Source organism: Microcoleus sp. MON1_C1 (assembly GCF_036701945.1).
GTDB lineage: Bacteria > Cyanobacteriota > Cyanobacteriia > Cyanobacteriales > Microcoleaceae > Microcoleus.
In genome coordinates, this window is record NZ_JAUBRO010000004.1 from 10,984 (window position 1) to 176,436 (window position 165,453).

137 protein-coding genes, 1 other RNA gene and 3 pseudogenes are annotated in these 165,453 nt (G+C 46.0%); 85 read left to right on the forward strand and 56 right to left on the reverse strand.

Annotation, left to right across the window (positions count from 1 at the left end; all coding sequences use genetic code 11):
• Nucleotides 1–1,713 (forward strand): CHAT domain-containing protein (locus QUA62_RS03215; protein ID WP_333402331.1); only part of this gene is annotated, 1,713 nt, incomplete at its 5' end.
• Nucleotides 1,714–2,207: 494 nt separating this feature from the next.
• Here the strand turns inward: QUA62_RS03215 and rph are convergent.
• A complete protein-coding gene (gene rph, locus QUA62_RS03220) occupies nucleotides 2,208–2,927 on the reverse strand; it encodes a ribonuclease PH (protein ID WP_333402332.1) in 720 nt (239 codons plus the stop codon).
• Nucleotides 2,928–3,056: 129 nt separating this feature from the next.
• The gene (locus tag QUA62_RS03225; RefSeq protein WP_333402485.1) at nucleotides 3,057–3,617 is read right to left on the reverse strand and encodes a nucleoside monophosphate kinase; all 561 of its coding nucleotides are present in this window, start codon (nucleotides 3,615–3,617) and stop codon (nucleotides 3,057–3,059) included.
• A gap of 357 nt (nucleotides 3,618–3,974) precedes the next feature.
• Between QUA62_RS03225 and QUA62_RS03230 the strand changes: the two genes are divergently transcribed.
• Nucleotides 3,975–4,502, forward strand: coding sequence for a P-loop NTPase family protein (locus QUA62_RS03230; RefSeq protein WP_333402333.1), 528 nt, complete (start codon nucleotides 3,975–3,977; stop codon nucleotides 4,500–4,502).
• A 113-nt stretch (nucleotides 4,503–4,615) separates the two neighbouring features.
• On the opposite strand, the gene QUA62_RS03235 is transcribed toward QUA62_RS03230, so the two are convergent.
• The 3 genes and pseudogenes from QUA62_RS03235 to QUA62_RS29325 all read right to left on the reverse strand — a co-directional run.
• Nucleotides 4,616–4,795, reverse strand: a complete 180-nt coding sequence (locus tag QUA62_RS03235; protein WP_333077141.1) for a hypothetical protein — start codon at nucleotides 4,793–4,795, stop codon at nucleotides 4,616–4,618.
• Nucleotides 4,796–5,095: 300 nt separating this feature from the next.
• Nucleotides 5,096–6,508, reverse strand: a complete 1,413-nt coding sequence (locus tag QUA62_RS03240) for a GUN4 domain-containing protein (protein ID WP_445301636.1) — start codon at nucleotides 6,506–6,508, stop codon at nucleotides 5,096–5,098.
• A 9-nt stretch (nucleotides 6,509–6,517) separates the two neighbouring features.
• Nucleotides 6,518–6,595: pseudogene (locus QUA62_RS29325) on the reverse strand (hypothetical protein); the annotation flags it as partial.
• A gap of 609 nt (nucleotides 6,596–7,204) precedes the next feature.
• On the opposite strand from QUA62_RS29325, the gene QUA62_RS03245 reads away from it, so the two are divergent.
• The gene (locus QUA62_RS03245) at nucleotides 7,205–8,656 is read left to right on the forward strand and encodes a hypothetical protein (protein WP_333402335.1); all 1,452 of its coding nucleotides are present in this window, start codon (nucleotides 7,205–7,207) and stop codon (nucleotides 8,654–8,656) included.
• 13 nt (nucleotides 8,657–8,669) lie between these two features.
• Here the strand turns inward: QUA62_RS03245 and QUA62_RS03250 are convergent.
• Together QUA62_RS03250 and QUA62_RS03255 are read right to left on the reverse strand one after the other, a co-directional pair.
• Nucleotides 8,670–8,811 (reverse strand): annotated as a pseudogene (locus QUA62_RS03250) (IS5/IS1182 family transposase); the annotation flags it as partial.
• 294 nt (nucleotides 8,812–9,105) lie between these two features.
• Nucleotides 9,106–9,273 carry a hypothetical protein gene (locus QUA62_RS03255; RefSeq protein ID WP_333402336.1) on the reverse strand — a complete coding sequence of 56 codons (168 nt, stop codon included), beginning with the start codon at nucleotides 9,271–9,273 and terminating at the stop codon, nucleotides 9,106–9,108.
• A gap of 410 nt (nucleotides 9,274–9,683) precedes the next feature.
• Here QUA62_RS03255 and QUA62_RS03260 point away from each other — a divergent pair, with 410 nt between their 5' ends.
• From QUA62_RS03260 to QUA62_RS03295, 8 genes are all read left to right on the forward strand, one after another.
• Complete coding sequence (locus QUA62_RS03260; protein ID WP_333402337.1) at nucleotides 9,684–12,509, forward strand: ATP-binding protein; 2,826 nt, start codon at nucleotides 9,684–9,686, stop codon at nucleotides 12,507–12,509.
• Nucleotides 12,506–13,897: a response regulator gene (locus tag QUA62_RS03265; protein WP_333402338.1), complete on the forward strand. Its 1,392-nt coding sequence runs from the start codon at nucleotides 12,506–12,508 to the stop codon at nucleotides 13,895–13,897. The genes QUA62_RS03260 and QUA62_RS03265 overlap by 4 nt, the downstream gene beginning before the upstream one ends.
• 712 nt (nucleotides 13,898–14,609) lie before the next feature.
• Nucleotides 14,610–15,077 carry a ribosome maturation factor RimP gene (gene rimP, locus QUA62_RS03270; protein WP_006633025.1) on the forward strand — a complete coding sequence of 156 codons (468 nt, stop codon included), beginning with the start codon at nucleotides 14,610–14,612 and terminating at the stop codon, nucleotides 15,075–15,077.
• 277 nt (nucleotides 15,078–15,354) lie between these two features.
• Nucleotides 15,355–16,644: a transcription termination factor NusA gene (gene nusA, locus QUA62_RS03275; RefSeq protein WP_333402339.1), complete on the forward strand. Its 1,290-nt coding sequence runs from the start codon at nucleotides 15,355–15,357 to the stop codon at nucleotides 16,642–16,644.
• 94 nt (nucleotides 16,645–16,738) lie between these two features.
• Nucleotides 16,739–17,053 (forward strand): YlxR family protein, encoded by a 315-nt coding sequence (locus tag QUA62_RS03280; RefSeq protein ID WP_190738806.1) that lies wholly within the window; start codon nucleotides 16,739–16,741, stop codon nucleotides 17,051–17,053.
• A gap of 382 nt (nucleotides 17,054–17,435) precedes the next feature.
• The gene (gene infB / locus QUA62_RS03285; protein WP_333402340.1) at nucleotides 17,436–20,627 is read left to right on the forward strand and encodes a translation initiation factor IF-2; all 3,192 of its coding nucleotides are present in this window, start codon (nucleotides 17,436–17,438) and stop codon (nucleotides 20,625–20,627) included.
• 432 nt (nucleotides 20,628–21,059) lie between these two features.
• Nucleotides 21,060–21,773: a low-complexity tail membrane protein gene (locus QUA62_RS03290; protein WP_333402341.1), complete on the forward strand. Its 714-nt coding sequence runs from the start codon at nucleotides 21,060–21,062 to the stop codon at nucleotides 21,771–21,773.
• Nucleotides 21,774–22,014: 241 nt separating this feature from the next.
• Nucleotides 22,015–22,239, forward strand: coding sequence for a hypothetical protein (locus QUA62_RS03295; protein ID WP_333402342.1), 225 nt, complete (start codon nucleotides 22,015–22,017; stop codon nucleotides 22,237–22,239).
• 416 nt (nucleotides 22,240–22,655) lie between these two features.
• Here QUA62_RS03295 and epsE read toward each other — a convergent pair whose 3' ends face one another.
• Together epsE and QUA62_RS03305 are read right to left on the reverse strand one after the other, a co-directional pair.
• A complete protein-coding gene (epsE, locus tag QUA62_RS03300) occupies nucleotides 22,656–23,924 on the reverse strand; it encodes an exopolysaccharide biosynthesis GT4 family glycosyltransferase EpsE (protein ID WP_333402343.1) in 1,269 nt (422 codons plus the stop codon).
• A 401-nt stretch (nucleotides 23,925–24,325) separates the two neighbouring features.
• Complete coding sequence (locus QUA62_RS03305) at nucleotides 24,326–24,478, reverse strand: hypothetical protein (protein ID WP_333402344.1); 153 nt, start codon at nucleotides 24,476–24,478, stop codon at nucleotides 24,326–24,328.
• Nucleotides 24,479–24,771: 293 nt separating this feature from the next.
• Between QUA62_RS03305 and QUA62_RS03310 the strand changes: the two genes are divergently transcribed.
• The 3 genes from QUA62_RS03310 (at nucleotide 24,772) to QUA62_RS03320 (ending at nucleotide 26,920) form a co-directional block, all read left to right on the forward strand.
• Nucleotides 24,772–25,962, forward strand: a complete 1,191-nt coding sequence (locus QUA62_RS03310; RefSeq protein ID WP_333402345.1) for a glycosyltransferase family 4 protein — start codon at nucleotides 24,772–24,774, stop codon at nucleotides 25,960–25,962.
• Between the two features lie 320 nt (nucleotides 25,963–26,282).
• On the forward strand, nucleotides 26,283–26,534 hold the full coding sequence (locus QUA62_RS03315; RefSeq protein WP_333402346.1) for a hypothetical protein: 252 nt from the start codon (nucleotides 26,283–26,285) through the stop codon (nucleotides 26,532–26,534).
• A 23-nt stretch (nucleotides 26,535–26,557) separates the two neighbouring features.
• Complete coding sequence (locus QUA62_RS03320; protein WP_333402486.1) at nucleotides 26,558–26,920, forward strand: transposase; 363 nt, start codon at nucleotides 26,558–26,560, stop codon at nucleotides 26,918–26,920.
• A 140-nt stretch (nucleotides 26,921–27,060) separates the two neighbouring features.
• Here the strand turns inward: QUA62_RS03320 and QUA62_RS03325 are convergent, their stop codons facing one another.
• From QUA62_RS03325 to QUA62_RS03355, 7 genes are all read right to left on the reverse strand, one after another.
• Complete coding sequence (locus QUA62_RS03325) at nucleotides 27,061–27,993, reverse strand: glycosyltransferase family 4 protein (protein ID WP_333402347.1); 933 nt, start codon at nucleotides 27,991–27,993, stop codon at nucleotides 27,061–27,063.
• A gap of 864 nt (nucleotides 27,994–28,857) precedes the next feature.
• The gene (locus QUA62_RS03330; RefSeq protein WP_333281483.1) at nucleotides 28,858–30,066 is read right to left on the reverse strand and encodes a DegT/DnrJ/EryC1/StrS family aminotransferase; all 1,209 of its coding nucleotides are present in this window, start codon (nucleotides 30,064–30,066) and stop codon (nucleotides 28,858–28,860) included.
• Between the two features lie 622 nt (nucleotides 30,067–30,688).
• Nucleotides 30,689–31,264 (reverse strand): alpha/beta hydrolase, encoded by a 576-nt coding sequence (locus QUA62_RS03335; RefSeq protein ID WP_333402348.1) that lies wholly within the window; start codon nucleotides 31,262–31,264, stop codon nucleotides 30,689–30,691.
• Nucleotides 31,265–31,862: 598 nt separating this feature from the next.
• Nucleotides 31,863–32,171: a DUF3493 domain-containing protein gene (locus QUA62_RS03340; RefSeq protein WP_333057719.1), complete on the reverse strand. Its 309-nt coding sequence runs from the start codon at nucleotides 32,169–32,171 to the stop codon at nucleotides 31,863–31,865.
• 169 nt (nucleotides 32,172–32,340) lie between these two features.
• Nucleotides 32,341–33,573 (reverse strand): DUF445 family protein, encoded by a 1,233-nt coding sequence (locus QUA62_RS03345; protein WP_190738668.1) that lies wholly within the window; start codon nucleotides 33,571–33,573, stop codon nucleotides 32,341–32,343.
• Nucleotides 33,574–33,658: 85 nt separating this feature from the next.
• The gene (gene ubiE, locus QUA62_RS03350; protein WP_333217430.1) at nucleotides 33,659–34,366 is read right to left on the reverse strand and encodes a bifunctional demethylmenaquinone methyltransferase/2-methoxy-6-polyprenyl-1,4-benzoquinol methylase UbiE; all 708 of its coding nucleotides are present in this window, start codon (nucleotides 34,364–34,366) and stop codon (nucleotides 33,659–33,661) included.
• Nucleotides 34,367–34,587: 221 nt separating this feature from the next.
• Nucleotides 34,588–35,532 (reverse strand): response regulator, encoded by a 945-nt coding sequence (locus tag QUA62_RS03355; RefSeq protein ID WP_333402349.1) that lies wholly within the window; start codon nucleotides 35,530–35,532, stop codon nucleotides 34,588–34,590.
• Nucleotides 35,533–35,688: 156 nt separating this feature from the next.
• Between QUA62_RS03355 and QUA62_RS03360 the strand changes: the two genes are divergently transcribed.
• Entirely contained in the window at nucleotides 35,689–36,783 is a 1,095-nt protein-coding gene (locus tag QUA62_RS03360; RefSeq protein WP_333281489.1) for a RuBisCO accumulation factor 1, read from the forward strand.
• Nucleotides 36,784–36,955: 172 nt separating this feature from the next.
• Here the strand turns inward: QUA62_RS03360 and QUA62_RS03365 are convergent, their stop codons facing one another.
• Complete coding sequence (locus tag QUA62_RS03365) at nucleotides 36,956–37,963, reverse strand: DUF4349 domain-containing protein (protein WP_333402350.1); 1,008 nt, start codon at nucleotides 37,961–37,963, stop codon at nucleotides 36,956–36,958.
• 456 nt (nucleotides 37,964–38,419) lie between these two features.
• Between QUA62_RS03365 and QUA62_RS03370 the strand changes: the two genes are divergently transcribed.
• Complete coding sequence (locus tag QUA62_RS03370) at nucleotides 38,420–40,882, forward strand: ATP-dependent helicase (protein WP_333402351.1); 2,463 nt, start codon at nucleotides 38,420–38,422, stop codon at nucleotides 40,880–40,882.
• Between the two features lie 468 nt (nucleotides 40,883–41,350).
• On the opposite strand, the gene QUA62_RS03375 is transcribed toward QUA62_RS03370, so the two are convergent.
• Entirely contained in the window at nucleotides 41,351–43,189 is a 1,839-nt protein-coding gene (locus QUA62_RS03375; RefSeq protein ID WP_333402352.1) for a pseudouridine synthase, read from the reverse strand.
• A 373-nt stretch (nucleotides 43,190–43,562) separates the two neighbouring features.
• On the opposite strand from QUA62_RS03375, the gene QUA62_RS03380 reads away from it, so the two are divergent.
• The gene (locus QUA62_RS03380; RefSeq protein WP_333402353.1) at nucleotides 43,563–45,245 is read left to right on the forward strand and encodes a tetratricopeptide repeat protein; all 1,683 of its coding nucleotides are present in this window, start codon (nucleotides 43,563–43,565) and stop codon (nucleotides 45,243–45,245) included.
• 288 nt (nucleotides 45,246–45,533) lie between these two features.
• Here QUA62_RS03380 and QUA62_RS29330 read toward each other — a convergent pair whose 3' ends face one another.
• The 5 genes from QUA62_RS29330 to QUA62_RS03400 form a co-directional block, all read right to left on the reverse strand.
• On the reverse strand, nucleotides 45,534–45,683 hold the full coding sequence (locus QUA62_RS29330) for a transposase (RefSeq protein WP_445301635.1): 150 nt from the start codon (nucleotides 45,681–45,683) through the stop codon (nucleotides 45,534–45,536).
• A 205-nt stretch (nucleotides 45,684–45,888) separates the two neighbouring features.
• Nucleotides 45,889–46,953, reverse strand: a complete 1,065-nt coding sequence (locus QUA62_RS03385) for an aldo/keto reductase (RefSeq protein ID WP_190660678.1) — start codon at nucleotides 46,951–46,953, stop codon at nucleotides 45,889–45,891.
• A 157-nt stretch (nucleotides 46,954–47,110) separates the two neighbouring features.
• A complete protein-coding gene (locus QUA62_RS03390) occupies nucleotides 47,111–47,947 on the reverse strand; it encodes an MBL fold metallo-hydrolase (protein WP_333281505.1) in 837 nt (278 codons plus the stop codon).
• A 219-nt stretch (nucleotides 47,948–48,166) separates the two neighbouring features.
• The gene (locus tag QUA62_RS03395; RefSeq protein WP_190738657.1) at nucleotides 48,167–48,976 is read right to left on the reverse strand and encodes an SDR family NAD(P)-dependent oxidoreductase; all 810 of its coding nucleotides are present in this window, start codon (nucleotides 48,974–48,976) and stop codon (nucleotides 48,167–48,169) included.
• 1,255 nt (nucleotides 48,977–50,231) lie between these two features.
• The gene (locus QUA62_RS03400; protein WP_190660672.1) at nucleotides 50,232–50,384 is read right to left on the reverse strand and encodes a hypothetical protein; all 153 of its coding nucleotides are present in this window, start codon (nucleotides 50,382–50,384) and stop codon (nucleotides 50,232–50,234) included.
• 109 nt (nucleotides 50,385–50,493) lie between these two features.
• On the opposite strand from QUA62_RS03400, the gene QUA62_RS03405 reads away from it, so the two are divergent.
• From QUA62_RS03405 to QUA62_RS03415, 3 genes are all read left to right on the forward strand, one after another.
• Complete coding sequence (locus QUA62_RS03405; protein ID WP_190660670.1) at nucleotides 50,494–50,805, forward strand: RNA-binding protein; 312 nt, start codon at nucleotides 50,494–50,496, stop codon at nucleotides 50,803–50,805.
• 409 nt (nucleotides 50,806–51,214) lie between these two features.
• Complete coding sequence (locus tag QUA62_RS03410) at nucleotides 51,215–51,826, forward strand: hypothetical protein (protein WP_190660668.1); 612 nt, start codon at nucleotides 51,215–51,217, stop codon at nucleotides 51,824–51,826.
• 248 nt (nucleotides 51,827–52,074) lie between these two features.
• Nucleotides 52,075–53,316, forward strand: coding sequence for an SGNH/GDSL hydrolase family protein (locus tag QUA62_RS03415; RefSeq protein WP_333402354.1), 1,242 nt, complete (start codon nucleotides 52,075–52,077; stop codon nucleotides 53,314–53,316).
• Between the two features lie 439 nt (nucleotides 53,317–53,755).
• Here the strand turns inward: QUA62_RS03415 and egtD are convergent, their stop codons facing one another.
• The 3 genes from egtD to egtC form a co-directional block, all read right to left on the reverse strand.
• Complete coding sequence (gene egtD, locus QUA62_RS03420) at nucleotides 53,756–54,802, reverse strand: L-histidine N(alpha)-methyltransferase (RefSeq protein ID WP_333402356.1); 1,047 nt, start codon at nucleotides 54,800–54,802, stop codon at nucleotides 53,756–53,758.
• Between the two features lie 380 nt (nucleotides 54,803–55,182).
• Entirely contained in the window at nucleotides 55,183–56,538 is a 1,356-nt protein-coding gene (locus tag QUA62_RS03425; RefSeq protein ID WP_333402358.1) for an ergothioneine biosynthesis protein EgtB, read from the reverse strand.
• On the reverse strand, nucleotides 56,510–57,298 hold the full coding sequence (egtC, locus tag QUA62_RS03430) for an ergothioneine biosynthesis protein EgtC (protein WP_333402360.1): 789 nt from the start codon (nucleotides 57,296–57,298) through the stop codon (nucleotides 56,510–56,512). Before egtC ends, QUA62_RS03425 begins: the two co-directional genes overlap by 29 nt.
• A 165-nt stretch (nucleotides 57,299–57,463) precedes the next feature.
• Here egtC and QUA62_RS03435 point away from each other — a divergent pair, with 165 nt between their 5' ends.
• The 4 genes from QUA62_RS03435 (at nucleotide 57,464) to QUA62_RS03450 (ending at nucleotide 61,882) form a co-directional block, all read left to right on the forward strand.
• Complete coding sequence (locus tag QUA62_RS03435) at nucleotides 57,464–57,682, forward strand: hypothetical protein (protein ID WP_006632999.1); 219 nt, start codon at nucleotides 57,464–57,466, stop codon at nucleotides 57,680–57,682.
• A gap of 1,399 nt (nucleotides 57,683–59,081) precedes the next feature.
• Entirely contained in the window at nucleotides 59,082–60,701 is a 1,620-nt protein-coding gene (locus QUA62_RS03440; RefSeq protein WP_333402362.1) for a methyl-accepting chemotaxis protein, read from the forward strand.
• A 637-nt stretch (nucleotides 60,702–61,338) separates the two neighbouring features.
• Nucleotides 61,339–61,626 (forward strand): RNA recognition motif domain-containing protein, encoded by a 288-nt coding sequence (locus QUA62_RS03445; protein WP_006632996.1) that lies wholly within the window; start codon nucleotides 61,339–61,341, stop codon nucleotides 61,624–61,626.
• Nucleotides 61,627–61,666: 40 nt separating this feature from the next.
• A complete protein-coding gene (locus tag QUA62_RS03450; RefSeq protein ID WP_333402364.1) occupies nucleotides 61,667–61,882 on the forward strand; it encodes a hypothetical protein in 216 nt (71 codons plus the stop codon).
• 12 nt (nucleotides 61,883–61,894) lie between these two features.
• Here the strand turns inward: QUA62_RS03450 and QUA62_RS03455 are convergent, their stop codons facing one another.
• Nucleotides 61,895–62,341, reverse strand: coding sequence for a hypothetical protein (locus QUA62_RS03455; protein ID WP_333402366.1), 447 nt, complete (start codon nucleotides 62,339–62,341; stop codon nucleotides 61,895–61,897).
• Nucleotides 62,342–62,397: 56 nt separating this feature from the next.
• Here QUA62_RS03455 and QUA62_RS03460 point away from each other — a divergent pair, with 56 nt between their 5' ends.
• Nucleotides 62,398–62,559, forward strand: a complete 162-nt coding sequence (locus QUA62_RS03460; RefSeq protein ID WP_333402368.1) for a hypothetical protein — start codon at nucleotides 62,398–62,400, stop codon at nucleotides 62,557–62,559.
• Between the two features lie 179 nt (nucleotides 62,560–62,738).
• Here QUA62_RS03460 and QUA62_RS03465 read toward each other — a convergent pair whose 3' ends face one another.
• On the reverse strand, nucleotides 62,739–65,225 hold the full coding sequence (locus tag QUA62_RS03465) for a putative PEP-binding protein (RefSeq protein WP_333402370.1): 2,487 nt from the start codon (nucleotides 65,223–65,225) through the stop codon (nucleotides 62,739–62,741).
• Between the two features lie 72 nt (nucleotides 65,226–65,297).
• Here QUA62_RS03465 and QUA62_RS03470 point away from each other — a divergent pair, with 72 nt between their 5' ends.
• A complete protein-coding gene (locus QUA62_RS03470) occupies nucleotides 65,298–65,984 on the forward strand; it encodes a ComF family protein (RefSeq protein WP_333281541.1) in 687 nt (228 codons plus the stop codon).
• Nucleotides 65,985–66,120: 136 nt separating this feature from the next.
• On the opposite strand, the gene QUA62_RS03475 is transcribed toward QUA62_RS03470, so the two are convergent.
• A complete protein-coding gene (locus tag QUA62_RS03475) occupies nucleotides 66,121–66,675 on the reverse strand; it encodes a 2'-5' RNA ligase family protein (protein WP_333402372.1) in 555 nt (184 codons plus the stop codon).
• 120 nt (nucleotides 66,676–66,795) lie between these two features.
• Here QUA62_RS03475 and QUA62_RS03480 point away from each other — a divergent pair, with 120 nt between their 5' ends.
• The 16 genes from QUA62_RS03480 to QUA62_RS03555 all read left to right on the forward strand — a co-directional run bounded on the left by QUA62_RS03480 (nucleotide 66,796) and on the right by QUA62_RS03555 (nucleotide 80,127).
• A complete protein-coding gene (locus tag QUA62_RS03480) occupies nucleotides 66,796–67,062 on the forward strand; it encodes a YciI family protein (RefSeq protein WP_006632991.1) in 267 nt (88 codons plus the stop codon).
• A 23-nt stretch (nucleotides 67,063–67,085) separates the two neighbouring features.
• Nucleotides 67,086–67,182: signal recognition particle sRNA small type (gene ffs, locus QUA62_RS03485), an RNA gene on the forward strand.
• Nucleotides 67,183–67,205: 23 nt separating this feature from the next.
• Entirely contained in the window at nucleotides 67,206–67,589 is a 384-nt protein-coding gene (locus tag QUA62_RS03490; RefSeq protein ID WP_333402374.1) for a phasin-related domain-containing protein, read from the forward strand.
• A 198-nt stretch (nucleotides 67,590–67,787) separates the two neighbouring features.
• A complete protein-coding gene (locus QUA62_RS03495; RefSeq protein ID WP_333163328.1) occupies nucleotides 67,788–68,231 on the forward strand; it encodes a hypothetical protein in 444 nt (147 codons plus the stop codon).
• 34 nt (nucleotides 68,232–68,265) lie between these two features.
• Nucleotides 68,266–68,841, forward strand: a complete 576-nt coding sequence (locus tag QUA62_RS03500) for a Uma2 family endonuclease (protein WP_333402376.1) — start codon at nucleotides 68,266–68,268, stop codon at nucleotides 68,839–68,841.
• Between the two features lie 90 nt (nucleotides 68,842–68,931).
• Entirely contained in the window at nucleotides 68,932–70,278 is a 1,347-nt protein-coding gene (locus tag QUA62_RS03505) for a DNA phosphorothioation system restriction enzyme (RefSeq protein ID WP_333402488.1), read from the forward strand.
• Between the two features lie 203 nt (nucleotides 70,279–70,481).
• Nucleotides 70,482–70,757, forward strand: a complete 276-nt coding sequence (locus tag QUA62_RS03510; protein ID WP_190660639.1) for a hypothetical protein — start codon at nucleotides 70,482–70,484, stop codon at nucleotides 70,755–70,757.
• Nucleotides 70,754–72,820, forward strand: coding sequence for an AAA family ATPase (locus tag QUA62_RS03515; RefSeq protein WP_333402378.1), 2,067 nt, complete (start codon nucleotides 70,754–70,756; stop codon nucleotides 72,818–72,820). Before QUA62_RS03510 ends, QUA62_RS03515 begins: the two co-directional genes overlap by 4 nt.
• Nucleotides 72,810–73,466, forward strand: coding sequence for a Uma2 family endonuclease (locus QUA62_RS03520; protein ID WP_333402380.1), 657 nt, complete (start codon nucleotides 72,810–72,812; stop codon nucleotides 73,464–73,466). Before QUA62_RS03515 ends, QUA62_RS03520 begins: the two co-directional genes overlap by 11 nt.
• A 12-nt stretch (nucleotides 73,467–73,478) precedes the next feature.
• Nucleotides 73,479–73,799, forward strand: a complete 321-nt coding sequence (locus QUA62_RS03525; RefSeq protein ID WP_333402382.1) for a nucleoside triphosphate pyrophosphohydrolase — start codon at nucleotides 73,479–73,481, stop codon at nucleotides 73,797–73,799.
• A gap of 92 nt (nucleotides 73,800–73,891) precedes the next feature.
• Nucleotides 73,892–74,362 (forward strand): DNA phosphorothioation-associated protein 4, encoded by a 471-nt coding sequence (locus QUA62_RS03530; protein ID WP_333060990.1) that lies wholly within the window; start codon nucleotides 73,892–73,894, stop codon nucleotides 74,360–74,362.
• A gap of 10 nt (nucleotides 74,363–74,372) precedes the next feature.
• Nucleotides 74,373–75,428, forward strand: coding sequence for an endonuclease/exonuclease/phosphatase family protein (locus tag QUA62_RS03535; protein ID WP_333402384.1), 1,056 nt, complete (start codon nucleotides 74,373–74,375; stop codon nucleotides 75,426–75,428).
• A gap of 50 nt (nucleotides 75,429–75,478) precedes the next feature.
• The gene (locus tag QUA62_RS03540; protein WP_333402386.1) at nucleotides 75,479–77,596 is read left to right on the forward strand and encodes a helicase-related protein; all 2,118 of its coding nucleotides are present in this window, start codon (nucleotides 75,479–75,481) and stop codon (nucleotides 77,594–77,596) included.
• Nucleotides 77,597–77,613: 17 nt separating this feature from the next.
• Nucleotides 77,614–77,805, forward strand: coding sequence for a hypothetical protein (locus QUA62_RS03545; RefSeq protein WP_333355212.1), 192 nt, complete (start codon nucleotides 77,614–77,616; stop codon nucleotides 77,803–77,805).
• The gene (locus QUA62_RS03550; protein ID WP_333402388.1) at nucleotides 77,747–79,726 is read left to right on the forward strand and encodes an AAA family ATPase; all 1,980 of its coding nucleotides are present in this window, start codon (nucleotides 77,747–77,749) and stop codon (nucleotides 79,724–79,726) included. Before QUA62_RS03545 ends, QUA62_RS03550 begins: the two co-directional genes overlap by 59 nt.
• Nucleotides 79,723–80,127: a hypothetical protein gene (locus QUA62_RS03555; RefSeq protein WP_333402390.1), complete on the forward strand. Its 405-nt coding sequence runs from the start codon at nucleotides 79,723–79,725 to the stop codon at nucleotides 80,125–80,127. Before QUA62_RS03550 ends, QUA62_RS03555 begins: the two co-directional genes overlap by 4 nt.
• A gap of 26 nt (nucleotides 80,128–80,153) precedes the next feature.
• Here QUA62_RS03555 and QUA62_RS03560 read toward each other — a convergent pair whose 3' ends face one another.
• Nucleotides 80,154–81,746, reverse strand: coding sequence for a DGQHR domain-containing protein (locus QUA62_RS03560; RefSeq protein WP_333402392.1), 1,593 nt, complete (start codon nucleotides 81,744–81,746; stop codon nucleotides 80,154–80,156).
• Nucleotides 81,747–81,982: 236 nt separating this feature from the next.
• On the opposite strand from QUA62_RS03560, the gene dndB reads away from it, so the two are divergent.
• Nucleotides 81,983–83,125 carry a DNA sulfur modification protein DndB gene (gene dndB / locus QUA62_RS03565; protein ID WP_333402394.1) on the forward strand — a complete coding sequence of 381 codons (1,143 nt, stop codon included), beginning with the start codon at nucleotides 81,983–81,985 and terminating at the stop codon, nucleotides 83,123–83,125.
• Nucleotides 83,126–83,151: 26 nt separating this feature from the next.
• Here dndB and QUA62_RS03570 read toward each other — a convergent pair whose 3' ends face one another.
• Nucleotides 83,152–84,327, reverse strand: coding sequence for a DNA sulfur modification protein DndB (locus QUA62_RS03570; RefSeq protein ID WP_333402396.1), 1,176 nt, complete (start codon nucleotides 84,325–84,327; stop codon nucleotides 83,152–83,154).
• A 174-nt stretch (nucleotides 84,328–84,501) separates the two neighbouring features.
• On the opposite strand from QUA62_RS03570, the gene dndC reads away from it, so the two are divergent.
• The 4 genes from dndC to dndE all read left to right on the forward strand — a co-directional run bounded on the left by dndC (nucleotide 84,502) and on the right by dndE (nucleotide 89,811).
• Complete coding sequence (gene dndC, locus QUA62_RS03575; protein ID WP_333402398.1) at nucleotides 84,502–86,184, forward strand: DNA phosphorothioation system sulfurtransferase DndC; 1,683 nt, start codon at nucleotides 84,502–84,504, stop codon at nucleotides 86,182–86,184.
• Nucleotides 86,185–86,314: 130 nt separating this feature from the next.
• Nucleotides 86,315–86,878, forward strand: a complete 564-nt coding sequence (locus tag QUA62_RS03580; RefSeq protein WP_333402400.1) for a GxxExxY protein — start codon at nucleotides 86,315–86,317, stop codon at nucleotides 86,876–86,878.
• 267 nt (nucleotides 86,879–87,145) lie between these two features.
• Entirely contained in the window at nucleotides 87,146–89,143 is a 1,998-nt protein-coding gene (gene dndD / locus QUA62_RS03585) for a DNA sulfur modification protein DndD (protein WP_333402490.1), read from the forward strand.
• A 266-nt stretch (nucleotides 89,144–89,409) separates the two neighbouring features.
• Nucleotides 89,410–89,811, forward strand: coding sequence for a DNA sulfur modification protein DndE (gene dndE / locus QUA62_RS03590; protein WP_172191399.1), 402 nt, complete (start codon nucleotides 89,410–89,412; stop codon nucleotides 89,809–89,811).
• A gap of 62 nt (nucleotides 89,812–89,873) precedes the next feature.
• Here the strand turns inward: dndE and thiD are convergent, their stop codons facing one another.
• Nucleotides 89,874–90,683 (reverse strand): bifunctional hydroxymethylpyrimidine kinase/phosphomethylpyrimidine kinase, encoded by an 810-nt coding sequence (gene thiD, locus QUA62_RS03595; protein ID WP_333402492.1) that lies wholly within the window; start codon nucleotides 90,681–90,683, stop codon nucleotides 89,874–89,876.
• 212 nt (nucleotides 90,684–90,895) lie between these two features.
• On the opposite strand from thiD, the gene QUA62_RS03600 reads away from it, so the two are divergent.
• On the forward strand, nucleotides 90,896–91,660 hold the full coding sequence (locus tag QUA62_RS03600) for an MBL fold metallo-hydrolase (RefSeq protein ID WP_333402402.1): 765 nt from the start codon (nucleotides 90,896–90,898) through the stop codon (nucleotides 91,658–91,660).
• Nucleotides 91,661–91,716: 56 nt separating this feature from the next.
• Here the strand turns inward: QUA62_RS03600 and ftsZ are convergent, their stop codons facing one another.
• Both ftsZ and QUA62_RS03610 read right to left on the reverse strand, forming a co-directional pair.
• Nucleotides 91,717–92,991, reverse strand: coding sequence for a cell division protein FtsZ (ftsZ, locus tag QUA62_RS03605; protein ID WP_333027130.1), 1,275 nt, complete (start codon nucleotides 92,989–92,991; stop codon nucleotides 91,717–91,719).
• A 306-nt stretch (nucleotides 92,992–93,297) separates the two neighbouring features.
• The gene (locus tag QUA62_RS03610) at nucleotides 93,298–94,200 is read right to left on the reverse strand and encodes an FtsQ-type POTRA domain-containing protein (protein WP_190660598.1); all 903 of its coding nucleotides are present in this window, start codon (nucleotides 94,198–94,200) and stop codon (nucleotides 93,298–93,300) included.
• A 336-nt stretch (nucleotides 94,201–94,536) separates the two neighbouring features.
• Between QUA62_RS03610 and QUA62_RS03615 the strand changes: the two genes are divergently transcribed.
• The 5 genes from QUA62_RS03615 (at nucleotide 94,537) to QUA62_RS03635 (ending at nucleotide 104,700) form a co-directional block, all read left to right on the forward strand.
• Nucleotides 94,537–95,868, forward strand: coding sequence for a P-loop NTPase fold protein (locus QUA62_RS03615; RefSeq protein ID WP_190660595.1), 1,332 nt, complete (start codon nucleotides 94,537–94,539; stop codon nucleotides 95,866–95,868).
• Between the two features lie 682 nt (nucleotides 95,869–96,550).
• On the forward strand, nucleotides 96,551–102,022 hold the full coding sequence (locus tag QUA62_RS03620) for a WD40 domain-containing protein (RefSeq protein WP_333402405.1): 5,472 nt from the start codon (nucleotides 96,551–96,553) through the stop codon (nucleotides 102,020–102,022).
• 291 nt (nucleotides 102,023–102,313) lie between these two features.
• Nucleotides 102,314–103,120, forward strand: coding sequence for a TPM domain-containing protein (locus QUA62_RS03625; protein ID WP_333402407.1), 807 nt, complete (start codon nucleotides 102,314–102,316; stop codon nucleotides 103,118–103,120).
• Between the two features lie 177 nt (nucleotides 103,121–103,297).
• Complete coding sequence (locus QUA62_RS03630) at nucleotides 103,298–103,921, forward strand: precorrin-8X methylmutase (RefSeq protein ID WP_190660590.1); 624 nt, start codon at nucleotides 103,298–103,300, stop codon at nucleotides 103,919–103,921.
• Between the two features lie 314 nt (nucleotides 103,922–104,235).
• The gene (locus QUA62_RS03635; protein ID WP_333402409.1) at nucleotides 104,236–104,700 is read left to right on the forward strand and encodes a GNAT family N-acetyltransferase; all 465 of its coding nucleotides are present in this window, start codon (nucleotides 104,236–104,238) and stop codon (nucleotides 104,698–104,700) included.
• 131 nt (nucleotides 104,701–104,831) lie between these two features.
• Here the strand turns inward: QUA62_RS03635 and QUA62_RS03640 are convergent, their stop codons facing one another.
• Nucleotides 104,832–105,542 carry a phosphate ABC transporter permease gene (locus QUA62_RS03640; protein WP_333281609.1) on the reverse strand — a complete coding sequence of 237 codons (711 nt, stop codon included), beginning with the start codon at nucleotides 105,540–105,542 and terminating at the stop codon, nucleotides 104,832–104,834.
• Nucleotides 105,543–105,724: 182 nt separating this feature from the next.
• Complete coding sequence (gene dapB, locus QUA62_RS03645) at nucleotides 105,725–106,552, reverse strand: 4-hydroxy-tetrahydrodipicolinate reductase (RefSeq protein WP_333281647.1); 828 nt, start codon at nucleotides 106,550–106,552, stop codon at nucleotides 105,725–105,727.
• A gap of 302 nt (nucleotides 106,553–106,854) precedes the next feature.
• On the opposite strand from dapB, the gene QUA62_RS03650 reads away from it, so the two are divergent.
• The 5 genes and pseudogenes from QUA62_RS03650 to ruvC all read left to right on the forward strand — a co-directional run bounded on the left by QUA62_RS03650 (nucleotide 106,855) and on the right by ruvC (nucleotide 112,011).
• Nucleotides 106,855–109,377, forward strand: a complete 2,523-nt coding sequence (locus QUA62_RS03650) for an EAL domain-containing protein (RefSeq protein WP_333402411.1) — start codon at nucleotides 106,855–106,857, stop codon at nucleotides 109,375–109,377.
• Nucleotides 109,378–109,499: 122 nt separating this feature from the next.
• Nucleotides 109,500–109,831 (forward strand): annotated as a pseudogene (locus QUA62_RS03655) (DUF6883 domain-containing protein).
• An 8-nt stretch (nucleotides 109,832–109,839) separates the two neighbouring features.
• A complete protein-coding gene (locus QUA62_RS03660) occupies nucleotides 109,840–110,145 on the forward strand; it encodes a DUF4926 domain-containing protein (RefSeq protein ID WP_333402413.1) in 306 nt (101 codons plus the stop codon).
• 126 nt (nucleotides 110,146–110,271) lie between these two features.
• Nucleotides 110,272–111,387 carry a magnesium chelatase ATPase subunit I gene (gene bchI, locus QUA62_RS03665; protein WP_333402415.1) on the forward strand — a complete coding sequence of 372 codons (1,116 nt, stop codon included), beginning with the start codon at nucleotides 110,272–110,274 and terminating at the stop codon, nucleotides 111,385–111,387.
• 90 nt (nucleotides 111,388–111,477) lie between these two features.
• Entirely contained in the window at nucleotides 111,478–112,011 is a 534-nt protein-coding gene (gene ruvC / locus QUA62_RS03670) for a crossover junction endodeoxyribonuclease RuvC (protein ID WP_333402417.1), read from the forward strand.
• Between the two features lie 7 nt (nucleotides 112,012–112,018).
• Here ruvC and QUA62_RS03675 read toward each other — a convergent pair whose 3' ends face one another.
• From QUA62_RS03675 to QUA62_RS03695, 5 genes are all read right to left on the reverse strand, one after another.
• Nucleotides 112,019–112,588, reverse strand: a complete 570-nt coding sequence (locus QUA62_RS03675; protein WP_333402419.1) for a Uma2 family endonuclease — start codon at nucleotides 112,586–112,588, stop codon at nucleotides 112,019–112,021.
• A 104-nt stretch (nucleotides 112,589–112,692) separates the two neighbouring features.
• Nucleotides 112,693–114,060 carry a hypothetical protein gene (locus tag QUA62_RS03680; protein ID WP_333402421.1) on the reverse strand — a complete coding sequence of 456 codons (1,368 nt, stop codon included), beginning with the start codon at nucleotides 114,058–114,060 and terminating at the stop codon, nucleotides 112,693–112,695.
• Entirely contained in the window at nucleotides 114,053–114,517 is a 465-nt protein-coding gene (locus tag QUA62_RS03685) for a hypothetical protein (RefSeq protein ID WP_333402423.1), read from the reverse strand. The genes QUA62_RS03680 and QUA62_RS03685 overlap by 8 nt, the downstream gene beginning before the upstream one ends.
• On the reverse strand, nucleotides 114,514–116,388 hold the full coding sequence (locus QUA62_RS03690; RefSeq protein ID WP_333402425.1) for a CHAT domain-containing protein: 1,875 nt from the start codon (nucleotides 116,386–116,388) through the stop codon (nucleotides 114,514–114,516). The genes QUA62_RS03685 and QUA62_RS03690 overlap by 4 nt, the downstream gene beginning before the upstream one ends.
• Nucleotides 116,389–116,442: 54 nt before the next feature.
• The gene (locus QUA62_RS03695; RefSeq protein ID WP_333402427.1) at nucleotides 116,443–117,837 is read right to left on the reverse strand and encodes a tetratricopeptide repeat protein; all 1,395 of its coding nucleotides are present in this window, start codon (nucleotides 117,835–117,837) and stop codon (nucleotides 116,443–116,445) included.
• A 565-nt stretch (nucleotides 117,838–118,402) separates the two neighbouring features.
• Here QUA62_RS03695 and QUA62_RS03700 point away from each other — a divergent pair.
• Complete coding sequence (locus QUA62_RS03700; RefSeq protein ID WP_006632950.1) at nucleotides 118,403–118,777, forward strand: hypothetical protein; 375 nt, start codon at nucleotides 118,403–118,405, stop codon at nucleotides 118,775–118,777.
• Nucleotides 118,778–118,883: 106 nt separating this feature from the next.
• On the opposite strand, the gene QUA62_RS03705 is transcribed toward QUA62_RS03700, so the two are convergent.
• Nucleotides 118,884–119,153 (reverse strand): hypothetical protein, encoded by a 270-nt coding sequence (locus tag QUA62_RS03705; protein ID WP_333402429.1) that lies wholly within the window; start codon nucleotides 119,151–119,153, stop codon nucleotides 118,884–118,886.
• Nucleotides 119,154–119,407: 254 nt separating this feature from the next.
• On the opposite strand from QUA62_RS03705, the gene QUA62_RS03710 reads away from it, so the two are divergent.
• The 3 genes from QUA62_RS03710 (at nucleotide 119,408) to QUA62_RS03720 (ending at nucleotide 121,770) form a co-directional block, all read left to right on the forward strand.
• Nucleotides 119,408–120,631, forward strand: a complete 1,224-nt coding sequence (locus QUA62_RS03710) for a hypothetical protein (RefSeq protein WP_333402431.1) — start codon at nucleotides 119,408–119,410, stop codon at nucleotides 120,629–120,631.
• A 10-nt stretch (nucleotides 120,632–120,641) separates the two neighbouring features.
• Nucleotides 120,642–120,875, forward strand: coding sequence for a hypothetical protein (locus QUA62_RS03715; RefSeq protein WP_333402433.1), 234 nt, complete (start codon nucleotides 120,642–120,644; stop codon nucleotides 120,873–120,875).
• A 256-nt stretch (nucleotides 120,876–121,131) separates the two neighbouring features.
• The gene (locus tag QUA62_RS03720) at nucleotides 121,132–121,770 is read left to right on the forward strand and encodes a restriction endonuclease subunit R (RefSeq protein ID WP_333402435.1); all 639 of its coding nucleotides are present in this window, start codon (nucleotides 121,132–121,134) and stop codon (nucleotides 121,768–121,770) included.
• An 80-nt stretch (nucleotides 121,771–121,850) separates the two neighbouring features.
• On the opposite strand, the gene QUA62_RS03725 is transcribed toward QUA62_RS03720, so the two are convergent.
• The 3 genes from QUA62_RS03725 to QUA62_RS03735 all read right to left on the reverse strand — a co-directional run bounded on the left by QUA62_RS03725 (nucleotide 121,851) and on the right by QUA62_RS03735 (nucleotide 124,210).
• Nucleotides 121,851–122,186 carry a ribulose bisphosphate carboxylase small subunit gene (locus QUA62_RS03725; RefSeq protein WP_006632945.1) on the reverse strand — a complete coding sequence of 112 codons (336 nt, stop codon included), beginning with the start codon at nucleotides 122,184–122,186 and terminating at the stop codon, nucleotides 121,851–121,853.
• Between the two features lie 45 nt (nucleotides 122,187–122,231).
• A complete protein-coding gene (rcbX, locus tag QUA62_RS03730; protein ID WP_006632944.1) occupies nucleotides 122,232–122,642 on the reverse strand; it encodes a RuBisCO chaperone RbcX in 411 nt (136 codons plus the stop codon).
• Between the two features lie 137 nt (nucleotides 122,643–122,779).
• The gene (locus QUA62_RS03735; protein ID WP_006632943.1) at nucleotides 122,780–124,210 is read right to left on the reverse strand and encodes a form I ribulose bisphosphate carboxylase large subunit; all 1,431 of its coding nucleotides are present in this window, start codon (nucleotides 124,208–124,210) and stop codon (nucleotides 122,780–122,782) included.
• A gap of 629 nt (nucleotides 124,211–124,839) precedes the next feature.
• On the opposite strand from QUA62_RS03735, the gene QUA62_RS03740 reads away from it, so the two are divergent.
• The 4 genes from QUA62_RS03740 to panB all read left to right on the forward strand — a co-directional run bounded on the left by QUA62_RS03740 (nucleotide 124,840) and on the right by panB (nucleotide 131,278).
• Nucleotides 124,840–126,597: a serine/threonine-protein kinase gene (locus tag QUA62_RS03740; protein WP_333402437.1), complete on the forward strand. Its 1,758-nt coding sequence runs from the start codon at nucleotides 124,840–124,842 to the stop codon at nucleotides 126,595–126,597.
• A gap of 230 nt (nucleotides 126,598–126,827) precedes the next feature.
• The gene (locus tag QUA62_RS03745) at nucleotides 126,828–128,120 is read left to right on the forward strand and encodes an AAA family ATPase (RefSeq protein ID WP_333402439.1); all 1,293 of its coding nucleotides are present in this window, start codon (nucleotides 126,828–126,830) and stop codon (nucleotides 128,118–128,120) included.
• Nucleotides 128,121–128,415: 295 nt separating this feature from the next.
• A complete protein-coding gene (locus QUA62_RS03750) occupies nucleotides 128,416–130,215 on the forward strand; it encodes a tetratricopeptide repeat-containing protein (protein ID WP_333402441.1) in 1,800 nt (599 codons plus the stop codon).
• Between the two features lie 286 nt (nucleotides 130,216–130,501).
• A complete protein-coding gene (gene panB, locus QUA62_RS03755; RefSeq protein ID WP_333402443.1) occupies nucleotides 130,502–131,278 on the forward strand; it encodes a 3-methyl-2-oxobutanoate hydroxymethyltransferase in 777 nt (258 codons plus the stop codon).
• Nucleotides 131,279–131,339: 61 nt separating this feature from the next.
• Here the strand turns inward: panB and tatA are convergent, their stop codons facing one another.
• Nucleotides 131,340–131,531 carry a twin-arginine translocase TatA/TatE family subunit gene (gene tatA / locus QUA62_RS03760; RefSeq protein ID WP_333402445.1) on the reverse strand — a complete coding sequence of 64 codons (192 nt, stop codon included), beginning with the start codon at nucleotides 131,529–131,531 and terminating at the stop codon, nucleotides 131,340–131,342.
• 128 nt (nucleotides 131,532–131,659) lie between these two features.
• Between tatA and QUA62_RS03765 the strand changes: the two genes are divergently transcribed.
• From QUA62_RS03765 to QUA62_RS03780, 4 genes are all read left to right on the forward strand, one after another.
• Nucleotides 131,660–132,397, forward strand: coding sequence for a phycocyanobilin:ferredoxin oxidoreductase (locus QUA62_RS03765; protein WP_333402447.1), 738 nt, complete (start codon nucleotides 131,660–131,662; stop codon nucleotides 132,395–132,397).
• A gap of 71 nt (nucleotides 132,398–132,468) precedes the next feature.
• A complete protein-coding gene (locus QUA62_RS03770) occupies nucleotides 132,469–134,115 on the forward strand; it encodes an HlyD family efflux transporter periplasmic adaptor subunit (protein WP_333402449.1) in 1,647 nt (548 codons plus the stop codon).
• 193 nt (nucleotides 134,116–134,308) lie between these two features.
• Nucleotides 134,309–135,469, forward strand: coding sequence for an ABC transporter permease DevC (gene devC / locus QUA62_RS03775; protein ID WP_333402451.1), 1,161 nt, complete (start codon nucleotides 134,309–134,311; stop codon nucleotides 135,467–135,469).
• A gap of 85 nt (nucleotides 135,470–135,554) precedes the next feature.
• Nucleotides 135,555–136,277: a DevA family ABC transporter ATP-binding protein gene (locus QUA62_RS03780; protein ID WP_333402453.1), complete on the forward strand. Its 723-nt coding sequence runs from the start codon at nucleotides 135,555–135,557 to the stop codon at nucleotides 136,275–136,277.
• A 17-nt stretch (nucleotides 136,278–136,294) separates the two neighbouring features.
• On the opposite strand, the gene QUA62_RS03785 is transcribed toward QUA62_RS03780, so the two are convergent.
• Nucleotides 136,295–137,206 (reverse strand): hypothetical protein, encoded by a 912-nt coding sequence (locus QUA62_RS03785; RefSeq protein WP_190660546.1) that lies wholly within the window; start codon nucleotides 137,204–137,206, stop codon nucleotides 136,295–136,297.
• Nucleotides 137,207–137,747: 541 nt separating this feature from the next.
• Here QUA62_RS03785 and QUA62_RS03790 point away from each other — a divergent pair.
• The gene (locus tag QUA62_RS03790; protein ID WP_333402454.1) at nucleotides 137,748–139,805 is read left to right on the forward strand and encodes a DNA polymerase III subunit gamma/tau; all 2,058 of its coding nucleotides are present in this window, start codon (nucleotides 137,748–137,750) and stop codon (nucleotides 139,803–139,805) included.
• Between the two features lie 240 nt (nucleotides 139,806–140,045).
• Here QUA62_RS03790 and clpX read toward each other — a convergent pair whose 3' ends face one another.
• From clpX to QUA62_RS03810, 4 genes are all read right to left on the reverse strand, one after another.
• A complete protein-coding gene (gene clpX, locus QUA62_RS03795; protein WP_333287130.1) occupies nucleotides 140,046–141,389 on the reverse strand; it encodes an ATP-dependent protease ATP-binding subunit ClpX in 1,344 nt (447 codons plus the stop codon).
• A 9-nt stretch (nucleotides 141,390–141,398) separates the two neighbouring features.
• Entirely contained in the window at nucleotides 141,399–142,088 is a 690-nt protein-coding gene (clpP, locus tag QUA62_RS03800; protein ID WP_015179195.1) for an ATP-dependent Clp endopeptidase proteolytic subunit ClpP, read from the reverse strand.
• Nucleotides 142,089–142,435: 347 nt separating this feature from the next.
• The gene (gene tig / locus QUA62_RS03805; protein ID WP_190734650.1) at nucleotides 142,436–143,851 is read right to left on the reverse strand and encodes a trigger factor; all 1,416 of its coding nucleotides are present in this window, start codon (nucleotides 143,849–143,851) and stop codon (nucleotides 142,436–142,438) included.
• A gap of 740 nt (nucleotides 143,852–144,591) precedes the next feature.
• A complete protein-coding gene (locus QUA62_RS03810; protein WP_333349429.1) occupies nucleotides 144,592–144,747 on the reverse strand; it encodes a hypothetical protein in 156 nt (51 codons plus the stop codon).
• A 118-nt stretch (nucleotides 144,748–144,865) separates the two neighbouring features.
• Between QUA62_RS03810 and QUA62_RS03815 the strand changes: the two genes are divergently transcribed.
• The 3 genes from QUA62_RS03815 to QUA62_RS03825 all read left to right on the forward strand — a co-directional run bounded on the left by QUA62_RS03815 (nucleotide 144,866) and on the right by QUA62_RS03825 (nucleotide 149,094).
• Nucleotides 144,866–145,909 carry an aspartate-semialdehyde dehydrogenase gene (locus QUA62_RS03815; RefSeq protein ID WP_333402455.1) on the forward strand — a complete coding sequence of 348 codons (1,044 nt, stop codon included), beginning with the start codon at nucleotides 144,866–144,868 and terminating at the stop codon, nucleotides 145,907–145,909.
• A gap of 107 nt (nucleotides 145,910–146,016) precedes the next feature.
• Complete coding sequence (dapA, locus tag QUA62_RS03820; RefSeq protein WP_333402456.1) at nucleotides 146,017–146,940, forward strand: 4-hydroxy-tetrahydrodipicolinate synthase; 924 nt, start codon at nucleotides 146,017–146,019, stop codon at nucleotides 146,938–146,940.
• A gap of 267 nt (nucleotides 146,941–147,207) precedes the next feature.
• On the forward strand, nucleotides 147,208–149,094 hold the full coding sequence (locus QUA62_RS03825; RefSeq protein WP_333216612.1) for a ribonuclease J: 1,887 nt from the start codon (nucleotides 147,208–147,210) through the stop codon (nucleotides 149,092–149,094).
• Between the two features lie 627 nt (nucleotides 149,095–149,721).
• Here the strand turns inward: QUA62_RS03825 and QUA62_RS03830 are convergent.
• The 3 genes from QUA62_RS03830 to QUA62_RS03840 form a co-directional block, all read right to left on the reverse strand.
• Nucleotides 149,722–149,997: a MoaD/ThiS family protein gene (locus QUA62_RS03830; RefSeq protein WP_006632924.1), complete on the reverse strand. Its 276-nt coding sequence runs from the start codon at nucleotides 149,995–149,997 to the stop codon at nucleotides 149,722–149,724.
• Between the two features lie 135 nt (nucleotides 149,998–150,132).
• Nucleotides 150,133–151,431, reverse strand: a complete 1,299-nt coding sequence (gene thrC, locus QUA62_RS03835; RefSeq protein ID WP_333402458.1) for a threonine synthase — start codon at nucleotides 151,429–151,431, stop codon at nucleotides 150,133–150,135.
• 501 nt (nucleotides 151,432–151,932) lie between these two features.
• Nucleotides 151,933–152,193, reverse strand: coding sequence for a MoaD/ThiS family protein (locus QUA62_RS03840; RefSeq protein WP_333402460.1), 261 nt, complete (start codon nucleotides 152,191–152,193; stop codon nucleotides 151,933–151,935).
• 494 nt (nucleotides 152,194–152,687) lie between these two features.
• Here QUA62_RS03840 and QUA62_RS03845 point away from each other — a divergent pair, with 494 nt between their 5' ends.
• Nucleotides 152,688–152,975: a hypothetical protein gene (locus tag QUA62_RS03845; protein ID WP_006632921.1), complete on the forward strand. Its 288-nt coding sequence runs from the start codon at nucleotides 152,688–152,690 to the stop codon at nucleotides 152,973–152,975.
• Nucleotides 152,976–153,515: 540 nt separating this feature from the next.
• Here the strand turns inward: QUA62_RS03845 and QUA62_RS03850 are convergent.
• Together QUA62_RS03850 and QUA62_RS03855 are read right to left on the reverse strand one after the other, a co-directional pair.
• The gene (locus tag QUA62_RS03850) at nucleotides 153,516–154,892 is read right to left on the reverse strand and encodes a cytochrome P450 (RefSeq protein ID WP_333402462.1); all 1,377 of its coding nucleotides are present in this window, start codon (nucleotides 154,890–154,892) and stop codon (nucleotides 153,516–153,518) included.
• A 138-nt stretch (nucleotides 154,893–155,030) separates the two neighbouring features.
• A complete protein-coding gene (locus QUA62_RS03855) occupies nucleotides 155,031–155,636 on the reverse strand; it encodes a hypothetical protein (RefSeq protein WP_333402464.1) in 606 nt (201 codons plus the stop codon).
• A 686-nt stretch (nucleotides 155,637–156,322) separates the two neighbouring features.
• On the opposite strand from QUA62_RS03855, the gene QUA62_RS03860 reads away from it, so the two are divergent.
• The 10 genes from QUA62_RS03860 to QUA62_RS03905 all read left to right on the forward strand — a co-directional run.
• Nucleotides 156,323–156,931: a COP23 domain-containing protein gene (locus tag QUA62_RS03860; protein WP_333402467.1), complete on the forward strand. Its 609-nt coding sequence runs from the start codon at nucleotides 156,323–156,325 to the stop codon at nucleotides 156,929–156,931.
• Between the two features lie 10 nt (nucleotides 156,932–156,941).
• On the forward strand, nucleotides 156,942–157,103 hold the full coding sequence (locus tag QUA62_RS03865; protein ID WP_333402468.1) for a hypothetical protein: 162 nt from the start codon (nucleotides 156,942–156,944) through the stop codon (nucleotides 157,101–157,103).
• Entirely contained in the window at nucleotides 157,067–157,498 is a 432-nt protein-coding gene (locus QUA62_RS03870; RefSeq protein ID WP_333402470.1) for a hypothetical protein, read from the forward strand. Before QUA62_RS03865 ends, QUA62_RS03870 begins: the two co-directional genes overlap by 37 nt.
• 43 nt (nucleotides 157,499–157,541) lie before the next feature.
• A complete protein-coding gene (locus tag QUA62_RS03875) occupies nucleotides 157,542–158,633 on the forward strand; it encodes an RNA-guided endonuclease TnpB family protein (protein WP_333402472.1) in 1,092 nt (363 codons plus the stop codon).
• A gap of 190 nt (nucleotides 158,634–158,823) precedes the next feature.
• A complete protein-coding gene (locus tag QUA62_RS03880) occupies nucleotides 158,824–160,047 on the forward strand; it encodes a COP23 domain-containing protein (RefSeq protein ID WP_333402474.1) in 1,224 nt (407 codons plus the stop codon).
• A gap of 210 nt (nucleotides 160,048–160,257) precedes the next feature.
• The gene (locus QUA62_RS03885) at nucleotides 160,258–162,498 is read left to right on the forward strand and encodes a phosphoketolase (protein ID WP_333402476.1); all 2,241 of its coding nucleotides are present in this window, start codon (nucleotides 160,258–160,260) and stop codon (nucleotides 162,496–162,498) included.
• Nucleotides 162,499–162,576: 78 nt separating this feature from the next.
• Complete coding sequence (locus QUA62_RS03890) at nucleotides 162,577–163,173, forward strand: Uma2 family endonuclease (protein WP_333402477.1); 597 nt, start codon at nucleotides 162,577–162,579, stop codon at nucleotides 163,171–163,173.
• Nucleotides 163,174–163,336: 163 nt separating this feature from the next.
• Nucleotides 163,337–164,458 (forward strand): DUF262 domain-containing protein, encoded by a 1,122-nt coding sequence (locus tag QUA62_RS03895; protein WP_333402479.1) that lies wholly within the window; start codon nucleotides 163,337–163,339, stop codon nucleotides 164,456–164,458.
• Complete coding sequence (locus QUA62_RS03900; protein WP_333402481.1) at nucleotides 164,458–165,024, forward strand: MAE_28990/MAE_18760 family HEPN-like nuclease; 567 nt, start codon at nucleotides 164,458–164,460, stop codon at nucleotides 165,022–165,024. Before QUA62_RS03895 ends, QUA62_RS03900 begins: the two co-directional genes overlap by 1 nt.
• Nucleotides 165,025–165,103: 79 nt before the next feature.
• Nucleotides 165,104–165,453 (forward strand): helix-turn-helix domain-containing protein (locus QUA62_RS03905; protein ID WP_333402483.1); only part of this gene is annotated, 350 nt, incomplete at its 3' end.

The window sequence follows — 165,453 nt, forward strand, 5'->3', positions numbered from 1 at the left end:
ACTAATCCCGACATTCCAACTAATCCCGACATTCCAACTAATCCCGACATTCCAACTAATCCCGACATTCCAACTAACCCCGACATTCCAACTAATCCCGACATTCCAACTAATCCCGACATTCCAACTAATCCCGACATTCCAACTAATCCCGACATTCCAACTAATCCCAATAGCCCTAATAATCCCAATAATCCCAATAGCCCTAATAATCCCAATAATCCCAATAACCCCAATTCGCCCCCCATATCACCAAGGGATAGATTGCCATTTGATAGAGGGCGATCGCTTTTCCCCGAACCCAACCAACCCTTTAGTCGCGAACAGCGGCAGAACCAAAACAGAATATCGCGAGATATAGGAAAACCGGGAGACAGGATGCCACCCGAAAGAATGCAATCTCCCAGAGGACTGAGAAATTTCATCAATTCAAATATCAGAGATTCAGTTATTCAGTCAGCATTTCGCGGCGATATTGGCAGGAATTTGGAAATTGGCAATATATCGGCCGCTTTGTCTCTGCTGGACAAATCTTTCAGCCAAGAATTTCGGGAATATTTCGGCATCAACATCAGCGACGAGTTGGTATCCCCAGAGGAAATCCAAAAAAAGTTAGCATCGGTGGGCGCAGAAACGGGCACGAAACCCAGCTTAATTTATCTGTTCTCGCAGCCCGAAGAATTAAATTTAATGCTAATAAATTCTTGCGGTGAAGTGGTTCACAAAAGTGTGCCGGCTGCGAACCGGGCAGAACTGCTGAAAGTTGTAACTCAGTTCAGGGATGAGATTACCAAACCGGGAGTGCGGGCTACTACGAGTTATCTACCCTCTTCCCAACAGCTTTATAAGTGGATGATTGCGCCTTTAGAGGACAGTTTGAAAAAGTGCGAAACCGATACTATTTCCTTTGTTGTCGATCGAGGTTTGAGAGGTATGCCCTTTGCTGCTTTGCACGACGGACAGCAATTTTTGGTGGAAAAGTACAATCTCAGCCTGATGCCCAGCATTAATTTAACAGATACTCGCTACGTCGATCTCAGAAATTCTCAAGTTTTAGCAATGGGTGCTTCTGAATTTTCTGAGTTGAATCCTTTGCCTGCAGTTCCTGCTGAAATAGCGGCTATTTCCCGAGAATGGCCGGGAGTTAGTTTTCTGAATGAGGATTTCACTTTGGATAATTTGAAGCGACAGCATCAAAGCCGACCTTTTGGGGTTATTCACTTAGCTACTCACGGCGAATTTCGACCCGGAGCACCGAATAATTCTTTTATTCAGTTTTGGAATAGTCGGCTGCGACTGGATCAATTGCGGGATTTGAGATTGAATGATCCGCAGGTTAATCTGTTAGTTTTAAGTGCTTGTCGGACTGCGGTGGGAGATGCACAGGCGGAGTTGGGTTTCGGGGGTTTGGCGCTGCAAGCGGGGGTGCAAACGGCTTTGGGGAGTTTGTGGTACGTGAGTGATGAAGGTACTTTGGGATTGATGAGTGAGTTTTACCAGCAGTTGAAGACGGCGCGAATTAAGGGGGCGGCGCTGCGACAAGCGCAAATTGCCATGTTGCGGGGAGATGTGCGTTTGGAGGGGGGAAGATTGCGGGGTTTGAGTCGGGGTCAGGGGGTGGAGTTGCCGAGTTCGCTGCAAGGGTTTGCGGATTTGAAGTTGTCGCATCCTTATTATTGGTCGGCTTTTGTGATGATTGGGAGTGCTTGGTGATGGGTGATTAGTGATTTGTTATGGGTTGGATATCAATGATTTTTGGGGAAAGGTCGATCGCCCGCAAGCCAGCAAGTTCTCAGTGCGATCGGCCTTTTCACTATTTTTTATGCCGAGTCCGCCATCACACGATCGCTTGATATCGTTTCCGGTTGCACCGGAATTATTACAGCGGTTCCCGCTGTATCTCCAAAAAAAACCTGAAACCGAAGTTAAGCCTAAGCTAAAATCTAATTTATTGAGAAGTCTAATGAATAAATTATTCAGTCCTCTTTTAGAGGACTTTCGCTATTAGCCAGGGGTTTAAACCCCTGGCGGTATTTGGGGTTAAGTGATATTTCGGTTTAAGTTGACACCAATCAATGGGCATTGACGTGTCCCTAGAAAGGCTTACTGTCGCACTTGCACCAAAGAAACCCGGTTTTTACCAAATCTGCTGACTGAAACGAAGTATTATCGTCAAAACCCGGTTTCTTGACTCCCATGCGTAAGTCCTACTCAACCAAAGCTTGCTGCTGAGCCTCCAACAATTCTTGAATCCCGATTTCTGCCACATCCAAAATTTGATTTAACTGACTCCGACTGAAACTTCCTTCTTCTGCAGTTCCCTGAATTTCGATGATATTCAAATCTCCATTCATTACCACATTACAATCAATTTCAGCCGCCACATCTTCAAGATAATTCAAATCTAAAAACGCTTCTCCTTCCAAAAGTCCCACAGACACCGCCGCCACTTGACGAATCATGGGCGATCGCTCTAAATCACCTTTTTGTACCAACTTGTTTAAAGCGTCAGCCACAGCCACAAACCCGCCAGTAATTGAAGTCGTGCGAGTCCCAGCGTCAGCTTGCAAAACATCCGCATCCACAAGTATGGTGCGTTCCCCCAATAGTTGCATATCCAAGCACGATCGCAAACTGCGCCCAATCAACCGCTGAATCTCTTGAGTGCGTCCCGATAATTTCATAAATTCCCGCTCTTGTCGCTGCGGCGTAGAACCGGGCAACATTCGGTATTCCGCTGTCAGCCAACCTTGTCCGGTATTCTCCAGAAATCTCGGCACTCCCGGCTTGATTGTAACGCTGCAAAGTACCTGAGTATCGCCACTTTTTGCGAGTACGGAACCGCTAGCAAATTTGGTAAACTGTCGATCGAAACTAATCGGACGAATTTGATTTGGTTGTCGGCCATCTGGACGCTGGAAAGACATAATATTTAGGTGATGGGTACTGGGTAATTGGAATTAAAAATTGAAAATTGGGTATTAATCTTCCGGTCTTTTTGGATTCGTTAAATATGCAGTCATTCAATCTAAAATGTAAAATCTAAAATGCTATGACTATTGACCTTTAGCCTCGATCAATTGGAGAATATCCTGCTGGACTTGTTCTGGCGATCGATCGCCATCCACAGTTAACAGTTTGTTGCGGTATTCATAATACTCTAAAAGAGGAATAGTGCGTTCGTGGAACAAATCGAGGCGACGCTGTAAAATTTCAGGGTGGTCATCCGATCGATCGCGCTCGATCGACCTGCTCAGCAAAACCTCGATCGGCACTTTCAGCCAAACTGCCCAATCTAGCTCCTGCGCCAACTCCTCTAATAAAAAATCCAACTCCTCAGCTTGAAAAGCAGTTCGCGGATAGCCCTCCAACACCCAGCCATTAAAGACATCCCACAGCAGCAGCCGGCGGCGAAAGAATTCAATCATAGTGGCGTCGGGAACTAATTCCCCTCTTTCGACATAAGACACCGCCCGCTTGCCTAAATCTGTGTCTTCTGCGATCGCCTCCCGTAGAATGTCCCCCACAGCCAGCAAAGGAAGGCTCAAATTGCTGCACAGTAGTTCAGCCTGAGTTCCCTTTCCCGCTCCTGGCCCTCCCAGAATCACCACTCTCACAGTCCCTGCTCCTAGTGCCGCGACATTCAAAATTTTACGCGATGTGTGTACCTTTTCTTGAAAGCCCTGGACGCAGCAAGACTCTCATCACCTAGGTTTTTCACCCTATAACTGTATAAATGTCAAGCTCCAAGCCGTATTTTGGTAAAAAACCCCGTTTCTGCGTAAGTGCTAATTGAGTTCCAAAATTGAACAAATGACTGCGAATGCCACTGCCGCGAGCTTTTGACAACTTGTATATCTAGTGTTCGATCCGATGTGCACTCGGCCCCGTACACTATATATTGTCAAGCAGGCTTCAGCCACGCCAAGGTCGGAGCTGCACTCAAGACTTAGTTGCTGATTAAATATTGCCCTATGGTTGCTCAGTTACAAACCCCTAAACTAAATTTAAACCACAGCTTGCCCTACACAGTTCAAGGGCTGGTGCAAGTCTTTACAGGCCCGCACCGCTGCTTTTTTACCAGTGTCATGGCTCAGGCCCTCCGAATTGCAGGACAGGGAGCTCCCGTGCTAGCGGTGCAGTTCCTCAAAGGGGGAATTAATCAAGGGCATCAGCATCCGGTGCGGCTGGGGCAAAATTTAGATTGGGTGCGCTGCGATTTGTCACGCTGCATTGAGAAGGCCGATTTAGATGAGCTGGAGACGCGAGCGATCGAACAATTGTGGCAGTATGTTCAAAATGCAGTGCGCGAAGGTCGTTATTCCTTAGTTATTCTCGATGAATTGAGTTTAGCGGTTAATTTGGGCTTGATTCCCGAAGCCGAAGTGGTGGCATTGATTGACAACAAGCCGCATCATTTGGATATGATTTTTACCGGGCCATCCATGCCCCAAAGAATTTTGGATGTAGCCGACCAAATTACTGAAATTCGCCGCAGTTAAGGACAATGATTCAAGTTGCGAGATCCTTTTTAGCGGTTGCATTTTTTATGTAAAAAAATAGGCGATCGCTTAGCTCAAAGAGCGATCGCACGCTGATCAATTTACCAGCGACGTTACGCTTGAACTACCGGATCGAACACAACACTCAATCGATCCGCCGGCACCATCCGCTTGAGAATTTTCAAGTGACCGTCGGCATCAGACCAACTGCGAAACTCACCCACAACCACCTTTTCCACATTTGGAAGCGAGCGAACTATAGTCCACGGCTTGAGACGTTTTTCTTGCAACATAATATATATCTCCTTGGTAAATTGGAGCCAAAGCCAGTCCCCATGCTTTGGCAGGGCCGAGGACTGGCTTTTGACTTTGTAAACTTGCCCTTCTCTAAGAACATAGCACAAAAAAAATAGTTTGTGATTATATCTTATTTTCCGCTTTCTTTATACCTAATTCCTACATGACAAATGATTAAACTAAAAACTTGTTAATTCTTTAATTCCCCACTCAAAACTATTTCATGACTAACACTTAAACTACACTTGGGGTGCAGCGTGACTAATAAATTCTGCCTTCTACCTTCTACCTTCCCTTTACAAATCCCGCCGCGACAGCAGAAACCAGATCCCACCCAAACCCAAAACACCGCACAAAACCCCGCCTTCCCACCCAAAAACAGTCCCCCCCGGCAAATGTCCAGGCTTTGCCTTAGAAGTAAAATTCAGCTCCGAATAGTATACCCACTGGCTGTTAACCCGCCAGCCTACTCGATCGCCAAACTTCTCCCAAACTGTAGCATCATAAACACCAGCCTTTCCCCCCGACTTTACCCACAAACCCTTTTGCACAGAAAAACCAAATCTGCGGTGACTGTGCCGCACCCAAAGTTGATCGATAGTCTGCAAATCCTTAGCGGGAAACTTCCTAATATCTTCCTCGCTCAAATAACCGCGTGAAAGTTGCTGCATCACCTCCAGCATTTTCACAGAAGTTTCCTCATCAGCACCCCGCCAATTTTTAGCAGCCAGCAGCCTTGCCAAGTGAGAATAATCAATACCTTTTTCGGACTCTAAATTCACAGAAACTAGCGGAGGATCAGTCACCGGTTGAGTCGGCACCGAAGGACTAATGACAGTTGTTTGCTGCGACTTTTCGAGCACAGGGACAATAACAACAGGAGGTTTTAAAGCATCCAAAACTTCCACAGCCGATTTGTAGCGATCTTTAACATATTCCTGAATCAACTTATCCAAAACCTGACCTAAATCCTGGCTAATTTGTGTTCCTTTCGGCAAAGCCTCCCTCCAAAGCCAGCGGCCTTCAAGCGGATCGTAAAGGTCATCGTGAATGTCTCCATAGATATCCAGGTAAGGCATAACAGAAGTCAGCAAGCGAATGCAAGTCACCCCCAAACTATAAAGGTCGCTAGCAGGAACAGCCCTACCGTGACGCTGTTCTAGAGCCGCGTAGCCGGGAGTTCCCAACTTAGTTCCCGTTTTGGTAGGAGCAGCAGCTACTACCTGTTTAGAAACCCCAAAATCTATCAGCACTAACTTACGATCGCGAGCCCGGCGGATCACATTCTCAGGTTTAATATCGCGGTGAATTACATTTCTGTCGTGAACAAACTTCAATAAAGGCAACAAATCTAACAGCAGTTCGCAAGTTTTAATTTCGCTATAAGCACCGTACTTTTCTAACTCATCCTTTAAATTATAGCCATCAATAAACTCTTGCACTAAATACAAGCGCCCATCTTCCTCAAAATAAGAAATTAACTGAGGAATTTGCGGGTGCTTCAGTTCGTATAACCGCCTTGCCTCTTGTTCAAACAGCCGAACATATTTTTTAAAATGACCGGGCTTCCGCTGAAACTCTTGAGGGGGAGACAACTGTTTAATCACGCACAATTCCTCAAATTTTCCATGATTAACAGCTCGGAAAGTCCTGCCAAATCCCCCATCGCGCAGCGGTTCAGTTGCTGCATAAAGGTCTTTTAGCAGCAACTTTGAACCACAATGAAGACAATACTTTGTGCCTGGTGGGTTCTGACGCTTGTCTCTTGGGCAATCGAGATTAAGGCAGTATGTCATATATTAAAAAAATGCGAACAAAATTATACTCAGGGTTTTATATTATTCAAGAGTCCGATCGCGAGCTGGTTTTTGTAGAGGCGAAACCTCGAACCTTACGGAGGCGGCCGCCACCCTCGCGATCGGAGGGGGCGCTCTCGCCAGACTGCCCCTGAGCAAGTATAACTCTCTTAAGGGTTTGACCTCAAACTCGAAGTCCACATCTAACCTTAGACTCCGAGCCGTGCAATACATTTGATTTAGCGGTCAAATAGCCCCTAGATCAAACAGAAATAGTAATTTATTACCAGCCCCGTGGCCTCTGCAACGCCAAAAAAACTGAGGATTCCGCCTGAGATATAATTTTATTGTCAGAGAGAAGCACACTAACGGGAGCCACAGGTTGCGTCAAGTTCGATATACTTTAATATTTTACCCGTATAATTTTTAACTTAACCAGGCATAATTAACAATCCAAAAATCCCCAACAAATGCACGTTAAAATCAATACTAGCTTCCTCGATCGCAATCCGAGCCAGACCAGACACTTAGCCAGTTTTCCCTGTTTCCTTTTTTCAGCTATTACCAGTTACATCTAATTCGATCGGTCTACTTAATTAGGAATCCCCAGTGACACCAAAACTACAGCCCTCTCCCACTCCAAAATCCCGCAACAAATCACCAAAAGTACCCTGGTTTGAGCGGTTCATGGCACTGGTCGCCCTAGGAAATTTAAGCCTAGTATTATTTGACATAACTTACGTCCCCGGTCGAGATTTCTACCTCCGGCAACTGCCAGTTCTAACTCAAGTATACGACCCATTTAAAGGAATTAAACCCCACCGAGACACCCAGCAATATCTGGAAACCTTAGAAGAATTAAAAATTCAAGTAGTGCAAACAGGGTTGCCCTCTCCCCAAGTAGCAGCCAAATTGCAGGAAATAAACAATCTGAGCGCGAAAATGATCGACGAAGATCCCTTTCGAGTAGCATCAAAAAGTGGCACCCTAGAAAAAATAAAAGACCGGATGCGCGATCGCGTCCCGAATCCGCAAGACTCCGCTAAACAATCATTCCAAAGATTCTGGAGCCAAGACTATTTAAACAAACAAGGCTGGCAAAAAGAAATCAAGTGGTTTGACGCCAAAATCAAGCCATTAATCGCCACCAACTATTACCGCGAGATTGGAGAAAACGGCGAATTCATCGATAACTTTTGGCAAATCGACCTGCCATTTATTGCCATATTCGCGATCGAATTTCTAGCCCGTACCTACTTGATCACCCGCCGCCACCGCAGCGTCACTTGGCGAGCCGCCATGCTCTGGCGATGGTACGACATCTTCCTGCTGCTCCCATTCTGGCGCCTGTTGCGAGTATTACCCGTCACAATTCGCATCCACCAAGCCAAAATGCCAGATCTCCAACCCATACGCACCCAAATCAGCCGAGGTTTCGTCGCCAACTTCGCCCAAGAATTGACCGAAGTTGTAGTAATTCAACTCATCAACCAGATGCAACAATCAATTACCACCGGCGAACTAACTCGTCAACTCTTTCAATCCCAAAAACAGCGCTATGTAGACATCAACAATATCAATGAAATAGAAGCGATCGCCACCCATCTAGTCCAAATAACCGTCTACAAAGTCCTCCCCCAACTCCAGCCAGACCTAGAAGCCCTCCTCCGGTACAATATTGAAACCTTCCTCAAACAATCCCCCCTGTATGAAGGATGGAAGCAAGTACCCGGTCTGGGAAACCTGCCCGGACAGCTAGCACAGCAATTAGTTGCAGAACTCTCAAAATTAGTCACCCTCGGCCCCCAAGATGCCTACGAAGCCTTCAAAATCGCCAGCGAAGACCCCATAAGCATCAAACTCTCAAGCCAGCTAGTCCAACATTTCGGGCAAGCTTTAGGAACCGAACTGCAACAGCAGCACACCTGGCAAGAAATACAACTGCTGCTGTGCGACTTCCTAGAAGAGTTCAAAATCAACTACATTCAGCGGTTGAGCGAAGAAGACTTCGAGAAAATTTTAGAACAAGCCAAAGAACTGCAACGGATAGCCCCGCGTTAGGGCGTGTCATCACTCGGAAGTCCCCAAACCGTTCGGGCAAGTCTCCCCAGGCGATGCCCCCTGGGTAGCGGTACAACACCGCTTCCACGAACAACCGATTGTAGGCCGACTGTCCCACCCACATAACCTTCATGTCCGCGCAACAAATCTTTGATCCTTTCCCACTGTTAATCCCGTAGGGCATAACGGCCGCTTGTCCTGCCGATCGAATCCTTCTAGTCGGCTGTATCTCTCCTTTACCTTCCTTTACATCAACTGATGACAAACCCTAGCCTCTCGGATTTGAAGAACCTTAAAATCCTTGCCAGCCCTCTGTTCACCTCTAGTACCAAATTCACTATTAAGCTGAGATAGTTTCCCAGAATTAAAAGAATAGCCCTAACCCTCTTCTGTGTCATAATCCCCTCTGCTCCACCGCTCTACTTATTTTTTTCTTCCCCAATTAGCAATTAGCAATTACCCTGCTGTAACTCCTGCAAATGAAACTTGCTGGAATTGTAAAGTTTCATTTGCGATCGGCATTCTCTACGAGAGTCATCTGCAGAGTTGTGCATCAAATCTTCAGCGCGGTAGTGAGTTAGACCGCCGTTACGGTTCTCCGCAGGCTGGCGTGTCATCTTTTTAGCGAGCAAGGTCAATTTTTTGAGACGTATATTATATCAATTTATATGTAACTCCGATGAAACCCTACTTTTTAGAGTCAATCTGTAAAGTAAAGTTAAAAACTACTACAAATAGCTGTAAACCAGGTAGTCTATTAGAGATCATTGCTAACTGGTTTCCTAAAGGCTAAAAATATTTACAAATGCTAGAAAAAAATAAGGTCCGTCCGTATCTTTAGTCAGCTATTATTATAACGATCTCAGAGAAAACACGTAAGTAGCGATGCTTGTTTAAGCAAGTTACTGTCTCAAACTTTTCAGTAACTATTATAGATTGCTTTTCAATATATATTTCCTCAGTCTCATTTCACTAAATCTACTGATATTTTTCAGCCAACTGGTTACCCCAGGAGTAACACCAATCAATGTCACAGACCTCTCCAACCACTTTCTTGTCAAACCGTTCTCAAAAGAAGCTGTCACTTCGCCTGATTTTAGTATTGCCATTCGTCGTGCAAATCTTTGCTGCCGTCGGGCTGACAGGCTGGCTATCCTTACGCAACGGGCAAAAAGCAGTCAACGAAGTGGCCAGCCAGTTGCGGAGTGAAATTACGGCCCGCATCCAGCAGCAGCTCAACACATACGTAGATACAGCCCCTCGCGTCAATCAACTGAATGCCAATGCCCTTCGACTAGGATACTTAAATCCCGACGAATTGGAGAGTACGGAACGCTATTTGTGGGAGCAAATTCAAGCATTTCCTTCTCTACCCAATATGGGTTTTGCTACTAAAACTGGAGAATTCATTGCCATTGAACGCCAAGAGAATGGCAAAGTAGTTTTTAAAATAGCAGACAAAGAGCATCGGAATGAACTTCATATTTATGAATCTGATAGCAAAGGCAATCAAACGAAGCTCTTAACAGTCTCCCGCAACTACAATATACTCAGCCGTTCATGGTATAAAGACAGTGTACGCTTAGGCAAGCCGACATGGAGCGAAATTTTTTCACTTACAGGTCAGAAAACGCTCTCGCTTCCTGCCGGACATCCAGTTTATGACGACAGTGGCGAACTGCGCGGGGTATTCGTTGCTAATTTTCTGATCTCTTTCCTCAGTGACTTCCTGCACAGCTTAAACATCGGTCGATCGGGACAGACATTCATTATGGAACGTTCTGGACTCCTAGTAGCCAGTTCAACTCTCAAAGAAGCATTTATCACCAACAATGACCAGCTCGATCGCCTGAATGCTTTAGATAGCACAGATGATTTAATTCGGCTGACAACAGCGCATTTAAAAGAACACTTTGGCGACCTGATTAAAATTAACAGATCTCAGCAATTGGATTTTACGATCGCCGGCCAGCGACAATTCCTCCAAGTTATGCCCTTTCAGGATAGCCGAGGATTGGACTGGCTGATCGTCGTCGTAGTTCCTGAAAGCGATTTCATGGATCAAATTAACGCCAATACCCAGACTACCATTTTGTTGTGTTTGGGAGCCTTGGCGCTAGCTACCGTTTTGGGAATCTTAACCGCACGCTGGATTACCAGCCCGATTCTCCGTTTGAGCGCAGCTTCGAGAGCGATCGCCAGTGGCGACTTAGAGAAAAATGTGCAGGTAAAAGGCGTAGAAGAACTAGAAGTTTTGGGTCAGTCTTTCAACCTGATGGCACAACAGTTGCGCGAATCTTTTGAGGCGCTAGCCAAGACCAATTCCGAGCTAGAAATCCGAGTAGAAGAACGCACCGCTGAACTCACGGAAGCCAAACAAATCGCTGATACTGCCAACCAAGCTAAAAGTGAATTTTTAGCGAATATGAGTCACGAATTGAGAACGCCACTCAATGGAATTTTAGGATACGCTCAAATCCTAGAACGCTCAAAAACCATGGCTCCGAAAGATATCCAAGGCATCAGTATTATTCACCAGTGTGGTTCCCACCTGTTAACCCTGATTAATGACATCTTAGACCTCGCTAAAATTGAAGCTCAGAAACTGGAACTGTACGCGAAAGATTTCCATTTTCCTTCCTTTTTGCAGGGAGTCGCGGAAATCTGCCACATCCGAGCCGAACAAAAAGGAATTGCTTTTGTTTATCAACCCAGTTTGGAAATTCCTGCTGGCATCTACGCTGACGCAAAACGCTTGCGACAGGTACTAATTAACTTACTGAGCAATGCAATTAAGTTTACAGACTCAGGACGAGTGACTTTTAAGATAGAACATCTGGAAAAGGGCACAGGTGAAAAGGTACAAACCAATGAGCAAAAGCCAGCCTCACCAATTCACAAAATTAGGTTTCAAATTGAAGATACTGGCGTGGGTATGACACCCGAACAATTAAAAAAAATATTTTTGCCTTTTGAACAGGTAGGAGACAGCAAGCGTCAGGCGGAAGGAACCGGACTCGGTTTAACAATTAGCCAGAAAATTGTCGAAATGATGGGTAGTACAATTCAAGTAAAAAGTCAGTCAGGAACAGGCAGTGTTTTTTGGCTAGATTTGGATTTACCGGAAGCGGCAGACTGGGCAAATACAGCCACGGTTGCCAAGCCAAGAAAGTTGGTTGGCTACCAAGGTAGAAAGCAGAAAGTTTTGGTTGTGGATGACAAATGGGAAAACCTCTCGGTCATTGTCAATCTCCTAGAGCCCCTCGGCTTTGAAGTAACCGAAGCTAAAAACGGTCAAGAGGGTTTAGAAAAAGTAGAAGAGTTTAAGTTCGATTTGATTATCACTGACTTAGTGATGCCAGTGTTAGATGGCTTTGAGATGATGCGCCGTATCCGAAATTTGCCACACTATAAAGACGTGGCAATCATTGCTTCCTCTGCCAGTGTATTTGCTACCGACCAACATAAAAGTTTGGAGGGAGGAGCAAACGATTTTGTCGGTAAGCCAGTGCAGGCAGAAGAGCTATTTGAGATATTGCAAAAGTATTTAAAACTTGAATGGATATATGAGGAAGGAAAGAATGAAAAAATCAGCACTATTCCTTTTTCATCAGATGCTCAATCACTTACTGAATCGAAATCTGTAGTGGCTCCCCCGCCAGGAGAAATTGAACTTTTATTTGAACTGGCGATGAGAGGCAACGTGAAAGGAATTGTGAAGCGCAGTGAGCACCTAGAGAAGTTAGATCGGCAATTTGTGCCCTTTGCTGTTGAGCTGCGCCAGTTAGCCCAAGGCTATCAGGTCAAAAAAATCAAAGAGTTTATTACATCCCACAGGGTAGAAAAAGAATGAAGGCAGCAAATATGGAAACAAGTAGCATCTTAATCGTCGATGACAATCCTAGCAATCTTGACGTGCTTTCTGAAGCTTTAGCTGGTTCAGGATGGGAGATATTGGTAGCAACTGATGGCGAAACTGCCATAGAACAGGCTGAATATAGTCAGCCTGATTTGATTCTGTTAGATGTGATGATGCCAGGAATTGACGGGTTTGAAACCTGTCATCGGTTGAAGGCAAGTCCGTTGACGAACGAAATATCCGTAATTTTTATGACCGCTCTTTCTGACATAGGAGATAAGGTCAAAGGCTTTAATCTAGGGGCGGTGGATTACATTACTAAGCCCTTTGAACAAAAGGAGGTGTTAGCTCGCGTCAACCTCCATTTAAAACTGCGTTCTTTGACTAAAATTCTTGCAGAGCAAAACCTAATGCTGAAGCGGGAAATAGAAGACAGGCTCGCAGCAGAAGCAGCGTTACATCAGCTCGCGCAGGAGTTAGAAAAACGGGTGGAAGAACGAACGGCTGAGCTTTCTCAAGCTTTGGATAATCTTAAAAAAGCTCAAGTGCAAATCGTTCAAAGTGAAAAGATGGCTTGCCTTGGTCAACTTGTAGCTGGGGTGGCTCACGAAATTAACAATCCAGTTAGTTTTATCTCCAATAATATCCCTATTGCCAAGGAATATATTGCCGATTTGATCGGGATGACTCGGCTTTACCAGCACAAGGTTACTTCGACATCAGAATTTGAGGATAAGTCCCAGGAGATTGAGTTAGATTTTATTGTTGAAGATTTGCCAAAAATTCTTGATTCAATGGCGGTCGGAACAGAGCGACTTTACAATCTTTCTATGTCACTGCGTAATTTTTCTCGCTTGGACACATCGGCACTAACGCCAGTGAATATTCACGAGGGGCTAGATAGTACCTTATTAATTTTAGGGCATCGACTGAAACCTAAAGGAAGTTTTCCAGGAATTGCAGTGATTAAAGAGTATGGGGAATTGCCGCTAGTAGAGTGTTATCCGGGGCAACTTAATCAGGTATTTATGAATATATTGGCGAATGGAATTGATGCTTTAGAAGAGTCTACGATCAGTTGTCCGCTGTGCGGGGAAAAGAAACAGGGCAATGACACTCCACAGATTCGGATTTGCACTGAAATGCTTCAGGATGACAGAGTGGTGATTCGGATTGCTGATAATGGGGTTGGCATAACTCAGGAAGTAATGCAGCATTTATTCACGCCGATGTTTACTACTAAATCAGTAGGTAAAGGGACAGGTTTAGGTTTGTCTATTAGCCGTGAGATCGTAGAACGAAAACATGGTGGTAAGCTGACCTGCATTTCCTCGCCAGAATGGGGGGTAGAGTTTGTAATTGAGCTTCCTATTCAGCATTAGTAATGGGGATTTTTTCTGGTGAATCTTAGTTTGGCTGTTTTGTAACTATACCGTTAATTTAGCGATCGCCCCTGTCTAATCTACCCATCACCATCACTGTCAAGCTCTTCACCCCCTATCAAGAAGCACAGGGCTTGTCCCAACTGAAATTAGGATTTCCTAAAGAAACTCCCGTATCGCAAGTCCTAGAACGCCTGAGTGCCACTGCGCGCCTGTTCTAGGATCGATCGCACCGGCTTCGGTATCAACCAGGAATTTGCCCTCGCCCCACCCCACTGCAAAACGGTGATCGAGTCGTCCTTATTTCCCCTGTCAGCTCTCCCCTTCTGCCCTCGGACAGTCCGCCGATGCCGGTTCGGTTTGTCACCGGGCGGGCGATCGAGCTAAACTGAGAACTGAGGCCTCCCTTCGATCAGAAGAAGTCCTCAAACTTCTTGGAAGAAATTGTTTTACCTAGGAGTGGGTCAAGCCCACTTTTTTTGTTGCATTAGTCGCAGGAAAAGAGCTCAGGGCGTCTGACTTGCAAGTTGAGGACTGATTTAGTAGGGGTACACCCCCGCTTGAGATCCCCTGCTGGGATGTTGGGTAAGTCCCAAAGTTGAAGACGAAAGTCGCAGCCACCTAATCAAACCACCTCAAAGCCAAGCAATCTCAACACCAAATTTTTCCTTGCCCGTGTCCGAGTTTAGGAGTTTTAACTGAAGTATTCGATATGACTCATCCCCTAATCCCACAAATCATAGACTTAGCTACCCCCGTTGCGGAAACACTGGGATTGGAAGTAGTGGGAGCAGTGTTTCACACCAACCAAAATCCTCCCGTCTTGCGGGTAGACATCCGCAACCTCCAACAAGACACTGGTTTAGCCGACTGCGAGCGCATGAGCACAGCCCTCGATGCTGAGTTAGAGGCAGCCGACATCATACCCGATGCCTACGTGCTAGAGATTTCCAGTCCCGGAATATCCCGATTGCTCAGCAGCGATCGAGAATTCATTACCTTTAAAGGTTTCCCCGTGACAGCCACAACCACCGAACCGGACTCGCGAATCAAAGAGTGGAAAGGACTACTCCTGGGCCGGGATGAAACAGCGGTTTATCTCAATCAAAAAGGGCGACAGGTTAAAATTCCCCGCCCTCAGATTGTCAAAGTTGAACTAGACGAAGGAAAAAAGATGTAAAGGGAAATTTTGAGTTTTGAGTTTTGAGTTTTGAGTTTTGAGTTTTGAGATTGCCTCGCAGCAAGCTGAAAACGCTTGGCTGCGAGTTAATTTTTAACAATCATATCTGTAGCAGCGGGTTGAATAGGAATAACAAATAAATTGTTAGAGCACCGAGTTCCCCTAATCCTATCCAGTAACTCATCACTCCTCTGTCATCACTTCTGCTTGAAAATTTCCCATTACCAATTACCGATTACCAGTTACTTATTACCACAGCAAAAAAGGAGTGTTTTATATGTCAATGGTTCCCCTGCCCGGACTAAAAGAAATGGTCGAAGGTATTAGCAAAGAACGCAATTTACCCAAACACGCCGTCCAAGCAGCCTTGCGAGAAGCCCTGCTCAAAGGATACGAACGCTACCGCCGTACCCAAAAACTCGATCACTTCAGCGAAGAATACTTCGACAACTTTGATGTAGAACTCGACGCAGAACAAGAAGGTTTCCGCGTTTTAGCCAACAAAACTATTGTCGAAGAAGTCATCAATCCCGATCACGAAATCTCACTTTCTGAAGTGCAAGAAGTAGCCACGGAAGCTCAGCCTGGGAGCATCGTGCTCGTAGACGTAACACCAAATCAAAAAGAATTTGGTCGCATGGCCGCGATCCAGACCAAACAAGTTCTCGCTCAAAAACTGCGCGACCAACAGCGCAAAATGATTCAAGAAGAGTTTAAAGATTTAGAAGAAACTGTTCTTCAAGCAAGAGTGCTCAGGTTTGAGAGGCAGTCGGTAATTTTAGCAGTCACCAGCAGCTTCGGTCAGCCAGAAGTAGATGCCGAACTCCCTAAGCGCGAACAGTTGCCCAACGACAATTATCGGGCCAACGCTACATTCAAGGTTTATCTCAAAAAGGTAGGCGAAGGCTCTACTAGAGGGCCGCAGTTACTTGTTTCTAGAGCCGACGCAGGTTTGGTGGTTTACCTGTTTGCTAACGAAGTACCAGAAATAGAAGACGGGGTGGTGAGGATTGTCGCCGTAGCCCGGGAGGCAAATCCGCCATCCCGGCACGTCGGCCCCCGGACTAAAATAGCAGTTGATACTCTCGATCGCGACGTAGACCCCGTAGGAGCCTGCATCGGAGCGCGGGGATCGCGGATTCAGGTAGTAGTCAACGAATTGCGCGGCGAAAAAATCGACGTGATCCGCTGGTCTCCAGACCCCGCAACTTATATTGCCAACGCTCTGAGTCCCGCTAGAGTAGATGAAGTGCGTTTAGTTGCTCCCGAAGGCAGGAGAGCTCACATTTTGGTCGCTGAAGACCAACTCAGTCTTGCCATTGGCAAAGAAGGTCAGAACGTCCGCCTCGCAGCCCGCCTAACCGGTTGGAAAATCGATATCAAAGATATTGCTAAGTACGATCGCGCCGCCGAAGACAGCAAATTGGCAGCAGAAGCAACTAGGCTCGAAGAACTAGCAGGCGACTACGATGCAGACGAAGCGGGCGACTACGACGGCGACGAGGAAGCCGCAGAATTTGAGGAAGAGGAGGCAGCTACCACGGAGGAAACCGAAGCTGCAGTCTAAAAACTGTGACATTTACACGATTTTCTGTCTTCGGGAGACCAGGAGGACTTGTCCCCTACTCTCCCCTCTCCCCCTACTCTCCCTCTCACAAGAAATGAAACCGAACTACCGGTGCTGTGCAAGTTGTCGAAAAATAGCTCCTAAGGAAGCTTTTTGGCGAGTAGTCAGGCTCTATCCTTCTCATCAGGTACAATTAGATCGTGGCATGGGCCGTTCTGCTTACCTTTGTCGGGAAGCAGAATGCCTCAAAGCAGCTCAGAAAAAAAATCGACTTGGGCGATCGCTCAAAGCGCCTGTGTCTGACGAACTGTACCAAACACTTTGGCAGCGTTTAGCCACATCTGACTGTACATCTTACTCTGGCCGGGCCGGACGAAAAACCGACAGTAGTTCGGTATCGACTGTATAAACCCTCTTGGCAGCCCTACCAGTAATTACCGGTAGCGCCAGCTATAAAACCCCAATCCGATCTGCCCACCAGTCTGGAAAGATTTGTGTCAGATTAGATAAGGGTAGGGTACTAGCAGAGGTATCCTCAAGGTGGAAAGGCAAACTTTGAAGCTTGAGAGAGTGGGTTTTGCCAAAACTCAGACTTCGGAGTTCCAAGTTCCCAAACAGACTTGAGAATTCTTCAACCGCAGACTTCAGCGAGTTGCATCTTTTAGATAAAATTGCTGAGCGAGTACCAAAACCCCGATTCCTGACACTGAATCAATCACAGCGAATGATGTCGTCATTAGAACAAAAAATCACAATGTAAAAACTGGTTGGCACAAAAGAGGGCAGAGTGGATGAACAACGGCAAAGTAAGAATTTACGAATTATCACGGGAACTAAATTTGGATAATAAAGACATCTTGGCAGTATGCGAGCGGCTCAATATTTCAGTCAAGAGCCACAGCAGCACAATTACAGAATCCGAAGCAGAGCGCATTCGCAAAACGGCGGAAAAATACGTAGCCAGTAGCCACTCTTCCCCCGGCAAGCCAGCTCCACCCGAAAGAGCAGCAGCGCCATCTAGAGAATCTGGCCCTCACCCTAACGACCAACAAAAAAAGCAGCAAATTTTAGAAATACGCAGTCCAAAAGTACGCCCGGCTGGTGCCAACTCCCAGCCTGCAGGCAACGAGGAGAACAAAGACCAGCCCGCGGCAACCGTGGCAACTCCTCCCAAGTCGCCTGCAGCTCAACAACTCCAGCCTCCAGCTAAACCGAATATCAATCGACCTGTACTGTCGAAGCCAAATGTCGCTGTCCCGGCGGCTCCGTCAGAAACAGTGTCAGAAACAGTGTCAGAAACAGTTTCGGAAACTGTAGGTGCGATCGCCCCGGAAACAACCGCCCAGGCTCAGGCACCTACAGCACCTCAACCGCCGTCGGAAAAGGCTCCCGAACGCACCAAGCAACCGCCGATCGCCCCTCCCGCGCCGTCGGCAAAACTCACGTCGCCGCCAGTCAGAGGGGCATCAGAGTCGGCTAGCCGTACCCCACAAAATCTGGGGAACAAGCCGGTACTCAAACTTGCAAGAACCGAGCAAGAGCAATCAGAACAGTCAGAAACTCTGGAAGCGCCGGCTAAACCGAGCCGCCCCAGCAGACCTACACCGGGAGGTACCGAATCCCGCGACGCGCAAAGACCGCGCCGGGAAGGGGCTGGTGGCCCAGTCAAAACTCCACTTGCCGATCGACCCCAGCCCGGTGGCCCGCGCCGGAGCCTGGCCCCCGCAACGTCAGCTACCGGGCTGCGTAGCCGCGGCGGTGACACCGGAGCCCTAGGGGATGACACTGATGACAATGAAGAAGATAATACGCCGTTGCTGGAGATTCCTCTCCTCGAAAGGCCCTCCCTCCCTCGTCCTGCCAAAAAGACATCGGTCATTTGGGAAGAAGATGATGACGAAAACTCAGATGCTGCCAAAGCTGCCAAGGCAGTTAAGGCAAAACGTTCTCGCCTCAAACCCATAGACGAGGATGACGAGGACTTAGAAAACGGCTTGGATCTGCCAGCACCAGTCACCGTCAGCCTGTCCCTAGCCCGCCCAGCTAAAGCGAAGGGACAAGCAGCACCCAAGTCAACACCAACTCCGGGCGCACCTGGAAGCAGCGGAAAAAATAAGAGACCAGGCCCTTCTCACGATAAAAGTTCTTCTTCAGGTTCCAGCGGGGGACGCGGCAACCGGGGCAAAACAGCCGAAGCTAAGGTAGAACGTCCAGAAAAGCTCCTGCTGAGCAGGCCGATGACCGTTCAAGAACTAGCAATTACTCTGGCTGTTCCCGAAACCGAAATTATTAAGCGGCTGTTCTCTAAAGGAATTGCGGTAAATATTACCGAAACCCTGGACATTCCAGCGGTGAGGATGGTAGCCGAAGAAATGGGCGTAGAGGTGGAAACCCCAGAAAAAGTAGCGCCAGCTATCAAAGTGATCGAGATGCTGGACGCAGCGGATTTGGAATACCTCGAACGCCGTCCGCCAGTAGTAACGATTATGGGTCACGTGGATCACGGCAAAACTACCTTGCTCGACTCGATCCGCAAAACCAAGGTGGCTCAGGGAGAAGCTGGGGGCATTACCCAGCACATCGGTGCTTACCACGTGGATGTGGTACACGAAGGCAAGAGCCAGCAGGTGGTATTTTTGGATACGCCCGGTCACGAAGCCTTTACAGCGATGCGGGCTCGGGGAACACGGGTTACGGACATCGCCATCTTGGTGGTGGCGGCGGACGACGGCGTGCGACCCCAGACAATTGAAGCGATCAGCCACGCGAAAGCGGCGAAAGTGCCAATTGTCGTGGCTATCAATAAAGTTGACAAGGAGGGTGCTCAGCCGGAACGGGTGAAGCAAGAGCTTACTGAGTACGGCTTGGTCGCAGATGACTGGGGCGGCGATATCACGATGGTTCCAGTCAGCGCGATCCGCGGCGAAAACCTAGATACGCTGTTGGAAATGATTCTGACAGTGGCGGAAATGGAAGACCTCAACGCCAACCCACACCGACCAGCTAAGGGTACTGTGATTGAAGCTCACCTCGACAAGGCAAGGGGGCCTGTGGCAACTCTGCTGGTGCAGAACGGCACTCTGCGAGTGGGCGATATTGTGGTCGCAGGCTCGGCTCTGGGCAAGGTGCGCGCAATGATCGATGACCGGGGCGAGCGCGTAGACCAAGCAACTCCATCCTTCGCGGTGGAAGTCCTGGGGCTGCGGGAAGTTCCTCGCGCCGGAGACGAGTTTGATGTCTTCGCAAACGAAAAAGAAGCTGCGGCGATCGCCACTGGAAGAGCTACCTCCCAACGAGATTCCCGCCTGCTGCAAGGCGGCCGGATCAGCCTCAGCGGCTTCTCTCAACAAGCTAAGGAAGGTGTTCTCAAGGAACTCAACTTGATCTTGAAGGCAGATGTTCAAGGCTCCCTCGAAGCAATTGTCGGCGCTCTGACTCAACTTCCTCAAAAAGAAGTTCAACTCCGACTGCTGCTATCTGCTCCTGGGGAAATTACAGAAACGGATATTGACCTCGCTGCAGCCAGTAATGCTGTAATTATCGGGTTCAATACTACTCTGGCAACCGACGCTCGCCTCGCGGCTGACCAAGCGGGGGTAGACGTGCGGGAATACAGCATCATCTACAACCTCTTGGATGATATTCAAGGGGCGATGGAAGGCCTGCTGGAACCCGAACTGGTGGAAGAACCTTTGGGTCAAGTCGAAGTCCGCGCTGTCTTCGCGATCGGTCGCGGGGCTGTGGCTGGATGTATGGTACTCTCTGGCAAAGTCATCCGTAACTGTAAGGTGCGGGTGCGCCGGGGCAACAATGTCGTTTACGAAGGTGTCCTCGACTCCCTAAAACGGATGAAGGAAGATGCCAAGGAAGTCAATGCTGGCTTTGAATGCGGCATTTCCTTGAGCGGCTTTAGCGACTGGGCGGATGGCGATATGATTGAAGCCTACCGGATGGTTACTAAGCGCCGGACTCTCTCTCAATAGTTTTGAGTTGTGAGTGTTGAGTTGGAAGAGAAGTTTTGAGTGAAGGCAACCAAATTGCCGCTCGCTCGCAACTCTTCTCTTCACTCAATACTCCGAAACTCATCACTCGCAACTTTGGTTTTTAACTTATAGCAGAAGGAAGAAGGTTTTAGTTATCTAGGAGAGAAGGAAGAAGCAATAAAAGCAAAGATGTTAGCAATTAACAACGTCCTAATCGTCTTGGCTGTTGCTGAAAATTCAAAACTTAAAACTAAAATAAGACTTACGCCAATCAACAGAGTTTCCTCCCAAAATGCTCGGTTTGACCGCTAGAAATGTACTCTTCGCACCGGGTTTCTGGGTCAAAAGTGCGTCCCCGACTCTCCAAATTCAAAACTCATAACTCATAACTCATAATTATTTAAAGTGCGTTCTTTTTGGTCAGATCCTTTTTTGTGGATTCACCTTTCTGGGGCGGCTACACTGCCGATATTCCTGGGGCTGTGCTTGCTGGGACTCGCAGTGGGTTCTCCCCAGCTCCCTGTCTGGTTAGAAATATTTTTAGTAGCTGTAGCAGGTATTGTTCCTGTACTGTGGATGCAGTGGTTCCGCCCTTTTTACATTTTTAGTATTTTAGTTGTGGCGGTAAAACCGCAGAATTTAACTTCTGTGCAGCACCGACTTCTGACTCGGTTTAAAACAAAGTTAAATCAAGGAATCGCTCTTTTTGTCGCTGTTTTGCTGGCAGTAATTTTGTGGCAACTCTACCGATTGGCTCCTATAGCCGCTTCGGTGGCTCCCTTTCCTCCTTCCTGGCGGTGGGCTGGATTGTTGTTGGCAGCTTCTGCTTTTTTAGCTAGCAATTTGTTTTTGCAGGTGTCTGCTAGTGTCATGGCGGTTTTGCTCACGCCGGAATCAGAATTTGCAGCGACAAAGCCTCATGTTTTAGAAAAAATTCGGCAGGATTTTACGATCGCGCCTTGGCAAGTCGATCGACTTTTGCCGGCTTTTGCAGCCGAGACAACTGCCGCTGTGGCTGCACCCGTAGAGTCAATTGGGCCAGCATCCGGCATAGGGAATTCGTCAGTCGGCAGTCTTGTCAACCCAAAACCTGCTGACACCAACGGCGTTCTATCTCTACCCGAAGAGTCGAGCGAAAAAAAGTGAAATAAAAAATTAAGAGGGGGAGAATTGTAGTTTAAGCTACTTTAATTTGTACAGAGGTATGCTTTGAAAAAAATAGGTAAGGCCCCTCTTTGGATAGAGATTATTAATAGTCTTAATATTTAATTTTTAATCCCAGATTGTGGATATTTTATATTGGCTATCTGGAGAGAAGAATCTATAATAGAGAGTGTCAAAGTCAGCTTTCAATCCTTACAAGGGATTAAAACAGAGGTATAACAATATGGCGAATTATCTACCGCTCGCAGAAGAACCTCAAGCCACAGAGCCGATCGAGCTGTGCGAAGATTCTGAAATCTGGGGCAGTCTCAAATCCGCGATCGGCGCAAGTTCAGGATTTCAACGCTGGCAGCTAGAACTCAATTTTGAGCGTCAGCAGCAAAATGCCACCATCGATCAGCAGGTTCGTTCCTATCTGCGGGAAACTTTAGAAACTTTGGCTTATTGAGAGCAGCCAAGCCAAATGCTGTAACCGATAGTACCTTCCCATCGCCCCATGTTTACAACCAACTTGAAACACGGCGTTAATTTCACGATTTTTCAGAACAAAGGGCGTTTTAGAATGAATCATAGATATCCTAGCTCCTTCTATTGAGGAGCTAGGACGTTATCGATACCTACTCAAAAAAATCACCCTGTTCAATCTTATAAAAATGAGCTGAGTTCCTTGGCGGGGCGACAACGCCTATCTTACCTTGATGGTCAAAGCATTGAATCCCCCGAACCTCAAAAAAGATAGCGGATTCTGGCCAGGCTTATTGACTCATAAGATCGTATGAGATAGGCGTGAACCTGATTCTCTACGATCGCCACTCTCTTTTATTGACTCAAGCCCGCGAAGATATTTTCGCTTGGTCATTTAACTCAAAACCTTGACGCAGCAATGCTTTCAACCTGCTTTTCACCCCGTGAACTGAGATCCTCCAAGGATTGAAGTAATATCTGAGCACTACGCCGATGGTGGAATTTAGCAGCAATCTTCTGTCGTGATTTGTGAATCAGGCTCAATGTTAATTCTTTGTCCTTTAGCAATTTTGCTATGGTATCTGCCATTTTTTCGGGATTTTCCGGCGGGACGAGCATACCGTCAACACCGTTATCTATCAGTTCCGCCATTCCACCCACCTGCGTCACTACTACAGGAGTTTGCATAGCCATTGCTTCCATAACAGCTACAGAAATTCCCTCTTTCAAGCTGGGTAAAACAAAAATATCAGCCTCTTGATAACCTTGGCGATTTCGTTCTTCTGAGACAGAACCAAGCAGCTCAACATAATCAGACATTGATTGCTCTTGAATGAATTTCTCCAGTTCTTTACGGTAGCCATTACCAGCTTCTGCATCCTCCCCAGCAATCTGCAAGCGGACATCAAACCCTTGTTGTCGAAGCAACTTAATTGACTCAATCAGGTACTTTTGTCCTTTGGCTATATTGAGACGGCCACAAGTGTAAATTAGGCATTGACTGCCTTCCTGCCAAGGAGTATAGGGAGTTTCACGCTTAATTTCATCGAGATTTACACCCACTGGTGACACCCTCACATCCTTTGGCAAGAAGCCTGCCAGGTCATTTTTAACAGAGTTGAGGAGTTGTTCAGACATTACAGAAGCAAAAGCAGAATGTTTCCATTTTTGTTCTTGATTGGGCCCAAAATCTTCTAACTGACCTAGAAGAGCCAGACTATAAGTGATGTCCGAAAGTAGGGAGGCAAATAGGGCTATATTAGCAGCATTGCTACAGGAATGAACGTGGACGTGAGACCAGCCCTGGGTTCTGGCAAGCCAAGCTAGCTTAGCCCCCATAACAACCCATACCAAATAGTTAAGCCTTTGAGAAAAGGATATATTTTTAGTATTAGCAATTACACTGAGGCAGCGCCACCAGGCAATGGGGCCAGCTTTGATGAGTTCTATGGGAACCTTCACAAAATCTTTGATCTCAAAGGGTATCAAATAATCAGTCATACTTTGCGCTTTCTGGGCCCAAGTATGTACAACTTTAGTGGGTGGACGGCGGGTTGATATCATGTGAGGTTTCATACCAAGATCGAGCATTGCTTGATATTCTCGCCATATCCAAGTATGCGTTTGTCCGGGAAATTCAGGGATAAAGTAGCCAATCTGTTTATTCATTATTGATTCTTTTCCTTAGCAACTCGACAAATTGAAATATGCTAAACAATCGGTTGTTTGTTGCTGATTAATTAAAAAAAATTAGCTTGCGGAACCCACACCCTGCCAATTTTTTGGGATAGGTAGTCGGTGATTTCAATAAATGCTCGCCTTACAAAATCTAGGCTCACAGAATTTGGACTCACATTCGGCCCCCCAGACATTTAATTTCTCAGGATCTTTAATAGCTACAAGTATAGTTTGGGGGATACCCAAAAGTCAAGATGTATTAACCAAAAACTTCAATCCCACTACGTTGAGAGAGTGTAAAATTTTAGGGTACTGAATGTGAGCGGTCATTCAATAGATGCTGACTAGCCGGAGAGATATCACATTGTTTTGTTGCTAATAGTCTAGGGGGTTTAGCCTGCTGTCACTTGTAATTGAGTGCGAGGTTGGCCGATCGCCACTTCGGACATCAAATTGCAGGGGACAGTATTTCTGCATTGGCCCTCAATTTTTGCTTGGATCATTACTAAGTCCCGAGAGTGGATGCCGCTCGCAACTTTAGACATCAAATTGCAGGGGACAGTATTTCTACTTACTGAGTGGGGATGAATTTCGGCCGCCTACTTGCAATACACTCTCCGAAAAATCAAGAGAAAATTAGCCTGAAACCCCCCATACAAAGCGACTGTGGCGGCTATCTATTGACGTGACTGTTACCGAAACTCTTTATAATAAGGCTGAAGCAAAGTAAAATTAATAGTGGGGTCGTGGCGGTACATCAAATCGTCCCAACCGACCTGCTTACACATCTTTTGCACCGTAAGTCCTATTAAATACTCTACAACCACAGTTGAGGAAAATGCGCTTAGTCATAGTTCAGTATGCCGGCGATTACGCAGAAGCTTTTGAACGCCTAGCCACAGGAGGAAGCGAAACATATTACGCTCAAAAATATTGTGTTGATGCCGTTACCGAGATGGCAAAGCGAGCTGAGTCAGTAACGGTTATTTGCTGCATGACACCAAAATTTGACGATCGAGTTCTAGAGAACGGCGTGCGGGCGATCGGTTGCGGATTTAATTACAAAATTGATCCCCAAAAATTGATCGAGTTAATTGCCCAGCAAAATCCCACTCATTTAATCATGCGGACGACTATTCCCCCCGTTTTTAATTGGGCAATTAAAAACACAATTAGAACCATCGCTGTATTTGCCGAATCTATTGCAACAAAAAGTTGGCGCGATAAATACCGCAACTATTTTCTCTCCCAATTGTTGAATAACAAGCAAATAGAATGGGTGGGAACTTACGGCATTACTTCCTCTTTATTGTTCAAACAAATAGGAGTAAACGCTGATAAAATAATTCCATGGGACTTCCTCTTAGAGACCAATCCCGGCTCTTTGTCGCCGAAAACAATCCCTGCGGAAATCAAAAAAATCCAACTTTTTTACGCTGGTTCGTTAGTACAGAGTAAGGGAGTGGGCGATATATTGAGAGCCGTAGCAAAGTTAAGAGAACGGAATAATATATCAGTTCACTTAAAAATGGCAGGTAAAGGTGAAGATGAGTTTTTTGCCCAGCGAGTCGAAGAGTTGCAAGTTAAAGATTGTGTAGATTTTATGGGACTCGTGCCAACTCAGACTTTAGAACCTTTAATGAGAGAATCCGATCTCGTGTTAGTTACTAGCAGGCACGAATATCCCGAAGGTTTTCCCCTGACAATTCAGCACGCCTTACGCACTAGAACACCGATAGTAGCTTCGGATCACCCGATGTTTAAAACCCACTTAAAGCACGGTATTAATTCGATGATTTTTGAGGCGGGGAACTCTCTGGCTTTAGCAGAATGTATCGAAAAAGTTATTTCGGATTCAGCGCTTTACCACAATATTTCTGTCGCTTCTCACTCAACCTGGTATGAGTTGCGTTTGCCTGTCAAATGGGCGGAATTGATCGATCGCTGGCTGGAGGATTCTCCTGAAAGCAAGCAGTGGTTATTTGAAAAACGACTAGCTTCAGGAGCCTACAACTCAACACAAAGTTAATAATTAGGTCGCTCTAATTAAACTTGAGTAGGACTTATAGCGTTTCTCGCTGTTATGAGGTACATTGAATGAGTGAATAGTCAAAGCCTATGAAATCATATTCCCTGGATCGAGCGAAAAAAAATAGTGACAGCACACTTGGCAGAAAAGATCTCAATCAGAAAAGTGGCTGCCAGGTTTGGTGGAGCGTAAAAGCCTAGTACAAAAACTGGTTAAACAGCAACAAGCTGAGGGTAACTTACAACCGAAACAGAGGGGGAAACCACAATTGAGTCATCTGACCAATGCAGAGGCTGAAGTTAAAGCATTGGTGGCGGCTCATGACTGATGCAACTTTGGTTGAGTTGTGTGAATTATTTGCACAGCAAACTGGAAATTGGGTGAGTCGGAGTACCCTAAGCCGCTACCTACAAAAATTAGGACTCAATCGTAAAAAAAAAACCTGGTACAGTAGCCAAGCAGGGACAGAAAGAGTCCTAAAATTAAGAGAGGAATATTGGGTAAAAATCAAAGATGTCCCACCTGAAAACGAGCGTATTTCTGGACGAAACCGGAATTATGCGCTCGTTTGAATAGAACTCATGCCCGCTCACGGGTGGGAACAAGAGCCTGTGATTTCAAGCCATTTTATCGAGCAGCTAAAGTGACAGTTATTGGTGCAATTAGCTTAAGCAAAGTGCTAGCAGTAATGACCTTGAATGATTCAATGGACCCAGCAGCATTTTCTGTATTTATCGAGCGTTGTTTATGCCCTCAATTATGGAAAGGATCGGTAGTCGTGATGGATAATTTACCAGCTCATCAAGTTGCGCCGATTGTACCAATGATTGAAGCGGTGGGTGCGCGTGTTATTTATTTATCCCCCTACTCTCGTGATTTTAATCCCATTGAACTTTGGTGGTCACAACTTAAATTTTTTTTGCGAACCTTTTGCTCCTACGACCCCAGAAAAGATTGATAGAATCATCGCGGTGGCCCTCCACTTAATCAACCCTGTACATTTAAAAAATTGGTTTACTAAGTGTTGCTACTGTACCTCTTAACATCGGGAACCGCTGTATATGTAGTCCTGTTATATAACCACCATCAGGCAAGTAGTCAGGACGAAGAGTCGTTTCTTAAGTATTTTAGTAAATCACGACTCTTCGTCAGTCCTGTCCTATTTAGTTGTCGTTTTGCGTTCATTTTTTGCAGAATCTGTTCTCCGCGCCTAGCAGCAACTTGTGGCCAAGTGAATTCCAAAGCTCGCTGGCGGGCGGCGGCTCCCATCTTCGCACGCAACTCAGGAGAATGAGATAGTTTTCGCAGTCCCTCCACCCAGGCGTCTGTATCGTAAGGATCGAGAATTATGCCGTCAATACCATCACGCACAACACCGCCTCCTCCCATCGGCGAAGCGAGAATCGGCAAACCGTGACCCATTGCTTCATAGATAACGAGTGCGCTACCTTCCTCCAGACTGGGAAAGGCAAAAAAGTCAGCTTGGCGATAGGCAGAACTGTAGTCCAAAGCATAATCAAAGTGAACTACATCAGAACGTTTCAGCAAATGGCTGCAAGTTTGAACGATCGCCGGTTCGAGCGAGCCAAAAATTGTCAGCTTTCCCTTAATGCCAGCTCGCTCCCAAGCCTGCAACAGCAGGTGAGCCCCTTTGCGGACACAGGCAAAGCCTAGGAAAAGGACGTTAACTTCCTCTGAGGGGGGTTTTTGGGATTGATAATTGGGGAAACGCTCTAGCGACCAACCTTCAGTCGTTAAAAGCAGTTTCTCTTCAGGAACTCCGGCTTCTTGGAACGATTTTACTACTATCGGACTAGGACAAAACAGAAAGTCAACTACCTTGAGTTTTTGGTCTTCCTTCTGGATTTTTTCTGGGGTAATTGCGTGTTGAGGTTGCAATCCCAAGCGAGAGTAAGCATCGTCAAGGATACTCTTAGCTTGCCTTTGGCAACTATTAACTCGCTCCCAAAAAATTGGCTTACTTTGCTGGTTAACACTCCGTACAGTATCTAATGAGATACCGGGCCACAAGTAGGCAGCATCAAAATTTTTGATATCTTTGAGAAAACGCTTCTCTGTCTTGATTTTGGGAGCACTAGGGCTGCGGTATTACAGTTTTTTCAGAAAGGACGGAATTGCTTCAACTATATTTGAGTCGCGACAGGAGGGCTCGCAACTCGGGACAACCATGCGAGCCTTCAGATCCGGCTTTTGCCATTCTTTGCACACTGAAAAAAATACGTGACTGATGGCTCTGTCATTGCAATGAATTGGGAATAAAGCACTCACTTTTAACATAGCGTTAATCTTCAGTTAACTAAGCTTTTTCAGCTTTTTTCTAAACATTGACATTGAACAGCCATGCTCTGTTTGCAGAGCAGTCTCATTTTAAATAAAAGGAGATTCCGTAACGGGGCTGTGATTTTACCGTGCCAGGATAACATTTAAGTGAAATCACTGACAAGGCCCCGAGAAAAAAAATATGTATTTTCGCTATCTAAGATTTTTTTTAAAATTAGACAGTAGCATCCCAAAGGTAGAGAAAAATTTTTAACTATGTTTAGCATCATACTAAATATGGGTTCTTAACCATTGTATATAACTAGATAATTTAAAGGGCTGCTACACATACTTTTGTCCTGAATCTTACGGGCTAAGATAAGCGACCGGGTATCAAGCCGGGATTTGCTAAGTAATACCAGTGAAAAAGACAGAATACCGATAACTGCAACTTCGCGCCTAGTTGTCGGGACTCTAAAAGCGATCGGATTTTACGTTTAATTAAAGCGAGCTGCCACTCATTACTTTGTAAAAGGCGTTGTGGAGAAAAAAACATCCGAGCTGCTTTTCTGAAAAAACAGCTCGGATGTTTTAATGACAACCTATTTCAGGACTTTAGCCTGCTGTTGCTAAAGCTGGATTCTTAGTATTGCCGATCGCCAAACACTTTTTAACAGCCGCAATTACATCTTCCACATCTGCATCTGTTAATTTGGCCGAAATCGGCAAGCTAATTGTATGCAGTCCGATGTAGCTAGCATTCGGATAGTCTTCCGGCTGCCATCCAAACATTTGTTGATAGATAGGATGTTCCGGCATACTCATGTAATGTACGCCGACACCGATATTTTCAGCATTGATAGCGTTGAGAAACTCGTCGCGGCTGATTCCTGCTTTGGCTTCATCTACCAGAATGGTGTACAGGTGATAAGCATGAATTGTATCCGGTTCGGGGTTTGCGGGCAAAGTAATCGGCAGATCCGCAAATGCTTCGTTGTAGCGCTGCCAAATCTGCTCCCGCCGCTGCCAATAAGGGGTGACTCGTTTCATTTGATGAATGCCGATCGCAGCTTGCAGATCCATCATATTGTATTTAAAACCGACTTCCACCACTTGGTAGTGCTTGTAACCCGAGTCTCCGAAGCGCTTCCAAGCATCTTTGCTCATACCGTGCAGCGCTAAAATTTTGAGCTTGTCGGCGTCTTCTTGACGGCCGGCCAGAATCATTCCTCCTTCGCCCGTCGTGATGTTTTTGGTGACATAAAAGCTGAAGCATCCGAAGTCGCCAAAGGTGCCTGCTTTCCGTCCCTTGTACTCTGTTTCGATCGCGTGAGCACAGTCTTCTATTAACTTCAAGTTGTGACGGCGAGCAATCTCGCAAAGCGCATCCATATCGCAGGGACGACCCGCGAAGTGAACCGGCAAAATTGCTTTAGTTTTTGGAGTTATTTTAGCTTCGACTTGAGCCGGGTCAATATTCATTGTCACCGGATCTACATCCGCCAGTACCGGTGTTGCGCCTGCGTGAATAATCGCATTAACTGTGGCACAAAAAGTCATCGGAGTAGTAATGACTTCATCCCCCGGTTGTAACGAAGCAGCGAGGATGCTCAAGTGCAGTGCCGCCGTACAGGAATTGACTGCAATCGCGTACTGAGAATCCTTGTAAGCTTTGAAGTCATCTTCAAAACTCTTGACTTTCGGGCCTGTACCCAACCAACCTGTTTTCATGGTTGACACCACTTCTTGAATTTCAGCATCTTCGAGCGCCGGAGCGCCGAAAACCAAAAAACGGTCTTTTGAACGAATAGGATTGTTGTTCATGTTGCCAGTGTTACCCCGTGAATAGAGTCTATCGAGTGAAAGTGTCGTCCCCTGAAAAGTAAGATTTTATTTGCATTTGAGGTGCTGTTCATTAATGCAGTCTCTCACCTTTTTTTTCAACTTTTTTTCGTCAAGAGTTTTGGGGAATGCGTGGCGCAGTGGTATTTGTTATAGCACGAGCTTACTAATGACCAGCCGTTTTTCCGCAAGCGCCTGACTCTGAGAGCGTTGATCTATCTTAAGATAGATCAACTGCAATGTCCAGCCGATCGTATTTCAGTTTATGGGGGATACAGAAGCTCATGCCGTGTTTTTTATTCTCAAATAGTTTTATTAATCAAAATATACATATATTTTATTTTAAATTTGTGTAAACCATCGAACGTTTATCCGGACACTTCCTTTACAGGCAACTTATACCCTTTTAGGTTTGAGATTTGAGAATTGGGAATGCCTGATTACCGTCAGGTTTGGAGCTTCTCTACCGTTGCATTCTTTTTTTAAAGTCGTGTTAAATTTAGGCAAATTTTGCCCAAATAAAATGTGACTCCGCTTTAATTTATGCAGGTTCAGAAACATTGTGCGATCGCTCGCACGAATCCACCCTCCTTGACACCATCTGCTACAGTCTAGGCAGGCGAATCTTGTTCAAAATATCTTGCAGCCGTTCTGAAACGCCGCCCAATTGTTCTGACAAAGCGACAAGCTTACCGTAAGCTTCAACTAAACGATCGCCCTCAACATAAACTTCTGGAGTAGGATAATTCTTCATCGCTTCCAGCAGTGTGATCTCGTTATCATTAGTTGCAGACAGCACCATGGCCTCGCGCAAAGCTTCTCGATTTGCATTCCCAGAAGGAGTGCGAATTACCTGACCGACTTCATCGAGAATTATTTCCCCAACCTTGCTGTTAAGCGTCCGATCCAAAAAGCTTTGACTGACTTTTACTGGTCTCCTCAGACTGTTGCGAACCGCTTCCGGGTCTTTTTTTGCCTTTCCCAGCAGCATTTCTAACGCGGGCGACATTTGCCCAGTTTCTGCAAAAATTTCTAATTCGCTGACGGGTAAAGTCATTCGGATCGCACTGTATTTGAGCACTACCTTTTCGGCCGCCGCCGCAGCATTGCTGTAAAATACAATTCCCGCGCCTGCTGCCAAAAATAATGTCCACCGCCCTTTGAAAAATGATCGACCCATAGTAAAATCTCCCAAAATCTTTTTCTACTTCGACTTTGACACATCTCATTAATTACTGCACAGGCTAAGGTCTTTGGGAAATACCAAATTATTTGAGCGCGCAAGCAGTTATACCATTTGAGATTTTAGAGAGATTTTAGATTTTAGATTTGCACATGACTGATGATTATCCGGGTTTGGAGCACGAGCCTACAGTTGCATGATTTTTGGGAACTGGTATTACCTATATCGGATGATAGGCACAAAACTCGGTTCAGGGCGCTTGTACGGGCCTCTCTGTGCGGGGTGTGCACCCTACTGATTCTCTCTCCCAATCTCCCGATCCTAGCAAAATGCCGAACGCCAGCTCTTCTATCAGTGAAGGCTGGCGCTGGGCTTAAATTTATTTTATATATTTAGGGTCTTTATGAAAGCTGACCCCAATTGAACGAATTACAAGCGGTTTATGATTAGGGCCTTTAAATTTGCTGACCCCAATTGAACCCACATTATTATAATTACAGGGATCGCTGGCAAACCAGGATTTTATAATAATTTCTTTATATTTCTAACTTTTCCTTGCCTCAGATAGATTTTTGTCTCGATTTGTAAATTTTTGTTATTTCGACTTCGGGGATCGGCCCTCGGCGCGCTGCTCCCAGCGAAACAGGAACACCATCAGGGCCACAACTCCGACTTGGAGGGCAAAATTAGGCAAAGCAGAACCAATTTCCCGGCCAGAGGCAATTTTAGCGAGGAAAACCAAGCCGCCGATAAAGCCCGAAGCGCCACAAGCTACGTAAACAAACTGTCGCAGAGGCCGGTAGGGAGTGGCCATTTCTGCGGTTAAACGCTCGTATTGTTGGCGGCTGAGGTTGCGCGGGTTTTTTGGGATGTTTGTACGATCGTCCGAATTTGGGGCTGGCATAGATTTAGGAAATAGGTAAATTAAGATTGGGCCACAAAAACCCGGTTTCTACCAAACACCCTCTGGCTGAGGTGGCAACTACTGCCGAAAAACCGCGTTTTTGGTACTGGGTGCGCCAGAGAGAGTGAATATTAGACTACAACAAATATCTCACAACTGCCGAAATAAATCATCGCTGAATCCAAACCACAACTGTCTGCAAACAGCCGACAAAAACACCCAAAATCCCTCCTAAATTTACAATTCCCTGCAACTCGCTTTGGACAATTCCCTGAATTGCTAACTCCAACTCTTCAGGAGAAGTACCTTTTACTCGATCGACAATCACTTGGTCGATATTCAAAATCGGGATAGCCTGAGCTACAATATTTTCTAAATCTCTTTCTAAATAGCGCTCTAAAACCAAAGCCAGTTCTTGGCTGACAATTCCGAGGGAAGCGCTCATCACCGCTGAAGTTTGCAATCGATTGAGAAGCAAGCGCGAAATATTTTCCCAGTCAATAGATTTGCTCAACCCCTCAAGTACGTCTGTACCCCGCTGTTGAACGTAGCTGCGAACGCTGTCGCGCATAGTTTTTCGCAACTGTCTCACAGTCGAAACCGGTAAATTTTGCATGGACAAATTTTGCAGCCATTCCTGAATTCGCCCGCGAATCCCCAAAGAAATAGTTAACTCTGCTAAGCGCTGATTTGTCGCTTCTCTGTCATCAAGACAAAAAGTCCGCAGCCGAGTTAAAGTGTTCCGCAAACCAAACAAATTTGCTACTACCCAATAAGTGCCGCTGGTTTTTTCTCGAAACCCTTCATCGATGATCGAAATATTGCGATCCGTCAAAAAGTCAATTAAAGCCTGCCGCAGCACTTCCGGTGGTATTACTACCTGCAACAACCACTCAGCAAGCTGAGCCGCCTGAGATTCGGTTAGCTGAATCTCCAGCAAAACTTGATCGAAAATTTGATTAAGCTGAACTTCTAAAAAATCTTCCCGGCGCGCCAAAACTTTTAGAATTCGCGGCATAGATTCCCCCAGCAAATCTCGCAGAATGTTTGCGAGAATTTTAGCGGTTTTTTGCTCGGCGTCGGCTTTTACCTGATCCAGCGCCAACTGCAACAGCCAGAGAATTATCGACTGCATCCGCTCAGTTTGCAGGAGGCGGCGCGCCAAGTTTTGCAGTTCCTGTGGCGTCAGCAGGGAACCCATAATTGTGTCGGAAATTCGCTTTGCTAAACGCTCTTGGTTGCGGGGGATCAAACCTGGAGTGAAAGGCAACTGCCGCCCTTTGATGTAAATAGCTCGATAGGGGCGGAACAGCATTTTGATAGCTATATCGTTAGTGAAATAGCCAATAATTCCTCCCACTACAGGTGGGGCCAACAACAGCCAAATTTCAGACGGATTCATAAATGATTAAAAATAGGGTAAGGTGCACACGGATCGGTACACCCTATAGTTAGATAGCCGATCTAGACTGCAAGCATTTTTAATTTTAAATTGCTTTGCCCAGTACCAATACTCCCATCATAGCTCCAGCAATGGGGTAGTGGGTGGCGGCGGCAAATCCGGCTTTGTTGGCGATCGCCACTTGCTCCTGGCCGATCGGGAATTTTTCTAAACTAGGATTAATGTAAGCATATTCTTGAGTCATGCCAAATTGCTGAGCAATGGGCACTACGAGACTGTCTAAATAAAACTGCTGAAAGCTCCGCATTAGGGAATTGCTGGGGCGGTGGAGGTCGAGAATAGCTGCTTTGGCACCGGGTTTGAGTACGCGGTGCAATTCCTGAAGACTGCGGGGGATGTCAGTCACGTTACGCAGGCCGTAACCCATTGTGGCGCAGTCGAAGTAATTGTCAGCAAAAGGCAAGTCTAGGGCGTCAGCTTCTACCCAGGAAATGGGACTTATAGGGGTGAGAAAAGGTCGATCGCGCCTTGCAGCCACGGCCAATTGTTCGGCGGAAAAATCAACTCCAAATACGCAACCGGTCGGCCCTGCTTGTTTAGCCAGCAACAAAGCTAGATCCCCGCTACCGCAGCACAAATCTAAACAAGTATTTCCCGGGCCCGCACTGCTCCATTTCACCGCCATTTGCTTCCAAATCCGGTGTTGCCCAAAGCTCAACCAGTCGTTCAATTGGTTGTAAACTGGTGCAATTCGATTAAATATAGTTTTAATTTGTTCGGCGTTATTAGTCATCGGTCATTTGTCATTGGTGATTGATAATTTGTAATTAGTCAGCCGGAAAAAAGAATTAATCCGTGCATTCATGTCATGCTGTCGCCAGTCATTAATGCTTTTTTATTTGTTAGCGAGCGCTGAGCTTTTGTCGAAACTCATTGGTTTGCTATCATTTTAAACTCAAGACTTAGAGGCAACTAAGGACTAAGGACTAATGACTGATGACTCATGACTGATGACTAATGACCCTGAAAACTCGTCAATACCAAAGCAACTTCTTGAGCGGCGAGGTGAACTGTTGTGAGTTCGTCTGGGCGCAGGGAACAAGGCTGCTTCCACTGCATGGAAATCAGGGCGATAGATCGACCTTTGTGAATCACCGGGATGGTCAGGTGAGCTTGAATGCCGGATTTCTGATAGTGCGGCAGGCTGGCTAAGGCTGTGTCGATCCCAATATTCACAGCACCCTGAATAGTTTGAGAGGTAATTGCTTCTCGAACCAGAGGGTCATCTGCCAGCCAATTTTCCACAGCCGAACCCGTGGTGTGAGTGCCTTGGACTGGTATTAAAACATTTTCTTCCACCAGTTGCAAAATGCAAGAGTCCGCCAAAAAATTATCACTTATAGCAGTAGCAATTGGATCTAAACTTGCTTCCAAACTCGGATAATCCACAGCCGTTTGCATGATTGTGGCTAACAGTTGTATTTGATTTTGGGCGCGATCCAATTCCTCAGTCCGCTGCTTGAGAATTTCATAAGTCTCGGCCGCCTTTTGCACCACCATTTTCAGTTCGTTCGGGTCCCAAGGCTTGGTGATATACTTGTAAACCTGTCCTGAGTTAATCGCATCCACCAAGTCTTCAATGTCCGTAAAACCAGTCAAGATAATTCTGACCGTATTCGGAAACTGGGGCACGGTTTTGCTCAAAAACTCCGTCCCCTTCATTTCGGGCATCCGCTGGTCGGAAATGATGACGGCGACCTCGCCTTCGATGCCGAGGACTTCCAAGGCGCGAATTCCGCTCTCAGCTTTGAGGACGTTAAAATCTCGTCGGAAAGTGCGGTAGAGTAAATCCAGATTGTCTGGTTCGTCGTCTACTACCAGCATTTTGGGCTTTTTCGGTCTGTGTAGGGTCATGAGCTGGCGTTTAATTTGATCTAGCTCTGAAATGGCATTATCCATAACAATACGATAAACTCCCCTTTGTAAATTTAGGCGAGCAACTATTCTGTAACAATAGTCTCATAACTCACTTACTATTAATCTATCGCTCTGCCGCGACACGAGCCTTGCCAGTATCCAACCACACATAACTTAGCGCTAGTTTTTGATTCAATTATGACTGATACACCGCAAGATTCATCCCCTCCTGCATCTGCATCCTCCACAACTGCTGTGGATGCCGAAAAGTTAATTCGATCGCTCCGCCGAAAAGAAGGCACTTGGGTAGAGTGGGGACAGGCCTGCACTGCACTGCTAAAAGCTGGCTACAACTCTCAAAGGATTTTTGAAGAAACTGGTTTTGAGCCAATTCAGCAAAATCAAGTGAGCGTCGCAGCCCAAGTCTACACCAGCATGGTCAATGCTGGGGCTTCAGACGAAGTTCGATCGCACTTCCTGGGCAAAGGTAGTGATATCTTATACGAGTTTCGGATTCTCTCTCAAGTAGAGCGGGCCGGGGCGGCTGCTTTGATGCTAACCCACAATTTGGATGTTGACGATGCTCGCCAAGTTGCTAAAGCGATCAAGGAGTTTTCGCACTTCGGGAGTCTCCCCCAAGGGTTCACAGACACTCCCGGCGATGCTATGGCTTACCAATGCTGGCAATTGGCGAGACAGAAAAGCGATTTGCAAGAGCGATCGCGCTTAATTGCTCGCGGTTTAAAATTAGCTAGCAGCCCAACCGCTAGGGCGCAAATCGAGCAGTTGCTCGTCGATTTTACCGTAGTTTCCAGACGGGAAGCGCCCCGCCTGCCAGTCTACAGGCTCGATACCGAGGAACAATTGCCCCGGATTGTCCCGGTTGTGGGCAAATTGCCGCTTTCTACCAGAGATTTGCTGGCAGTGCCTTTGCCGGAGGAAATAGAGCCGTTCCGAATGGTAAAATTTTCCGGAGCCGGAGCTTGGGTGGCGATTCCCGGATGGCAAGTAATTTTGAACGCTGAAGATCCGGTGGCTGTTTTGGAAATGAGCGATCGATTGCCGGTACCGCTGCAAGGCAAAGTTGAAGAAGTTTTGATTATTGCCGATCGAGCCCAAAGACAGTGGGATGCTGACAGTTATTTCCTCGCCGATAACGGGGGCAATTTAGAATTGTACTGGTTTGAACAATCCCCAGATATTCCTATTTTGGGGCGAGTGGTTCTGGTGATGCGTCCCAAAAAGATTGTGGATGAAGACTATACCAAAGATGGATGGCAAATTGATGATTAGTCAGTTGTCAGTGGTTAGTTGTTAGTTGTCAGTTATTAGTGGTTAGTTGTTAGTTGTTGTCAGTTGTCAGTTGTTAGGTATCAGTTGTTAGTTGTTATCAGCCAACAGCCAACAGTCAACAGTCAACAGCCAACAGTCAACAGTCAACAGTCAACAGTCAACTGACTACTGACTACTGAGGCGGTTTCGGTTCTGGAGTTGTCGGATCAGAATGCTGTTTCTTAAATCGATTAAAGCCGTAAACCGCAGCCGCAATTAACAGAAAATAAGGACTGTAAGCCAACAGCCAAATACCCAAAGCAAACAAACCGAGCGTCAATTCACCCACCGAATGAGTCGCTTTCCCCCAAGTTTCTTGCACCCGCAAACCTAGAGTAGGTTCGGGAGTTTGTTGAGCCGATACTGCTGCTTCTAGAGTTAAGCTAATAGTCGAATAGGCTACTTGATTTCGCAAACTTTTTAACTGAGCGTCAATGCGTTCGATCGACTCCCGAATATTGCTCAACTCTTGAGAAACTTTGAGAACATCGCCGACAGAGCCCGATCGCTCCATAATTTTTAACACCATTTCCTCGGATTTGCGGAGGTTCCGCAGTCTAGCCTCGTTGTCAACTAATTGATTGGTAACATCCTCAGCCGTCAGAGAACGGTTCTCTACTGTTCCGAGTTTTGCCAAAGTCTCTAAAGTAGTTTCTAACCGTTCTTGAGGCACGCGAATCTCCACAGACGCGGTTTGGCGGACACTCGAATCCGGCGGCTTTTGATTTTGGAAACCCAAGATATCGCCTTGCTGTTTTTCGACAATATTAGTAACAGATTTAGTGCTGGCGTCAATAGATTTGACAACTACACTGAGTTGGGCTTTTTTAATCAGTTGGGGACGGGTTGCTGGAGTTTCTGCTGCTTTTTTTGATGCACCAGGAGTTTTTGACCTTTGGGCTGCTGGCTCCGGTGCTGGTGCCGATTGTGGAGCCGATGCCGCAACTTGGTTTTCAGGGCTGCTGGATGAAGCTGCGCCGCCTGGAGCGCTGCCGGTCGATTGATCTCCTCCGCAGCTAGGCAAAGCAATGGCTGAAGATAAAGTTAAGAATACTGCCACAGCAAAACGAGTTGTGCTGTTGTTGGCTGGGTTTGGGTTTGGCTTGGGCGGGGGGGAATTGATTTTGAGGTGAGTTTTCATTTGGGTGACTCCTCTAAAAAAGGCTTGGGTATTGAATTTTATGCTGGTTTCAATTTAAGCTTCAATAGATACCGTTAGTTTAGCCGATACCGAAATTGAAACGGTAGAGGTTGAATACTTTGGGATTTTTAACCGTAGATAAACGCAGATGAACGCAGATGAAAGCCAATAAATATCGGTGTGATGACCGAAAACAATTTGGTCACAAGCCCCCGGATTCATCCGTGGAGCGAGAAAAAAGCTCCTCGCTCCCCATCGCCAGCCCCCGGATTTATCAGGGGGGTCGCTTTATTCAATTCTTTAATCTAAAATCTAAAATCTAAAATCGATTGACGGTGTGGTTCTGGGCATAGGCGATCGCAACTAAAGCAACTCGGTTTCTGATACCGTTTGAAAAGGCTGAACCCCACAAATATTTTTGTAATCTAAAATCTAAAATCTAAAATCTAAAATCGCATGACAGATGAATTTGATACTGATTTTATGCGATCGACAACCCAGATCGATCGCCCGGATGTAGCCTCAGCGCTTTCCGAATCAGGGTTTGCCGCAGTTTTGCGAGAACAAGCTTGCCTTAAAATTCGGGAAAGCTTGCGTGCGGGGCAGCAGGACATGGCGGATTGGCAAGGCGGCCCCCTTGCTGTTTCGGCGGTTCCGGGGGCCGGGAAGTCTACGGGAATGGCTGCTGCGTCGGCAATTGCGATCGCCCGCAACCAGCTTCACAGCCGCCGCCAGTTAATTGTCGTGACATTTACGCGATCGGCTGCTGCTAATATTAAAGCTAAAATTCGGGAAAGATTGGCAGAATTGTCTTTATCTCAAGGCGGTTTTGCGGTGCACACTTTGCACGGTTTAGCTTTGAATATTGCGATGCGCCATCCCGATTTGTCTGGTTTAAATTTAGAAAATTCAACCTTAGTTACTCCTACTCAAAGTCACCGATTAATTCGCACCTGTGTAGAACTTTGGATTGCCGAAAATCCCCGCCGATATCAAGTTTTGTTGGAAGGACAGCAATTCGACGGAGAGGAAACAGAGAGGCTGCGGCGACAATCGGTTTTGCGGACAGAAATTTTGCCGCAGGTAGCTAAAACTGTGATTCACGAGGCGAAATCTTCTGGTTTATTTCCCGAACAGTTGTTAGAAATGAACGCTCTTGATACTGGGGACGGTTATGAGATTTTAGCAGTAGCTGGGGGTTTATATCAAAAATATCAGGCTTTGTTGAGGAGTCGGGAATACATCGATTACGATGAAATGATTTTAGCCGCTTTGCGGGTGTTGGACAATCCGAGAGCGAGGGCTATCGAGCAAAAGCAAGTATTTGCTGTTTTCGAGGACGAAGCGCAGGATTCTACACCTTTGCAGACTCGGCTTTTGGAAACATTGGCGATCGATCCCGATCATCCTACTTTACCTCCCAATTTTATCAGAGTTGGCGACCCCAATCAAGCGATTAATTCTACTTTCACTCCCGCAGACCCGATTTATTTTAACCAATTTTGCGATCGGTGCGAAGTAGAGAATAAGTTAGCGACAATGGACGGCGCAGGTCGCAGCACCCAGGTGATTATCGATGCGGCTAACTTTATGTTGAAATGGGTAAATAGCTCCAAATTAGCCGGAACCGAACAGCCTTTTCGCGACCAAACTATTAAGCCAGTACCCAGCCATGACCCGCAGCAGAATGCAAATCCGGCTCCCATTGGTCGCGGCTTAGAATTGCATACTCCCCGCGATATTTACCATACAATTGAGTTAATTGGCAAGCGGGTAATTGAGTTAGTTGAGGAATTTTTACCTACCGATTTTGAATGGGGCAGGGATGGCAAAGATATCGATTCAGGCGGGGAAGCGAGCGATGGGGAAAATAGTGCCAAATTGCCGTTAGAAAATCTGAAATCGATGGCTATTTTGGTGCGGGAAAACAAACAAGGTAAGTTTATCAAAGAAGTGCTGGAAAATCCTCAAAAACACGGATTAAACTTTGATTTGCGGAAATACGGGATTAAAATTGAGGATGTGGGAGAGCGGGACAGACATTCTCAAGTACCTTGGGAAATCTTAACACTGCTGCAATTCCTCGATCGCCCGCACTCTCCAGACTACCTGAAAGCAGCCTTAAAGATTTTGAGCGATCGGCAACTGATCCCCAAACAAGACTACAATGCTTTTGCGACTAGCCCCGAGCAATTTCTTTACCCAGGCCCGCTAGACCCGCAGCAGTCAGACCCCGTTCGCAAATGTCGCTATTTTTGCTGCGGTTTGCTGCAAGCTAGCTTAGAATTGCCACCATACCAAATCATTTCATTCTTAGCCTTAGCGCTGCAATACGACCAAACAGAATTAGCCACCGCCGACAAATTAGCAGAACGAGTAGCAATCCAAACAGCCGGCAACAATTCAATGCGGAATATTTTGGATGTACTGAGCGAAATTGTCAGTTCCGAAAGATTTGAACCTGTGGATGCAGACGACAAAATAGAAGAACGCTATACCAGCAAAGGTCAACTAACAATTATTACCATGCACAAAGCCAAAGGATTGGATTGGGATTGCGTATTTTTGCCGTTTCTCCACGAACAAACCATCCCCGGAAATTTGCGAGTTTTGCCGCAAACCCGATTTTTAGGAGATTTCACTTTAGCAGAGGTAGCGAGAGCACAAATTCGAGCAAGTTTGCACGAAAAATATCCTTTACCAAATCTAGGCGAAGCCTGGGAACAAGCAGGTTATTTGAAAACAGCAGAAGAGTTTCGACTGCTATATGTGGCGATGACCAGAGCAAAAAGCTTGCTGTGGATGGCGGCGGAGAAAAAAGGGCCTTTTACTTGGAACAAACCGGAGAATTTGCAGGAGCAAAAACCTTGTCCGGTAATGCCTGTTTTGAAGCAGAGATTTCCGAGTAATGCGATATAAAAGAAGTAAGAAGTAATCAGTAATAAGTAGCTCGTTCCCCGGATCTACTCATGGGTGAGAACTTAAGCTGAAGTTCCCCAAATGCGGGAACTTCTAGCTTCTCTCCAAGCCTTGGTATATAATGCTTTGAGTAACCTGCGACTCGTTTAACCTAAATTGCTAGAAATATCCAGGGAGGGTTAGCCTAACCCTCTGGTTAGTACAACTAAATACACATCCTTGTACAAAATTCACAAGGGGATTATCTCACTTTTGATGCGCCTTCTGGTAAGATGAATTTTATCTCTTCTCCGAAAATATTCGGGCTTGATCTAATATGCAAGTCTCAAGCATTCTGATTGTTTCAAGGTGGCTGCTAACCTGTAAATTGGCTCCAAATTCAGGGTGCTTTGATTACTCAAAAATAAATATTTGCTGCCTCTATCTGTAATTCCTACTGCTAGACTATCTCTCGTTGCCGCCCTGTGTTCAAAATGGTGTTTCTGCCTTTAGGTATAACCTTTCTCCTAACTGCGGATGCTCAAAAGAAAGTTCCCGCGCGTGCAAGTGTAGCCGCTTCGCAGCAGCCCGACATCCGTAAAGCCGATCGCCCAAAATCGGTATCCCTAACCCTCGAACATCCGCTGCATGAACCCTCAATTGATGCGTGCGTCCCGTCAGCGGCAAAAACTCGACGCGATCGCAATTCCCCTCTTTCGCCATTACCTGAAAGCGAGTAACGCTGGGCTTTCCGCACTCCCAATTGACTTGCTGGTAAGGGCGATTTTCTGGATCGCCCCAAAGTGGGAGTTCGATCGTCCCTGCGTCAACATTTACAGTACCCGAAAGCACCGCTTCATAAACTTTGTGAACCTGCTTTGTTTCAAATTGCTGTCTGAGTTGACTGCTGGTTTCTTTGTCCCGCGCCAATAGCAAAATACCCGATGTTTCCCAATCTAAACGATGCACCGCATTCAAATCAAAACTATCCGGTAACAAGTTACGCAAACGACTGAAAACACTATCTTGATTTTCAAAATAACGACCCGGAACTGACAGCAAGCCAGAGGGTTTATTGACCGCTATCAACCATTTGTCTTCATAAATAATCGGTAGTATTTGCATAACGGGCAAGATGCCCGTTCCACAAGAAATATTATGGTTTTTAGGGCGGGCTTCAACAGCCCCTACATCTAGAGGTTCTGCGTCCACAATATGTATTTTGGTAACGGGCAAGATGCCCGTTCCACAAGAAATATTATTGCTTGTGGGGAGTAGGGGTTGGGCTTCTAGCCCGCCCGTAAAACCCTCATCCATATTAGAAACAATCGGATTTTGAGCCAATCCTGACAGCAAAAAACCCATTAACGGCTGACACCGATCGCCACAAGCACCATAAAATTCTCCCTGTATCTTATCGCCCGATGGCGGCCCCCACCAAAACTCAGCCATTGCCAGCGGTTTCAGGTTGTGTACTGCCGCGTAGTGGAGCAATTTTGGCGCGCAACAGTCGCCGGTGCCAGTGGGAATAGAATTATTTGGCATCAATGAGGATAGCGAGATCGATTTTCCCAAAAAATTCACCAGAGTGTAAGCCGCGTGCATCTGCGTTTGAAGTTCGCGGGAAAGTTCTTTTCGCTGCTGTTTCAGCGCCCGCATCCGCCCATCAGCAGCTTCAATTAATTGTTTTAGCGGCTGCAATGTTTCATCCCGCTGCCGTTTCAATTGCCTGCGTTCAATTTTCTCCAAACGGCTTTCTTGATTCAGTTGTTCCAGGGCAATTTCTAGTGTTTCTGCTGCAAGAGTTTGACACAGTAACTGGCGTTTTTCATCTCGCTGCAGCTTGCAATTGCGGTGCCGAGCGCTCAAAACTTGCAATTGCACTTCAAACTCCCGAAATAAGGCTTCATACTCTTGTCGCTGCGGGAGTTGATTCAGTGCAATAAGTTCCTGTTTCATCGCCTCCAATTGAGTTAACGTGCGGGCTTCCTCAAAAGCAACTCGATCTCGTCCCGGAATCGGTGGCACCCAGCCATCAACAATGCTGCAACCGTTCAGCAGCCCGGAAAATGCTTTGAGTATCCGCTGTTCCCCCGAAGGCATCTCCACCAGTAATATGCCGTACATCTTCCCTTCGCGATCGTAGGAATCGTCAGCCGCAAGGTACCGCATCAAACCCCGGGCGAGATCCTCTGACATTCGAGTGCGCGGCAGTCTCACCAGCTCGCCACTTTGAGGACAACGGCCTTCGTACCAATAATTCGGGTGCGAGTCGATCGACTCCCGATCGCAGTCCGTGAAATCTAAAAGCGCGTCGAACTCTAGCATCTTAAATTTGGTTTTAAACCTGAATGAGGACATTATGTGCTTGTGTCCTGACCCCGCCCAAAAACGGATACAAGTTTCCGACACTCGTCGTGGAGAGATCAAAATTTTAGACTCTGGTTCAAGCTCTCAGATTCATCTGTGGAGTCAATCGAAAATCGACAATCGAAAATGGACTGACCGTATTTTACAGCGGTGTACCGAAAGTGGGAAGGGTGCATAATTTTATACCTACTCGAATTAAGTAAAAAGGATTTGTCGCACCAAGCCTGATATGCTAAATTTGTTTCCAAACAGCAGCGAGATTAAGAAAAGCATAAGTTAATATATAAGACCGCAAGCTTGTTATCCCACTAAATTTTTATGTGAAAGGCGTATGCCAGACCTCTCGACTTCGGCTACAGAAAACTCCTCAAACCCCCAACCAGCTCTGCTGCCGCCGATTTTAAGAATTTTTGCAGCATTTCCAGATTACGATCGGGGCAATAGATTGTACGCCGCAGGAAGGTACGAAGCGGCAGTCATTTGCTACGGAAAAGCGGTTCAAATTAAGCCGGACTGGGCCCGGGCGTGGCTGAATCTGGGCAAAGCTTACAAGCAACTGCACTCCTACGCAGAAACCGTAGCCTGCGCCGATCGAGCTACAGCAATTAATCCCGAAGAATACTGGGCTTGGATGCTGCGCGGGACAGGGCTGTTAAGTTTGCAAAATCACTCAGAAGCGATCGCGGCTTTCGACACCGCAATTCAAATCAATTCAGAAAAGCACGAAGCTTGGTATCAGCGAGGCCGAGTTTTAGAGGAATTGCAGCAGTGGGATGCAGCCGCAAGCTGTTACAAAAAAGCAACCCAACTTCATCCGAATTTGCCCGCCATGTGGTACCGGCAAGGTAACGTGTTGGTTCAAGCGGAGCGCTATCCTGAAGCCGTGGCGGCTTTCGAGCGCGCGCTGAAACTCGTCCCCACTAATTGGGAAGCTTGGCTGAACCGAGGTTTGGCTTTGATGAAAGCCGAACGCTACGCTGAAGCTGTAACTTCTTACGATCGCGCCATTCAACTGCAACCTCAAAATAGTCTGGCTTGGTTCAATCGGGGCATTGCTTCCGCAAAATTGCACAAATATGCAGAAGCGGTGACAGCTTACGAGCGCGTACTGCAAATGCAGCCCAACGACTGCGAAGCTTGGTTTTATAAAGGAATGGCCCTCAAACACCAGCGGGCAGACGCGGCAATTGCTTGTTTCGATCGGGCAATTCAAATTAATTCTTTTTATCCCGAAGCATGGATCGGGCGCGGTCAAACACTGTCAGAATCGAGAGATTTTGAAGGGGCGATCGCTGCTTTTGACCAAGCCGTTCAAATTAATCCGAATTTTCCCGAAGCTTGGCTGGGTAGAGGCATCGCCCTGGCAGGATTGGAACGCTACAAAGAGGCAATTATCGCTTACAGCAATGCCCTACAAATTGAAGGTAATTTTCTAGAAGCTTGGAACTTGCGAGGCGAAGCTCTGGAAAAATTACAGCAATACGAAGAAGCGATCGCCTGTTTTGATAAAGTAATCTCTCTGACTTCAGAAGCAGAAATTACATCAAAAGTAGGGTTGCAGCAAGGCGCAGCGCTGGAAAAATTGCAGCGTTACGAAGAAGCCGTCACAGCTTACAACCGCGTACTAAAAATCGTGCCAGACAATTTTGAAGCTTGGTTGCAACGCGGCAACGCTTTGTCAAAATTGCAGCAGTACGAACAAGCTCTAGCATCATACGATCGAGCAATTACTGTCTGGCCGGATAACTATCAAGGCTGGGTACAGCGAGGTCTGATCCTAGGGGAAATGCAGAATTATTCCCAAGCACTCGTCGCTTTTGACCAAGTGATTCAACTCAAGCCAGACAACTGGGAAGCTTGGGCGCAGCGGGGCGACGTTTTGCAAAAATTGCAGCGAACTCAAGATGCTATTAGTTCTTACGGAGTCGCCCTCGAAATCAAACCCGATTACTACGAAGCTCTAGTCAGTCGAGAAGAATTGAGACTCAAGGACGCGATGTCAGGAAAGTGGTAAGGGGAAATTGACAGATAGTTTGGATTTTTGAAATTGCTTTGTTCCTCGTAATACTGCGCTGGGGTAAAGCTTGAACTATTTAACTTGAAACTAAAAAAACTTCCCTCTTCTCTCTTCCTCTGCGTTCTCTGCGCCCTCTGCGGTTAATAAAAAAATCTAATTCCCCAAACAATTAGTATTGCTATATCCGGTCGAATATCCAGCTCATAATTAAGGATATTCCATCCGTTAAAATAACCTTGAGCAAGTTGAAAACCTACGTAAAAAAGCTTTGAGTTGTTACCACCACTATTCAATAAAATTAAAATTTGGTGAATAAGGTGATTGGTAAAGAACACTACCGCCGATCGATTGAATCAATGGTTCAATCGAAGCCGCTTGGTGAGCTGAAACATTATCCATGAAAACAACTGCACGCCTTTTTGTTTCCTTACCCATTTCCCTTACATTGTTGTGAAATTATCGTGTTTTGAAAAAAATCCACCCATTCAGGCGTTAAAGAGGCTCACCCAACCTGCTTAACTTGGCTCCCTAGCAACAATCCAAAAGAGCCGGAGACAACTTCTCCTCTAGCCTTTGTGGGTTATCTAAAGAAATAATTTCGGCTTCATCTTAGATTGGCTTATGAATAATACAAAACTGCTTATCCTAGCCACGATGGGTTCATGGCGGTACTATCAAATTGGTTGGTAGTTTTATAAAGTTCGTATTGCCCTTTTGCTGCCGCCTCGCGAGTGCGATTAAGCATTGCTGCAACTTGTGCTCGATCCATCGGCTTAAACGTGCGAGCGGCCTCAAACGCTTGATCGAGGAGTTGCATACTATCAATGCCAGTAATCACGACTGAAGTAGGCAGATTCATCGCATAGTGGAGACATTCGATCGGGCTTACTGTATTGCTTCTAAGCACGTAGGGGTCGCCCATAGATTTCATCCCCAATACACCTATTTGGTTCTTCACCAGCACCGGCAGAACTTGTTGCTCAAAACTTCTAAAATGAGCGTCCATCACGTTCAGCGGCATCTGTACCGCGTCAAAACGGAAATTGTTTTGAGCGGCAATTTCCATCACTCGCAGGTGAACCAAAGGGTCTTTGTGTCCTGTAAACCCGATGTAGCGAATCTTGCCCGCCTTCTGCGCTTCTACTACCGCCTCCATAGCCCCGCCGGGAGCAAAAATGCGATCGGGGTCTTCCATCCGAATAATTTCGTGATGCTGCATCAGGTCAATGCGATCGGTCTGCAACGCCTTCAGTGACTCATCAATCTGCATCATCGCAGCGCCCTTGGTGCGGCCGTCAATTTTGGTCATCAGAAACACCTTTTGTCGGTAGCCATCCTTGAGCGCTGCACCCATCCAGCGGTGGCTGCGTCCGTTGTGATAGTCCCAGGAATTGTCCATGAAATTGATGCCGCGGTCGATCGCACTGCGAATGAGCTTAATACTGTCTTGCTCCTCTCGAAGCCGTCCGATATGGTGTCCCCCCAAGCCAATTGCAGACACTCGCTCTCCTGTGCGCCCCAGCGTCCTGTAACTCATCTCGCCACTTTGGGTTTGACCTTGGGCAACTGCACTTTCAGCGTATACTTGGGTCGGTTCATCTTGAGCTAACAAAGGTTTAAAAAACCCTTCGGAAGCAGCCAGCCCTGCTGCAACCAAACCCGAAGCAGAAGTTACCTTTAACAACTTGCGTCTGCTGATATTCATAAATGCCTTCTTCAAGAAACTACTAGGACTCACTCACCGCTTCGCTGCACTAAAGAGTTTTGAATTTAAGATGTCTCAAAATCCAGAGCGCAGTCGGGCTGCAACTTCCCCGACTGCCTACTTTGCCTAATCAATAGTAATGATGAAATTTCTAGTTTTAAGAGTTCCTAGACCCGCCAGCGAAGGCTTTTAATTCAATAGCATCGTGACTGCAAAACACGCGCACATCTTTACTATGTTCCACCGATAATGCGTGCAGCCGGCCTTGATTGAGCAACCGAGCCTTGCGATCGACCTCCATCATCCATTGGTAGGCGCGCAGACCGGGCGTGCAGCGTCGGTTAGCGGCATCCATCTCGTGTCGGTAGAAATAGGCATCGCCTGCGTGCAGGAGCCAGCCATCGGGTGTATCAATGGCAATGCCAGCATGACCGCGCGTGTGTCCCACCAACGGGATTAGCAAAATCTCCGGCGGCAACCCGTCGAGGTCGCGGACTGCTTCAAAACCGAACCAAGGTTCGCCACCCGCCGAATAGTATTTCCACCGTTTGACTTCATCCCACTGCTCCGGACGATAGCGCCTTTTTGTGATGAAACCGTGCCGATCCTGTGCGGCATCGATTTCAGCCTGCATGACGTGTACCGTTGCTTCAGGGAAATCCTCTAGACCACCGGCATGATCGAAATCGAGGTGGGTTAGCACAATATGGCGCACATCGCTTGGTGAAAATCCGAGCTGTTCAATTTGATGGATTGCCGTGTACTTGCGATCGAACTGGATATTATTAAAGTGGACGAAAAACGGGCTGAGCCGAGAGTAAGGGGACTGGATATCCCGCAATCCGAAGCCGGTATCAATCAGAACCAGTCCCTGATTCGTTTCAACGAGCAGACAGTGGCAGACGAGGTGAGCCGTCAGGCCGCGACTGAAGCCATCGAAAAGCGCCCCTCCAATGGGACACATACAGCCACAATTGAGATGATGAATTTGCATAAATGTGCTGTACTAAATTACTTAGGCGATAACTATTTATTCCTCAGTCCCCATCCAAGGCCGATGCTGCATAATGGCATCGATGAACGCCTGAGAAAACTTCGCTAAATCGTCACTACTGGGAGAAGTAAACACGCTTTTATCGGCTGTAATCTTGCCATTATCTGCGATGTTTACTTTCTTTAAATCGGCACATAAAAATAGTAAGACCGACGCGAATTATTTGTTAGCAGAACCCGGTTCAGTAAGCTGGCGGTGCAGTTCGGCATTGACGGTATCAGGCAAAACCTTGCTCGCGCTGGCGAGAATCTTTGTCTTGAGTGAACCGGCGATAATGTCGTCCTTACCCGCCATCAGAGCCTCGAAGCCCTGCTTGGCAACTTCGGCCGCGTCGTCTTTCTTGTCTGCGCCCGCCTTCGTGTCGTCCATTCCCGCGCGATGGAAAAAGTTGGTATCCGTCGGCCCTGGCATCAGCGCGGTAACGGTGACGCCTGTGTCCTTTAACTCGTTACGCAGCCCTTCTGAGAAGGAGTGTAGAAATGCTTTAGATGCCGCGTAGACTGCCTCGAACGGCCCCGGCATTAGGGCGGCAATGGAGGAAGTGAATAGAATCCGTCCCTGGCCGCGATCGACCATATCCTTAACTACCCGTTTAGCCAAATGCACAGACGAGACAACGTTGAGGTTAATCAGATTTAGTTCGTCCTTCAAGTCTGTCTCGCGGGCAAAGTCGCCCCCGACGCCGACACCGGCATTAATTGCGATCGCATCCACTGGCCGATTAGTCGCTTTTATCTGGTTGTAGAGCGTCTCAACACCGTCGTAGGTAGCGAGGTCTGCCTGCACTGTCTCGACTTTGGCACCGAGCCCCTCAAAGGCTTGAGCCGCTTCATTGATGCTCGCTCCGGTGGCGGTGACTAGGAGATCGAATCCGTTTTGAGCGAACTGTTTGGCGAGTTCGTAGCCGATACCGTTAGAGGCACCCGTCACGACAGCCAAGGGCCGGGTCAACGAACTGTTTATAACCATTTAAAATCCTCTGTAACTGCTTCACGCTCGTTTGTCTAGGCTTGCTTCTCTCTGTACTAGACAATCTTTGTGGACTCTGGGCTTTCAACTTTTATAATGCTAGGGAGGTAGGAGTGCGATCGCATCTTTCCTAGGACATAAGCTGTTAGACATTTAAATACGGTATAATCGAAAACCAAATTCATGCAATTAGTGTAAAAATGCCACCATATAATCATCTCATAGAAAGAGCAAATATAGAAACTAAAGAAAACCTTAAAAAATGAATAAAATGAAAATTTTAGATCGATGAGTAGGATTTTATTATTAACGACTAATGCAAAACATAGCTAATATTTCTGATTTTTTTTAATATTCACTAAAGTGTCCTATTATTGCATTTAGGCAAATCCCGACAATGTAGCAAGTCTAAGAGATGAACATATAAATATAGTGAAATATTGTTAAATAATATCACCCAAACGCCCAATAATTAGGATAAATAAATTTGGCAGATGGACATTTCAAATATTTGGTTTTCATTAACAAACTAGCGTCACTCCAAAATTAACTAGCTTACAAATACAACAAAAAATATTTTCTCTAAGCGACTCACGATAATCAACTATCTTGTTTGTTTAAAAATCAGTTCGTGTCTCTAAGCCCTCACCTATTGTCTTCCCCAATCTCGAAACTTCATTTTTTTTGGTCTTTGTAAGTGCGACATTTTTTTACAATATATTGAGAGCCGCAAATGGGATATCTCATAAGCTAAAACTGAATCTATTGTGAATAAAAATTACAAGTAATTTTCCTCTGTATGCAGGAAGACCCGCCATTCAAAAGGGCAATTCTGGCCAAGTCGCTCTATCTCGGGTGAACTTTGATGTCTATAGCAATCCGATCTGAGTCTCACAACACAACGCCCTCTTGTCTTCCTAGACTTGTTGTATAGCAAGACTTTCAGATTTTACGGTTCTAGAAAATCACTTAGGATTGCTATATATGTATAAAATGCGCGTAGATATGACTAATAACTCTTTTGATAATTATTTGGGAACCGCCATTATCGGGGGCTAAATCGGATGCGATGAGAGACGGGAGATGGAAGATGGGACATTGACTCGGAAGATTAATGCTGGGCTAAAAACATTTATCTCTGGTGGAACGGGCAGGAGGCTTGTCCAGGGAGAACAGTGCGTGATGTCAGTTATAACTGACATCACGCACTGTTCTCAATCAGACCCAATCAACCTGGTAACAGCGACGAAAAATCTCAGATATCAGGTCGATCGCGCAGCAAGAAACCAAGCGGATGACGCCAAGAGTGTAAGATGTCACTTATCACGAATACTTTCTGTTGGCGATTGCCCGACGGCACCGAAAATTGAAAATTATGACAGCCAATTGCTGATTCTGGTGGCTTCATGTTATAGTGGTTTTCCAAGAATTAAATTCGGTGGCGTAGTTTGTTGGTGTTTATTTACAAGCGTCTCTCCGAATCTAAATCTCTGCACCCTAATGATTCTGGAGATTTTATGTCGATTTACGTGGGTAATCTTTCATATGAGGTAACATCAGACGACCTCAACGAAGTATTTGCCGAGTACGGTACTGTAAGCCGCGTTCAAGTGCCAGTGGACCGGGAAACAGGCAGGATGCGGGGTTTTGCTTTTGTGGAAATGGCAAGCGAGGCAGAAGAAGCAGCAGCCATCGCAGCTCTAGACGGTGCTGAGTGGATGGGCCGCGACTTGAAAGTCAACAAAGCCAAACCTCGCGAAGACAACAAACGCTCCTCGGGCGGCGGCGGCGGCTGGGGCGACAAAGAGCGCTCTTCACGACGCTACTAAGCTTTGACACTGAAAATTTGAGTTTTGGTAGTTGACGGCAGGTGCGAATGCTGCTTTTTTTTCGGGTTGTTCGATCGACCCATCAAATAAAACTCCCAAACCTCTAAATCAGTTTTGCCCCCTCCAAGGAGGGGGCTTTGTTTTTGGCGAAAAATCCCGCGAGGTACGTCGGCGGTGCAGTTCCCACTCTAGTTCGTGATTCGATACCCTCTTAACTGCTTTTTTTAAGAGGCGGTCGGGATTTCGTGGCTCGACTCCTGTAAACTATCAAACTAGAATTAAGCAGCAAGAAAAGTTAGAATAACGGCAAAACTGAATATTGCCTAGAACAGCAAAACTATCTTTACCGAAGATTAGTCGAGAAAACCAGCCGAATATCAGCCAATATCTTGATTTTGCCTCAATAAAGATGTCCAAGCTCTACAGCACGGCGGAACTCATTAAAATCCTCGAAGAAGAGCGCCAAGCCTGCTTGCATGGGCGGCGCCTCAACTTGACTGAAACTCCTGCTACAGGCAACCCCGTGATTGACCGCTTTCTCAAATCTGAGGGAGTTCAGAAGTTCACTGCTTATCAAAATTTTAAGGCTGCCGTGCACGAATACCAGCGGGAACATCAGGTTTCTGGGATTGTCTGGCGGGAAATCGCGGTTAAAGGCAATACTCTACGCTATCCGGCAGTGGATGACGAATTAATAGCTCTACCGGTTGATTTGATCACGCTGAAGGCAGCTAAGATTGCTATGTTGGAATTCTGGCAGCAGGTAACTGCCGGGATGGATTTGTATTTAAGCATTAACAACGGGAAGGATTTTCGATCGATCGAGCCGGTTGACGTAGAGGCTATAGCCCAGCGCACAGAATGGGCCAGTCTCTCGAAGTGGGAAAAGTTGGATTTTCTAGAAATTTTGTTGCAGTTGGGCTGGGGGAAGCCGGAGGAAGCTTATTATAAGCGGGGATGGCCGACATCGGGCAGCGAGTACATTCACGCCGTAAAACCCGGACAGCGGCCGATTTGTTAATTGGTAATGGGGAATTGGTAATTGCTAAGAGTCAAATACTTTGGTAAACTTACTCAGAGCAATACTTCGGACAGTTTTTCAATAGAGACAGGATAGCGCCCTTATCCCTGAATCCAATTAATTATGGTTGGAAGCGGTTGCGACTTTTTATGAGCGCGCTCCAAACACCAATTATTGTATTGTAGGGATTGTCTTTTTGAGATACTTGCCGCGATTTAGACCCGATTTCTACCCAAGAGAAAACTAACATGAGAAAACTAAGTTTATGGGGGCAACAACTCAGCCTAATTTTGGGGGGAATTATGGCGGGTGTTTTCCTGGGAGAATTAGCTCTTCATCTGGGGGGAATTAAAGGTCTGAAAAAGCCCAGTGAGCCGGTCTCTTTTGAGACCTACAGATTAGACGATCCGGCTGGAGCTTGGTCATTGAATCCGGGCGCGTCTTTCGAGTGGCAGGGTGAAGGGGAGCGCTCCTTCATCCAGGCGAATAAAGATGGTTTACGCGATCGTGAACATACGAAGGAGAAACCACCAAAAACTTTTCGGATCGCGGTGGTGGGAGATTCCTTTGCCGAAGCTTTACAAGTGCCGATGGAAAAGACTTTTTGGTGGAAAATGAGAAAGCAACTCAATAAAAAATGTACTGCTTTAGGCGATCGCAAAGTTGAGGTAATTAATTTTGGGGTTCAGGGTTATGGGACGGCTCAAGAACTAATGACTTTGCGCCATAAAGTCTGGAAATATTCTCCCGATTTAGTGATCTTAGCTTTTTACCCGGGCAACGATCTTATTAATAATTCAAAAAAACTTGATTTTTATCAACGTCGGCCCTATTTCGTCTATAAAAATGGTGAATTAGTCCCAGATATGTCATGGGTTAAAATGTCACCTAAAGAACATGAATATTTGAATTTTTCCCTAGTGGATTATCTTCCCACTTGGTGGGTCAATAATTCACGGATTTTGCGGTTAGTCAGACAAGTTGATTTAGAGAATAAGAAACGTCTGCTTGATGCCACAGAAAAAAAACGATTTTCTAAGAACTTTCAAGAACCTATTGATCCAGAATGGAAAGAGGCTTGGCAGGTGACAGAAGGATTAATTTCACTAATGAATCAGGAAGTTAAGGCAAAAAAGGCAGATTTTATGGTTTTGATTGTCAGTACGGGATCTCAAGTCCACCCCGATCCTATAGCTCGTCAAGGCCATATGAAACAATCTGGCATTAAGGACTTGTATTATCCTAATCAGAGAATCAAATCCCTTGGCGATACCCTCAATATTACGACCTTGGATACAGTCCCGCGATTGCGAGAGTATGCAGAAAAAAATAAAACTTGCGTACATGGCTTTCCCAATGCTCTACCCTGTGAAGGCCATTGGAATAGTCAAGGCCATGAGCAAGTTGCTCAACTTATGGCACAACACTTATGCGATAAATTCCAAGCAGAGCCTTCGGGTTCCACAAAAAATAACGCCCTAGTGAAGTAAAATTAATATGATTCTCCCCATTCGTGTCAACTTAACGTCAAACGTAATACCGGTCTGCTGTTTGACTATTAGGGTTCGATCCCCCCTAGCCCCCCTTCTTAAGCTATGCGGTACCCACATCTTCCTTAACAATCAGGAAAGCTTTGTTTCACAAGGCTTTCCTGATTCATTTTCCCACCAGCCTTGACAATTTGACACTTATGTTTGTTGATAAAAAGTCAAGTTTATTGATAACTGGTGATCGAGGAATGGGGGTTTGAGAGCGTAAGAGCGAGCGCTCTCCAAAAGTTAAGAAAGATGGTTATAAAGCATAGCTTCTTAAGGGGGATTTAGCGAGATCTATACTCACGTAAAACCGATATTTATCAATGGTTTCACTCTTAAGTTGACACCAATGATCGCGGCCCGGTGTCCTGACTGTGGGTAATATCTGAAGAACTCATTTATTAACTTCTGACATCTGACAAAGCATCAAGCCAAACCACTGATTGGGATCGGTCCAAACTTGCATCGGCATTAAACCACGCTGCGAAAGTTCTTCCTTTACAGTATTGAGATTAAACTTGCGCGATATTTCGCTGCGGATAGTTTCTCCCGCTGCAAATTCAACCGTTAAATTGAGAGAACGCAACTGCACTGTTTGCGTTTTTTTACTTTTTAAGTGCATTTCAATTTGACATTCCTCTTGATTGTAAAAAGCCCAATGCTCGAACTGTGCTAAATCAAAATTTCCCTCAAATTTTCGATTTAAATGCCGCAGCATATTCAAGTTAAATGCCGCCGTTACTCCTTGACTGTCATCGTATGCAGGCTCTAAAATATCTTTAGATTTGTCCAAGTCAATTCCCAGCAAAAAATACTCTCCCGGCTGCAATGCACCGACAATTTGCGAGAAGAACAAATCGCATTCTTGAGCGTTGAGATTGCCGAGGGTACTGCCGAGAAAGCAAATCATTCGGGTTGGCAACGGCGACGGTGCAATTTTAGCTAAGGCTAATTCGTATGTGCTGACAAGTCCGTGAATCTGGAGCGACGGATAATCTGCCAACAGTTGACAAGCGCTGCTTTCTAGGATAGTAGGACTGATGTCGATCGGCAAATAATGCAGGGGATACTCCAGTTGACTGTAAGCATCAAGGAGAATCCGAGTTTTTGTGGAACTGCCGCTGCCGAGTTCGACGATTTCGCAGGGGCCAGTTAAATTTGCGATCGCCCCCGCGCACCCCTGCAAAATAGCCGTCTCAGTGCGCGTCAAGTAGTATTCCGGCAACTGGCAAATCAACTCAAACAGCTTCGAGCCGCGATCGTCGTAGAAATACTTTGGAGGCAGGGATTTGGGGGTTTGAGTCAACCCGCTAACTGCATCGCTGCCAGCATTGATTTCTGCGGGTGTCAGTGCCGCAGCGCTCACCAGTCGCTCTAAGTGCAGCCGGTTTTCCTTCGTTAAGGCTGAGTTGGTTGTGTCGGACAGTCTTGGGGATTTCATAAAGTAATTTTTAGATGCACATATCGGTATAGCACGCAGTTGCGTTGCCAAATATCGCGCTCAAGTCAGATTTTTCCTGCCGATCTGGGTTCTGTATTGTCTCACCGGATGGCGATCGCATCCACAATTAAAACTTAAAATTTCTCCACAAAAATTATTAAATAATTAACCAAACTTGTTTTATTTGAGCTTGTTACATGGAAAAAAGTTAGGCATTTCGCAAACAAATTTCGTTGCAAATACCCTATCCAGGCATTTATAGGATGTCCGTAAAATAAGCGTTATAAGGCAAGTAGTGAGGGCTAAAGTCCTCTGAAAAGTGCGAGGACTTTAGTCCTCACTACGAACCAATTTGATTGCAGTTATCATTACCTAGCGAACTACTTAGCGCACCGAAAACCAGCAATAATTTGCCGCACGCCCGGATAGTACCAATTCCGAAAGGTCGATCGCAGTGCCTGCGGAAAAGTCGCCCAACTCCCCCCTTTCAAAACCCGGTGTTCTCCATCAAAATAAACTTGAGAATAGCCCCTGTAAGGATAACTTTCAAATCCCGGATAGGCGTCAAAGGTTGAAGCAGTCCACTCCCAAACATTGCCCAACATATCGCAGCAGCCGATCGCACTTGCTCCTTTGGGAAAGGCATCAACTGGCGACGTATTGGCAATATTATTGCCGTGATTGCACAGGCTGCCGTTTGGCTGTTCTTCTCCCCAAGGATAGATGCGATATGTTTGATTTGTGGCATCCCAACTCGCAGCTTTTTCCCATTCTGCTTCCGATGGCAAACGCTTGCCAACAAAGTTGCAGTAAGCTTCGGCTTCGTACCAACTCACGCCGCAGACTGGATGGTTGTTGAAAGCTGGATTTTCTGACCAGTAAAGCGGTTGAGAGACGGCTTCGCCTTGCAGCCATTTCCAGCCGTCTGCTGACCACCAATCAGGGTTTTGATAGCCGCCGGATTCCATGAAATCTCGGTATTGACGGCAAGTGACGGGATAGCGATCGATCGAGTATGCTTCTAAATAACACAGGTGGCGCGATCGCTCGTTATCCAAAGCCTCAGCAGCATCGCTTCCCATGTAAAATTCTCCGCGTGGAATTTCAATCGCCTGGGAATCCGTAATTTCTAATTGGTAATCTGCAATTGGTAATCGGTAATTGGAAATTAATCTTCCTTCCTCATTCCCTCTTCCTTCTTCCTTCTTCCCTCTTCCTTCTTCCTTCTTCCCTCTTCCTTCTTCCTTCTTCCCTCTTCCTTCTTCCTTCTTCCCCCTTCCTTCTTCCTTCTTCCTGTGCATTTGCAACACGAAAGCAACAGTTTCGCAGTGCTGGCTTTCGTGCTGAATAATAAACCGCCAGAGACGTTCTTGCTCGTCGATCGGCGCTACTTCCAAATAATCTAACACCTTTTTTCTCACCGCGTCCAGATATAATTCAACTTCAGGTAACGTCGGCAGAAAAACCCGTTGTTTTTTCGGCAAAATATCAGCAGCAAACAGTTGGTGATACTGAGGAAAGACAGGTTCCAAGCCAGCACACCGTTGCAACAGCCACAAATCCTCAGTATAAGCGATGTGACCTAAGTGCCAGCCAACCGGACTGAAATCAGGATGAGCTTGACGGCAAAAAGTATCATAATCAATGTCTGCAAATAGCTTGAAAGTGCCGCGGCGACACTGCTGCAAATCGCGATAAATTGCCTCTCTACAAGATTGGATAGATTTGGATATCACGATCTACTCCGGTACTGATAATGCTCTGGACTGGACACTCGTGCCAATTGCCAGCAAATAAAGGTTCAGAAGCAATGATGACTGAATTCGGGAAATTTAAATCGTCTCGCAGCCAATAGAGGGAAGGAGGGGTTTTTTGGGAAGCAAAGCGAGAGGCAACGAGCTGGTGTCCGTCGCTGATAATTATATTAGCTGAAAATTCTACTTGGTGAAAGTTTGCTAGCTCGGCCACAGTTTTCAGCGTGTTTTGCAAAGCAGCTTCTAGAGTCACATTGGCGGCTGTCAATTCATTGACAAACAAGCCGAAGATATGCTCTGAATCTGTAGTGCCGTTAATTGATTGATAAATGGTATCGCTGAGTCGATCGCGAATTGGTCTGTAAAGAGTTTGGCGAAAATTCTTCACGAAGCCGTTGTGTACGAACAGCAGGCGATCGTTCTGAAACGGCTGACAGTTGCTCAAATCTACAGCTTGTCCTGAAGTTGCACTGCGAACGTATCCGATCGCGCATCCGGATTCAACGTATCGACTGATACTCGGAAGGTTAACGTCGCTCCAAATTGGCTGTACATTTTTATAGGTGAACGGGTCAGTATCTAGGTGCGGGTGATACCAACCAAGACCAAAACCGTCAGCATTGAGTACGCCAGAAGTCATTTCGCGGGGCTCGTAACTCTGCACAATTAGGGAATGTTCCGGCTTGTACAGAATAGCATCGAGTAAAATCGGCTCCCCGAGGTAGCCAAGCAAACGGCACATAAAATTTTTGCAGCAATGTGATTAGCATTGTAAGTCATTAGCCGAAAAATTGCCCGAGCGGGCATCTTCAGGGCTGGGAACAAGGTTTTTTGTAGCCCGCTGCCAGCATCGCAGTACAAACGATACAGTTAAGGTAGAACCCCTGCAGCAAAAGGAGACTCTTGAATGTTCCTCGACGAACTCATCCCAATGGCCCAAGAATTGATCCAACAGCCGATCGCCTTCGCGGGCGGATTTTTATCTGGCCTGCTTCGACTCAACCTTCACGAAGATCCCGTTAAAAGCTGGATCGACGAGCAAGCTGGTTCAACTTCCTACACTACTCCCCCAGCCGAACCCACCAACGGTAAAAGCACGGGGCCTCAGTCAATCTCGATCGACTAAGGAAAAGCAGTAACATCCTCCCAACGCCAAACTGATTACAGTTATGGCGTGGGCTTCCAAACTTCACAGTTTGGCTTTTCGCGTTTTTCCCTTACGGGATTTGCACACTTGGCTAGACTTAATTTCTCAGTGCCCGCTAGAAAGTCTGCACAGACACTTTCGATTCCCGTATAGCCTTTCTCAGATAGATAAAGTACAATAACAGCAGTGTGTAAACCAGTTCCAAATATCTTGCTTAGAAAGTTGACCTGAGAAAGTTGACGGAATGCAAACTCTCTCGCCTTTCCTAATTATTAATAATTTGTTGTCTTAATAAAACTGAAAACATTTTTAAGTTTTGACTATATTTTTTTAGGCTTATGATAAATTGGGGTAAGGGGGCGACAAGTATATTACTGTCGCCCTTTTTCTTGATTACTTTCTTTACTTATTTTGTCTGTTTCTATGACCATTCTCCCTCACTACCCAAGCATTTTCCCTTAGTTATGGTAGATTTCCGGAGCATAATAGCCTAAAATCTAATTGTATCATTTTACTTCTTAAATTAACTTATATTAGAACTTTATTGAGCGTTATATATAGCGTTCGTGAGAAATATTTTTACACCTCTGTTCATTTTATTCATCCCCATTGAACCTTTTATTGTATAGTGAAGAATGAAGCTATTCAAGATTTGAATCATTTTTATTTTCAATTTTCTCTAAAATTATCAGTTGTTCGGTATTAATTTTGCACGATGGCAGAAATTAGCTAACTGAGCAAGAGTTTTGATTTTAGGAGCCTGTTTAAGTGATTTTTTTACAAAACTGAGAAGTACCAAAAAACAGTTAGGTATGAATTTTTGTGAGATTGCTTCCGTAATGATAAACATCGATAATTTCTTGTCTAAAATCAAGATAATCAGCTTTCATTGCTAGTAATGTATGATGTTTTCAATGCTTTGCCAACAAACGTGCTGTGAGTGGAGGGGGCGTCTCCTCCACTTATGGTGATGCTGTGACTCTTGAGCGAATTATAGTTCATTTATCTTATATTTTATATTTTACCGTTATAAATTAGTCAACAATATGATACCTCATCTGCCTCACAAAGGCTTTATCTCTGAACTCCAAACTTAATTATAATCTTACCACTTTTTATAATTGGCGTGGGCAGGGTTGGTGTGTGTAAAGCCAGGTTTTAAGCTGTAGACTAAAGGGGTTTATAAAAATGAATTCAGCATGATGACAAGCAAAAAGCTACCGTAACTGCGCCGTCACCCAAAATCGATAGCGACTTTCAGGATCGGGAGTTACCGCTCAATTAATTACTAATTTTAAAAGGTAAAATCTCAAAGGTAAAATCCTAATAGGTACTTGATCTACCGGAGAAAAGCTATAATATACCAGATATGTTGAGGATGGCAGCGAAAATAACTGTAGTAGAAGGAAGCAGAAATAGTATGTTGAGAAAAATGAATTTACAAACCAGACTGATCGGCGCATTTCTGATTATGGGACTTTTAGTATTTTTAGTTGCCTGGGTAGGATGGAACTCAACATCTAATCTCAGTCAACACATAGATACTATAGGTAAAAATAATTTACCTAGTATTGAAGCATTATGGAAAATTAACGAGGGACAAACCCAAATCGAGTCATCTGAGAGAGCGCTAATTAATCCGGCACTCAGTCAAGCAGAAAGGCAAGATGCCTTAAACAGAATGGACAAGGCTTGGCAGCAGATTCAAGATGGGTTTAAAGCATACGAAGCCACTCCACGTACCGCAGAGGAAAACGCACTATATCAACAAATGCTTAAGTATTGGGAGAAGTGGAAGCAGGAAGATCAAGAACTCCTGCGAATTAATCAAGAATTTGAGAAAGTGGGAATTTTGAATCCTTTGGGCTTGCAGCTAAACCTAATTAATCAAGGTAAAAGTAATTCGCCAGAAATGGCAAGGGCAAAAACAGCTAGTAACCTTTTGAATAAACTTGGTCAGCAATCTAAGGTAATTCGCCTTGAATATATAAAGGCAGAACAAGCAAATTTAGCCGTAGCTACATCCAACAGAAAGCAAGCCGACGACGCTTATAAAATCGCAGAAAATGATATTAGGAATACTCAAGTAGCTGTATTATTGGCTATGACAGTTGGACCGCTAACAGCGATTAGTTTAGGAATAGCTTTAAGCATAGCGATCGCCAAACCTTTAGATAAAGCCCTGAAAGGTATTATTAATATGATTGTCACTTCTTCTACCGAGATCGCTGCTACAATTGAGCAACAGGAACGTATTGCTGTACAACAAGCTGCTTCTGTTAATCAAACAACTACCACAATGGATGAATTGGGCGCATCATCGAGGCAATCAGCTATGCAAGCCGAGTCAGCCCTTGAGAATGCCAGTAATGTCTTAAATCTGGCAGCAGAAGGCAGTAAAGTGGTGCATAAAACCCAGCAGGGAATGTTGAGTTTGACGCAAAAAGTCGGAGCTATCGCCGAGCAAGTTTTACATTTGAGCCAGCAAACCAATCAGATTGCTAATATTACCAATTTAGTCAGCGATTTGGCTAATCAAACTAATATGCTGGCAATTAACGCTACAGTGGAAGCAGTACGCAGCGGAGAACAAGGAAAGGGGTTTGGGGTGGTGGCGAGGGAAATTCGCCGACTCGCAGATGAAAGCAAAAAATCGTCGGCTCAGATTAATGATTTAGTAAACGATATTAAGAATGCCATTAATAAGACAGTGATGGTAACAGATGAGGGCAAAAAAACTTTAGATAATAGCCTGAAATTGACTGAAGGTACGGCGGATAATTTTAGCAATGTTGCTAATGCTATTAACAGTGTTGTTGTCAGCAGTCAGCAAATTTATCTCAATACCAAACAGCAGGCTATCGCTATTGAGCAAGTGGTAGATGCGATGAATGTTCTGAATAAAGGAGCAACGGAAACAGCCAGCGGTATTACCCAAAGTCGAATTGGCACTCAAACACTTAACAAAGCTGCTTTAAATCTCACATCCTTAGTTTAATTGAGAAAAGTAATATCCTAAACTGGGGATTAAAGAGATGGAGAGAAAATGTGTCCCATTCCTCATTTCCAATTTGCCATTCCAAATTTGGCCCAAGGATTGAAGGTGACATCTCCCCGTTTAGGAAAGGGCTGGGGAGAGGTGAAGTAGGTTTCCTCAAAGGCCTGTCTAGATGTGTATAGCAATTCTCAAGTGAATGAGGTACAGATTTAAATTGTAGATTAAAGAATGGAAGAATTGGGGAATTGGTAATTAACTGCCAAGTACCTCACGAAAGTTGAGAACCGCTATATCAACGCTCGCGATCCAAAGCAACCTAATATATTATACCTTGTTAGTCGCTTTGTTTCCGAAGATGGTTGGTGATTCGTCGCCCACCCATCAGTGATCTGATTAAAATCAAATATTGTTCAGGGGTAGGAGTCCTCGCCGCCCCAAAACTCATATTCTCACTCATCCGCAGGGCGAGTGAGGATATGAGTTTTGATTAAGCTAACTATTGCAGCCAGTACCAAGGGTTGGTCAGTGCGGCAAACCCTTTTAGTCAAAGTCGATTGCCCAGTTGTATGGTAGATAGCACTTGACAGTTAAATTAACAGGTTATTATGTATAGCACAACAAGTTCAGTTCGATCGACATGACTATCTACATTGGAAATCTGTCTTACCGCGCCACCGAAGAAGACCTGACAGCAGTATTTGCAGAATACGGCACAGTCAAGCGAGTTGTCTTGCCTACCGACAGGGAAACCGGTCGGATGCGCGGTTTTGCATTTGTTGAGATGATGGAGGATGCCCAAGAAGACGCTGCAATTGCCGAATTAGACGGTGCAGAGTGGATGGGGCGCCCCTTGCGAGTGAACAAAGCTAAACCGAAAGAAGAGGGAAATCGAGGCGCAGGTATTAAGAGAAACGACGGATATTAGTCCGCGATGCGGCGGTTGACATCCTCTCGAAACCCACCTGATGCACCAGTACGCCACTAGCGCCGAATTGCAAGCAGCAGTTGATTTTGGGGATGCAATGTCAAATCCGCTGCACAAAACATCGATTCTTTGTGGGCTGCACTTGATTAATAATTTTTTGAGAAAGACAGAATTTATGCACGCTAGTCTAGAAACCCGATTTCTTCCGCGATACCTCGCTGCTAAAAGCAAAATTTATCAGGAGAAACCGGGTTGATGAGCGTTACTCTTAGAAAGAGTAAACTCGCCCTTTTTCATCAATATAAACTGATCGGTCTTGCCGAGTGCGGGGGTCTGATCTGGTGATGCGAATCGTCACAACGTTTGTCTGCGAGTCAACGTTATAGTCGTATTTCAAAGTTGTGCTTCCTCCTGTGGCATTAATCGGAATATTGGCAATGTCGCCGGTGCGATTGCTGATACGAACAATGATGTTTTTGCTGGTTCCGACGGGCAAGGATGACAAGTTGGCACCTGATTGACCGTATTCTAGGTTTAATCCAGTTTCATTTAACAGTCTGAGGGTTATGTTGCGAGTATTGTCAACCTGCGCTTGAGGTTGCCAGAATCCGGGTTTTTTGCCACCGTCAGTTGCAGGTTGAGATAATGCTGGGTGAGGATGCAGAAAGGCGAGGGCGGCAAGTATTGCTGCGGCTGCAATAATTTTTGATTTCACGGTTTGTACCTCCGGGTCAAGATTTGGTGATATTTCTATCCTAGCTTTAAAATCGGATGTTAGTGGAAGGAAGAAGGAAGAAGGAAGAGGGAAGAAGGAAGAAGGAAGAAGGAAGAAGGAAGAAGGAAGAAGGAAGAAGGAAGAAGGAAGAGGGAAGAAGGAAGAGGGAAGAAGGAAGAAGCAATAAAAGGAATCAAAGCAAGGGTTTGAGAAATTAAGAATTTCCTAAGCGTCAGGGTGGTTGCTATATCTACTCAGAAACCGGGTTTCTGTAGTTGTTAATATTCCTGGACGCACGGGTTGTCTAGAAATCCGATTTCTGAGCGGGTGGCTGCTTGCCAAAGCTATGATTTAGAGTAGAAACCGGATTTCTGGGGTCAAGTGAGTCCGGGAGTGATTAATTGTTAATTATCGATCGAGCCAGTTCTAGGAGTATGCGCTGTTCGGCGCGGACGATCGCCCTGGAAGTTTGTTCTGCAGCATCGACATTAACCGAAATAGACGAAATTCCCCACCGCACGAAGGATTCAACTGTCTCGGGATACAATGCGGGAGCGTCGCCGCAGATTGAGCAAGGAATGCCGGCGGCCCGGGCCTGTTTGATTAATTGTTCGATCGCCCTCATCACTGCTCGATCGCGCCCGTTGAAAGCACCTGCTACCTGGTCGGAGTTGCGGTGAACTCCTAATAGCAATTGGGTTAAATCGTTAGTGCCGATCGAAATTCCTTGAACTCCTGCTTTTACGTAATCGGGCAATAAAAATAACACCGAAGGAACTTCCGCCATAATCCACATTTGAAACTCGGTTGAGCGGTTTTTCCAAACTGTTTCTAAGCGCTGGCGGCAGTATATAAACTCGTCAACCGAGCGCACGAAAGGCAAAATTAAATTAACATTGGTATGGCCTGACTCGCAGACTTTTTGAAGTACGCAGAGTTCCCAATCAAATAATTCTGGTTCAAAGGTATAACTGAAACTGCCGTGGGCGCCTGACTCCCGTAAATCGAGAGAGCGATAAAATATTGGCCGCGGCGAAACGGCAGCAGCAAATAAGCTGAGGCAATCCGCCATGCGATCGACAAATTCCGATTGGCGACCGTTTTGCAGCCAATCTTTGGGGTTTTGACAGTCCAAAGCTTCTAATGCCATTAATTCCGATCGCAGCAATCCGATGCCGTCTATTGGCAGATTTTTGAGGCGGTCAATCGAACTTGTTTGGCTGACATTAACTAGCAGTTGAGTCGCCGTTGGTGGGCCCCAAACATATTGAGTAGACTCAGATTGTCGAGATTTAGGCGCGGAATTGGACGATCGATCGGAGGTAGAAGATTGGTGCTTGGCTATTGACATTTTTGCTGCTGTACTGTATGTATCTGCCTTTTTTGCTGTGTCCCGAAGTCGGCCGCTGTCTCCTGTCTCGATCGCATCGTGTTGGGCGAGGGCAAAAACTTCTCCGCTATCGCCGTCTACCAAAACCGAATCGCCCGAGGCGATCGCCCGAGTGGCCCCTGCCACTCCCACAACGGCGGGAATCCCCAATTCTCTAGCTAAAATGGCGCCGTGGCAGGTCATGCCTCCTTGTTCCGCAATTACCCCAGCAGCAACCTTCAGCCAAGGCAGCCAATTCGGATCGATTGTCCGGGCTACCAAAATGCCTCCGGCTAAGAATTCCGCGTTTTCTGGGTGGGAATTAGTCATAACTTGGGCAATTGCTTCGGCTTTTCCTGATGCTGCTCCCACACCTCTGAGTATCGCAGGAGTTCTGGCTGGGGCGATCGAGTTTGGCTGCGGGAGGGCGATCGGATTTTCCTCTAGTGGCGCGACTTTTTCCCCTTTCACAAGACGAACTTGAGTGAAATAAAACTGCTGTTCGCTGCTGTTGGCCGTCTGGTTTAGCGTCCACTCCAAAATTAAATCCGAGTCAAATTCTGCGCTCACTTTTTTACTCAATTCAATGATTTCTTGCAGTTGCGCTTCCTCTAAAATGTATTCTGTTTGTGCTTCCTCTCCTAGGGCTAAAACTTGCACGCAACAGTCACCAAAATCATGAATTAAAAAGGGAGAATCGGGAATTGGGAAAGCAGAAAACTTGCCTATATGCAGTTTTTTTTTCGGTTCTCCATCGCCGACTTTGAGATTGTAGGCTAATGTTTTGTAACCGATCCGCTGGAATTTAACGGCGGTTGTTTCCGGCTGCACTTGATAGTAATCGGGGATGGTTTCTCCCCTAGCGAGGGACAATCCCAAACCGCTGGTAGCTTGGATTTCCCACTGTGCGCCCGCCTTTGTTTTCACCTCGCCTGCGGCGATCGCTTCTTGAAGTGGCTGCACCAAAACTGCAGGATTGATTTGCTGTACCCGCAGGCCGCACCGCTGCCAGTAAAATAGACTTCGGGCTCTGAACATTTCTGCCCAAGCTCGTTTGAGTCCTGCCCCAATGGCTTCGGGTTCTGCCCGTACTGCCTGAGATTCCAGAATCCCGACTGTTTTCGGGTTCCAGGAAGTCAGGGAAGGGCGAAAAATTAAGGCTGTGGAGTTTAAGTTTGACTGTGAGTTGAGTTGAGAAACAGCAGACTCTAGGGTGGAGAGCAGTGAATCTGGCAGTTTGCCGGCGAGGATTTGGTGGCGGATGCTGCGGGCGATCGATTGCAGTTGTCTGGGTTCATCGACATTCAAGTGCAGGGAAGAGTGTGGCCAGTCAGCAAACAGCGGTTCTAGGCACTCGATCGACTCTAAAAACTGCCAAAATGTTTGAGCCGGCACGACAAAACCCGGTACAACGGGATGATTTTTCTGGAGCAAAGAGCTCAAGTAAAATGCTTTTTCTCCCACTGCATCTCGGTCTGAAGGTTGAATTTTGTCTAACCAGTAGAGGTTTTTCACGCTGCGAGCCTGTCGGTGGAAACTGATTGAAGTTGAGAGTTTTTCCCATTAATCACTTACCACAATTTTAGGATGAACAAGCGACAATGGACGGGATTAGTCAAATCTTTTCTCAATCTATTTCTTAAGTCTAACTGTCCTCTTTGTCAGCGGCCGGCCGCCGGAGAGTTTTGTCCGTACTGTCACAAGCAACTTCAGCGATGTCAGTTAAGCGATCCAGGTCGATTTTGGCATTCAGAGCAGCGTGTTTTTGTGTGGGGTGAGTATGGCGGGGCTCTCAAACGGGCGATCGCAGCTTTGAAATATGACGGCAATCCGCAATTAGCCAAACCTCTAGGCGGCTGGCTGGCAGAAGCTTGGCTGAGTTTTCCGGAATTAGCTATAGACAATTTAACAGTTGTACCGATTCCCATGCACAAAGAAAAGGTCAAGGAGCGCGGTTTTAACCAAGCGGAACTGTTGGCTGAAAGTTTTTGCGAGCTGACTGGTTTGCCTTTGCAGCGGCACGGTTTGGAGCGGGTGAAAAATACTCAGGCTTTATTCGCTCTGACGCCACAGCAGCGGCAAGCGGAAATGAAAAATGCTTTAAGTTTGGGGAAAGATTTTCGTCGTCGCCTCCCGCGCGATCGAGTGCTGTTAGTTGATGATATTTACACTAGCGGTACTACGGTTAAGTCTGCAATTCAAATATTGAAACTGTCGGGAATTTCGGTTTATGGAACTGTGGCACTGGCAACTCCGAATAAGATTAATCGGTAAGTTATGACTGGCTTTAAGTTTAAAAAGGTTTGTAGTGAGGACATGATATTAATCAGGATTTGCTAATAAGATTTTTTTGGGAAAACGAACCGCGAAGACGCGAATTCTGCGAAGGAAGAGAAAGAAGAGAGAGAGTTTAGGCCGACAGCGGGAACTGGTTGCTGATGTTCCATCGGCTGCCGTTATGAAGCAGCAAGGTTAATGCCGAAGCGGTAAAATCAAAGTGGAGCGATCGCCCGGAGAATTCCAACCAAGCTGTTTGAAAATTCTCCTTAGTTAAATCGCGAAACGCTACTGTCATGTGCGGTACAAATGGGCGACTTTGAGAAACTCGATCGACTATTCCCAAATTTGCCTCCATATAACTCATCAAATCTTTGTGAATCTCCAGCAATTCGGGTGACTTGACAACATCAACGTAAATGACGCGGGGCGCGAAAGCAGCAAAACCGGATAGAGTAACGGGAATGGGCAGCCGATTTGCAGAAAACTGCTTCAAACTTTCCTCTAATTTGGGAATATCCTCCGCTAACGAGTGAAAAGGAGGTTGCAGCGTGATGTGCGGCGGCGAATTCAAAGCACTGCGGCTGTTGTAGGAGGCCGCAAAATACAGTTGAATGTCAGTAATGTGCTGTTCAATATCGGGAGGCGGCACTAAGGCAATGAAAAATCGCTGTTTTGACTGGTGCATGGGATAACATCGCAGTTAAGAAAGGATGATGGAAAATGGAATATAGAGCATTTGCCCTAGACTCGATTGCCGATCGCCCATTCCCAATCTAAAATATAAAATCTAAAATCCCAAATAAAAATGCCTTGGTTTGTCAAAATTGAGCAAGGAATTGTCGAAAAGCCTGTCTTTGACCAATACGTGCCAGCTCACAGAGCTTATGTCCGAGAGTTGATTTCTAAAGGACACCGAGCGAAAACTGGCTACTGGGGGCGGCGGGGCGGCGGTATGTTGCTGTTTGAGGCGGGTTCAATGGATGAGGCGAAGGCGATCGTCGCTGAAGACCCGCTGGTGAAGAATGGTTGCGTTATTTATGAAATTTATCACTGGTGTGTGGTTGAAGAATAAATAACTGTGTTATACTCATTTATGAACTGGACCCACGCGATTCCAACGCCCAAATCTTGTCAGGACCGGAAGGTAGCAGCAACACGGGATGCTTGTAATAGGCGTGGTCTCCGGTTCACCCAGTTTTTTGAGGTGTAGCTCCTATGCCTGGTTTCGGAGATATTTTACAAAAAGCAGTTTACCTTGGTGTCGGGCTAGCTTCCTACGCTGGTGAAAAAGCTGGCAGCAAGTTAACTGAATTGCGGACTGAAGCCCAAAAGCTGGCAGATGAATTAGTGAAGCGGGGCGAGATGTCAACGGAAGAAGCCCGCCGCTTTGTTGAGGATATGGTACAACAGGCTCAGCAACAGCAACCGCCAGTAGAACCCGCTAGGGAGCAAAAACCGGCTGAACCTCGGCGGATTGAAATTGTTTCTGAGGAAGAAGATGTCTCGGCAAAAGATGCTAAAGAGACAGGCGGCGTAGACAAGCTCCGCGAACAGGTGCAGAATTTACAAGACGAATTGCGGCGGCTGAAGCGGGATTAAGCAGGAAAAAGCTCGCGCAGCAAAGCATTGAGGGAACTCAGGATAATACTCTTGAGTTCCCTTTTTGAATATCTGCCCTGTCAAACTTGAGCGGATATCCGGCAATAGGTAATAGAATTGAAAGTAGGTGCGATCGCTTCGCATGAGGCTGGCTCCACCTCTGTGTAAAATATTTTGTAATAGCAAGCTCTCAAATTCATGGAAGATTGGTCTAAAGATTTTTTTGGAGTAATGGAAAATGCTGTTTCTGAAGTAGAGCATTTTTTCAGCGAAATGGGCGAAGAGTTTGTCGAAATGCTGGACGTTTTGGCAAAAATGTCGGAAGAGTTTACTGAACAAGTACAAAATAATCTGATTAATGACATTGACGGTTATTTCAATGAATTTGACGGTTTATTTAATGAATTTATCGAACCGATAATTGAAATTTACCGCGACTTTGACCCTGAGTTTGATGAGATAGATTTATCGATGGTGACTTATGTAGACCCTTCGCCGACGCAGCAGCCGGCTTGTCGCGGTTGTCGCAACTATCACGGTCAAGTTTACGGCGGCAATTTGTTGGTTTGTGCGATGCACCCTACCGGTGTGGAATCGGAGAGTTGTGCTGATTGGGAAACTGACAGCGATATGAATTTTTAAGACGGCAGTTGAGTTTTTGAGGGGTTAATTGTTTATGGTAACGTCAATTCAGTCTCCGTCAAAGATTTCTCTGGAAGAGTTTCTGCTGCTTCCAGAGACTAAGCCGGCTAGCGAGTATGTTGACGGTCAAATTTCTCAAAAAGCTATGCCGCAAGGAAAACACAGCACGTTACAAATCAAATTTTCATCAGCTATTAATCAAGTTGGCAAACCGCAAAAGTTAGCTTTTGCTTTTCCAGAATTGCGCTGTACTTTTGGAGGATGTGCTGTTATTCCCGATTTAGCAGTATTTGAGTGGTCGCGCATTCCTCTGAATTCTCAGGGAGAAATTGAAAATACGTTTGAAATTGCTCCAGATTGGATAATTGAGATTTTATCGCCGGATCAAAGTTCAACTCGCGTGATTAAGAAAATTCTGTTTTGCCTCAAAAATCACACTAAATTGGGTTGGATGATTGACCCGGAAGAAGAATTGGTAATTGTTTTTAAACCGCAGCAAGAACCTGAGATTAAGGAGAATGAAGATATTTTACCAGTTCTGGATGTGCTGTCGGATTTGCAACTGTCGGCGGCGGATTTGTTTGGGCTGTTAAGTTTCGATCGCCCGTGAGTTACAGTTGAGTATAGGGAATTTTGCATCTAACGGCATTTAAAGGTGAATCGCTCAACGGCTAATAATTCGCAATTGGGATTTCCGAAAATGCCGCCATCGCTGCAATTGCGACAGTATCAGCGAGTGGCGGTTGCTAATTGGTTTGCGAATCAGGGACGGGGTACGCTGAAGATGGCGACGGGTAGCGGCAAGACGATTACTGCACTGGCGATCGCCACTGAATTATACAATAAAATTAACCTACAAGTCCTGCTCGTAATTTGCCCTTACTGCCACCTGGTGAATCAGTGGGCGCGCGAATCGGAGAAATTTGGTTTAAAACCTATTTTGGCTTTTGATAGCGCCCGCAGTTGGCAAAACAAGCTGGCTGCGGGTTTGTATGAAGTGCGAGCTGGCGAGCGAGCATTTCTCACCATCATCACTACCAATGCTACCTTAATGGGAGATAGCTTGCGATCGCAACTGCGCTATTTCCCAGAAAAAACCCTGATTATTGGAGACGAAGTTCACAACTTAGGCGCGCCCCGTTTAGGAGAAAGTTTGCCGCGCAATATTGGACTGCGACTCGCCCTTTCCGCCACCCCAGAAAGGCATTTCGACGAACAAGGAACCGAAGCTATTTTAGATTATTTCGGCCCTGTTTTGCAGCCGGAACTCACTTTAGCCGACGCCATCCGCCAAAAAGCATTAGTACATTATTTATACTATCCAATTTTAGTAGAATTGACAGAAGCCGAAACCCGCAAGTATTCCCGCTTAACTCAAAAGATTGGCTGGGCGCTTTGGGGCGATGAAAAAGTAGAAGAAAATGATGCTTTAACAACTTTATTAATGCAGCGAGCTCGGTTAATTGGGGCAGCGGCTAATAAATTAACAGCTTTGCGAGAATTAATGATTCACCGTCTCGACACAAGCCATACTTTATTTTACTGCGGCGACGGTGCTATCGAAGGAAGTGTGCGCCGAAATAACAACCGCCAACTAACAGAAACCACCAAGTTATTGGGTGCAGAATTAGGCTACCGAGTTAACACTTATACTGCGGCAACTTCTTTAGCAGAAAGAGAACGATTGCGCCAGCAATTTGAGAGTGGAGAATTGCAAGGTTTGGTAGCGATTCGGTGTTTGGATGAAGGGGTGGATATTCCTGCAATTCGCAATGCTGTAATTTTAGCAAGCAGCAGCAATCCGCGCCAGTTTATTCAGCGGCGGGGACGCATTTTGCGGCCGCATCCGGGGAAGGAAAGGGCAACTTTATTTGACATGATAGTTTTGCCTCCCGATTTGGGTCGTGAAACCTTAGAAGTCGAGCGCAATTTGCTGCGAAAAGAGTTGAAGCGGTTCTTGGAATTTGCCGATTTAGCCGACAATGCTGGGGAAGCTAGAGTGAAATTGCTGCAACTTCAGAAGCGTTACGGGCTATTAGACATTTGACATTTATTAAGGTTCGGTTTATGTTTTAGAAGAGAGAATTATTTGATCGTAGTTTGAGTTGCTAGTTTAGTTCGCGATCGCACGCAGAGTTCAGAAACCAGGTTTCTTTGTAGATTTCTCGTGACTGTTGACAAAACTCGTAGAAACCGGGTTTCTCGCCCATGAGCCTAGACCCTGTATATTTTAATATTTGCAAAAAAAATATGACTGAAAATCTGAATGAAAATCTGATTATGGCATTTAGATATGAAGATAGTGCGATCGCAGCCGTACCGACAAGCATTTTAGCAGAAAAGCGTTCTTCTTATCAAACTCATCAGGAATTCAGCGACGTACAACAACCAATTACTAGCGCGCCACCGGAAGTGCGACAAATTATTGAGCGGGTATTGGAAATTGAAAAAGATAAGTTGTACATGAGAGCTCCGCGCCACATTAACGATGACATTTTAAAAATTATTAAGGAAGCAATTGTATGAAGTTAATCTCAATTACTCTGTGCAACTTTCGTCAATTTTACGGCAAAAGCCCCGAAATTAAACTAGCTTGGGGTAGGCAAAATATTACAGTAATTCACGGTAATAACGGCGCTGGAAAAACGGCTTTAATGAATGCCTTTACGTGGGTACTTTACGGACAATTTAGCGCGGCTTTTGCGGCGGAAGAACAATTAGTAAACAAGCGCGCTCTGGCTGAGGCGGAAATTGGAAAAGCCGTAGGTTGTTGGGCGGAAATTGTTTTTGAACACGACAGCACGCGCTACCAAGCAAAACGCATCTGTCGTGCTTATAAAAGTGACAATACTGTAGAACATGGCAAGGCTGAATTGTTTCTGAATGTAGCAAAAGATAACGGCCTATGGCTGAAGCCGGATCAGCATCCCGATGATATTATCGGGCGGATTTTGCCGGAAAGTTTACATAAATATTTCTTTTTTGACGGTGAGCGAATCGAGCAAATTGTCCGCTATGACAAGAAGGCAGAAATTGCGGAAGCTACTAAGGAGTTGCTGGGGGTGGAAGTGTTGAATAGATCGATCCGGCATTTACTAGAAGCAAAAAAATCTCTTGAGACAGATTTAAATATAATTGGGAATGCTGAAACGAAGAAACTTTTAAAAGATAAGCAAAAAATTGAGCAAGAAGCTGAGCAACTTTCGAGCAGACAAGTAGAAATCGAGCGGGAATTGGCGAACCAAGGGGAGTTAAAAAAAGCAGTTAATGGTAATTTGTTGGAACTTAGCGGTGCTGCGGATTTACAAAAGTTGCGAGAGGAATTGGAAATGCAGAAAAGTTTATTGAAGCAACAAATTGTACAGGCTACAGATGCTCTAAAACGAGCAATTTCTGTGCGCGGTTACGCGGTATTTCTGTCAGAGGCGGCGGCGGAATTTGAAGTAATAGTAGGAAGTTTGCGAGAAAAAGGTGAGTTGCTTTCGGGGATTCAGCGGCCGTTTTTGGAAGAGTTATTAGCGCAGCAGCGGTGTATCTGCGGTGCGGAATTAGTGGAGGGTTCTGAATCTCGCCAACAGGTTAGCGGTTGGATGGATAAGGCGGGTGTTGGGGATGTGGAAGAAACAACTATTCGGATTAGCGATCGGGTAAATGAAATTGATAGGCAAGTGGCTGATTTTTGGGAGGAAATTGACCGACAGCAAGGCAATATCAGCCGCGACAGAACCGAACTTTCTCGGGTGGAAACGCAGTTAGACGATATTCACAACAAGCTGCGAAATTTTCCAGACGGCGATGTCAGCCGCTTGCAAAAGCGCTTGGATGAAATTGAGGCAAAAATTGGCGATTTGCACCGGGAAACAGGCTCTAACCAACAGCAGATTGAGAGTTTGAAGGCGTCGATCGCGAATCTGGAAAAGCAAATCGACAAGCAGCAACTGAATGAGCAAAGGCAAGTATTAGCCCAGGGCCGGATTGCTGCGACTCAGGATGCGATCGATCGCCTAACTGAAGTGCGATCGCGCTTAGAAAAACAGTTTTGTTCTCAGTTGGAAAAGCGAGTGCAAGATATTTTCAGTCAAATTTCTTTTACTCCTTACATCCCCAAATTGAGCGATAAATACGAACTGACGCTAGTAGAAAATACGTCGGGACAAGAATCTTTGGTTGCCGCTTCTACGGGAGAAAATCAAATTCTCAGTCTGTCGTTTATCGGCGGAATTATTGAGGGCGTGCGTGAGTGGAGTCAAAAGAATACTTTGATGGGCCCGGATAGCAGTACCTTTCCAATTGTAATGGATTCTCCGTTTGGGAGTTTGGACGAGATTTATCGCAAGCAAATCGCGAATAAGCTGCCGAAGTTGGCGAATCAATTGGTAGTTTTGGTAACTAAAACTCAGTGGCGCGGAGAAGTTGCTCAAGAGATGGAAAGCTGCACCGGCAGGGAATACGTGCTGGTGTACAATTCTCCGAAAGCTGATTGTGAAGAAGATGCGATCGAACTGGGCGGGACGCGCTATCCTTTAGTTAAGCGCAGTCCAAATGAGTTTGAATATACAGAAATTGTAGAGGTGGATTATGGCTTCTAATTCGGCAATTACGCAGGTTTTGGAAACGGATATTTGGGTGAAGGCTACGTGGGAAGAGTTTCTGAATTTTGCTGATGATTCAGCATGGGAAAAGGGCAAGTTTTATTATTATCAAGGACAAATGAGGGTAGAAATGTCACCAGTAGGGCCATTGCACGGGCGTCAAAATTCAATTATGGCCTGTGTAGTTATTCTGTTTGCAACATTGAGAAATATCCGAGTAGTTCAGTTTACTAACACCAGTTTTCGCAAAGCAGGTATCGGCGAGTTTCAACCTGATTTAGCTTACTACATCGGTTCAGATTTAAGAGTTCCTCCTAATGACAGCAACTCACCTGTTGATTTGGACGAATACGATCCGCCTAATTTGGTAATAGAAATTGGTGCATCTTCTTTTAACGATGATTTAGGCAGTAAGCGGTTGCTTTACGAAGACGCAGGAATAGCTGAATATTGGGTGGATCGTGCGAACACGCGGGAGATTTTTGCGTTTGCAATTAATAACGGAGGTAGCGGAAGAATTCAAGAGTCGTGGGTTGTACCGGGGCTGGAAATCCGGTTAGTTGAGGAAGCTTTGAACCGGAGTCAAACAGAAGATGATGGGGAAATTAATCGCTGGTTGATTCAAACTTTTAGTCAAGGTTGAAGGGAGTTTAACGTGGAAAAAGAGTATCATAAGTTGGTGCGCGATCGCATTCCTGAAATTATTCGCCAAAGCGGGAATGAATGCGAGGTTGTAATTTTGTCGGATGCAGAATACCGTCAAGCTTTGCTGCAGAAATTGGTTGAAGAAGCGGCGGAAGCGGCGGAGGCTGATGAGGAAGATTTGGTGGCGGAATTGGCGGATTTGTATGAGGTGATAGATGCGGTGATGGTGAGTTTTGGCATTTCGGGCGATCGACTTTTGGACGAACAAATGAAGCGGCGGGAAGCAAGAGGAGGTTTTGCCCAAAAAATTATGTTGTTGCGGACATTCTGAAAATTATCTGCGTTAATCTGTGTTTATCTGGCTCTAATCTGCGGTTACTCTATCAATCAAATTACTCAGTTAAAAATTACATATTAATCCCAATGGCTGCTAACAAAATTAGAATTGCTAAAGATAAAGCGGAGTTAGTCAAATCATTAACTTTATCGGATAACAACTCCGCGCCTTTCCAGACTTACGCCGATGTCATCGCTTTCGCCGCAGCGTTGGGAAATCAGCGGAAAAAACGATCGCCTTTGGGGGAAATTTCTAAACGAGAACCGGGGGCGATAGATGTTGATATTTTTGTATCGAGGGGCTACGATATGGCGATTAAATTAATTGCGATCGCCGAAACCAAAAATCCTCAAATTCTCTCCCATCTAGACGAAAAATTGGAAGCAGAACGCTTGCAAATTTTTGAAGAATATGCTAATGGTGGACTGGAAATTTTGCGCGAAGAGTTGCGGGGCGCGGCGGATTATACCGATCGCCTGTTATTAGTTTTGATTTCTGAAAGAGACAACCAACATCGGTCAAATGAAGAATTCGATTTAAGCAAGTTTTTATTTTAATAGGTTCCCCATGAAGTATATACTAGCAGAGATAATAAAGAAAAGGCTTAAGGAATCAGCAATTTTTTTCGCTTACAGCTACTCAGGATTCATTCTCGGCTATTTCATTCTCAAACTATTTTTTTGGGATAAACTGTGGATTATTGCCTTAATTACCACTTTTATTCCCTTAATTTTATTCCCCACTTTCCTGCTTCCCATCATCTGCTTGTCAATTATCAAAAAAAGATGGTTCAGTATTATTTCTGCGATCGCCTGCATTCTCCTAATAAGTTGGCTGCACATTAAATACTTTAGCCCCCAACCAATAAACCTCACAATTTCGCAGCCCAGCCTCAAAATTTTATCCCATAACCTCAGTTGGTATAAAACTCAGTCACCTACTTTATTTAAACTGATTCATAAGCAACAACCAGATATTATATTTTTACAAGAAATTGTTAAGAAACATACCAAAAGAACTTTCCCCTCGTTAAAAGCAGACTACCCCTATCAAATTGGCACTCCCCCTGTAGGAATTCTCAGTAAATATCCGATTGTATCGAGCGAAATACTGCACTTAGCCGGCCATCGAGAAACGCAGCAACGGGCAATTATTAAATTTAACGAACAAGAAGTAGTGATTTATAATATGCAAGCTACCGGGCCGTGGTTGAAAATATCTAAAAAATTGGGTTTTATCATAATTCCAGTTTACAAATATGACAAAAGATCGCCTGAAATTCAAGACTTAGTGCAGCGAGTTGAGCGAGAAACTCTGCCAGTAATTGTCGCGGGCGATTTTAATATGACAGACGAAACTCAAGACTATGACAGGGTGCAGAAAGTCATGCAAGATGCTTTCCGAAAATCGGGATGGGGGTTTGGTTTTACCTGGCCTCAGGGTTGGGAACTTAAATTCTTGGTAAAAAGGTCGAATTGGAGATTAAATTATCCGGTTTGCAGGATTGATTATATTTGGTATTCAAAGCATTGGGGTGCTAAATCGAGTTCGGTTTTGGAGGCAACCGAGTCCGATCACTTGCCGGTAGCAGCCGAACTTATTTTATTGACAGCGGCTAGATAGCGAGAATTACTCTATACTAGAAAAATTAGCGGGGATTTGGGGGTACGGCGTTGAGCTTGAGAGATTTAGCGATTCAAGATGAGTACCGGAGCGATCGCTGCGATCTAATCCAAGAATTTTACATTCCTTGTTTGGAAAAGGCTACAGTCTACAAGCGAGCCGTTGGTTTTTTCTCCAGCACTTCGATGGCAGCCGCCGCAAAAGGACTGACAGCATTGATTCGAGTGGGCGGCAAGATGCAGCTCCTGGCTTCTCCACATTTGTCCCCAGAAGATGCGGAGGCGATCGTGCAAGGAATGCGACAAAAAGAAGAAGTTATTGTCAGTGCTGTTCTGCGAGAATTAGATAAAGAATTTGAGGGAATTGTTCGAGATCGCTGGGCTTGTTTGGCTTGGTTATTGAGTCAAAACATCCTCGAAATAAAACTAGCTGTTACTAAAGAGATTCGCCGTCAGGGAATTTATCACGAAAAATTAGGCATATTTGCCGATGCCGAAAACAATATCGTTGCTTTCACGGGCTCTGCCAACGAAAGCTCAACTGCTTTAATTGATAATTTTGAATGCGTTGATGTCTTTTGTTCTTGGCATCCGGAAGTTAGAGAACGGGCCTTAAAAAAAGCCGAAAATTTTCAGAAGTTGTGGAAAAACGAGACGCCGAATGTGGAAGTAATCGAGTTTCCCGAAGCAGCGGCGCGATCGCTGTTGCGGCTGTGTCCCGATCGACCTCCCGCACTGGAACCTGAAATCAAAAAGACCAGAAAATCTAGGAGGTTGGCTGAACAGGGCAGTAGTTACAGTCATAATAACGAAATAGTTAATCAAACAGAGCCTCAAACTTCCAGCTTTCATACATTGGATAACTTTCTCAAAGTAGAGTTAAAGTCTCGGCAAGTTGATGCACTCAACGCTTGGCAATGGGCCAGCAGTTGCGGAATTTTAGCTATGGCAACTGGATCTGGAAAAACGATAACAGGGTTAGCGTGTGCAGCCAGTATTAAAAATATTAATGTTATTGTTATTGGCGCTCCCACAAACGAAATCGTAAAGCAATGGGTTGACGAATTGGCAAATAGGACAACATTCCGAACCCCATTAATTGCTACAGGCACTGCAACACTCTGGATGGAATCACTTTTTAGGAAACTCCGTTTGGCAAACAGCCGAGAGTCGTTGTGCGAACTACTTCCTATTATAGTGGTGGGTAGCTACAGCGAACTTTCAAAATCCAAGGTAACTACTCTAATTGCTGATGCTGGAGGTTTACCACCTCGTTCTTTGCTAATTGCTGATGAAGTTCACGCTACAGGTGGAGCTATCTACAGACGCATTCTAAGAGATGACTTCCACTATCGCCTTGGTCTGTCTGCTACTCCAATTCGTGCTTACGATGAAGAAGGAACAGAATTAGTGCTGGAATATTTCGGCGGCATTGTCTATGAATTTACATTAGAACAGGCGATCGAGGCGGGCATTCTGTGCGAGTATGATTACCACGTATATATTACCCCGTTAACTGGTAGTGAATACGCTAAATTTACCAACTTAACAACCAAGATAGGTCGTTTACTCAATAACAAAGAAGAAGATGCGATCGCTCAAGCAAAACGTCTGACTATTCAGCGTTCCCGTATTATCAAATCTGCTGCATCAAAACTCACGGCCCTCGGTCGCATTATCACTGATTATCCACCGCGCAGAGGCATGATTTACTGCGCTGATATCGCACAAGCTACTGAGGTAAGTCGCCTGCTAGCCCAGCGCGGGTTCCGCATTGCACGATATTCCTCAGATGATGTTAATCGCAAACATCTCTTATCTGAATTTGCCCGCGGCAACTTTGATGCCCTCGTTGCTGTAAAATGCTTAGATGAAGGAATAGATATTCCAGCGGCTGACCTTGCCATTATCCTGGCAAGCGACACATCTCAACGGCAGTTTATTCAGCGACGCGGCAGAGTTCTCCGCGTTGCACCTAAAAAAGCGATCGCAAAAGTTATCGATGTTGTTGTCGTTCCTCCACTATGTGATTCGTTAGTCGAACTGATAGAATCTGAAATTACACGGGTAACTCAGTTTGCCCGTGCTGCACGCAATCGGATGTCACTCATAACAAAACTTGTAGATGAGCTTGCACCCTATGGAATCACCCATTCAGATTTAATGTAGGAAATAAGGGAGAACAAATGGAAGAAAAGCTGCAGGAACTGGTCGCTAAATATAAAATTCCGGAAAAATTACTAAAAGAGGCTATTCAGCAGGAAAAAGAAAAGGTTGTCTTGCAAAAGCGCAGGATGGCTCCTGTTTTAGTAGCAATGATTGAACGGTACGCTGACTTACCAAATTCATCAATTGAGAATGATAATTATGGCCCTTAAGCTTAAAAGTATCCGTCTTAAAAACTGGAAGTGCTATCAAAATGAGGAAATCGAATTCAACCTCGATACCCAACAGCAAATTTGGATAGTTTTCGGTCAGAATGGATTTGGTAAGACATCTATTCTAGAAGCGATCCAATGGTGTCTCTACGGGGGTGATGAACTTAAGTCCTCGGCATTACTTGATAGCTTTAATCGTATTGTCCTGAAGAAAGACCCTAATTTAGAACTGTCAGTACAACTCAAATTTGAGCGCAACGGCGATATTTATGACATTAGTCGTACCGCTAAGAGAGCGGTGCGCGGAACAACTGCTTCTGCTCAAACAAATGAAGCCATTGTCCAGAAAAACGGTATTAATCAAGGTGACTCTCGCGAACGCATTGAGGAACTTTTGCCCAGATCGTGTAAGGATTTCTTTTTTTTCGATGGTGTGGAAATAAAACGTTATGCCCAACGCCTCCATACCAAAGACACCCTGGATGCGATCGAGCGAATTCTGGGCATCCCTGAGTTAAGAAACCTGCGTGAAGATGCAGAACGCGCGCTGCGATTAATTGAAAAAAAACTGAAGGACGCAGCCTCAATTAATGAGTCACTCAATCAAGTAACGATCGAGTTAGAAGTTGTTCAAGAAGATATCGAGATTAAAAAAGAGCAATTTCAAAGGGCCAAGGAGGAGTATCAGGCTGCGATCGAGATTTGCAAGGATGCTGAAGAACGAGCAAGTCAGATTGAAGAGTTGCGCGACAAGTTAAAAGATATGAATAATTTAGAGAGCAAGAAATTACGAAAACAGGAAGATTGGAGCGAAGCAAAAATGCAAGTAGAAACGGATTTAAAACAAGCACCTATCCCATTACTGCTTGAATTTGTTCGCGGACTTGCAGAGGATATGCAAAGCACCACAATGATTACCGCACGACGTTCAGGTTCTGTTGCCCAACTTCGGGAAATACTGGAATCTGAGGCCTGTGTGTGCGGTCGCTGTATCGATGAAAGTTCGCGTCAATATATCCTTCAGGAACTTCAACGATTGGAAACGATCGGTGCCAGTCGGACTAAAGATGCCTTGCAGCAGGACGATTTGCGCGATCGCCTTGTGACCCTTTCCCGCTTTCAACCTCCCAACTTCGACTCACTTTTGTTGAGACGCGATCGCTTGCGCGATGAACTGGATGAAATTGAGCAAGCAGCCTATCGCTTGAAAAAAGAAACACAGGGATTAAATCAGGAAGAAGCGCAAGAAATTTGGAAAAAAGTTGGCGAAGCCAAACAAATAGTTAGAGAAAAGCAAGAGAAAATAGAGCGTTTTAAGCGGGATATCGATGGTTTGTTGCAACAAGAAAACGACCTGCGTCGCGAGATGGAGGAATTAGCCAGTGGCAACGAAGAAACTGCTAATCTCGCTCGCCAGGTTACTCTTGCTGATGGTCTTCATCAGGCAGCAAAGGAGTTGATTGAATGGCGCATCACAGAGCGTAAGAAAACAATTGAAGAACAGACATCCAAGATTCATCGCAGCGTTACCAACAAGCCGGAGGAGTACGTAGGAGTAGAAATTAGGGAAGATTATACGCTAGGTATAAAAAATGCAAATGGTGAAATTCTCAATCCAGAAACCTTAAGTGCAGGTGAAAAAGAAGCGCTTGCATTTGCCTTTATTGCTGGATTGAATCTACAATCAGGTACGGCTGCACCATTAATTATGGATACGCCATTTGGTCATCTCGATACCGACCATCAGAAAAACTTGATTAATGCACTTCCCGATATTCCATCACAGGTCATAGTCCTAGCAACAGACCGCGATTTTCCAGATTACTTGTTACAAGGTGTGCGACCTCACATTGCTGGTATTCTGAAAATCAGGCGTCTGGATGCGACAGAGGATGCTTCTACTTTGGAGGTGGCAGAATGAAACATATAGACCCTCAAGCAACAATTCGCCCGACTCCAGAAGCAAAGGGTTATCTCGACGCACTCAAAAATAACGGCGCATTTGGTCGCATGGTAGATGCTTATGTCTTTGCAGCAGCTTACGCCCTCAAAAATAATGTGGAGATTTCCTCAGTTCTTCCTCGCGGTCGTCAGGATCTAGTCTATATGGGTATCGTAGACGAAAATGTTCGCCTTGCACTTGAGGCGGGAGTCCATACTGTTCTAAAACGCAATGGTAAGCCCGAACCGAAAGACAGCCGCGAAGTGTTGGACATTGTAACGCAATATGCCGAAGCAGGACTGAAGTTGTTGAAAGAAAGATGGCAAGGAAAAACTGGTCTTCAAATCCAAGATGATATCCGTAAAATTATTAGCCAATAGTTCCCTGATGTACTAGAGCTTCGCTGCTAGCTAAGCACCTGTGGCAATCCTACCTCTTGCGGCTGCACAAACTTGCCATTAAAACTAACAGCTTTATCCTCAAAAGTCCTCGCTTCCGCCACCGCTTGCCGCAAATGAGCTCGCTCCATATCGTCCTGAATTCCCCCCACCAAATATACAATTAACTTCGTTGCTAAATCCTTTCCAGAAACTAGCATTCGCTTTTTGTTCGGATCGTACAAAATCCCGTACCAGGCAGACTCAGGATTGTCTATGTGGCTAAATCCTTCATCGACATCGAATCTGCGGAGTTTGTCGAAAATAGATTTCAGGGAAAGTTTCTTTCTAAATACTAGAATTCCCAAAGCATTAGCTAAAGCAATTTGGCCGACAGGACGGAACAAAATATTTCCCTCGCCCCCTGGCTTTTCAAAACTAAATCGGCGCAATTCAGTCGTTTCTTCGCCGCTTTCAATTCTTTGATAGCTGGGTAAAGTGGCTAAATGATCGAACAATTTTTTAAACTCTTCAATTCCCTCTTTTAGTTCTTCATCTTCGGGACGCATGGGAATTAAACCTTTTCGTTCCGGCTTCCAATGAGGGAATTTGTATTCTAAATACCGTTCGGACATATCTTGCAGCGCTTGCAATGTGGTTAAGACTGTTGATTTTGCTGCGACTGTGGCGCTGTCCCAGTTGACGCGGGGGTTTCTGTCATCTTGTTCTTTTAATAAGGGATGGGTGACGGCAATTTTTCGGGCTGCGATCGCAAATCCGTTATCCTCGTTCAATAATGCTAGCTGGCCCTGACTCAGCGTTACCGCCATTAGGTTAACGTGCACAAAGATCGATCGCACGCGCCGTTGTGCTTGCTGTCGCGTTTCCCCCGCTACCGCCGCCGGGATAAACTCAATCCCGATTTTTTCGTGAGCTAATTTATACACTGTTTCGGGGTTGATTTGATACTCTTCTGCTAAATCTTCCAGAGTAATTGCAGCGCCGACAGGTTTTTTATTTTTGTTGTATCTTTGCAGGATTCCGGTTTTAATTAAACTCATTAAACCTTGAACTCCCATCAGCCGATGCTGGCCGTCTAAGGCAAAAATTGAGACTTCTTTAGAAACATTCAAAAGCCCTAAGTTCTCGTTTTTATCAAAGGATGTAAATTCAGTCGCGGATTTGGTTGCTACGCCATTTTTATCCCATTCCTCGGCTAGAGGATTGTCTACCCACGGGGGACTGACGACCACTAAAACTGCGGGGAATTTGTGCGATTTTCGGGCTGCTAAATATTGAGTTAGAGCGGCTTGGCGCGACCAATCTAAGGGACGCTGGATAATTTCGTCAATGGTTTCGTCGTCGCGGACGATGTTGTTGGTTTGGAGGTCGAATTTTTGGCGGAAAAGCGGCATCTGGGAGGCGAAACGGACGCGAGAGTCTAACCATTCTAGGGTGACTGAACCGATGTATGCTTCGCTGTTTCCCATCTGGGTTTTTTGTACGAAAATGCGATCGTCCTTTCCTAAATAATTATCTAATAAAAGTGCGATTTCCTGTCTGTCGCTATTTTCTTTTTCTAAAATTTTGCTAGCGAGGTCATCCGCTGGATTGCTATTCATCGGCGGTTTTTAGATAATTAGGCTATTTTTTCAAAAAATATCATATATTAAAGTTTATGTCAACACTTGTTTTTAAAAAAACATTGTGAAATACTTAAGTTATGCCCTACTAGCCCACCTGGCTACCATAAACATTGCAAAAAATCAATAGCTATTAATGCTTAATTCCCATGCCCCATGCCCCATGCCCCATGCCCCATTCCCCATGCCCCATTCCCAATGCCCCATTCTAAAATATGTCTACTCCTTCCTTTGAATACATTTTGCCGGTCATCCGGGGAATTCAAGCGGGCCGCGAATATTACGTGTCGATGTGTCCGGTGCGTTTTTTGCCGAAATTGTTTGCCTTTGAATCTGAAGATTTGCCGCCGTCTATGCGGGCGAAACGCGCGCTTAACAAAGCTAGGATTCCTGAAATAGCTGATTATTTTGTCAAGAACCCTACAAATTATACTTGTGGGGCAATTGCTGCTTCGATTGATGCGGATATTACTTTTGAAGCAGTTGGAAATGAGGCAGAGGAACGGAAAATTGGTCGCTTGCGGGTGCCGATGGATGCTAAGTTTACTATTAATGACGGACAGCATCGCCGGGCGGCTTTTGAGATGGCTTTGAGGGAAAATCCGCAGTTGGGATATGAGACGGTGGCGCTGATTTTGTTTCTCGATATTGGGTTGGAAAAATCGCAGCAGATGTTTGCTGATTTGAATAATTTTCAAGTTCCTTTGGAGGCGTCGCTAAGTGTACTTTACAACCACCGGGACGATCGCGCTTTTGTGGTGAAGGCTGTTGTTAAGCAGGTTGAGGTTTTCCGGTGTTTGACTGAGATGGAGAGGGGGAGTTTGAACGGGCGATCGCACAAATTGTTTACGCTGAGTGCGATCGATCGTGCTATCATGGCTTTGCTGTCTAATATTCACGGCAGCGAACAGGCAAAACCCTCTGGTTCTCGCACCAAAAAAGAACAGAAAGAGGAAGAACTTGCTCAAAAAATACAACTGGCGGTTAGTTATTGGAATGCGGTTTGCAGTTTTATTCCAGATTGGCAATTAGTTCTGCACAAGCAAGTTGCGGCGGGGGAAATGCGCCGGGATTGCGTACACTGTCACAGTGTTGTGCTTGAAAGTTTGGGGGAAGTTGGGGCCGCTTTGCTGTCGGTTTTTCCTGAGAGTTGGGAGGAACATTTGAGCCTTTTGCAGCAGGTTGATTGGTCGATTTATAATCCTGATTGGGAGGGTGGGATTTTGTTGAAAGGGGGGATTTCTAAGTCGAGGGCGAGTGTTAGTTGGATGACTGATTATTTGAAAAAGCGGTTGGGTTTTTCGCTGACAACAGAGCAGGAGCGGTTGAAAAATAAACTGGTTGAAGGCAGCAGATAAACGCAGATGAAAGCGGATAATATTGCTTACCATCTCAGTTGGTTTTTAGCTGATTCAACTGCATCTGCTATAGCACTTGCACCCCAAGATATAGGCAGTGTTGTTTTTCCATTTTTTGTTTTTTTTCTAACTACATTGTTATGCCAAAGACTATTTGTTCTTGACCAATCTAGCTGAGCTAGTAGCAAAATTTTCTGGGAGTTGAAGGAATTACTTTTCTGCTCGCAAGTACAGTAAAGCAATCGTCCTAAAATTTCTAAACCCACACTCACTCCTAAGAGACATTCTTTCTTAAATTTAGTCACTTCCTCTACAGTCAATTTTTCGATACTTGTATCACAAATATGTCGTGTATGATTACATTGTGAGAAAAATACATTGAAGGAAGTAGCCAAGGAATTAAACATTTTTTCAATTTGTTCGGTATCCTCAAAATTTTCAAGTTCATCTTCGGGATTGTCAACAAAAGCGCAACTCACTGCTCTAGCTATGTAATTGGTTGTATATATTAACTTATCTTTTTTCCGAGGAGATTTATCTAATCTATTTGTTTTTCCGCGAAACATTGTCACTTCTTCTATCAATTTGTTAGCAATACCATCCCTACCCGAATATTCACTAAATGAAAGTGACAAAGATTTTTCAATGGGCTTTGCTTGAGCTAAATCGCGAAAATCCAATTGACACTGTTTAAAATCATCCTCTAAAATTAGAGTGATAGGGAAAGATTCGTTTTTCAATAAACTTGCATCTGTTTTCATTAAGTCTCTAATTGCTGTAAGACGGTGCTGCCCATCAGTCAAATCTAATTTCACTATTTGCGGAATGACAACTATGCAAAACCCCATACCCAATTCTTCAACTGTAATCATCTCTGGGGCTACATTTGCTGTAAAACTCCCTAAAATCCACTTTTTATTTTTTTTCAAACGCTTACAAATATATTGTTTAATGTCATCAGCATGACCCTTAATTTCCGGGCGATGCTTACCAGAAGCAGGATTATTGGCACTAGCGGGTTTAGCTTGAAGAAGATTTGGTAAATCTCTAGAAGGTACATTAATTTGCAGCACAGTGCGTTTACCGTACTCAAAAATTAACCCCGGATAGCGCCGCTCGCGTTGGTACTTGGCGAAGTATGGAGCAAGTAACTCATCAATTCGCGGAGATCTATCGGACTGAGGAGGGTTATTGTCAGACATATAAGTTAATTAAATTTGCGTAGAGACACAATTTTACATGACCAACCATATAAATGTAAACTAATCAGGAATACTATTTTGCGGTATGGGCAAACAACCAAAAAAACCATCAGCTTTGATAAAGTCCGAGATTATATCGTAAAATATTAATACTGACAATAGGAGCTTTCAGATATGATACCAAATCAACAGATGTCATTATTCCAAAGTCGCACCGTTACCGAATTAATAGAAGACATAGAATTGCTAACTGAGGAAATCCAAGAGTTATATTGTCTTGACGAAATTCCTTGGGTAATTGGATATAGCGGGGGAAAAGATTCAACGGCAGTATTACAGCTAATTTGGAATGCGATTGCTAAAATTCCACCGGAAAAACGTATAAAGAAAATTGATGTTATCACAACAGACACTCTAGTAGAAAACCCCATCGTATCTGCATGGGTTCGTAAGTCTATTAAGCAAATGAATGTTGCAGCCACAGAACAAGAAATGCCCATAAATACTCATGTTTTACAACCAGAGTGGACAGATACTTTTTGGGTAGGTTTGATTGGCAAAGGATACCCAGCACCCAGAGGTAAGTTTCGCTGGTGTACTGATCGCCTAAAAATTTCTCCATCTAACCGTTTTATTCGTAATATTATCCGAACTAGCGGGGAAACAATACTTGTATTAGGGACTCGTAAAGCTGAAAGCACAAAGCGCGCTCATAGGATGAAAAAAATGGAAGCCCGACGGGTGCGGGAGCGCCTAAGCCCCAATATGAACTTACCGAACTCTCTGGTTTATAGCCCTATTGAAGACTGGCGTGATGATGAAGTTTGGCTTTATCTGATGCAGTGGGACAATCCTTGGGGGTACAGCAACAAAGATTTGTTCGCTATGTACCGGGGTGCTAGTGCTGATAATGAATGTCCCCTAGTTGTCGATACTTCTACGCCTAGCTGTGGTAGTTCTCGTTTTGGGTGCTGGGTGTGTACAATGGTTAGTCAGGATAAATCGCTAACAGCGATGATTCAAAATGATGAAGAAAAAGAGTGGTTGCAACCTCTACTAGATTTCCGTGTGGAATTGGATGTTGAAGATAGTCGCGATCGACGTGACTTTAGGCGACGTAATGGCAATGTTCAACTCTATGAACGCAATTTAGAGGGTGAAAAATCTATTGAGCCTATTCCAGGCCCCTATAGTAAAGAAGCGCGTGATGATTTACTGAGGCGACTTCTTTCTGTTCAAACCGAAATTCGTTCTAAAGCACCAGAAGAAATGCGAGATATCACCTTAATTTCCCCGGAAGAGCTGAGCGAAATCCGGCGTATTTGGCTAGAAGAAAGACACGAATTCGACGACAGTTTGCCCCGGATTTACGAAGAAGTCACGGGCGAACCTTTTGAAGATTCCCGTCCCGCCGCTGAAAGAAAACTCCTCGGTAGCGATGAATGGACTGTGATCGAAGACATTTGCAGCGAGGACAAAATGCACCTCGAATTGATGGCAAAACTCCTTGATACAGAACGCCAATACTACACCAAATCCCGCCGTACAGGCATTTACGGTGATTTGGACAAATGCTTTGAAACCAGTTCGCGATCGGAAAAAGAAGCGATAGGCAACGCCCACTATCAACGCAACTTAAAAACAGCCGTGGAAGCTGTTAAAGCAAATCCGACGGAAAACATTCAGCAATTCAAAGATGCGATCGCCCAAACCAACAGTTCCGCCAAAAACGATACCGTTGATATTGCCAAACTTAAAGAAGAACTCGAAAGCAACAGCAATCAAAGCAGACAGCTATCTTGGGCGGATATTAAATTTTCACCGCCAAATTCAGCAGGGGAAAAACCTAGCGATTAGCACGCGCTAGCCTGCGGTTAAACCCAAACTTGTTGACAGCCACCCCGCCGAGCGATCGGATACAATAGGCTGTCAATTAACCTCATTATTACCCAACCCTCATCGTTTAAATTACAAAATTTTTACGACCATGATTAATCCTAATATTCCCCATCAGGATATTACATACAGCATCATCGGCTGTGCAATGAGAGTACACCGGAGGACGCAAAAAGGTTTAAGAGAAAAACATTACCAAAGAGCCTTTGATGCAGAAATGATAGAAGTCGGTTTAACAACAGAAATGGAGTATCCCAGACAAATTTACGACGGTGAAGTTTGGATGGGAATTCTCTATCTTGACCATTGGGTGAATGAAGGTATTGTAGTAGAGGATAAAGCCGTAAATTATCCAATGACCGATAAAGATAAAGCTCAAATAATAGCTTATGTAGCAGCTACAGGAGCGCAAGTAGGTTTATTTATAAACTTTGGACGCAGCAAATTAGAATATCACCGCATCCTCCCACCAAAATCTGTACAAGGTTGGCAGAAACACATTCAACCATACTTGTGGACGCCGAAAACAAGTGGCAGGGGTTGGACAAGAGGAAGTTCAGGAACCTATGAAGAAACAGATGCGGAACTCCCCTTACCTCCCAGCATTAGACCCCAGAACCAGGAGGAAGATGCAACCGATGTGATTGATTGGTAGCAAGGGGGGGGACGGTTAGCAACGGATTTTGTAACGGATGTAACGGATGATTAGTGGGTGATTACCAAATCGGCTGCTAATCGCCCCCCACCAACCACCCATCCGTTAAATCCGCTGCTAATCGCCCCCCACCAACCACCCATCCGTTAAATCCGCTACCCAATCCCTCGCCAATAACCACCACCAACTAACAACCCATCCGTTAAATCCGCTACAAAATCCGTGGCTAACCGCCCCCCCCACCAACCAACAACATCTACATCTACAATGCAATTCCTCGAACTCGTTCTCAAAAACTTCGGCCCCTATGCAGGCACCCAAACCATCAATCTCCGCCCCGAAAAAGACGGAAATCCCTGCCCAGTTATCCTATTTGGCGGCATGAATGGCGGCGGCAAAACCACCCTCATGGACGCCATTCGCCTCGCCCTCTACGGTGGCCGCGCCCAATGTTCCACCAGAGGCAATTTAAGCTACAGCGACTTTCTCAATCAATGCGTCAACCGCCACACTCCCCCATTAGAAGATACCCGCGTCGAACTAACATTTGAACAAGTCCAAGATGACAAACTAGCTCAATTCAAAATAGTTAGATACTGGAAAAAAGCCGATATCAAAGATAATTTAAGCATTCTCATATACAGCGAAATAGTCAGCGATTGGTGGTCAGACAAAGCAATTACTAACACCTGGGACGAATACATCGAAACCCTTTTGCCCGTCGGAATATCCAACCTATTTTTGTTTGACGGCGAACAAGTAAAAGAACTCGCTGAACTCGAAACACCGCCGGAGTTTGTCGTCGGGGCGATTAAATCTCTTTTAGGTTTAGAATTAGCAGAACGCCTCGCCGTCGATTTAGAAATTTTAGCCGGCCGCAAGCGGAAAGAAATTGCTGGCAAAAAAGACTTGGCTGCTTTAGAGAAAATAGAACAAACTTTTAAGAAAATTAGTGAGGAAATAGACTCAGCGAAGCAAGAACAAGCCAGCTTTAAAAACGAATTAGATAAAGCTCAAAAAAATCAGCAACAAGCATCAGACAAGTTTATTTATGAAGGCGGGAAAATTGCCGCCGATCGCAGTCAGCTAGACAGCAAGCTAAACGACTACAGAAATCAGGCAGACAAAACCCGTCAAGCCATGATGGAATTGGCATCAAATACGCTACCACTAGCCTTAATTTCGCCTTTGCTAACCGAAGCCAAAATTCAAGCAGAAACAGAAGCCAGCCAGCAGCAAGCAAAGATTGCCCAAAATGTTATCAAACAAAGAAGCGATCGCCTCCTCAACTACATCGCGGAAATCTCGTTAAATCCCCAACAGCTAGATAAAATTCAAGACTTCATCCGCCAAGAAAACCAAGAACTAGAACAGCAAGCGGGAACAGACGTTCCGCCCTGGATGAACGCCGACAACAACAGCATCCAGCAACTAGAAAACCTCCTTAGCTACCAAATCAAAGCCCAGCAAATTCTAGGCCGCGACCAAATAGAAGAAATCAAAAGTATCGAAGCAGAAATCGACTTTACAGACAGACAACTCGCAGCCGCAGCTTCCCCCGAAGCATACGAAAAACTAGAAGAAGAAGTCAGGAAAGCCCAAAAAGCAGTCGCTATCGCAGCCGCAGCCTGCGAATCAGCTAACCGCCGCGTTGATGAATTAGAGAGAGAATTAGCCAAAAACCAAAAAGAACTAGAAAGCTACAGCAGCGAATACATCACCATCAGAAATAGCCAACACGTCATCGCCTCCATCGCCAAAGCCCAAGCCACCCTGAAACTCTTTAAAGAAAAACTCACCCTCAAAAAACTCAACAAACTCGAAATAGAAATTACCGACTGTTTCCGCTACCTGTTGCACAAAACCGACCTCGTGCACAGAGTTGCGATCGACACTCAAACATTTAGCCTCTCCATTTACGATCCAGAAGGCAAACCGGTACCCAAACACCGACTTTCAGCCGGAGAAAAACAATTGCTGGCGATCGCCTTTTTGTGGGGATTGGCTAGAGTATCCGGGAGACAATTGCCAGTGGCGATCGACACTCCCTTGGGCCGCCTCGACTCCTCCCACAGAAACAACCTAGTCGAACGCTATTTCCCCTCGGCCAGCCACCAAGTCATCCTGCTTTCTACCGACACGGAAATTAGAAAAGTAGAATACGAAAAACTCCAAGAATTAGAGGCGATCGCCCACAGCTACCTCCTCAAATACGACTCCGCCAAACACCAAACCACCGTCGAAAAAGGTTACTTCTGGGAATAAAAATTCAGGCTAAAAAATAGCCGCAACCCCCTTGACTTTGCTGGGGAGTTGCGGTAGTATATATAGGATAATGGGATGGTGGCGAAAATTTTATTTTTGCCACCATCCCATTATTAAGGATAAATCCTACTACAATCAAAATACCAAAAAAAACGGATTTAATCAAGTCCCGCCGTGTAAAAAAATGTGAATTATTTCCCGTTATCTAGAGGCTTTGCTTCCCCAATATTAACACTTTTTGCAATATACCAAACAATCTCAAACTCATGGAACCACCACTCGATCGCATCCGCCTATCCCAAACAGGCAAAGACCAACTATCAAAACTGAAACGATCGACCAAAATCGATCAGTGGAATATTCTATGCAGGTGGGGATTTTGCCGATCGCTCGCCGAACCCAGCATCCCATCCCCAGTACCAATTCCCAGCGACAGCAACGTCGAATTAAGCTGGGATGTCTTCGGCGGTGACATGGCCGATATCTTGATAATTGCCCTCAAGCAGCGGTGTCACCAAGACAATTTAGGCACAGAAAAAGAAACTCTAGCCAAACAATTTCGCTTGCACTTGCACCGAGGGATTGGTTATTTGGCCGGCGATCCGAATATTAAGAAAATCGAAGACTTGGTGGCGATCGCCCTATCGCCTGAGAAATTAAGAAATTAAACGAACCGCGAAGACGCAAAGGACGCGAAGGAAGAAGGGAAGAGAAGGGATGAGTTCACAATTTACTTCAGTAAAAGCGGGAAAAAATGCCCTACTGGCCCTTGACCTTCTCCAATATCCAAAGCATATTTGAGAGCAGTAGTAACATAATCCTTAGCCAATGTCACCGCTGTAAACAAATCTTTCCCCAAAGCTAAATTAGCCGCGATCGCAGCACTCAAAGTACAACCAGTCCCGTGAGTATTCCCAGTATCAACATTTTCAGTCTTCAACACATCCAACCGCGTACCGTCAAACCAAACATCAATTCCCCGCAAATCCCCCTTCATCCCGCCACCTTTCACCAAAACCGCCTTCGCCCCCAAACTGTGAATTCTCTCCGCAGCCGATCGCATATCATCCACAGAATCAATCTGCAAACCGCTCAAAATTTGAGCTTCAAAGCGATTCGGAGTCACGACAGCAGCCATGGGAATCAAAACATCCTGCAAAAATGCGATCGCCCCGTCATCAATCAATCGATCGCCCGATCGTGAAACCATCACCGGATCGACAACCAAATTCCCTATTCCCAAAGCTTCCACCTGTGAAGCCACCGCCGCCATAATTTCCCGATTCAGCAGCATCCCAGTCTTCACAGCATCCACCCCAATATCCCCAACTACCGCCTCAATTTGAGCCCCCACAGCCTCCGGAGACAAAGCATCCACCCGCGTCACCCCCAAAGTATTTTGAGCCGTCACGCAAGTCAAAGCACTCGTACCGTGCACGCAGTGAAACGCAAAAGTCCGCAAATCCGCCTGAATCCCGGCCCCCCCGCCACTGTCAGATCCAGCCACAGTCAAAGCCACAGGAATTCTCGATTTAACCATCTTTTTCAACCGCAGATAAACACAAACTTTCCCCAGACACATCCCATCATATCTGTGGTACGGGCGTCCCGCCTGTGCTTCCCCGTGGCACGGGCGTCCCGCCTGTGCTTCCCCGTGGTACGGGCCTCCCGCCTGTACTTCCGAAACGGTTAAAATTCCCAAACAAAATTAGCTATGATTAAACCAATTGTAAAGAATTATTGCAAACAACTGTGAAAATCACCCGAATCGACCTCAACTCTTGGATCTTCCACATCTCCGGCCAAACCATCCTCGTCGATCCCTGGCTGGTCGATCCCCTGGTATTTTACGGTCAACCCTGGCTGTTCACCGCCTACCACAACACCCCCGTCGCCTTCACTCCCACCACCTTACCGCCGATCGACCTCATCCTAATTTCCCAAGGATTAGACGACCACTGTCACAAACAAACACTCGAACAGCTCGATCGCACAATTCCCGCGATCGCCTCACCCACCGCCGCCAAAGTCCTCAGCAGTTTAGGCTACACCAATATCACATCTTTAGCAAATTGGCAAGAGTTAAATTTTAAAGAAAAGTTACAAATTACTGCCGTACCCGGAGCCGAAATCGGGCCGGGACAAGAAGAAAACGGCTATTTGCTCAAAGATTTAAGCAACGGCGAGACACTTTATTACGAACCGCACCTGCCACCATTAGAAAAAGTCAAACAGAAAATAGACACAGTAGACGTAGCGATCGCCCCAGTCATCGGTCAAATCTTCCCATTCCTCGGACAAGTCATCATCGGCCCTTCGGAAGCCCTCAGCCTAGCGCAAACACTGAAACCTCGGTTTTTCCTGCCTACAGCGGCGGGAGACATCCGAGCCACAGGCATTTTACCAATGTTAGTGCGATCGGTTGGCAGCATTCCCGAATTTCGCGATTTGCTAGCAAAATCGGGACTTTCCACCCAACTCCTCGAACCCCAACCAGGCCAAACCCTAGAAATTTGAGATTTTAGATTTTAGATTTTAGATTTAATCCGCCATCCAAAATCCAAAATCCCCAATTATCTCGGCGGGCGACGGTTACGCAAAAACTCAGGAATATCCAATCCCAAATCCTGCGGCGGTTTCGCTTTCGGATCGGGCGTCTGTTGAGCAGGAGTCGTCGGCACAGTTGCAGCCCGCCAAGGAGCATTAACATTTTGCGTCCGCCCCGGAGCCGGAGGCGACGGAACTTCCCCCGAAAAACCAGTAGCGATCACAGTAATCTTAATTTCGCCCTGAAGCCGCTCGTCAATCACCGCTCCAAAAATAATATTGGCATTCGGATCGACAACCTCGTAAATCGTCTCAGCCGCCGCATTCACCTCGTGCAGCGTCATGTCAGTACCGCCAGTGATGTTAAACACCACACCTCTAGCGCCCTCAATAGAGGAAGCTTCCAGCAGAGGCGAAGAAATAGCCTGCATCGCAGCCTCCCTAGCCCGCGACTTCCCAGAACCCACGCCGATGCCCATCAAAGCCGAACCCGCATCAGCCATTACTGCCCGCACGTCAGCAAAGTCAACATTCACCAAACCGGGAATAGTAATAATGTCAGAAATACCCTGAACCCCTTGGCGCAGGATATCGTCAGCAACTCGAAAAGCCTCTTGTACCGGCATTTGTTCGGAAATCACAGACAGCAGCTTGTCGTTAGGAATTACGATCAGCGTATCCACCCGGGTTTGCAAAGCCGCAATCCCTTCCTCAGCTTGGCTGGTGCGCCGCCGTCCCTCAAACGTAAAAGGCCGCGTCACTATGCCCACAGTCAAGGCGCCCATTTCCTTAGCCACCTCAGCCACGATCGGAGCCGCGCCCGTGCCCGTACCGCCGCCCATGCCGGCGGTGATAAATACCAAATCCGCGTGATTCAAAGCATTAGCAACCTCGTCGCGAGATTCCTCCGCAGCCTTTTGACCGATCGCCGGATTGCCCCCCGCCCCCAAACCGCGCGTCAACTTCTGTCCGACTTGCAAGCGTTTCGGAGCATTTGAGAGAACCAGAGCTTGGGAATCCGTATTCACGCACCAAAACTCGACACCAGAAACCTCGCTGGCAATCATCCGGTTAACGGCGTTGCCCCCACCACCGCCGACGCCAATTACTTTGATTTTGGCAGCGCTGCTGGGCATTATGTCTTTGGGATTGACCATAGGATCGATATCAATACTATCTACATTTACATAACCAGACTTGCGTCTAAAGGGATTGGCGGAATCTGCAGCCACCGGAAAATTTTTTACTTCTTCCGAAGGGGGACTGTCTTGGTCAGACCCCTGTCTATTATTAAGCTTCATTAGAGTCGGGGATAGTAGATTACAGCTTGTTAACTAAACGCCAATTCACAATCAACTATAGGCTAAGTTGCGCGAAAAACTAACACTGGTCGATGCTTAATGTTAGCAATCTCGGATTTGGCCGACCTCGCTAGCCCAGACCTCGCTTGACGCCATCCAGGTACTTGACCGGATTAAGGCAGTTGTAAGCAAGGCAGAAGGAAAAAAAATGGATACTAGCCCCAGATGCGGGGCGCTATCCAAAAACTGTGCTGATTGCAAGCCCTGCCTATCGATCGATACCTTCTACCTTCTGTTGGCAGAGAATCAATTCTGGGCGCGGGTGGGTGCGGGGGTGGAACTCTCCAAACTGGGGGGGAGTTCTGGCAAATGGACGATCGGCGAAGCAGGATTTTTCAAGTCAATGTAGGCTATTTTGCTTGAATCTATCTGTTTTGGCAATTGTCGCATTCGGTCTAAAACCTTAAGTTGCTCCGCAGTCTTGGAACTGTACGGCCCTAAGTGTACGGTACCGATCTCTGTTTTCAAGATCAAGTTGTTCGGGTTTTGCCAATTAATCTCAAACACTTTCACCGTCAAGCCGCTGAGTCCTTGGTAAAACTTCGGCCAATAGGCGCGATACTGTTCCAAAGGCCCGATGACTTTTAAAGTGGGCAAAGAACGCTGAGGCTGCGTTCCCGGAATGCTGCCGGGCCCGATCGAACTATTCTGCGATCGTACAGCAGTATAACTATCCGACGGCATCCAACCTCCGCGAGCGTCCAGCCACCCCACTTTTTCCTTCTCACTGTTCGATTTCAACACCGCAGTCGGCTGCGCCACCGCCACCGGCAGGCGTTCTGCCACTTCTACAGTCAAACTCGGCGGAAACAAGTTGCGAGTCACCTTCGCTTTGGCGATCGGCCCCGTGGACTCCAGCTTTTCGGCCAGGGCCTGCGGTTGAATCCCCCACAGCGACTGCGGGTAAGACAGCGGCACCAAAGACCGCACCGCCTTATCCGACAGCCACTGATTGCCCTCCACCTTCACTTGTTCCGATCGGGCAATTAACCAAGCCGGCTGAGCAATCCACCACAGCAAACCTCCAGCCATTGCGCTCGCTGCCAGCATTTGCCACACAACAGCCGCCAATCGAGCACGCCTCTGCTGCCGCAACTTTTGGCGCCTGCGCCCTAACTCTGTTTGAGAAACCGCTCCAAAACTAGCCATCTACGTCTTGACAATATAGTAATTAAGGATTAGCACAAATTCAAAACTGTTTAATCTTTCTCTTGAACCCTGTTTTCCCCTACCATTTAACCAGATCTCCGCAAATTTACCCAGACTCCTGCCAATATCAGTAATATCACTGATGCCCCTAAGTAATAAAAAATTATTAATTAAAAATTCCCAATTCCAGCGCCGGAAAAACCCCTTACCAGAGCAAGGTTCTTTGGGTATTTAGGGCATTACCCCACAGGGCAAAAGGTTACAAATCAAACTAAACTCAACTAAAGAAAGTTTAGACTTTCGATTAACTTTTTTAACTTTTATTCGGCTTCCATTGTGATCGCACTCGAATTAGACAGATTCTATAAAGCCTGCAACCCGAGCAAGACCCTTGTTGCGGGAGACCCAGGAGATTATCAATACTACATTGATTTTGGTTCCGTGCGCGGCGGCAAAATCATTGAATCTTTACAGCGAACCATTACCCGCATATCCCCCAACGAGCCAACCTGTCAGCTATTTACAGGACATATCGGGTGTGGCAAATCTACGGAATTGTTTCGACTAAAAGCTGAGTTAGAGCAAGAGGGTTTTTGCGTCGTCTACTTCGAGTCTTCCCAAGACTTAGACATGGGTGATGTAGACATCAGCGATATTTTGCTGAGCATTGCGCGCCAAGTCAGCGAAACTATGGAATCAGCTAAAATCAAACTCAGACCGAGCTATTTTACCAATCTGTTTGCAGAAGTGGCAGAATTTTTGCAGACTCCCATAGATTTGTCAGCGGAAGCCGAGTTATCTGTAGGCATTGCTAGAGTTACTGCTAAAACTAAAGACTCTCCCAAACTGCGATCGCAACTCAGGCAATATCTCGAACCCCGCACCAACAGCATTTTGCAGTCGATCAATGAAGAACTCCTCAACAAAGCTAACGCTGAACTCAAGCACCAAGGCAAAAAAGGGCTCGCAGTCATCGTTGACAACCTCGATCGCCTCGACGCATCCCTCAAACCCAGCGGACGCACCCAGCCAGAATACCTGTTTTTAGACCGCGGCGAACAGTTGAAAAAACTTAATTGCCATGTTGTCTACACGATTCCCCTGACTTTGATTTTTTCCAACGACTTCGGCCGCCTCGCCAGTCGATTTGGAGTCAAACCCAAGGTGATGCCGATGGTACCGGTGCAAATGCGATCGGGGGACGACCACATTGAAGGAATGGCACTGCTGCGGCAGCTAGTATTAGCTAGAGCTTTCCCGAAAGTTGCTCCCCATCAACGCATTGATTTGATTTCCCAGGTGTTTGACTCTCCCGAAACTTTAGATCGGCTTTGTCGGATTAGTGGCGGTCACGTTCGCAATCTACTGATGCTTTTGTATAGCTGTTTGCAGCACGAAGACCCTCCCTTCTCTCGCGAATGCCTCGAAAGCGTCATTCAAGAATATCGCGATGACCTTTTGGGAGCTATCAATGACATGGAATGGGAATTGCTGTTTCAAGTCGTCACCCGACAAAGTGTAACGGGCGAAGAAGAGTCTCAAATCTTGTTGCGAAGTATGTTTGTCTTTGAATACCGCGATCAAGAAGGTCGCTGGTTTGGCATCAACCCAGCCCTAGCAGAAACCAGAAAATATAAGGAGTGGCGGCAGGGCCTTGAGCCAAAATAGTTGGGATTTTTGAGATTGCTTCCCGAATCTAATAACCCTTACCCATGAGCGAGATAGAAACTATTTAACTTAAAATTAACCGCTCAAAACTCCGCACTCCAACAATCCAATACAAAAATCAGTCAGCGGTTTTTGCCGCTGGCTGATTTCTGTTGAATGCTGGCTATATGCGGTGAATGTTATTGTCGCGTAAAACTTTGCCGCCACCAAGGACGTTCCCCACTCTCAACTCTCATATCTGCAATGCCAGACCCCCTATGTCTGTTTTTACCTGTTGCTGTTAATTTCAAATAATCCCATCCCGGACGACAATTTTTTTCCTGGTGTGTTAAATGCCTGCTACAGATATATCGCAGTTGTTTACTAATAGCTAGTCGTCGGTATTATCTTAAATTTAGGGGTTGCCTATTTACGATATGCAGTCATTTATATAGAGCGGAATAAGAAAATCTTAGCGGGGCTGAAAATTTGACGGGGAAGTCTAGCATTCTCTGAGATTGAGCGGTATGATATCTTTACATTGGATCTAATAACTATGTAAGTATTAAAAGGAGAAGTACGGAAAACTACGTGTTTCTACAGAGATAAAGCCTCAAACAGAGACGGTTATCTCTAAGTAGATACGCTTTTAGTCACGATTGGTGAGCGTTAGGTAATTGATTTATGCAAAAGAGGTGCACGCATGACCGATCTAATTAAGGTACAAGAAACTGCCAACTACAACGAGCGATCGCTCAAAACTCTGGTCAGATCCATTACAATGTCTCAACAGCAATTCTCGCTGATTTTGGTGCGCTGCAACTACGAACAGTTGCGGCAGCAAATAGCGCAGCGGCTGCGAGAAGTGTCCCCAGTTCCAATTCAAGATCTCGTCCTGCCAGCTTCAGTCAAAACCCTTTACACTACTCTGCAGGCAAGCACTTTCCAGGAGGGGTACTCGCCTGTCGGTGCCGCCTCGGCTTTGATGGTATTCGGTTTAGAAACAGTAGTAGCGATCGACGAACTGATGGCTTCTACCAATCAAGTGCGAGACGAATTTCGCAAAAATTTTTCCTGCCCAGTGATTTTGTGGGTAACAGATGACATCGTGACCAAAATGATTCGTCTGGCCCCGGATTTCAAAAGTTGGGCGGCCGCTACAATTAAATTTGAAATGGGCGTTGACGAATTAATTAATTTCCTCGCTAGGCGGGCCGATACTATATTTAAAATAGGCGAACTCAATCAAGAACTCGCCAGCAGCAACGTCAGCACCATCGCTAATTGTGAAACCTGCGAAACCCCGTGCGAAAAACGCGGCCTGGAGCGCGAAATCAGCCCTGGAGAACGCTTTCTAACTTTTAACTCAGGGCCCCAAAACCGACGACAATCAGATGCCCACTCGTATTCGCCATTGAGTCCCGGCAATACCTTCGATTTGGCGATCGGCTCTTTGCCACGCCGAGAACTAGAATTAGCTTTAAGAGATTTACAAAATCGCGGTGAAGAATTAGAACCCGCCCTCAAAGCCAGCCTGCAATTCGTTCTCGGTCGAGATTACTATGTCAGCGACCAAACCGAAACTGCCTTAATTCACTACCAAGAAAGTTTACTATTTTGGCAGCAGAAAACGGGCAACTGGGAACTGGCAAACTTCGACCATTCCGAAAACCCAGAAACCTTCTCCTCCTTGTCGAATCCTGTCCCCAAAATTTTATTTTTAGAGAGAGAAGGCATAGTGCTGTTTCACATAGCCCTGTGTCACCGCTTGCAAGCAGCCAGAAACCCAGTAGCCAACCGCCAGCACTGGGAACAAGCTTGGATTAGCCTGGAACAATCTAGAAACGCTTTCTCCCTTGCCTCACGCCCGGAATTGGTAGCTGAGGTGACAGCACACCTCGGAGAAGTGCTGCAGCGCCTGAAAGCTTGGGGAGAGTTGCAAGCATTAGCTGAAAATTCTTTGCAGTTGCACTTCACTTACGGTACTCCCAGTCAACTAGCTCAAGATTACGGGTTTTTGGCTGAAGTTGCCCTGCAACAGTCGAGGTGGAGTCAAGCCCGCCAGTTAGCCGAATTGGCTTTGGCGATTTTGGATCAAACGCCTCATGATTTGAGATTGCTGATTGAAGATTTGAGATTGGGGTTTGAGGGAAATTATCCAGAATTGGTGGGCCCTAACGAGTTAAGTAACGAACCCAAATCTAAAATCCAACATCCTAAATCCGACAGGAGTTCGTATCTTTTACTTTTAGCGCGAAGTTTGCGGCAGCTAGGGCAGTGGGAAGCGGCGGTTCATTCTTTGGAGTTGGCTCAATCTCAAAGCGAGCCGAAGTACGACCCCCGACTTTACATCGATATTTTGACGGAACTGCAAGCGGTTTATTTCGAGCAGGGAGAGTATCTTAAAGCGTTTCGGATTAAAAAAACCCAGCGTTCGATCGAATATCAATACGGATTTAGAGCTTTTATCGGAGCCAGCCAATTGCAGCAGCAGCGCCAAGCGGTCAATCCTTCAGGCCCCTCAGCTCAAAACCAAGCTGCCATCGCAGCGGAAATGACAGCTTACTCGCGCCAAACAGATATCAATAGCTTGCTAGAAAGAATTAGCAGGGACGACCATAAATTAACTATTATTCACGGGCCCAGCGGAGTCGGGAAAAGTTCTCTAGTCAATGCCGGCTTAGTACCAGCTTTGAAAAACATTACTCCGGGCGCGCGCGATACATTGCCCGTAGTAGTCAAAGTTTACACCGACTGGCTGGTGGAGTTAGAAAATGCTTTGAACAGCGCACTGTACGACAAACAAGCCGAAGAGGAAAGTAAATTAATCTCGAAAGGACTACACGGAATCCACAAAAAAAGTTGCTCGGTTATTCCTGCTCGCAGCTCGGAAGTCTCTTCTTTTATTATAGATCAGTTGCGCGAAAATGCCACAAATAATTTGTTGACTGTGCTGATTTTCGATCAATTTGAAGAGTTTTTCTTTGTTTCGACTTCTGTGGAACAAAGACAACTTTTTTATAATTTTTTGGGCGTGTTTTTGAATTTGCCTTATGTCAAGATAATTCTGTGCTTGCGGGAAGATTACTTACACTACTTACTAGATTGCGATCGCTTCCCAAATCTTGACGCTATTAACAATAATATTCTCGACAAAAGTATCCGCTACCAACTGCGGAGTTTTTCTATCAAAGACGCGCGGGCTGTCATCGGACACTTAACAGAACGGGCGGAATTTTATTTAGAGTCGGCACTGATCGATGCCTTTGTAGAAGATTTAGCAGACGAACTTCAAGAAGTGCGACCGATCGAATTGCAGGTAGTAGGAGCGCAACTGCAAGAAGAAGGTATTACGAGTCTAGCACAATACCAGCAATTGGGGGACAATCCCAAAGCGGAATTAGTGAAACGATCGCTCGAAAGAGTCATCTCTGACTGTGGCCTGGTTAACGAAGACGCAGCTTGGAAAATCTTGTTTTCCCTGACAGATGAAAGAGGCGTTCGCCTGATAAAAACCAAACACGAACTCTCGTTAGTTACAGGTCCGCAGCCAGCAGATGCCCGCGAAACCGAATTATCGGCGATCGGCAAAAACCGAATTTCCCTACAGCGACAGTTCGCAAAAGACCCAGAAATCCGACAAAAGAAAACCGACAACCTAGACTTAATTTTAGACATTTTAGTTGGTCACGGTTTGCTATTTCTGCTACGGGAAGCGCCCGAAGACCGCTATCAATTGGTACACGACTATTTAGTGCGACCGATCCGCCAAAGATTCGGCTTAGAAGCCAGACTGCACAAAGCAGAAGCAGACAAAAAAATGAGTCAAGCACAGCTCTACCGAGCCAATACTTTTCTCAAACAACTGCTAGGAGTAGCAGTGATCGGCGTCATGCTGCTAACCAGTTCCACCATCGCCGCCGTAAACTTTTGGTGGCGGGCCGTGGGTCAAAAACAGCTAGCTGTCGCTCAAACTCAGCGAGCCGAAATCAGTACCCTGACAGCAGCTTCGGAAGCACTGTATTTCTCAAACAACAAATTTGACGCCATGATGGAAAGTTTGAGAGCTGGCAAAAAGTGGAAACAGATCGAACACTCCCAAAAAATGTATACTCTCAAAGACACCGAAATTCTGATTTCTGCTGCCCTCCAGCAGGCAGTTTATGGAGTCAAAGAACGCAACCGCTTGGAAGGACACGGCGATGTAGTTTGGGGTCTTAGCTTCAGTCCAGATGGCGAAACAATAGCTTCTTCCAGTGTAGATAAAACCGTCAAACTTTGGCGGCGCGACGGCAGTTTGCTGGCAACTTTCAAAGACCATACTAACAGCGTCTCATGTGTCACGTTCAGTCCAGACAACAAAATTATCGCCTCGGCTAGTTTAGATAAAACTGTCAAAATTTGGCAAACAGACGGCAGTTTGCTGGCAACTTTCAACGGGCATACTAATAGCGTTACCAGCGTTGCTTTTAGCCCTGACGGTCAAACGATCGCCAGTGGCTCTACAGATAAAACTATCAAACTTTGGAAAACCGACGGCACGCTGCTGAGAACGATCGAACAATTTGCTCCCGTAAATTGGTTAAGCTTCAGTCGCGACGGCAAAATAATTGCTGTGGCGAGCCATGACGGTACTGTGAAACTGTGGAGTTCTGACGGCAGGTTAATCGCTAATTTGTGGCACAGCGAAAACAGACAACCCTCGAAAATTTACACCGTCAGTTTCTCCCCCGATGGTGAAACGATCGCCAGTGCGGGTGAAGATAAAACGGTGAAAATCTGGAGCATCGCTGCACTCAAACACCCACCAACAGAAAATTCAACAAAAGCAAAAAAAGGTGAACTGCTAACAACTTTGCGGGGACACAGCAAGTGGGTATTTGGTGTCAGTTTCTCCCCCGACGGTCAAACACTTGCTTCTGGAAGTGCAGACGGGACTGTCAAACTCTGGAGTCTTGCTGGTGTTGGCGACAAACGCCCAACCGATGCTAGCAACATTAAACCAGAGAGTCGCTTACTGAGAACTTTTGAGGGACACGCCGATCGAGTTACTCAGGTGAGTTTTAGCCCGGAAGGCAAAACCTTGGCTTCGGCAAGTTTTGACAAAACTGTCCGGCTGTGGCGACTCGATGACGTGCCGCTCAAAACTCTCGACGGACACCAAAACCGGGTGCAGGGCGTTACTTTTAGCCCCGACGGCCAAAGGCTGGCTTCTGCTTCTACGGACAAAACTATCAAACTCTGGAGCCGCACGGGAGTTTTGCTAGAAACCTTGGAAGGACACACTCAGAGAGTCGCCAGCGTCAGTTTCAGCCCCGACGGCCAGCTACTTGCTTCTGGGAGTTACGACAAAACGGTGAAAGTCTGGAGTTTGACAGAAGATGGCATGAATAATATTCTCCCTTGTCCTTCGGCTCCGCTATTCCCGTGTTCGCCTTCTGTGCTGTTGACTCTCGACGGCCACGCCGACAGCGTGATGAGCGTGAGTTTTAGCCCCGACAGCGAGATTCTGGCTTCGGGGAGCAAGGATAAGACTGTGAAACTCTGGACTAGAAACGGCAGGCTGATTAAGACTTTGACGGGACACACAGGCTGGGTGACTGGGGTGACTTTCAGTCCCGACGGCTCGATGCTGGCTTCTGCAAGCGATGACGGTACTCTCAAACTCTGGAATCGGGATGGTCGTTTGCTAAGAACTTTTGAAGGAGCTCACAACAGTTTTGTGTTGGGGGTTGCTTTTAGCCCTGATGGCAAAATGCTGGCTTCGGCTGGTTACGACAATTCCGTGAAATTGTGGAAGGTAGACGGGACTCTGGTGGCGACGCTGCTGAAGGGTTCTAGCGACAGCGTGACTAGCGTGGGTTTTAGCCCGGATGGTTTGTTGGTTGCTTCGGGCAGTTATGACCATAAGGTGAAGTTGTGGAGTCGCAGCGGGACTTTACTGAAAACTTTGACTGGTCACAAGGATAGCGTGATGAGTGTGAGTTTTAGCCCGGATGGGAAGGTTCTGGCTTCTGGGGGCCGGGATAATCGGGTGATTTTGTGGAATTTGGATCTTGACGATTTGCTGGTGAGGGGCTGTGACTGGGTGGGAGATTATCTGAGAACTAATCCTAATGTGAGCCATCGCGATCGGCGTCTTTGTGAGGGGGTTGGGGCAAAATCTCAATTTTAGGGTAATGGGTAATTTCTTCAGTGTCCCCCCTAGAAATCCCCTTGACTCTATGCAGCGGTTTTAAGCGCTGGATAAAGTCAAACTAAGTCTTAACTGAGAGGGACTCAAGAATCAAGCGGCTAAAAAGCCCGGTTGTGGTATCAAAACTCAAAACTCAAAACTATTTTCCTCTTCCCCTTGGTCTCGGCTTCCTGTAAAGTAAATAATTGTAAAGAAATATGAGTTTTCTCTTATCCTCTGGTTAAGACCGCCAGCTAGCATTCACAATTAAGACCCGGATTATAAGTTCCTATGTCACAGCTTTTCCCGCAAAAATTTCTAGCCTCTGTTGCCGCATTTTGTCTGGCTTTGTCCGTGTGGGCGATCGCACCAGTAGCCCACGCTTTCAATAATCCAGATTTATTGCCGTCAACTCAGACGCCGATCATTGATTTAGCTAAAGCCCTTACGGATATTGAAGAAGAAAGTTTGGCAAAAAATTTAAACGCCTTTGAAACCGAAACCGGCTGGAAATTGCGAGTGCTGACCCAGTACGATCGCACGCCCGGTTTGGCTGTCAAAAGTTATTGGGGGCTAGATGATAAGAGTGTGTTGCTAGTTGCTGACCCCCGAGGGGGCAATTTGCTAAATTTTAATGTGGGCGACTCGCTGTATCCGCTGCTGCCGCGCACTTTTTGGGTGGAACTGCAAACCCGCTACGGTAATCAATTTTTTGTGCGGGACAATGGCGAAGATCGAGCGATTATTGAATCTTTGGAGTCGATAGAAGGCTGTTTGCGTCAGGGCGGATGCCGCGTGGTTCCCGGTTTGCCGAGGGAACAGTGGGTTCTGACGTTAATTACGTCGGTGGTTGGCGGCGTCATCTGCGGGTTTGCGGCTCAGCCTCGGAAGCCGGGACAGGTTGTGGCTTGGCAGTGGGCGCTGATTTTTTCGCCGCTGTGGGGCATTCTGTTTTTTGCTTTCGGACTTGGGCCCGTGGTGACTCGGACTTCTGACTGGTTGCCTGTGGTTCGGAATGTGGCGGGTTTTGCGATCGGAGCTTTGGTGGCATTCCTGACTCCGGTGTTGGGCAAATCTTCTTCGTCGTCGGAAACTTAGTTGTCAGTTGGCAGTTGGCAGTTGGCAGTTGCCAGTCATCAGTTATCAGTCAACAGTCAACAGTCAACAGTCATCAGTCATCAGTTATCAGTCAACAGTCAACAGTCAACAGTCAACAAATGACTAAAAGCTGGTAAGCTGATACCTGACAACTCACAGGCGACAGCTATCCAACAAATGGAATGGCACGTAAGCGATGCCCAGAGTCTGGGATTAATCGATAACGAAATTGGCGACCACGGTTTTTCAGCGGCGGAGTACGAAATAGTCCGCCGCGTGATTTATGCGACTGCTGATTTTGAGTACAAGTCTTTAATTAGTTTTTCCGATCAGGCTTTGCAGGCTGGGGCGGCAGCTTTGGCTGCTCGGACTACGATCGTGGTAGATGTGCCGATGGTGCAGGTGGGCATTACGCCCCTAATCCAAAATACCTTTGCGAATCCGGTTTACTGTTCGATGGAGGCTTTGACGCGCCCCCAAAAGGAAAGGACGCGGGCGGCTTGGGGGATTGAAACTTTGGCAAAACGCTATCCTGAGGGGATTTTTGTGGTGGGCCAGGCTCAAACTGCTTTGTCGGCGATCGTAGATTTGATTGAATCTGAGGAAATTCGGCCGGCTTTGGTGATTGGGACGCCTTCTGGGTTTGTAGGGGTGGACGTGGCTAAGTCGCGGCTGCACGATTCGATGATTCCTCACATTCGGATTGAGGGCCGCAAGGGCTCTGCGGTGGTAGCTGTGGCTATTGTTAACGGGCTGGTGGATTTGGCTTGGCAAGCTTACGGCCAAGAGGGGAACAGTTGATCGATAAGTTAATTGTCATGAGTCCTGGGATTTTAGATTTTAGATCCCGCTTTCGGCACCCTCTACTTTCACAATAGGTTTTTTCCGAATTTTGTGAACAAATTAAGTTACTTTTTATAACGCGGGATTCTGTGAACCATCATAGATCGTCCTGGACGCATGAGAGTCCAGAAACCGGGTTTGATGGGCGAAAATACACAGGTTGCAGCCACAGATTCGGTAAAAAAACTGCTGATTGAGCGAAGTCTAAACCCGGTTTTTTTGTGGGAGTTCGTAAGTCTTGATAGAGTAGAATTCTCTAGCAAATTAAGGAAATGAGTCGATTGCAAATTCGCGAAGATGACCTCAGAGGTAGAAAGATTGCTGACTTTCTGTGCGAACATCTCGAAAATATGAAGGAGATTACACCACCTGAAAGCATTCATGCTCTTGATTTAGAAGCATTGCGATCGCCCGATATTACTTTCTGGACGGCTTGGGAGGGTGATGAATTACTCGGATGCGGAGCACTGAAAGAACTAGATTCAAGAAGTGGTGAAGTCAAATCAATGCGTACCGCCAAGACTCACCGCCGTAAAGGTATCGCCTCGAAGATTCTTGAACACATCATCAAAGAAGCCGAACGGCGTGCTTACGATTGCCTGAATTTGGAAACAGGGGCTTTGCCTGAGTTCGCCCCCGCACGAGCCTTGTATATACGGTATGGGTTCAAGTACCGAGGCCCCTTCGCGGAATACATTGATGACCCGAATAGCGTGTTTATGACGAAAAAGCTCTAGGAGGGATTTCTCTAAATTGGTATATTTCTTGAAAATCTCGCAATGACGCTTAACTATTATTAGACATCTCCAGAAATTAAGTTTTTGCCGGGGTTTAACTTGCCATCGCTCTTACAAGTGGCGCTTATTTATTAATAATCAGCGGGCGATCGCCTTTTTACATCTCTGCTTGGATTAGTGCGATCGCGGTCTTTTTTTCTGCCTTTTTTAATTTGCTGGCTCATTTCTACAAACAAATCCCTACGCAGATAAGGATAGTCGCTCACCCACACGTCACGGCTGGGAATATAAATATCTGAAACTTTGGCAATTCTGCCTAAATCTTCTTGATTTGACATAATTAACATTAAAGCAGCTTGGCCGGGGGCAATTCCTTGGTGATCTTTCCGCAATGGAGCTCGAAGTGTAGTAGTAAATCCGGTTTTGTCGCCAACTTCCAAGTTGATGCGTGGTTCTAGGTTGTCAACTATTACGAGTTGTCCTTTTTGATTGACTGTTTCTTCTTGACTGGTGATTTCATCTGTAATATATATATCCAAAACTCGTCCTTGCCAAAAACCGCAGTATTTATATTTGCGGCATTCTGCATTCCGCAAACTCGCCCACAAAATAGGCCCCCACAGCCAGTACAAACCAGCTATCAATCCGGTGATTAAAACTAGCGGCCCGACATCGGAACCGGCGAAGTTGTAAACTACCAGGAGGAAAACTACGCTGACTGCAGAGATTAACATTCGCCTCAAAAAATCGGGCGGTTTTCCCCAGATATATTTGTATTGCGCTCCCGTGGCGACGGCGGGAATTAGTTCTTGAAATGTTTCACGGGTTAAGGGAATTAGCATAGGAAGTTCGGCAACGAGCAATGTACGGGATGCAACGGCTGTCTGTTCGGAAGCGGATTAGATTAAGGGATTTAACAGATTTAACGGATTGAGGTTGAAGTCAAAAATCAGAAGTTAGAAGTCAAAAGTTAGAAGTGAGATTAATTCCAGCTTACTAATGACTAATGACTAATGATTAATGACTACAAGATTTTTTCCAGGCCGTAAACGAGCGATTGCAATTCAAGGACTTTGCGTATAGACAGCAAGACTCCTGGCATATAACAAGCGCGATCGCTCGTATCGTGTCGTAAAGTATAGACTTGACCGGCGCCGCCAAAAATTACCTCTTGGTGGGCAATTAAACCGGGTAAACGGATGCTGTGAATGCGAATCCCTTCATCCGCCACTGAACCTCGCGCTCCGGCTAATTTTTCGGTTTCCTCAACTTCTGGCTGATTGAAAGTTTTTCCCATTTCTGCTAGCATTTGGGCAGTTTGAATTGCCGTACCGCTGGGGGCGTCGGCTTTTTGATTGTGGTGCAGCTCGATAATCTCTACGTGTTCAAAATACTGAGATGCCGTGACGGCGGCTTGTTGGAGCAAAACCATGCCGATCGAGAAATTGGGTACGATCAAACACCCAGTGCTAGCTTTATCAGCGAATTCAGCTAAGTTTTCAATTTGCTTGCTGCTCAATCCGGTAGTGCCGACTACTGGGCGAACTCCGTAAGCTATGGCCGATCGCACGTTTTCATAAACAGACGAAGGGTGCGTAAAATCTACCATCACCCCTAACTGCTTTTCCTGAGCTGCTAATACCAGCATTCCTTGCAAGTCGTCTGTGATGGGAACTTCTAACGGGCCGCATCCGGCTAATTCGCCGGCATCGGCGTTGAGGCACTCAGGAGAGCGGTCTACAGCCCCAAATAAGGTCATGTCACTAGCATGGGCGATCGCCTTAATTACTTCGCGGCCCATTTTGCCTGCAGCACCGTTAACAATCACCGGAATCGGAAGTTGATTCGCCATCATCTCAAAAATATCCTGAAAGTTTGATCGACTAAATTTTAACGCTTGTACGAATTTGGGGAAACAAGGAATGAAAGACAGGAGTTGTCGGCAAATCTTCAAAAACCCGGTTCCCATTTGAGAAATACTTTGCCAAATCGAGTAATTAGCTTAAAGAAACTCGGTTGTGGCACAAGTTCTGAAAAAATTACATTCAATCTCATATTAAGCTCAATTCTGTAAGAACAGACTTGTGCAAAGCTAATTTGCACCGACATATTTTTTCTGTGACTGCCAAATTCTCTCGAAATCTTCGATATGTCATGTCTGTCGCAACTGGTCTCAACCTGAGTTATCAAAACCGACGCGTCAGGATTTTGCCTGCAATGCTTGCGGGCGCGACTGTAACTCTGCTGAGTATGGGAGTTCGGCAGTTGGGAGGCCTGCAAAGCTTGGAATTGGGGAGTTTTGACTCGTTAGTGCGCTTGCAGCCAGATTCCGGCCCCGATCCGCGACTGCTGGTAGTGGGAATTTCTGAGGCCGATATTCAAGCTTTGGGGAGATTTCCGATTTCCGACGGCGCGATCGCTCAAACCTTGGCAAAACTGCAAAAGTATCAGCCAAAAGTCATCGGTTTGGATTTGTACCGGGATTTGCCTCAAGCGCCGGGACACGAAGAATTGCTGGCCGCGCTGAAAGCACCGAATGTGGTGGCGATCTATAAATTGAACGATTCAGAAAGTCCGGGAGTGCCTGCGCCCCCGGGGATACCGCCCGCTCGGCTCGGTTTTAACGACTTCGTGCTCGATCCTGATGGCGTTGTGCGCCGCAATTTGCTTTCCGTCTCCCAAGCACAGAAGAATACTGCTTTCTCTTTTTCTGTGCAAGTGGCTTTGTTGTATCTCAAAGACAGAGTGCAGCCGGAAAATAGCCCTGTTCATCCCCACCAAATCAACTGGGGAAAGGCAGAATTTCTGCCTTTAACTGCTAACAGCGGGGGCTATGCAAATCTCGACGCCAAGGGCTACCAAATTCTGCTCAAATACCGGTCTGGGAAGGAGGTGGCGCGACAAGTCAGTATCCGGCAGGTATTGAAGGGAGAAATTGACCCAAGCTGGGTTAAGGACAAGATTGTGTTGATCGGGACGACGGCACCGAGTAGCAGAGACGTGTTTCTGACGCCCTACAGCCCGGTTAAAAAGCAAAGTCCGAAAATGCCGGGGGTGCTGCTGCACGCGCAAATGCTCAGCCAAATATTGAGCGCGGTTTTGGATGGGCGATCGCTCTTTTGGGTGTGGCCGGAATGGGCGGAAATTTTGTGGAACGGTGCTTGGGCGATGGTTGGCGGGGTTTTGGCTTGGCGGATTCACCATCCTGCGAGGGCGGGATTGGCTGGGGGCGCGGGATTGATCGGACTGTTGGGGATTAGTTATGGGATTTTTACTGGGGGTGGGTGGGTACCGTTAGTGTCGCCGACTTTGGGCTTGGTGGTGACTGGTGTGGGTGTCAGCGCTTACAGGAAGCTTTACGATGCTTTTCACGATTCTCTGACGGGTTTGCCCAACCGGGATTTGTTCGTGGATTGCCTGGGGCGGGCGATCGCCAATACTAGGGGCCGCCGCAGCTATCTGTTTGCGGTGCTGTTTCTGGATTTAGACAGGTTTAAGGTGATTAATGATTCTTTGGGTCATTTGGTGGGGGATGAACTGCTGATGGCGGTGGTGCTGCGGTTGAGGGCGATTATTGGCCCCGGGGATACTGTGGCGCGGGTGGGGGGCGACGATTTTGCGATTTTGGTGAGGAATATTGATGTTGACAGTGCTGTGGATTTGGCCGCTCGAATTCACCAAGCTTTAATTGTGCCTTTTGAGTTGAAGGGGCAGGAGGTGTTTGTGACTGCGAGCATCGGAATTGCGCTGGGGGGCGAACCCGGTGCTACTGTCAGGGAACAGCCCGAACACTTGCTACGGGATGCCCACACGGCGATGTACCGGGCGAAGGCTTTGGGAACGGGAAGGTATCAGGTGTTTAATGCTTCGATGCACGCTTTGGCGGTGGAGAGGTTGCAGTTGGAAACTGATTTGCGGATGGCCCTCAAGCGTCAGGAGTTTTTGCTGCACTACCAGCCGTTTGTATCTTTGGCAAGCGGGAGGATTATTGGGTTTGAGGCTTTGGTGCGTTGGCAACACCCGCTGCGGGGTTTGATTCCGCCCATGAAGTTTATTCCGGTGGCTGAGGAAACGGGGGCAATTGTGCCGCTGGGTGAGTGGGTGTTGGAGGAGGCTTGCCGGCAGTTGGGGCTTTGGGAGGGAATGTTTGATTTCGATCAACCTTTGATTATGAGTGTAAATTTGTCGGGAAAGCAGTTTGCCCAGCCGGATTTGGTCGATCGTATTCAGGTGATTTTGGAAACAACTGGTTTGAGTCCGGAGAGTTTGAAGTTGGAGATTACTGAGAGTGTGGTGATGGATGATGTGGAGTCGGCGATCGCGGTTTTGAAGCAGATGAAAGGGTTAAATGTCAAGTTGGGAATTGATGATTTTGGCACTGGTTATTCGTCGTTGAGTTATTTGAGTCGGTTTCCTACGGATACTTTGAAGGTTGATAAGTCGTTTGTGGGGCGAATGGAGCTCGAAAGCGAGGGGGAGAATGTGGCGATCGTGCGGACGATTGTGGCGCTGGCTCACGCTTTGGGCATGGATGTGATTGCTGAGGGTGTGGAGACGGCGGCACAATTAGCTAAGTTGAGGTCGATCGGCTGCGAATACGGTCAGGGTTATTTTTTTGCTAAGCCGTTACCGAGCGAGGCTGCGACTGCTTTGATGGCTTCTCGGCCGCAGTGGTAGTTGTGGGTTATTAGTTATTAGTTATTGTACGTTAGAGCTAAAATTGAAAGTTGAGCGGGTTCCCAAAGCAGCTCTCTAATCTGTTGGATGCTAAAAGTAGTGTTATCTAAACAAACATAAAGCTGAAAGAACTTGTCAGCCATCTCGTTATCGCTCCGGGAAAATTAACGGAGTATGCTCTTAATTTAGATAACGCTGTCGGTAGCAATAAAGCTGTAATATTTCAGCGTCCTTTAGGATTTCATCAATAAAACTATGACTTACTGTTAGCACATATTTCAACTAAAACTCTTGATGCTGAAGCAGTTTTAGGACTAAACGACAAACACGGACAGCGCTATACTGTAGACTTGGAAATTGTGCACAGGGACAGCAGGGGATTGTCCGTACAGGTTGGATCGTAGAACCGGGTAGTAATGGGGCGAGACTGGTAACACTATTCGTTCGGAGGTAAGCACGATCGTGCCAGAATTATTTGATGTAGTCGAATTGTTAGTAACATTGCCTGAATCTAATTTACACCTAGGTGTTAGAGGGGCTATTGTAGATTGTTATGATGATGGAAATTACGAAGTAGAATTTAGCGATCGCTCTGGCGAAACGATAGCTTTGTGTACTCTGTCTGCGGAGCAGTTTTTAGTTGTTTGGAAGTCGAAACAAAGGCGTTGGTTGTCTGTATCTGAGCTATTAGCTGCGATGGTTGGACGTTTGTCAGACGAACGTCAGATACAAGTTTTAGAGTTGGCGCGTTCTTTGTGTGGGAGATAGTCTGTTTTTGGCGGCGTTTTGAGAGGAATCACACAAACTCTGCACTTGGACTTCCAGGTTGCCGATCGACTGTTGTCCACCTATATGTCACAATAAACAAGCAATTATTATATTTTGAGTTATCCTGTGAGTCCTACTGCCGAAGTCAGCAATACCCTAAATGCGGGCGTTCTACCAACCGTTACCGCTACCCCAGCCCGCCGCGCTGTTTTTCCCTTCACTGCGATTGTTGGCCAGGAGGAGATGAAACTGGCGCTGCTGTTGAATGTCATCGATCCCAAAATTGGCGGGGTGATGATTATGGGCGATCGAGGTACTGGTAAATCTACCACAATCCGCGCTCTCACTGACTTGCTGCCGGAAATTGAGGTGGTGGCTGATGATCCTTTTAACAGTCATCCCAGCGATCCAGATTTGATGAGCGATGAGGTGCGCGATCGCACTTTATCTCAAACTGACATTAAAATCGCGCGCAAGAAAGTTCAAATGGTAGACTTGCCTCTGGGCGCTACCGAAGACCGAGTTTGCGGTACGATCGACATCGAGAAAGCTTTGTCGGAAGGAGTTAAAGCTTTTGAACCCGGTCTTTTAGCTAAAGCTAACCGCGGCATTCTTTACGTTGATGAAGTCAATTTGCTCGACGATCATTTAGTCGATGTTTTGCTCGACTCGGCCGCCAGCGGTTGGAATACTGTTGAAAGAGAAGGCATTTCGATCCGTCACCCCGCTAAGTTTATTCTAATCGGTTCCGGGAATCCAGAAGAAGGAGAATTGCGGCCGCAGTTGCTCGATAGATTCGGGATGCACGCAGAAATTCGGACTGTGAAAGACCCGAATTTAAGAGTGGAAATTGTCGAACAGCGATCGAGTTTTGACCAAAATCCAGCGGAGTTTCTGGCGAAATACCAGCGCGAACAAGATGAAATGCAGCAGAGGTTGGTGGAAGCCCAGGAAAGATTGAAATCGGTAACTATCGATCGAGAGTTGCGGGTAAAAATCTCCCAAGTTTGCGCTGAATTGGACGTAGACGGGCTGCGGGGCGATTTGGTGACGAATCGGGCTGCGAAAGCTTTCACGGCTTTGGAATGCCGCACTGAGGTGACTGTGGACGATATTCGCCGGGTGATGACTCTGTGTTTGCGGCACCGGTTGCGGAAAGACCCGCTAGAATCAATAGATTCGGGGTATAAAGTGACTAAAGTGTTCGATCGGGTATTCGGCCTAGAAACAACGGAGGGGTAATTAATAATTGGTAATTGGTAATGGGTGGTGAGGAAACATTTCCCAAATTTTTAATGCCTCCTTCCCCATTTCCAATTACTAATTCGGGCAATGGAAAAACGAATTTTAGGATTAGATCCCGGTTTAGCAAATCTCGGCTATGGGGCAATTTGCTGTCAAGTTGTCCCTGGCAAGCAAGATGAAAACTTTGTTTCCATGATTGATTGCGGCGTCATACAAACAACGCCTAAACAGGAAATGGGACAGCGGTTGAAAACAATTTACGATGATTTGCACGAGGTAATTGAACAGATTAAACCTGATGTAGCAATTGCCGAAAAACTGTTCTTTTACAAGATGGGAAATACCATACTTGTAGCGCAAGCGCGGGGCGTTTTGACGCTAGTATTGGCGCAGCGTGGAGTGCCGTTATTCGAGTTTACGCCGGCTCAAATTAAGCAAGCTTTGACCGGGCGCGGTAATGCGGATAAATCTGAAGTGCAAGAGGCCGTGGCGCGGGAGTTAGAGTTGGCTTATATTCCGAAACCCGACGATGCGGCGGATGCTTTGGCGGTGGCTTTGACTGGTTGGTACGATGATGATATTTGTCCGAAGAAAATACAGTTGGAAACAGGAAAAATTTGAGGCAATATCAAATCATGGGCAAATTAAGCACAAATCCGGGCAAGACATCTTCTCCCGATAAACTTACAGGAAATTGTACAATCTCTACTTCGCGAGAAGGGCGATAAATTTCTACTTGTTCGTCTTGAGGATTAATTAGCCAACCCAAGCGTAAACCACTGTTTAGATACTCCTGCATTTTCTCCTGCAGCGGCCGCAGCGGGTCTGTGCGCGAGCGCAATTCTATGACAAAATCAGGACAAATCGGCGGAAATTTCTCTTGTTGTTCATCCGTTAAAGCAGACCATCTTTCCAAGCTAACCCAAGCCGCATCAGGCGATCGATCGCCATTATTAGGCAACCGAAAAATTGTTGAAGAACTAAACACTCTTCCTAGCTGCGTTTGTTGATTCCACATCCAAACCAAGCCAATTAAATCGGCTTCTCGATTGCCGCTGACTCCGCCTACTGGTGACATAATGATAATTTCTCCTTTAGCAGTCCGTTCAAATTGCCAATCTCGATTCATCTGGCATAAACGGTAAAACTGTTCATCTGTTAGTTCGACAGTATCTAAGTTTAAAGTAACTGTTGTCATTGTATTATCTCTCCTCTCTTCTCTTCTCTTGAGTCCGCGTCGGCGGACTTCGTTTGACAAGAAGCGATTTCAATCGCGGATTTATCTAAAATCGCTAATCTATTTTAGCGCCATTTTTTGCCGATCGCGATTAGGACGATCGCACTCAACACACTCAACACAAATCCCACACCCATACTCAACCCAAAAACCACCTTCGCATCTATCGGATTTTGGGGGGGTTTAATTTGGCCTGCATAAACGCTGGCTGCTACTCCGCTAGTGGCAATTCCCACACCAGCCGCTGCAATTGTAACATTTAAAGCGTGATCGCTCTTAGCCCTCTCAATCTCACTAATCCCTTCAATCGTCTGAATTGCATTTTCTAGCAATCTCAACTCCGCACTCAAACTCCTGTTATCGGCTTCCACTTGCCAGACATACCTCTCCTGGGCAAAATCGCTGAAACTTTTCATAAATTTGAAAGCTTTCGGACCGCTTCCCATTTTCTCGCCGATAGTTTTCAGGCGTTTATCATAATTTTTGAGATTAGTTTTAATTGTATTTTCTTTTTCTCCCAATCGGCTTATTTGATTAGCATAAACAGAAAAAATTGTCCGCGAATTAACTAAACTTTGCTGCAATTCTTTCAGGTCAATTTTAGGCGCATTTACCTGTGCCGGGAGTCGATCGACAATTTGTTGAATTTTCTCTGGATAGCCTTTGAGTTCCGCTTTAAGTGGGCGACTTTGAGTGTAAGCCCAAATCACTTTATTGCGGTAGGCAAATAATTGGAGAAAATGCGGATAAAGTTTAGTAAGTTTTTCCTTGGTAACATCGAAAGATTCTCCTGAGTTGTGAGGAAACAAGCAAATTAAGACATGATAATTTTGACCGATATTGCCCATATCTCCCGGCGGTAGCCACAATTCATAAAAATCAGCACCTAAAAATTGCCCGTCGGCTTTTAAGTCTCTTTCCCATTTAGCATTCGGGACTAAATTAAGTTGGCTGTAGCAAGTTTGAGCTGTTTTTAAGGCGTCTTGGTCATTAGCGGTCAATTGTCCCGAAACCAGCAAACTTTGACCGATGGTAGCCGATGGGTTGACGCGGGAGATTACTTCTTTTTTCAGCGATTCTAAACAGTCGATTTCTTTGGGTTTAAATTTATTGTATTCGTCAACTTCTACGCCGGAAAAGTTGAATAGTGCCGCATAAGTATCGTTTAGTTTGACGGGATAGGAATACCCATCGAGATTAAACTCAAATTTTTCTACTTGTTTGTCGCCGAGTAACTCGATATAATCAGCAGTTTCAGTTTCAGCTTGTTTGAGTTGTTCTAGCTGTGTCGCAGAGATTTTATCGCCATAAATTTTTTGCCAAAACAGTTGACGGTTTTGGCTAATTTTTTCCTCATCTTGCCCCATACCCTGTGCCAAATCGTACACAAATAAATCGACAGTCGGGTAGATTAGCTTATTCTCGTTACTCATGAAAAAGACCGTCTGCTATTGACGATAAGATTGTATCTCGACTTGCTTGCACTGAATCCTTAGCTTTTAAAATTTTCCCTAATAATTTTTTCAACCCGCGCGGCTCAATTTTTGAATCCATTTTATCGAGAAGTTCCGGCAAATTTAGCTTTGTCAAATCGCTGTTGTCCCTTGCGGTGTTAGGAGTTTCGGTGCTAGTAGTGTTGTTTATTTCAGATTCAGCATTCGGCGGAAATCCTTTGCTGCGCTGGCTGCTGTGTGTCACCAACCAACCATAAGCTTTTTCATAAGCAACTAGCAGAGGAGGATGTAATTCCGCCAGTCTTTCGATATCGATAATTGTCAAAGTTTCATCTATTTTATTGCACTCTGATTGAACTGTGACGGGCAAAGGTTCAGTTTGTTGGACTAGCGCCACAATAAAAGCTTTGAAAATCTCGTCTTGCGTGTCGTTCATAATCCGGTGATAGTAAAGGCAGCCCAGTAGTAGGGATGCTGATAGGGTCGATCTAATTCCATTGTAGCCAACTCTTGCCGATTGCTTTTGAAGAATCGGCGCAAGCTAACTTCAACTTCAGAAAGTTCGGGGCTGTTTGCCGAAATATTGTTAATTTCCCCTTGATACCAGGCGGCTAAATCTTCGCGGGTGGCTTCTCGCAGCCATTTTTGAGCATTTCTTAAAGCAACGGGCGCCGACTCGCCGGCTTCTTGCCACTGTCGGTAAAAATAAATCATTAATAACGCACTCGCACCGGATTCTACGGGCCACAGGGTACTGACGACACAGCCAACTCCCGCGCGCATAAAACCGCTAGTCAATCCTACATATTCGGCGAGAATTGTTTGTTTGTCAGTCAATGCGGTTTCGCAGGCGGGAAGGCAGATTAATTGGTAGTTGCTGAGGTCATGTTTGATAATTTCTCTGACAGTCAATCGGTGGTTGCCGCTTAAGTATAAAGTTGATTCTAGAGGATTATCAAAATTATAGCTGCCGTGGCCGGTGAAGTGAAAAACATCGTGCGGCTGCTGCAATAATCTTTCGACTTCATCGAGGGTGGCTGCGTCTTCTCCCAGTCGGGTAGACTTGTCGAACATTCGGCAAATAATTTCCGATTCGATTTCGGCGGCGGGGAGAGGGGCGAATGTTTTTTCTTGGCCGTTTTTATCGATACTTACGCTGTGGGGATTTTCGATGCTGAGGATGGCTATAGTCCCAGTATTCAAAGTCCCCCTTCTTAAGGGGGATTTAGGGGGATCTGAACTTGGAGGTAAGCCAGAGATTTCGGCTGGGTTTTCAGGTTTTTGATCCCCCCTAACCCCCCTTAAGAAGGGGGGGACAAGAGTGTTCAATGTATCTTCGGATGGGGGGACTGACTCATTCAAAGTCCCCCTTCTTAAGGGGGATTTAGGGGGATCTGAACTTGGAGATAAACGAGAGATTCCGCTAAACCGATGTTGCAAATTAATCCCAACTGCCGCGCTAGGCAAATAACAAACCACAAAATCACGACTAAACAAAGCATGAATTGGGAAGCGGTGCAAGTCCCGGTGAGGAATCAGGATTAAGTCGCTAATCCCCTCTAATTGCTGTTCAATGAAATCTAGTTTCAGAATTTCCTTGAGTCGGGCAAATTTACTTGCCATTCCCCCACGCCAAGGATGATTTTGTTGGCTTGTTTTCTCCTGAGATTGATAATCGGTGTATTGTTGATTCCACTCCTTCACCCATTCTTCAAATTTATCGGGAAAATCGCTGAAACAGTTTTCGGGAGACAACAAGCCATAGGATTTAATGATGAATGTTGTCAGGGCTGCGTCGCTGAGATGCCAGTAAATCGCCGCTGTTGTGGGATTGAGAAGTTGCTGAATTTGTGAGTGAGTGACTGTCTCTTCTGTTTGGTAAGGGGGAGTTGGTAAGGCATTCAGCAGCCAAGATAAGCAGACATTTTTATCGGTTTCTGCTGTTGCTAAGGCTTCGGGAAATTGTCCCGACTGCATAAATATATTTACCGTTAAATGTTCAAACCTAACTAATTTGTCGGTGAGTTGCTGTTGGGTGAGTTGGGAATAGTTTTGCTCTTTCAGCAGACGCTGCAATAAATTGGTTGCATCTCGCTGTAGTTTATTGGCTTGTTCGGTTTTTTTGGAAGCAAGTAATTTTTTGATTAAATCCTGCAAAAGTTCAAGATGCAGTTTCAGGAAACGATCTTTAGTTAGAGTTGTGAGGGCTTCTTTGTAGCTAACATCGGCTTTAGCCCAACACTCATTGGAGTTGGAAGAATTAAGTTTTCCTTCATTGTAATGAGCATTTCCTAGCGCTTGATGCAATAATCCATATCCTTCGGGGTAGGTGTTTTTTTTGCAATACTCTAAGCCTGCTTCTCATGTTAATACTTGCCCTTCATAGTCGCGCTGTTTCAGGTTGTGAGTTAAGAGAGTTCTTATTACTGGTGGAGAATTAGGGAATTGTCCCTGTAATATTTCATAAACTGCCTGCTTGTATCTAGGTGCTTTTTTGACTGCGATACTCCGATTCATCCAGGCTTCATGAACATCTGGTTTGATTTCTAAGGCTTTGTCGTAGGAGAAGATCGCCTCTTCAACTCTGCCTAAATTACCCAGTGCAATGCCCCGATTGTACCAGGCTTCGTGATCATCTGGTTTGAATTCTAAGGCTTTGTCGTAGGAGGCGATCGCATCTTCAACTCTGCCTAAATTACTCAGTGTATTGCCCCGATTGTACCAGGCTCCGTGTAAATCAGGTTTGATTTCTAAGGCTTTGTCGTAGGAGGCGATCGCCTCTTCTAGCCTGCCTAAATTATTCAGTACAACGCCCCGATTGTACCAGGCTCCGTGTAAATCAGGTTTGATTTCTAAGGCTTTGTCGTAGGAGGCGATCGCATCTTCCAATCTTCCTAAATTACCCAGTGCAACGCCCCGATTGTACCAGGCTTCGTGATAATCAGGTTTGATTTCTAAGGCTTTGTCGTAGGAGGCTATCTCTTCTTCTAATCTTCCTAAATTACCCAGTGCATTGCCCCGATTGTACCAGGCTTTGTGATAATCTGGTTTGAATTCTAAGGCGTTGTCCCAGGAGGCTATCGCATCTTCCAATCTTCCTAAATTACCCAGTGCAACGCCCCGACTGTACCAGGCAACGTGATAATCAGGTTTGAATTCTAAGGCTTTATCTAAAGATGCAATTGCCCCTTCAGAATCCCCTAAATCATATTGCTCTAAACCCCGAACGCACCAAGCCTCAGCCGCTCGATCGCCAACCTCATCCCCCTCAACCGAAGCTAGCGGAAACTCAACCAAAATCTCCCTACCAAAATTCCCCGCGCACTCTCCCAATTCCCCGATCGCAACTCTACCCAACAACTCCAACCTGCGCGCCAATTCCTGAAGCGATACCACCGCATCCGCAGACGCTGTACTCCCCTGCGCGCCCGCCAACAATCGAGCCTCAAACCTCCGCAACCAAGCCGCAAAATCACCATTTTTAATGCGTTTTGCGATTAAGAATTCCGCAACATCCCCTCTTCCCCAGCCCTGATTCACCCCTTCGAGAAGTTCCATGAACTTCGCCCCGTATTCCGCATCAGTGAAAGTTGGAGGAACCCCCCTCAGTCCCCCCTTAGTAAGGGGGGAAGCAAGATTTGTTTCCTCTTCCCCCCCTTTACCAAGGGGGGACCAGGGGGGGTTAAAATCCTGGGAAAAAGTGCGGAACACCCGCTGAATTAATTGTTTGAGGAATCGCCATATTTTACCGAACATTGGGGAGATTTTGAGGCGGTTGATTTTTTTGATTGTAGCAACAATTGCCGGGATTCGTCGTCAGTCCGATAGTCCGCCAGAGGTTGAAAAGGCGATTCGGATTTGTCGTTAGTCCCATACTCCGCCAGGGGTTGAAACCCCTGTCTCATAGCGAAAGTCCTCTGAAAGAGGACTGAAGATGTGCACAATGTCAATTAAGGGTGACATTTTGAAAATTGTTAATTACCATTGAAATTCTTCTCATCAGTCCTCTGAAGAGGACTTCAGCTATGAGACGGGGGTTTCAACCCTCGTCGGACTTCGCAACATCGCAATCTAACATTTTGAACATGATTAATTAGCCTTTAAATCCTTCTCATCAGTCCTATGCAAGAGGACTTCAGCTATGAGACGGGGGTTTCAACCCTCGTCGGACTCCGCTATGAGACGGGGGTTTCAACCACATTGAACTATTGCACCAGTGATAAAATTCAAACAATCAATGCCAACCCCAATCAAAAAAATGCTATAATATCAACTTTAATTGCTAAAATTATCCCGCCAGCAGAGAACACAGGAAAATAATATGGTGATTATTACCTCCCAACAAATTGCCCAATTTCGCTCACAATTAGCCGAATATCCCGAAGCCCTAAAAGCCCTAGACGCAATCGAAGATTGCGAAGGTAACATCGAAGATGCAGCGATATCTCTAGCAATTCAAGCCGGACAAGAACCGAATATATCAGAAAATTGGTTAGACGGATTGGCCAAAAGATGCCGCGTTGCTATCTGCAAATCAGAGGTTAAAGAAGAGTTGACAAACGGACAATTGAATGCAGCATTTAGAGATTTAGTTGCAGCCAAAATTTGCCCTGATATTTTGGTGACTTCGGTGATTATTTATGTATTTAAAACTGGGGTGAATGAGTTTTGCGAGCCTCTCGAATATAAACTGTAAAGCCATAGCTGCATTTAAAAATTAGGTGAAGCGAAGCTATCCCGAAGGGTAGGGAATCGCCCTCATTTCTCAAAACATGATACAACGAGGCGATCGCAACTCTTCTCTACCCCTTTGCACTACTGTACCCAGCCGACCTCAAATCCGGCGACAAACCCAAAGATTTCCCCAGCAAACGAGCAAGTTGCACTAAAAAATTAGCAGTATCTTCGTCACCTTCGCGCGCCATTGAAGCCGATATCTGGATTAGCATTTGCACAAATCCCGCATCAATTAAATCGGAACGCGAACTCAAAACCTCTGGCTCTTGACCGTTGGGACAGGTAAGCACTCGCTCGATTAAGTTCAAATAAGCCTCTTGGCGTTCTGGATTCATTTTGGCAGAAGCTCTACAGTAAATAATTTATTATTACGTTTAACTCAGTCCTGTCAATCAGGCGATCGAATAAGCGATCCCCGTTTTTACTCTAGAAACTCCATTCAGTCAGGAATAGACAGAAGCTTAAAGAAAATCTTAAGTTTCTCCATGCTAGTTTAGTCGAGGTAAGCTGCCCCGATGCGCCCCCTAAAATTCCAGCTAAGCTGCGCCAATAATAACCCTAAGATTCAAGGGAATTAAGAATATACAAAATGAAAATAGGAATATTTTTAGGAAATCTAGGAAACCCCGCCATCTACTATCCCAAACTTGCCACAATTACCGGCGGAGTCGCGGCGAGTATTTTTCTTTGCCAATTATTGCAATGGCAATCACAAAAGTCCAACTCCGGCGAATGGGTAAAAACCAACAGCAGCGAAATTGAAAAAGCCACCGGTTTGAATAACGAAGAACAAGAACTCGCGAGACGCCTGCTCAAAGTGCGATCGCTCCTGAAAGAAAAATTAACAAATCCCAACACGGACACCCTAGAACTCTGGGCGGACATTGACGCTTTCGAGGAAAAACTCAATAACTTTTGGACACCGAATCCGCCAGATATTATAACACCGATAAGTCGCGAAAACAACAATCACCCTGTAGAAATTTTCCGCGAAACATCACCCCCAAATCATGTAGTTAAAACCGACAAATATTTCGGGCAACCCCGCCAGCAAATAGCCGTTGCTGTCACTCCGAATTACCGATTTAGCGGCCCTTGGAATTCCCAAGAACAACTGCACAACTTTCAGCGAGCTTTAGAAGCATATGCTCAAGAGCGCAACTTAGGATTTGGCAATCCTTCTGGATGGGCATTTAAAATTATTGACAGCATGACAAAAGGCTTAACCTCGACTTTTTGGGATGAATTTATCGCCGGAATCCCTTTAGGAGAAAGTCAGAAAGTCAAGCGGGATTGGGAAATCGAGCCGGAAGTGCCTTATCCTGCCTTTGAAGAGGAGCGAATTCAGTATTACGTGCACAAAGGCGAACCGCTGGAAGCAGCAGTCTCTAAAGCCCGTGCTGATTTGAGAAACCCGGTTTTGGGCAAAGATTTGTGGGAGGGATTTCTGCGAAAGTGCGATCGCATTGCTGATGATGCACTCAAAGCCAAAAACCAGGGCGTTGACACACCATATCTGCCCTCTTCCTTCAACGAAAAACCTCAAATCACCAAGGATAGCGTAATGCGGAAATTAGGGGCGATCGCACCTCAATTTGCCTTAAATCAATCCACATCTGAAATAGTTCCTGAACCGCCAAACCTCGAACTAAAAGAGCCACCAACCGCCACCGAAATCCCCAGTATTTCCTCTTTGCAAAAAGCTTACCAAACTCCTCTCGGTCGAAGTCTTGTTGAAAAACAAATCGCTGCCAACCCCGACTGGGGCTACGAAATAGTTGACGGTGAAATCGTAGAATCTATCCCTTTTTAATGAGGCTGATATGAAACGAATTAGCAATATCAATCCGCTGGGAGAAGAGCGACCAAATCCTTCTGAGGAAGAGAGAGAAAAACTGCGGGGGGAAAGGTTGCAGCGAGAAAGAGATGAAGCATATCAAATGTTAATTGAACTCTGCAATTTGGGCGAATATGACATGGCCGAGCAGTTGGCAAATCGACATTTTAATTGGGGTTATGAAATAGTTGATGGGATTGTGATGGAAAGGATAGATTAGGTTTGTTGTCACCAGACGATTGAAATCGCGTCTAGTTTCATGGGCAGGCAAGAGGCCCACTCCCCAAGAAACTTGATATGTTGTGGAACAGGCATCTTGCCTGTTCCTAAGAATATGGGCCGGCTCTCCGGCCTACCCCACAAGAAACTTGATATGTTGTGGAACAGGCATCTTGCTTGTTCCTAAGAATGGTGTAAGTGGACTACCGCAATCTCTATGTTAGAATTTTAACTAAAACTTTAATAACTATTAAAATATGAAGACAACTATTAATGACAAAAACCTAACGTTAGCAGAAGTACACCGTCTGTTCGGCTTTCAAAAACAGTACACTAACTCATTTACTTCTCTGTTATCCCTTGAAGATATCACAGAACACGAACAGCAGGAAATTATACAAATTAGGGATGACTTCGATGACTACATTTCAACGGATCGAGTTTCTAAAGGATTGGTAAAAGCTCTGACTACCTTTCCCTTAATGCGATTGGCTGGCTTCTACCGCCGCCCGATTAAAATTAGTTTAGAACAAGACCTCGCCGAAATTAGCATTGAAGAGGAAGATACTATCATTAAAGGACGGTTTGATATCTTAGCTGTCAACAGGATAAAACCGATCAGAAGCGATACATATTTTTGGGTTTTGGTTATTGAAAGTAAGAATTCTGGAATCAACGCATTGATGGGTTTATCCCAATTGCTAACCTATGCTTATCAAAATTTAAAATATCAAGACACAATCTGGGGTTTAACAACAAACGGAATGCACTATCAGTTCGTCAATATTCAGGGGGGCAATAACCCAACCTATCAACTAATGCCTTTGCTAAACCTGATGGAGTCCGACTCTTCAATTTTGTTGCTGCAAGTGTTAAAAGCTATTTGCAAACTATAAAAAAAGAGGCAGGGAAAATTCCCCGCCTCCAATCTGCAATGACTGTTAACCTAAAATTTAGATTAGCCAGCCAATACTTTTTAGTAGCCTCTGGTGTTAGGCTTGTGGACGATGAAGCTCAGCACTTGGCACTGCTTCACGTTGTCAAAACCCATGACGCGGATGTAGCAACTAGGATTATCTTGACGGCAAGCTTGAACTTCTGTCATGATTTCTTGGACGCTGCGAGCACCAAACAAAGGCAGCTTCCACAGAGTCCAATAGCGCATTTCAGCGGCAGAGGTTTCGTTGAATTCTACGCCGGGAATGTAGCCTTGATCCAGGATGTACTGGAGTTGCTTGGCAATTTGCGCGTCTGTCAGGGGGGGCAAATAGGACAGAGTTTCGTAACGACGCTCTTTAGGTAAAGTCTTCATTTGTTGTATCTCTAAGGTGTGTGTTCGATCGCACTTGTCGATCGATTAACTCGACAAATTATCCAGATTCGGTTCAGAATCTATTGATGTTTCAGGATTACTGCTAGGAACAGACCAATTAAGTTGCGTAGTTCGCTCTAAATGCTGGCGTCTGTGTTCCATATTCGCCTGTTGAATGTTAGTGCGAACCATTTCAGGCAAAAAATCTGTCACATCCTGTGCCAGAGATTCTCGCACAGTCATGATCCGAAATCCCAAATCTTGATTTTCCAACAACAATTCTTGAATGTAAGCTTCTCCATCTTGGATTTTGCCCGTTGAGGAAAAGTTGCTCAACCAGATTGCCACAGGAGGATTGGTCTCGCTCAACTGAGCGACCACAACCCGCACGGATTGATAGGTTAGGTAACTTGCCAGCACCTTAGCGGTGTCTTTCGCAACTTGTTTGAGATCCATTTTTGACCCCAGCTCCCTCAAATTTTAGATTTTGGATTTTAGATTTTGGATGCAAACTTACTGGTAAATCTTCTTCAAAGATAAAGACTCCACAGCAAGTTTGCTACCTAAAACCTAAATTCTCAAACCCAAAATCATCAAACGGTATCCATTGCCTCGAACTCAAACTTGATTTCTTTCCAGAGTTCGCAAGCAACAGCCAGTTCAGGAGACCATTTGCAAGCTTCGCGAATTACGTCGCCGCCTTCGCGCATCAAGTTGCGACCTTCGTTACGAGCTTGGACGCAAGCTTCCAAAGCAACGCGGTTAGCAGTTGCACCAGGTGCATTACCCCAAGGGTGGCCCAAGGTGCCGCCGCCGAACTGCAAGCAGGAGTCGTCGCCGAAGATTTCCACCAAAGCCGGCATGTGCCAGATGTGGATACCACCAGATGCAACCGGCATGACACCGGGCATGGAAGCCCAATCTTGGGTGAAGTAAATACCGCGGCTGCGGTCTTCTTCGATGTGGTCTTCGCGCATCAAGTCTACGAAGCCCATCGTGATGCCTTTTTCGCCTTCGAGTTTGCCCACAACTGTACCGGAGTGCAGGTGGTCGCCGCCGGACATCCGCAAGCACTTGGCAAGCACGCGGAAGTGGATACCGTGGTTTTTCTGACGGTCGATAACTGCGTGCATGGCGCGGTGGATGTGCAGCAAAATACCATTGCGGCGGCACCATTTAGCCAAGGTGGTGTTAGCAGTGAAACCACCTGTCAGGTAGTCGTGCATGATGATGGGGGTTTTGATTTCCTTAGCGAACTCAGCCCGCTCCATCATTTCTTCGCAGGTGGGGGCAGTTACGTTGAGGTAGTGACCCTTGACTTCGCCGGTTTCTGCTTGAGCTTTTTCAATAGCTTCTTGAACGAACAAGAAACGATCGCGCCAGCGCATGAACGGTTGCGAGTTGATGTTTTCGTCGTCTTTGGTGAAGTCCAAACCGCCGCGCAGAACTTCGTAAACGGCACGGCCGTAGTTCTTAGCAGACAGACCCAATTTGGGCTTAATTGTACAGCCCAGCAAAGGACGGCCGTACTTGTTCAATTTGTCCCGCTCAACGGTAATACCGTGAGGAGGGCCTTGGAAGGTTTTCAGGTAAGCAATGGGAATCCGCAAGTCTTCCAACCGCAGAGCGCGCAGAGCTTTGAAACCGAACACGTTACCGACCAAAGAGGTCAGCAAGTTGGTGACGGAACCTTCTTCAAACAAATCCAAAGGATAAGCAATGAAGCAGATGTACTGGTTGTCTTCACCGGGAACTGGCTCGATGTCGTAGCAGCGACCTTTGTAGCGGTCGAGGTCGGTCAGGAGGTCAGTCCACACAGTTGTCCATGTACCTGTGGAAGATTCAGCAGCTACAGCAGCGCCTGCTTCTTCAGGGGGTACTCCCGGCTGCGGTGTTACCCGGAAAGCCGCCAAAACATCTGTATCCTTTGGGGTGTAGTCCGGCGTGTAATACGTTAGTTTATAGTCTTGAACTCCGGCTTTATACCCAGCCTTTGATTGAGTTTGGGTTTGCGCGTAAGCCATATCTCGCTTCCTAGTATTCGCTTAATTTTTTTGCCCGATCGCAGGCTGTTAAAAATATATCAATAAAATGGCGATCTCAAATTTTAATATTCTTTTAATCATCATAAGTATTATTTATTTTGCTTTACATTAGGCAAATATTTGTAACATATCTTATGAAAAGCCCGCCGCGAAGGATGCAGGAGGAAAGGCTGGGGATCGCAGAGCGGCGAGGAATTTCGCTCGCTCGAAAGATATGGTGCAGCGAGCCGAACAGCGGATCAATACGGTTTATGTAAAGAATTTAATACTTAAAAATCAGAATTAGTAACGAGTAATGAGCCACGGCTAAGTAGTTAGAAATACCTAAAGTTGTGGATTGCTGTTGAGATCGATCTCAACAGCAATCCAGTATGCAATCTAAAATCCAAAATCCAAAATCTAAAATCTAAAATCCCGTGACTTCCAGACCGTCAACTCAAAAATCGACAGCATACCACATAATATGGACAGGACTTGTGCAGCAAGAGCAAGCTCGTTTCTCAAACCAAATCCGTCGTTACAGCCATTTAACCTCGCTGAAAACCGGGTTCCTGCGTTAGCTGCGCGTAAGTCTAGTATGGATATTTAGCCCCATTTTTACTCTGGTTGTGCCTCACCCCTCTTCAAAAGCCGTTCACTGCATCAATCCAGATTGCCCAAGGCCCTACCCTCAGACTTGGGGCAACAATTTTTGTCATAGTTGCGGGGCTCCCCTGCGGCTAAAAAATCGCTACGTGCCTGTAGAAAGCCTCGGTTCCGGGGGTTTTGCAGCGATTTTCACAGTTTGGGACACAGAAACTCAAACCGATCGCGTCCTGAAAGTGTTGCTCGAAACTTCCGCGAAAGCCCTGAAGCTGTTCGAGCAAGAAGCTTGGGTTTTGGCACGTTTGCGGCACCCAGGCGTCCCGAGAGTCGAGCCTGACGGTTATTTTCACGTCCAAACGCAAAATTTTGCAGGCGGGGATGAAAATCCTGCGGCGAAGCGGCTGCCTTGTTTGGTAATGGAAAAGATTCACGGCAAAACTTTAGAAGAGGTTCTCGACGAGCACCCTCAGGGTTGTCCGCAGGAATGGGTGTTTAGTTGGCTGAGTCAAGCTGTGGAAATTTTAGAGGAGTTGCACAGGTGTCAGATTATTCACCGCGACATTAAACCCTCAAATTTGATGCTGCGAGACCCGGAATCGCCCCAAGTTTTGCTAAGCAAGGGTTTGGGCGGACTGCAATTGGTGACGATCGACTTTGGGGGAGTTAAACAAATGGGCGGTGTCGAATCGGTGGGGAAAGATTCTCCGAGTTCGACGCGGTTGATTTCGCCCGGGTACAGTCCCCCGGAACAAATTGTGGGTGGTGGCGTGGTGCCGGCGACGGATTTTTATGCCCTCGGGCGAACTTGCATTCACTTGCTGACGGGGAAGTATCCGGCGGAAATTGAAGATCCGATGACGGGGGAGTTGCGGTGGCGCCACATTGTATCTGTGAGTCCGGCTTTGGCGAATTTGTTGGACGATATGGTGCGATCGAATGTGCAGCAGCGTCCGGCGACGGCTGGCGATGTTCGGGCGCGTTTGCAGGAGATTTATGCTAGGAGTAAGGGCAAAATCGCGATCGCCCCTGCGGGTCAAGCTATTTTAGAATTCTGCCGGCAAGTAGTGGTGGCGGGGGCGCAAAAAACTGTCAGCCTGACTGGTGTTGTGTTCGGCGCGATCGCTCAAATCGTGGTAGCTTCTCTGGATACAGGCTGGGAAATGGTGCTGGGTGCCGTTGGTGGAAGTGCGGGGGCGCTCGGCGGTTTGGTTTTGGGTTATGCTTCGCCTCTAGGCCCGGAAATTGCCAGTTTTCTGAATGAAGGTTTGCAGCAATTAATGCCTAACATGACTTTCGCTGTCGGGCCGGAAGTGCTGCTTTTTGGGTTTGCGGGGTTCGGAACTGCGATCGGTTTGACGGATGCGGGGAGTTTTCGCCAGCAAAAACAGTATTGGCTGTCTGGATTGATGGGAGCTCAGGGTTATTTGTTGGCGGGTTTGTGCTGGATGGAAGCAACAGCTTCTAGTGGTGTGCAGGGGGTGATTTTGGGAGCTTTTGCGATCGCCTCTTTGACTGTGGGAATGGGTTTGCGGAGCCATCAATTAGTTCACGCTTTGGTAGTGGCTGTTTTCTCTACGGGAATATTTCTGTTGCTGAATGCTTGGAACATTTTTCCGGGGAGTTTCTTTGGGATTTTGTCACTGTCTAACGTTACCTTCGGCTGGCTGCAAGTTTGGGGTTCAATTGTGTTCTTTGGTTTGTTGGGAAGTGCGATCGGGCTTTGTTTGGGAGTTAGTCATTATTTAGTTGTGCCTTTGTTGCGGTGGTTGGGCTGGAAGTAGGAATTAATTAAACATTAAACATTTCACCTCAGATTCATATCCCCCTAAATCTCCCTTAAAAATATTCACTTTGGGTAATCTTATCCCCCCCTTGTTAAGGGGATCGAGGCGCGCTATCCGGCTTTGAAAACTATTGTGGGGCGGGCCGAGGAGGTCGCCAAAAAATCTACAATTTAGATGCTAGACAGCTTATAATCATGAAGAACATTAAATAATAGCCTCAGAGTGCCATGTCTAAAATATTACTAGAATCCTTTCGGACAGCCTATGCAAATATGGAGTTATCGCCGCTGATAACTCCGAAAGAAGTCGAGAACTTCCGAGTAGAATACGGGACAGAAGTGCTTGAAGAATTAGAGCAATTAGTCGAAGATGACCCTTCCGGTAGCGGTAAAATTATTTTTACGGGACATCGCGGCTGCGGTAAATCTACACTGTTGGCTGAGTTTTGTCGCCAGATGAACGATCGCTATTTTACAGTCTTTTTCTCGATTTCCGACTTGATCGAAATGTCGGATGTTAATCATATTAATATTTTATTTGCGATCGCAGTTCAGTTGATGGATGCAGCCGAAAGACAGCAAATTCCCATCAAACAATCAATTAAAGAATCATTTTATAACTGGTTTGCCACTAAAACTAAAACAAAAATTGACGAATTGGGCGCCAGCGGATCGGTGGGTTTTAACTTGTTTAAGATGATTCAAGGCAAGTTAAAAGCTGATGCGACGATTCGCGAGGAAATCAAACAAGAGTTTATTCGCAAAGTTTCTGATTTGGTTGCGACAATTAACCAGATTGCTGCCGTAGTTCGAGAAGGCGCGAAAAAAGACATAATCGTGGTGATTGATGACCTGGATAAGTTGGATTTAGGTGTAGTTCGCCAAGTTTATCAAGAACACATTAAAGCGCTTTTCTTGCCAAATTTTAGGATAATTTTAACAACTCCTATTTCTGCGCTGCGAGATGTCTCTTTGGCCGCTACCGTGGAAACGGAAACTAACAATCAAGTCGTGTTTATGCCAGTAACTAAGCTGTTTAAACGCGGGGAAAGCCGGAATGCTGATGCTGTTGCAATGGCGGAACCGGCGGCGAGATTGAAAGAGATTTTAGCTAAACGCTTGGGAAGCGAATTGATCGAACCGGAAACACTCGATCGCCTTGTCGCCTACAGCGGTGGAGTATTGCGAGAATTGATTAGAATTGCTAACGAATGCTGCCGCATTTGTTTGCGGTTGGTGCGACGGAATCCAGAAGCGGCGATTAAAATTAATGCTGAGGTGTTTGAGGAAGCGATTAATAAATTGCGGATCGATTTTGATACCCGTTTAGGAACAACTGATTATGAGATGTTGATAGCAACTTACAGAGATTTTAAACCTGCCGATCCGAAAGCACAAGGCTTTTTGGACTTGCTGCATGGGTTATATGTTTTGGAATATCGCAATGCTGTTTTGTGGTACGACATTCACCCGATCGTGCTAGAATTGTTAAAGCAGCGAGATGATTTTCCGCTTGAATAATTTCTTTTATACTCAACAATTAAACTCGGCGGTTGAAACCGCTAGCAACGCGATCGCACAAACTTTCGTCCCAGCAAAGGGAGACTAAGGTAATGTCTGAGTCCAAAGTCGATCCCCCCTAGCCCCCCTTCTTAAGGGGGGGACAAGAGTATTCTCAAAGTCCCCCTTATTAAGGGGGGGACAAGAGTATTCTCAAAGTCCCCCTTAATCAGGGGGGGACAAGAGAGTTCTCAAAGTCCCCCTTATTAAGGGGGATTTAGGGGGATCGAGACTTCGATATCAATGACAATTAATTATGTCGAATCTCAACAGTCAAAACCAAGATAATTATGAAGATTTACTCGTGTCAATTGAAGCGGGTAAAGATATTCTCAACTTGCTAATCGCAGTTTGCGATGATAGCGACTGTCGCGATCGCCTGATTTCGGATTATGAAGCAGAACTCGAACCGGATATCCGCCGCTATCGCGTAGAATTGGCGAGGGGTGAACCGAGTTTGCGATCGGCGATCGCCAATTTAGTCGAACAAGAAGCATATTTGCAGCAGCGGGGAAAAGCCGTTATCACCGTGACGGGCGTGGAAAAACTGCGGTTTTTTAAACAATTTGGCGAAAGTCGATCGGAACAAGAAGTGTTTTTTGGCTATTTGCAATGGACGCGGGAAGCCTTGCGGGAGTTTCCGTTTTCGATTGTCTTGTGGGTGACGCGACAAATTGAAATTCTGATTAGCAATGAATCTCCTGATTTTTGGAGTTGGCGGAAAGGTGTGTTTCGCTTTGATACGAAAAAAACTGCGGCTGTTCCCAAAACTGAATTTGAACCGTTTCGATCCCTAGTTGAAGAGGACGGTCGCGAACCGCCGAGTTTGATTCCCCTGGAAGATTTGCAGGATTTAATCGCGCGAACCGAACAGAAAAAAGGACTCGAAGACCCCAGTTTGGCAAGTCTTTATGCCAGTATGGGGAAGATTTATTACAGAAGGATAGAGTCGGGAGAGTGCGAAAAGTTTCAGGATGAGTATGAATTGGCGATCGATTATTTTCAAAAGGCGATCGCCCTTCAACAAGAGTTAGATATGGAACTCGAATTATCAAGTAGTTTAAGTTACCTTGCTTTACTTTATAAATCCCAAGGCAGGTACTCGGAAGCGGAACCGCTGTATTTGCAAGCGGTGGAAATAAACAGGCGATCGCTTCCTCAAGACCATCCCAGTTTAGCCCTTCACCTCAACAATTTAGCCGTACTTTATGAATCCCAAGGAAGGTACTCGGAAGCAGAACCGCTGTATTTGCAAGCTGTGGAAATAGACAGGCGATCGCTTCCTGAAGACCATCCCAGTTTAGCTACTCACCTCAACAATTTAGCCCAACTTTATAAATCCCAAGGAAGGTACTCGGAAGCGGAACCGCTGTATTTGCAAGCTGTGGAAATAGGTAGGCGATCGCTTCCTGAAGACCATCCCAGTTTAGCTATTGACCTCAACAATTTAGCCATACTTTATCAATCCCAAGGAAGGTACTCGGAAGCGGAACCGCTGTTGTTGCAAGCTGTGGAAATAGACAGGCGATCGCTTCCTGAAGACCATCCCCGTTTAGCTAATCACCTCCACAGTTTAGCCGGACTTTATCAATCCCAAGGAAGGTACTCGGAAGCGGAACCGCTGTATTTGCAAGCGGTGGAAATAGACAGGCGATCGCTTCCTGAAGACCATCCCCGTTTAGCTACTCACCTCAACAATTTAGCCGGACTTTATGAATCCCAAGTAAGGTACTCGGAAGCGGAACCGCTGTATTTGCAAGCTGTGGAAATAGACAGGCGATCGCTTCCTGAAGACCATCCCAGTTTAGCTACTCACCTCAACAATTTAGCCCTACTTTATCAATCCCAAGGAAGGTACTCGGAAGCGGAACCGCTGTATTTGCAAGCTGTGGAAATTCTTCGCAGCAAATTGCCAGAAAACCACCCCAACACTCAGGTTGTTTGGGAAAATTATGTTGGGCTGTGGCGTGAAGGAATAAGTAAAGGACATTTGACATTTGAACAATTGGAAAAACATCCTTTCGGGGAACAGTTATTAGCCGAACTTCAGGAATAAATAAAAATATCTATCTCAGTTACAAATTTTGTTAAAGTGTACAATATGCCGCCTAAATTGTAGATTATTTAGTTGATCACTCGCAGCTTATACATAGTGCTGAGGCGCATCATTGCAGGCGCGCATTGAGTTTTTGCTGGTGCGTGAAGCGCTGAATCAAGTTGGTCGATTTGTGACAATTCTTAATCGCAGCGCCTCACACACCCTACAATATGGAGTGTATATAATTTGTTATATTTGATATTATAAGTAATAGCAGGAGATAATATTATATTTTTGCACTAAAATGTCAGTCACTACTCATCAATTAATTCAGTGGAAACAACAAGGGCGGTCAATTGTTGCCCTGACAGCTTATGATTATGCGATCGCCCAACTCATCGATCGAGCAGGCGTAGATATCATCCTAGTCGGCGATTCCCTCGCCATGACAGTCTTAGGCTACGACACAACCCTACCCATAACCCTCGATGAAATGCTGCACCACGCTAAAGCAGTGCGCCGTGGAGTTAAACAAGCATTAATTGTTGTCGATTTGCCGTTTTTGACTTACCAAGAAAGTCCCCAGCAAGCCATGCACTCGGCCGGGAGAGCTTTGAAAGAAACTGGGGCTCAAGCTGTAAAATTAGAAGGTGGATATCCAGCAATGGCCGCCACAGTTTCGCAGCTAACATCCGCCGGAATTCCGGTGATGGGGCACGTGGGTTTAACTCCGCAGTCGGTACACCAACTCGGCTACAAAAAACAAGGAAAAACGGCCGAAGCAGCCGATCGCATCATAGCAGAGTCGATCGCCCTTCAAGAAGCAGGTGCCTTTGCGATCGTCTTAGAACACATTCCCGCCGACTTAGCCGCTCAAATTACCCAAAAATTAACTATTCCCACCATTGGTATCGGCGCCGGACCGCACTGCGACGGTCAAGTTTTAGTTACTTCCGATTTGTTGGGACTTTCTGAAAAACAGCCGCCTTTTGCTAAAGCTTACGCCAATTTGCGAGAAACAATTACCCAAGCTGTGAAAGATTATTCCCTTGAAGTTAGAGAAGGCAAATTTCCCGAATAGGTTCGTAGTGAGGGCTTGAGCCCTTAAAAAGGAGGACTAAAATCCTCACTACAAACCTAATTTACACTTTCGGCTGGCCCTCTTCCTCTTTATCCTTCTCAACAGCTTCATCCTCAGATTGACTAACCCCTTCCTTAAAACTCCGCAGCGTTTTGCCCAAAGCATTTCCCAACTCAGGAATCTTCTTGGGGCCGAAAATTAGTATAGCCACCACCGCAATAATGCCCATTTCGGGCAATCCCAGACCAAACATACAAAATCTCCTGTAAAACTTGCTCGATCGTAAGTCAATCTACTGATATTGTTAAAGTATCTACCTTTTTTCCTGCATCTTGCAACAGTAGAATCAAGTTTTATTAAGCTATCCCCCGATAAATAAGAATGTTAGAAATATCCCAGCCTTCTCTGCGCGACCAACAGCACCATCTCATCCGCGATTTAGCAGACCGGATGGAAGCAGTATGGCACCGCTATCTCGACCTCGAACCCTACCACCTGCCCGCTGAGTTGGGATACGTAGAAGGCCGCTTGGAAGGAGAAAAACTGATCATTGAAAACCGCTGCTATCAAACGCCCCAGTTCCGCAAAATACACCTCGAACTCGCTAAAGTCGGGCCGGTACTTGACATTCTGCACTGCGTGATGTTTCCGAGGCCGAATTACGCTTTGCCCATGTTCGGTACCGATATAGTAGCAGGCAAAGGCCAAGTTAGCGCCGCGATCGCAGACCTTTCTCCCCTCAATCCCGATCGAACTTTGTCGGAAACCTACCGAACCCAACTGGAAATATTGCCCATCAAGCAATTTTCTTGTCCCCGCCAAATTCCCGAATGGGGGGATATTTTCTCAGAATTTTGTCTGTTTGTGCGGCCAGAGTCGATCGAAGAAGAAAGCAGATTTCTGGACATAGTTGAATCCTACGTTGAAATTCACTGCAAACAGGCAGTCGCTTCCCAACCAGTCTCTGCCGCCGAAGCATCGAAAATTCTCGACGCTCAAATTTACTACTGCACCCAGCAGCAGCAAAACGACAAAACCCGTCGCATACTCGAAAAAGCTTTCGGTAAAGATTGGGCCGAACATTACATGACCGAGGTGCTTTTTGATATTCCTAAATAGCTGAAATTGGTTTACAATACTTCACAGTGGGTGAAAAAAACTTAACCAGGAAATCACCTACTTTATAAATCATGGGAAAGGAATCACGTGTCAAGGAGAAATCATTTTTAAAACCCCCAGGGCGAGGAGTCATCGGTTTAGCGATCGCCGCCACGGTGGTTACCACAGGAGTCGGTTTTTGGCAAGTATCTCAAATTAGAAAAGCCGAAGAGTTAAAGGCAGCGGCGGCTGCAGCGGCGGCTGCAACTTCCGTCGCCACCCGCAACAGCGTCACAGCTTTGGGTAGGTTGACTCCGCAGGGTGAAGTTATCAAATTGTCGGCCCCTTCTGCGTCGGAGGGAGCAAGAATTGAACAGTTGCAGGTGGAAGAGGGCGATCGAGTCAGTCAAGGACAAATCATAGCAGTTCTCGATACGCGCGATCGGCTCCAAGCAATCCTGCAACAAGCCGACAAAGAAGTCAAAGTCAAACAAGCAGAATTAGCGAAAATTCAAGCAGGCGCAAAAACAGGCGTTGTCGGCGCTCAAAAAGCAGAAGTTGCCAAGTTTGAAGCACAAGTGCAAAGAGAAACCGAAGGCGAAGCAGCCAATATCGCCCGCTTAGAAGCTCAACTGCGAAGAGAAACCGAAGCCGAACAAGCTAACGTCGCCAAATTCGAGGCACAACTCCAAAGAGAAACCGAAGCCGAACAAGCTAATCTTGCCAAATTGGAGGCACAACTCGAAAGAGAAACAGAGGTGCAGCAATCCAAATTGGCTAGGCTAGAAGCTCAATTGCGCGGCGAAATTGCCTCTCAAAACGCTACAGTCGATCGGCTAAAAGCCGAATTAACCAACGCCGAAGCCGAGGAACAACGCAATAAAGAACTCTCCCAAACAGGCGCAATTTCTGCTTCCGCCTACGACACCAAACGCTTAGCAGCAGAGACGGCTCGCCAGAGAGTCAAAGAAGCGCAAGCTATATTAGAAAAAACAGTGCAAACACTGCAAGAGCAAATAGTCGAAACGAAAGCAACAATCAAACAAACAGTAGAAACAGGCAAGCAGGAAATCAATCAATCCCGAGCCAATCTCCGACGCAAGTTAGAAACAGGCAGGCAGGAAATTAACCAAGCCCGAGCAACCTTAAATCAAAAGATAGAAACTGGTAGAGAACAAATCAATCAAGCCGAAGCAATACTCAAACAAAAAGCAGAAACTGGCCAAGAACAAATCAATCAAGCCAAAGCAAATCTAGACCAAATTGCCGAAGTACGTCCCGAAGACGTGCAAGCCGCCCAAGCCGCCGTCGAAAGTGCGATCGCCACCAAACAAAAAGCTCAAGTAGACTTAAACCTAAGTTACGTCAAAGCACCCGTATCCGGCTACATCCTCAAAGTTCACAGCCGACAAGGAGAAAGTGTCAACACTCAAGATGGCATCGTAGAACTAGGCGGCACCGACCAAATGTACGCCGTAGCAGAAGTTTACGAAACCGACATCGCCAAAGTGCGAAACGGTCAGCGCGCAACAGTCACCAGCCCGGTTTTTACAGGCACTGTGGAAGGAACAGTCGCTCGCATCGGCAAACAAATCAGCAAAAAAGATGTCCTTAATACAGACCCCGCCGCCGACACCGACGCGAGAGTTATCGAAGTTAGAATTCGCCTCGATCCGGAATCGAGCAAGAAAGTTGCAACCCTAACAAACTTGCAGGTTGAAGTCAAAATAAATATCTAAATTTTACGTTGAGACAACTTACGGATGGGGACTCAAGCAACCGGGTATTTTACCGATATTAAGAGTTTGAAGAAAATATAAAGGAAAAAAGAACAGGTTTCTCAACACCCGTGCTTAAGTCCTAAAATTATTCACTCCCAAATTCTAAATCTAAAATCTAAAATCTAAAATCTAAAATCTAAAATAGACTCTTATGGCAAAAATACCACTAGCTTGGGCACAATTAACCCGCGAAAGAATGCGCTTAGTAATCGCCCTAGCCGGCATTGGATTTGCTGACTTGCTAATGTTTATGCAGTTTGGATTTAGAGACGCGCTATTTGAAAGCTCCATCACCTTTCACTCGAAGTTAAAAGGAGATATTTTTATCAGCAGCACCCAGTCTACGGCTTTAATAGCCATGAAAAGTTTTCCCCAGCGTCGCTTGTATCAAGCTTTGAGTTTTGACGGCGTTACAGCAATCAGCCCGGTATATTTAGGCTTTGGATTGTGGAAAAACCCCGACCCCAACCAGCGAAATACTCGCCAATTGATGGTAATCGGTTTTGACCCCGCTCATCCCATCTTTGATCTGCCTGAAATCCAAAATAATTTGGACAAAATCAAAATTTCGGATGTGGTTTTATTTGACCAAGCTTCCCGGCCGGAGTTTGGGCCGGTAGCAGAATATTTCAAACAGGGAAAAGTTGTTGAAACAGAAGTTGACAATCGGCGCGTTAGGGTAAATGGTTTATTTACTATAGGGGCATCTTTCGGTGCAGACGGAAATCTTGTCACCAGCGATTTGAACTTTATGCGGATTTTTTCGACGCGGAGAACAAGAGGTTTAATCGATATAGGTATTGTTCACTTGCAGCCGGGAACAGATGTTAAGGCTGTTGTTGATAAAATGAGGGCAACTTTGCCGAACGATGTGAGAATTTCTACTAAAGAAGAGTTTGTAGATTTTGAAAAAAAATATTGGCAGGAAAGTACCTCCATTGGATTTGTTTTCACACTCGGCGCGGCAATGGGATTTATCGTTGGGATAGTGATTGTTTATCAAATTCTTTATACTGATGTTACCGATCATTTACCAGAATACGCTACGCTCAAGGCGATGGGATATAAGGATATTTACTTTTTGGGTGTGGTGTTTCAAGAGGCTTTGATTTTGGCAATTCTTGGCTATTTGCCAGGGTTTGGAGTTTCTTTGGTGCTGTACAATTTAGGGAGAAGTGCTACGAGTTTGCCGATGTATATGACTTTGGCGAAAGCTATGACTGTTTTTATTATGACAGTTGTCATGTGTGCTGTGTCGGGGGCGATCGCAGTTAGGAAGTTGCAGGCGGCTGACCCGGCGGATATTTTTTAAGGAAGGAAGAAGGAAGAAGGAAGAAGGAAGAAAGGAAGAAGGAAATACCAATTACCAATTACCAATTAACAGCTACAAATTACCAATGAATACTTTACCAGTTGTCTCGATTAAAAATCTCAATCATTCCTTCGGCGAAGGACAACTTCGCAAACAGACATTATTTGACATCAACCTCGAAATTTATCCGGGCGAAATCGTGCTGATGACAGGGCCTTCGGGGTCTGGTAAAACAACATTGTTAACCTTGATTGGAGCTTTGCGATCGATCCAAGAAGGTAGTCTGAAAATTCTTGGTCAAGAATTGCGGGGAACGCCGAAAAATAAATTAGTTAAAATCCGCCGCGACATCGGCTATATTTTCCAAGCTCACAATTTGCTCAAATGCTTGACAGCTAGGCAAAATGTGCAAATGTCTTTAGAACTGCACAGTCATCTTTCTCCCCAAGAAACTAATGATAAAATAGAGGAAATGCTGCAAGCTGTAGGCTTGGGAGAAAGAATAGATTATTACCCGGACAGTCTTTCTGGTGGCCAGAAACAAAGAGTTGCGATCGCCCGGGCATTAGTCAGCCAGCCGAAATTAGTATTAGCAGACGAACCCACAGCAGCACTAGACAGTAAATCAGGTCGAGATGTGGTAGAAATTATGCGAGGTTTGGCAAAAGAACAGCACTGCACTATTTTGCTTGTCACCCATGACAACCGCATTTTAGACATAGCCGATCGCATTATTCACATGGAAGACGGCTACCTCGCACAAGACACATCAACAAAGGTGGCAACCGGCATTCTTTCGGGAAAATAATATTAACCCACCTACACTTATTTCCGAGAAACGGGACGCTTTCCTCCTACCTTAGCAGGACTTTTTGTCCCACCTTTGGCTGGACTTTTAGAACTACTTTTGCTACTTTTTTGACCCTTAGCTCCTACCAATTGGCCCTCAGTGGCATTTGCAGGTCTGCCGGCAGGCGTTCTCGTAGTCCTAAAGGTAACATTCACCCCTTCATTCGACTGTTCCAGCACCAACATCGGCGTCGGCTTGGCTTTTTGATCCCACTCAATATGAACGATGCGACCTTGAATTGTGGGCTGCCAACTGTCGTGGTCGTCTGAAGGACTCAGATAAGTTTCCAAACAGTCAATAATTTGATTAATTGTCGCTGATGTTGCCTGAGTCGGCAGTTTCATCAACTTAATTTGAATCCGAAACAGCACGCGTTTTTCTATTTTTATTGCCGGATCGCCAGTTTCGTATTCGATATCAAACATCGAATCCACTTGCCTGCCGCTGCCCGCATTCCCATTTTTATCTCCCACTGCCCCCTGAGTCGGACGCAGGGCAATACTAATTTTTTCTTTAACTTTTACCTTGATCTGGTTCACAATGGCAAAGTGAAAGACTTCTTCCGCCATCCGCATTCTCAGGTAGTCTAAATTAAAGTCTCGCGAGTGGATAAGGTCGGGATTCTTTTCCATCTTTAGCATGGTTTCCAGAGCCATTTTGTATTTTTTCTGGAGTTCTCGATTTCTAAACTCCTCAAATTTGAGCTTTTTGCTCAAATCGTCGAGTTTTAGCTTGGTAAACACTGCTAAACCGATAAGCAATAATAACAGTAATCCCGACGCTCCCATGAAGAGTTGGTCTGAGGACGGATCTCCGGGTTTAGCCTGTTTAGGTTTGGGAGAGGCTACTGCCAACCTTGGTTCTACAAGGATTATTTGGGTTGACATGGGCTTTTAAAGGGTAAAATTTGACGCTAGATTTATACAAAACTCCAGAGTAGAGCTGGTAGTGCAACTGGATCAACCAACATTGACATCATTCCACCATCATCTTGGTACAACTGGATTTCTGCAACTGGAGCACGCACCCTCTAATTAATACTTTATCTTTAACTGCAAGCAGGTTTCCGAAATATCGGAAAATCGCGCGCTGGCACTGGCAAATAGAAATGGTGAATTGTCTGTAATATATTATACCAATATATCTAAAAAAAATGTTTGTTCGGCGGTCTCCGTTTCTAGAAAAATAAAAAGAAATACACATAAATTAATAGTAACTCTGGGAGCCAGCAGCGGAAAACATCAAGGAGAACAGCCGACGATCGCCCGGACGATCGAGGGGCGGACGTTGGGAGAGTGCTAATTCCTACTGTTGGCTCACTCCCGCCGTGCAAGCCCACCGGGCGGCTTGCTGTCAGAGTCTGGCTATGGTGCGATCGAACAACGTCTCCTTAGCTAAGATTACAGCTAATACCACCAATATTCGATCGTGACCTACGAACCCCTGCACCACAAATATCGCCCTCAGACATTTGCCGAATTAGTCGGTCAAGAGGCGATCGCCCAAACCCTCACCAGCGCCATCCTACAAGAGCGCATAGCACCAGCATATCTATTCACCGGCCCCAGAGGCACCGGTAAAACCTCTAGTGCCAGAATTTTCGCCAAATCCCTTAACTGTATTTCTACGGTTGCCCCCACCCCCACACCCTGTGGCAAATGCAACGTTTGCCAAGAAATTGCCCGAGGTTCCACACTAGATGTCATAGAAATTGACGCCGCCAGCAACACCGGAGTAGATAACATTCGGGATTTGATCGAACGAGCTCAATTTGCTCCCGTACAGTGCCGCTATAAAGTATATGTAATCGACGAAGTTCATATGCTCAGTACCCAGGCATTTAATGCCTTATTAAAAACATTAGAAGAGCCGCCAGATCGCGTTGTATTCGTTCTCGCCACAACCGACCCACAAAGAGTATTACCAACTATTATTTCTCGTTGCCAAAAGTTCGACTTCCGCCGCATCCCCCTCGATGCAATGATTGCTCATTTGCACAAAATTGCCAAATTAGAAAACATAAATATTGCCAGCGATGCAGTACAAATGGTTGCTCAAATCGCCCAAGGAGGTCTGCGAGATGCCGAAAGTTTGCTCGACCAACTAAGCTTATTTCAGGGTGAAGTAACAGTTGAAAAAGTTTGGGATTTAGTCGGTGCAGTCCCCGAGAATGACTTAATGGAGTTGCTGCAAGCTATTGATACAGATAACGCTACAGCATTAATAGACATGACCCGCCATCTCATGGATCGCGGTCGGGAACCGCTAATCGTGCTGCAAAGTCTCGCGAGCTTTTACCGAGATTTGCTAATAGCCTCATCTGCACCGAAACGGTCAGATTTAGTAGCTTTAACATCTGCAACTTGGGAAAAACTTTGCAATTTTGCCCGCAATTGGGATGCCGAGTTAATTTTAGCAGGTCAGAAACATTTGCAAACCCACGAAGTGCAAATTAAAAACACTACTCAGCCGCGTTTGTGGCTGGAAGTAACGCTGTTGGGATTGCTGCCCTCAGCAATTAGAACTCAGCAGCAACCAACAGCCGAACCAGCTAAAAATATTGCTCCATCACAAATTCACCCCCCCCAACCCCCCCTTAGCAAGGGGGGGAGTCAGATATCTAATATTGAACAATCTTCAGTTTCCCATTCGCAAAATCATCCACCTCAGTCGCAGCCTGTGGCTAATCGAACAGAAAGCCCACCTCCTGCAGCGATTCCCGCACCTGTACCAACTGCTGAAACGAATCAAACAAATTATTCACAGACTAATTCAGCCGATGAAATCGATTTAAATCGAGTGTGGGAACAGGTACTTGAGCGCGTGCGGCCGCATGGAACTCAATCGCTGCTTCGCCAACATGGACAGCTAGTAATTTTCAGCAATAATACTGCTCATGTTAAGATTAGTTCGCAACCGTTGCTCAATATGGTTAAAGACAAAGTAGCTAATATTGAAGAAGCTTTTTTGCAAATTTTTAACCGTCGAGTAACAGTAAAAGTGGGCTTGACAAATCCCGCTGAAACTAATAGTTCCCGCGCCAAGGATTTGCCTAGTTCTAACGGACGTGTTGGCGAAAATCCCAGGAATTCTCATCCTGTGAGTGATGCGGGCCAACAGGTGCAGAAGTCGGCGGATTCTGAGATTACAGATGATTTTTTGGGGAATGGTGGAGAAGAACAAAAGCACCCGCCAACGCCTGAAAATACCGCCGTTAATGTGCCGGCAATTTCCGAATCGCGATCGCCCACAAACGGTTCTACAGACTCTCAAAATGACTTTAACGCTCAGGCTATAGCGGTGCGTGATGACGCTCAATATGTCGCGAATACGGCTAGGCAATTGGCTGATATGTTTGACGGGGAAGTAGTCGATTTGTCGGGTGACTTGGAGATTTGGGAGTCGGAAACTTTTAGATTGGAATCTGAACCGGATTTTCCCGAGTTATCTTCTGAGTTAGGTGAGGATGATTTTATAGATTGGTAAGTATAGCAATCCTTGCAGGAGTCGTAAATTTTTTACCCCACCCCAACCCTCCCCGAACCCGCGGGGAGGGAGTAAGAAATCACCAATGATGCAAGGATTGCTACAGATCACTAAAAAAAACCGAGAAACCCGGTTTTTGTAGTAGGGGCGGTGCTAAGAGTGGCCGCCCTTCCAGGTTTCTTAATACCCTAAAAGTTTTAGGTTTAATTAGAGTCACCTAGTGATTGTGAATATCTACTTTTAAGCTGACTCTGGCTTGGGCAGCGAAGACGGAAGTACCAACAACTCAGCCGTCGATCGCTTCTCGACCATTTCCTTAGTAATCGTACACCGGGCCACATCCTTGCGCGACGGCAACTCGTACATCACATCCAACATCAATTCTTCGACAATTCCCCGCAGCGCCCGCGCTCCAGTTTTGCGGCGGTATGCTTCCTGGGCGATCGCCCGAATCGCCTCTGGCTTAAAGTCCAACTGCACATTATCCATCTTCAGCAGCTTTTGATACTGCTTAACCAAAGCATTTCGGGGCTCCGTCAAAATCGCCATCAGCGTTTCCTCATCCAGCGGTTCCAACACCGCCGCCACCGGCACCCGCCCGATAAACTCAGGAATCATCCCAAACTTCACCAAATCCTCCGGTTCCAGTTGCTTGAGTACATCAGCAGCCCGCTTTTCCTTCGGCTGAGCTTCTCCGGGCTGAATAAAACCCATTGACTTTTTGCCAGTTCTCTGCTCTATCACTTTTTCCAGACCGACAAAAGCACCGCCGCAGATAAACATGATATTGCTAGTATCAATTTGGATGCAGTCTTGGTAGGGATGCTTGCGCCCGCCTTGGGGAGGTACGTTCGCGATCGTCCCCTCAAGCATTTTCAGCAGCGCCTGCTGCACGCCTTCACCCGACACATCCCGCGTTATCGAAGGATTTTCGCTCTTGCGGGCTATTTTGTCAATTTCATCAATATAAATAATTCCGCGCTGCGCCTCTTCCACGTCCATATCTGCCACTTGCAGCAGCCGCAGCAAAATATTTTCCACATCTTCCCCGACATAGCCTGCTTCGGTCAGCGTCGTCGCGTCAGCCACCGCAAACGGTACGTCCAGCATATCCGCCAAAGTCTGAGCCAGCAGAGTTTTTCCGCAGCCCGTCGGCCCGATTAACAAAATATTCGATTTTTGCAGTTCTACTTCTTCCGGCGGGTGCTTGCCACTATTTTTGGCATGGATAAAGCTCAGGCGCTTGTAGTGGTTGTAAACAGCCACCGAGAGCACCTTTTTCGCCTCATTTTGCCCGATCGCGTTTTCGTCGAGGTAATTTTTAATTTCCCTCGGCTTCGGAATTTGGCTCATCAACATACTTTTGCCCGAGGTAGCGCGGCGCTTTTGCGTCGTTTCCTGCTTCGGGGGCACCGCCGTTGCAGGCACTGCACTCGAATCAAACAACTCCTCATCTAAAATTTCATTGCACAAGTCTACGCATTCGTCGCAGATATACACCCCGGGCCCTGCGATCAACTTGCGTACTTGCTCTTGAGACTTGCCACAAAACGAACATTTTAGATGGGAGTCGTACTTAGACATAACAGCCTCTTAATTCAGTGCAGTGACATTCTCTCCCGCCGCCGGAAGGTTTTCTTTAGCGATAACTCGATCGACCAAACCGTAATTTTTGGCTTCCTCGGCTGACATAAAAAAGTCGCGCTCTGTATCAGCCTCTAATTTCTCGATCGGTTGACCCGTGTGGTGCGCTAGCAGTTGATTCAGCTTACGCTTATGATAAAGGATTTCTTTGGCTTGAATCTCAATATCAACTGCTTGACCTTGAGCGCCTCCAAGCGGCTGGTGGATCATAATCCGGGAACTCGGAAGAGACATCCGCTTACCGTGGGCTCCTGCTGTCAGCAGAAATGCGCCCATACTGGCTGCCAAACCGTAACAAATCGTCACCACATCCGGGCGGATTTGCTGCATTGTGTCATAAATTGCCATGCCGGCCGTCACCGAGCCGCCGGGGGAATTTATGTACATTTGGACATCTTTCTCTGGGTCTTCGGCATCTAGATACAATAGCTGAGCCACTATTGAGTCAGCAACTTCGTCGGTTACGGGAGTTCCTAAAAACACAATTCGCTCCCGCAGCAAGCGCGAGTAAATGTCAAAGGCCCGCTCGCCCATCCCCGACTGTTCTAGTACCATCGGCACTACATTGCTGGGGCTGGAACTGACATCAAAATCGTTATAGCTTGTAATTAGGTAATTGGAAGATTGAGATACAACCATAAGACACCAGTCAAGGATTCTAGACAATTTGCTGCTGCTGATGAAAGCTTTAAATTAAGCCGCCAGCTTTTAACTATTATGCCTCTTCTGAACGGATATCGGGGGGATGGGGAGTTTTGAGTTTTGAAAGTGCTTTCTGCGCTGGGCGCAACGCTGGAGTGACTCGCAAGGCTCGCGGGGTGAATGAGTTAAAATACTTACTGGTAAATCATCGCTGCTTCTAGTGGACACCGCGAGCTTTTAGTAAGGATCGGGCGCACCCGGAGCTTGTAGTTAAGGATCGGGTGCGCCGTTAAAATCACGGTTCATTTCATGCCCCCAATTAGGACATTTGAACGCATTAAGTTCTATTCTTCGCCTACGACTTCCACTTCAACGCTCGTGGCTGCTTCTGCTGAATCTTCAGCGTCTGATTCTTCTGATTCTGCAGCAGCAGGAGTCAGAGAGCCTTCAGGTAGGAGTTCGATTGTCCCTTTTTCTTCCAACCATTTCAGGGTTTTTTGTTTTAGCAAGTCTTCTGCTACAAATTCCTGCAACCTTTGGGGGTCAAAATCTCCTTTGGGAAACTGCTTTCTGATTTTGGCTACTTCGGCTGCTACTTCTGCTGGTTCAACAGATAAGGATTCCAGCTTGGCTATTTCTGCCAGAGCTAAATTCTGCTTGAGGCGCTCGATTGCTTCCGGGCGCGAGCGTTCCCGCATCGGGCCCATATTTTCTTCGGTAAACAGTTGGTTGATATCTATGCCGTAATTTTTCAATTGGACGGCTTGTTGATTCAACAAATAATCGATTTCGCGATCGACCATTGTTTCGGGAATTTCCACTTCTATTAGCTGCACGAGGGCTGCTGATATAGCTTTTTCCTTATTAGCGGATGTCTTGTTTTCTTGGTCTGCTTTAAACCGAGTTTCGAGCGATTCGCGCAGTTCTGCTAAAGTTTCAAACTCGCTGACTTCTTGGGCGAAGTCGTCGTCCAACTCCGGCAATTCTTTTTCCTTAAGTTCTTTGAGAGTAATCGTAAATACTGCCGGTTTTCCTGCTAGTTCTTCACTGCTATACTCATCGGGGAACTGTACAGAAACTTCTCTAGTTTCTCCTGGATTCATCCCGATCATGCCTTGGATAAAGCCCGGTACAAACTGATTTTCCGATAATTCTACTTGAAAGTCTTCTGCTTGACCGCCGGGAATTTCTGCGGGAGTTTCGCCTTCAGGTGCTTCGGCAAATCTACCGGAGAAATCAACCAAAGCCATGTCTCCCAACTGAGCCGGCCGGCCTTCTACGGGGATTAAAGCAGCTTTGTCCGATCGATATTTTGCCAGAACCTCATCTACCTGAGCCTCATCATACTTAGCTTCTTCTGCTTGAAGCTGCAAACCTGTGTACTGACCCATTTTCACTTCTGGTTGTACATCAACCTTCGCCGAAAAAATCAGAGGCTGTTCTGGATCGAACTTAGCTAGTAATTCTTCAAACTCGGTGCGAAGTTCAAAACTGCCAATTGCGGCAATTTTTTCTTGTTCGAGGGCTTTTTGCAGGGAATCATTAATCAAATTTTCCAAAGCCGTCGCCTTCAAACGAGTCTGGCCTAGGCGCTGTAGCAAAACTTGACGGGGAACTTTGCCTTTGCGGAACCCAGGAATATTAACCTCGCGAGCAAATTGTTTAATTACTTGCTCGTAAGCTTGTTTTGACTTTTCTGACGGTACTTCGATTTCCAGACCAATTTGGCTAGCTGGAAGTTTTTCCTGGGTTACTTTCATCGGCTTTTTTGATATTTAACAATAGTGTATTGACACTCCCTGACCTAAAGGACAGGGATTCTTAATTCAGCGACTGACCTTAAAATGTTGCGTCCTTTCGGCAATACTCAAACTTTTTAACCGTAGAAATCCTACCAATTAACGAGCCTGATTCGCAGTCATCCCAGAGGGTCTATCTCCAAAAGCGTACTAGGATATTTACCTAGAGTTCGGGTTTGCCCTACCCTACTTAACAAGACTAAATAGTTGGTTTCTCTGGTTAAAGGAACTGTGTTAAGCCCCTAGCTGTTTATAGAGTTTTCGCCGCTCTTTGTCCCCCGGTTTACGCCTAAAAGTGTGTCGTTAACTGTTTTTATGCACTATGGCGCAGGAGTTTAACCTTGACTACTGTAGTCTACTAGAAATTTCCTGACTTTTAGGAAGGGATTTAAGAAATTAAAGCCGTCCTAGAAGGACAGGGTTTTAGACCCAATTTCCTTGATAAAATACATACAAATCTGACTTTGCCTGCATTTTAATTTTGTACGCTTTGACTCGTAACGGCACAACTACAACACCTTTACCGGATGAGACTGTAAGTCATTTCCGGCTACTTTTTTGGCTCTTGCCAAATAGTTTTGGTTTGAGGATACTAGCTTTTGCTGCTAGGAATGTGGAGGTTAAGTCCACTAATTGCCGATGCACCATAGCACATATCGCCCTGTGATGTCAATCTTGCCGGCCTCTGCGGCCAGTCAAAGTCAATGGATGCGCCTGCGAAAATGCAGATATATCGCAAAACTTAACCGGATGCGGATTGGGCGTGGGCGATTGGCAAAAGATGCTAAACTGGCACTGGGTACGATCGCACGGATCGATCGGGAAGTTCGATCGCCCTTTTCGCTTAACTGCACCATTGCTATCCTCTCATGCTCCTGATGTCGCATAACATTAATTAAGTTTGATATTGAGAATTGCAGTTATTTAAATTTTTGATTTCGATCGTTTAGAGTTTATTTTGTGGAGGAAACTAATTTGTCTCAATCCTATCGAGTTGCCATTTTAGGAGCCACCGGCGCAGTCGGGGCCGAGTTGCTAGAACTCTTGCACAGCAGGAGTTTTCCGATTTCTAACTTGAAGCTTCTGGCTTCGGAGCGTTCAGCAGGCACTACCTTGCCTTTTGGCGGCGAGATGCTGCCGGTCGAAGCAGTTTCGGCGCGATCGTTTGATAATGTAGATCTGGTACTCGCCTCGGCCGGCGGCTCTACTTCTAAATTATGGGCTCCGCAAGCGGTGGCAGCCGGAGCAGTAGTCATTGACAATTCTAGCGCTTTCCGCATGGATGCGACCGTACCGCTAGTGGTTCCTGAAGTGAATCCCCAAGCGGCCGCAGCTCACCGAGGTATAATTGCTAATCCGAACTGCACGACGATTTTGATGGCAGTTGCTGTTTGGCCACTTCACAAAGTTAGGCCGATACAGCGCATCGTTGTAGCCACTTACCAGTCTGCCAGCGGGGCGGGGGCAAGGGCAATGGAGGAAATGAAAGCTCAAGCAAGAGCAATTTTGCAGGGGGAAACGCCCAAAACAGATATATTTCCCTACCCCTTAGCATTTAATTTGTTTCCGCACAACACCCCCATTAACGATTTGGGGTACTGTGAAGAAGAGATGAAAATGGTAAACGAAACTCGGAAGATATTTGGTACGGACGAGATTAAAATTACGGCAACTTGTGTGCGGGTTCCCGTACTGCGTGCTCATTCGGAAGCGATTAATCTAGAGTTTGCAGAGCCTTTTAGCGCGATCGAGGCCAGGGAAATCTTAAAGCAGGCAAGCGGGGTTAAGCTGGTAGAAGACTGGCAAGCTAATTATTTCCCGATGCCCGCAGAAGCCAGCGGTAAGGATGAGGTGTTAGTTGGCAGGATTCGCCAAGATATTTCTCACCCCTGCGGGTTGGAGATGTGGCTGTCGGGCGATCAAATTCGCAAAGGGGCGGCTTTAAATGCGGTGCAGATAGCTGAATTGCTGATCCAAAAAAATTTGTTGCGAACCCAAGTGGCCGCGGCTTCTAATTAGCGGAAATTCTGGCAATTGGGAAATTGAAATTGGGGATTTTAGATAAACCTTTCATCTGAAATCTAAAATTTAAAATCAAAAATCAACACTCTAAAATCGGAGAAAGTGTGGTAAAGTTTGGACGGGTTCTGACTGCAATGATTACGCCGTTTAAGGAAGACGGCAGCGTTAACTATGCGGTAGCAGAACAATTGGCAGTTCATTTAGCCGAGCGCGGTACAGATAGCTTGGTAGTGTGCGGCACTACAGGCGAGTCTCCCACTATGACCTGGGATGAAGAGTACGAATTATTTCAGGTGGTACAAAAGGCGGTGGTCGGTAAGGCGTTGGTAATCGCAGGAGCCGGATCGAATTCTACTTCAGAAGCAGTCGCAGCTACCCAAAAAGCAGCTAAACTCGGGTTAGACGGCTGTTTGCAGGTGGTTCCTTATTACAACAAACCCCCGCAAGAAGGTTTGTACAATCATTTTCGGGCGATCGCGCAATCTGCTCCAGAATTGCCTATAATGTTATATAACATCCCCGGTCGCACAGGTCAGAATATGTTGCCGGAGACGGTGGCTCGATTGGCAGAAATCCCCAACATTGTGGCCGTAAAAGAAGCAAGTGGCAACTTGGATCAAGCAAGTCAAATTCGGTGCTTGACATCCCCTGAATTTGCCATCTATTCTGGAGATGATTCCCTAACTTTGCCAATGTTGGCGGTAGGAGGATCTGGTGTAGTTAGCGTAGCCAGCCATCTGGTAGGAGAGCAGCTGCAACAGATGATCGAAGCTTTCGAGGCCGGTCAAGTTCAAGTCGCTACCCAGATTCACTTGCAACTTTTTGACCTGTTTAAAGCTCTTTTTCTCACCACAAATCCCATTCCCGTCAAGACAGCTCTCAAACTTCAAGGCTGGGATGTAGGCTCCACCCGTCCGCCACTGTGCGATCCGCCCGTTGAGGTAACTCAAAAGTTAAAGGACGTACTGAATCAGCTAGCCGCAGTATCAGCTAGCAAGACGAGCGAGAACGAGTTTTCAGACAACTGAATATTGGTTGTTATCAGTCATTAGTTCTTAGTCATCAGTCATTAGTAATTAAGTGTTAGTAAGTAGCTAACAGTCAAGGATTAAAGACTGAAGATAGAAGAATGAAGGCCTAAGACAACTGACTGTACGGGATAGTAAAACCCGCCAGGGAGTTTTCCATAAATATTTGGAAAAATATCGCCCTACCAACGAACAGTAGACGAAAGACGACAGACGACAGACGACAGACCACAGACCAATAACAAAAATAACTAACAAAGGATACGCATGATCAACAAAAATACAACTGCATCTGCTCTAAAAGTTATTCCCCTCGGCGGGCTGCACGAAATCGGTAAAAACACTTGTGTGTTCGAGTACGGCGACGAAATCATTCTTTTAGATGCCGGTTTAGCGTTCCCTACAGATGGAATGCACGGGGTAAATATTGTCCTCCCAGACATGACTTACCTGCGGGAGAACAGCCACAAAATTAAAGGTATGATCGTGACTCACGGTCACGAAGACCACATAGGCGGCATCCCTTATCACCTCAAACAATTTGAAATTCCGGTCATCTACGGCCCCCGTTTGGCGATGGCTTTGCTAGCGGGAAAAATCGAAGAAGCCGGAGTGTCTCACCGCACTGAATTGAGAACGGTTCGACCGAGGGATACTGTCAGAATTGGCAAGAATTTCTTAGTCGAATACATTCGCAACACTCACTCGATGGCCGACAGTTTTACTGTGGCAATTCACACTCCCGTGGGAATTGTGATCCACACGGGAGACTTTAAAATTGACCACACTCCTGTAGACGGCGAGCATTTTGATTTGCAAAAGCTGGCCGAGTACGGCGAGAAAGGCGTGCTGTGCTTGATCAGCGATTCTACTAACTCGGAAGTTCCCGGTTTTACCGCTTCGGAAAGTTCTGTGGCGCCCAATTTAGATAGAATTATCGCTCAAGCACCGGGACGAGTGATGCTGACGACTTTTGCTTCGTCGGTACACCGATTGCAAATTGTTTTGGACTTGGCTAAGAAAAACAATCGGTATGTCGGAGTGGTTGGCCGATCGATGCTTAACGTCATCGCTCACTGCCGCAATCTCGGCTACATCAAATGCGAAGATAGTATTTTCAAACCGCTCAAAGAAATCCGCAATTTGGCTGAAGACAAGGTACTGATTTTAACTACAGGTTCCCAAGGCGAACCGATGGCGGCGATGACTCGCATTGCTAACGGCGAACATCACGAACTGAAAATCAGAAAGGGCGATACAGTCATTTTCTCAGCTAATCCGATTCCGGGAAATACGATCGCAGTGGTAAACACGATCGATAAACTGATGATGCTGGGAGCACACGTGGTTTACGGCCGCGACAAAGGCATTCACGTTTCGGGTCACGGTTGTCAAGAAGACCAAAAGTTAATGATTAACATGACTCGTCCCAAGTTCTTCTTGCCAGTGCACGGGGAACACCGGATGCTGATCCAGCACTCCAAGACGGCTCAAAGCATGGGCATTCCCGCTAGCAATATGGTGATTATTGACAACGGCGATGTCGTAGAGTTGACCGAAAATTCAATCCGAGTCGCTGGTCAAGTGCCTTCAGGAATTGAATTAGTAGATTCTTCTCGATCAGGCGTTGTCAAAGCGAGCGTCCTCAAGGAACGTCAGCAGTTGGCCGGAGATGGCGTTGTAACTGTAGCAGCCGCTTTGAATTGGGAAGGCAAATTAGTTGCTAAACCAGAAGTTCACTTGAAAGGTGTAGTGACATCAGCCGATCGCGCGGAGGTGATCAAATTAATCACTCAAACCATTGAAACTGTTTTGAGCGATCGCTGGTCAGAATTTGTCAAACCCGCCACTGCTGACTCGCAAGTTGACATTGACTGGGTAGGAGTGCAAACCCAAATAGAAAAAGCAATTCAGCGGGTAATGCGCCGCGAACTGCAAAGCAATCCAATGCTGGTATTCCTGATGCAAATTCCTGAAGAAGCAGTGCGATCGGAAAAGGCAGCAGTATCTCCAGGTTCCCTGGAAGCACCTAAGCTATTATCATCGCCATCATCCCCCTCGCCATCATCGCCATCATCCCCATCCTTGCCATCTCCTGCCAATCAGGTGACGGGCCGGCGCCGTCCCCGGACTGCTGCAAGGGCAGCTTCTTAGGGCGATAATTCTCGGACGCACTGCCAACCAAGAAAGGAGTTTTAGGTTTTGTAGTTGCGCTTGGGTACCCAAGCGCAACTACAAACCTAGATTTGATTTCATAAGTACCTCCACCTCAAAAAACGTCAGTACAGATCGACGTAACTCCTGATATGAATTCCGGTTGTATTGGAATGATTAAACCGCAGAGGGCGCAGAGGATACGGAGAAAGGGAAGAGAGAGATGAATCATTCCGATGTCAACGGATTTGATATGAGCTCTATCTTGCTAAGACATTTAAACTTGTCAAGATTGAAGAGTTGCGACTCGATTTATTTCAGGAAGCAGTCTTAGAGAAAGCCCCCAATCGCTACAAGTTTTTGGAAGGCCCGCAGGAAAAAGCCGGTGGATTTGGGTGTTTTTGCAATTATTTTTACTGCTGTGTTTGGACACGGTTTACTCTGGGAGTCTCTTTCCCAAACCTTTTAAGCGGAAGGGAAACAGGATGACACCTACTTACCAAATCCGGGATTTGTAGGATTTTCTCGGTTAGGGAAGGAGTAGTTTTTAAACCGTAAATAAACGCAAGTGAACGCAGATAGATTTAAATAACTATCTGCGTTCACTTGCGTTTATTTTAAAACTAATCAGCCACCAGCAACAGCAGGAACAATGCTGACTTCATCGCCATCTTGGAGAGCAGTTTTTGAGCCATCTAAAAAGCGGATGTCTTCGCTGTTGACGTAGAAGTTGAGAAATCTCCGGGGTTCTCCCTTTTCGTCGCACAGGCTTTTTTTGATGCCGGGACAATTTGTTTCCAGCGATTCAATGAGTTCGGAAATGTTATCGCCGGCGCATTCGATGGTGGCTTGATTGTTGGTAAATTTTTGCAGGGGAGTGGGAATTAAAACTTTGACGGTCATTTTTTTAGTCCTTAGTCAGTAGTCATTTATTAGTTATTAGTCCTCAGTCATTAGTCCTCAGTAATCAGTCAGTAGTCATCAGTCAACAGCTTAACAAGCAATGACTAATGACTGCCGACTACTGGCTAATAGCTGTTAAACCGAAACTTGTTGCCATTCTAAGCGTTCGAGCGTGCGGGCGCGTTCTAGGGCGCGCTCGAACGCTTCTAGTTTCGGTTCGAGGGTGATGGGTTCGCCGATGTAGCCTTGAACTGCTTCTTGCGTTTTCAAACCGTTGCCGGTGATGTAAGCGACGGTGGTTTCATCGGGATTGATTTTACCTGCTTCTACGAGTTTCTTCAAGACTGCGATTGTCGTGCCACCTGCAGTTTCTGTGAATATGCCTTCAGTTTCTGCTAGCAGTTTCATGCCTTCGATGATTTCGGTGTCGCTGACGGATTCAATGTTGCCGTTGGTTTTGCGGGCGATTTCCAAGGCGTACATACCGTCGGCTGGATTGCCGATCGCGATCGACTTAGCAATTGTATTCGGTTTCACCGGTTTTACGAAATCACGGTCTTCGCGGAATGCTTGGGCGATGGGGGAACAGCCGTCAGCTTGGGCGCCGCTGAACCGAACTTTCTTTTCGTCAACTAAACCGACTTCGATGAATTCTTGAAAACCTTTGTAAATTTTTGTGAACAAAGAGCCGGAGGCGAGGGGAGCGACGATGTGATCTGGCAATTGCCAGCCTAGCTGTTCGGCAACTTCGTAACCGAGGGTTTTTGAGCCTTCAGAATAGTAGGGACGCAAGTTTATATTGACAAATCCCCAGCCATGTGTATTGGCGACTTCGCAACACAGGCGGTTAACTTGGTCGTAGTTGCCGTGAACTGCCATGACAGTTGGATTGTAAATCAGAGTGCCGAGAACTTTGCCTGCTTCTAAGTCTGAGGGGATGAAGACTACGCAGTCGAGTCCGGCGTGGGCTGCGATCGCAGCCGTAGAGTTAGCTAAATTGCCGGTGCTGGCACAGGATACAGTTGTGAAACCCAATTCTCTGGCTCTGCTGAGGGCGACTGACACCACTCTGTCTTTGAAGCTGAGAGTGGGCATATTGACGGCATCGTTTTTAATATAAAGATTTTTTAGACCGAGGCGGCGCGCCAAGCGGTGGGATTTTAATAGAGGAGTCATCCCAGTGCCGACATCGATGACGTTATCTGTAGCGACTGGTAAAAATGCGCGGTAGCGCCAGATCGAGTTGGGGCCGGCTTGGATGGTTTGGCGAGTGACGCTGCGGCGGATGGCGTCGTAGTCGTACTTGACTTCAAGCGGGCCAAAACAGCAATCGCAGACGTGCTTGGCTTGGAGTGCGTACTCTTCGCCGCATTCTTTACATTTGAGGGCTGTGAAGGTTGCTGCTGTGGATTGGGTTCTGGTCGCCTGGGTCATAGCTCAACTCTCTAGTTTTGCGATGTTTTCTAATTCTTGTGCAAGATTAGCACGGTCAATTTACCCCGTCAACCATACCCGATTTTTTTAGTCGGGATTGATTTTTCAGTTACTTTTGAGTTAAACAATAATGTATTTAACTTGGATGTTTGGGCGGGCGAGACGCCCACCCCACAAGGATTTGACTTGTTTTCAGGATCGGGCTGGGAATCCAGATTGTCAGGCTGGCACGCGAACCCGATCGAGCTCAAGGATGATTTGCCGACGGAATTGTTACAAAACTTAATAAATCTTTTTTGGGCTAACAATTAATCAGTCGTGCGATCGAACACAACTACAAAACCTCGAATTTTTGATTAACTGAGATGTTGCACCATTCTCGCTTAACAGGCTTTCCAGCCTGTTCCACAATAAAATTCATCTCTTGTGGAACAGGCCGGAAAGCCTGTTCATAAAAAGCTTATTGAGAATGGTGCAACATTTCAGATTAACCAACTTAGCCTACCCGCCGCTGACGGGGGGGATGAGTACAACTTCGTCGCCGTCTTGGAGGATGGTGTCGGGGGAGACGAATTCCAGGTTGATCCCGAAGCGGGTGCGATCGCGCCATTGTTCTAATTGAGGATATTGGGCGATCGACCTTTCGAGCACTTGAGACACTGGGGTTTCGGGAGGAAGTTCTAATGTAAGTTCCGAAACGCCGTAGGCTTCACCGAAGGCGGCGAACAGTTTAACTGTGACGGTAATTGAAGAGTCAGACACGGTAGTTTAGTGCGATCGACGGTTTGGCAATTATCAACTACACCATACAATTAATTAGGAATTAGGCGCGCCGAGGCTTAGAATTGAAAGCGGCAACCTCTAGTTAAGTTTTACCCCATCGGGTAAAGATGATAGTTGATTGCAGCAAAAAGTCTTAACAAGATTGTATGCCGATCGCTCTCACCAACCAGGCGTTAGAAGCAGTTGGCGTCCAGTTAGATGCAGCTAGCTAAGGTCTAGTTTGCTGCTGTTGAGGCTAATGCGATAATAATTTTTGAGGATGCGGTATAGATACTTTACGGTAATTGTGGGAGAGTCCAAAAAGCTCGCCATACATTTAGCAAGCAACAACGCAGACAAGGCCCGGCAAACCCGCTTCTCCTGAGTAAAAATCAGGTTATTTAGTGCGGCTTGGAATTGCCCAACCTATGCCCTGCTTAGCAAGCTAGCCGTTCTATCTAAGAAGAATACTGAAGTTAACGCGATAGAGATATATGGCAAATAACGATTTTAAAGTGCTTCAAATTATTGAAGCTAAAGGCTGGTATGCCTTTGGGAGCACGAAGCAAAGCCAGCACGTTGAGAGATGGGTAAGACCTGTCGTGTGTTGGGTTTTAATAGAAGATAAAAAAAAGCGACGGGTTGTGACAGCTACCGCTAGCTATCAGATCCAGATTGACGACAAAGAAGTCGAGTTTTTTGCCCACGAAAGCGAAATTCAAGATCTGGAGAGTCTCCCGAAGTCTGTCTCGGTATCGGAATTTCTGAAAACAGAAGATTGAGAGAAGGGCAGAAGGAGATAATTTAACAAGTTATTAATTATTCCTTAGTGATTCCTTAAACTTGCTGTCGGATTCTATTGGAATTAGAGGCAGAAGCTCTAGATTGGGGACAGGGGGAGACGAGGACAGGGGGAGAATTTATACTTTTGCCTTGCCTTCTACATCTTGTCTCCAATGCCTCAAGTAGCCCAAAAAATAAAGAGGCCGGAAGATTGCTGGCAATGCCAACACGCTTCCGACCTTGCTGAATAACAGGGTATGCATATGTTTTTAAAGTATGGCAGGCAGGCTTTTGAGATATCAAGAGGACTATTGCAATCACCCACTTTTGTTTTCAGGCTGTGTTTGCAAGGTTCATATCATTTTAGACTGAAAATTTGAAAAGTAAGAGGGGGCGAGGGTTACAGGTTAAGGATTCTAGCTATTTATCTGTAGCGGGTGCTACAAAAAATGGTGGCCTTGGCGGACGATCGCACCTTCTCCCTAAATGGTGGGCACTCAAAGCAGAAAGTTCGATCGCCCCCTGCAACGGCTGCGACTTTAAACCCCACTAGCAACAGGTTCAGGCTTCTGTTGCCGCATCCGCCGCCCCAGCAGAGCCATCCGCACGCCGCCGGCCGGCCCTAAAGTCACCCCTCGGCGTTTGGCCTGTACGGACTTGTTCTCGGCCAATACTAGGTCGAAATCCCGCAAAATGGTGGCCAGCACCAGTTTCATCTCCAACTGCGCCAGCGCCAAGCCGATACAGCGGCGGCTGCCACCTCCAAAGGGCAAATACTCGTAAGGCGAGAATTGTCTCTCCAAAAACCGTTCCGGTTTAAATTGCAGCGGTTCTGGATACAAATCCTCCCGTCTGTGGGTCAAATAAATCGAGCCGATGACAACCGTACCCGGTTCGAGTTGGTGTCCCATCAGTTCCACGGGCGTGAGAACTTCTCGCGAAAACGTCAGCATTGCGACCGGGTAAATTCGCAGCGTCTCCTGACAAACTGCACTCAGGTAAGGTAAGCGGAAAATCTCCATCGGGTCGGGATTTTCTCCCAAACTGTCCAATTCTTGCAGCAACTTCTGGCGCACCGAGGGCAAGTTGTGAATCCAGTAAAACGCCCAAGCTAGGGCCGTTGCTGTGGTTTCGTGGCCTGCAAGCAGCAGCGTCATCAACTCGTCGCGCAATTCTTCATTGGTCATGGGTTGCCCGTTTTCGTCGCGGGCGGCCATCATTAAGCTGAGAATGTCGGTGCGGTTGGCGTCTGGTTGCAGCCTGCGTTCTTCAATTTCGGCATATATCAGATCGTCAAGTTTCTGCTTCCGCTGTTTCATGCGTCCCCAAGGACTCCAAGAGCCCCAATCTTGCTGCATCCAGCCGAAAAACAGCATACTCGATCGCAACGGAGAACCAGTCATATCCACGACTGAGGCAAGTAGGGGCTTGATCTCTTCCAACCGCGGCCCGTCATCCAGGCCGAAGACAGCTTGCAGGATTACCCCCATGGTGACTTCCTGCATCGCGCTGCGGGCCACAAAAGGTCGATCGACCGACCACTTGCTGGCAACATCTTGAGCGATATCGCAAATTAGTTGGCCGTAATTCCGCATCCGTTCCCCGTGAAAAGGTGGCATCAATAATTGGCGCTCGCGTTTGTGCCTTTCTCCTGAGAGGATAAACATGGATTGTTCTCCCACGAGCGGTTTGAGAATACTATTCAGCGTCCCTGGAGCGTGAAACGCGCTGCTATTGAGCATCTCCTGGACAGCTTGCGGGTGGTGGATCATCACCAATGGTTTCCCGTTGTTCACTTGAGCTGTGAAAATGTCGCCGTATTGTTTGGCACATTTATCCATGTATGTCAGCGGATCGCCGATCCATTGAATTAGCTGCACAAAGGGTGGAGCTTTGGGGCCGTTAGGTAGCGTCATAGGAATTACCGGGGTTTGGGTCACAGGACTTAGCAGTATCAACAAATCTCAAAGGATATGAAGGTTTGTTCAATCTCTCCCAACCCTTGTTTTTAAGGGGAGAATTGCGTAAGTCCCATCTCCAATAATTTTAATAGCTTATTCTCGAACGGTGCTCAAAATATCCTCTCCAAGCTCTGTAAAACGAACAGTTTTGATTTGCCAAGGAGCATAACTGGTTAAAGTTTGGCGCACGCCCCCGAACAAACCTAACATTTGACAACTGGACAAATTTTGCAATTTCTGCCGCGAATTTCCGGAGGCTCGCAGATCCACGGTAGCTATTCCGAGGTCGCGATCGATCTTGAGGCGATAACCAGCCAAACCAAGACTATCGAAAATCTGCTGCTTTAACACTTCATTAACCGCCGATGACATTAACTGGTTGTCTGGGCCTGTAACTGTTTCAGGCTTCAGAGTTTGACACAGATTGTCTACCTTATAAACCGTAACGGTGCCAGTATTCTCTGAGACTGCCACACTGCCTAAAACTGAGGCAACAGAGTTAGAGGACTGCGTTAATTGACTCGATCGAGCCTCAATTTGATTTCCCATTAGTTGCAAGTGTGGGAACTGAGGCGCGCTTGCTGGGAATTGCCTCTGGTTTTCGGCAGAGTTAGCTGCATCATAGCTAGAACAACTGCTAGCGCCGGTCAGAATTAATCCAGTCGCTAAATACCCGAACTGTTTGCAGATACGGTTCATAGTTTTTAATACTCAACTAAACGTTAGTGTACCGAAGATGAACTTTGGTGGTAGAAAGCACTTACTCCCTGATTACACTCACTTAGAAGTATTTCTAGGTATCCCTAATCCGGAGAGGAAAACAAGTTAAGAGTTCTGGTTAATACGTTCAATTTAGTGTTCGATCAGGCACATAGGGTAATACCCCTCATATGTGCAACCCTGGCGTCTCCGTATCTCAGCAGATAAAGCTAGCGACCTAGAGCGTAAGTGATACCAAATACCGTGTCAGTGGTCAGATGTACCGTTGCAAATCGAGCCATCCCAATGTCTGAGACCAAGAGCCTCTTTCCGGTTTGCGACAGCCTGAGTTGGATTAGTAGTAATGACAACATAATTCAGACTGGCGGGCGCATTTTAAGCTCGCCTTCGGAGCGCTTTTTTAACAGCGCCGAAATCGCCGTTAGAGGGAATGTGCAAGTCGCGAACAATATCAAAACTTACGAATCAAGAGCAAAGAAACCGGGTTTTTTAACCAGGCATAAGAGCTGCAACGAAGTGTTTTCGTAAAAAAAACTGCTTTCTGGTCAAGTCGTGAATCACATAATTCCCCAGTCAGCCGATCTGTAACGAACAGGCGTGTCAAGGGTGTTATCGCAGCGTTCGCTGATTTTGTGCCAAATCTCATAAAACACAGTGAAAAAATCATGAAACAGCAATTATTGACAAAAGTTTTGGTGGCAACCGCGATCGCCCTCACCGGCCTGACGGTTGCTTCTCAACCTAGTTACGCTCGGCGAGCACAGGGGGAAAGTGGATTTTGGTGCAGTACCTCGACCGGTGCGCCGGTGACGGTGTACCAAAACGCTCAAGGTGCCGTAGAGCCTTGGATTGAGTGGACTTCCGATTATTTCTCCGGTTCTGGTTACGATCCGGCAACTCGGTGTCAATTAGTGAGTCAACGCCTCGAAACCTATCGCCGCCGACGAATGCTTAAGTACATTACTGCGGGCCAAATGAACGGCCAGAACGTCATCTGCACGGCGAATCAAGTCAATGGGCGGTGTCAAAATTTGATTTATACCCTCCGACCCGGCCAAGACCCGATCGGCTCTTTGTATAATTTGTTGGCTTGGCGCCAAGGATATGTCGGGATGCCGTCTTTTGATGAAACCAGTAAAATTCCTTACATTGATGTCAGCGAAAAGCTAGGGGAAAACACTGCCGACGGGGCGCAACTGCCCCCTTTTCCTCACCGTTCGGACAGCCTTAAAGATTGGCAAATTTTCCATCCCATCACCAATTCCCAGGATTGAGGTCGAAAAGTTGGCGCGTCAAACAGCGGTACGCATCCCGACGGGGAAATCTTCGGGTTCTGGGACGATCGTCCGGCAGCAGGGCCAAACCTATACGGTGCTGACTAACTGGCACGTTGTGGCGATCATCGGACAATGGTCACCGACGACGGTTTCCTCCACCCACTGCTAGGAGTTCCGAGGCGGCTGGGCAATAGCGATCTGGCGATCGTTGAGTTTCGCAGCGCGAGCGAGTATAAAATAGCACTATTCAGCCTTGAGCCGGGAGCGGAGTCTGAGCCAGTGTTGGCAGTCGGCTTTCCTGCGGGTGCTGAGGTTGGGGCTTTGGCGGTGACGCGGGCTTCGTTTCGGTGCTGCTACCCAAATCTTTGCCTCAAGGTTATATTGGGCTATACAAATGAGGTTAAAATCGGTATGAGTGGCGACCCGATTTTTAATGCCAAAGGTTTCTTGGTTAAGATTAACGGTAGGGACAAGTATCGAGATCCAAATTTTGGCGTCTATGCTTTTGAAGATGGAAGTGAACCAACAGCGGAATTATTGGAGCAAGACTTAAGTGCTAAATAGTTCGCTAAACTTTTCCATACTTAATCGCCCTTGAGGAAGTTCTATGTTTGCCGTTAAACGAGCGCTAAAATTGAATAACAACGAAGCGACTTTGATGGCAAGACACGCAGGATTCCGGCGTGTAGTATTTAATTTTGGATTAAGCCTGCGAACTCAAATGTATAGTGAGGGGAAATTTACAGACTCGAAGGTAATCAACGAAGTCAAAAAAGTTCTCACCAACTACGTCAAGAAAAAGCCTGAATTCGGCTGGATGAACCAGTTTTCTAGTCGAGTTTACCAAAATGCGTTAATCGATCTAAAAGATGCGTTTAGTCGGTATCGCTCTGGGAAAGCAGGTCATCCAAGATTCGCTAGTCGCCGAGACGGTCAATCTTTTACAGTCGATTCGTCTAACGGAAAAGTTCTACTAAGCGCTGGCAACACTATAAAGATTCCTACCTTGGGAACTTTTCGGCTCTACGAAGCCCTAGAATGCGGTTACGTGTCTCAAACTTTTACGATTTCAAAAGAAGGAAGTCGTTGGTTTGTTTCCTTCTGTGTTGACGCGGAACGTTTACCAGTTCAACAGTCTCAGGCATCCGTGGGAATCGATGTGGGCATTAAATATGCGGCCACGCTGTCAAACCAGCAGGTCTTTGATGCACCAAAACCCTTAAAGCAAGCGAAAACCAAACTTGCTAATTTGCAGCGCCAAGCATCAAAACAGGTAAAAGGCTCCCAAAACCAAGGCAAAACCTATAATAAGATCGGGCGACTCCACGCGCGGATAGCTTGCATTCGCCTAGATTTTCTTCACAAGTTAACAACTTATTTAGCCAAAAATTTCAAGCGAATTTTGATTGAAGACTTGAATATAAAAGGCATGATGGCGAATCACAAGTTAGCTGGGGCCATATCCGATCTAGGATTTTACGAATTCAAACGCCAACTTGATTACAAGTGCAAAATGTATGGAGCAACTTTAGTGCTGGTAGATCAATGGTTTCCTAGCTCTAAAACCTGTTCTAATTGTGGCAATAAAAAAGATATGCCACTAAGCGTTCGGACTTTTGACTGTCCTGCTTGTGGCAGATATTTAGATCGTGATTTGAATGCGAGTTTAAATATTTTAAACTGGGAACCCTCGGCTTGAGGGGGATAGCCTACTTATCTTGGGATTAGCCGTCTACCCAACAGCGTAGGAAGTGAACTCGGATTGTGTCTAAAAACGATTTTAGACAAGTTTAGGTAAGTTTTACAAAGCAGAAAATGGTTAAATCCAGTTGGGGAATTCCCATTAGTATATATTTGCAGTTCGCCTCGTTTCATCTAGGGAGTTATCGATGAATGTGTGGAGTTTGCGGTTTGACGCGCTGACAATCATCTTGACAGGCGCATTAACAGTGACGGCGGTTGTCAGCCAACAATATGCTGCCTGTGCCAAAACAGCAGAAGAAATTGCCCAGCTAGCGACGTTGACAACTGTGGAAGTCAACAATACGCTGGGTTTTTTGGCTAGTGGATCGGGAGTAATTATTGCCAAACAGGGTAATATTTACACGGTTCTGACAGCTAATCATGTGGTGGCAAGCCTCGCTCAAAAATACAGCATTCGCACTCATTTGGAGAAGGATTATGCTGCAATTAGAATACAGCGACTACCGAAAGATGACAGGGATATAGACTTGGCTTTGATACAGTTTCAGAGCCGAGAACAGTATCCAGTAGCACCAATGGGCGAGTCAGAACGTGCTGTTGTCGGTTCTGCTATTTACGTTTCTGGCTATCCGCTGCCTATTTCGGGATTTGAACGAAAACTTGAGTTTACTGCTGGTATTATCTCTTCTCGCTTGGGCAGCGCCTCATCAGGGTATCGTCTGCGCTACCAAGCTGTAACCAGGCGCGGGATGAGCGGCGGGCCTGTATTTGATGCTGATGGCAGGGTGGTAGGAATTCACGGCCAGGGGGATACTGTTGGCACAATTAGAAGTCAGTGGAACGGTCAGATTGAGGAGATAAAAACGGGGTTGAACGCGGCAATCCCGATCGATGCTTTTAGGGAGTTGCTATCACAAAATAAGCATAACGGCTTTGATATTCTCAGCAATCTTTCTATCAGCAGCGCATCTGGTCAAAACCAGCCGAGTTTGGGTTATGGAGGATTTGTGTGCGATACCTCGACGGGCGAGCCGGTAACTGTGTATCAAAATCCGCAAGGGTTCAGGGAGCCTTGGATTCGCTGGAATTCTAATTTCTTTTCTGGTTCTGGCTACGATCCTCTAACTCGTTGCCAACAAGTGACTCAGCGCCTTGAAAATTATAACCGAAATAAACAGCTAAATTATGTCACGGTGGGTATTGTAAATAACCAGAAAGCGATTTGCACGACAAGCCGCGTTAATGGGCCTTGCGAAGGTTTGATCTACACGCTGCGTCGCGATCAAGACCCGACTCCTGCACTTAGCAGTTTTTTTGTTTGGCTGGGGAATCAAAAGGCTGTGCCTTCTCTTTCTGAAAGCGGTACTGCGCTTTATATCGATGTCCGGGAACGGCTGGAACAATTTTAGATTTGGGATTTGAGATGGATTAGTAATGGGTAAACACAGAACCCCAACTTTTTTAATAAGTCGGGGTTCTCAAATAACTACTTATTAGCTTAAAAATTGAGATATTTTACTTATTTATCACTGACATAATAGAACTCATGATTTTTTGGAACACGGAAGCTATAAAATTACTGTTACATTAATCCAATCTAAATTTTTCAGGTATAAAGCATGACTGCAACTACGCCGAAGGCAACGTCAGCAATTCCCAGTTTTTGCGAAGGAATCCAGTATTTCTCCGAGAGTGTGCCGGGTTTTGAGACTTACGGGAAAGCACCTGCGATCGCGGAGGGGAGCAAGTCGATCGCCGATCCTGCCGATCCCGTCGCCGTCTTTCAAACGATGCTGGGAGCAGACGCCCTGCGCTACCTGACGCTGCAAGTTACCGCCAGCAAGGCATCGGGACATCCAGGGGGTTTCGCTAGCCAAGCTGAGGCTTATGCCGCTTTGGTGATGCTCGGACACAAGAACATTGTCACCGAAGTCGGCCATCACGCGCCGGGATTTTACAGCGCCATGTTTCTCGATCGATCTTTGGAGGATATGGGAATTGTTAACGTGCAGCAAGTGCGCGATAAATTCCGAGAAAAAGACGGTTTGTTAGGACATCTTTCCGGTTTCATTCCCGGTCTTTTAGCACCGGCCGGTCCCCTCGGACAAGGGCAGCATTTCGCAATGGCTGGATCGCTTTTGCACCGCGAAAAACTGTTTGCTTTCACAATGGGCGACGGCGGTATGGGCGAACCCTATCCGATGAGCAGCATGGCGCATTTCCACACTGCTTATCCCAGCGTTACTAACTTTTTGCCTGTGTTGGTTTGGAACGGATATTCTCAGGAACATCACAGCATGGTTTCGACTAAAACTAATGCTGAAATGATTGCTTATTGGCAAGGCAACGGTTTTGAAGAAGTTATCTTAGTTGATGCTAAGGAATTTGACGATAAAAATCAACCGGAAGATTATGTTGACAGCACTGCTTTTTCGCTCGAACAGCGCATGGCATTTACCAAAGCTGTTTTACAAGGAGTTGACAAAGCGGCAAAATCTGCTCTCGGCGGCAAATTAACTGTGTTTATTATCAAACAGTTGAAAGGTGCCGGCGTCCACGCGCGCGGAGCAAAATCTCACAACCTTTATCCGAAAGATACGCTGGATGCTCCGCACATTATCAGTGCTTTAAAAGAGCGCGCTTTGACTGCGGCTGCTTGGGAGTTGGTGCGGACAAATTGCGAGCGTGCGGGCGGCGGGCCTGCGGCGAAAACAGTTGTTACTGAGTTTACATTGCCGCTGGCAGATTTAGGCGAATTGCCTTTAGAAGAATTTGCAGTTGGGGGAGAACCGAAGATTTCGACAACAGCAATGGGGGTTTTGGTAGGGAAAGTTGGCGAGCGCGATCGTACTTTTCTTGTCACTAATGCTGACGGCAATGAAGCATCGGCAATTGCCAATATCAACCAAGCTCTTAAGATTATTCACCCGACGACAGATGACCTGTACAATCAATCGCCAAACGGTCAAGTTTACGAACCTTTGAGCGAAGATGCTTGCGCTGGTTTAGCCGTAGGTTTATCGCTATTTGGAGCGCGGAGTTTGTGGTGTTCCTACGAATCTTTTGCCATCAACGGTTTACCAATTTGGCAAACTGTAACCCAAGCAATGGCAGAATTGCGCCGTCCAACTCCGGCAACTGTCACCTTATTTACAGCGGGTGCATTGGAACAAGGCCGCAACGGTTGGACGCACCAGCGGCCGGAAATTGAGGCTTATTTTGCGGCGATGATGCGGAACGGAAATGTGTTTCCTTTGTTTCCACCGGATGCTAACAGCATTCAAGCTTGTTACGAGTGGGCTTTGGCTGCTAAAAATAAGGGAGTTGTGATTACTGCGAGCAAGTCGCCGCTGCCAATTCGCACTACTTTTGAACAGACTCGCCAAGGTTTGCAAGACGGTGCAATAGTGCTGCACGAAGTCGATTCCCCCCAAGCTCCCCACAATCAAGGGGGGAGCAAGAAAGTTGTGTTTGCAGTTGTCGGCGACATGACGTTAATGCCAGTGTTTGAAGCGGCGGCATTTTTGGAAACAGAAGGGATTGGAGTGCGGATTGTTTCTATTGTGAATCCCCGGCGTTTGTATCGTGCTAGCGATGTTGCTTGGGATACTTGTTCGGAAGCTGACGGCGGCTTTTTGAGCGATGAGAAATTTGCTAAATTGTTTGGCGGAGATGCCTTGATTGGCGTGACAGGCGGTGCTTCTGGGATGTTGGAACCTGTGATGCTCCGCAGCAATTGCAAGCGGGATACTTTCGCTTGGAAGCGGGGGGAAACTACTGCTAGTGCTGGTCAGTTGATGGCGTTTAATGGGTTGACTGCTGAGGCGTTGACTAAAAGGGCGATCGAGCTAGTTCATTAAGTTAGAATGTGAGTGAATGCCCCTGCCTGGTTTGTGCTGGGTAGGGGCTAGTAATATTCAAGTAGGATTGTGATACCTATGACAGCAAAAATTTTAGAAGAAATAGGTACGCTTGCAGAACAGCGATTGATTCTCCCCGGTTATTATACTTGGGAGCAATTTGAGGCTATCGAATCTTTGATGGCCGACTCTTCTGGTTTGCGGATAACTTATCTTGATGGGTGGATCGAGTTTATGACACTGGGCGAAGCACATGAGACAATCAGTTGTATTCTTAATTTTTTGCTACAACTCTACTTTTGTGAAATGGGAATTGAATATATTCCTGTAGGTAGTGCGACTCGCAGAGACCGGGCAAGAGATGTATCATTTGAACCAGATGAGTCTTATTATATAGGTTCAAGAAAAGAGCATCCCGATCTAGCCGTGGAGGTAACAATGACTAGCGGTAGCACCAATAAACTAGCTAAATATCTGCGACTTCGCATTCCAGAAGTTTGGTTTTGGGAGAATAATCGGCTTTCTGTTTATGGGCTGCGCCAGGATAATTATGAGCAAATTTCAAGAAGTGAGTTGCTGCCGGAATTGGATTTAGAATTGTTGGTAGGTTGCGTTTTAAGGCCTTCAAGGATTGAGGCAAAAACGGAGTTTATTCAGGGAATTAGGCAACAGTAATTTGGTCGATTAATAAAATTTACGCAACAAATTGCTTGATCTGCTATAATTGCAGGGTTAAACACTGACTTTTTGTCAAGCGTAACGCAACACTGTAGAATAGCTAAGTATTCCTATTCTACATAAATGGTTATACATAACAACATTTAATACACCTTGAACTATGTCCCTGCAAGATGAGATTGATAAAACAAGGCAAGAAATTCGGACTGATGGCTACTCAATGTCTATTGGAGAGTGGATCAGCCTTTATGAAAATAGTGAGATCGATATCCATCCAGATTTTCAAAGATTTTTTCGTTGGTCCAATCACCAAAAATCAACCTTCATAGAATCGATTTTGCTAGGTATACCTATTCCACCAATTTTTGTTAGCCAAAGAGATGATGGTGTTTGGGATGTTGTAGATGGTGGTCAGAGACTATCAACAATATATGAATTTGTCGGTATTTTGAAAAAAGATGAATCAGAAAAAGATGAATCAGAAAACAATACACAGCCAGTAGCTTTACAAAAAACTACATATTTAGCTTCTTTAGAAGGGAAAAAATGGGACGACCCAAACGATCGAGATAATTCTTTCACTCAAACACAGCGTTTATTGATTAAACGCTCAAAAATTGCTGTCAACATTGTTGAGAAAGAAAGCGATGAAATGATTAAATATGAGCTATTTCAGCGACTGAATACAGGAGGTTCAGTTGCTACGCCTCAAGAAATGAGAAATTGCATTCTTTTGATGTTGAATAAAGATTTATATCAGTTGATGCGTTCACTGGCAGATTATGAATCATTCAAAAAATGCACTGCTTTAAGTGATAAACTCTATGAAGAACAGTATGATATGGAATTAGTATTACGTTTCATACTTCTATTTGATAAGGATGATATCAGCGTTAAAAAATTGGGTGGTGATGTTCACGTTTTCCTAACCGAAACAATGCGTAAAGTTGCTTCTAATAAAGAGTTAGATTATCACCACATAGAAACCGCATTCAAGACAACATTCGATCTTCTTGATAAAACTATAGGTGAGGATAGTTTCAAAAAATATAAATCTGAAGAAGACAGGTTTTTGGGTGGTTTTCTATTATCGGCATATGAAGTGGTAGCATTGGGAATCGGATACAACTATAAACATCTACCTCAAACAAACCTGATATCCGATAAAATAAAAGGTATTTGGTCGCATCCAACTTATCAAGCACGGTCGGGAGGAGGGTGGAATGCTGCAAGACGTTTACCTTACCTGATTCCGCTTGGTAGAGAAGTATTTTCCCCCTAATGAGTATCCGAACTGCTGAAGAATTAAGTGATAAACTTTCAAATGATCTTGCTTGGCGAAAGAAGGAACTTTCAGAAGTCAAATCCTTGGTAGAAGCGAGAAATGTTTCTCCTCCAAGGCATAATGCGTCGATTCGGAGTGGAATATGTATTCTCTATGCCCATTGGGAAGGTTTTGTCAAATTAGCATCAAATAGTTACCTAGAGTATGTTGCGATGCAAAAGCTTCGCTACGATCAGCTTAGTAGCAATTTTCTAGCTCTGGCAATGAAGACAAAATTGAATGAGGCTAGAGACACCAATAAACCATCATTATATATACCTGTTTGTGATTTCTTCCTTTCTAACTTACATACTAAATGCTCTTTGCCATACAAAGACAAAGATGCAATTTCTACTGCATCCAATCTGTCTTCTGACATTTTGCAAGAAATAACTTATACTCTGGGGATAGAGTTTTCTGTATACTCTACTAAGCGGGTATTAATCGATATCAAGCTTTTGAAAACAAGAAACGAAATTGCACATGGTAACTATTTGACTGTTGACCGAGAAGAGTATATATAGCAATTCCATTTGAGATGTAAATATGGATTTCTCTGGTAAAATAGGAAAGTTTGATAATAAATGAAAGGGAAGAAAGCAAATGGAAGCCAATCAAAATGAAAAAGAAAGACAAATAGAAGGTTTAATAAAATTTATAAATAGTAATGGAGACTCGCGAGAAATGAAGAGAGCCTTAGCCGTAAAACTGGCTCTACAAGGTTATGTGTACAGAGCGATAGAAAATATACTAAATGTATCTCAAGGTTATGTAAGTAAATGGAAAAAAAGATTTATAACACAAGGAATACCAGGTCTAAGATTAGGCTATAGAGGAGCGAAAACCAAGCTAACAAGAGAAGAGGAAGAATCAACCATACAGTGGTTATCATGCCAAGAATATTGGGATATATCCGAACTAGAAATCTATTTAATAGAGGAGTACGATGTCAT

What these genes read in the sequence shown, in the direction of transcription:
- rph (WP_333402332.1), bottom strand. Translation starts at nt 2,927, where the DNA reads ATGTCTTTCCAGCGTCCAGATGGCCGACAACCAAATCAAATTCGTCCG.
- QUA62_RS03230 (WP_333402333.1), top strand. Translation starts at nt 3,975, where the DNA reads ATGGTTGCTCAGTTACAAACCCCTAAACTAAATTTAAACCACAGCTTG.
- QUA62_RS03235 (WP_333077141.1), bottom strand. Translation starts at nt 4,795, where the DNA reads ATGTTGCAAGAAAAACGTCTCAAGCCGTGGACTATAGTTCGCTCGCTT.
- QUA62_RS03255 (WP_333402336.1), bottom strand. Translation starts at nt 9,273, where the DNA reads ATGACACGCCAGCCTGCGGAGAACCGTAACGGCGGTCTAACTCACTAC.
- QUA62_RS03260 (WP_333402337.1), top strand. Translation starts at nt 9,684, where the DNA reads ATGTCACAGACCTCTCCAACCACTTTCTTGTCAAACCGTTCTCAAAAG.
- QUA62_RS03265 (WP_333402338.1), top strand. Translation starts at nt 12,506, where the DNA reads ATGAAGGCAGCAAATATGGAAACAAGTAGCATCTTAATCGTCGATGAC.
- rimP (WP_006633025.1), top strand. Translation starts at nt 14,610, where the DNA reads ATGACTCATCCCCTAATCCCACAAATCATAGACTTAGCTACCCCCGTT.
- nusA (WP_333402339.1), top strand. Translation starts at nt 15,355, where the DNA reads ATGTCAATGGTTCCCCTGCCCGGACTAAAAGAAATGGTCGAAGGTATT.
- QUA62_RS03280 (WP_190738806.1), top strand. Translation starts at nt 16,739, where the DNA reads ATGAAACCGAACTACCGGTGCTGTGCAAGTTGTCGAAAAATAGCTCCT.
- infB (WP_333402340.1), top strand. Translation starts at nt 17,436, where the DNA reads ATGAACAACGGCAAAGTAAGAATTTACGAATTATCACGGGAACTAAAT.
- QUA62_RS03295 (WP_333402342.1), top strand. Translation starts at nt 22,015, where the DNA reads ATGGCGAATTATCTACCGCTCGCAGAAGAACCTCAAGCCACAGAGCCG.
- epsE (WP_333402343.1), bottom strand. Translation starts at nt 23,924, where the DNA reads ATGAATAAACAGATTGGCTACTTTATCCCTGAATTTCCCGGACAAACG.
- QUA62_RS03305 (WP_333402344.1), bottom strand. Translation starts at nt 24,478, where the DNA reads ATGTCTAAAGTTGCGAGCGGCATCCACTCTCGGGACTTAGTAATGATC.
- QUA62_RS03310 (WP_333402345.1), top strand. Translation starts at nt 24,772, where the DNA reads ATGCGCTTAGTCATAGTTCAGTATGCCGGCGATTACGCAGAAGCTTTT.
- QUA62_RS03315 (WP_333402346.1), top strand. Translation starts at nt 26,283, where the DNA reads ATGACTGATGCAACTTTGGTTGAGTTGTGTGAATTATTTGCACAGCAA.
- QUA62_RS03330 (WP_333281483.1), bottom strand. Translation starts at nt 30,066, where the DNA reads ATGAACAACAATCCTATTCGTTCAAAAGACCGTTTTTTGGTTTTCGGC.
- QUA62_RS03335 (WP_333402348.1), bottom strand. Translation starts at nt 31,264, where the DNA reads ATGGGTCGATCATTTTTCAAAGGGCGGTGGACATTATTTTTGGCAGCA.
- QUA62_RS03340 (WP_333057719.1), bottom strand. Translation starts at nt 32,171, where the DNA reads ATGCCAGCCCCAAATTCGGACGATCGTACAAACATCCCAAAAAACCCG.
- QUA62_RS03345 (WP_190738668.1), bottom strand. Translation starts at nt 33,573, where the DNA reads ATGAATCCGTCTGAAATTTGGCTGTTGTTGGCCCCACCTGTAGTGGGA.
- ubiE (WP_333217430.1), bottom strand. Translation starts at nt 34,366, where the DNA reads ATGACTAATAACGCCGAACAAATTAAAACTATATTTAATCGAATTGCA.
- QUA62_RS03355 (WP_333402349.1), bottom strand. Translation starts at nt 35,532, where the DNA reads ATGGATAATGCCATTTCAGAGCTAGATCAAATTAAACGCCAGCTCATG.
- QUA62_RS03360 (WP_333281489.1), top strand. Translation starts at nt 35,689, where the DNA reads ATGACTGATACACCGCAAGATTCATCCCCTCCTGCATCTGCATCCTCC.
- QUA62_RS03365 (WP_333402350.1), bottom strand. Translation starts at nt 37,963, where the DNA reads ATGAAAACTCACCTCAAAATCAATTCCCCCCCGCCCAAGCCAAACCCA.
- QUA62_RS03370 (WP_333402351.1), top strand. Translation starts at nt 38,420, where the DNA reads ATGACAGATGAATTTGATACTGATTTTATGCGATCGACAACCCAGATC.
- QUA62_RS03375 (WP_333402352.1), bottom strand. Translation starts at nt 43,189, where the DNA reads ATGCTAGAGTTCGACGCGCTTTTAGATTTCACGGACTGCGATCGGGAG.
- QUA62_RS03380 (WP_333402353.1), top strand. Translation starts at nt 43,563, where the DNA reads ATGCCAGACCTCTCGACTTCGGCTACAGAAAACTCCTCAAACCCCCAA.
- QUA62_RS29330 (WP_445301635.1), bottom strand. Translation starts at nt 45,683, where the DNA reads ATGGGTAAGGAAACAAAAAGGCGTGCAGTTGTTTTCATGGATAATGTT.
- QUA62_RS03385 (WP_190660678.1), bottom strand. Translation starts at nt 46,953, where the DNA reads ATGAATATCAGCAGACGCAAGTTGTTAAAGGTAACTTCTGCTTCGGGT.
- QUA62_RS03390 (WP_333281505.1), bottom strand. Translation starts at nt 47,947, where the DNA reads ATGCAAATTCATCATCTCAATTGTGGCTGTATGTGTCCCATTGGAGGG.
- QUA62_RS03395 (WP_190738657.1), bottom strand. Translation starts at nt 48,976, where the DNA reads ATGGTTATAAACAGTTCGTTGACCCGGCCCTTGGCTGTCGTGACGGGT.
- QUA62_RS03400 (WP_190660672.1), bottom strand. Translation starts at nt 50,384, where the DNA reads ATGAAGCCACCAGAATCAGCAATTGGCTGTCATAATTTTCAATTTTCG.
- QUA62_RS03405 (WP_190660670.1), top strand. Translation starts at nt 50,494, where the DNA reads ATGTCGATTTACGTGGGTAATCTTTCATATGAGGTAACATCAGACGAC.
- QUA62_RS03410 (WP_190660668.1), top strand. Translation starts at nt 51,215, where the DNA reads ATGTCCAAGCTCTACAGCACGGCGGAACTCATTAAAATCCTCGAAGAA.
- QUA62_RS03415 (WP_333402354.1), top strand. Translation starts at nt 52,075, where the DNA reads ATGAGAAAACTAAGTTTATGGGGGCAACAACTCAGCCTAATTTTGGGG.
- egtD (WP_333402356.1), bottom strand. Translation starts at nt 54,802, where the DNA reads ATGAAATCCCCAAGACTGTCCGACACAACCAACTCAGCCTTAACGAAG.
- egtC (WP_333402360.1), bottom strand. Translation starts at nt 57,298, where the DNA reads ATGTGCCGTTTGCTTGGCTACCTCGGGGAGCCGATTTTACTCGATGCT.
- QUA62_RS03435 (WP_006632999.1), top strand. Translation starts at nt 57,464, where the DNA reads ATGTTCCTCGACGAACTCATCCCAATGGCCCAAGAATTGATCCAACAG.
- QUA62_RS03440 (WP_333402362.1), top strand. Translation starts at nt 59,082, where the DNA reads ATGGCAGCGAAAATAACTGTAGTAGAAGGAAGCAGAAATAGTATGTTG.
- QUA62_RS03445 (WP_006632996.1), top strand. Translation starts at nt 61,339, where the DNA reads ATGACTATCTACATTGGAAATCTGTCTTACCGCGCCACCGAAGAAGAC.
- QUA62_RS03450 (WP_333402364.1), top strand. Translation starts at nt 61,667, where the DNA reads ATGCACCAGTACGCCACTAGCGCCGAATTGCAAGCAGCAGTTGATTTT.
- QUA62_RS03460 (WP_333402368.1), top strand. Translation starts at nt 62,398, where the DNA reads ATGTTAGTGGAAGGAAGAAGGAAGAAGGAAGAGGGAAGAAGGAAGAAG.
- QUA62_RS03470 (WP_333281541.1), top strand. Translation starts at nt 65,298, where the DNA reads ATGAACAAGCGACAATGGACGGGATTAGTCAAATCTTTTCTCAATCTA.
- QUA62_RS03475 (WP_333402372.1), bottom strand. Translation starts at nt 66,675, where the DNA reads ATGCACCAGTCAAAACAGCGATTTTTCATTGCCTTAGTGCCGCCTCCC.
- QUA62_RS03480 (WP_006632991.1), top strand. Translation starts at nt 66,796, where the DNA reads ATGCCTTGGTTTGTCAAAATTGAGCAAGGAATTGTCGAAAAGCCTGTC.
- QUA62_RS03490 (WP_333402374.1), top strand. Translation starts at nt 67,206, where the DNA reads ATGCCTGGTTTCGGAGATATTTTACAAAAAGCAGTTTACCTTGGTGTC.
- QUA62_RS03495 (WP_333163328.1), top strand. Translation starts at nt 67,788, where the DNA reads ATGGAAGATTGGTCTAAAGATTTTTTTGGAGTAATGGAAAATGCTGTT.
- QUA62_RS03500 (WP_333402376.1), top strand. Translation starts at nt 68,266, where the DNA reads ATGGTAACGTCAATTCAGTCTCCGTCAAAGATTTCTCTGGAAGAGTTT.
- QUA62_RS03505 (WP_333402488.1), top strand. Translation starts at nt 68,932, where the DNA reads ATGCCGCCATCGCTGCAATTGCGACAGTATCAGCGAGTGGCGGTTGCT.
- QUA62_RS03510 (WP_190660639.1), top strand. Translation starts at nt 70,482, where the DNA reads ATGACTGAAAATCTGAATGAAAATCTGATTATGGCATTTAGATATGAA.
- QUA62_RS03515 (WP_333402378.1), top strand. Translation starts at nt 70,754, where the DNA reads ATGAAGTTAATCTCAATTACTCTGTGCAACTTTCGTCAATTTTACGGC.
- QUA62_RS03520 (WP_333402380.1), top strand. Translation starts at nt 72,810, where the DNA reads ATGGCTTCTAATTCGGCAATTACGCAGGTTTTGGAAACGGATATTTGG.
- QUA62_RS03530 (WP_333060990.1), top strand. Translation starts at nt 73,892, where the DNA reads ATGGCTGCTAACAAAATTAGAATTGCTAAAGATAAAGCGGAGTTAGTC.
- QUA62_RS03535 (WP_333402384.1), top strand. Translation starts at nt 74,373, where the DNA reads ATGAAGTATATACTAGCAGAGATAATAAAGAAAAGGCTTAAGGAATCA.
- QUA62_RS03545 (WP_333355212.1), top strand. Translation starts at nt 77,614, where the DNA reads ATGGAAGAAAAGCTGCAGGAACTGGTCGCTAAATATAAAATTCCGGAA.
- QUA62_RS03555 (WP_333402390.1), top strand. Translation starts at nt 79,723, where the DNA reads ATGAAACATATAGACCCTCAAGCAACAATTCGCCCGACTCCAGAAGCA.
- QUA62_RS03560 (WP_333402392.1), bottom strand. Translation starts at nt 81,746, where the DNA reads ATGAATAGCAATCCAGCGGATGACCTCGCTAGCAAAATTTTAGAAAAA.
- dndB (WP_333402394.1), top strand. Translation starts at nt 81,983, where the DNA reads ATGTCTACTCCTTCCTTTGAATACATTTTGCCGGTCATCCGGGGAATT.
- QUA62_RS03570 (WP_333402396.1), bottom strand. Translation starts at nt 84,327, where the DNA reads ATGTCTGACAATAACCCTCCTCAGTCCGATAGATCTCCGCGAATTGAT.
- dndC (WP_333402398.1), top strand. Translation starts at nt 84,502, where the DNA reads ATGATACCAAATCAACAGATGTCATTATTCCAAAGTCGCACCGTTACC.
- QUA62_RS03580 (WP_333402400.1), top strand. Translation starts at nt 86,315, where the DNA reads ATGATTAATCCTAATATTCCCCATCAGGATATTACATACAGCATCATC.
- dndD (WP_333402490.1), top strand. Translation starts at nt 87,146, where the DNA reads ATGCAATTCCTCGAACTCGTTCTCAAAAACTTCGGCCCCTATGCAGGC.
- dndE (WP_172191399.1), top strand. Translation starts at nt 89,410, where the DNA reads ATGGAACCACCACTCGATCGCATCCGCCTATCCCAAACAGGCAAAGAC.
- thiD (WP_333402492.1), bottom strand. Translation starts at nt 90,683, where the DNA reads ATGGTTAAATCGAGAATTCCTGTGGCTTTGACTGTGGCTGGATCTGAC.
- ftsZ (WP_333027130.1), bottom strand. Translation starts at nt 92,991, where the DNA reads ATGAAGCTTAATAATAGACAGGGGTCTGACCAAGACAGTCCCCCTTCG.
- QUA62_RS03610 (WP_190660598.1), bottom strand. Translation starts at nt 94,200, where the DNA reads ATGGCTAGTTTTGGAGCGGTTTCTCAAACAGAGTTAGGGCGCAGGCGC.
- QUA62_RS03620 (WP_333402405.1), top strand. Translation starts at nt 96,551, where the DNA reads ATGACCGATCTAATTAAGGTACAAGAAACTGCCAACTACAACGAGCGA.
- QUA62_RS03625 (WP_333402407.1), top strand. Translation starts at nt 102,314, where the DNA reads ATGTCACAGCTTTTCCCGCAAAAATTTCTAGCCTCTGTTGCCGCATTT.
- QUA62_RS03630 (WP_190660590.1), top strand. Translation starts at nt 103,298, where the DNA reads ATGGAATGGCACGTAAGCGATGCCCAGAGTCTGGGATTAATCGATAAC.
- QUA62_RS03635 (WP_333402409.1), top strand. Translation starts at nt 104,236, where the DNA reads ATGAGTCGATTGCAAATTCGCGAAGATGACCTCAGAGGTAGAAAGATT.
- QUA62_RS03640 (WP_333281609.1), bottom strand. Translation starts at nt 105,542, where the DNA reads ATGCTAATTCCCTTAACCCGTGAAACATTTCAAGAACTAATTCCCGCC.
- dapB (WP_333281647.1), bottom strand. Translation starts at nt 106,552, where the DNA reads ATGGCGAATCAACTTCCGATTCCGGTGATTGTTAACGGTGCTGCAGGC.
- QUA62_RS03650 (WP_333402411.1), top strand. Translation starts at nt 106,855, where the DNA reads ATGTCTGTCGCAACTGGTCTCAACCTGAGTTATCAAAACCGACGCGTC.
- ruvC (WP_333402417.1), top strand. Translation starts at nt 111,478, where the DNA reads ATGGAAAAACGAATTTTAGGATTAGATCCCGGTTTAGCAAATCTCGGC.
- QUA62_RS03675 (WP_333402419.1), bottom strand. Translation starts at nt 112,588, where the DNA reads ATGACAACAGTTACTTTAAACTTAGATACTGTCGAACTAACAGATGAA.
- QUA62_RS03680 (WP_333402421.1), bottom strand. Translation starts at nt 114,060, where the DNA reads ATGAGTAACGAGAATAAGCTAATCTACCCGACTGTCGATTTATTTGTG.
- QUA62_RS03685 (WP_333402423.1), bottom strand. Translation starts at nt 114,517, where the DNA reads ATGAACGACACGCAAGACGAGATTTTCAAAGCTTTTATTGTGGCGCTA.
- QUA62_RS03695 (WP_333402427.1), bottom strand. Translation starts at nt 117,837, where the DNA reads ATGTTCGGTAAAATATGGCGATTCCTCAAACAATTAATTCAGCGGGTG.
- QUA62_RS03700 (WP_006632950.1), top strand. Translation starts at nt 118,403, where the DNA reads ATGGTGATTATTACCTCCCAACAAATTGCCCAATTTCGCTCACAATTA.
- QUA62_RS03705 (WP_333402429.1), bottom strand. Translation starts at nt 119,153, where the DNA reads ATGAATCCAGAACGCCAAGAGGCTTATTTGAACTTAATCGAGCGAGTG.
- QUA62_RS03710 (WP_333402431.1), top strand. Translation starts at nt 119,408, where the DNA reads ATGAAAATAGGAATATTTTTAGGAAATCTAGGAAACCCCGCCATCTAC.
- QUA62_RS03715 (WP_333402433.1), top strand. Translation starts at nt 120,642, where the DNA reads ATGAAACGAATTAGCAATATCAATCCGCTGGGAGAAGAGCGACCAAAT.
- QUA62_RS03720 (WP_333402435.1), top strand. Translation starts at nt 121,132, where the DNA reads ATGAAGACAACTATTAATGACAAAAACCTAACGTTAGCAGAAGTACAC.
- QUA62_RS03725 (WP_006632945.1), bottom strand. Translation starts at nt 122,186, where the DNA reads ATGAAGACTTTACCTAAAGAGCGTCGTTACGAAACTCTGTCCTATTTG.
- rcbX (WP_006632944.1), bottom strand. Translation starts at nt 122,642, where the DNA reads ATGGATCTCAAACAAGTTGCGAAAGACACCGCTAAGGTGCTGGCAAGT.
- QUA62_RS03735 (WP_006632943.1), bottom strand. Translation starts at nt 124,210, where the DNA reads ATGGCTTACGCGCAAACCCAAACTCAATCAAAGGCTGGGTATAAAGCC.
- QUA62_RS03745 (WP_333402439.1), top strand. Translation starts at nt 126,828, where the DNA reads ATGTCTAAAATATTACTAGAATCCTTTCGGACAGCCTATGCAAATATG.
- QUA62_RS03750 (WP_333402441.1), top strand. Translation starts at nt 128,416, where the DNA reads ATGTCGAATCTCAACAGTCAAAACCAAGATAATTATGAAGATTTACTC.
- panB (WP_333402443.1), top strand. Translation starts at nt 130,502, where the DNA reads ATGTCAGTCACTACTCATCAATTAATTCAGTGGAAACAACAAGGGCGG.
- tatA (WP_333402445.1), bottom strand. Translation starts at nt 131,531, where the DNA reads ATGTTTGGTCTGGGATTGCCCGAAATGGGCATTATTGCGGTGGTGGCT.
- QUA62_RS03765 (WP_333402447.1), top strand. Translation starts at nt 131,660, where the DNA reads ATGTTAGAAATATCCCAGCCTTCTCTGCGCGACCAACAGCACCATCTC.
- QUA62_RS03770 (WP_333402449.1), top strand. Translation starts at nt 132,469, where the DNA reads ATGGGAAAGGAATCACGTGTCAAGGAGAAATCATTTTTAAAACCCCCA.
- devC (WP_333402451.1), top strand. Translation starts at nt 134,309, where the DNA reads ATGGCAAAAATACCACTAGCTTGGGCACAATTAACCCGCGAAAGAATG.
- QUA62_RS03780 (WP_333402453.1), top strand. Translation starts at nt 135,555, where the DNA reads ATGAATACTTTACCAGTTGTCTCGATTAAAAATCTCAATCATTCCTTC.
- QUA62_RS03785 (WP_190660546.1), bottom strand. Translation starts at nt 137,206, where the DNA reads ATGTCAACCCAAATAATCCTTGTAGAACCAAGGTTGGCAGTAGCCTCT.
- clpX (WP_333287130.1), bottom strand. Translation starts at nt 141,389, where the DNA reads ATGTCTAAGTACGACTCCCATCTAAAATGTTCGTTTTGTGGCAAGTCT.
- clpP (WP_015179195.1), bottom strand. Translation starts at nt 142,088, where the DNA reads ATGGTTGTATCTCAATCTTCCAATTACCTAATTACAAGCTATAACGAT.
- tig (WP_190734650.1), bottom strand. Translation starts at nt 143,851, where the DNA reads ATGAAAGTAACCCAGGAAAAACTTCCAGCTAGCCAAATTGGTCTGGAA.
- QUA62_RS03810 (WP_333349429.1), bottom strand. Translation starts at nt 144,747, where the DNA reads ATGGTGCAGTTAAGCGAAAAGGGCGATCGAACTTCCCGATCGATCCGT.
- QUA62_RS03825 (WP_333216612.1), top strand. Translation starts at nt 147,208, where the DNA reads ATGATCAACAAAAATACAACTGCATCTGCTCTAAAAGTTATTCCCCTC.
- QUA62_RS03830 (WP_006632924.1), bottom strand. Translation starts at nt 149,997, where the DNA reads ATGACCGTCAAAGTTTTAATTCCCACTCCCCTGCAAAAATTTACCAAC.
- thrC (WP_333402458.1), bottom strand. Translation starts at nt 151,431, where the DNA reads ATGACCCAGGCGACCAGAACCCAATCCACAGCAGCAACCTTCACAGCC.
- QUA62_RS03845 (WP_006632921.1), top strand. Translation starts at nt 152,688, where the DNA reads ATGGCAAATAACGATTTTAAAGTGCTTCAAATTATTGAAGCTAAAGGC.
- QUA62_RS03850 (WP_333402462.1), bottom strand. Translation starts at nt 154,892, where the DNA reads ATGACGCTACCTAACGGCCCCAAAGCTCCACCCTTTGTGCAGCTAATT.
- QUA62_RS03855 (WP_333402464.1), bottom strand. Translation starts at nt 155,636, where the DNA reads ATGAACCGTATCTGCAAACAGTTCGGGTATTTAGCGACTGGATTAATT.
- QUA62_RS03860 (WP_333402467.1), top strand. Translation starts at nt 156,323, where the DNA reads ATGAAACAGCAATTATTGACAAAAGTTTTGGTGGCAACCGCGATCGCC.
- QUA62_RS03870 (WP_333402470.1), top strand. Translation starts at nt 157,067, where the DNA reads ATGGTCACCGACGACGGTTTCCTCCACCCACTGCTAGGAGTTCCGAGG.
- QUA62_RS03875 (WP_333402472.1), top strand. Translation starts at nt 157,542, where the DNA reads ATGTTTGCCGTTAAACGAGCGCTAAAATTGAATAACAACGAAGCGACT.
- QUA62_RS03880 (WP_333402474.1), top strand. Translation starts at nt 158,824, where the DNA reads ATGAATGTGTGGAGTTTGCGGTTTGACGCGCTGACAATCATCTTGACA.
- QUA62_RS03885 (WP_333402476.1), top strand. Translation starts at nt 160,258, where the DNA reads ATGACTGCAACTACGCCGAAGGCAACGTCAGCAATTCCCAGTTTTTGC.
- QUA62_RS03890 (WP_333402477.1), top strand. Translation starts at nt 162,577, where the DNA reads ATGACAGCAAAAATTTTAGAAGAAATAGGTACGCTTGCAGAACAGCGA.
- QUA62_RS03895 (WP_333402479.1), top strand. Translation starts at nt 163,337, where the DNA reads ATGTCCCTGCAAGATGAGATTGATAAAACAAGGCAAGAAATTCGGACT.
- QUA62_RS03900 (WP_333402481.1), top strand. Translation starts at nt 164,458, where the DNA reads ATGAGTATCCGAACTGCTGAAGAATTAAGTGATAAACTTTCAAATGAT.